Source organism: Duganella sp. BJB476 (assembly GCF_003416895.1).
GTDB lineage: Bacteria > Pseudomonadota > Gammaproteobacteria > Burkholderiales > Burkholderiaceae_D > Rugamonas.
The window spans coordinates 339,885-568,857 of record NZ_QVIO01000004.1 but is presented as its reverse complement, the minus strand read 5'-3'; the positions used below and the strand labels follow the sequence as shown (position 1 = coordinate 568,857).

The 228,973-nt window shown below is 64.9% G+C and carries 207 protein-coding genes, 1 tRNA gene and 1 pseudogene (2 of these 209 only partly in view); 100 read left to right on the top strand and 109 right to left on the bottom strand.

Going from position 1 to position 228,973, the window contains the following annotated elements:
- The 6 genes from D0T21_RS19105 to D0T21_RS19080 form a co-directional block, all read right to left on the bottom strand.
- On the bottom strand, positions 1–4,816 hold the 5' portion of the coding sequence (locus D0T21_RS19105) for an Hpt domain-containing protein (protein ID WP_116991608.1). It extends 863 nt beyond the left edge of the window; only the first 4,816 of its 5,679 coding nucleotides appear in the window; it begins with the start codon at positions 4,814–4,816; its stop codon lies beyond the left edge, outside the window.
- Between the two features lie 30 nt (positions 4,817–4,846).
- Positions 4,847–7,177, bottom strand: coding sequence for a methyl-accepting chemotaxis protein (locus tag D0T21_RS19100; protein WP_116991609.1), 2,331 nt, complete (start codon positions 7,175–7,177; stop codon positions 4,847–4,849).
- A gap of 45 nt (positions 7,178–7,222) precedes the next feature.
- Positions 7,223–7,786 carry a chemotaxis protein CheW gene (locus D0T21_RS19095; protein WP_116991610.1) on the bottom strand — a complete coding sequence of 188 codons (564 nt, stop codon included), beginning with the start codon at positions 7,784–7,786 and terminating at the stop codon, positions 7,223–7,225.
- A 3-nt stretch (positions 7,787–7,789) separates the two neighbouring features.
- Entirely contained in the window at positions 7,790–8,155 is a 366-nt protein-coding gene (locus tag D0T21_RS19090; protein ID WP_116991611.1) for a response regulator transcription factor, read from the bottom strand.
- 32 nt (positions 8,156–8,187) lie between these two features.
- Positions 8,188–8,598 carry a PleD family two-component system response regulator gene (locus D0T21_RS19085; RefSeq protein ID WP_116991612.1) on the bottom strand — a complete coding sequence of 137 codons (411 nt, stop codon included), beginning with the start codon at positions 8,596–8,598 and terminating at the stop codon, positions 8,188–8,190.
- Positions 8,599–8,659: 61 nt separating this feature from the next.
- Positions 8,660–8,851: a rubredoxin gene (locus D0T21_RS19080; protein WP_301546346.1), complete on the bottom strand. Its 192-nt coding sequence runs from the start codon at positions 8,849–8,851 to the stop codon at positions 8,660–8,662.
- 57 nt (positions 8,852–8,908) lie between these two features.
- Here D0T21_RS19080 and D0T21_RS19075 point away from each other — a divergent pair, with 57 nt between their 5' ends.
- Both D0T21_RS19075 and hemL read left to right on the top strand, forming a co-directional pair.
- Complete coding sequence (locus tag D0T21_RS19075; protein WP_116991614.1) at positions 8,909–9,757, top strand: bifunctional hydroxymethylpyrimidine kinase/phosphomethylpyrimidine kinase; 849 nt, start codon at positions 8,909–8,911, stop codon at positions 9,755–9,757.
- A gap of 16 nt (positions 9,758–9,773) precedes the next feature.
- Positions 9,774–11,081 (top strand): glutamate-1-semialdehyde 2,1-aminomutase, encoded by a 1,308-nt coding sequence (gene hemL, locus D0T21_RS19070; protein WP_116991615.1) that lies wholly within the window; start codon positions 9,774–9,776, stop codon positions 11,079–11,081.
- Between the two features lie 93 nt (positions 11,082–11,174).
- On the opposite strand, the gene D0T21_RS19065 is transcribed toward hemL, so the two are convergent.
- Together D0T21_RS19065 and D0T21_RS19060 are read right to left on the bottom strand one after the other, a co-directional pair.
- Complete coding sequence (locus D0T21_RS19065) at positions 11,175–12,485, bottom strand: nitrate/sulfonate/bicarbonate ABC transporter ATP-binding protein (RefSeq protein WP_116991616.1); 1,311 nt, start codon at positions 12,483–12,485, stop codon at positions 11,175–11,177.
- Between the two features lie 15 nt (positions 12,486–12,500).
- Positions 12,501–14,231, bottom strand: coding sequence for an ABC transporter permease subunit (locus D0T21_RS19060; protein WP_116991617.1), 1,731 nt, complete (start codon positions 14,229–14,231; stop codon positions 12,501–12,503).
- A 173-nt stretch (positions 14,232–14,404) separates the two neighbouring features.
- On the opposite strand from D0T21_RS19060, the gene D0T21_RS19055 reads away from it, so the two are divergent.
- Positions 14,405–14,908, top strand: a complete 504-nt coding sequence (locus D0T21_RS19055; RefSeq protein WP_116991618.1) for a hypothetical protein — start codon at positions 14,405–14,407, stop codon at positions 14,906–14,908.
- 3 nt (positions 14,909–14,911) lie between these two features.
- On the opposite strand, the gene corA is transcribed toward D0T21_RS19055, so the two are convergent.
- From corA to mpl, 9 genes are all read right to left on the bottom strand, one after another.
- The gene (gene corA / locus D0T21_RS19050) at positions 14,912–15,877 is read right to left on the bottom strand and encodes a magnesium/cobalt transporter CorA (protein ID WP_116991619.1); all 966 of its coding nucleotides are present in this window, start codon (positions 15,875–15,877) and stop codon (positions 14,912–14,914) included.
- An 81-nt stretch (positions 15,878–15,958) separates the two neighbouring features.
- The gene (locus D0T21_RS19045) at positions 15,959–16,354 is read right to left on the bottom strand and encodes a DUF4124 domain-containing protein (RefSeq protein ID WP_116991620.1); all 396 of its coding nucleotides are present in this window, start codon (positions 16,352–16,354) and stop codon (positions 15,959–15,961) included.
- A 9-nt stretch (positions 16,355–16,363) separates the two neighbouring features.
- On the bottom strand, positions 16,364–17,071 hold the full coding sequence (gene mtgA, locus D0T21_RS19040; RefSeq protein ID WP_116991621.1) for a monofunctional biosynthetic peptidoglycan transglycosylase: 708 nt from the start codon (positions 17,069–17,071) through the stop codon (positions 16,364–16,366).
- Positions 17,068–17,886 (bottom strand): shikimate dehydrogenase, encoded by an 819-nt coding sequence (gene aroE, locus D0T21_RS19035; RefSeq protein WP_116991622.1) that lies wholly within the window; start codon positions 17,884–17,886, stop codon positions 17,068–17,070. The genes mtgA and aroE overlap by 4 nt, the downstream gene beginning before the upstream one ends.
- Positions 17,886–18,719 (bottom strand): energy transducer TonB, encoded by an 834-nt coding sequence (locus D0T21_RS19030; protein WP_116991872.1) that lies wholly within the window; start codon positions 18,717–18,719, stop codon positions 17,886–17,888. Before D0T21_RS19030 ends, aroE begins: the two co-directional genes overlap by 1 nt.
- Positions 18,720–18,847: 128 nt before the next feature.
- Complete coding sequence (locus D0T21_RS19025) at positions 18,848–20,875, bottom strand: ribonuclease catalytic domain-containing protein (protein ID WP_116991623.1); 2,028 nt, start codon at positions 20,873–20,875, stop codon at positions 18,848–18,850.
- A gap of 2 nt (positions 20,876–20,877) precedes the next feature.
- On the bottom strand, positions 20,878–21,471 hold the full coding sequence (locus D0T21_RS19020) for a chorismate lyase (RefSeq protein ID WP_116991624.1): 594 nt from the start codon (positions 21,469–21,471) through the stop codon (positions 20,878–20,880).
- Entirely contained in the window at positions 21,468–22,046 is a 579-nt protein-coding gene (locus D0T21_RS19015; RefSeq protein WP_116991625.1) for a YqiA/YcfP family alpha/beta fold hydrolase, read from the bottom strand. Before D0T21_RS19015 ends, D0T21_RS19020 begins: the two co-directional genes overlap by 4 nt.
- The gene (gene mpl, locus D0T21_RS19010; protein ID WP_116991626.1) at positions 22,043–23,410 is read right to left on the bottom strand and encodes a UDP-N-acetylmuramate:L-alanyl-gamma-D-glutamyl-meso-diaminopimelate ligase; all 1,368 of its coding nucleotides are present in this window, start codon (positions 23,408–23,410) and stop codon (positions 22,043–22,045) included. Before mpl ends, D0T21_RS19015 begins: the two co-directional genes overlap by 4 nt.
- A 78-nt stretch (positions 23,411–23,488) precedes the next feature.
- Here mpl and D0T21_RS19005 point away from each other — a divergent pair, with 78 nt between their 5' ends.
- The 8 genes from D0T21_RS19005 to D0T21_RS18970 all read left to right on the top strand — a co-directional run bounded on the left by D0T21_RS19005 (position 23,489) and on the right by D0T21_RS18970 (position 30,633).
- Positions 23,489–24,130 (top strand): hypothetical protein, encoded by a 642-nt coding sequence (locus tag D0T21_RS19005; RefSeq protein ID WP_116991627.1) that lies wholly within the window; start codon positions 23,489–23,491, stop codon positions 24,128–24,130.
- Positions 24,127–24,675: a TlpA disulfide reductase family protein gene (locus tag D0T21_RS19000; RefSeq protein ID WP_116991628.1), complete on the top strand. Its 549-nt coding sequence runs from the start codon at positions 24,127–24,129 to the stop codon at positions 24,673–24,675. The genes D0T21_RS19005 and D0T21_RS19000 overlap by 4 nt, the downstream gene beginning before the upstream one ends.
- A gap of 84 nt (positions 24,676–24,759) precedes the next feature.
- On the top strand, positions 24,760–25,197 hold the full coding sequence (gene aroQ / locus D0T21_RS18995; RefSeq protein WP_020701157.1) for a type II 3-dehydroquinate dehydratase: 438 nt from the start codon (positions 24,760–24,762) through the stop codon (positions 25,195–25,197).
- 89 nt (positions 25,198–25,286) lie between these two features.
- On the top strand, positions 25,287–25,751 hold the full coding sequence (gene accB, locus D0T21_RS18990) for an acetyl-CoA carboxylase biotin carboxyl carrier protein (protein WP_116991629.1): 465 nt from the start codon (positions 25,287–25,289) through the stop codon (positions 25,749–25,751).
- A 111-nt stretch (positions 25,752–25,862) separates the two neighbouring features.
- Positions 25,863–27,248 (top strand): acetyl-CoA carboxylase biotin carboxylase subunit, encoded by a 1,386-nt coding sequence (accC, locus tag D0T21_RS18985; RefSeq protein ID WP_116991630.1) that lies wholly within the window; start codon positions 25,863–25,865, stop codon positions 27,246–27,248.
- Positions 27,248–28,180 (top strand): 50S ribosomal protein L11 methyltransferase, encoded by a 933-nt coding sequence (gene prmA / locus D0T21_RS18980; RefSeq protein ID WP_116991631.1) that lies wholly within the window; start codon positions 27,248–27,250, stop codon positions 28,178–28,180. The genes accC and prmA overlap by 1 nt, the downstream gene beginning before the upstream one ends.
- A gap of 8 nt (positions 28,181–28,188) precedes the next feature.
- The gene (locus D0T21_RS18975) at positions 28,189–29,685 is read left to right on the top strand and encodes a DUF3426 domain-containing protein (RefSeq protein WP_116991632.1); all 1,497 of its coding nucleotides are present in this window, start codon (positions 28,189–28,191) and stop codon (positions 29,683–29,685) included.
- Positions 29,686–29,694: 9 nt separating this feature from the next.
- Complete coding sequence (locus D0T21_RS18970; RefSeq protein WP_116991633.1) at positions 29,695–30,633, top strand: carbohydrate kinase family protein; 939 nt, start codon at positions 29,695–29,697, stop codon at positions 30,631–30,633.
- Positions 30,634–30,721: 88 nt separating this feature from the next.
- On the opposite strand, the gene D0T21_RS18965 is transcribed toward D0T21_RS18970, so the two are convergent.
- Together D0T21_RS18965 and D0T21_RS18960 are read right to left on the bottom strand one after the other, a co-directional pair.
- Entirely contained in the window at positions 30,722–31,234 is a 513-nt protein-coding gene (locus D0T21_RS18965) for a YggT family protein (protein WP_116991634.1), read from the bottom strand.
- Positions 31,235–31,332: 98 nt separating this feature from the next.
- A complete protein-coding gene (locus D0T21_RS18960; protein WP_116991635.1) occupies positions 31,333–32,337 on the bottom strand; it encodes a transcriptional regulator in 1,005 nt (334 codons plus the stop codon).
- 816 nt (positions 32,338–33,153) lie between these two features.
- On the opposite strand from D0T21_RS18960, the gene D0T21_RS31775 reads away from it, so the two are divergent.
- Genes D0T21_RS31775 through D0T21_RS18950 form a run of 3 tightly spaced genes read left to right on the top strand, consistent with a single transcriptional unit; the run spans position 33,154 to position 35,077 of the window.
- Complete coding sequence (locus tag D0T21_RS31775; RefSeq protein WP_147328134.1) at positions 33,154–33,555, top strand: hypothetical protein; 402 nt, start codon at positions 33,154–33,156, stop codon at positions 33,553–33,555.
- A complete protein-coding gene (locus tag D0T21_RS18955; RefSeq protein WP_116991636.1) occupies positions 33,540–33,854 on the top strand; it encodes a helix-turn-helix transcriptional regulator in 315 nt (104 codons plus the stop codon). Before D0T21_RS31775 ends, D0T21_RS18955 begins: the two co-directional genes overlap by 16 nt.
- Positions 33,851–35,077: a type II toxin-antitoxin system HipA family toxin gene (locus D0T21_RS18950; RefSeq protein ID WP_116991637.1), complete on the top strand. Its 1,227-nt coding sequence runs from the start codon at positions 33,851–33,853 to the stop codon at positions 35,075–35,077. Before D0T21_RS18955 ends, D0T21_RS18950 begins: the two co-directional genes overlap by 4 nt.
- Before the next feature lie 57 nt (positions 35,078–35,134).
- On the opposite strand, the gene D0T21_RS18945 is transcribed toward D0T21_RS18950, so the two are convergent.
- From D0T21_RS18945 to D0T21_RS18900, 10 genes are all read right to left on the bottom strand, one after another.
- Entirely contained in the window at positions 35,135–36,250 is a 1,116-nt protein-coding gene (locus D0T21_RS18945) for a ribonucleotide-diphosphate reductase subunit beta (RefSeq protein ID WP_116991638.1), read from the bottom strand.
- Between the two features lie 79 nt (positions 36,251–36,329).
- Positions 36,330–39,284, bottom strand: coding sequence for a ribonucleoside-diphosphate reductase subunit alpha (locus tag D0T21_RS18940; RefSeq protein WP_116991639.1), 2,955 nt, complete (start codon positions 39,282–39,284; stop codon positions 36,330–36,332).
- A gap of 268 nt (positions 39,285–39,552) precedes the next feature.
- A complete protein-coding gene (ampD, locus tag D0T21_RS18935; protein WP_116991640.1) occupies positions 39,553–40,188 on the bottom strand; it encodes a 1,6-anhydro-N-acetylmuramyl-L-alanine amidase AmpD in 636 nt (211 codons plus the stop codon).
- The gene (locus D0T21_RS18930) at positions 40,185–41,696 is read right to left on the bottom strand and encodes a sigma-54 dependent transcriptional regulator (RefSeq protein ID WP_116991641.1); all 1,512 of its coding nucleotides are present in this window, start codon (positions 41,694–41,696) and stop codon (positions 40,185–40,187) included. The genes ampD and D0T21_RS18930 overlap by 4 nt, the downstream gene beginning before the upstream one ends.
- 12 nt (positions 41,697–41,708) lie before the next feature.
- Complete coding sequence (locus tag D0T21_RS18925) at positions 41,709–43,391, bottom strand: PAS domain-containing sensor histidine kinase (protein ID WP_116991642.1); 1,683 nt, start codon at positions 43,389–43,391, stop codon at positions 41,709–41,711.
- 10 nt (positions 43,392–43,401) lie between these two features.
- Positions 43,402–43,677 (bottom strand): PP0621 family protein, encoded by a 276-nt coding sequence (locus D0T21_RS18920; RefSeq protein ID WP_116991643.1) that lies wholly within the window; start codon positions 43,675–43,677, stop codon positions 43,402–43,404.
- Positions 43,674–44,492, bottom strand: a complete 819-nt coding sequence (locus tag D0T21_RS18915; protein ID WP_116991644.1) for an inner membrane protein YpjD — start codon at positions 44,490–44,492, stop codon at positions 43,674–43,676. Before D0T21_RS18915 ends, D0T21_RS18920 begins: the two co-directional genes overlap by 4 nt.
- Before the next feature lie 22 nt (positions 44,493–44,514).
- A complete protein-coding gene (locus D0T21_RS18910; protein WP_116991645.1) occupies positions 44,515–45,312 on the bottom strand; it encodes an ABC transporter ATP-binding protein in 798 nt (265 codons plus the stop codon).
- On the bottom strand, positions 45,312–46,133 hold the full coding sequence (locus D0T21_RS18905) for an ABC transporter permease (RefSeq protein WP_116991646.1): 822 nt from the start codon (positions 46,131–46,133) through the stop codon (positions 45,312–45,314). The genes D0T21_RS18910 and D0T21_RS18905 overlap by 1 nt, the downstream gene beginning before the upstream one ends.
- Entirely contained in the window at positions 46,134–47,108 is a 975-nt protein-coding gene (locus D0T21_RS18900) for an ABC transporter substrate-binding protein (RefSeq protein WP_116991647.1), read from the bottom strand. It abuts the gene before it with no gap.
- Between the two features lie 167 nt (positions 47,109–47,275).
- On the opposite strand from D0T21_RS18900, the gene D0T21_RS18895 reads away from it, so the two are divergent.
- Complete coding sequence (locus D0T21_RS18895; protein ID WP_116994463.1) at positions 47,276–48,451, top strand: hypothetical protein; 1,176 nt, start codon at positions 47,276–47,278, stop codon at positions 48,449–48,451.
- A gap of 187 nt (positions 48,452–48,638) precedes the next feature.
- Positions 48,639–50,915, top strand: a complete 2,277-nt coding sequence (locus tag D0T21_RS18890) for a hypothetical protein (protein ID WP_116991649.1) — start codon at positions 48,639–48,641, stop codon at positions 50,913–50,915.
- A gap of 9 nt (positions 50,916–50,924) precedes the next feature.
- Here the strand turns inward: D0T21_RS18890 and D0T21_RS18885 are convergent, their stop codons facing one another.
- Positions 50,925–51,668, bottom strand: a complete 744-nt coding sequence (locus D0T21_RS18885; RefSeq protein ID WP_229211545.1) for an ABC transporter substrate-binding protein — start codon at positions 51,666–51,668, stop codon at positions 50,925–50,927.
- A gap of 83 nt (positions 51,669–51,751) precedes the next feature.
- Here D0T21_RS18885 and ffh point away from each other — a divergent pair, with 83 nt between their 5' ends.
- Both ffh and D0T21_RS18875 read left to right on the top strand, forming a co-directional pair.
- Positions 51,752–53,119, top strand: coding sequence for a signal recognition particle protein (ffh, locus tag D0T21_RS18880; RefSeq protein WP_116991651.1), 1,368 nt, complete (start codon positions 51,752–51,754; stop codon positions 53,117–53,119).
- A 191-nt stretch (positions 53,120–53,310) separates the two neighbouring features.
- The gene (locus tag D0T21_RS18875) at positions 53,311–53,703 is read left to right on the top strand and encodes an SWIB/MDM2 domain-containing protein (protein ID WP_116991652.1); all 393 of its coding nucleotides are present in this window, start codon (positions 53,311–53,313) and stop codon (positions 53,701–53,703) included.
- Positions 53,704–53,778: 75 nt separating this feature from the next.
- Here D0T21_RS18875 and D0T21_RS18870 read toward each other — a convergent pair whose 3' ends face one another.
- Both D0T21_RS18870 and D0T21_RS18865 read right to left on the bottom strand, forming a co-directional pair.
- Complete coding sequence (locus D0T21_RS18870; RefSeq protein ID WP_199538530.1) at positions 53,779–54,375, bottom strand: lytic transglycosylase domain-containing protein; 597 nt, start codon at positions 54,373–54,375, stop codon at positions 53,779–53,781.
- Between the two features lie 11 nt (positions 54,376–54,386).
- Complete coding sequence (locus tag D0T21_RS18865) at positions 54,387–56,123, bottom strand: proline--tRNA ligase (protein ID WP_116991653.1); 1,737 nt, start codon at positions 56,121–56,123, stop codon at positions 54,387–54,389.
- Between the two features lie 202 nt (positions 56,124–56,325).
- On the opposite strand from D0T21_RS18865, the gene D0T21_RS18860 reads away from it, so the two are divergent.
- The gene (locus D0T21_RS18860; RefSeq protein ID WP_116991654.1) at positions 56,326–56,952 is read left to right on the top strand and encodes an RNA pyrophosphohydrolase; all 627 of its coding nucleotides are present in this window, start codon (positions 56,326–56,328) and stop codon (positions 56,950–56,952) included.
- 52 nt (positions 56,953–57,004) lie between these two features.
- Here the strand turns inward: D0T21_RS18860 and D0T21_RS18855 are convergent, their stop codons facing one another.
- Positions 57,005–57,586 (bottom strand): malonic semialdehyde reductase, encoded by a 582-nt coding sequence (locus D0T21_RS18855; protein ID WP_116991655.1) that lies wholly within the window; start codon positions 57,584–57,586, stop codon positions 57,005–57,007.
- A gap of 81 nt (positions 57,587–57,667) precedes the next feature.
- On the opposite strand from D0T21_RS18855, the gene D0T21_RS18850 reads away from it, so the two are divergent.
- On the top strand, positions 57,668–58,096 hold the full coding sequence (locus D0T21_RS18850; RefSeq protein ID WP_116991656.1) for a DUF1841 family protein: 429 nt from the start codon (positions 57,668–57,670) through the stop codon (positions 58,094–58,096).
- Positions 58,097–58,200: 104 nt separating this feature from the next.
- Here D0T21_RS18850 and D0T21_RS18845 read toward each other — a convergent pair whose 3' ends face one another.
- Entirely contained in the window at positions 58,201–58,542 is a 342-nt protein-coding gene (locus tag D0T21_RS18845) for a cytochrome c (RefSeq protein WP_116991874.1), read from the bottom strand.
- An 11-nt stretch (positions 58,543–58,553) separates the two neighbouring features.
- Entirely contained in the window at positions 58,554–58,895 is a 342-nt protein-coding gene (locus D0T21_RS18840) for a cytochrome c (RefSeq protein WP_116991657.1), read from the bottom strand.
- A gap of 209 nt (positions 58,896–59,104) precedes the next feature.
- On the opposite strand from D0T21_RS18840, the gene D0T21_RS18835 reads away from it, so the two are divergent.
- The 4 genes from D0T21_RS18835 (at position 59,105) to D0T21_RS18820 (ending at position 62,747) form a co-directional block, all read left to right on the top strand.
- Complete coding sequence (locus D0T21_RS18835) at positions 59,105–59,959, top strand: MoxR family ATPase (protein ID WP_116991658.1); 855 nt, start codon at positions 59,105–59,107, stop codon at positions 59,957–59,959.
- A complete protein-coding gene (locus tag D0T21_RS18830) occupies positions 59,959–60,573 on the top strand; it encodes a GNAT family N-acetyltransferase (RefSeq protein WP_116991659.1) in 615 nt (204 codons plus the stop codon). Before D0T21_RS18835 ends, D0T21_RS18830 begins: the two co-directional genes overlap by 1 nt.
- Position 60,574: 1 nt before the next feature.
- Positions 60,575–61,744, top strand: coding sequence for a VWA domain-containing protein (locus D0T21_RS18825; RefSeq protein ID WP_116991660.1), 1,170 nt, complete (start codon positions 60,575–60,577; stop codon positions 61,742–61,744).
- Positions 61,745–61,820: 76 nt separating this feature from the next.
- On the top strand, positions 61,821–62,747 hold the full coding sequence (locus D0T21_RS18820) for a GNAT family N-acetyltransferase (RefSeq protein WP_116994462.1): 927 nt from the start codon (positions 61,821–61,823) through the stop codon (positions 62,745–62,747).
- A 23-nt stretch (positions 62,748–62,770) separates the two neighbouring features.
- Here the strand turns inward: D0T21_RS18820 and kdpE are convergent, their stop codons facing one another.
- The 6 genes from kdpE to D0T21_RS18790 are packed head-to-tail and all read right to left on the bottom strand — an operon-like array spanning position 62,771 to position 70,923.
- Complete coding sequence (kdpE, locus tag D0T21_RS18815) at positions 62,771–63,475, bottom strand: two-component system response regulator KdpE (protein WP_116991662.1); 705 nt, start codon at positions 63,473–63,475, stop codon at positions 62,771–62,773.
- The gene (gene kdpD, locus D0T21_RS18810) at positions 63,472–66,240 is read right to left on the bottom strand and encodes a two-component system sensor histidine kinase KdpD (RefSeq protein WP_116991663.1); all 2,769 of its coding nucleotides are present in this window, start codon (positions 66,238–66,240) and stop codon (positions 63,472–63,474) included. Before kdpD ends, kdpE begins: the two co-directional genes overlap by 4 nt.
- Positions 66,241–66,275: 35 nt before the next feature.
- Complete coding sequence (gene kdpC / locus D0T21_RS18805; protein ID WP_116991664.1) at positions 66,276–66,869, bottom strand: potassium-transporting ATPase subunit KdpC; 594 nt, start codon at positions 66,867–66,869, stop codon at positions 66,276–66,278.
- Between the two features lie 17 nt (positions 66,870–66,886).
- Positions 66,887–68,995 carry a potassium-transporting ATPase subunit KdpB gene (kdpB, locus tag D0T21_RS18800; protein WP_373886683.1) on the bottom strand — a complete coding sequence of 703 codons (2,109 nt, stop codon included), beginning with the start codon at positions 68,993–68,995 and terminating at the stop codon, positions 66,887–66,889.
- 9 nt (positions 68,996–69,004) lie between these two features.
- Complete coding sequence (kdpA, locus tag D0T21_RS18795; protein ID WP_116991666.1) at positions 69,005–70,834, bottom strand: potassium-transporting ATPase subunit KdpA; 1,830 nt, start codon at positions 70,832–70,834, stop codon at positions 69,005–69,007.
- Positions 70,834–70,923 (bottom strand): potassium-transporting ATPase subunit F, encoded by a 90-nt coding sequence (locus D0T21_RS18790; RefSeq protein WP_020701117.1) that lies wholly within the window; start codon positions 70,921–70,923, stop codon positions 70,834–70,836. The genes kdpA and D0T21_RS18790 overlap by 1 nt, the downstream gene beginning before the upstream one ends.
- A 292-nt stretch (positions 70,924–71,215) precedes the next feature.
- Here D0T21_RS18790 and dapA point away from each other — a divergent pair, with 292 nt between their 5' ends.
- Positions 71,216–72,121 carry a 4-hydroxy-tetrahydrodipicolinate synthase gene (gene dapA / locus D0T21_RS18785; RefSeq protein ID WP_116991667.1) on the top strand — a complete coding sequence of 302 codons (906 nt, stop codon included), beginning with the start codon at positions 71,216–71,218 and terminating at the stop codon, positions 72,119–72,121.
- Positions 72,118–72,663, top strand: a complete 546-nt coding sequence (locus D0T21_RS18780) for a hypothetical protein (RefSeq protein ID WP_116991669.1) — start codon at positions 72,118–72,120, stop codon at positions 72,661–72,663. Before dapA ends, D0T21_RS18780 begins: the two co-directional genes overlap by 4 nt.
- A 53-nt stretch (positions 72,664–72,716) precedes the next feature.
- Here the strand turns inward: D0T21_RS18780 and D0T21_RS18775 are convergent, their stop codons facing one another.
- From D0T21_RS18775 to D0T21_RS18765, 3 genes are read right to left on the bottom strand one after another with little or no spacing between them, the layout of a single operon-like run.
- Positions 72,717–73,478 (bottom strand): TorF family putative porin, encoded by a 762-nt coding sequence (locus D0T21_RS18775; protein WP_116991671.1) that lies wholly within the window; start codon positions 73,476–73,478, stop codon positions 72,717–72,719.
- A 32-nt stretch (positions 73,479–73,510) separates the two neighbouring features.
- A complete protein-coding gene (locus D0T21_RS18770; RefSeq protein ID WP_116991673.1) occupies positions 73,511–73,858 on the bottom strand; it encodes a hypothetical protein in 348 nt (115 codons plus the stop codon).
- Positions 73,855–74,166: a hypothetical protein gene (locus tag D0T21_RS18765; protein ID WP_116991675.1), complete on the bottom strand. Its 312-nt coding sequence runs from the start codon at positions 74,164–74,166 to the stop codon at positions 73,855–73,857. The genes D0T21_RS18770 and D0T21_RS18765 overlap by 4 nt, the downstream gene beginning before the upstream one ends.
- Positions 74,167–74,380: 214 nt before the next feature.
- On the opposite strand from D0T21_RS18765, the gene D0T21_RS18760 reads away from it, so the two are divergent.
- Positions 74,381–76,378, top strand: a complete 1,998-nt coding sequence (locus D0T21_RS18760; protein WP_116994461.1) for a DNA topoisomerase IV subunit B — start codon at positions 74,381–74,383, stop codon at positions 76,376–76,378.
- Positions 76,379–76,391: 13 nt separating this feature from the next.
- The gene (parC, locus tag D0T21_RS18755) at positions 76,392–78,923 is read left to right on the top strand and encodes a DNA topoisomerase IV subunit A (RefSeq protein WP_229211544.1); all 2,532 of its coding nucleotides are present in this window, start codon (positions 76,392–76,394) and stop codon (positions 78,921–78,923) included.
- A gap of 80 nt (positions 78,924–79,003) precedes the next feature.
- On the opposite strand, the gene D0T21_RS18750 is transcribed toward parC, so the two are convergent.
- Positions 79,004–79,486 carry a hypothetical protein gene (locus D0T21_RS18750; protein WP_116991679.1) on the bottom strand — a complete coding sequence of 161 codons (483 nt, stop codon included), beginning with the start codon at positions 79,484–79,486 and terminating at the stop codon, positions 79,004–79,006.
- Positions 79,487–79,590: 104 nt separating this feature from the next.
- Complete coding sequence (locus D0T21_RS18745) at positions 79,591–81,024, bottom strand: IgA Peptidase M64 (RefSeq protein WP_116991681.1); 1,434 nt, start codon at positions 81,022–81,024, stop codon at positions 79,591–79,593.
- 331 nt (positions 81,025–81,355) lie between these two features.
- Between D0T21_RS18745 and D0T21_RS18740 the strand changes: the two genes are divergently transcribed.
- The gene (locus D0T21_RS18740) at positions 81,356–81,835 is read left to right on the top strand and encodes a hypothetical protein (protein ID WP_116991683.1); all 480 of its coding nucleotides are present in this window, start codon (positions 81,356–81,358) and stop codon (positions 81,833–81,835) included.
- Positions 81,836–82,063: 228 nt separating this feature from the next.
- Here D0T21_RS18740 and D0T21_RS18735 read toward each other — a convergent pair whose 3' ends face one another.
- The 3 genes from D0T21_RS18735 to D0T21_RS18725 form a co-directional block, all read right to left on the bottom strand.
- Positions 82,064–83,296: a cyanophycinase gene (locus D0T21_RS18735; RefSeq protein WP_373886684.1), complete on the bottom strand. Its 1,233-nt coding sequence runs from the start codon at positions 83,294–83,296 to the stop codon at positions 82,064–82,066.
- A gap of 90 nt (positions 83,297–83,386) precedes the next feature.
- Entirely contained in the window at positions 83,387–84,664 is a 1,278-nt protein-coding gene (locus tag D0T21_RS18730) for a cyanophycinase (RefSeq protein WP_229211543.1), read from the bottom strand.
- A 143-nt stretch (positions 84,665–84,807) separates the two neighbouring features.
- Positions 84,808–87,576, bottom strand: a complete 2,769-nt coding sequence (locus tag D0T21_RS18725) for a TonB-dependent receptor (protein ID WP_199539641.1) — start codon at positions 87,574–87,576, stop codon at positions 84,808–84,810.
- A gap of 159 nt (positions 87,577–87,735) precedes the next feature.
- On the opposite strand from D0T21_RS18725, the gene D0T21_RS18720 reads away from it, so the two are divergent.
- Together D0T21_RS18720 and D0T21_RS18715 are read left to right on the top strand one after the other, a co-directional pair.
- Entirely contained in the window at positions 87,736–88,875 is a 1,140-nt protein-coding gene (locus tag D0T21_RS18720) for a succinylglutamate desuccinylase/aspartoacylase family protein (RefSeq protein ID WP_116991688.1), read from the top strand.
- A gap of 14 nt (positions 88,876–88,889) precedes the next feature.
- Positions 88,890–90,284: a YfcC family protein gene (locus D0T21_RS18715; RefSeq protein ID WP_116991690.1), complete on the top strand. Its 1,395-nt coding sequence runs from the start codon at positions 88,890–88,892 to the stop codon at positions 90,282–90,284.
- 91 nt (positions 90,285–90,375) lie between these two features.
- Here D0T21_RS18715 and D0T21_RS18710 read toward each other — a convergent pair whose 3' ends face one another.
- Positions 90,376–90,801, bottom strand: coding sequence for a GNAT family N-acetyltransferase (locus D0T21_RS18710; protein ID WP_116991877.1), 426 nt, complete (start codon positions 90,799–90,801; stop codon positions 90,376–90,378).
- A gap of 98 nt (positions 90,802–90,899) precedes the next feature.
- Here D0T21_RS18710 and argH point away from each other — a divergent pair, with 98 nt between their 5' ends.
- Together argH and D0T21_RS18700 are read left to right on the top strand one after the other, a co-directional pair.
- Positions 90,900–92,297: an argininosuccinate lyase gene (gene argH, locus D0T21_RS18705; RefSeq protein WP_116991692.1), complete on the top strand. Its 1,398-nt coding sequence runs from the start codon at positions 90,900–90,902 to the stop codon at positions 92,295–92,297.
- A 4-nt stretch (positions 92,298–92,301) separates the two neighbouring features.
- Positions 92,302–92,958 carry a DUF6445 family protein gene (locus D0T21_RS18700; RefSeq protein ID WP_116991694.1) on the top strand — a complete coding sequence of 219 codons (657 nt, stop codon included), beginning with the start codon at positions 92,302–92,304 and terminating at the stop codon, positions 92,956–92,958.
- Between the two features lie 4 nt (positions 92,959–92,962).
- Here D0T21_RS18700 and D0T21_RS18695 read toward each other — a convergent pair whose 3' ends face one another.
- Entirely contained in the window at positions 92,963–93,619 is a 657-nt protein-coding gene (locus tag D0T21_RS18695) for a hypothetical protein (RefSeq protein ID WP_116991697.1), read from the bottom strand.
- A gap of 766 nt (positions 93,620–94,385) precedes the next feature.
- On the opposite strand from D0T21_RS18695, the gene D0T21_RS18690 reads away from it, so the two are divergent.
- From D0T21_RS18690 to D0T21_RS18635, 12 genes are all read left to right on the top strand, one after another.
- Positions 94,386–96,923: a M4 family metallopeptidase gene (locus D0T21_RS18690; protein WP_116991699.1), complete on the top strand. Its 2,538-nt coding sequence runs from the start codon at positions 94,386–94,388 to the stop codon at positions 96,921–96,923.
- Positions 96,924–97,138: 215 nt separating this feature from the next.
- Complete coding sequence (locus D0T21_RS18685; protein ID WP_116991702.1) at positions 97,139–98,341, top strand: type II secretion system F family protein; 1,203 nt, start codon at positions 97,139–97,141, stop codon at positions 98,339–98,341.
- On the top strand, positions 98,338–100,029 hold the full coding sequence (locus D0T21_RS18680; protein ID WP_116991704.1) for a GspE/PulE family protein: 1,692 nt from the start codon (positions 98,338–98,340) through the stop codon (positions 100,027–100,029). Before D0T21_RS18685 ends, D0T21_RS18680 begins: the two co-directional genes overlap by 4 nt.
- Entirely contained in the window at positions 100,016–100,942 is a 927-nt protein-coding gene (locus D0T21_RS18675; protein WP_229211542.1) for a hypothetical protein, read from the top strand. Before D0T21_RS18680 ends, D0T21_RS18675 begins: the two co-directional genes overlap by 14 nt.
- Positions 100,939–101,499 (top strand): hypothetical protein, encoded by a 561-nt coding sequence (locus D0T21_RS18670; protein WP_116991706.1) that lies wholly within the window; start codon positions 100,939–100,941, stop codon positions 101,497–101,499. The genes D0T21_RS18675 and D0T21_RS18670 overlap by 4 nt, the downstream gene beginning before the upstream one ends.
- Positions 101,487–102,080: a hypothetical protein gene (locus tag D0T21_RS18665; protein WP_116991709.1), complete on the top strand. Its 594-nt coding sequence runs from the start codon at positions 101,487–101,489 to the stop codon at positions 102,078–102,080. Before D0T21_RS18670 ends, D0T21_RS18665 begins: the two co-directional genes overlap by 13 nt.
- Positions 102,080–102,610 carry a hypothetical protein gene (locus D0T21_RS18660; RefSeq protein WP_229211541.1) on the top strand — a complete coding sequence of 177 codons (531 nt, stop codon included), beginning with the start codon at positions 102,080–102,082 and terminating at the stop codon, positions 102,608–102,610. The genes D0T21_RS18665 and D0T21_RS18660 overlap by 1 nt, the downstream gene beginning before the upstream one ends.
- Positions 102,607–104,562 carry a secretin and TonB N-terminal domain-containing protein gene (locus D0T21_RS18655; protein WP_116991711.1) on the top strand — a complete coding sequence of 652 codons (1,956 nt, stop codon included), beginning with the start codon at positions 102,607–102,609 and terminating at the stop codon, positions 104,560–104,562. The genes D0T21_RS18660 and D0T21_RS18655 overlap by 4 nt, the downstream gene beginning before the upstream one ends.
- A 2-nt stretch (positions 104,563–104,564) precedes the next feature.
- Positions 104,565–105,065: a type II secretion system protein gene (locus D0T21_RS18650; RefSeq protein WP_116991713.1), complete on the top strand. Its 501-nt coding sequence runs from the start codon at positions 104,565–104,567 to the stop codon at positions 105,063–105,065.
- Between the two features lie 4 nt (positions 105,066–105,069).
- Entirely contained in the window at positions 105,070–105,444 is a 375-nt protein-coding gene (locus D0T21_RS18645) for a type II secretion system protein (RefSeq protein WP_116991716.1), read from the top strand.
- Positions 105,419–105,922 carry a type II secretion system protein gene (locus tag D0T21_RS18640; protein ID WP_199538531.1) on the top strand — a complete coding sequence of 168 codons (504 nt, stop codon included), beginning with the start codon at positions 105,419–105,421 and terminating at the stop codon, positions 105,920–105,922. Before D0T21_RS18645 ends, D0T21_RS18640 begins: the two co-directional genes overlap by 26 nt.
- A 117-nt stretch (positions 105,923–106,039) precedes the next feature.
- A complete protein-coding gene (locus D0T21_RS18635; protein WP_116991720.1) occupies positions 106,040–108,565 on the top strand; it encodes a M4 family metallopeptidase in 2,526 nt (841 codons plus the stop codon).
- Here the strand turns inward: D0T21_RS18635 and D0T21_RS18630 are convergent, their stop codons facing one another.
- On the bottom strand, positions 108,566–110,194 hold the full coding sequence (locus tag D0T21_RS18630; RefSeq protein WP_116991722.1) for an S-layer protein: 1,629 nt from the start codon (positions 110,192–110,194) through the stop codon (positions 108,566–108,568).
- A gap of 155 nt (positions 110,195–110,349) precedes the next feature.
- Between D0T21_RS18630 and D0T21_RS18625 the strand changes: the two genes are divergently transcribed.
- Entirely contained in the window at positions 110,350–111,579 is a 1,230-nt protein-coding gene (locus D0T21_RS18625; protein ID WP_116991724.1) for a Xaa-Pro peptidase family protein, read from the top strand.
- A 3-nt stretch (positions 111,580–111,582) separates the two neighbouring features.
- Here the strand turns inward: D0T21_RS18625 and D0T21_RS18620 are convergent, their stop codons facing one another.
- From D0T21_RS18620 to D0T21_RS18610, 3 genes are all read right to left on the bottom strand, one after another.
- Entirely contained in the window at positions 111,583–112,011 is a 429-nt protein-coding gene (locus D0T21_RS18620) for a hypothetical protein (protein ID WP_116991727.1), read from the bottom strand.
- Between the two features lie 93 nt (positions 112,012–112,104).
- Positions 112,105–112,716: a nitroreductase family protein gene (locus D0T21_RS18615; protein ID WP_116991729.1), complete on the bottom strand. Its 612-nt coding sequence runs from the start codon at positions 112,714–112,716 to the stop codon at positions 112,105–112,107.
- Positions 112,717–112,750: 34 nt separating this feature from the next.
- Entirely contained in the window at positions 112,751–113,623 is an 873-nt protein-coding gene (locus D0T21_RS18610) for an EamA family transporter (RefSeq protein ID WP_116991731.1), read from the bottom strand.
- A 78-nt stretch (positions 113,624–113,701) separates the two neighbouring features.
- Here D0T21_RS18610 and D0T21_RS18605 point away from each other — a divergent pair, with 78 nt between their 5' ends.
- Complete coding sequence (locus tag D0T21_RS18605) at positions 113,702–114,214, top strand: MarR family winged helix-turn-helix transcriptional regulator (RefSeq protein WP_116991733.1); 513 nt, start codon at positions 113,702–113,704, stop codon at positions 114,212–114,214.
- Positions 114,215–114,230: 16 nt separating this feature from the next.
- Here D0T21_RS18605 and paaZ read toward each other — a convergent pair whose 3' ends face one another.
- The 12 genes from paaZ to paaA are packed head-to-tail and all read right to left on the bottom strand — an operon-like array spanning position 114,231 to position 126,032.
- Positions 114,231–116,276, bottom strand: coding sequence for a phenylacetic acid degradation bifunctional protein PaaZ (gene paaZ / locus D0T21_RS18600; protein WP_116991735.1), 2,046 nt, complete (start codon positions 116,274–116,276; stop codon positions 114,231–114,233).
- A gap of 20 nt (positions 116,277–116,296) precedes the next feature.
- Complete coding sequence (gene paaY / locus D0T21_RS18595) at positions 116,297–116,908, bottom strand: phenylacetic acid degradation protein PaaY (protein WP_116991738.1); 612 nt, start codon at positions 116,906–116,908, stop codon at positions 116,297–116,299.
- 17 nt (positions 116,909–116,925) lie between these two features.
- Positions 116,926–118,131, bottom strand: coding sequence for a 3-oxoadipyl-CoA thiolase (gene pcaF, locus D0T21_RS18590; RefSeq protein ID WP_116991740.1), 1,206 nt, complete (start codon positions 118,129–118,131; stop codon positions 116,926–116,928).
- A 9-nt stretch (positions 118,132–118,140) separates the two neighbouring features.
- Complete coding sequence (gene paaK, locus D0T21_RS18585) at positions 118,141–119,451, bottom strand: phenylacetate--CoA ligase PaaK (protein ID WP_116991743.1); 1,311 nt, start codon at positions 119,449–119,451, stop codon at positions 118,141–118,143.
- A 13-nt stretch (positions 119,452–119,464) separates the two neighbouring features.
- Positions 119,465–119,929: a hydroxyphenylacetyl-CoA thioesterase PaaI gene (paaI, locus tag D0T21_RS18580; RefSeq protein WP_116991745.1), complete on the bottom strand. Its 465-nt coding sequence runs from the start codon at positions 119,927–119,929 to the stop codon at positions 119,465–119,467.
- On the bottom strand, positions 119,922–121,514 hold the full coding sequence (gene paaH, locus D0T21_RS18575) for a 3-hydroxyacyl-CoA dehydrogenase PaaH (RefSeq protein WP_116991747.1): 1,593 nt from the start codon (positions 121,512–121,514) through the stop codon (positions 119,922–119,924). The genes paaI and paaH overlap by 8 nt, the downstream gene beginning before the upstream one ends.
- A 1-nt stretch (position 121,515) precedes the next feature.
- On the bottom strand, positions 121,516–122,307 hold the full coding sequence (gene paaG / locus D0T21_RS18570) for a 2-(1,2-epoxy-1,2-dihydrophenyl)acetyl-CoA isomerase PaaG (protein ID WP_116991749.1): 792 nt from the start codon (positions 122,305–122,307) through the stop codon (positions 121,516–121,518).
- A gap of 20 nt (positions 122,308–122,327) precedes the next feature.
- Entirely contained in the window at positions 122,328–123,407 is a 1,080-nt protein-coding gene (paaE, locus tag D0T21_RS18565; RefSeq protein WP_116991751.1) for a 1,2-phenylacetyl-CoA epoxidase subunit PaaE, read from the bottom strand.
- A gap of 7 nt (positions 123,408–123,414) precedes the next feature.
- A complete protein-coding gene (gene paaD / locus D0T21_RS18560; protein WP_116991754.1) occupies positions 123,415–123,972 on the bottom strand; it encodes a 1,2-phenylacetyl-CoA epoxidase subunit PaaD in 558 nt (185 codons plus the stop codon).
- Between the two features lie 13 nt (positions 123,973–123,985).
- Positions 123,986–124,738: a 1,2-phenylacetyl-CoA epoxidase subunit PaaC gene (gene paaC / locus D0T21_RS18555; protein WP_116991756.1), complete on the bottom strand. Its 753-nt coding sequence runs from the start codon at positions 124,736–124,738 to the stop codon at positions 123,986–123,988.
- 12 nt (positions 124,739–124,750) lie between these two features.
- Positions 124,751–125,035 carry a 1,2-phenylacetyl-CoA epoxidase subunit PaaB gene (gene paaB, locus D0T21_RS18550; protein ID WP_020701068.1) on the bottom strand — a complete coding sequence of 95 codons (285 nt, stop codon included), beginning with the start codon at positions 125,033–125,035 and terminating at the stop codon, positions 124,751–124,753.
- Between the two features lie 10 nt (positions 125,036–125,045).
- On the bottom strand, positions 125,046–126,032 hold the full coding sequence (gene paaA, locus D0T21_RS18545) for a 1,2-phenylacetyl-CoA epoxidase subunit PaaA (protein ID WP_116991758.1): 987 nt from the start codon (positions 126,030–126,032) through the stop codon (positions 125,046–125,048).
- Between the two features lie 176 nt (positions 126,033–126,208).
- On the opposite strand from paaA, the gene paaX reads away from it, so the two are divergent.
- From paaX to D0T21_RS18530, 3 genes are all read left to right on the top strand, one after another.
- The gene (gene paaX / locus D0T21_RS18540) at positions 126,209–127,135 is read left to right on the top strand and encodes a phenylacetic acid degradation operon negative regulatory protein PaaX (protein WP_116991760.1); all 927 of its coding nucleotides are present in this window, start codon (positions 126,209–126,211) and stop codon (positions 127,133–127,135) included.
- Between the two features lie 87 nt (positions 127,136–127,222).
- Entirely contained in the window at positions 127,223–128,353 is a 1,131-nt protein-coding gene (locus D0T21_RS18535) for a M14-type cytosolic carboxypeptidase (RefSeq protein WP_116991762.1), read from the top strand.
- Positions 128,354–128,454: 101 nt separating this feature from the next.
- Positions 128,455–129,567, top strand: a complete 1,113-nt coding sequence (locus D0T21_RS18530) for a hypothetical protein (protein ID WP_116991764.1) — start codon at positions 128,455–128,457, stop codon at positions 129,565–129,567.
- A gap of 7 nt (positions 129,568–129,574) precedes the next feature.
- Here D0T21_RS18530 and pmbA read toward each other — a convergent pair whose 3' ends face one another.
- The gene (gene pmbA / locus D0T21_RS18525) at positions 129,575–130,927 is read right to left on the bottom strand and encodes a metalloprotease PmbA (RefSeq protein ID WP_116991766.1); all 1,353 of its coding nucleotides are present in this window, start codon (positions 130,925–130,927) and stop codon (positions 129,575–129,577) included.
- A gap of 94 nt (positions 130,928–131,021) precedes the next feature.
- Here pmbA and yjgA point away from each other — a divergent pair, with 94 nt between their 5' ends.
- From yjgA to D0T21_RS18510, 3 genes are read left to right on the top strand one after another with little or no spacing between them, the layout of a single operon-like run.
- The gene (gene yjgA, locus D0T21_RS18520; RefSeq protein WP_116991769.1) at positions 131,022–131,618 is read left to right on the top strand and encodes a ribosome biogenesis factor YjgA; all 597 of its coding nucleotides are present in this window, start codon (positions 131,022–131,024) and stop codon (positions 131,616–131,618) included.
- Positions 131,608–132,216 (top strand): molybdopterin adenylyltransferase, encoded by a 609-nt coding sequence (gene mog, locus D0T21_RS18515; protein ID WP_116991771.1) that lies wholly within the window; start codon positions 131,608–131,610, stop codon positions 132,214–132,216. The genes yjgA and mog overlap by 11 nt, the downstream gene beginning before the upstream one ends.
- Positions 132,217–132,224: 8 nt before the next feature.
- Complete coding sequence (locus D0T21_RS18510) at positions 132,225–132,893, top strand: alpha/beta hydrolase (RefSeq protein ID WP_116991773.1); 669 nt, start codon at positions 132,225–132,227, stop codon at positions 132,891–132,893.
- On the opposite strand, the gene D0T21_RS18505 is transcribed toward D0T21_RS18510, so the two are convergent.
- Positions 132,890–133,444 carry a carboxymuconolactone decarboxylase family protein gene (locus D0T21_RS18505; RefSeq protein ID WP_116991775.1) on the bottom strand — a complete coding sequence of 185 codons (555 nt, stop codon included), beginning with the start codon at positions 133,442–133,444 and terminating at the stop codon, positions 132,890–132,892. The two genes, D0T21_RS18510 and D0T21_RS18505, sit on opposite strands and share 4 nt — an antisense overlap.
- A 119-nt stretch (positions 133,445–133,563) precedes the next feature.
- Between D0T21_RS18505 and D0T21_RS18500 the strand changes: the two genes are divergently transcribed.
- On the top strand, positions 133,564–134,895 hold the full coding sequence (locus tag D0T21_RS18500; RefSeq protein ID WP_116991777.1) for an aspartate aminotransferase family protein: 1,332 nt from the start codon (positions 133,564–133,566) through the stop codon (positions 134,893–134,895).
- Between the two features lie 4 nt (positions 134,896–134,899).
- On the opposite strand, the gene D0T21_RS18495 is transcribed toward D0T21_RS18500, so the two are convergent.
- The 4 genes from D0T21_RS18495 to D0T21_RS18480 are packed head-to-tail and all read right to left on the bottom strand — an operon-like array spanning position 134,900 to position 139,449.
- Positions 134,900–135,754 carry a fumarylacetoacetate hydrolase family protein gene (locus D0T21_RS18495; RefSeq protein ID WP_116991779.1) on the bottom strand — a complete coding sequence of 285 codons (855 nt, stop codon included), beginning with the start codon at positions 135,752–135,754 and terminating at the stop codon, positions 134,900–134,902.
- A gap of 33 nt (positions 135,755–135,787) precedes the next feature.
- Positions 135,788–136,669 (bottom strand): 2OG-Fe(II) oxygenase, encoded by an 882-nt coding sequence (locus D0T21_RS18490; RefSeq protein WP_229211540.1) that lies wholly within the window; start codon positions 136,667–136,669, stop codon positions 135,788–135,790.
- Positions 136,666–137,961, bottom strand: a complete 1,296-nt coding sequence (locus tag D0T21_RS18485; RefSeq protein ID WP_116991781.1) for an MFS transporter — start codon at positions 137,959–137,961, stop codon at positions 136,666–136,668. Before D0T21_RS18485 ends, D0T21_RS18490 begins: the two co-directional genes overlap by 4 nt.
- A 9-nt stretch (positions 137,962–137,970) precedes the next feature.
- Entirely contained in the window at positions 137,971–139,449 is a 1,479-nt protein-coding gene (locus D0T21_RS18480; protein ID WP_116991783.1) for a KamA family radical SAM protein, read from the bottom strand.
- A gap of 230 nt (positions 139,450–139,679) precedes the next feature.
- On the opposite strand from D0T21_RS18480, the gene D0T21_RS18475 reads away from it, so the two are divergent.
- Positions 139,680–140,144, top strand: coding sequence for a cache domain-containing protein (locus D0T21_RS18475; protein WP_116991785.1), 465 nt, complete (start codon positions 139,680–139,682; stop codon positions 140,142–140,144).
- 15 nt (positions 140,145–140,159) lie between these two features.
- Positions 140,160–141,818 carry a methyl-accepting chemotaxis protein gene (locus D0T21_RS18470; protein ID WP_116991787.1) on the top strand — a complete coding sequence of 553 codons (1,659 nt, stop codon included), beginning with the start codon at positions 140,160–140,162 and terminating at the stop codon, positions 141,816–141,818.
- On the opposite strand, the gene D0T21_RS18465 is transcribed toward D0T21_RS18470, so the two are convergent.
- Positions 141,723–142,292 (bottom strand): DNA-3-methyladenine glycosylase, encoded by a 570-nt coding sequence (locus D0T21_RS18465; protein WP_116991789.1) that lies wholly within the window; start codon positions 142,290–142,292, stop codon positions 141,723–141,725. The two genes, D0T21_RS18470 and D0T21_RS18465, sit on opposite strands and share 96 nt — an antisense overlap.
- Positions 142,293–142,533: 241 nt before the next feature.
- Between D0T21_RS18465 and D0T21_RS18460 the strand changes: the two genes are divergently transcribed.
- The 4 genes from D0T21_RS18460 to D0T21_RS18445 all read left to right on the top strand — a co-directional run bounded on the left by D0T21_RS18460 (position 142,534) and on the right by D0T21_RS18445 (position 148,658).
- Positions 142,534–143,400, top strand: coding sequence for an HDOD domain-containing protein (locus D0T21_RS18460; protein WP_116991791.1), 867 nt, complete (start codon positions 142,534–142,536; stop codon positions 143,398–143,400).
- A gap of 16 nt (positions 143,401–143,416) precedes the next feature.
- Complete coding sequence (locus tag D0T21_RS18455; protein WP_116991793.1) at positions 143,417–144,634, top strand: DUF2863 family protein; 1,218 nt, start codon at positions 143,417–143,419, stop codon at positions 144,632–144,634.
- Between the two features lie 122 nt (positions 144,635–144,756).
- Positions 144,757–145,941 (top strand): tetratricopeptide repeat protein, encoded by a 1,185-nt coding sequence (locus tag D0T21_RS18450; RefSeq protein ID WP_116991795.1) that lies wholly within the window; start codon positions 144,757–144,759, stop codon positions 145,939–145,941.
- A gap of 125 nt (positions 145,942–146,066) precedes the next feature.
- The gene (locus D0T21_RS18445; RefSeq protein WP_199538532.1) at positions 146,067–148,658 is read left to right on the top strand and encodes a BACON domain-containing protein; all 2,592 of its coding nucleotides are present in this window, start codon (positions 146,067–146,069) and stop codon (positions 148,656–148,658) included.
- Between the two features lie 6 nt (positions 148,659–148,664).
- Here the strand turns inward: D0T21_RS18445 and D0T21_RS18440 are convergent, their stop codons facing one another.
- Complete coding sequence (locus D0T21_RS18440) at positions 148,665–149,042, bottom strand: homoserine dehydrogenase (RefSeq protein WP_116991799.1); 378 nt, start codon at positions 149,040–149,042, stop codon at positions 148,665–148,667.
- 109 nt (positions 149,043–149,151) lie between these two features.
- On the opposite strand from D0T21_RS18440, the gene D0T21_RS18435 reads away from it, so the two are divergent.
- From D0T21_RS18435 to D0T21_RS18415, 5 genes and pseudogenes are all read left to right on the top strand, one after another.
- Positions 149,152–149,838: a GNAT family N-acetyltransferase gene (locus tag D0T21_RS18435; protein WP_116991801.1), complete on the top strand. Its 687-nt coding sequence runs from the start codon at positions 149,152–149,154 to the stop codon at positions 149,836–149,838.
- Position 149,839: 1 nt separating this feature from the next.
- On the top strand, positions 149,840–150,391 hold the full coding sequence (locus D0T21_RS18430) for a cysteine hydrolase family protein (protein ID WP_116991803.1): 552 nt from the start codon (positions 149,840–149,842) through the stop codon (positions 150,389–150,391).
- A 2-nt stretch (positions 150,392–150,393) separates the two neighbouring features.
- Positions 150,394–151,135 (top strand): annotated as a pseudogene (locus D0T21_RS18425) (metallophosphoesterase).
- 54 nt (positions 151,136–151,189) lie between these two features.
- Positions 151,190–151,456, top strand: a complete 267-nt coding sequence (locus tag D0T21_RS32260; protein WP_199538533.1) for a CopG family ribbon-helix-helix protein — start codon at positions 151,190–151,192, stop codon at positions 151,454–151,456.
- Positions 151,453–151,884 (top strand): TA system VapC family ribonuclease toxin, encoded by a 432-nt coding sequence (locus tag D0T21_RS18415; RefSeq protein WP_116991805.1) that lies wholly within the window; start codon positions 151,453–151,455, stop codon positions 151,882–151,884. Before D0T21_RS32260 ends, D0T21_RS18415 begins: the two co-directional genes overlap by 4 nt.
- 67 nt (positions 151,885–151,951) lie before the next feature.
- Here the strand turns inward: D0T21_RS18415 and D0T21_RS18410 are convergent, their stop codons facing one another.
- Complete coding sequence (locus D0T21_RS18410) at positions 151,952–152,452, bottom strand: DNA-deoxyinosine glycosylase (protein WP_116991807.1); 501 nt, start codon at positions 152,450–152,452, stop codon at positions 151,952–151,954.
- 90 nt (positions 152,453–152,542) lie between these two features.
- Here D0T21_RS18410 and D0T21_RS18405 point away from each other — a divergent pair, with 90 nt between their 5' ends.
- Positions 152,543–152,980: a DUF962 domain-containing protein gene (locus tag D0T21_RS18405; protein WP_116991809.1), complete on the top strand. Its 438-nt coding sequence runs from the start codon at positions 152,543–152,545 to the stop codon at positions 152,978–152,980.
- 102 nt (positions 152,981–153,082) lie between these two features.
- On the opposite strand, the gene D0T21_RS32255 is transcribed toward D0T21_RS18405, so the two are convergent.
- Positions 153,083–153,220 (bottom strand): hypothetical protein, encoded by a 138-nt coding sequence (locus D0T21_RS32255; protein WP_199538534.1) that lies wholly within the window; start codon positions 153,218–153,220, stop codon positions 153,083–153,085.
- Positions 153,221–153,379: 159 nt separating this feature from the next.
- Here D0T21_RS32255 and D0T21_RS18400 point away from each other — a divergent pair, with 159 nt between their 5' ends.
- From D0T21_RS18400 to D0T21_RS32250, 3 genes are all read left to right on the top strand, one after another.
- Positions 153,380–154,300 carry a DMT family transporter gene (locus tag D0T21_RS18400; RefSeq protein ID WP_116991812.1) on the top strand — a complete coding sequence of 307 codons (921 nt, stop codon included), beginning with the start codon at positions 153,380–153,382 and terminating at the stop codon, positions 154,298–154,300.
- Positions 154,300–154,791 carry a GNAT family N-acetyltransferase gene (locus D0T21_RS18395; RefSeq protein ID WP_116991814.1) on the top strand — a complete coding sequence of 164 codons (492 nt, stop codon included), beginning with the start codon at positions 154,300–154,302 and terminating at the stop codon, positions 154,789–154,791. The genes D0T21_RS18400 and D0T21_RS18395 overlap by 1 nt, the downstream gene beginning before the upstream one ends.
- Positions 154,792–154,857: 66 nt before the next feature.
- Positions 154,858–155,034: a hypothetical protein gene (locus D0T21_RS32250; RefSeq protein ID WP_199538535.1), complete on the top strand. Its 177-nt coding sequence runs from the start codon at positions 154,858–154,860 to the stop codon at positions 155,032–155,034.
- On the opposite strand, the gene D0T21_RS18390 is transcribed toward D0T21_RS32250, so the two are convergent.
- The 8 genes from D0T21_RS18390 to hutU form a co-directional block, all read right to left on the bottom strand.
- Positions 155,020–156,555: a glycine betaine ABC transporter substrate-binding protein gene (locus D0T21_RS18390; RefSeq protein WP_373886685.1), complete on the bottom strand. Its 1,536-nt coding sequence runs from the start codon at positions 156,553–156,555 to the stop codon at positions 155,020–155,022. The two genes, D0T21_RS32250 and D0T21_RS18390, sit on opposite strands and share 15 nt — an antisense overlap.
- A 39-nt stretch (positions 156,556–156,594) precedes the next feature.
- The gene (locus D0T21_RS18385) at positions 156,595–159,252 is read right to left on the bottom strand and encodes a zinc-dependent metalloprotease (protein WP_116991819.1); all 2,658 of its coding nucleotides are present in this window, start codon (positions 159,250–159,252) and stop codon (positions 156,595–156,597) included.
- A gap of 84 nt (positions 159,253–159,336) precedes the next feature.
- The gene (gene hutI / locus D0T21_RS18380) at positions 159,337–160,548 is read right to left on the bottom strand and encodes an imidazolonepropionase (RefSeq protein WP_116991822.1); all 1,212 of its coding nucleotides are present in this window, start codon (positions 160,546–160,548) and stop codon (positions 159,337–159,339) included.
- Between the two features lie 14 nt (positions 160,549–160,562).
- Entirely contained in the window at positions 160,563–161,138 is a 576-nt protein-coding gene (locus D0T21_RS18375) for a HutD family protein (RefSeq protein WP_116991824.1), read from the bottom strand.
- Complete coding sequence (locus D0T21_RS18370) at positions 161,135–162,511, bottom strand: formimidoylglutamate deiminase (RefSeq protein WP_116991827.1); 1,377 nt, start codon at positions 162,509–162,511, stop codon at positions 161,135–161,137. The genes D0T21_RS18375 and D0T21_RS18370 overlap by 4 nt, the downstream gene beginning before the upstream one ends.
- Entirely contained in the window at positions 162,508–163,296 is a 789-nt protein-coding gene (gene hutG, locus D0T21_RS18365) for an N-formylglutamate deformylase (protein ID WP_116991829.1), read from the bottom strand. Before hutG ends, D0T21_RS18370 begins: the two co-directional genes overlap by 4 nt.
- 11 nt (positions 163,297–163,307) lie before the next feature.
- Complete coding sequence (gene hutH / locus D0T21_RS18360; protein WP_116991832.1) at positions 163,308–164,852, bottom strand: histidine ammonia-lyase; 1,545 nt, start codon at positions 164,850–164,852, stop codon at positions 163,308–163,310.
- A gap of 13 nt (positions 164,853–164,865) precedes the next feature.
- Complete coding sequence (gene hutU, locus D0T21_RS18355; RefSeq protein WP_116994460.1) at positions 164,866–166,569, bottom strand: urocanate hydratase; 1,704 nt, start codon at positions 166,567–166,569, stop codon at positions 164,866–164,868.
- A 215-nt stretch (positions 166,570–166,784) separates the two neighbouring features.
- On the opposite strand from hutU, the gene D0T21_RS18350 reads away from it, so the two are divergent.
- Entirely contained in the window at positions 166,785–168,326 is a 1,542-nt protein-coding gene (locus D0T21_RS18350; RefSeq protein ID WP_116991836.1) for a Fic family protein, read from the top strand.
- Here D0T21_RS18350 and D0T21_RS18345 read toward each other — a convergent pair.
- The 3 genes from D0T21_RS18345 to D0T21_RS18335 are packed head-to-tail and all read right to left on the bottom strand — an operon-like array spanning position 168,323 to position 171,708.
- Entirely contained in the window at positions 168,323–170,017 is a 1,695-nt protein-coding gene (locus D0T21_RS18345; RefSeq protein ID WP_116991839.1) for an amidohydrolase, read from the bottom strand. The two genes, D0T21_RS18350 and D0T21_RS18345, sit on opposite strands and share 4 nt — an antisense overlap.
- Before the next feature lie 60 nt (positions 170,018–170,077).
- Positions 170,078–171,241 carry a hypothetical protein gene (locus tag D0T21_RS18340; protein WP_116991841.1) on the bottom strand — a complete coding sequence of 388 codons (1,164 nt, stop codon included), beginning with the start codon at positions 171,239–171,241 and terminating at the stop codon, positions 170,078–170,080.
- Positions 171,242–171,276: 35 nt separating this feature from the next.
- Complete coding sequence (locus D0T21_RS18335; RefSeq protein ID WP_116991843.1) at positions 171,277–171,708, bottom strand: hypothetical protein; 432 nt, start codon at positions 171,706–171,708, stop codon at positions 171,277–171,279.
- Between the two features lie 200 nt (positions 171,709–171,908).
- On the opposite strand from D0T21_RS18335, the gene msbA reads away from it, so the two are divergent.
- Entirely contained in the window at positions 171,909–173,735 is a 1,827-nt protein-coding gene (msbA, locus tag D0T21_RS18330) for a lipid A export permease/ATP-binding protein MsbA (protein ID WP_116991844.1), read from the top strand.
- Here msbA and D0T21_RS18325 read toward each other — a convergent pair.
- On the bottom strand, positions 173,720–174,466 hold the full coding sequence (locus D0T21_RS18325) for a 2OG-Fe(II) oxygenase (RefSeq protein WP_199538542.1): 747 nt from the start codon (positions 174,464–174,466) through the stop codon (positions 173,720–173,722). The two genes, msbA and D0T21_RS18325, sit on opposite strands and share 16 nt — an antisense overlap.
- Before the next feature lie 161 nt (positions 174,467–174,627).
- A complete protein-coding gene (ada, locus tag D0T21_RS18320) occupies positions 174,628–175,734 on the bottom strand; it encodes a bifunctional DNA-binding transcriptional regulator/O6-methylguanine-DNA methyltransferase Ada (RefSeq protein WP_116991845.1) in 1,107 nt (368 codons plus the stop codon).
- 98 nt (positions 175,735–175,832) lie between these two features.
- Between ada and hutC the strand changes: the two genes are divergently transcribed.
- From hutC to D0T21_RS18280, 8 genes are all read left to right on the top strand, one after another.
- Positions 175,833–176,609 carry a histidine utilization repressor gene (gene hutC / locus D0T21_RS18315; protein WP_229211539.1) on the top strand — a complete coding sequence of 259 codons (777 nt, stop codon included), beginning with the start codon at positions 175,833–175,835 and terminating at the stop codon, positions 176,607–176,609.
- A 118-nt stretch (positions 176,610–176,727) separates the two neighbouring features.
- Positions 176,728–181,011: a PAS domain S-box protein gene (locus D0T21_RS18310; RefSeq protein WP_116991846.1), complete on the top strand. Its 4,284-nt coding sequence runs from the start codon at positions 176,728–176,730 to the stop codon at positions 181,009–181,011.
- Between the two features lie 15 nt (positions 181,012–181,026).
- Entirely contained in the window at positions 181,027–181,443 is a 417-nt protein-coding gene (locus D0T21_RS18305) for a response regulator (RefSeq protein WP_116991847.1), read from the top strand.
- Positions 181,444–181,662: 219 nt separating this feature from the next.
- Positions 181,663–181,989, top strand: coding sequence for a thioredoxin TrxA (gene trxA, locus D0T21_RS18300; RefSeq protein WP_008452390.1), 327 nt, complete (start codon positions 181,663–181,665; stop codon positions 181,987–181,989).
- 121 nt (positions 181,990–182,110) lie between these two features.
- Positions 182,111–183,373, top strand: a complete 1,263-nt coding sequence (rho, locus tag D0T21_RS18295; RefSeq protein ID WP_116991848.1) for a transcription termination factor Rho — start codon at positions 182,111–182,113, stop codon at positions 183,371–183,373.
- Between the two features lie 178 nt (positions 183,374–183,551).
- A complete protein-coding gene (locus tag D0T21_RS18290) occupies positions 183,552–183,821 on the top strand; it encodes a type B 50S ribosomal protein L31 (RefSeq protein ID WP_116991849.1) in 270 nt (89 codons plus the stop codon).
- A gap of 102 nt (positions 183,822–183,923) precedes the next feature.
- Positions 183,924–185,648 (top strand): glycosyltransferase family 39 protein, encoded by a 1,725-nt coding sequence (locus tag D0T21_RS18285; RefSeq protein ID WP_116991850.1) that lies wholly within the window; start codon positions 183,924–183,926, stop codon positions 185,646–185,648.
- 74 nt (positions 185,649–185,722) lie between these two features.
- Positions 185,723–186,448, top strand: a complete 726-nt coding sequence (locus tag D0T21_RS18280) for an ABC transporter substrate-binding protein (protein ID WP_116991851.1) — start codon at positions 185,723–185,725, stop codon at positions 186,446–186,448.
- 9 nt (positions 186,449–186,457) lie between these two features.
- Here D0T21_RS18280 and D0T21_RS18275 read toward each other — a convergent pair whose 3' ends face one another.
- Both D0T21_RS18275 and D0T21_RS18270 read right to left on the bottom strand, forming a co-directional pair.
- Positions 186,458–186,865, bottom strand: coding sequence for a hypothetical protein (locus D0T21_RS18275; protein WP_147328133.1), 408 nt, complete (start codon positions 186,863–186,865; stop codon positions 186,458–186,460).
- A gap of 60 nt (positions 186,866–186,925) precedes the next feature.
- Complete coding sequence (locus tag D0T21_RS18270; RefSeq protein WP_116991853.1) at positions 186,926–187,309, bottom strand: gel scht; 384 nt, start codon at positions 187,307–187,309, stop codon at positions 186,926–186,928.
- A gap of 365 nt (positions 187,310–187,674) precedes the next feature.
- On the opposite strand from D0T21_RS18270, the gene D0T21_RS18265 reads away from it, so the two are divergent.
- The 6 genes from D0T21_RS18265 to D0T21_RS18245 all read left to right on the top strand — a co-directional run bounded on the left by D0T21_RS18265 (position 187,675) and on the right by D0T21_RS18245 (position 193,909).
- Complete coding sequence (locus tag D0T21_RS18265) at positions 187,675–189,591, top strand: AAA family ATPase (protein ID WP_116991854.1); 1,917 nt, start codon at positions 187,675–187,677, stop codon at positions 189,589–189,591.
- A 58-nt stretch (positions 189,592–189,649) separates the two neighbouring features.
- Positions 189,650–189,734 (top strand) — tRNA-Leu (locus D0T21_RS18260).
- A gap of 180 nt (positions 189,735–189,914) precedes the next feature.
- Complete coding sequence (locus tag D0T21_RS18255) at positions 189,915–191,120, top strand: integrase arm-type DNA-binding domain-containing protein (protein WP_116994459.1); 1,206 nt, start codon at positions 189,915–189,917, stop codon at positions 191,118–191,120.
- A gap of 258 nt (positions 191,121–191,378) precedes the next feature.
- Positions 191,379–192,020: an HNH endonuclease signature motif containing protein gene (locus D0T21_RS18250; RefSeq protein WP_116994458.1), complete on the top strand. Its 642-nt coding sequence runs from the start codon at positions 191,379–191,381 to the stop codon at positions 192,018–192,020.
- A 74-nt stretch (positions 192,021–192,094) separates the two neighbouring features.
- On the top strand, positions 192,095–193,000 hold the full coding sequence (locus D0T21_RS31770; RefSeq protein ID WP_147328132.1) for a hypothetical protein: 906 nt from the start codon (positions 192,095–192,097) through the stop codon (positions 192,998–193,000).
- A 183-nt stretch (positions 193,001–193,183) separates the two neighbouring features.
- Positions 193,184–193,909 (top strand): DUF4145 domain-containing protein, encoded by a 726-nt coding sequence (locus D0T21_RS18245; RefSeq protein WP_116994457.1) that lies wholly within the window; start codon positions 193,184–193,186, stop codon positions 193,907–193,909.
- A gap of 244 nt (positions 193,910–194,153) precedes the next feature.
- On the opposite strand, the gene D0T21_RS32245 is transcribed toward D0T21_RS18245, so the two are convergent.
- From D0T21_RS32245 to D0T21_RS31765, 3 genes are all read right to left on the bottom strand, one after another.
- Complete coding sequence (locus tag D0T21_RS32245) at positions 194,154–195,605, bottom strand: P-loop ATPase, Sll1717 family (RefSeq protein ID WP_199539640.1); 1,452 nt, start codon at positions 195,603–195,605, stop codon at positions 194,154–194,156.
- 974 nt (positions 195,606–196,579) lie between these two features.
- Positions 196,580–196,849 (bottom strand): IncQ-type mobilization protein MobB, encoded by a 270-nt coding sequence (locus D0T21_RS32500; protein WP_229211538.1) that lies wholly within the window; start codon positions 196,847–196,849, stop codon positions 196,580–196,582.
- A 220-nt stretch (positions 196,850–197,069) separates the two neighbouring features.
- Entirely contained in the window at positions 197,070–197,288 is a 219-nt protein-coding gene (locus D0T21_RS31765) for a hypothetical protein (RefSeq protein WP_147328131.1), read from the bottom strand.
- 900 nt (positions 197,289–198,188) lie between these two features.
- Between D0T21_RS31765 and D0T21_RS18225 the strand changes: the two genes are divergently transcribed.
- The 5 genes from D0T21_RS18225 to D0T21_RS18205 all read left to right on the top strand — a co-directional run bounded on the left by D0T21_RS18225 (position 198,189) and on the right by D0T21_RS18205 (position 201,114).
- Entirely contained in the window at positions 198,189–198,413 is a 225-nt protein-coding gene (locus D0T21_RS18225) for an AlpA family transcriptional regulator (protein ID WP_229211537.1), read from the top strand.
- Between the two features lie 445 nt (positions 198,414–198,858).
- The gene (locus D0T21_RS18220; RefSeq protein WP_199538556.1) at positions 198,859–199,569 is read left to right on the top strand and encodes a choice-of-anchor J family PEP-CTERM protein; all 711 of its coding nucleotides are present in this window, start codon (positions 198,859–198,861) and stop codon (positions 199,567–199,569) included.
- A gap of 66 nt (positions 199,570–199,635) precedes the next feature.
- Entirely contained in the window at positions 199,636–199,953 is a 318-nt protein-coding gene (locus tag D0T21_RS18215; protein ID WP_116992195.1) for a hypothetical protein, read from the top strand.
- 98 nt (positions 199,954–200,051) lie between these two features.
- On the top strand, positions 200,052–200,531 hold the full coding sequence (locus D0T21_RS18210) for a glycine zipper 2TM domain-containing protein (protein WP_116992194.1): 480 nt from the start codon (positions 200,052–200,054) through the stop codon (positions 200,529–200,531).
- A 142-nt stretch (positions 200,532–200,673) separates the two neighbouring features.
- Positions 200,674–201,114, top strand: a complete 441-nt coding sequence (locus D0T21_RS18205) for a hypothetical protein (RefSeq protein ID WP_199538555.1) — start codon at positions 200,674–200,676, stop codon at positions 201,112–201,114.
- A 1-nt stretch (position 201,115) separates the two neighbouring features.
- On the opposite strand, the gene D0T21_RS18200 is transcribed toward D0T21_RS18205, so the two are convergent.
- The 3 genes from D0T21_RS18200 to D0T21_RS18190 are packed head-to-tail and all read right to left on the bottom strand — an operon-like array spanning position 201,116 to position 204,344.
- Positions 201,116–202,300, bottom strand: coding sequence for an ABC transporter permease (locus tag D0T21_RS18200; protein WP_116992192.1), 1,185 nt, complete (start codon positions 202,298–202,300; stop codon positions 201,116–201,118).
- Between the two features lie 44 nt (positions 202,301–202,344).
- The gene (locus tag D0T21_RS18195) at positions 202,345–203,088 is read right to left on the bottom strand and encodes an ABC transporter ATP-binding protein (RefSeq protein WP_116992191.1); all 744 of its coding nucleotides are present in this window, start codon (positions 203,086–203,088) and stop codon (positions 202,345–202,347) included.
- On the bottom strand, positions 203,085–204,344 hold the full coding sequence (locus D0T21_RS18190) for an efflux RND transporter periplasmic adaptor subunit (RefSeq protein WP_229211536.1): 1,260 nt from the start codon (positions 204,342–204,344) through the stop codon (positions 203,085–203,087). The genes D0T21_RS18195 and D0T21_RS18190 overlap by 4 nt, the downstream gene beginning before the upstream one ends.
- Positions 204,345–204,507: 163 nt before the next feature.
- Here D0T21_RS18190 and D0T21_RS18185 point away from each other — a divergent pair, with 163 nt between their 5' ends.
- The 3 genes from D0T21_RS18185 to D0T21_RS18175 all read left to right on the top strand — a co-directional run bounded on the left by D0T21_RS18185 (position 204,508) and on the right by D0T21_RS18175 (position 209,961).
- On the top strand, positions 204,508–205,479 hold the full coding sequence (locus tag D0T21_RS18185) for an alpha/beta fold hydrolase (RefSeq protein ID WP_116992189.1): 972 nt from the start codon (positions 204,508–204,510) through the stop codon (positions 205,477–205,479).
- A gap of 64 nt (positions 205,480–205,543) precedes the next feature.
- Positions 205,544–208,960, top strand: a complete 3,417-nt coding sequence (locus D0T21_RS18180) for an MHYT domain-containing protein (RefSeq protein ID WP_116992188.1) — start codon at positions 205,544–205,546, stop codon at positions 208,958–208,960.
- Positions 208,957–209,961: an HD-GYP domain-containing protein gene (locus tag D0T21_RS18175; protein ID WP_116992187.1), complete on the top strand. Its 1,005-nt coding sequence runs from the start codon at positions 208,957–208,959 to the stop codon at positions 209,959–209,961. The genes D0T21_RS18180 and D0T21_RS18175 overlap by 4 nt, the downstream gene beginning before the upstream one ends.
- Positions 209,962–209,971: 10 nt before the next feature.
- Here the strand turns inward: D0T21_RS18175 and D0T21_RS18170 are convergent, their stop codons facing one another.
- The 8 genes from D0T21_RS18170 to D0T21_RS18135 form a co-directional block, all read right to left on the bottom strand.
- Positions 209,972–211,135, bottom strand: coding sequence for a pyridoxal phosphate-dependent aminotransferase family protein (locus D0T21_RS18170; RefSeq protein WP_116992186.1), 1,164 nt, complete (start codon positions 211,133–211,135; stop codon positions 209,972–209,974).
- Positions 211,136–211,230: 95 nt separating this feature from the next.
- Positions 211,231–212,613: a HAMP domain-containing sensor histidine kinase gene (locus D0T21_RS18165; RefSeq protein ID WP_116992185.1), complete on the bottom strand. Its 1,383-nt coding sequence runs from the start codon at positions 212,611–212,613 to the stop codon at positions 211,231–211,233.
- Positions 212,610–213,329, bottom strand: a complete 720-nt coding sequence (locus tag D0T21_RS18160; RefSeq protein ID WP_199538554.1) for a response regulator transcription factor — start codon at positions 213,327–213,329, stop codon at positions 212,610–212,612. Before D0T21_RS18160 ends, D0T21_RS18165 begins: the two co-directional genes overlap by 4 nt.
- A gap of 203 nt (positions 213,330–213,532) precedes the next feature.
- Complete coding sequence (locus D0T21_RS18155; RefSeq protein ID WP_116992184.1) at positions 213,533–214,657, bottom strand: glycosyltransferase family 4 protein; 1,125 nt, start codon at positions 214,655–214,657, stop codon at positions 213,533–213,535.
- Between the two features lie 7 nt (positions 214,658–214,664).
- Entirely contained in the window at positions 214,665–215,846 is a 1,182-nt protein-coding gene (locus D0T21_RS18150) for a glycosyltransferase family 1 protein (RefSeq protein ID WP_116994454.1), read from the bottom strand.
- Positions 215,843–216,757, bottom strand: coding sequence for a GDP-mannose 4,6-dehydratase (locus D0T21_RS18145; protein ID WP_116992212.1), 915 nt, complete (start codon positions 216,755–216,757; stop codon positions 215,843–215,845). Before D0T21_RS18145 ends, D0T21_RS18150 begins: the two co-directional genes overlap by 4 nt.
- A 10-nt stretch (positions 216,758–216,767) precedes the next feature.
- Positions 216,768–217,811 carry a GDP-mannose 4,6-dehydratase gene (gene gmd, locus D0T21_RS18140; protein ID WP_116992182.1) on the bottom strand — a complete coding sequence of 348 codons (1,044 nt, stop codon included), beginning with the start codon at positions 217,809–217,811 and terminating at the stop codon, positions 216,768–216,770.
- A gap of 210 nt (positions 217,812–218,021) precedes the next feature.
- Entirely contained in the window at positions 218,022–220,340 is a 2,319-nt protein-coding gene (locus tag D0T21_RS18135) for an NADP-dependent malic enzyme (RefSeq protein ID WP_116992181.1), read from the bottom strand.
- A 303-nt stretch (positions 220,341–220,643) separates the two neighbouring features.
- On the opposite strand from D0T21_RS18135, the gene D0T21_RS18130 reads away from it, so the two are divergent.
- Entirely contained in the window at positions 220,644–221,030 is a 387-nt protein-coding gene (locus D0T21_RS18130) for a hypothetical protein (protein ID WP_116994453.1), read from the top strand.
- An 18-nt stretch (positions 221,031–221,048) separates the two neighbouring features.
- Complete coding sequence (thiL, locus tag D0T21_RS18125) at positions 221,049–222,017, top strand: thiamine-phosphate kinase (protein WP_116994452.1); 969 nt, start codon at positions 221,049–221,051, stop codon at positions 222,015–222,017.
- Here thiL and D0T21_RS18120 read toward each other — a convergent pair.
- On the bottom strand, positions 222,002–224,608 hold the full coding sequence (locus tag D0T21_RS18120; protein ID WP_116994451.1) for an EAL domain-containing protein: 2,607 nt from the start codon (positions 224,606–224,608) through the stop codon (positions 222,002–222,004). The two genes, thiL and D0T21_RS18120, sit on opposite strands and share 16 nt — an antisense overlap.
- Before the next feature lie 290 nt (positions 224,609–224,898).
- On the opposite strand from D0T21_RS18120, the gene D0T21_RS18115 reads away from it, so the two are divergent.
- From D0T21_RS18115 to D0T21_RS18100, 4 genes are all read left to right on the top strand, one after another.
- Complete coding sequence (locus tag D0T21_RS18115; RefSeq protein ID WP_116992177.1) at positions 224,899–225,390, top strand: CinA family protein; 492 nt, start codon at positions 224,899–224,901, stop codon at positions 225,388–225,390.
- A gap of 85 nt (positions 225,391–225,475) precedes the next feature.
- Positions 225,476–226,204 carry a hypothetical protein gene (locus tag D0T21_RS18110; protein WP_116992176.1) on the top strand — a complete coding sequence of 243 codons (729 nt, stop codon included), beginning with the start codon at positions 225,476–225,478 and terminating at the stop codon, positions 226,202–226,204.
- A gap of 6 nt (positions 226,205–226,210) precedes the next feature.
- Positions 226,211–226,756, top strand: a complete 546-nt coding sequence (locus D0T21_RS18105) for a hypothetical protein (protein ID WP_116992175.1) — start codon at positions 226,211–226,213, stop codon at positions 226,754–226,756.
- A 9-nt stretch (positions 226,757–226,765) separates the two neighbouring features.
- Entirely contained in the window at positions 226,766–227,431 is a 666-nt protein-coding gene (locus tag D0T21_RS18100) for a hypothetical protein (protein ID WP_116992174.1), read from the top strand.
- 36 nt (positions 227,432–227,467) lie between these two features.
- On the opposite strand, the gene D0T21_RS18095 is transcribed toward D0T21_RS18100, so the two are convergent.
- Together D0T21_RS18095 and D0T21_RS18090 are read right to left on the bottom strand one after the other, a co-directional pair.
- Positions 227,468–228,103 carry an N-acetyltransferase gene (locus D0T21_RS18095; protein ID WP_116992173.1) on the bottom strand — a complete coding sequence of 212 codons (636 nt, stop codon included), beginning with the start codon at positions 228,101–228,103 and terminating at the stop codon, positions 227,468–227,470.
- Entirely contained in the window at positions 228,096–228,641 is a 546-nt protein-coding gene (locus tag D0T21_RS18090; protein WP_116992172.1) for a TetR/AcrR family transcriptional regulator, read from the bottom strand. Before D0T21_RS18090 ends, D0T21_RS18095 begins: the two co-directional genes overlap by 8 nt.
- Before the next feature lie 90 nt (positions 228,642–228,731).
- On the opposite strand from D0T21_RS18090, the gene D0T21_RS18085 reads away from it, so the two are divergent.
- On the top strand, positions 228,732–228,973 hold the 5' end (the start) of the coding sequence (locus D0T21_RS18085) for a DJ-1/PfpI family protein (RefSeq protein WP_116992171.1). Its footprint extends 373 nt past the window's final position; only the first 242 of its 615 coding nucleotides appear in the window; its start codon is at positions 228,732–228,734; its stop codon lies off the right edge, out of view.

Below are 228,973 nucleotides of genomic sequence, written 5' to 3'. Positions count from 1 at the left end.
AGCGCGTGCCCTTGCCGCGCTCCGTGAACGTGTCGACGCGGCCGCCCAGCGCCTGCGCTTCGGACTGCACGATGTCCATGCCGACGCCGCGCCCGGACAGCTCGGTCAGCGCTTCGGCGGTGGAAAATCCCGGCTCGAAAATCAGGTCGGCGATCTGGATATCGGAGATTTCTTCGTCTTCCTGCAGCAGGCCGTTGCTGATCGCCTTGGCGCGGATGCGTTCCAGATCGAGGCCGGCGCCGTCGTCGGTGAATTCGATGACGACTTCATTGCCTTGCTGCGTGACCTGCACCAGCAGTTCGCCGGTTTCGCTCTTGCCGGCTTCGCTGCGGGCGGCTCGGCTTTCCACGCCGTGCGCGATGGCGTTGCGCAGCAGGTGTTCGAATGGTGCGGCCATGCGTTCCAGCACGCTGCGGTCGACCTCCACGGCGCTGCCGCGAATATCCAGGTTGACGCGTTTGTCGACTTCCTTGGCGCTCTGGCGGGCGACGCGGAACAGGCGCTCGGAGATGCTGGCGAATGGCACCATGCGCACGCGCATCAGGTCGCGTTGCAGGTCGCGCGTGAGGCGCGCTTGCAGCACCAGGTCGTCGCCGGCGTTGTCGACGCTGCGGGTCAGGCTTTCGTGGAAGGAGGCGACGTCGTTGACGCTCTCCGCCATCATGCGGGTCAGCTCCTGCAGGCGCGTGAAGCGGTCGAATTCGAGCGGGTCGAATTCGCGTTCGCTGGAGATCGACATGCGGGAGGCGATCTGCGATTCGGCTTGCATTTCAACTTCGCGCAGCTGGCGGCGCAGGCGGGTCAGGTTTTCGGAGAAGTCGAACAGCGAGGCGCGCAAGGTTTCGACTTCGTTTTCCAGCTTGGAGCGGGAGATCGATACTTCACCGGCCTGGTTCACCAGACGGTCCAGGATGTCGGCACGTACGCGGACCAGTGGCGATTTGACGCTGGATTGCAGGTCGTCGGCCGCTGCCTGGACGGTCGGCGCGGCAGGTGCGGCCGGGCTGTCGATGGCGCCGGCGGTGATGTCGCTGGTGCCGGCGATGGTCGGTTCGCCGACCTCCAGGCTGGCGACATCGGCGGCCAGGCCGGCGGCGGCTTGCTGCAACGCTTCCGGGTGCTGGAGCTGTTCGAACAGCAGCAGCGCGTGGTCGTAGTGGGCCAGCAGTTCGTCGAACGCTTGCGGCGTGGCGGAACCGGCGTGCACCATGTTTTCAATGTGCGTTTCGATTTCGTGGGCGTGCTGGCCGAGGCGCATCGCGCCTGCCATGCGGGCGCTGCCCTTCACGGTGTGCAGGAGGCGCAGCAGGCTTTGGGCGTGCGCGGTGTCGGCGGGATTATGCTGCCAGGCGCGCAACGCCTCGCCTACTTGCGGCAGCAGGTCCGCGCCCTCCTCCAGGAAGACCGGCAGCAGATCGGCATCCAGTTCGTCGTTGAAGATCGCTGGCGCGGCGGTCAGGATTTCCGGCTCGGCAGGAGGGAGTTCGAGGATCTCGGCTTCCAATTCAGGCTCAGGTTCGATAGCTTGCTCGATCTCCGGCTCGTGTTCCGGCTCAGGCGCTGCCACCGGCAGCAATGGCTCGGGCTCGGGCGCAGGCGCGGCAGCTACTGGCTCGGGCTCCGGCTCGGGCTCCAGCTCCAACGCGGGAACTGGCGGCGCAAGCTCAGGTTCAGGTTCTGGTTCTGGTTCTGGCTCAGGTTCCGGGGCCAGCGGCTCGGCGATCTTGAGCGGCGGTTCGGCGAAGGCGTCATCAAACGCGGCGTTGAACAGGTCATCGATGTTGTCGTCCGTCCGCGCTTCCGCTTTTTTCGGTGCTTCCGCTGCCGCAGGGGCATCGGATTCCGGCACACTTCCGCTGATCGCATCAAACGTCTCGCGGAACAGCCTGTCCATCATCGACTCCACCGGCGCGGGCGGCGCGCTGGTGATGTCGTGCATCGTCTCCGCGACCAGATCATCCAGTCGCGCCTCGATCGCATTGCTAGCGGCAGGCGGCGTAGCCTCCAGCTCAGCGCGTAGATCGTGCAGCGCGGTGACCAGCTCCGGCTGCGCAGACGGCATATCGCCAGCCGCAAAACTGTGCAGCATCTGGCGTATGCGCTCTATCGTAAAGTCCAGCAAATCATGCTGCACCTGGTCCAGATGCGGCGCAGGCGGCAGCAGCGCCTGGAGCGTGGACTCCAGCGCCAGCGCCAACTCGCGCAAGGCCTTGAAGCCCACCGTGCCCGAAGTACCGGCCAGCGTATGCGACGCCTGCAACGCTTCCGCATTGACCGGACGGCGCGGCTCATGGCGCCACTCGCCGAAGTCTTGTGTCAGCAGGCGAACCAGTTCGTCCGTCTCGTGCAGATAGATGTTGTACAGCGGCAGAGGGATTTCCAGCTCGCCGATATGCTTGACGTTGTCGTCGCGCGGCACGGCCGGCGTGATGGTCGGGAATTCGATGACGTTGCCGGTGGCTGCAAACACCGGTGGCGCTTCGACCACCGGCGCTTCCTCGGTTGCAGCAACCGCAGGCTCCTCCTCCGCCACAACTTCCGGCGGCGGCACAGGCGACAGCGTCGCCGGCTCGGGCGACGCATCGATCGCAAAATCGCCGCCGTCCTGCACGCGTGCCGCCGCAGCGACCAAGGCATCCGCATTGCGCGCCGAAACGCCGGAGGCCACCAACTCGGCAACCCAGGCGCCCATCTGCCGCGCCGCCTCGTTGAGCAGATCAAACAACGCATCCGTGGCCGACCGCGCTTCGGCCAGCCACACATTCATCACTCGTTCGATGCCATGCGCCGCATCGGCAAACTGGTTCAGGCCCACCATCCGCCCGCTACCCTTCAGCGTATGGAAGGAGCGCCGCAGCATGGTCAGATTCTCCTCGCTGCCAGACTCCGCGCGCGGCTTGGCCAGCGTCGCATCGACAAACTTCAGCACATCCTGCGCCTCGGAGATGAAGATATCGAGCAGCTCTGCCTCCACCGCCGCATCGCTGCTGGCTGGCGCCGGCGCCTGTACCGGCATGGCGATAGGCGCCGGTGCGGGCACCTGCTGGTCCAGCACCGGTATCGATTCCGAACCCGCCATCTTCTTGAACGGCACCGAACGGAAAGTGCCATGCTCCGCGTCGAACGCAAAGCGCTCGCGCGCGCCGGCCGCGTTCTGCGCCAGCATATCGACAAAGAAGCCCAACGCGCCGACGTTCTGCGCGATATCGTCCAGCGCCTTCGGCTCCAGCGACGGATCGCCGGCGCCCACCGCCAGCGCATGCACGGCAGCCTTCACGTGCTGCGCCGCCTGCGTCGCGCCTTCCTGGTCGAGCATCGCCAGCGCGCCCTGCAACTGGTGCAGCACCTTGTCCAGCTCCACCAGCGACGGACGCTTCGAAGGATCGATGTAATACTCGTCGAGCACCTTCTCCACCTGCCGCAGGCCGGTCTTCATTTCCATCGCCAGCGCGACGACGGTGTCGTCCTGCTGCATCTGCTGCGCCAGGCCGCGCTGCCACTGCGCGGGCTCCGGCGGCGTGTCGCCGGACACCAGCGCCAGCAAGCGCGCGCCTATCGTGTCGGCGTGCGCGGCGAAATCGTCGGGCAGATGGCGGATCTGCTCCAGTCCATGTTCGGCAAACAGCAGCGCGGTGGCCATCTCCAGCGCCAACTCCTCACTGCGGCCGGCGGAGATGGCGGTATGCGCCACCTCGGCCAACTGCCGCAGCAGCACGCTCAGCGCCGGCATCTCCAGTTGATCGCAAGCCTCGGCCACCTCGCCCAGCGCGCCACCGAAAGCCGCATCCAGCGCCGGATCGATTTCCGCGCCGGCCAGACGGTCCCAATTGGCCTTCGCTTTGGCCATGCCCGCCTTGGCGCGCTCCAGCGCCTCGAGGTCGATCTGGCCGTAGCGGCGGCGTTCGTAATCGGCAGGCACCAGGCCGTCAAGCGCGAACACGCGGCGCAAGCGCTGCACCGTTTCCGAGGCCGATGCAGGTCCTGCTGCTGCGATGAAGAACAGGGCGTCGCGCAGCATCGCATCCGGCTGCGCGGCGGTGCCCTGGCTCAGGCGGCGTATCTGCAAATTGATCATGCCGAACAGCTGCTTGACGTACAGTCCTCCCGCCAGTTCGCCATTGGCCACCAGCTCGGCGAAAGCCTGCATCGCCAGCCAGAAGGTGCGCGCCTTGGCGTCCTGCTGGGCGGAGGCGACCAGCTTCACGGCCTCCAGCAGCGCGGCGGCATGCTCCTGCTGCTGCGCCGCGTCGGTGCTCTTCAGATACGGCAGCAACGATTTCTCAAAGCGCTGACGGTAGGCCGTGTAGTCGGCGGCGGGAACCTCGCCGGCCGTCGACAGATCGGCGCTGCGCGACAAATCGGGATAGAACAAGTCGGCCGGATGGATGCGCTCCGTACCCAGCATCTCCTGCACCGCACGATAGTAAGGGAACAGCTTGACCGGCTGCGACGGGCCGCCGTCCAGCAGCTCCTGCAAATACTCGACCAGTGCCTGATACAGCTCCGCCAGCGTCTGAGCATGGTCGGTGCTGCATTTGAGCGCGCCGGCCTTGAAGCGGTCCAGCGCATCCTCGGCCACCTGCGTCATCAGGCCGACGCCGTCCACGTCCACCATCATCAGCGCGCCGTGCGCCTGGTGCAGATGCGACTTGGCGTGCTGTAGCTGGGTCGCCTGATCCTCCGGCGCCCGGCCGCCCGCTTCGAACAGGGCGGTCTTCGAGCGTGCCAGCGACTCGCGGATTTCCACCATCACCCACGACAAAGGGCCGGTATCAAATTGCGGTTGCGGCGGATTCGGAAAATCAGTTGTGGTCATGCTTGCCTCGGCCTTTCAATGATGGGCGGTTCAGGACGCGATACGGAATCGCGCCACCGAGTTTTTCAATTCCTGCGCCAGCACTGACAGCTTATGAATCGATTGTGCGGTTTGCTGGGTGCCGTCCTGCGCCTGCTCGGTCACCGTCAAAATGTGTTGGATGTTCTGCGCCACGCCGTTCGCCGACGTGGCCTGCTGGCCGGTCGCCATCGAGATGCCGGAGATCAGCTCGGCCAGGCGGTTCGACACCTGCGAGATGTCGTTCAGCGCCGCGCCGGCCGCGTCGGACAGGCGCGCCCCTTCGACCACACCCTGGGTCGACTTCTCCATCGCCGCCACGGCGTCGTGGGTATCGGTCTGAATGGTGCGCACCAGCGCGCCGATCTGCTTGGCCGCTTCGGCCGAGCGTTCCGCCAGCCGCTGCACCTCTTCCGCCACCACCGAGAAGCCGCGTCCGGCCTCGCCGGCCGACGCGGCCTGGATCGCCGCGTTCAGCGCCAGCACGTTGGTCTGTTCGGTAATGTCGGAAATGAGCTCGGTGATCTCGCCGATCTCCTGCGACGATTCGCCCAGGCGCTTGATGCGCTTGGAGGTATCCTGGATCTGTTCGCGGATCTCGTGCATGCCCTTGATGGCATTTTCCACCGCCGTCGCGCCCTGCTGCGCCGCCGCCACCGACTGGCGCGCCACGTCGGCCGATTCGCTGGCCGAGCGCGATACGTCGGTAATCTCGTTGGCCATCTTGACGACGGTGGCCGATGCATCCTGGATCTCGCGCGACTGCTGCTGCGACGCCAGCAGCAGGTCGCTGGAGATGCTCTGCGCGTGGGTGGACGCCTTGGTCACCTGCTCGGCGGTGGCGGTCACGCGGCCCACCAGGCCGCGCAGCTCTTCCACCGTGTAGTTGACCGAGTCGGCGATGGCGCCGGTGATGTCCTCGGACACCGTGGCCTGCACCGTCAAGTCGCCGTCCGCCACTTCCTGCAATTCGTTCATCAGGCGCAGAATCGCCGCCTGGTTCTGGTCGTTCATGGCCTTGGCTTCTTCTTCCTTGCGCTGCGATTGCTGGCGCATGGTTTCCGCTTCCTGGCGGCGGCGGTCGGCGCCGCGGGTGCGGTTGTACGAATCGACCAGCAGCACGCGGCCGATGGCCGCCGCCGACACCAGCGTCAGCATGCCGCCGGCCACCATCAGCCAGAAGGTCATGCCGAGCGAATCCTGGTCCTGGCGGTAGGCCTGCTGCAAGACCGACAGGCGCTGGCGCAGCGCTTCGTTGTCGGTGAAGATCAGCTGCTCCGCGCCTTTGGCGGCGCTGAATTTATCCAGCTTGTCGAGGATACCCGTGACCAGCTTCTGATATTCCTCGAACTCGGTTTTCAACGCGGTGAGCTTCTCGCGCAGGTCCGGCTCGCGCACGGCGGCCAGTCCGAGCGGCGCGCTGCCGTTGAGGAAGCCGTCGACGGTATTGCGGAACACCGTGGTATCGCGCCCCAACTGGAACGCGCTGTCCGACTTGATGCCGCCGCCGATCAGGAATTCGCCGGCGCTGCGGCTCATGCGCTGGGTCAGCATGGTCAGTTTGCCGAGCGCCGCGATCTCGCGCGCCGAACCGCCGCGCTGCACCTTGAGCGCGGAGATTTCCTCGGTGTGGGTCAACAGGCCCGGTGACATGGCGTTGAGTTTTTGCAGGGTCTTGTCGACGTCACTCAGGTCGGCCTTCAGCAGCAGGATGGTGTTGGCCGCCTTGTCCGACTGGTTCCACTGCTTGCGCGCGGCGGCGACGACGGGCGCCAACGACGAAATCGGCTCGCCGATCTCGCGGCCCTGATAGCGGCCGCCGCGCGTCATCAGCTGGAAGTCGTTGTTCAATTCCTTGCGGCTTTCCTCCAGCTGGCGGAAGCCTTCGGCGCTGCCCTGCACCGCGTTCGGCGTCGCCTTGCCGATGCGCTGCGAGTGCATCAGCGCATCGCTGGCGACCTGGGTCTGGGTCGAGCGGTTGGCGCTATGGATGGTGTTCAGGGCGACGAACAAGGCGCTCAGCAGCAGGCTGACCGCCAGCGCCGTCGAGAGTATGCTCAGCTGGCGCTGCGCCGGCAGGTGACCGATCAACGGCAGCTTGAAGCCGGCGCCCACTTCGGCCGCCGCGACGGGAGCGCCACGCCGGCCCAGCGCGTCGCGCAAGCGCAGCGGTGCGGCGCTATCTTCGCTGTCGGCCTGACTGCTTGCGGCGGGCGCCGGCGCCGTTTGAACGGCGGTGTGCATGAACTGCGAATCGCCTGCTTCGCCGAATTCTGAATTCGCTGCCAGATCCTGGCCGGCATTCCGGTTGCCACGCGAGAAAAACCCCATCTTGAAAGCCATTACACCCTCTCCGGATTAGTTGCGACCTACACCAGTATGCCGCCCTTACAAACCAACTTGCAGAAAACGCGCTTCGCGCACCAGCTGCGCCAGGTCGATGCGGGTCCATTGCTGGCCCTCGCTGTCGGTGAAATGCTGGCGGCGCCATTCAGGTCCGGCATCGTCCGACGCCTCCTCGGCCTGCATGTCGGCCAGCTTGCGCAGGCCCAGCACGCGCTCGGCCTGCAGCGCGCAGTTGAAGCCCAGTGCGGGCGCGAATGTGATCAAACGACAATCGGAAGCCGCAGCGTCGCCGCCGTCCTGGCCCTGGTAGCGCGCCAGGTCGATCACGCCGGTCAGGTTGCCCCGTATATTGGCCAGGCCCTGATACCAGTCCTGCGCCAGCGGCACCGGCGTGACCGGTTGCAGCGGAACGATCTCGCTAATCTGCGTCAGATCAAGCAGGCAAAGACGGCCGCCTATCAGCACGCCCAGTTCGCGGCCGCCGACGGCGGCGCCGGTTTTGGCGGCCTGCATGCGCTCCAGCAGCTGCACCTGGTACTGGCGCAGGCGGCTGCGGCGTTCCGGACCGGCCGGTGTGGAGGGGGTATCGGGCGTCTGGCTGCTCATCGTTTAGCCGAGGGCGGCGATTTTGGCCAGCAGTTCGGCCGCGTCGACCGGTTTCACCAGATAGTCGCGCGCGCCCTGGCGCAGGCCCCAGATACGATCGGTTTCCTGGTTCTTGCTGGAGCAGATAATCACCGGCACGTCCTGCAGGTCGGGATCGCGGGCGATCGCGCGGGTGACCTGGAAGCCGTTCGCGCCGGGCATGACCACGTCCATCAGGATCAGCTGGGGCTTGTCGGCCTTGATCTTGGCCAGCGCTTCCTCGCCGTTTTCGGCGGTGGAGACGGAAAAACCGTTTTTGACCAGGATATCGGTCAGGTAGTAGCGCTCCGTGGGCGAATCGTCGACGATCAGAATTCTTTGTATGGTCATGGCATTCCCCTGAAGCTTAGTTATTATCTTAATTATTCTTGTGTCGAGACGCCGCCGCCGGTGTGCTCGCGCACCGCGGCCAGCAGGCTATCTTTGGTAAATGGTTTGGTGAGGTAGGCCGCCGAGCCGACCATGGCGCCGCGCGCGCGGTCGAACAGGCCGTCCTTGGACGACAACATCAGCACCGGCGTGGCGTGGAATTTGGCGCTTTTTTTGATCAGCGCGCAGGTCTGGTAGCCGTCGAGGCGCGGCATCAGGATGTCGCAGAAGACCAGCGCCGGATGATGGTCGTTGATCTTGGCCAGCGCGTCGAATCCATCCTCGGCCAGCACCACCTGGTAGCCGGCCTGGGTCAGGAAGATCTCGGCCGAACGACGTATCGTGCTGCTATCGTCGATCACCATGATTTTCAGGGCATTAGCGTGCGGCGTGGTCGTCGTCATAATCGGTTCGCTGGAATGGTGGCTACACCATAGCATAGGCGGCAGGCGGCCGGCGCGGGTATCAGATGGCTACCATCTCGAAATCGTCCTTGCGGGCGCCGCATTCCGGGCAGCTCCAGTTCATCGGCACGTCGGCCCAGCGGGTGCCGGCGGCGATGCCTTCGTCCGGCAAGCCGGCTTGTTCATCATAGATCCAGCCACAGATCAGGCACATCCAGGTCTGGAACTCCTGCGTTGTTTCATTGCTACTCACGTTCTGCCACCCTTCAATCAAGTAAAATGCTGAATTAGGTATCTTAATCTACCCGCCGTGCAAAACCAAACATCTCCTCTCATATTAAGCTTCGGCGCCGCCGATCCGGCCGGCGCGATCGGCGTCCAGGCCGACCTGGCAGCATTTTCCGCCCTCTCCTGCACCGGCCTGGCGGTGACCACTGCGTTGCTGATCGGCGACAGTGCCCGCGTCGAAGACGCGCAGGACATCGATCCAGACTGGGTTTCCGACCAGGCCCGCGTGATCCTGGAAGACATGACGATGGCCGCCTTCAAGGTCGGCGCGTTGAATAATGTCGAGCAGGTGGCGGCCATCGCCGAGATCCTGTCCGACTATCCCGATGCGCCGCTGATCCTCGATCCCTTCAGTTCCCGCCTGCCCGATCCGGCCGACGCCGACGAAGTCGAGGAGCTGCTGACGGCATTGCGCCAGTTGCTGGTGCCGCAGGCCACGCTGCTGATGCTGTCGCAGGTGGAGCTGGGCCGGCTGGCCGAAACCTGGCGCGAAGGCGCCGAGGACACCATGGAATCGGACGTCGAGCATTTGCTGGCCCTGGGTTGCGAATTCGTGCTCGTCACCGGCACCCACGCCGGCTCGCAGCAGGGCGAAACGGCCGCACCGAACACGCTGGCCAACACCCTGTTCGGCGCCGACGGCATGATCAGCCACGACGCCTGGCAGCACATGCCCGGCCCATTCCTGGGCGCCGGCGGCACGCTGTCGGCGGCGATCACCGCCTTCATGGCGCGCGGCAGCGACGTGCCGGACGCGGTGAAGGCGGCCCAGGAATACACCATCGGCGCACTGGCGCACGCCCAACGCTACGGCATGGGCAAGTTCATACCGAACCGTTTCTTCCACATGCAGCAGGCTTTACCAACTTGATATTGAAGATGCCATCATGACCACGACTTCCAAAAACCAGGTTTCAAAGAACGACGAGTTGTTCGAACGCGCCCAGAAAACCACGCCCGGCGGCGTCAACTCGCCGGTGCGCGCCTTCCGCTCGGTGGGCGGCACGCCGCGCTTCATCACCCGCGCCGAAGGCCCGTACTTCTGGGACGCGGACGACAAGCGCTACATCGACTACATCGGCTCCTGGGGCCCGGCCATCGTCGGCCACGCGCATCCGGTGGTGGTGAAGGCGGTGCAGGAAGCGGCCGCGCGCGGCCTGTCGTTCGGCGCACCGACCGAAGGCGAGATCCTGATGGCCGAAGAAATCTGCCGCCTGGTGCCGTCGATCGAGCAGGTGCGCCTGGTCTCGTCGGGCACCGAGGCGACCATGAGCGCGCTGCGCCTGGCGCGCGGCGCCACGGGACGCGACAAGATCGTCAAGTTCGAAGGCTGCTACCACGGCCACGCCGATTCGCTGCTGGTCAAGGCGGGCAGCGGCCTGCTCACCTTCGGCAATCCGACGTCGGCCGGCGTGCCGGAGGACTTCGTCAAGCACACGCTGGTGCTGGACTATAACAACGTGCAGCAGCTGGAAGAGGCCTTCGCCTCGTTCGGCGACGAAATCGCCTGCGTGATCGTCGAGCCGGTGGCCGGCAATATGAACCTGATCAAGGCCAGCGAGGCCTTCCTGCAAGCGATGCGCAAGCTGTGCACCAAGCACGGTTCGGTGCTGATCTTCGACGAAGTGATGTGCGGCTTCCGCGTGGCGCTGGGCGGCGCGCAGCAGCTGTACGGCATCAAGCCGGACCTGACGGCGCTGGGCAAGGTGATCGGCGGCGGCCTGCCGGTGGCGGCTTTCGGCGGCAGCGCTGAGCTGATGAGCAAGATGGCGCCGCTGGGCGCCGTGTACCAGGCCGGCACCCTGTCGGGCAATCCGGTGGCGGTGGCGGCGGGCATGACGACCTTGAAGATCATCCAGGAGCCGGGCTTCTACGAGAAACTGAGCGCGACGGCCGCGCGCCTGGCGGCCGGCTTGACCAAGGCGGCCAAGGATGCGGGCATCGTGTTCTGCGCCGACGCGGTGGGCGGCATGTTCGGCTTGTACTTCAGCGAGACGCCGCCGAACAACTACGCCGAGATGATGGCCGGCGACCGCGCGCGCTTCAATGTGTTCTTCCACGCGATGCTGGATGAAGGCGTGTACTTCGCGCCGGCCGCGTTCGAGGCGGGCTTCGTCTCGGCGCAGCACAGCGACGCGGTGATCGACGAAACCATCGCCGCCGCCGCCCGCGTGTTCAAGAAGCTGGCCGCCTAACCGGCCGGGGTCAGGTCTGACATTCGGACACGAACTCAGCTGTAGCAGCCGCTACAGCTGAGTTCGTGTCCGAATGTCAGACCTGACCCCGGGTTAGATTTCGTCTTCCTCGTCCTCTTCGGACAGCTGGATCACGCCGGTGTTGAAGTTGTATTCGAACAGGTCGCCGTAGCGGCCCCACTCGATGGCGACGCGCAGTGCGCGTTCCGCTTCTTCTTCGCTGAGCGTGAAGCGCAGCAGCTTGAGGAACAGGTCCTCCGGCAGGTCGCCCGACTTGTCCTGCTGCAGGCCATGGCAGATGTAGGCGATCAGCGGCACATGCTCCAGCAGCTGCTTGCCGAAGATCTCCTGCCGCTCCGTGTTGCTGGCCGCCGCGTACCTGCCGCCCAAATCGGTCAGCAAAATATCGCCGTTGGTCAGGTAGGCAAAGCCCAGCAGTATCAATCCGTTCAGCACTTCCAGCAGCTCGGCGTCGGTCAGCTCCGTTTCTTCGGCCAGCTGCGGCAGGTCGGCGCGGCCGGAGAACGGTTCTTCCGACAGCAGCTCCAGGATACCTTCCATGTGCGCGATGTCGGCCTGCGGCAGACGGTCGCCCAGCTGCAGCTTGACCTCCTTCTCGCTGATCAAACCGCGGCGGCCGGCGCCGGCGGTCATCAGCTCATACACCTTGTCGATCAGCTGGCGCACTTCCGGCCCTTCGGCCTTGCGCGGCTGCGGCAGCGAGATCGGCAGCTCGGCGCGCACGCGGCCAGGATCGCTGGCGAAGATCAGCACGCGGTCGGCCATCATCACCGCTTCCTCGATGTTGTGCGACACCACCAGGATCGCCTTGGTCGGGATCTGGCCGGACTGCCACAACTCCAGGATCTCTTCGCGCAGGCGCTCGCCGGTCAGCACGTCCAGCGCGGAAAACGCCTCGTCCATCAGCAGCACTTCCGGCTCCATCACCAGCGCGCGGGCGATGCCGACGCGCTGGCGCATGCCGCCCGACAGCTCGCGCGGCAGCGCGCCTTCGAACCCGGACAGGCCGATCAAATCGATCACCTTCTCGGCGCGGCGCGCGCGCTCCTCGGCCGGCATGCCTTGCGCTTCCAGCCCCAGCTCGACGTTCTTCTGCACCGTCAGCCACGGGAACAGCGCGAACGACTGGAACACCATGCGGATACCGCGCGCCGTGCCGTACAGCGGCATGCCGCGATACAGCACCTGGCCTTCATCAGCCTGGATCAGCCCCGCCATGATGCGCAGCATGGTCGATTTGCCGGAACCCGATTGGCCCAGCAGCGCGACGATCTCGCCCTCGTTCAGCGTGAAGTCCACGCCTTCCAGCACCGAGCGCGCGGAGCCGTCGGCGCCGCGGAAATGCTTGCCGACCGATTTCAATTCGACGATAGGAGTGCTCATAATTCGATCTCAATACTAGAAATGCAGCCGGCTCTCGGCCATGGTGTACAGGCGGCGCCACACGAAGTGGTTGAAGCCCATGACGAAGATACACATGATACCGATGCCCAGCGCGATGCGCGGGAAATCGCCGGTGGTGGTCATCTCCTGGATGTAGCTGCCGATGCCATGCGCCCGCAGCGTCGTCGAGCCCCAGCTGACGCATTCGGCCACGATAGCGGCGTTCCACGAACCGCCGGTGGCCGTGATGGCGCCGGTGACGAAGCTGGGGAAGATAGCCGGCAGCAGATAACGGCGCCATTTGAGCCAACCGGTCAGGCCGAAGTTCTTGGCGGCGTGACGCAGCTCGGTCGGGATGGTGGAGGCGCCGGCGATCACGTTGAACAGCAGATACCACTGGGTGCCGAGGATCATCAGCGGCGACAACCAGATGTCCGGGTTCAGATGGTAGCGCACGATCAGCACCACCGCCACCGGGAACACCAGATTGGTCGGGAAGGCCGCGAGGAACTGCGCCACCGCCTGCGTGCGCGAAGCCCAGCGCGGGTTCATGCCGATCCAGACGCCGACCGGCACCCACACCAGGGCGGCCAGCGCCAGCAGCAGGATCACGCGCGCCAGCGTGTACAGGCCAAGCACGAACACGTGCCCCACTTCGGCCCAGCCGACTTCCGTGCTGATGAAGTGGCCCAGGCTCCACAAGGCGTAGAACACCACGGCGGCGATCACCGCATCCCACACGCGCTGCGGCACCAGCGACGGCTGGTCGCGGCGGGCGCGGATCGAGGTGCCGTCGTGGCCCAGGCGGAACAGGGCGATGGAGCGCGACAGCAGGCTGCCGAACCATTCGACCACGGCCTGCGTACGCTCGGTGCGGCGCAGCCAGGTCAGCAGCCAGGATTGCTGGGCGGTGTCGCTGCCGGTTTCCTCGAAGCGGAACTTGTCGGCCCAGGCCAGCAGGGGACGGAAGAACAGCTGGTCGTACATCAGCACCCCGACCAGCATGGTGAGGATGGCCCAGCCGATGGCGCCCATGTCGCTCTTGGCGATGGCCATGGCGATATACGAACCGATACCGGGCAGCTTGATGTCCTGGCCGGAGACCGAAATCGCTTCCGACGCCACCACGAAGAACCAGCCGCCGGACATCGACATCATCATGTTCCACAGCAGGCCGGGCATGGCGAACGGCAGCTCCAGGCGCCAGAAGCGCTGCCAGCCCGAGAGCTGGAACACGCGCGCCGCTTCCGACAGTTCGGCCGGCACGGTGCGGAAGCCCTGGTAGGCGGAGAACGCCATATTCCAGGCCTGCGAGGTGAAGATGGCGAAGATCGCCGCGCACTCCACGCCCAGCAGGCTGCCGGGGAAGAAGGCGATGAAGGCGGTGACAGTGATCGACAGGAAGCCGAGGATGGGGATCGATTGCAGGATGTCGAGCATCGGCACCAGCACTTTTTCGGCCAGCCGGTATTTGGTGGTGAGGGCGGCGAACACGCAGCTGAACACCACCGACGCGCCCAGCGCGATGAACATGCGCAGCGTGGTGCGCAGCAGGTAGTAAGGCAGATAGGTCGGGTCGAGCGACAGCGGCAACGTCTGACCCACCTCGTATGGGCGGACCATTTGCTGGCTGCCGTAGGCCAGCAGGACGAACAGCGCCAGCACGATGGGCAGCAGGGCCCAGTCCCAGCGGTTACCGCCAGCCTCGACCACCTGACGGGGGAAAAATTGCCGTTTTTTGCTCATTGTTTTGTGCTTTCTTCAGCCAGAATAACCGATGCGAGTGACCGGAGAGTGACACAGGCCGCCATTCTAAAGGATAACTTAAGTGAAATTAATTACGATCGTGAAAGTTGGTGACTATTTACGGCCCTTGTAAGGCGCATAATTATGTGACTTTCGGAATAATATTGCGCGTTATGAAATTAATTGCTGAAAAACGGTCCAAGACCGACAAATATGATGTTTTGCGCTTCGTGCGCAACAACGGCAGCTGCACCGACACGGTGATGCCGCGCCAGGGTATTTTGCCGCATGATCTGCTGCATTATGTGGTGGAATCGGCCTTGCCGCTGCGGCATGGCTTCCTCAGCCTGTTGGCGCGCGGCGCGGATGCGCAGTTCGTCATGGAAGCGGTGCACGACGCCTCCAACAAGGATGTGGAGACCGAGGCGGTGCAGGCGGAAGCGATCGTCGAGGGTTTGCAGGCGCAGTTGTGGTCGGGCGCCTTCGACGAGGAAGCCTTCCTGGCCGGCGCCGCCTCCGCCTGCACGGCGCGCGACAAGCAGCCTTTCGACTTCGGCAAGATCGGCATCGACATCAAGGCGGCCCTGTACGACCGCGCGCTGTCATTGAACGAAAAATGGATTACGGCGCCCTACTTCAGCACCCTGTCGCTGGAATTCAGCCCGCAGCCAGTGTGACGCTTACTTCAACCACCCGCGGCGGCGGAAGTACCAGAACGGGGCGATCGCGCTGGTGATCATCAGCACGATGGCGAACGGGTAGCCGAGCTGCCATTCCAGCTCCGGCAGCCACTTGAAGTTCATGCCGTAGATCGAGGCGATCAGGGTCGGCGGCAGGAAGGCCACGCTGGCCACCGAGAAGATCTTGATGATCTTGTTCTGGTTGATGTTGATGAAGCCGACCGTGGCGTCCATCAGGAAGTTGATCTTGTCGAACAGGAAGGACGTGTGGCCGTCCAGCGATTCGATATCCCGCAGAATCTGGCGCGCTTCCTCGAACTGTTCGGAATTCAGCAAACGACCACGCATCAAAAAGCTGACCGCGCGCCGCGTGTCCATCATGTTGCGGCGGATGCGGCCGTTCAAGTCTTCCTCGTGGGCGATGGCGTTCAGCGCGGAGGCCGCGTCCTGGTCGGTGAACTCTTCCTGCAGCACGCGGCCGCTGACTTCTTCCAGGTTCTGGTATATGCCTTCCAGCGCGTCGGCCGAGTATTCGGCGTCGGTCGCGTACAGATCCAGCAGCACGTCCATGTAGTCGGCGATCGAGCCGGGCCGCGAGCGGGCGCGCATGCGCACCAGGCGGAACACCGGCAAATCGTCGGTGTGCACCGAGAACAGCATCTTGCGCGCCAGGATGAAGGCCACCGTGACGATGCGCGACGGGCCGTCCTCTTCTTCCAGCAAAAAGTCGGTGCGCAGGTGCAGGTCGCCGTTTTCCGCTTCGTAGTAGCGGGCCGACGCTTCGATGTCCTTGACTTCGTCCTCGCCCGGCAAGGTCACGCCGTAGATGGTCTTGACCCATGCGCGTTCGTCGTCCGTCGGGTCGGTCAGGTCGACCCAGACCGGCTCGACCTGTTCCAGGTCTGCGCGACTGTCGATGGGCACCTGGTTGAGCCGGCCATTCTGGAGAACGAAAACATTAATCATGGGTACGCGAGCCTTCTGGAAACAGCGCAAGTGTACCCGCAAAGCCTCTGCCGAGGCCAGCCTGCCATGCGGTATTTCAGCCTAGCGGGTCGCTTTTTCGATCATTTTATCGGTGGCCGACTGCGGGGCTGCGTCGGCCGGGTCCGGCTTCGGTACTTTGGGCGCTTCGATGCCGCGCGTGTCGATGGCCTTGACCACCTTGCCGTCCTTGCAGTCGACGTCCGACAGCACGGTTTTGCCGTCGATGACACACTTGCGCAGCACGCCGGCCGGCGCCGCCGGGACGGCAGCCGTGGCCGAAGCAGAGGCAGAGGCCGAAGCGGCCGCCGGCGCCTGGCCGGTCAACTTGGCCAAGCCTTCGGTGAAGAAGTTGCGCTCATGGCGGGCCGACATCAAAAACGCCATCGCAATCGCCGCCAGCGAAGCCATGATGATGGCCACCTGTATCAATCCGAGTCCACGCTGCTTGCTTAACATCGCTGCCTCCTAAGGTAATTCCGCCGATCCCATGCGGCGCAGGATCACGCCGGTGCGCCGCGCCAGATAGCCCGAATCGCGGTGCTTGTCGAAGAAGCGCGGATTGGGCAACATCACCGCCAGCTTGGCCGCCTGGGCCGCGCCCAGGTTGGCCGCGCTGACGCCATAATAATGCCGCGCCGCCGCCTCGGCGCCGAAAGTGCCGGTGCCGAACTCCACCACGTTCAGGTAGATCTCGAAGATGCGTTCCTTGTCCATCAAGGTTTCCAGCATGTAGGTGATGATCAGCTCCTGGCCCTTGCGCACATAGCTGCGCGAGCCGGACAGGAAGAGATTCTTGGCCAGTTGCTGGGTGATGGTCGAGCCGCCCGACACCACCTTGTGTTTCTTGTTGTTCTTCTCGTAGGCCTTTTGCAGTGCCTCCCAGTCTACGCCCTCGTGCTCGGAGAAATTGGCGTCCTCGGAAGCGATGATGGCGCGCTTGAGGTTGTTCGAGATGCGGCTGTACGGCACCCACATCTGCTGGATGTTGGCGTCCGGGTTCTTCTCGCGCAGCACCGAGCGCTGCTCGCGCATGAAGCTGGTCGTCGACGGATTATGGTCGACCCACCACCAGATCTGCAGGAAGAAATACAGCTGCACCACCAGGAACAGCAAGATCGGCAGGATGAAGATCCACTTCACCCAGCGCCATTTACCCGCCTTGGCCGCGCTCACAGTTTAGCCCGCAGCGATTGCAGCACTTCAGCGGTGGCCGGCTGCACGCCGCGCCACAGGCTGAACGCCTCGGCGGCCTGCTCGACCAGCATGCCCAGGCCGTCGCGCAAGCGTGCGCCGTGCTGGCCCGCGAACTGCAAGAATACCGTGGGGGAGGCTCCGTACATCATGTCGTAAGCAAGCGAACCTGGCGCGAATACCGACGCCGGCACCGGTGGCAGTTCAGCGCTCAGGCTGGCCGAGGTGGCGTTGATGACGATGTCGAACGCGCCTTCGATCTTGCCGTAACCACAGGCGGAGACCACGCCCTCGCCGCCCAGCGCGGCAAACTGTTCCACCAGCGCCTCGGCCGTGGCCACGGTGCGGTTGGCGATGACCAGTTGCGCCGGCCGATGTTCCAGGATGGGCAGCACCACGCCGCGCGCGGCGCCGCCTGCGCCCAGCAGCAGCACGCGCTTGCCGATGATCTGCACGCCGGCATTGTTGACGATGTCCGCCACCAGTCCCGCGCCGTCGGTGTTGTCGCCGACGATGCCGTCTTCGGTGAAGTGCAGCGTGTTGACGGCGCCGGCCGCGCGGGCGCGGATGGTCAGCGCCTGCGCCACTTTCACCGCGTCCAGCTTGAACGGCACGGTGACGTTGGCGCCCTTGCCGCCCTCGGCGATGAAGGCTTGCACGGCGGCGGCGAAGCCGTCCACCGGCGCCAGCCGTTTTTCATAGCTCAGTTCCTGCCCGGTCTGCGCCGCGAACGCGGCATGAATCTCGGGTGATTTGCTATGGGCAATCGGATTGCCGAATACGCAGTAGCGGTCCATCAACGTCCTCCGCCGCTTAAGTCGGCTTGTAGTTTGTCTTCGCGGGTGAATTTGAAAGTCGTGACGATCACCCACAGATCGTCTTTGTCGCTCGACAGCATATTCGGAGGGAACTTGCCGAACGGCGCGGCGCGGCGCACGATCTTCATGGCCGCCTCGTCCAGTGCGGCATTGCCGGAGCTGCTGTCGACCTTGATGCCGCCATCCTTCTCATAGATCGTGCCGTCCTGGAACACCGGGATCGACAACACCAGGGTGCCGTACAGCTTGCGGCCGTTCTGCTGCGGGAAGTTCAGCGTACCGATGTCTTCGATGCGCTTCTGGATCGCTTTGTAGTACATCGCGTAACCCACCCCGCGCGTACTCGGCGTGATGAAGGTCCGCTTCGGGCGCTTGTTCTGGTCTTCGATGGTTTCGCTGATCTCGGCGGCGCGGCGGGCGATGGCCTTGCTGGAGTCCAGCAGGTCGGCGCCGGTCGGCAGCGGATCGGGTTTGCTCTTTTCCGTCACCGGCGGCGCGGTGAACGGGGTCTGCTTGGCCGCCTGCGTCAGCAGGTTCTTCTGCAGTTCTTCCAGCTCGGCGATGCGGCGCTTGGCGGCCTTGATGCTATCGCCCGTTTCCATCTTGCGCATGTCGGGCATGGGCGATTTGGAGCGGCCCTTGTCGACGGTGCCGCCGCCGTCCAAGTTAGCCTGGGCCAGCGCGTCGGCCTTCAGCGGCGCCTTGCTGTGCTTGGCGTTGACCAGGATCACTTCCAGCCCCGGATCGGTGGCTTGCACCGGCGCCGGCTTGGGCGCGACAAAGTGCACCGCGAGCAAGGCGCCATGCGCCATCAGCGAGAGGCCGATGGCGAGGTACAGCAAGCGATTTTCTTTGAAAGACTTCACGCGAGGCCGGGGTAGGAAAGTTAGGGCTGATTTTACGTCAAAGCAAGCGCGAGGCTGCGGCTTTTTGAGTTTGCTTACTCTGCAGCCGGCTCCTCGGCGGCAGCCTCGACAGCCACTTCCGGCGCATCCACCGCTTCTTCCGGCGCATCGCCCGCTTCCTCGTCCTCGTAGTCCAACTCGGCATCGGCGGCCACCGTTTCGGTGGTCGGGATTTCCAGAATGCGGGCTTCGATGGTCAGGTCCACTTCGTCCCAGCGCAGGATGTCCAGCTTGACCTGCGCGCCGCGCGCCACTTGCGGCATGCCCGGCATGCGGATGATCAGCGGAATATCGACCAGGCGCAGCACCTCGTCCTTCAGCACCACGGCCTCGACCTGGCGCGCGTCCTGCTGGCCCAGCCAGCGCAGGCACCAGTAGCGTTCCATGTTCGACTGGTGATCGCCATAGGCCGCGTACGCCGCGTCGAACTGCGACACGATCGCGAACAGGTTGGCGTCCTTGTGCTTGAAGTGCGCGACCAGCGGCGCGGTCACGCCGTGCTCGGCGCAGGCCAGGATCTGCCATTGGTTGACCAGGTCGGTATAGCGGCGCAAAGGCGACGTGCTCCATGCGTACTGGTCCACGCCCAGGCCCTGGTGCGGCGCCGCATGGGTCAGCATGCGCACCTGCATCTTGGCGGCCCAGCCGCCCACGCCCTGGCCCTGGCTGCGGTAAATGCCCGGCACGCCATGGTCGTGCATCAGCTTGCCCCAGGTGCTGTTGGCGAAGATCATCAGTTCGGCGACGATCTTGTCCAGCGGCGCGCCGCGCTTGCGGCGGCTGACCGTGACCACGTCGTCTTCCACGTAGAAGTTGAAGTCCACGCGGTTGTTCTGTTCCGGCTTCAGGCCGAAGCCTTCGCGCTTGACCATGCGCGCCGCTTCCAGCACTTGCGCCCATTGCCAGATCAGGCCCAGCGATTCCTTGTGCGGATAGTCGCCCTCGCCGCTGGCCAGCGTTTCTTCGTTGACCAGGTCGTCGAGGTCGTTGTGGCGCAGGTTGTTCGCGATCGGCACCATCTCGGCGCGGGTCTCGGTGGCGAGCACCGACCAGTCGGCCGGGTTCAGGGTGGCGTACAGCGACAGCGCCGGGCAGGTCTTGCCCTCGGCCAGCGTGAATGCTTCGACGATGGAGTCCGGCAGCATGGTGATCTTATCGCCAGGCATGTAGACGGTGGACATGCGCGCGCGCGCCATCTTGTCGACCGCGTCGTCCGGCTGTATGCCCAGGCCAGGCGCGGCGATGTGGATGCCGATCTTGAGGTTGCCGTCGTCCAGCCTGGTGACGGAGAAGGCGTCGTCGATCTCGGTGGTGGTGACATCGTCGATCGAGAACGCTTGCACGTTCGCCAGCGGCAGCTTGGTCGGCGCCACCGGCACCGGCACGTCCGGGAAGCCGGCGCCGCGCGGGAAATTCTCGAACAGGAACTTGGCCATGTGCAGCGCCTTCGGCGACGCCACACCACCGGCCGCCAGCATCAAGCGCTGCGGATTGGTGTGCAGCTCGTTGCAGGCCGCTTCCATCGCCTTGTATTCGATCGAATTCTTGTCCGGCTTGAACAACAGCTGCATGACGATGTTCTGCATCGAGGCCGGCAATTTGTTGGCCTTCAGCTCTTCGACGTACTCGGCCTGCACCAGCGCCTGCTGTTTCTTTTTCTCGATGCCGGCTTGGGCGGCGCGCAGCGATTGCTCGGGCGCGGCCTTGTAGCGGCCGCGGCCTTTTTTGTAGAAGTAGATCGGCGCCGAATGCAGGCTCAGGATCAGGCCGGCGGCTTCGGCCGGCAGCGGCGCGTGGCCGAAGTATTCCGCGCCCAGTTCGGCGAAACCGAATTCCTCTTCGCCCGCCACTTCCCACAGAAAGTCGAGGTCGATGCCGGCGGCGATCGCCTTGGCCTGTTCCATCAAATCCGTCGGCGACGGCTTCTCGTACTGCAGCAGCACGTCCTTGATCTTGACCTTGGTGCGCTTGCCGCTGGCCATTTCAACCTGGTAGGCCTCGCCCGCTTGCGACATCATGGAGCCGACCTTGAAATCGCCGGATTCTTCGAAAAATAGATTCATTGCTAGCTTCTGTTCGTTGTTATTAGTTTCAATTCCAGCACGGAAGGCAGAAACACTTCCGTCACCAGCAGGGTACCCTGACGGCGCCGATATAAACAGCGCCGTGCATACAATATGAGTTCTTGCGGACCATCCAACCCGAGCGCCTTGCGCGCGCGCTGCGCCAGGGGATGTCCTTCCCGCAATCTTGCAAATTCCAAAACACCGCGCCGCACTTGCGGGTCGCCAAACAAGGTCGATCCCAGCGAGCGCTCGCCCAGTGCGCTGAACAATGGCCAGTCCGTGGCCGTGGCCGACATCGGCACCACCGTGTGCGCGAACACCACAGGCGTATTATCACACCGCAACAGCACTTCCCTCTCCCAGACGCGGCCGGGCCTGTGCATGCCGATCGCCACCGCCTCGTCCGTCAGGCAGCGCGCCGTGGTCTGATGCAGGCACTGCACGCGGAACGCCCGGCTATGATCCTTCAGCTTGGCGGTCAGCGAACCGTCGGCCGTCAGCCACTCGCGGTAGGCGTGCGGCGCATTCAGCGCCAGCACATGCGGCTGCCACTGCGTCTGCCGCAGCGACGCGCCACGCGTAGAGGCCGTCACTGCTGTGCCTCGATACCGCAAAACTCCAGAACAGACTCCACATAGTCGGGGAACTCGGAAATGGCATGGTCGCTGCCTTCGATGACCTGCTGGCGCGCGCCCGCATAGTGCGCCACCATGTCGCGATAGTCCAGCACTTCGTCGCCGGTGGCGGCGATCAGGAAGTAGCGCTCCTGGCGCGTGACCGGGTTGACGGCCAACGCGCGCAGTTCCTCGATGTATTCGCGCTTGAACTCGAACGGCTCGTCGGAATGGTATTGCGTGGTCACGCCGACATGCTTGTCCAGGTCCTTGAGCGGCACGATGGCCGGGTTCAGCAGCACAGCACGGCAGCCGATGCGCTCGGCCAGCCAGGTGGCGTAGTAGCCGCCCAGCGAAGAACCGACGATGGTCAGCTCGCTGGCAGGAATGCCCTCTATTAAAGAGAGCGCCAATTCCATCGCCAGCTTCGGTGAGGCCGGCAACTGCGGGCAGATGAACTGCGCCGACAAACCCAGCGCCGCCATGCGTTCGCCCATCACGCGCGCCTTCATCGATTTTGGCGACGAGCGGAATCCGTGCAGATAAAGAATCATCGCGCCAGCGCTTCCAGGATCTTGTTGTGCACGCCGCCGAAGCCGCCGTTGCTCATCACGAGGATCTGGTCGCCCGGCTGCGCGGCCTTGACGATGGCGGCGACCAGCACGTCGATGTCTTCATAGGCGCTGGCGACCTGGCCCAGCGGCGCCAATGCATCGCCCAGGCTCCAGCCCAGCGCCTGCTGGCTGCCGAAGCCGAACACCAGGTCGGCGTCGGACAGGCTGCCCGGCAGCGCATCCTTCATCGCGCCCAGCTTCATGGTGTTGGAGCGAGGCTCCAGCACGGCCAGAATACGCGCTTGTTTGCCTATCTTCTGGCGCAGGCCGCCGACGGTGGTGGCGATGGCGGTCGGATGGTGGGCGAAATCGTCATAAACAGTAATACCGTTTACCACGCCGCGCACTTCCATGCGGCGCTTGACGTTCTCGAAGGTGGCCAGCGACTTGGCCGCCTGCGCCACCGGCACGCCTACGTGACGGGCGGCGGCGATCGCGGCCAGCGCGTTGGCGCGGTTATGCTTGCCGGTCAGGCTCCACTCCACGCGACCGGCCACTTCGCCGCCGAAGATCACGTCGAAGCTGCCGTCATCGTATTCGTTCATCGCCCAATCGGCACCTTCCGTGCGGCCGAAGCTTTCCTTCTCGCTCCAGCAGCCGCGCTTCAGCACGCGTTGCAGCGCCGGCTCGTCGGCGTTGAACACGACGCGGCCGATGCCGGGCACGGTGCGCACCAGGTGATGGAATTGGGTTTCAATCGCGCCCAGATCGGGGAAGATGTCGGCGTGATCGTATTCCAGGTTGTTCAGGATCGCGGTCTTCGCGTGGTAGTGCACGAACTTGCTGCGCTTGTCGAAGAAGGCGGTGTCGTACTCGTCGGCCTCGATGACGAAGAAGATCGAATCCTTATCGCCTTGCATGCGCGCCGAGACGCCGAAGTTCATCGGCACGCCGCCGATCAGGAAGCCGGGCGCGTAGCCGGCGTCTTCCAGGATCCAGGTCAGCATGGCCGAGGTGGTGGTCTTGCCGTGCGTGCCGGCCACGGCCAATACCCATTTGTCTTTTAATATGTGGTCACCGATCCACTGCGGGCCGGAAACGAAGGGCAGGCCGCGATTCATGATCTCTTCGATCAGCGGATTGCCGCGCGAAACCACGTTGCCGATCACGTACAGGTCGGGGTTGAGCTGCACCTGCTCCGGGCCGAAGCCCTGTATCAGTTCTATGCCCTGGGCTTCCAGCTGGGTGCTCATGGGCGGATACACGTTGGCATCGCAACCCGTCACGCGGTGGCCCGCTTCTTTTGCCAGGACGGCCAGGCCGCCCATGAAGGTGCCGCAAATACCGAGGATATGAATATGCATAGTGATCAAGACGACGATTGAATACGGGATTTTACCTGACCCGACGCCCTTTTCCCGGTTAAGAGTATTATCTCGTCCATGACGCCGAATGTTATCGAAGAAGTCCTGCTGCTGCGTGCGGAGATCGCCGCGGCCGCCGCACGCCTGATCGCCCAGGATGGCCTGGACTACAACGCGGCCAAGCGCAAGGCCGCCAAGCAGATCCTCGGCGACACCCAGCCGCCGCCCAACCTGCTGCCGGACAACGCCCAGATCGAGGCGGAAGTGCGGATCTACCAGTCGCTATTCCATGCCGACACCCAGCCCGCGCGCCTGTTCCGGCTGCGCACCCTGGCGGTCGACATCATGGATGGCCTGGCAGCCTTCCATCCCTACCTGACCGGCGCCGTATTAAATGGCACGGCCGGCCCGCACGACGACATCCACCTGCAACTGTTCGCCGACAGCGCCAAGGAAGTGGAGATCTTCCTGCTGAACCGTAATTTGCAAATCGACATCTCCGAGACGCCGCACTTCAAGGGCCCGCGCCACGGCTCGGTCGAAACGGTCAGCTTCATGTGGCACAAGGAAGGCGTGCACGCCGCCTTATATGAGCTGGACGATTTGCGCGGCGCCGTCAAAACCCGTGGCGATGGCAAATTGATGCGCGCCGATATCGCCGCCGTACGCGCCCTACTAGTTAACAGTACTCACGAAAAACCTGATCAAACTCAACCATGAACCAAAAACATCTCGCAGCCTACGTTGTTGTCGCTTTGCTATTCGCCGCCTCCGGCGCCTATGTCGGCTTAAATAAAAAACCGCCGGCACCGCCAATCACCACCACCCAGCCGGCCGGCGTCACCGGTCCGGTGGACGCCTTATATAAGCAGTCCCTGCCGGACGCAAAAGGTGTCTCGCAGTCCCTGGCCCAATATAAAGGCAAGGCCATGCTGGTCAATTTCTGGGCTCCGTGGTGCGGTCCCTGCGTGCAGGAGATGCCGGAGCTGTCGGCGCTGGCCGCCGGAGAAGAGGGTAAGAAGCTGCAAGTTATCGGAATTGGTATAGATTCGCCAACAAATATCGCCGAATTTAGCGACAAGTTCAAAATCAGCTACCCAGTCTTCGTGGCCGGCATGGCCGGCACTGACCTCTCGCGATCGTTCGGCAACGGCGGCGGCGGCCTTCCCTACACGGTGTTGATCGGCGCCGACGGCCAGGTCAAGAAGACCTATCTGGGCCGTCTGAAGTTTGACGAACTGCGCAAGGACCTGGCAACTCTGTAAATAGTTTCACAAGTTTTTTTCTCTTGCCAATGCCGGCGGTTGGCGGCAAAATGCGGAACTTTCGCGGAAAACGGTCCTGAACCCATGGCAAAAAACCTCCTACTGCTCAACGGTCCCAACCTGAATTTACTGGGTAGCCGTGAGCCTGAGGTCTACGGCGCTAGCACTTTGGCCGACATCGAACACGCTGCCCAGGCACAAGCCCAGGCAGCGGGCGCGAGCTTGTCCTGCTTCCAGAGCAACCACGAAGGGGCGCTGATCGACCGCATCCATGCCGCCAGAGCGGAAGGCGTGGACGCCATCGTCATCAATCCGGGCGGCCTGACGCATACCAGCGTGGCCTTGCGCGACGCCCTGGCGGGCGTGGCGATACCGTTTGTTGAAGTGCATATTTCGAATATTTACCAGCGCGAGTCGTTTCGCCACCACTCATTTCTTAGCGCGATCGCTATAGGTACTATTTGCGGACTGGGTATCGAAGGATATCGGTTTGCCATCGACTTCGTTCTTAAAAAGCGATAATCTACGCGATCTGCGCGCAATTTCGCGCGGCTCCGCTCAAAAAGCGCTGCCGTTCACACTTACATAACAAAGACATTCCTGGGGGTTACATGGATTTACGCAAGCTGAAGACCTTGATTGATTTGGTCGCGGAATCGGATATCGCCGAGCTCGAAGTGACCGAAGGCGAAAGCAAAGTACGCATCGTCAAGTCGTCCGCCCTGCCGCAAAACCAGATGGTGATGATGCAGCCGCAAGGCATGCCGCAATACCACGCCGCCCCGGCCCAAGCCGCCGCGCCAGCCGCCGCTCCGGTGGCTGCAGTCGCCGCCGAGCCGACCGGCCACGTGGTCAAGTCGCCGATGGTCGGTACCTTCTACCGTTCGTCCGCACCTGGCTCGCCGGCGTTTGTCGAAGTGGGCGCCGTGGTCAAGGAAGGCGACACCCTGTGCATCATCGAAGCGATGAAGCTGCTGAACGAAATCGACGCCGACAAGTCCGGCACGATCACCCAGATCCTGGTCGAGAACGGCCAACCGGTCGAATTCGGCCAGCCGCTGTTTGTGATAGGCTAAGACCGGCCTGCGCCCTCCCCATCGGTGACGGGCGCGCCGGCTTGGTCCGCATTCCCTCCTCTACCTGACGTTACCGGCCTGCCGGTGCTCACAGACATACGCGAACCTATCATGTTTGAAAAAATCCTCATTGCCAACCGTGGCGAAATTGCCCTCCGTATCCAGCGCGCTTGCCGCGAACTGGGCATCAAGACGGTTGTGGTCCACTCGGAAGCAGACAAAGACGCCAAATACGTGAAGTTGGCGGATGAATCGGTGTGTATCGGTCCAGCACCGTCGACGCTCAGCTACCTGAACATGCCAGCCATCATCAGCGCCGCCGAAGTGACGGACGCCGAAGCGATCCACCCGGGCTACGGCTTCCTGTCGGAAAACGCCGACTTCGCCGAACGCGTGGAAAAATCCGGCTTCGTCTTCATCGGTCCCCGCTCCGAATCGATCCGCATCATGGGCGACAAGGTCTCGGCCAAGCAAACCATGATCAAGGCCGGCGTGCCGTGCGTGCCAGGTTCGGAAGGCGCGTTGCCGGATGATCCGAAGGCGATCGTGCAAATTGCGCGCAAGGTCGGCTACCCGGTCATCATCAAGGCGGCTGGCGGCGGTGGTGGCCGTGGCATGCGCGTGGTGCATACCGAAGCCGCACTGATCAACGCCGTGGCGATGACCAAGACCGAAGCGGGCACCGCTTTCGGCAATCCGGAAGTCTACATGGAGAAGTACCTGGAAAATCCGCGTCACGTGGAAATCCAGATCCTCGCCGATGAACACAAAAACGCCGTCTGGCTGGGCGAACGCGACTGCTCGATGCAGCGCCGCCACCAGAAGGTCATCGAAGAGGCGCCAGCGCCTGGCATCCCGCGCAAGCTGATCGAAAAAGTCGGCGACCGCTGCGCCGAAGCTTGCCGCAAGATCGGCTACCGTGGCGCCGGCACCTTTGAGTTCCTGTATGAGAACGGCGAGTTCTACTTCATCGAGATGAACACCCGCGTGCAGGTCGAACATCCGGTCACCGAAATGATCACCGGCATCGACATCGTGCAGGAACAGATCCGCATCGCCGCCGGCGAGAAGCTGCGCTTCCGCCAGCGCGACGTGATGCTGTCCGGTCATGCCGTCGAGTGCCGCATCAACGCCGAAGACCCGTTCAAGTTCACGCCGTCGCCAGGCCGCATCACGTCCTGGCACGTGCCGGGCGGTCCGGGCGTGCGCGTCGACTCGCACGCTTATGCGGGGTATTATGTACCGCCGCACTACGATTCGATGATCGGCAAGGTGATCACTTACGGCGCCACCCGCGAGCAGGCGATCCGCCGCATGCAGATCGCGCTGTCGGAAATGGTGGTCGAGGGCATCCAGACCAACATCCCGCTGCACCGCGAGCTGATGGTCGACGCCCGTTTCATCGAAGGCGGCACCAACATCCACTATCTGGAACAAAAGCTGGCAGACATGCCAGACCTGCATAAACTGAGTTTGAGTAACAAGGCGCCACAATAATGAGCTGGACTGAAATCGTCATCGAAATCGCCCGCGACCACGCGGAAGCACTGTCGGAAGCCCTGATGGACGTGGGCGCACTGTCGGTGTCCGTGGAAGACGCGGACGAAGGCACCGACGCGGAAAAACCGCTGTTCGGCGAGCCGGGCATGGAACCGACCGAAGCGGCATGGGATCACAGCCGCGTAGTCGCCCTGACCAACGAAGACGACGACCAGGCCGTGATCGTGGCCGCCGCTGCAGGACAAGTCGGCTTGACCACTCTGCCGAAGTTCACCACCCGCAAGGTGGAAGAGCAGGACTGGGTGCGTTTGACCCAGTCGCAGTTCGCGCCCATCCATATCGGCAAGAACATCTGGGTCGTGCCGAGCTGGCACGAAGCGCCGGACGCCAACGGCCTGATCCTGGAACTGGATCCGGGCCTGGCCTTCGGCACCGGCTCGCACCCGACCACCCGTCTGTGCATGGAGTGGCTGGAAGCGAATCCGGCGCCGGGCAAGACGGTGCTCGACTACGGTTGCGGTTCCGGCATCCTGGCGATGGTGGCCAAGAAGGTCGGCGCCGGCGAAGTGGTCGGCGTGGACATCGATCCGCAGGCGATCGAATCGGCGGCCGACAATGCCGAACGCAACAAGTGCGAAATCGAGTACTTCCTGCCGGACACCTTCGCGCAATCGAAGCATGCGACGCAGCGTTTCGACATCGTGGTCGCCAACATCCTGTCCAGCCCGCTGAAGCTGATGGCGCCGATGCTGTCGGGCCGCGTGGCCGACGGCGGCGCGCTGATCCTGTCCGGCGTGCTGGCGCGCCAGGCTGAAGAAGTGGCCGCGGCCTACGCCCCGTTCATCAAGCTGGGCGTGTGGGCTGAGCAAGACGGCTGGGTGGCGCTGCACGGCCGCCTCGGCAGCGATGTGGTTCCAGCGGCGCGCTAACCACAGCAATGGCGCTCGCCACCAAATGCCCCCACTGCAACACGATATTTCGGGTCGCCCATGACCAGTTGAAATTACGTGGGGGCATAGTGCGCTGTGGCTCCTGCAATGAAGTCTTTGACGGCAACGCGGCCCTGCTGGAGCCGCTCGCCGCAGCGCCTCCGGCGCCCGCATCCTCCCCTACCCCACTGCCTGACACCACGCCCTTCGACCAGAAGATGGCCGCGCTGGACACCCGCGCCGCCGAAGTGCTGGGCAGCGAAACCGCAGAACCCATTTACACGCTTGAGCTCGATACCGCGATGGACGCGGTCGAAGCAGTCGAGCAGATCCACGCGCCCACCGCAGTCGAGCCCGAGCCGCTGGCTGACGCCGCCCCGCCATACGACGACGGGCGCTACGACGACGAACCGATCGCCACCAGCCCCCTGGCCCTGCCAGCCGAGCCGCCCAGCCTGCCGCCCGCCGTGGAAGAAGCGCTGGACCTCGACCTCGATCTGGACGTGGAGCCGGACGCCGAGCCGGAGCCGGAACCTGAACCCGAGCCCGAGCCTGTCTTAGCCGCCATCCCGGAACCGCAGTGGGACGCCGAACCCGAACCCGAAGCCGACGCCGAGCCGTTCGAAAACGCGCTCAGCATCGAAGCCATGTCGGACGAAGAACTGGAAGCCGCGCTGGAAGCCGAACTGGCCGTCATCGAGCAGGATGGCGCCGAGGCCGACGCCGCGCCCGTCGCCTTCACCTCCATGCTGGCCGACGAACGCCGCGAGCCGACGCTGGACGCCGCACCGGCCGCCGCCATCGCCGCCGCGTCCGTCAGCGAGGCCGAGCGCTTCAACGAACTCGAAGAAGTCGACGAGGAAGCGCTGGTGCAGCTGTCCTCCGCCGGCCTGGCCGAAGCCCAGATCCAGGCCGTCCACGCGCACGCACTGCTGCCGGACGAGTCCGCCACCGAGGAAGCCCTCGCCGCCGACGACGACGCCGAAGAACCCGGCTTCATCAAGCGCGACCGCCGCCGCCAGAAATTCGGCAAGGCCGCCACCATCGCCATGAGCCTGGGCGCGCTGCTACTGCTGGGAACCCTGGCGGCCCAGGGCCTGACCACCTTCCGCAACCAGATCGCCGCCGCGCTGCCGCCGCTCAAGCCGGCGCTGACCGCCGCCTGCAACGCGCTCGGCTGCAAGATCGAACTGCCGGCGCAGATCGACGACCTCGGCATCGAACAGGGCGAACTGCAAACCCTGAGCGAGACCACGTTCTCCTTCACCACCCAGCTGCGCAACCAGAGCGCCACCGCGCAAGCCTGGCCGCACATCGAACTGGTGCTGGACGACGCCAGCGACAAGGCCGTGTTGCGCCGCGTGTTCACGCCGCGCGAATACCTGGGCGCAGACGTCGCGCTGGACAAAGGCTTTGCCCCGCACACCGAACAATCTGTCAAACTGTACTTCGAATTAAAACAGCTGAAAGCATCCGGCTATCACATCGCAGTCTTCTATCCTTAAAGACCTATCATGACCCAGACCTCTTTGATTTGCGGTTCGATCGCTATCGACACCATCCTGCAATTCCCCGGCCGCTTCGACAGCATCCTGCTGGCCGACCAGCTGCACAAGGTCAACGTCTCCTTCCTGGCGCCGACCATGCGCACCGAGTTTGGCGGCTGCGCGCCCAATATCGCCTACAACCTGCAGATGCTGGGCGGCGAGCCGCGCATCGTCGGCGTCATGGGCCAGGACAACACCGCCTACATGGAGCGCTTCCGCAAGCTGGGCCTGTCCACCGACAACATCCTGATCAAACCGGAAGCCTACAACGCGCAGTGCTTCGTCACCGCCGATGAAGACAACAACCAGATCAACGCCTTCCACCCTGGCGCCATGTCGTACGCGCACGAGAACGACGTCGCCAAGGCTGGTCCTGCCGCGCTCGCCATCATCTCGCCGGACGGCCACCTGGGCATGAAGAAGCACGCCGCCGACCTGGCCAAGCTGCAGATCCCGTTCATCTTCGATCCGGGCCAGCAACTGCCGATGTTCAATGGCGAGGAGCTGATCGAGTTCATCAACAAGGCCACCTACGTCACCACCAACGACTATGAAATCGAACTGCTGATGGACCGCACCGGCCTGACCGTACCGGACATCGCCAGCCGCCTGGAAGCGCTGATCATCACGCGCGGCGAAAAGGGTTCGGAGATTTACACCGGCGGCCAGCGCATCGAGATCCCGGCCGTGCCGGTGGACGCGGCGATCGACCCGACCGGTTGCGGCGACGCCTACCGCGCCGGCCTGCTGTTCGGCATCACCAAGGGCTGGAAGTGGGAAACCACCGGCCGCCTGGCCAGCCTGCTGGGTGCGATCAAGATCGCCAGCAAGGGCGCGCAGAACCACAAGCTGACGGCCGCCGAGATCGCCGACCGCTTCGAAGCCGCCTTCGGCTACCGCTACTAAGCCGCACAACGGCAAAAAGCCCCGCCTGCCTGGACGCGCTCAAGAGCGCGCCCGGTGCAGACGGGGCTTTTTTTGTTTGGGGCGCGGGTCAGCGTCCGCTGAACAGCATGCCCAGCACCAGCAGCGCGATCTGCAGCAGGATCAGCGCCACCAGCAGCGACAAGTCCAGGTTGCCGACCAGCGGCACCACGCGGCGGATAGGCCGCAGCAGCGGCTCGTTGAGCGCGCGCACGAACGGCGCCAGCGGCGCATGCGGATTCACCCAGCTGAAGATCGCCTCGATCACCAGCAAGGCCATGAAGCCGTACAAAATCCATTCCAGGAAGCGCTGGAAGGCCATCAGCAGCACCAGCGGCGTGGTCCAGCCGGCCAGGTACATCACCGAGGTGGCCAGCAGCACGATCAGGAACGCCCCGATCAGGCTGGCCCAGTCATAGCCGCCCACGCCGGGCACGATGCGGCGCAGCGGGCGCACCAGCCAGTCCGACAGCTGGAAGGTAAATTGGGCCACCGATGCCGGTGGGCGGACACGGATCGCTTGCATCCAGAAACGTAACAATAAAGCCCCGCCCAACAGGGTGGCGATGGCGTCGACAATCAACTTAACGATACTAAGCACGAGTCCCCTCCAAAAAAAAGCCGCTGTGTGATTGTCTCACACAGCGGCCTATTGCCTCAGCAGGCATCGAAGCTATTTAATTAGCTAGGACGGGTGCTGGTTGGGAACGGCCATGCTGCGGCCGGTGCCAACACGGTTTTTGCTGCAGGAGCGGCGGCCGGAGCTGGAGCGGCTGGCTTGGCGACAGCTTCCTTCTTCGGTGCAGCAGCCTTTTTCGGCGCAGCTTTTTTCGCGACTGGCTTGGCAGCAGGAGCGGCGGCTGCCACTACTGGAGCTGCGGCCGGAGCGGCTACCGGTTTAGCGGCGGCCTTCTTGGCGACTGGCTTTTTAGCAGCTGGCTTGGCAGCAGCTGCTTTAACCGGCTTTTTTGCTGCTGGCTTAGCCGCGGCCTTTGCAGCCGGTTTGGCTGCTGCTTTTACCACTGGTTTTTTGGCGACAGCTTTTTTAGCTGCTGGCTTGGCTGCTGCTTTCGCTGCTGGCTTGGCTGCCGGTTTGGCCGCGACTTTTTTCGCTGCTGGTTTAGCGGCTACTTTTTTCGCTGCTGGCTTGGCGGCTGCTTTTTTAGCTGCTGGTTTGGCGGCTGGCTTGGCTGCTGCTTTTTTAGCTGCTGGCTTGGCGGCGGCTTTGGCGACGACTTTTTTAGCTGCTGGCTTGGCGGCGACTTTCTTCGCTGCTGGCTTGGCTGCTACTTTTTTCGCTGCTGGTTTCGCTGCTGCTTTAGCGACGACTTTTTTCGCTGCTGGTTTAGCTGCTACTTTTTTCGCTGCTGGCTTGGCTGCTGCTTTTTTCGCTGCTGGTTTAGCGGCTGGCTTGGCTGCTGCTTTTTTAGCGACTGGCTTGGCGACAGCTTTTTTCACTGCTGGTTTAGCTGCTGCTTTTGCTGCTGGCTTGGCTGCTGGTTTAGCGGCGGCTTTTTTCGCGACTGGCTTGGCAGCGGCTTTTTTCACAGCTGGTTTAGCGGCTGGTTTGGCGGCAGCTTTTGCTGCTGGCTTGGCGGCGGCTTTCGCTGCGACAGGCTTCTTCGCTGGGGCGGCGGCTTTTGCGGCCGGTTTCTTTGCTGCTGGTTTCTTTGCGGCTGTTGCCATTTTTAGTTCTCCTTCATCGGGGATGGGAAAAATTCATTACAAGATTTAAACCCGTCCGGCCCGGAATTAGGCCAGGCGAATTATTCATCGGCGCAAACGAACTACGGTTTGCGCTAATGAATTCGGCACCAGCTGAACTGCTGCAACCCCTCACGAGTGCAGCACTTCAGCCATCAACCTGGTCGCCGTCCGTGGCCGGTCGGCGCTCAGGTACAAATCTTGTTGCGACGTTTTGCGGGTGGTCGGGCGTGTACTCAGCTCCAGGGACCTACGTCGCTGACCTCCACCGTTTTCGTTTTCAAACAAAAAGCCGCCCAGCCTGAACCTAATCAGGCGAGACGGCTAAACAAAAACGGTGTGGTCTTGTGCATATCTGTGTGAATCTGTATCCCGTATCGCGATCATTTCTGCGGCGTGTGCGACGTCAAATTTCTGCACACTTCAAAACACGCATTTTCAATCTCGTAAAGTACACGAAAACCTTGTCGGTGCGCAACCAGCACGATAGATATTCACGCGCTTTTTTTCGCGTTAAGCGCTTCAACTCACATGCGCATGCCGATTCTGCATGCCTGCTTGCGTCGTCGCGCCGCGATGTGCGCGCTCAATCGAGTTCGAAAAAACGTTCGCGCTGTCGCGCGAAAAAGGAGTGCTTGAAAGCGCGCCTTGTGCCGCCTGGGTTTCTGCGACGCCGTCGTCGCCGGCGAAAAAATCCGCATCACCCGCTGTCGAATCCGAGAGCGCTTGCGCATCGCTTGCGCGCCGCCGCTACTCACTGTTTTAATTTCGTCGCGATTATGAGACAGAGTGCGGCGAATGGCAAGCAGAATACTGCGGTGCGCGCCGGCGTTGATGTGCTGCGATGCCGATCGCGACGACGTGCGCGCATCGCGCGCGCAAACGTCGAGCGTGTCGCGACGTGATGCGGCGCGCTCCTCGTCGCCGTTTTTGCAGCGGCATCTGCGCGACGGCGACGCGCCTCATCGCCTCACACAGTTCGCCGCAGCGAAGCGCCAGCAGATGTCGGCGCTGCGCTTCGAGTCGACGATGTCGGTGCGTGCGGACGGTGAGCGCACGGTGTGTTTACGCTATGAGTTCGCGGCGGACACTCGTCGTCGCGCTATGAGCCGCGCGGCGCAGGCTGCAAAGTTAAGGAGTAATATCTTAATCATTAAGCTGGCATATGCTCGATGGGAGGCAATATGTTTGACTTTATGATGGCGACCACGCCTGAGATCTGCGTCGAACTCGGACGCCGTTTGCGCGCGCGGCGCCTGATGCAAGGATGGTCGCAAGTGGAGCTTGCCCAGCGCGCAGGACTCTCCGGCGGCACGATCAAGAACCTGGAATCCAAAGGACAGGCCTCGCTGATGTCCTTCATCCAAGTCGTCGCGGCGCTTGGCCTTGCGGACGACCTGGGCGAACTTTTCCGTCTCAAGATCGTGTCGGTCGCCGCCATGGAAAAAGCGGAGCGGGCAAACCGCAAGCGCGCTCCGCGCAGAGCTGCAGTCAAATGAGACTGCTGAACGTCATCTTCAAAGGCTGGGGCGAACATTGGCCGCTCGGCATCCTCGCCGACAACGGCAGCGACATCCTGTTTGAGTATTCCCCTGAGGCGCTACGACGCGGCATGGAACTGTCGCCACGCCATCTGCCGCTGCGTGCCGAAGGGTTCAGCGGTTTTCCGCCGCATCAGCAACGGCTGCCCGGCCTGGTGGCCGATTCGCTCCCCGATGGCTGGGGCATGCTCCTGATGGATAAACTATTTCGCAAACAAGGTCGGACGCAGAGCAGCATCTCGCCGCTCGACAGGCTGGCCTTCGTCGGCGATCGCGGCATGGGTGCGCTCAGCTATGTGCCGCCCGATCCGCTACACCTGTCGCCGGACGACCTGCATCTACTGGACCTGGCGAATGCGGCGCGCACGCTAGCCGAGGGCAAGGACAGCGTCATCCTCAAACAATTGGTCCTGCTGGGTGGATCGCCTCACGGCTCCCGGCCCAAGGTACTGGTGCGCTTCGATTCGTCCAATGGCCAGGTCAGCACGCTCGACGAGGCGACGTGCGGCGAGCCCTGGCTGGTCAAGTTCCCCGCGCGAGGCGAGCATAAGGAAGTCTGCGCGGTCGAACATGTGTATGCCGAACTGGCGCGGCACTGTGGCCTGGACATGCCGGCGACGCGCCATTTCGATCTGGACCGGCGACTGGCGGCCTTCGGCGCCCGGCGCTTCGACCGCGAAGATGACATGCGCGTGCCGGTCCACACGCTGGCCGCCCTGCTGCAGGTCGACTTCCGGCTGCCGTCGGTCGACTACAGCACCTTCCTGCGCGCCACACGGTTGGTGACCGGCGATCAGCGGCAGGTCGACGCCGCGTTCCTGCGCTGCGTCTTCAATGTGCTGTTCAATAACCGGGACGACCATGCCAAGAACGTCTCATACCGGATGAGCCGGGACTGGCACTGGCAGCTATCGCCATGCTACGACCTGAGCTTCAATCCCGGCCCCGGAGGCGAACATCAGATGGCGGTCATGGGCGAGAGCCGGGCGCCCGGCCTGGATGACCTGCTGCGGTTGGCTGCGGATGCCGGCGTCACCAAACGGCACGCACGCGGCGTCATCGACGCGATGGCCGCGCAGACCGGTCTGTTTGCCGACCTGGCCCACAGCGCCCCTATCCGCGCCGCCACGGTCAAAGCCATCGGCCGCGCCATCCACGCCAATCGCGACCGCTTGAAATGAAAAAGCCTGGCGATTGCCAGGCTTTTTTTGGTTAAAACTTTACAAACAGCGTAACGATCAGTCCCAGTTCAGCGCGCCGCCGGTCTGGTATTCGATGACGCGGGTCTCGAAGAAGTTGCGTTCCTTCTTCAGGTCGATCATCTCGCTCATCCATGGGAACGGGTTGTCTTCCTGCTCGAACAGCGTCTCCAGGCCGATCTGGGTGGCGCGGCGGTTGGCGATGAAGCGCAGGTAGCCCTTGAACATGGTGGCGTTCAGGCCCAGCACGCCGCGCGGCATGGTGTCTTCGGCGTAGGCGTACTCCAGGTCCACGGCCTTCAGGAACAGCTGCTTGATCTCTTCCTTGAACGCAGGCGTCCACAGCAGCGGGTTTTCCATCTTGATCGTGTTGATCAGGTCGATGCCGAAATTGCAATGCATCGACTCGTCGCGCAGGATGTACTGGTACTGCTCGGCGGCGCCCATCATCTTGTTCTGGCGGCCCAGCGCCAGGATCTGGGTGAAGCCGACGTAGAAGAACAGGCCTTCCATCAGGCAGGCGAACACGATCAGCGACTTCAGCAGCTGCTGGTCGTTGTGCACGGTGCCGGTGGTGAAGGCCGGGTCGGTCAGCGTGTTGATGAACGGGATCAGGAACTCGTCCTTGTCGCGGATCGACTTCACTTCGTTGTAGGCGTTAAAGATCTCCGCCTCGTCCAGGCCCAGCGACTCGACGATGTACTGGTAGGCGTGGGTGTGGATCGCCTCTTCGAAGGCCTGGCGCAGCAGGTACTGGCGGCACTCAGGGGCGGTGATGTGGCGGTAGGTGCCCAGCACGATGTTGTTGGCGGCCAGCGAGTCGGCCGTGACGAAGAAGCCCAGGTTGCGCTTGACCAGACGACGTTCGTCTTCGGTCAGGCCGTTCGGGTTCTTCCACAGCTCGATATCGCGCTGCATGTTCACTTCCTGCGGCATCCAGTGGTTGGCGCAGCCGGCCAGGTATTTGTCCCATGCCCACTTGTACTTGAACGGCACCAGCTGGTTGACGTCGGTTTTGCCGTTGATGATGCGCTTGTCGTCGGCATTGACGCGACGCGCGACTTGCTCGGCGTTGGCTTCGCCGGTGGCCAGTGCGGCTTGATTGACAGCTTGCGGTGCGGCCGATGCGGCCTCTTCGTCCCAGGACAGCGACATGGTGGTTTCCTTCTGAATTCGGTGTAAAAAGAACCGCCCGGACGGGCCGGGACGGTTCACTCTCTATATTAGTACGTTTTTACTGGCAAGCTTCGCATTCCTCGAAGCCGTCGTCGCCAGGACGCAGGTAGCAGGCCGCGCCGTCGGCTTCGGCTTGCGCCACCGACGATGCCGCTGCCGCCGAACCCGCCAGGGCCGCCGTCGCCGGACCGGCCGCCGACATCGCGCTGGCCGACATGCCGCCGTCCACGGCCACCGCGTTCAGCGCGCCGGTCTTGGAGGTCGATTTCTCCGTGTGGGTGGCGGCGATGGTACGCAGGTAGTAGGTGGTTTTCAGGCCACGCAGCCATGCCAGCTTGTAGGTCTCGTCCAGCTTCTTGCCCGATGCGCCAGCCATGTAGATGTTCAGCGACTGCGCCTGGTCGATCCACTTCTGGCGGCGCGATGCTGCTTCCACCAGCCAGGTCGGCGACACTTCGAACGCGGTTGCATAAATGTCACGCAGGTCTTGCGGGATGCGGTCGATCTTGGCCAGCGAGCCGTCGAAGTACTTCAGGTCAGAGATCATCACTTCATCCCACAGGTCGCGCGCCTTCAGGTCGCGCACCAGGTAGGCGTTGATCTCGGTGAACTCGCCCGACAGGTTGGACTTCACGTACAGGTTCTGGAAGGTCGGTTCGATGCAAGCCGACACGCCAATGATATTCGAAATGGTCGCGGTCGGAGCGATCGCCACGCAGTTCGAGTTACGCATGCCGAACTTCTTGATGCGGTCGCGCACCGGGGTCCAGTCCATGGCGGCCGAGGTATCCTGCTCCAGGTAGCCGCCGCGTTCGTCGGCCAGCAGCTTGATCGAGTCCTGTGGCAGGATGCCACGATCCCACAGCGAGCCTTTGTACGACTGATAGTGGCCGCGTTCTTCGGCCAGTTCGGTCGAAGCCAGGTAGGCGTAGTAGCACACCGCTTCCATCGAGGTGTCGGCGAAGGACACGGCTTCGTTCGACGAGAACGGAATGCGCATCATGTGCAGGCAGTCCTGGAAGCCCATCACGCCCAGGCCCACCGGACGGTGACGCATATTGGCGTTGCGCGCTTTGTCGACTGCGTAGTAATTGATGTCGATCACATTGTCCAGCATGCGCATGGCGGTGCGGATGGTCTTTTTCAGCTTGACGTGATCCAGCTTGCCCTCTTTCATGTGGGCTGGCATGTTGACCGAACCCAGGTTGCAGACGGCGATTTCGTCAGGGCCGGTGTTCAGCGTGATCTCGGTGCACAGGTTGGAGCTGTGGACCATGCCGACGTGTGACTGTGGCGAACGGATGTTGCATGGGTCTTTGAACGTGATCCATGGGTGGCCGGTTTCGAACAGCATCGACAGCATCTTGCGCCACAGGTCCAGCGCGGCGATCTTCTTGAACACGCGGATTTCGCCGGCGGCGGCCTTGGCTTCGTAGCCCAGGTAGGCTTTTTCGAAGGCCTTGCCGACCAGGTCGTGCAGGTCAGGCGTGTCGGACGGCGAGAACAGGGTCCAGTCGCCTTTTTCCATCACGCGCTTCATGAACATGTCCGGGATCCAGTTGGCGGTGTTCATGTCGTGGGTGCGGCGGCGGTCGTCGCCGGTGTTCTTGCGCAGGTCCAAGAACTCTTCGATGTCCATGTGCCAGGTTTCCAGGTAGGCGCAGACCGCGCCCTTGCGCTTGCCGCCCTGGTTGACCGCGACGGCGGTGTCGTTGACCACTTTCAGGAACGGCACCACGCCTTGCGATTTGCCGTTGGTGCCCTTGATGTGGGCGCCCAGTGCGCGCACAGGGGTCCAGTCGTTACCCAGGCCGCCGGCGAATTTCGCCAGCAACGCGTTTTCCTTGATGGCGTCGTAGATGCCTTCCAGGTCGTCCGACACGGTGGTCAGGTAGCACGACGACAGCTGCGAACGCAGGGTGCCCGAGTTGAACAGCGTCGGGGTCGACGACATGAAGTCGAAGGTCGACAGCAGGTTGTAGAACTCGATGGCGCGCGCTTCGCGGTCGCTTTCGTTCAGGGCCAGGCCCATGGCGACGCGCATGTAGAACGCCTGCGGCATTTCGATGCGGACGTCGCGGACGTGCAGGAAGTAGCGGTCGTACAGGGTTTGCAGGCCGATGTAGCCGAACTGCAGATCGCGGTCGGCGACCAGCGCCTTGGCCAGGCGGGCCAGGTCGAACTCGGCCAGTTTGACGTCCAGCAATTCGTTGGTGATGCCCTTGGCGATGTATTGCGGGAAGTAGGTCACGTATTCGGCGGCAGCGGCGCCCTGCGCGACTTCCTTGCCGAAGACTTCCTTGCGGATCGTGTGCAGCAGGATGCGGGCCGTCACTTGCGAGTAGGCCGGATCTTTTTCCATCAGCGCGCGGGCGGCCAGGATGGCGGATTTGTGCAGTTCTTCGACCGGCACGCCGTCGTACAGGTTCTTCAGCGTCTCGGCCAGGATGGCGTCGGCGTCGACGTGCTTTTCCAGGCCGATGCAGGCGGCGTTAATCAGGCCGGTGACGCGGTCCATTTCCAGCGGCTTGCGCTCGCCGTTTTCCAGCACGTGGATTTGCGGTGCGTCGATCGTGGCGGCGGCGCCTTGGGCTTCCTTGGCGGCGCGGCGCTCTTCCATGTGCTTGGCGCGATACAGCACGTAGGCGCGGGCGACATCGTGTTCGCCGGAGCGCATCAGCGCCAGTTCAACCTGGTCTTGCACGTCTTCGATGTGGAAGGTGCCGCCCGATGGCTGGCGGCGCACCAGTGCGGTGACCACGCTGGCGGTCAGCTGTTCTACCAATTCGCGCACGCGCGCCGAAGCTGCGCCCTGGCCGCCGTTAACGGCCAAAAAGGCCTTGGTCACGGCGATGGCGATTTTCGACGGTTCAAACGCGACGACCGCGCCGTTACGGCGGATGATGCGGTAGTCACCGAGATCGCTGGCGGCCGTGACCGGGCTGCTGGCGGTGCTCGCAGCGGCTGCTGGTACCAGCGCTGGATTGATGGTGATGTCTTGAGTAGATTGCATTTAAGCTCCCCGATAACAGCGTGCAGTCAGTGCTGCGCGACGTAATGTTGTATGAAAAAAGGCCAAAATGAAGCGACCTGCCAAACCTGCCTGGCTGGTTAAACTGCAATAAAATGGGTGATGAACTGGCCTTGTCGGCTTGTAAATAGTTTAAGAACCAGTGTCATGAGAACTACTATATCTAGTGATTGGTGTGAATCGATACACTGATTGTAGTGGTCAGGTAAGGGTAAGACAAGTGGAAATTTTGCCTTAAACGGCAATTTTTCTATTGACTTTGTGGAAGCCCTTTTGCAAAGCGTAGTCCGGCGCTAGCGCCCACTAACGCGAGCTCATCCGGTGCCTTTTGATTAAGCAAAGTCTGCCAGATTTTGCGATAGCATTCCCAATCGAACAACGGTCCCGGGTCGGTTTTCCGGCCCGGCGCGATGTGCTCATGACCCTGCACATCGGTCAGCGGATAGCGCGTTTGCAGCGCCAGCGTCAGCGCCGCCAGCGCCTGGTACTGGGCCGGCTCGAAACCGCTGTCGTCGGTGCCTTCCAGCTCGACGCCGATCGAATAGTCGTTGCACTTCTCCCGTCCCTGGAACGCCGATACACCCGCGTGCCAGGCCCGCTCGTTAGCAGAAACATACTGCATCACGCGGCCGTCACGGCGGATGAAAAAATGGCTCGACACTTTCAACCCTCGCAGGTCCGCGAACGAGGGGTCAGTATTATAGTCCAAGCGGCCGCTGAACAGGTCGGACACGTGCGGACCGCCGAAACAACCGCCCGGCAGCGAGATGTTATGGACCACCAGCAGCGTGATGTCGGCCGGGTCGGGACGGCAGTCGGTGTGCGGGCTGTCGTAGCGCAGGGCCGGCAGCCACCAGCCGTCGGCGCCCAGTTCCGGCGGCTTCACGCCTCCGGCTCCTGGATGTTCAGCTTCTGCATCTGGTAGCGCAGCTGGCGGAAGCTGATGCCCAGCAGCTGGGCGGCCTGGGTGCGGTTGAACTGGGTCTGCGCCAGCGCGCGCAGGATGATGTCGCGCTCGATCTGGTTCAGGTAGTCGGGCAGGCTGCTGGGCAGCGCGTCCAGATGCGGCAGCGGCGGCGTGCTTGCGGCGGACGGCGCCGGCTCGGCCGGCGGCGGCGACGGCAACGGCGCCACGCCCAGCGCGGCGGCTTCGGTGGCGGCCAGGTAGGGCGCCGGCAGCGCGGGCGTCGGCAGCGGCACGATGGCTTCGACCATGCGCGCGCCCTTCAGCGCCAGGTCGGCCACTTCGATCACGCCGTCGTTGGCGAAGGCCAGCGCCCGTTCCAGGATGTTTTCCAGTTCGCGCACATTGCCGGGGAAGGAGTAGCCGCGCAGCGCATCGAGCACGCCCTCGCCCAGCCGCACCTGGTGTTCGAAGGTGCCCAGCCGCTCGAGGATGGCGCCGGTCAGCACGGCCAGGTCGTCGAGCCGTTCGCGCAGCGGCGGCAGGCTCAGTTCAATCACGTTCAGGCGGTAGAACAGATCCTGGCGGAAGCTGCCCTGCTCCACGCACTGCGCCAAATTCTTGTGGGTCGCGCTAATGATGCGCACATCGACCGGCTCCTCGGCGGTGGCGCCGATCTTGCGCACGCGCCGCTCCTGGATCGCCCGCAGCAGCTTGACCTGCATCGCCAGCGGCAGGTCGGCCACCTCGTCGAGCATCAGCGTGCCGCCGTTGGCCGCCTGGAAGAAGCCGTCGCGCTCATCGGCCGCGCCGGTGAAAGCGCCCTTGCGGTAGCCGAAGAACTCGGCCTCCATCAGCGCCTCGGGAATGGCGCCGCAGTTGACGGCGATGAAAGGTTTGCCGTTGCGCGAACTCTGGGCGTGGATCTCGCGCGCCGCCAGCTCCTTGCCGCTGCCCGATTCGCCGTTGATGGCGATCGGCGCCATCGAACGCGCCAGCCGCGCGATCTGCGCGCGCAGCGCCTGGATCACGGCCGATTCGCCCTTCAGGCGGCTGGCCGGCGGCTCGGCGTTGAGCGCTTCGCCTGCCGGCGGCTCGGCGTTCAGCCGCAGCGCCGACTGCACCATCACCCGCAGCTGGTCCAGCGCCACCGGCTTGGAGATGTAGTCGAAGGCGCCGGCCTTGAGCGCGATGACGGCGTTGTCGGCACTGCCGAAAGCCGTCACCACCGCGATCGGCGTGTTCTTATATGCGGCGCTGACTTCGCGCACCAGTTCCAGCCCCAGGCCGTCGGGCAGGCGCATGTCGGTCAGCACCAGCTGGTACTCGCGTTCCGGCGTGGCCAGCAGGCCGCGCGCCTGCGCCAGCGTGGCGGCGCTGTCGACGTCCAGGCCCATTTTCAGCAGGGTCAGTTCCAGCAGCTCGCGCAGGTCGGCCTCATCGTCGACGACCAGCACGCGAGGCGCGCGTTGGGAACCTCTAGCACTCATCAAACAGCCTTTCTACGTCTGCGCCGGATGGGCGAAGGTGATTACAAATCGCCCGCGCGAGCGGGGAGTCCCATCGGGGCTGGCTTTGATATCAAAACGATATTCGTAGTCCAGTCGCGCCTCGTTATTCAAACACAATTCGCGCGCCAGATATAGTCCCAGCCCGGTGCCCTTGCTGGATGTGGTGTAAAACGGTTCGAACAGGTGGGCGCGCACCTCGGGCGAGATGCCGGGGCCGTCGTCCTGCACATGCAGTTCCATGCGCCGCGCCTTGTCGCTGACCAGGTCCATGCGGATCGAGTCCGGCCCGCCGCTGGCGTAGCGCACCGCGTTGTTGAGCAGGTTGAGCACCACCTCGCGCAGGTGCAGCGCGTCGAAGCGCACCAGCGTGCCGGCCGGCGCCGAGGCGCCGATGATGTCCGGCGTCAGGCCGTGGGTCTCGATGAACTCGGTTTTCAGTTCGGCCAGGAAGACGTCCAGCGCCAGCGGCTCGCTGTGCGGCTGCACCTTGCGCGACAGCTGCAGGATGTCCTCGACCATGCGGTTGACCCGCGCCACGTTGTCGCCGACGATCTTCAGCAAGCGCAGGTGGACCGTGCTGTCGAGGTCCTCGCCCAGCAGCGCGGTGGCGTGGCCGATGGCCGACAGCGGATTGCGCACCTCGTGCGCGATGCTGGCGGTGAGCCGCCCCATCGACGCCAGCTTCAGTTGCTGCGCCTGGTTTTCGATGCCGGTCACGTCCTGCAAAAAGATCACGCTGCGCTCGGTGCCCAGGCCGGCCGTGTTGACCGCCGCGAAGCGCACTTTCAGATGCGCGGAGAGGTCGCGGCGCGCGCTCCAGGCGGCCGTCACGTCCTGCAACGCCGCCTCGGCATACGGCTTGATGGTGACATAGGCGGTGCTGCGCGCGGCGTCGGCGCGCCATTCGGCGTAGGCCTGCGCCAGCGGCGCCAGCGCGGCGGCGGCCGACAGGCGCAACTTCATCTCCGGCCCGACCATGCCCAGCATCTGCTGCGCCGCCGGATTGCCGGCGAACACCTGGCCGTCGGGATCGACCACCAGGATGCCGTCGCCGACGTTGGCCATCACCAGCTGGTTCACAGCCTGCTGCACGGTGATCTCGACGCCGCGCTGGATCGCCAGTTCTTCCTGGCCGATCAGCTTGGCCGCCATGCGGTTGACCACGAACACCGCGGCAAAGAAGGCCGCGCCGTACAGGCCCGCCTGCAGGTAGGGCTGGTCGCCCTCCATCATGAACACCTGCCAGGTCGATTCGCCCAGCATGAACAGCGCCACCAGCGCGGCGCAGAACAGCGACAGCATCAGCGGCGCCAGGATGGCCGAACCGGCCAGCGGGAACAAATAGAGGATGGCCAGGCCGCTGCGCAAGCCGCCGCCGGCCACATACAGCAGCGAGATGATGGCCAGGTCGCAGGCGATCTGCGACAGCAGCTGCAACAGGAAGCGGCGCTGCCAGTAGACCGCCGTCAGCGCGAACACGATCGCCAGGCCCAGGTAGATCAGGCAGATCTGCAGGTAGAGATAGGGGCCGGAGGCGCGCAGGCCGTGGTTGTCGAAGCTCAGGTAGACCAGCAGCACCAGCGCGATCACCACGCGGGTGGCGTTCAGCGTCTGCAGCGAGCGCCAGAAGGTTGCGCGCGATTCGGCCGACAGGGCTTGCAGGCGCGCGATCACGCGCGGGGTCCTACGCTGCCGGCAGCGTGGCGTGGGCCGCGCTGCAATAGTCGCGGCCGCGCGCCTGCACGGATTCCGATGCCGGATAGAAGATGCCGCAATGGGCGCATTGCAGCATGGTCTCGGCCTCGGCCACGACCTTCTCATTGGAGCGCGCGCCGCCGCCGGCAGGCTGCTGCGGCTCGCGGAACTGCTGCTGGTGGCGCTTCTGCGCCTCGCGGATCTTGCTGCGGACGGCGAAGATCACCAGGAACACCAAGGCCAACCAAAAGATAATACGGCTCATGCCCAACCCTTATGCAAAACCACTTCAAACACAAAACGACTGCCGACGTAAGCCAGCAACAAGGTGGCGAAACCGGCCAGGGTGAAGCTCAGCGCGGTCTTGCCGCGCCAGCCGCGGAAACGGCGGCCCGCCAGCAGCGAGGCAAACAGCACCCACGACATCAGCGTGAACACCGATTTGTGGTCCCACTTGAGCGCCTGGCCGAACAGCTGTTCGGAGAACACGATACCCGATAACACCGTCAGGCTGAGCAAAGCGAAGCCGATACCTATCATGCGGAACAACAGTTTTTCCATCGTCAGCAGCGCCGGCAGCCGGTCCAGCGCGCCGGACATGAAGCTCTTGCTGTCGGTGCCGGCGTGCAGGCGTTTTTCCTGCAGGGCCATCAGCACCGCGTGGAAGGCGGCCACCGTCAGCGTGCTGTAGGCCAGCGTGGCGATGGCGATATGCCAGCCGAACAAGGGCGACTTGCCCTCCAGCGGGATCACGCTGCCGGGGAAGCCGGCCTGCAGGGCCGCCGCCAGCGCCGCATTCGGCATGACCAGGCGGCGCATGCCGTCCAGGCTGAAATTCTGGTTTTCTATCCAGTACGCGCCCACCGACATCCACAGCGCCGACGACAGCATGGCGGCGAAGCCGATGCGGATGGAGCCCGCGCTAGTACCGGGAAAACCCGCCACCTCGGACCACAGGCCGGCGCCGTGCAGCAGCCAGGCGGCGGCCGTCAAGCCGGAAATCAGGACGGCGCGGCGCGACGGCAGCACCGCACAGAGGAGGTACAGCGCGATGGCTGCGAAGAGTAAGGAAGTCTGCATGTCCTTCAGTTTACACCATCGCTCAGTCGACGGCTGCCATGCGCAGCTCGTCGTTGTGATGGCGTTGCTGTTCTTCCATCACCAGTTGGCCCAGTTCGCGCTTGAGGGCGTTGAACTCGGCGGAGGCCGGATCGCGCATGCGCGGCAGTTCCACCATCAGGTCGCGCTTGACGGTGCCGGGACGGTAGGTCATGACGACGATGCGGTCGGCCAGGTAGATCGCTTCCTCGATGCTGTGGGTGACGAAGATGATGGTCTTCTTCAGCTCGGCCCAGATGCGCAGCAGCTCGTCCTGCAGGTTGCGGCGGGTCAGCGCGTCGAGCGCGCCGAACGGTTCGTCCATCAGCATGATCGGCGAATCGAGCGCCAGCACGCGGGCGATCGCAACCCGCTGGCGCATGCCGCCCGACAGGTCCTTGGGGAAGCGGCTGCGGAAGTCGCTCAGCGACAGCATCGCCAGCAGCTTGTCGACGATGGCGTTGATCTCGGCCTTGGGCAAGCCCTTGATCTCGAGGCCGAAGGCGACGTTGTCGGCCACCGTCATCCACGGGAACAGCGCGTATTCCTGGAACACCATGCCGCGCTCGGGACCGGGCGCCGTCACTTCCTTGCCGTCGGCGACGATGCGGCCGGAAGTCGGCGGCGCGAAGCCGGCGATCGCGTTCAGCAGGGTCGACTTGCCGCAGCCCGACGGCCCCAGCAGGCAGACGAACTGGCCCTGCGGGATTTCCAGCTCGATGTCCTTGAGCGCCACCAGCTGGCGCTCGGCGGTCTGGAACACCTTGCTGACGTTCGAGACGACGATGTGGGTAGCGCTCATCAGTTCTCCAGGCCGCGGTGCCAGCGCAGCAGATGGTTGTTCAGCTTGTTGACGGCGGTGTCGATGATCAGGCCGATCAGGCCGATGGTGATCATGCCGGCCATGATCTTGTCCGACCAGAAGTACTCGCGCGCCTCCAGGATGCGGAAGCCCAGGCCGTTGTTCACCGCGATCATCTCGGACACGATCACCACGATGAAGGCGGTGCCGATGCCGATCCGCACGCCGGACAGGATGTAGGGCACGGCGGCCGGCAGGATCACCCGCAGGAACATGGTGCTGCCGCTGGCGCCGAGGTTGCGCGCCGCGCGCAGGTAGATGCTGTCGACCTGGCGCACGCCGGCGATGGTGTTCATCAGCACCGGGAAGAAGGCGCCCAGCACGATCAGGAAGATGGCCGGCGGATTGCCCAGGCCGAACCACAGGATGGACAAGGGGATGTAGGCGATCGGCGGAATCGGCCGCAGCAGCTGCATCAGCGGGTTGAGCCAGGCGTACACGGTCTGGCTGGCGCCCATCACCAGGCCCAGCGGCAACGCCAGCGCGGCGCCGATGGCGAAGCCGACCACCACGCGGTACAGGCTGCCGAGGGCGTCGACGATCAGTTCGCCCGACACCGCCCACAGCAGCCAGCTGCCCTGCTCCGGGCTGTACGGCTGGATCGGCAGCAGATAGGCGATCCAGCGTTCCAGCACCGCCAGCGGCGACGGCAGCATCTGCGGATTGACCCAGCCCTTCATCGACACCAGCTGCCAGACGCCGATCACCAGCGCCGGCACGATCAGGCCGACGCCGGCCTGCTTCAGATTGAACTTGGCCATTTACTTGACGCCCAGGCTTTTCTTGGCGGCGTCCAGCAGATCGGTCTTGACCCATTCCTTGGCGGCGGGCGGCTTGCTCATGCGGCCGACGCCGGTCTTGAACATGACGTCGGTGGTGATCTGGATGTGCTCGGGCGTGATGTCGTAGGAGTACGGCGAATTGCCGATGGCGTCGTCGAAATCGTCCTTGCTGATCTGGCCCTTGAACACCGTCTCGCGCACATATTTCTCGGCCACGGCAGGCTGCTCGATGAAGGTCTTGGTGGCTTCGACGAAGCAGCGCATGAACTTCTCGGCCAGCGGACGCTTCTCTTTATAGAACTTCTCGGTCATCACCATGGTGCGTACCGGTTCGCCGATCGGGGTGTCGTAAGGCTTGATGATCTCGTTGCCGTAGCCCTTGTTGATAGCCTGCGAGGACTGCGGCTCGGAGTTCATCATGGCGTCGATGTTCTTGCCCAGCAGCGCCTGGTTCAGGTCGGCGTAGGCCAGGTAGATCAGCTGCACGTCCTTGCCCGGCTGGTCGGAGGCGCTCAGGCCGGCCTGCTGCAGCTCGGCCAGCAGCAGCACTTCCTGGATGCCGCCGCGCGTGACGCCGACCTTCTTGCCCTTCAGGTCCTTGACGCTTTTCAGCTTGAGCTCGGCACGGCCGACCAGGCGCGCGCCGCCCTTGGCGAAACCGGCCACCACGAAGATGGGCGCGCCGCTGGCGCGGCCGGAGATGGCCGCCTCCGACGCGGTGGTGCCGACATCGAGCTCACCGGCGATAATCCCCTGCATCACATCCAGTCCCTTGGCGAACACCCGCTCCTCGACCTTGATGCCGCACTTGGGGGCGATCTCCTTGATGTAGGAGACGGCGCCGTAGTGGGCGAACTTCAGGTTACCCAGCCGAACCACTTCCTGCGCCTGGACCGAACCGGCAACAACCATCGCGGCCATCACCAACACCTTGCAGCGTGCATGCAGTTTCATACCGTCTCTCTCCTGAGGAATAGTCTTGTGATCGCATCATACCAACAGCCGACAATTTCAAGAATACAAAAAATACAGGGTGGCCGGCAGCCGGTCGTGACAATTGGTGAATAAGACGGAACTTTATTAATACATAATCATTCTAATTTAATAAATAGGAGTTTCACATGCGTCTGTCTTCCCGCTTGTCACCCGCTATCCCCACGCTGTTGCTGGCCACCGCACTGACCGCCTGCGGCGGCGGCAGCAGCGGTACGTCGGCCCCGCCGGTACCGCCCACCGTCACGCTGGCGGCAGTAACGACGCAGACCCTGGCCGGCGGCAAGCCGGTGGCGCTGACGGCCACCGTGTCGAGCAGCGACGCCGTCAGCTGGAGCCTGGCGGCCGGCGCGGCCGGCACACTGTCGGCCACCAGCGGCGCCAGCGTCAACTACCTGCCGCCGGCGGCCGGAGTGGCCAAGCCGGCAACCGTGACGGTGACCGCCACCGCCGGCGGCGTCAGCAAGAACGTCAACCTGGCGCTGTACCCGGACCCGGGTCCGGCCGGCCTGAGCCTGATCGCCGGCTCGATCGCCACGCCCACCGCCCAGGACGCCGACCTCGACGGACCGAACGCCGGCGCGCGCTTCCGGAAGCCGACCCAGCTGGCGGTCGACGCCGACGGCAACCTGTACGTCGCCGACGACGCCCGCAGCAGCGGCGCCTTTATCGGCGGCCACGGCCTGAGCCTGCGCCAGGTCACGGCCAGTGCCACCTCCACCGTGTTCCAGCAATATGACGGCGTCAACACCGTCAGCGGCCTGGCCGTGGACCGCAACCACCAGTTCTATATCAGCGAAGTCGGCATCCAGTCGCTGGAAAACCGGCCGAAGGGCGGCGCCCTGCGCAAGTGGCAGAACAACAGTTTCACCACGCTGTCGGGCGGCTACGTTGCGCCGTGGCTCGACTACCAGCAGGTCGACGGCCCGGCCGCCAGCGCGCAATTCCAGAACCCGGTGCTGCTGGGCGTGGACGCCGACGGCACGCTGTACATCCGCGACAACGACAAGCTGCGCCAGCTGACGGCGGCCGGCGTGGTCAGCACCATTCCTAGCCTGCCGGCCGGCATCGTCTCGGCGCCCGACGGCGCCACCTACACGGTCGATGCCGCCAGCGCGGTGGTCTACCGCGTGGCGGCCGACGGCGGCAAGACCGTGGTGGCCGGCGTGCCGAACGTGCAGGGCACGGTGCTGGGCAGCCTGCCCGGCGGCCTGTACCAGCCGCAGGCGATCGTGCCGACCGGCTTGTACAGCTTTGCCGTCATCTCCGGCAACGCCATCGTCAAGCTGGTTCTGCCGCACTAGTCCTTCAGGTATTTGTCGCAGATCGCCCGGTAGCGGCCGCTCTTGTGCGGTCGCGCCAGGCCGGCATTACAAGACCCGGCGGGGCCTCCTGGCCTCCCGTCGACAAAAAGCCTACAATACGCAGCTTTAAAAATCCGCCAATATTGCCATCTTTGCGCGTACACCGGCCGGCCGGCGTCGTCAATGAATGGCAAACCATGGCCTGGCGCGCGCAGGCCCGGCCACCTATGCGCTGATCGTCAAGCAGGTCGTACCGCACTCAGCGCCAACTCGCATCCCGTTCTATTTCTTTAAGGCCCACACCATGCCTCACCCCATTAGCTACCGCAGCTGGCGCAACGCCGGTGGCCTGATCCTCTCGGCATCCCTGCTGACCGCCTGCGGCGGCGGTGGCGGCAGCGCCGTCGCGCCGCCCCCCGCCCCAGCCACCGCCAGCGAACTACAGCTGTCGCCGGCGCCGAGCCAGCTGGTGGCCGGCGCCGCGCCGCTGGTCGTAAACGCCACGCTCAACGGCACCGGCAGCGTCAGCTGGACGCTGGCTGCCGGCGGCGCCGGCAGCCTGTCGGCCGCCAGCGGCGCCACGGTCAGCTATGCGCCGCCACCGGCGGGCGCGGTGTACCGCAACACGCCGGTCACCATCACCGCCAGTTCGGGCGGCCTGAGCAAGTCCATCACGCTGACCCTGACGCCGGCGCCCGGACTGTGGCTGGTGGCCGGCGCCATCGGCGGCAGCGGCAACCTGGACGGCAAGGGTGACAACGTCCGCTTTGACGGCCTCGCGGACATCAGCGGCGACGCCGCCGGCAATGTCTACCTGGGCGGCGGCCGCCGCCTGCGCATGCTCACCCCCGATGGCACAGTCAGCACCATCGCCAGCGACGACAGCTACGACCGGGGCCCGATGGTCTCCTCGCCGGACGGCACGACACAATATTTCATCCGCATCCTGCAGTATGAATTGCACCTGTACGCCAGAAAAAGCGACGGCGGCAACAAGGATTACGGCGTCGTCTCTGGTCCAACAAAAATGGCGGCGGATAATAACAACGTCTACCTGCTCTACAGTGCACCGTATGCCGCCATCGTCCGCTATGGCGCAGGGGACGGCAACACGGTATTGGTCGCCGGCGACTACCGCAATCGCAGCTATGTCGACGGCCCGGCCGGGGTCGCCCGCCTCGACCATCCAACCGAAATGCTGCGCGACCGGGACGGCAATCTGCTCGTCATCGACGACGGCAGCCTGCGCAAGGTCACCCCGGACGGCGCCATTTCAACGCTGGTGCGCGGCCAGCCGCAGGACGTAGCCGACGACGGCAGCGGCGCCGTGCTGCATGGCGCCCGCAGCCTGACGCTGGACCGCGACGGCAACGTACTGCTGATGGAGCGGCCGAAAAAGGACGGCGGCTACGCCATCCGCAAAGTCAGCGGCACCACCGTCACCACGCTGTACGTGGAGAGCGACCCGGCGCCGGCGCCGCTTGAGTCTAATCAGTACTACGCGGACGAGATCGGCTATCCGTCGCCCGACAAGCTGCTGTACGCCACCATCGACGGCCGGCTGATCGTCGGCAACCGCAACACGCTACGCACCGTCAATCCCGACGGCAGCCGCACGCCGCTGGCCGGCCTGGGCCTCGACACCGGCGCGCAGGGCAAAGACGGCCAAGGCGCCGCCGCCAGCTACCATCGCCCGGGCCGCCTGGCTGCCGACCGCGATGGCAATGTCTATTCGGTCGAACTGCGCTGGGACACTACCGGGGACAAGCGCTATTTGGACGAGTCCAGCAACCGCGCCGTCCTGCGCAAGACCACGCCGTCCGGCCAGGTCAGCACCATACTCGACCGCGAGATGGGCTTGATCACGGGACTGGCGGTCGATCGCAGCGGCCGCCTGTATTTCTCGCTGAAGTACGACGCCAACGTCGATCGCGGCGGTGCCGTCTACCGGCTCGACGCCAACGGCCAGACCACCCTGATCGCCGGTGCTGCCGGCGCCGCCGTCCCCCACGATGCGCTGCTGCAAGTCGACGGCACCGGCAGCGCGGCGCGCTTCTTCATCCCGGAAGACCTGGCCATCGACGCCGACGACAACCTGTATGTGACCGAGCCCAATATCACCATCGGCATCACCAACTTCCAGGCCAGGCTGCGCAAGATCACGCCGGCCGGCGTGGTCAGCACCATACTGGCGCCACCGCGCAGCGACGACCCGCCGCCACTGCCGGGCAGCGCCAACCTGGCGCCGGACGGCCTGCATTACGCCGTGCAGGACAACACCGTGGTGCGCAGCAACGCGGACGGCAGCAAGACCGTGGTGGCCGGCAAATCCAAGGTGGTCGGCACGCGCCTGGGCGCGCCGGGCGACGCGCTGCTGGGCAAAGCCAACAGCATCGTCGCCACCGGTCCCGGCACCTTTGCCATCGCGGTCGACGGCGCTATCCTGCGGCTGGTGCTGCCGTAACGGCGCGACTCAGTCCTTCAGGTATTTGTCGTAGATCGCCCGGTAGCGGCCGCTCTTGTGCAGCTGCGCCAGGCCGGCGTTGAAGTCGTCGCGGATGGCGGCGTCGCGGAACACCGGGCGGTAGTCGTTGGGATCGGCGCGGGTGAAGCTGTGCTCGTCCAGCGCCGGCATCACGAAGCCGGGCTGGCGCTGCCTGAGCAACCGCGTGTAGTACTGGAAGATGCTGCGGTCGCTCAGCACCACCTCGTAGCGGCCCAGCGCCAGCAATTGCGGCTGCGCCTCCTGGCGATTGTTCTCGACATAGTCGCGGTTGTGGACCAGCGCCTGCAACCAGGCCGGGTAGCGCGCGGCCGCGCCGACGAAGGCGTTCACGCTGTGGCCCTGCAAGTCCCGCGGCGTGCGGATCTGCAGCTTGCGGCTGGCCAGCGTATAAAACACGTTGTCGTAGATGACCGGCGCGGCGCCGTAGTGGCCGCCATACCGCGTCATGTCCTCGCCGACGTCCATCATGATGGCGTCGATGTCGCCCGCCTTGAACGTGACCGGGATGCGGCCCATCGGCAAATAGCGCGCCTGCAACACGTGGCCGCGGTAGGCCAGCGCCTCGCGCACCACCTCCACTTCGATGCCCGCATCCTCGCGCACTAATATAAAGGGCGGCAGATTGTCGCCGAAGGCCATGCTGACGGTGGCGGCGCCGGCCGGCCCGGCCAGCGCCAGCATTGTGCAGAGGAAGAGGTGCGCTCGGTTCATGCGGTAAATGATAACAGGCCCGCCGGCGCCCGCGACCTGCCCGATGGGGTAAAATGACGGCCACTGTTCATTCCGGGTTCATCATGCTAGACAATCTTACCCAACGCCTTGCCAAGGTCGTTAAAACCATGCGCGGCGAGGCCCGCCTGACCGAAGCCAACACCGCCGAGATGCTGCGCGAAGTGCGCCTGGCGCTGCTGGAGGCCGACGTCGCCCTGCCCGCCGTGCGCGAATTCATCGCCAAGGTCAAGGAAAAGGCCCTGGGCGAGGAAGTGATCTCCTCGCTGACGCCGGGCCAGGCCCTGGTCGGCGTGGTGCAGCGCGAGCTGGCCGCCATCATGGGCGCCGACCTCGGCCCCGAGGCCGCGCAGCTGAGCTTTGCCCAGCAGCCGCCGGCGATCATCCTGATGGCCGGCCTGCAAGGTGTGGGCAAGACCACCACCGTCGGCAAGCTGGCCAAGTACCTGAAGGAAGAAAAGAAAAAGAAAGTGCTGACCGTCTCGGCCGACGTGTATCGTCCCGCCGCGATCGCCCAGCTGCAATCGGTGACCGCCCAGGTCGGCGCCGACTTCTTCCCGTCCACCGCGCAGGACAAGCCGGTCGACATCGCGCTGGCCGCGCTGGACTGGGCCAAGAAGCACTACCACGACGTGCTGATCATCGACACCGCCGGCCGTTTGGGCATCGACGAAGAGATGATGAAGGAAATCGCCGCCGTGCACGCGGCGGTCAAGCCGATCGAAACCCTGTTCGTGGTCGACGCCATGCTGGGCCAGGACGCGATCAACACCGCCAAGGCCTTCAACGACGCGCTGCCGCTGACCGGCATCGTGCTGACCAAGCTGGACGGCGACGCCCGCGGCGGCGCCGCGCTGTCGGTGCGCCACATCACCGGCAAGCCGATCAAGTTTGCCGGCGTGTCGGAAAAGCTGGACGGCCTGGAAGCGTTCGATCCGGTGCGCATGGCCAGCCGCGTGCTGGGCATGGGCGACATCATGGCGCTGGTGGAAGAGGCGCGCAAAGGCGTCGACACCAAGGCGGCGGCGGAACTGGCGGCCAAGGTCAAGTCGGGCGGCAAGTTCGACATGAACGACTTCAAGGCGCAGCTGGGCCAGATGAAGAAAATGGGCGGCATGGCCAGCCTGGTGGACAAATTGCCGGCGCAGTTCCAGCAGGCCGCAGGCGGCGCCAACATGGACCAGGCCGACAAGCAGGTGCGGCGCATGGTCGGCATCATCGACTCGATGACGCCGCAGGAACGCGCCAAGCCGGAGCTGATCAAGGCCACCCGCAAGCGCCGCATCGCGGCCGGCGCCGGCGTCCAGGTGCAGGAAGTGAACCGCATGCTGACCCAGTTCGAGCAGATGCAATCGATGATGAAAAAGCTGTCCGGCGGCGGCATGATGAAGATGATGCGCTCGATGAAGGGCATGATGCCGGGCATGCGCTAAGCTGGGGAAAAGCCTGCGTCATAGAGGGAAAAGCGCGCCGCCACGGTGCGCTGCCCCGCGAAAGCCCGTGTTTACGTGGTGTTTCCGGGAAAAAACGCGAAAAACACTTGCATACTCGGTAAATCACCACCAATATTAGCCGGTGCGATCAATTGCGCAATTTTCCATGTGTTCGTTAAGGAGGCTCGAAGATGGCAACAGCCAAAAAAACCCCAGCAGCAGCACCAGCTAAGAAAGCCGCCGCGAAACCGGCAGCCGCAAAAAAGGCAGCACCCGCAAAAGCAGCAGCCAAGCCAGCAGCAGTGAAAAAAGCAGCCGCACCGGCCGCACCGCGCAAACCGAACGCCGCCTTCATGAAAGCGATGACGCCATCGGCCACCCTGGCCGCCGTAGTTGGCGCCGCACCGCTGCCACGCACCGAAGTCACCAAAAAAGTCTGGGATTACATCAAGAAGCTCGACCTGCAAGATCCGGCCAACCGCCGCATGATCAATGCCGACGACAAGCTGAAAGCTGTGTTCGGCGGCAAAGCACAAGTGTCCATGTTCGAAATGACCAAGCTCATTTCCGACCACCTGAAATAAGCGCAGCGGCCAGTACAGCCGCGCCGGGATGCCGTCCTCGCTCACGCGATGACGGCATTTTTTATGGGCGGGATGTTACTGCACCTTCCAGTTGTTCCAGGCCGATAGCACGGCGTTCGGATACTCCGGCTTGCCGCGGCTGCCGTTGTAGCGGCCCAGCGCCAGGTAGAGGTTGCCCGACTCCATGTCGATGTACATGCGCAGGATGGCGCAGCCGTAGCGCAGATTGGTCTGCATATTGAACAGCGCGCTGCGGTTGCGGTCGCCGATCACATTGGTCCAGAACGGCATCACCTGCATATAGCCGCGCGCACCCACCATCGACACCGCGTACTTGCGGTAGGCCGATTCCACCTGGATCAGGCCCAGCACCATGCCCGGCTCCAGGCCGGCGCGGCGCGCCTCGTACCAGACCGTGGTCAGGAACTCGTTGCGGGTTTGCTCGTCGGGCAGCTTGCGCTTCAGGCGCGAGGACACCTGCGCCAGCCAGCCCTGGTAGCGCAGGCGTTCGGTGTCGGTGCGGAAGGTCGGCTGCGGCGGGGTCGCATCCTTGATGGCGTTCGACAGCGCCAGCCGAACCGAATCGGCCAGCGCTTCTTCCTTCTGGTTGCCGGCGTGGGCGGCGCCGATGACGCCGACCAGCGCCAGCATCACCACACACCCGGCCAGCATGGGCTTCACGTTCACGCCGCCATTTTGCCTTTGATGAAGCTGACGATGTCGGCCACCGGCACGGCGGTCGCTTCGGTGTCGCGGCGGCCCTGGTATTCCAGGTTGCCTTCCTTCAGGCCGCGGTCGCCGATCACCACGCGGTGCGGCACGCCGATCAGCTCCCAGTCGGCGAACATGCCGCCCGGACGCAGGCCACGGTCGTCGAGGATGACGTCGATGCCGGCCGCCTGCGCGTCGGCGTACAGCTTCTCGGTCGCTTCCTTGACCGCTTCGCTGCGGTCCATGCCCATCGGGCACAGCACCAGCTCGAACGGTGCCAGCGAGGTCGGCCAGATGATGCCCTTGTCGTCGAAGTTCTGCTCGATCGCCGCGCCCAGGATGCGGGTCACGCCGATGCCGTAGCAGCCCATCTGCAGTGGCGCAGGCTTGCCGTTCTCGTCGAGGAAGGTGGCCTTCATCGACTCCGAGTACGCGGTGCCCAGCTGGAACACGTGGCCCACTTCGATGCCGCGCTCGATCGCCAGCACGCCCTTGCCGTCCGGCGAGGCGTCGCCCGCCACCACATTGCGCAGGTCGGCCACGATGGTCGGCTCGGCGGTATCGCGGCCCCAGTTGGCGCCGGTGTAGTGGAAGCCGGCGTCGTTGGCGCCGCAGACGAAGTCGGCCATGTTGGCGACCGTGCGGTCGGCCACCACGGTGACCGGGGCCTTCGTGCCGATCGGGCCCAGGTAGCCGGGCACGCAGCCGTACACTTCCAGGATCTCGGCTTCGGTCGAGAAGCGGTGCGCCGCCAGGCCAGGCACTTTGCCGACCTTGACTTCGTTCAGCTCATGGTCGCCGCGCAGCAGCAACATGAAATACTGTTTAGCTACTTTGCCGTCGGTCTCGGTTTCCACCGTCAGCGCGATGGTTTTCACGGTCTGCGACAGGTCCAGCTTGAGCAGCTCGGCCACCGCTTCGCACTTGGTGGCGTTCGGGGTCGAGGTCTTGGTCAGCGCTTGCGCGGCAGCCGGACGGGCGGCGGCCAGCGGCAGCGCTTCGGCCGCTTCCATATTGGCGGCGTAGTCCGAGGTCTCGCAATACACGATGGCGTCCTCGCCGGTGCTGGCGATGACGTGGAATTCGTGCGAACCGGTGCCGCCGATGGCGCCGTTGTCGGCCGCCACGGCGCGGAACTTCAGGCCGAAGCGGGTGAAGATCGAGACATAGGCGTCAAACATGACTTTGTACGACGCCTGCAGGCCGGCCAGGTCGCGGTCGAAGGAGTAAGCGTCCTTCATGGTGAACTCGCGGCCGCGCATCAGGCCGAAACGGGGACGGCGTTCGTCGCGGAATTTGGTCTGAATGTGGTAAAAATTCAACGGAAGCTGCCGGTAGGATTTAATTTCCGAACGCACCACATCGGTAATAACTTCTTCCGAAGTCGGCTGGATCGCGAAATCGCGGCCGTGGCGATCCTTCACGCGCATCAGTTCCGGGCCCATCTTGTCCCAGCGCCCGGTCTCCTGCCAGAGCTCGGCTGGCTGCACCAAAGGCATCAGCAGCTCAATGGCGGCGGCCTTGTTCATCTCTTCGCGGATGATGGCTTCGACTTTGCGGATGACGCGCAAGCCCATCGGCATGTAGGTATAAATGCCCGAACCGAGGCGTTTGATCATGCCGGCGCGCATCATCAACTGATGGCTGACGATCTCGGCGTCGGACGGCGCTTCTTTAAGCGTGGAAATAAAAAATCGTGAGGCGCGCATACGGTGAATTCTTTTTAAAAAGAGAGAGTTATAATCAACCTAATTTTAAAGGATTAGCTGGCTGATGCGTCCATACTTTATACAAATGCGTTCAATTGATGCCTCTCCGGCCGTTTTCGTACCCCGAAAACCCAGCCGGAGCGCGGTTTTGTGGGCAAAAATATAAGCAGGGAGCTCGGTCGCAGAAAGTTTGAGGTGCAATATGCTCGATCGTGAAGGGTTTCGGCCCAACGTCGGCATCATCCTGCTAAACGCCCAGAACGAGGTGTGGTGGGGCAAGCGGGTGCGCGAGCACTCATGGCAATTTCCGCAAGGTGGCATCAAGTACGGAGAAACGCCGGAACAGGCGATGTATCGGGAGCTGGAAGAAGAGATCGGATTACGGGCAGAGCACGTCAAAATCGTCGGCCGCACGCGCGATTGGCTGCGCTACGAGGTGCCCGACCACTTCATCAAGCGCGAGATTCGCGGCCATTACCGTGGCCAGAAGCAGATTTGGTTCCTGCTGCGCATGTGCGCCCGCGACAACGACGTCAACCTGCGTCTGACCGACCATCCCGAATTCGACGCCTGGCGCTGGCACGATTACTGGGTGCCGCTGGACGTGGTGATCGAATTCAAGCGCGATGTCTACCAGCGCGCCCTGCAGGAGCTGTCGCGCTTCCTGACCTGGCCGGCCAACGGCCACGACCGTCGGCACCACGGTTCGCGCTATCTGCGCCAGCCGCACCCGCCGCGGCCGAATCCGGAGGCGCCGGGCTCGACCTGCGGCACGGAGGCGCCGGCCGAAGCGGCGGTGGCCGCCGAGCCGCAAAAGAAAATCGGTTAAAAAAAACGGGACAGTCTGACTGTCCCGTTTTTTTTTGCGCTGAGGCTTTCCCTCAGACGATGCGGCAAGCCTCGTCAAACGCCAGGCGCGGCGCACGCGGACGCAGCTTGGCGACGTCGCCGTAGCCGAGGTTGCACAAGAAGTTGGACTTGACCGCGCTGTCGGCAAAGAAGGCCTGGTCCACCTTGGCGTTGTCGAAGCCGGACATCGGTCCGCAATCGAGGCCGATGGCGCGCGCCGCCATCATCAAATAACCGCCTTGCAGCGATGAGTTGCGGAAGGCGGTGGCCTGGATCGCCGCGTCGTTGCCGGCGAACCAGGAGCGGGCGTCGACCGCCGGCGACAGCTGCGGCAGCTTTTCATAGAACTCCAGGTCCATGCCGACGATGACGGTGACCGGCGCCGCCATGGTCTTCTCGGCGTTGCCCGCCGACAGAGCCGGCAGCAGCCTGGCCTTGGCTTCCGGCGAGCGCACGAACACCAGCCGCGCCGGCGAGCCGTTGGCCGAGGTCGGCGCCCACTTCATCAGGTCGTACAGCAGCTCCAGCTGGGCGTCGCTGACGGCGCGGTCCAGCCAGCCGTTGTGGGTACGGGCGTTGTAGAACAGGGTGTCGAGGGCGGTTTGATTGAGCATGGTTGATCCATTAAGTTTAATGAATTGCTATGGCGGTGCGGGGTCACAGTACACATTTTATCCAGCGGGTACAATGGCGCCATGTTTAATCCATCTTCCGACGACGTGCGCCGCTTCTTTTGCGAGACCTTCCGCAAGCAGCGCGCCAACGAAATCCTGACCCCGCTTGAAACCATGGCGGCCGACTGGGTGCGCCACCATCCCGAGTACCACGACGTGCTGAGCGACGTCGACGCCGCGCTCGCGCGCGACTACTCGGTGGAAGGCGCGCAAGCCAATCCGTTTTTGCATTTGTCGATGCACCTGTCGATCGACGAGCAGATCTCGATCGACCAGCCGCGCGGCATCCGCGACGCCGCCACCGCGCTCACGCTCAAGCTGGATGACGCCCACGCGGCGCAGCATGAAATCATGGAATGCCTGGGCGAGATGATCTGGAACGCCCAGCGCAACGGCCTGCCGCCGGACGGCGACGCCTACATCGAAGCGATCAAGCGCCGCCTCAAATAAGTCGGGGGTCAAGTCTGACATTCGGACACGGCCTCTGCTGTAGCGGTTGCTACGGCAAAGCTCGTGTCCGAATGTCAGACTTGACCCCCGTGGTTTTGCGTGGCTTAGCGGTGGACTGCCAGCGTGCCGGGCAGGCTGTGCAGGTAGGCCGCCAGGTCCTTGATGTCCTGGTTGCTCAGCGGCTTGACCTGGCCGGTCATGATCGCGTTGTTGCGGCCGTTGGCGCCGTCGCCGCGCTTGTAGGCGGTCAGCGCGTGCTCCAGGTAATCCTTGTGCTGGCCGGCCAGCTTAGGATAGCTCGGGTCGATCGGGGTGTTGAAATCCTTGCCGTGGCAGGCGAAGCAGCTGTACTTGTCGGCCAGCGCCTTGCCGGCGTCGATATTGCCGCCAGCCAGGGCGGAGAAGGAAACGGCGGAGCAGAACAGCGCGGTGATCAGTTTTTTCATGTCGTCGGTCCTCATTTCGCGGCGGTGGCGGTGGCGGTCTGCTGCGAATAGAACGCGGCAACGTCGGCGATGTCCTGGTCCGACAGGCTGCCGGCGATGCCCTTCATCGACGGATGCTTGCGGTCACCTTTTTGATACGCCTTCAACGCACCCTCGATGTACTTGGCCGACTGGCCGCCTATCATCGGCACCTGGAACACTTCCGGGAACGTGGCCTTGTAGCCGGGGATGCCGTGGCAACCGATGCACATTTCAATCTTGGCCTTGGCGTTCTGGGCATTGCCCACGACGTCCGCCGCCGTGGCGAGTTGAGCGAGGCCTGCGAGCACGAGAAGTGCGGTGATTTTTTTCATGGTATTTGCAAGGTAAGTAATCGGATACTACCGCGGATGCAAAACTTGACTTTTGCACTATTAACCTGCGATTCTAACTCAAGACTTTCGGCTACGCTACAGGGAATCATTGCCGCAACAACACACTGTCAAGCCCGGCCGGCCGAGCACTCCCTCTAACGAACTCCCCTATACTCTCACCCATCCCCTTCTTTTTGAGATCGACACGCATGCACGCCAAACAACGCTTTGAAGGTTCCGACCAGTACGTCGCGACCAATGACCTGAAACTGGCCGTGAATGCGGCTTTGACGCTGCAACGCCCGCTGCTGATCAAGGGCGAGCCGGGCACCGGCAAGACCATGCTGGCCGAGGAAGTGGCGGCCGCGCTGAACATGCCGCTGATGCAGTGGCATATCAAGTCCACCACCAAGGCGCAACAGGGGCTGTACGAATATGACGCAGTGTCGCGTTTGCGCGACTCCCAGCTGGGCGACGAGCGCGTGCGCGACATCCACAACTACATCGTCAAGGGCGTGCTGTGGCAAGCCTTCACCGCGCCCGAGCCGGTGGTGCTGCTGATCGACGAGATCGACAAGGCCGACATCGAGTTCCCCAACGACCTGCTGCGCGAGCTCGACCGCATGGAGTTCTACGTCTACGAAACCCGCGAAATGGTGCAGGCCAGGCACCGGCCGCTGGTCATCATCACCTCCAACAACGAGAAGGAGCTGCCGGACGCCTTCCTGCGCCGCTGCTTCTTCCACTACATCAAGTTCCCGGACCGCGACACCATGGAGCAGATCGTCGCCGTCCACTACCCCAACCTGAAGAAGGAGCTGCTGGCGCAGGCGCTGCAAACCTTCTACGAGGTGCGCGACGTGCCGGGCCTGAAGAAAAAGCCGTCGACCTCGGAATTCCTCGACTGGCTCAAGCTGCTGCTGGCCGAGGACATCCCGGCCGAGGCGCTGCGCAGCAAGGACGCCAAGGCCATCGTGCCGCCGCTGCACGGCGCGCTGCTCAAGAACGAGCAGGACGTGCACCTGTTCGAACGCCTGGTGGCCATGAACCGGGCCAACCGCTGATGCACCAGCTCGCCCGCCCCGCCGCCCCGATCGCGCCCGTCACGCTGGAACTGCACGGCGTGCGCCTGGAGCCGCTCGGCCCGCAGCACGCCGACGGCCTGCGCGCGGCCGCCCACGACGGCGAGCTGTGGAAGCTGCGCGTGACCTCGGTGCCGGAGCCGGAACAGGTCGACGCCTACATCGCCACCGCGCTGGAGATGCGGCCGGCGCGGCTGGCGTTCGCCGTGGTCGACGTCGCCAGCGGCGCGGTCATCGGCACCAGCAGCTACCACGACATCGTGCCGGCCATCGCCAGATTGGAGATCGGTTATACCTGGTATGGCAAGAGCCGCCAGCGCAGCCACGTCAACACCACCTGCAAGCTGCTGCTGATGACGCACGCCTTCGAAACCCTGGGCGCGGCGCTGGTGGGCCTGCGCACCGACAACTTCAACTTCGCCTCGCAGGCGGCGATCGAGCGGCTGGGGGCGAAAAAGGACGGCGTGCTGCGCCACCACGCGCTGCGCCGCGACGGCACCGTGCGCGACACGGTGATGTACAGCATCGCCGCCGGCGAATGGCCGGAGATCAAGGCGCAGCTGCGCTACAAGCTGGCGCAACACGGGACCCTCTGACATGCTGATCGATTTCTTCTTCACCCTCAAGGACGCCAAGATCCCGGTCACGATCAAGGAGTTCCTGACCCTGCTCGAGGCGATGCAGCAGAACGTCATCGAGGCCTCGATGGACGACTTCTACTACCTGGCGCGCCTGACGCTGGTCAAGGACGAGGCCCACTTCGACAAGTTCGACCGCGCCTTCGCCCAGTACTTCAAGGGCATCAACGCCGCCTTCGAGACCAACGCCGCGATCCCGCTGGACTGGCTGCTCAAGCGCATGCAGCGCGAGCTGAGCGAGGAGCAGAAGGCGCAGCTGGAAAAATTCGGCTACGACAAGCTGATGGACCGCCTCAACGAGCTGCTGAAGGAACAGAAGGAACGCCACGAAGGCGGCAGCAAGTGGATAGGCACCGGCGGCACCTCGCCGTTCGGCAACGGCGGCACCAACCCCGAGGGCGTGCGCATCGGCGGCAAGGGCGGCAACCGCACCGCGGTCAAGGTGTGGGAGGCGCGCGCCTACAAGGACTACGACGGCGAACGCGAGATCGGCACCCGCAACATCAAGGTGGCGCTGCGCCGGCTGCGCAAGTTCGCGCGCCAGGGCGCCGAGGACGAACTGGCGCTGGACGCCACCATCCGCGCCACCGCCAACAACGCCGGCTTCCTCGACATCAAGATGCAGCCCGAGCGCAAAAACAACATCAAGGTGTTGATGCTGTTCGACGTCGGCGGCACCATGGACGACCACATCGAGCGCACCGAGGAGCTGTTCTCGGCCGCCAAGACCGAGTTCAAGAACATGGAGTTCTTCTACTTCCACAACTGCGTCTACGACTACATGTGGAAGAACAACCGCCGCCGCAACTCGGAACGCTTCCCGACCTGGGACATCCTGCGCAAATACCCGCCGGACACCAAGCTGATCTTCGTCGGCGACGCCACCATGAGCCCCTACGAGGTGCTGCAGCCGGGCGGCTCGGTCGAGTACAACAACGAGGAGGCGGGCAGCGCCTGGCTGGCGCGCTTCACCAGCGCCTTCCCCAAGTTCGCCTGGCTCAATCCGGAGCCGGAGGGCGTGTGGCAGTACCGGCAGTCGATTTCCATCATCCGCCAGCTGATGAACGACCGCATGTTCCCGCTGACCATGGACGGCCTGGAGCGAGCCATGCGCACGCTGAGCAAATAGCCGTATCGTACGACGTATAGCCTGTCTTTTCTTTATGCTATGGGCCGCGCCCCCGCCCACCAAGACTGCACGTTTTATGTCACGTACAAAAAAAATCCAACTGCGCCTGCGCCGCCGGCTGCGCCACGCCAGCAGCCGCCTGCTCTTCGCCGGCCTGCTGGTGCTGGAGACGCTGATCTTCGTGCTCGACCTCGACACCGGCGCCGGCATCTCCTACTCGCCCTTCCTGATGGCGCCGACCGCGCTGGCCGCCTGGCTGCTGGGGCGGCGTCACGCGCTGCTGTTCGTGGTCCTGTCCAGCGTGGCCCGCGTGTATGACTATGCCACCACGCGCGGGCTGCACGACGGCCCCGCCCTGCTGCTGTACGAACTGCTGCAAAGCGCGCTGCTGTTCGGCATCGTCGCGCTGCTGGTGCTGTACCTGCGCGGCCGGCGCGACGCGCTGCTGCGCCATGCGCGCAAGGTGCGCGACGCCGCGCGCCGCGAACGCCATCGGCGCCGGCTCGATTCGTCCATCCGGCGCGCGATCCCGGAAGATGTCGCGGCCATCATCCGGCTGACCACCTCGGGCGGCGAAAGCGGCGGCTTCGACCAGACGGTCACCGACAGCGTGCGCCAGGCCGCGCTGGCCGCCACGTTCACGGCCGGCATCGTCGACGGCGCAGCGCTGCGCGACCTGTGGAGCGGCGGCCAGAGCACGGTGCCGATCGAATTCTGGGTGTGCGAGATCGACGCCCGCGTGGTCAGCTACATGATGATACTGGGGGTCGACGGGCAGAAAAGCATGCAGCGCGAACTGCATGCGATGGTGGTCGAACAGCCCTACCGCGGCCATGGCGTGGGCGCCATGATGGTCGACTTCTTCTGCACCCACTACAAGCACCGCCGCCTGGTCGCGGCCTGCCGCGATGGCTCGGCCATGCTGCGCCTGCTGACGCGGCGCGGCTTCGCCCAGCTGACCCGCAGCGACAACCAGGACTACCTGATCCTGGCGCGCGACTAAACGGCCAGCCTTGCCGCGCGGCCTCAGGCCGGCAGCTGCAGGCGGTAGCCGACCGCCGTTTCGGTCAGCAGGTAGCGCGGCTGGGTCGGATCGGCCTCCAGCTTGTGGCGCAGGTGCCCCATGTAGATGCGCAGGTAGTGGCCGTTCTCCGATTGCGACGGCCCCCACACGGCGCGCAGCAGCTGCGGGTTGCTCATCACGCGGCCGGCGTTGCCGACCAGGACCGCCAGCAGCCGGTATTCGGTCGGCGTCAAATGCACATGCTCGCCGCCGCGCGTGACGCGGCGGTTCTGCAGATCCACGGCGACGTCGCCGAACTGGATCACGCCGGCGTGGTCGGCGGCCGGCTGGCGCTGGCGGCGCAGGGTGGCGCGCACCCGCGCCAGCAGCTCGCCCACGCCGAACGGCTTGGTCAGGTAATCGTCGGCGCCGGCGTCCAGCGCGCGGATCTTGTCGGCCTCGTTGACGCGCGCCGACAGCACGATCACCGGCACGCTGGACCACTTGCGCAGGTCGGTCATGAAGTCGACGCCGTCGCCGTCCGGCAGGCCGAGATCCAGCACCACCAGGTCGGGCTTGCGGGTGCCGGCGTCGATCAGGCCGCGCTGCAGCGTGGCCGCCTCGTGCACCTGCCAGCCCTCCTCCTCCAGCGCGCTGCGCACGAAGCGGCGGATCTGCGGTTCGTCTTCCACCAGCAGGGCGGTGGGGGCGGTGTCGGGTGTCATCATACAATTCCTTCGGTTTCCGGTTCCGGCATGGCCGGCGGGGTGCCCAGCGGCAGCGTCATGACGAAGGCCGCCCCGCCCAGCGGCGACGGTGCGGCGTGAATGCGGCCGCCGTGCGCGTCGACGATGGCGCGGCAGATCGCCAGCCCCAGTCCCACGCCCGGCTTGGCCGATTCGCGCTCGCCGCGGGTGAATTTTTCAAACACGGCCTCCTCGCGCCCATGCGGCAGGCCCGGTCCGTCATCATAGACCATGACGTCGATCCAGGCCCCGCGCAGCGCGGCGGCGATCTCGATGCGCGAGCCGGGCGGCGTGTACTTGGCGGCGTTCTCCAGCAGGTTGCACAGCACCCGCTCGATCAGCACGGCGTCATAGCTGAGCAACGGCAGGTCGGGCTGCAGCCGGGTGCGTACGGCATGCCCTTGCAGCAGCGAGGCGCTGGCGCGCAGCGCGCTGCCGACCACCTCTTCCAGCGGCTGCCATTGCAGGTTGAACTTGACCTCGCCGCTCTGGATGCGCGCCATGTCGAGCAGGTTGGACACCAGGGCGCTCATGCGCAGCGCCTCGTCGTGCAGCAGCGACGCCACCTCCAGCTGGGCCGGCGCCAGCGCCGGCCTGGAGCCGGCCAGCGATTCCGACAGGCCCACCAGCGACGTCAAGGGCGTGCGCAGATCGTGCGACAGCGCCGCCAGCAGCGAGTTGCGCAAGCGTTCCGATTCCATGTTGACCAGCGCGTTCTGCGCCACCTCGATGTAGTGCACCCGCTCCAGCGCGATCGCGGCCAGCGCGGCGAAGGTGTCGAGCTGCTGGCGCTGTTCCGGGATCAGGATCCAGCGCCGGTGCTCCGGCTCGATCGCCAGCACGCCGCGGGTGCGCATCGGCGCCACCAGCGGCAGGTAGAAGATGCGGCTGGCCGGCAGGGTGTCGGTGCCCAGGCCGGCGCTCTCGGCACGGTCGAAGGCCCATTGGGCGATGCCGATGTCGAGCACCGTACGGTGGGCGCGGGCGGCGGCGTCGGCCTCGCGCGGCGTGGTGGTGGCCGCCGGCGGCAGCAGGCGGCCGGCGTCGTCCGGCACCAGCAAGGTGGCGCGGGCGCGGAAGGCGCGCTGGATGAAGCCCTGGGTGGTCTCGAAAATCTGCTCGGTTTGCAGCGCGCCCGACAGCTCGCGGGCGAACTCGTACAGCGCGCGCGAACGCTTCTCGCGGTGCGAGGCCACGCGCGCCTGGAAGCGCAGGTCGGCCGTCAGGTGGCCGGTGATCAGGCCCACCGCCAGCATCACGACAAAGGTGATCAGGTACTGGAAGTCCGACACCGCGAAGGTGAAGCGCGGCGGCACGAAGAAGAAATCGAAGCAGGCCACGCTGACGCAGGTGGCCACCACCGACGGCCCGCGCCCGAAGCGCACCGCCACCAGCACCACCACCAGCAGGAACAGCATGGCGATGTTGGCCAGGTCGAGGTAGGCCAGCAAGGGCGTGGCCAGCAGCGCGGTGGCGACGCTGGCGCCGCTGGCGGCCACGTAGCCGAGCACGCGCTTGCGCGTCAGTTCCGCATCCGGCTCGCCGTCCGGGCCGGCGTCGGCGGTGTTGGCGGGGTTGACGCCGCGCGCGACCGGCGCCACCTCGTTGCTGGGCGCGCCGATCTCCACCAGGTCGATGTCGGGCGCGCAGCGCGCCAGGCGCTTGATGTGGGGCGTGCGCCACGGCCAGGTCGGGTGGGCGCGGCCCAGCACGATCTTCGACAGGTTGTGGCTGCGCGCATAGTCCACCGCGGCCTGCGCGATGTCGTGGCCGGACACCACGGCGGTGGTCGCACCCAGGTCTTCGGCCAGCTTCAGCATCTTGAGGATGTGCTCGCGCTGGGCGGCCGGCAGCCGCTGCAGCGACGGGGTTTCGATATAGATCGCGTGCCAGCCGGTGCCCAGCTGGCTGGCCAGGCGCGCCGTGCTGCGCACCGTGTGTTCGCCGCCCGGACGCGGGCCGACGCAGGCCAGCAGCGCGGCGCCGGTCTTCCAGATGTCGCCGATCGACTGCTCGACGCGGTAGGCGCGCACGTCGTCCTCGATGCGGTCGGCGGTGCGGCGCAGCGCCAGCTCGCGCAGCGCGATCAGGTTACCCTTGCGGAAAAAATTCCTGGAGGCGCGCTCGGCCTGCTGTTCCTTGTAGACCTTGCCGCTCTTGAGGCGGGCCAGCAGTTCGTCGGCCGGGATGTCGACCAGCACCACCTCGTCGGCCTGGTCGAACACGGTGTCGGGCACGGTTTCGCCGACGCGGATGCCGGTGATGCCGCCGACCACGTCGTTCAGGCTTTCCAGGTGCTGCACGTTGACCGTGGTCAGCACGTCGATGCCGGCGTCGAGCAATTCCTCGACATCCTGCCAGCGCTTGGGATGGCGCGAGCCGGGCGCGTTCGAATGCGCCAGCTCGTCCATCAGGATCAGCGGCGGCCGGCGCGCCAGCGCGCCGTCGAGGTCGAACTCGGCGATCTGCTTGCCGCGATGGGCGACCTGCCTGAGCGGCAGCACGTCCAGTCCCTCCAGCATGGCCGCGGTCTCGCTGCGGCCATGGGTTTCGATCACGCCGACCAGCACCGGCTGGCCGTCGGCCTGCAGCTTGCGGGCCGCCGCCAGCATGGCGTAGGTCTTGCCCACGCCGGCCGAGGCGCCGAAGTAGATGCGCAGCTTGCCACGCGCCGCCTTGCGGTCCAGGGCTTGCACCTGGGCCAGCAAGGCGTCCGGATCGGGTCGTTCTTTATCGTTTGGGAACATGAAGTGTCGTTGAACTATGCGCTAAAACCGCTGATTTAGCGAGTATGCGCACTTTCCGCGTCCAGCGCCAGATTCAAGGCCAGCACATTCACGCGCGGCTCGCCGAAAAAGCCCAGCACTTGCGACTGGCGCTGGGCGTCGACCAGGGCCTGCACCCTGGCCGGGTCCAGCTTGCGGACGGCGGCGACGCGCGCCACCTGGTAGCGGGCGCCGGCCAGGCTGAGGTCGGGATCGACACCGCTGGCCGAGGCCGTGACCAGGTCGACCGGAATCGCCAGCGGGTTGGGCCGGCCTTCCGGCTCGGCCGCCCTGAGGGCGTCGATGCGGCCCTTGACGGCGTCGTTCTGGGCCGGGTTGGTCGGGCCGAAGTTGCTGCCGCCGGAGTTGGCGGCGTTGTTGGGCATCGGGCCGGTGGCCGACGGACGGCCCCAGAAGTACTTGGGCGAGGAGAAGGACTGGCCGATCAGCGAGGAGCCGATCGCCTTGCCGTTCACTTCGATGATGCTGCCGCCGGCCTGCGCCGGGAAGGCGACGTTGCCGACGCCGGTCACGGCCAGCGGATACAGCACGCCGCAGATCACGGTCAGGGCGCCGAACAGCACCAGGGCGGGACGAATTTGGGATGTCATGATTGCTCTCCGTACGATTAGACGAGATGGAACATGGCCAGCACCATGTCGATCAGTTTGATGCCGATGAACGGCAGCACCAGGCCGCCCACGCCGTACACCCAGATGTTACGGCGCAGCAGCGCGGCGGCGCCGATGGCGCGGTAGCGCACGCCCTTCAAGGCCAGCGGGATCAGGAACACGATGATCAGCGCGTTGAAGATCACGGCCGACATGATGGCCGAGTTCGGGCTGCTCAGCTGCATGACGTCGAGCGCCTTCAATGCCGGGAAGGTGCCCACGAACGCCGCCGGAATGATGGCGAAGTACTTGGCGACGTCGTTGGCGATCGAGAAGGTGGTCAGCGAACCGCGCGTCATCAGCATCTGCTTGCCGATTTCGACGATCTCGAGCAGCTTGGTCGGATTCGAATCGAGGTCGACCATGTTGCCGGCCTCTTTCGCGGCCTGAGTGCCCGAGTTCATCGCCACCGCCACGTCGGCCTGGGCCAGCGCGGGGGCGTCGTTGGTGCCGTCGCCGGTCATGGCGACCAGCCGGCCTTCGGACTGGTAGCTGCGGATCAGCTTGAGCTTGTCCTCCGGCGTGGCTTCGGCCAGGAAGTCGTCCACGCCCGCCTCGGCGGCGATGGCGGCGGCGGTCAGCTTGTTGTCGCCGGTGATCATCACGGTCTTGATGCCCATGCGGCGCAGCTCGGCGAAGCGCTCCTTGATGCCGCCCTTGACGATGTCCTTCAGCTCGACCACGCCCATCACGCGGCCGGCGTCGACCACCACCAGCGGCGTGCTGCCGCGGCGCGACACGTCGTCGACGGCGCGCGCCACTTCCACCGGATACGGCTGGCCCATGCCTTCCACGTACTGCTTGACGGTGTCGGCCGCGCCCTTGCGCAGGTGACGGTCGCCGATGTCGATGCCGCTCATGCGGGTGTTGGCCGAGAACGGGATGAACAGCGCGTTCAGCGCCGCCATCTCGCGTTCGCGGATGTTGAACTTCTGCTTGGCCAGCACCACGATGCTGCGGCCTTCCGGGGTGTCGTCGGCCAGCGAGGCCAGTTGCGCCACGTCGGCCAGCTGCTGTTCGGTCACGCCCGGGGCCGGCATGAAGGCCGAGGCCTGGCGGTTGCCCAGCGTGATGGTGCCGGTTTTATCCAGCAGCAGCACGTCGACGTCGCCGGCCGCCTCCACCGCGCGGCCGGAGGTGGCGATCACGTTGGCCTGCATCATGCGGCTCATGCCGGCCACGCCGATGGCCGACAGCAGGCCGCCGATGGTGGTCGGGATCAGACACACCAGCAGCGCGATCAGCACCGTGATGCTGATCGGCGTGCCAGCTTTGGCGGCCTCCACCGAGAACAGCGAGAACGGCAGCAAGGTCACGGTCACCACCAGGAATACGATGGTCAGCGCCACCAGCAGGATGGTCAGGGCGATTTCGTTCGGGGTCTTCTGGCGCTTGGCGCCTTCGACCATCGAGATCATGCGGTCGAGGAAGGTTTCGCCCGGATTGGCGGTGACCTTGACCACCAGCCAGTCCGACAGCACGCGGGTGCCGCCCGTGACGCTGGAAAAGTCGCCGCCCGATTCGCGGATCACCGGCGCCGATTCGCCGGTGATGGCGCTTTCGTCGACCGAGGCCACGCCTTCGATCACTTCGCCGTCGATGGGGACCACGTCGCCCGCTTCGACCAGCACGTAGTTACCCTTGCGCAGGTCGGCGGCCGACAACGGCAGCCAGGTGGTGCCATGCTTGGGCGAGGCCAGCTTCTTGGCGGTGACCGACTGCTTCAGGCTGCGCAGCGAGGCCGCCTGCGCCTTGCTGCGGCCCTCGGCCAGCGCTTCGGCGAAGTTGGCGAACAGCACCGTGAACCACAGCCAGATGCTGGTGGCCAGGATGAAGCCGGGAGCGGCCTCGCCCTGGCCGTACAGCGCCTGGAAGTACAGCAGCGTGGTGATGATGCTGCCGACGTAGACCACGAACATGACCGGGCTGCGCAGCTGCACGCGCGGGCTCAGTTTGCGGAACGAATCGACGATGGCCGGCACCAGCAGCTCGGAATCGAACAGCTTGAGCTTCCGGGCGGGCGGATTGGTAAACAGCGTCATCTCTTTTTGAGTAGCTTGTGACATGATGATTCCTTATTGGGCAAACAGCTGCAGGTGTTCGACCACAGGGCCGAGCGCCAGCGCCGGAACGTAATTGAGCACGCCGACCAGGGCGACCACGCCGATCAACAGGCCGATGAAGATCGGGCCGTGGGTCGGCAGCGTGCCGGAGTTGGCTTCCAGGCGCTGCTTGCCGGCCAGCGAACCGGCGATCGCCAGGATGGGCACGATCACGCCGAAGCGGCCGAACCACATGGCGACGGCCAGCATGGTGTTGTAGAACGGCGTGTTGGCGGACAGGCCGCCGAAGGCGCTGCCGTTGTTGTTGGCGGCCGAGCTGAACGCGTACAGGATCTCGGAGAAGCCGTGCGCCCCGGGGTTGAGGATGCCGGCCTTGCCGGCGTCGCACATGACGGCGATGGCGGTACCGGCCAGCACCAGGGTCGGCGTGACCAGGATGGCGATCGAGGTCATCTTCATTTCATACGACTGGATCTTCTTGCCCAGGTATTCCGGGGTGCGGCCTATCATCAGGCCGGCGATGAACACCGCCATGATGGCGAAGATCAGCATGCCGTACAGGCCGGAGCCGACGCCGCCGAAGATCACTTCGCCGAACTGCATCAGCAACATCGGGATCATGCCGCCGACCGGCATGAAGGAATCGTGCCAGGCATTGACCGCGCCGCACGAGGCGGCCGTGGTCACCGCCGCGAACAGGGTGGTGGCGCTGATGCCGAAGCGCGCTTCCTTGCCTTCCATATTGCCGCCCGGTTGCAGCGCGTTCATCGACTGGTCGACGCCCATCGCCTGCAGCGCGGGGTGGGCTTGCTGCTCGGCGCCCATCACCGCGACGGTGCACACCACGAACAGCAGCGTCATGGCGGCCAGCACGGCCCAGCCCTGGCGCTGGTCGCCGACCATGCGGCCAAAGGCGAAGCACAGGCCGGCCGGGATCAGGAAGATGGCCAGCATCTGCGCGAAGTTGGTCAGCGCGGTCGGATTCTCGTACGGGTGGGCCGAGTTGGCGTTGAAGAAGCCGCCGCCGTTGGTGCCCAGCATCTTGATCGCTTCCTGCGAGGCTACCGGGCCCATGGCGATGCTCTGGGTCGAGGTGGTCAGCGTTTCGGTGACCGGCTCGCCCTTGGCGTCCTTCAGCGGCTGGCCGTCGGCGCCGACTTTCGGCTGGGTGTAGGTGACCGGATCCATCAGGGCCACGTCCTTGTAGGCCGAGAAGTTCTGGATCGCGCCCTGGCCCACCAGGAACACGGCGAAGATGAACGACAGCGGCAACAGCACGTACAGGGTGGAGCGGGTGACGTCGACCCAGAAGTTGCCGATCGATTTGGCCGAGCGCGACGAGAAGCCGCGGATCAGCGCGTAGGCCACGGCGATGCCGGTGGCGGCCGAGAAGAAGTTCTGGCCGGCCAGCACCAGCATCTGGGTCAGGTAGCTCATCGTCGTTTCGCCGCCGTAGCCCTGCCAATTGGTGTTGGCGACGAAGCTGACGGCGGTGTTGAACGACGAGTCCGGGCTGACGTTGGCCAAGCCCTGTGGATTGAGCGGCAGGTACAGCTGCACGCGTTGCAGCCCATAAGTGACCAGCGCGCCCAGGCCGTTAAACAGCAGCAGCGCGATGGCGTAGGCCTTCCAGTTCTGGCCTTCGACCTTGCCGTCCTTGCCGGCGATGCCGGCGGCGCGGTACAGCAGGGATTCGATCTTGCCCAGCCAGCCGAGACCACGCATCGGGCTAACTGCGGCGCTGCCGTCGCCGACGCGGGCCAGCAGGATGCCCAGCGGGTAGGACAGCGCCAGCAGCGCCACCAGGAACACCACCAGCAGGATGATGGATTGCGTAGTCATTACAGGTCCTCCGCTTTCAACAAGGCCACCACCAGGTAGACCAGCAGGCCGGCCGCAGCCAAGGCCCCAATCAGGTAAAAGGTGTTCATTGCTTACCTCCCAATTTGTCGCAGCCGATGGCAAACGCCACGGTCACGGCAAAAAAGACCACCATTGCGCCGATAAATACTATGTCCATCACACCCCTCACAGGTCTTGTTTTGATACTGAGAAGGTTAGCGGCCAGCGTCTAAAGATGGTGTAAAGACTTGGGGACGGGGTGTAAACAAAGCGTAAAAATAGCCGGCATTTACGCTTTGTTTACAGGCGCGGCCCGACTATTTAGAACATTTTTACGGGGGCAGGAATACGCTTTTTCTGTCGCAACTACCTGAAGAAAATATGCTTACCTCCCTACTGCAAGGCATCTGGGTGCCGCTGGTCACCCCCATGCATCATGGCGAAATCGATTTATGCCGTTTACAGCACCTGGCCGCCGGCCTGATCGCCCAGGGCGCGCACGGCCTGGTGGTGTGCGGCACCACCGGCGAGGCGCCGCAGCTGGACCTGGCCGAACAAGGCGCGGCGCTGGCCGCCGTGCTGGAAGTGGCGCACAAGCGCTGCCCGGTGCTGATGGGCATAGGCGGCAGCGACACCTACGCCGCCGCCAGCCGCGTGCTGCAGTTCGACGACATGGACCTGGCCGGCTATCTGGTGTCGACGCCGGCCTATGTGCGGCCGTCGCAGGAAGGCCTGGTGCGGCACTTCGAGACCATCGCCGCCTCGACCGGACGCCCCATCGTGCTGTACAACGTGCCGGCGCGCACCGGCGTCAACCTGGAGCTGGCGACCGCCACCCGGCTGGCCGAGCGGCCGCAGTTCGCCGCCATCAAGGAAGCCGGCGGCCGGCTGCGCCAGATCACCGACCTGGTGGAACATACGCCGCTGTCGGTGCTGTGCGGCGACGATGCGCTGCTGCTGTCCGCCTTGTGCAGCGGCGGCCATGGCGCCATCTCGGCCTCGGCCCACATCCGCGTCGATTTGTTCGTGCAGCTGTATGAACTGGTGGACGAACAACGCTTGCCCGAAGCGCGCGAGCTGTTCGCCAGGCTGCAGCCGCTGATCCAGCTGATGTTCTCGGAACCCAACCCGGCGCCGCTGAAGGCCGCGCTGGCGATGCAGGGCCTGGTGCGCGACGAGCTGCGCCTGCCCATGACGCCGGCCACCAACGGCTGCAAGGCGCGCATCGCGACGATGCTGGAAGCGCTGGACGATATTCCCGTCTACACCTCGGCGGAGGCCATATGATCGTCGCCCTCACTGGCATGGACGGCAACGCCACCGTCTCCGACCTGGCCGAAGACCTGGCGATGCTGCGGGTGGCGGCCGGCAGCCGGGTGCTGCTGGTCAGCCCCAACCCCGGCGCCTACGATCCGCAGCTGTACGACGACCTGGTGATCGACGCCTCCCACCGCGACGCCGATGCGGCGCTGGCCCGCGCGGCCGTCATCGTGGCGCTGGTGCGCCCGGCCGAGATCGAGCAAGGCCGCCACGCCGACTTCCTGAGCCGCCTGCGACGGGCGCAAGAACTCAATCCCTGCGCCCGCGTGCTGGTGACCGTGGCCCACGGCAGCAAGCCGCTGACGCCCCACCAGACCGGATGCCTGCTGGTGTTCGTCGCGCAAATCCCCGGCGCGCGCCTGGCCGACACGCTGGAACTCGACCAGCGCGGCACCTACCACTCGCATCACAGCGAGCTGGAACTGGACTGCCGCAAGACCGCCTATGTGCTGTGCGCCCCGGAAGTCCGCCACCTCTACAGCGAAGTATTTCGCGGACAGCGGACGTAAAAAAAGGGGCGCGCGCAAGGCGCCGCCCCTTCGATGACCGGAAGCTAACCCGATCAGAACACTTTGCTGATGGTAAGTTGCAGCGCGGTTTTGCCCAGGAACTTGCCGTTGGCCGGCGATGCGTAGGCGGTCTTGTCGGCGTTGGTGCCGATCACGGCCAGCGCGCCGGTCACCACGCCGAAGTCCTTGGTGGCGCCGATTTTCCAGTCGCTATAGCTGGCCGCGCCGTTATGTTTGACGTTCTGGTGGCCGGCGTGCAGGTTGACCGTCAGGCCTTCGCCCGCCTCGATATTGGCGCCCAGGTCCACATAACCGCTGTTCTTGCTGTCGACAAAACCAAACAGATTCGTCACCGAGTGCGAATACTTGATATAAGCCGGGCCATAACCCAGCTGGCCATACAGCTCGGTGGTGTTGGCATTGGCGAAGCCGCTGACGTGCGACAGGTCGTTCGACGGGTAGACATAGGTCAGCACGCCCACGTCGTAGGACACGTCGGCCGTGACCTGGCCGCGCTTGCCGGCGTAGATATCCCACTCAATGTCGCCGCTGCCGCCAGCGTCCTTGGTCCATTTGATGGTCGACAGCCAGGTGCCGGCGTAGAAGCCGGTCGGGTTGTTTGTGTAGTCGAAGCCGCCCTGCAGCGCCGGTTTCAAACGCGTCTGCGAGATGCCGCGATAGCGGTAGTCGCTGATCACCGCCGCATTGAAGCTGGTTTCGTTGTCCGGCTTGGCGGCCGGCGCGGCATCCTCGGCGTAAGCCTGCGTGCCGGCGAAAGCAGCGGCGATGGCTGCGGCGAGTATGATTTTTTTCATGTTGCGGTCTTTCCTTCAGTGGTTAAGTCAAATTAAACGGTAAAAACTTCACGGCACAGGGACGCCACGTCGGCCGGTGCCCGGCCGTGGATGACGGTGCTGGCCAGCGTGGCCGACATCACCTGCGCCACATAGGCGCACACCGCGACGCGCTCGGCGTCCGTGGCCTCGCCCACCAGCACAAACTGCACGTGCAATCCGGGATTGAACATGCGCGCGGCATTCAAGCGGGCGATCAGCTGGTAGCGGGTCGACAGGTCGGCCTGTTCCGGCGTCAAGGGCACCAGCGCCAGCCGCGCGGCGGCCAGCGCGGCGTGGCTCTCGGCGCTGTCGCGGCCCTCGGCATCGACCAGCACCACCGCGCCGGGGCCGGCGATCATGCCCCGCCCCGCACCGTGAAGCGGCCGAATTCGGCGCCCGGCAGCGACTGCATCACCGCCTCCATCACCCGCGCCACCAGCGCGGCGCCCACGCACAGCCACACCTTCATGCGGGCGCCGTGCTCGCAGGCTTCGATGCGCATGAACTGCAGCCCGTCGCCGCAAATGCGCATCACCATCTGGCGCAGCGCCGTCACGGCGCCGGTGTCCACGGTCAGCTGCATCACGCAGGCCGGCGCTGCCGGGCGAGCGCTGGCGGCCCAGATCGAGCGGCGCTGGGCCGCCTTGGTATGGAAGAAAGCATGCATATCGAACCCCTGGATTGATCGTTGCGATACAAAACAGCTTATCGACAGCGCCGTAAAAACGGTCTAAAAAGGCGGGCCGGGGTTGTAAACATCGTGTATAAATTGGCCCGCGCCGTTTTTTTGCCGCGATTACGCCCGGTTGAGGATAGAATACGCAAACGTCCGCATAAAACTGTACATAAACCCAGTATCGAAATTACAAGCTTGATCACGTATGGCCACTAAAAAACCAGTTTCCGACTACAGCGAAGCATCCATCCGGGTCCTCAAGGGCCTGGAACCCGTCAAGCAACGCCCGGGTATGTACACCCGCACCGAGAATCCGCTGCACATCATCCAGGAGGTGATCGACAATGCCTCGGACGAAGCGCTGGGCGGACATTGCAAAAACATTATCGTCACGCAGAACGCCGACGGCAGCATCACCGTCGAAGACGACGGCCGCGGCATCCCGGTCGGCCTGCACCCTGAAGAGGGCGTGCCGACGGTGGAAATCGTGTTCACCCGCCTGCACGCGGGCGGCAAGTTCGACAAGGGTTCGGGCGGCGCATACGCCTTCTCCGGCGGTCTGCACGGCGTCGGCGTGTCGGTCACCAACGCGCTGTCCAAGCGCCTGGAGATCACCGTCTGGCGCAAGGAGCCCGACGGCACCGGCCTGCACAAGCTGGCCTTCGAGCACGGCGACGTGGTCGAGCCGCTGTCCTCCGTGGTCGCCCCGCGCGACGGCAAGAAGTCCGGCACCCGCGTCACCGCCTGGCCGGACGCCAAATATTTCGACTCCCCCGCCATCTCGCAGACCGAGTTGCAGCGCCTGTTGCGCTCCAAGGCCGTGCTGCTGCCGGGAGTGACCGTCACGCTGACCAACGCCAAGACCGGCGAATCGCAGGTCTGGCAGTACAACGACGGCCTGCGCGGCTACCTGACCGAGGCGCTGGCCCAGGCCACCGACAGCGAGACCCTGATCCCGCTGTTCGAAGGCGCGCAGTTCGCCGGCCCGGACGCCGAAGGCTTCGCCGAGGGCGAAGGCGCGGCATGGGTGGTGGCATGGACCGAACAGGGCGCCGTGGTGCGCGAATCCTACGTCAACCTGATCCCCACGCCCAACGGCGGCACCCACGAATCGGGCCTGCGCGACGGTTTGTACGGCGCGGTGAAGAACTTCGTCGAGATGCACTCGCTGCTGCCGAAAGGCGTCAAGCTGCTGCCGGAAGACGTGTTCGCGCGCGTCTCGTTCGTGTTGTCGGCCAAGGTGCTGGACCCGCAATTCCAGGGCCAGATCAAGGAACGCCTGAACTCACGCGACGCCGTGCGCCTGGTCTCGACCTACTCGAAGCCGGCGCTGGAGCTGTGGCTGAACCACCACGTCGACTACGGCAAGAAGCTGGCCGAATTGGTCATCAAGCAGGCGCAATCGCGTCTGCGTTCGCTGCAAAAAGTCGAGAAAAAGAAGTCGTCCGGCGTGGCCGTTTTGCCGGGCAAGCTGACCGACTGCGAATCGAGCGACGTCGCCCGCACCGAACTGTTCCTGGTCGAGGGCGACTCGGCGGGCGGTTCGGCCAAGATGGGCCGCGACAAGGAATTCCAGGCCATCCTGCCGCTGCGCGGCAAGGTGCTCAACTCCTGGGAGACCGACCGTGACCGCCTGTTCGCCAACAACGAGATCCACGACATCTCGGTGGCGATCGGCGTCGATCCGCACAACGCCGACACCATGCCGGACCTGAGCGGTCTGCGCTACGGAAAAATCTGCATCCTTTCCGATGCGGACGTCGACGGCTCGCACATCCAGGTCCTGTTATTGACGCTGTTCTTCAAGCACTTCCCCGGCCTGATCGCCAACGGGAACATCTGCATCGCCCGTCCGCCGCTGTACCGCGTCGACGCGCCGGCGCGCGGCAAGAAGCCGATCCAGAAGCTGTACGCGCTCGACGCCGGCGAACTGGTGGCGATCGAGGACAAGCTGCGCAAGGACGGCCTGAAGGAAGGCGCCTGGTCGATCTCGCGCTTCAAAGGCCTGGGCGAGATGAACGCCGAACAGCTGTGGGAAACCACCATGAACCCGGACACCCGCCGGCTGCTGCCGGTGTCGCTGGGCGCCTACGCGCACGGCGAATCGTCGGCGCGCTTCAATATGCTGATGGGTAAAGGCGAAGCGGCCGCGCGCCGCGCCTGGATCGAAGAACACGGCAACGAAGCCGAAGCAGATATCTAATTACTGACCGACTATGACTCATCAAGCAAATCTCTTTGACGAACCGGCGCCGGAAGCGGCGGCGGTGGCTCAACCTGTGGCAACTGCGCCCTCGCCTGCGTCCGAAGCGCCTGTGCAAGCGGCCGGTGACGAGGCCGCACACGGCGGCGAAACCGGCAATCCGCCGGACGGCGGCGCCGGCGGCGGCGACAACGGCGGCAATGACGGCAACGGTGGCAACGGTGGTGGCAACGGCGGCAACGACGGCCCGCTGGGCGGCGGCGATGACGGCGACGGCGGCGACACGCTGACCCTGTCCACCTTCGCCGAACGCGCCTACCTCGACTACGCCATCTCGGTGGTCAAGGGCCGCGCGCTGCCGGACGTGTGCGACGGCCAGAAGCCGGTACAGCGCCGCATCCTGTACGCGATGAACGAAATGGGCCTGAACAGCACCGCCAAGCCGCGCAAGTCCGCGACCGTGGTCGGCGACGTGCTGGGTAAGCTGCACCCGCACGGCGACCAGTCGGTGTACGACGCCATGGTGCGCATGGCGCAGGACTTCTCGCTGCGCTATCCGCTGGTCGACGGCCAGGGTAACTTCGGCTCGCGCGACGGCGACGGCGCCGCGGCAATGCGATACACCGAAGCCCGATTGACGCCGATCGCCAAGGTGCTGCTGGACGAGATCAACCTCGGCACCGTGGAATTCCAGGCCAACTACGACGGCTCGACCGAAGAACCGTGCCTGCTGCCGGCGCGCCTGCCGATGGTGCTGTTGAACGGCGCCTCCGGCATCGCGGTCGGCCTGGCGACGGAAATCCCGTCGCACAACCTGACCGAAGTGGCGCAAGCTGCCGTCGCCATGATCCGCAATCCCAAGATCAGTCACGGCGAATTGATGGCCATGATCCCCGGCCCGGACTTCCCGGGCGGCGGCCAGATCATCACCCCGCCGTCGCAGATCAGCGACATGTATGCGACCGGCCGTGGCAGCATGAAAGTGCGCGCCCGCTGGAAGATCGAAGAACTGGCGCGCGGCCAGTGGCAGGCGGTGGTCACCGAACTGCCGCCGGGCACCTCGTCGCAGAAGGTGCTGGAAGAGATTGAAGAGCTGACCAATCCCAAGATCAAGATGGGCAAGAAGGCGCTGTCGCCGGAACAGATGGCGCTCAAGTCGCTGATCCTGAATTCGCTCGACACCATCCGCGACGAATCGGGCCGCGCCGCGCCGGTGCGCCTGGTGTTCGAACCGAAGTCGAAGAACCAGGACCAGACCGAATTCATGCTGCTGCTGCTGGCGCATACCTCGCTCGAATCGTCGGCCTCGATCAACCTGGTGATGATAGGCGGCGATGGCCGTCCGCGCCAGAAGGGCCTGACCGACATCCTGCAGGAGTGGATCGAATTCCGCTTCGCCACCGTCACCCGCCGCACGCAGTACAAGCTGGGCAAGGTCGACGCGCGCATCCACATCCTGGAAGGCCGCGAGACCATCCTGCTGAACATCGATGAAGTGATCCACATCATCCGCAACTCGGACGAACCGAAAGCGGCGCTGATGGAGCGCTTCCGCCTGTCGGAGATCCAGGCCGAAGACATCCTGGAAATCCGCCTGCGCCAACTGGCCCGCCTGGAAGCGATCAAGATCCAGCAAGAGCTGGCCGAACTGCGCAAGGAAAAAGGCCTGCTGCAAGACCTGCTCGACAACCCATCGTCGATGAAGCGCGCCATCATCAAGGAAATCGACGCCGACGCCAAGACCTACGGCGACGCCCGCCGCACCCTGATCGAGGAAGCGCAGAAAGCCGTGGTCGAACAGAAGGTGGTGGACGAACCGGTCACCGTCATCATTTCCGAAAAAGGTTGGATACGCGCGCGCACCGGCATCGGCCACGACGCCGCGCAGTTCACCTTCAAGGCCGGCGACACGCTGTACGGCGCCTTCGAATGCCGCACGGTGGACAACCTGCTGGCCTTCGGCAGCAACGGCAAGATCTATTCGGTACCGGTAGCCGCCCTGCCCAACGCGCGCGGCGACGGCGTGCCGATCACCACCCTGATCGACCTGGCCAGCGGCGCCCGCATCCAGCACTACTTCGCCGGCACGGGCAGCACGCAGCTGCTGCTGGCGACCAGCGCCGGTTTCGGCTTCATCGCCAAGGCCGGCGACATGGTCAGCCGCATCAAGGGCGGCAAGGCCTTCATCACATTGGAAGACGGCGACGTGCCGCTGCCGCCGGCGGTGATCGCCGACAGCGCCAGCGCGGTAGCCGTGTTGTCGGCCAATGCGCGCGTGCTGGTGTTCGGCATGGACGAGATGAAGGTGCTGACCAACGGCGGCCGCGGCGTGATCCTGATGGAGTTGGACGACAAGGAAACCCTGATCGCGGCCAAGCCTATCAGTCAGAAAGGCGTGATCGTCGCCGGCATCGGCCGTGGCGGCAAGGCGCAGGAAGAACGCCTGTCCGCTTCGGCGCTGGCGGTCCACTTCGGCAAGCGCGCCCGCAAAGGCAAGGCGCTGGCGACCAAGATCAAGCCAACCTCGCTGACGCCTATCGTCTAAAACACACAGACGAAAAAAACCGCCGGCCCGAACGCGATCGAGATCGCGTTCAGTGCCGGCGGTTTTTTTTGCGCTGCCAGTTAGTTCTTGGCGGCTGCGGCTTTGATGTCGGCGGCCGATTTGGCTTTGACGGCATCGGTCTTGTTGGCGGCGATGGCTTTGTCAGCGGTCGCGTCAACGGTTTCCTTGATTGCCTTGGCGTCGGCTTTCACGTCTTTTTTGACGGCTTTTTCTTCAGCCTTGGCGACCGATTTGTCGCCCTTGGCTTCTGCCTTGGCTTTGTCTTCAGGATCGGCCTTGGCTACTTTTTCGTTGGCTTTGGCTTTTTCCACGTCGACGTGGGCAGCGGTGGTGTCATGGGTCTTGTGGGCTTTGGCGATAGCCTTGTCGGTTTTCTTGTCGGCTTTGACATCGGCCTTCAATTCCTTCTGCTGCGCCTTGGCCACGTCCTTGCCGGCTTCATTTTCAGCCTTGACGACGGCCGGGGTTTGAACCGGGGTGGTTTGAGCGTAAGCGGCGGTTGCAAACAGGCCGGCGATCAGGGTAGCGATAATCTTGTTCATGGTGTTTCCTCTCAAAGTTTATTTGGATGTGTTCTTGTCTGTCCACGTATCCAGAATAGGCCGATGAGAGGAAGCACTCTGTACGGTACCGTACTTAACGCTAATTACCTGCCCGCCCCCGGGCGCGAGTACAAATCGATGATGGTGCCAATGGCGTCGGCGCAGACGGCGCAGAACTTCTCGCTGCGATCGAACATAATGCACTGCATTTGCGGGCGGTAGTAGCCGCTGGCCTCATAGTTCGCGCCCTCGAACGCACCCACCGTGTGGAAGTGCGGGTCCTTGGAGAACAGCGCATTGGTCGATTCCAGGTCCTTGCGGAACAAGGCGCTCATCTCCGATTCCGGACGGTTGACGGCCCTCAGCGCGGCGCGCTCCTTCTGATAGGCGCGCGATGCGGTTTCATAGGTCTCCTTGGCCCACGGCGTCGGCAGCGGCGTGCCGTCCTTGACGAACTTCTTCCATTTCAGATTGGCCGGATCACGCAGCGCGGTCGCATTCGGCTCCCATGGCTCCTGACGCGTGCCGTTCGACTGGTAGGCCACCGGCGAAGTGTAGTACTCGTCGGCCAGGCCGGCGAAGTGGTGGCCGAATTCGTGCACGAACAGGTAGTTGGCCCAGTCGTTGTTGGCCGCCGCTGTGCTGAACTGGCCGAAGATGCCGCCACCGCCGTAGGTCTCGTTGTTCACCAAAATCTCGATGAACTCATACGGCGCGTACTGCGCCAGTTCGCGCAGCGCGCGGTTGTCGGTGGTGAGCACATAACGCTCGCTGCCGAAGATGTCGTAGCGGGTGCCCAGCGGCGACGCGTGGTGCACGCCGGTCGAAGGACGCGACACGCCCGATTCCTCGGTCGGCAGCGCCAGCGCCCAGACGTTGAAATCCTTGGCGCGCTCCTTGAACGGCGAGGTGGCGAACAGATGGTCGGCCAGCTTGCGCGCGGTCGCTTCGAACTTGGCCATGTCGGCCTTGGTGTAGCCGTCACCCAGGATCAGCAGGTCGACCTTGTCGGGCGACGGGCCGTTGACGCGAATGGCGATCGGCTTCGGCGCCGCCGCCATCGATGCGGGAGGCGTCTGCTTGCGCACCACGTCCATCGCATCGGTATCGACATCGGCGGTCCACACCACCGAGAAGGCGTTGCGGTCGTCGCGCTTCAGGATGCGCACGCGCACCGGGCGGTCCGGCTTGGGAAAGCGCACCGATTCCTGGAAGCCGCGATTGGCGTGCGCCGCCTCGTCGGTGCTGCGCCATTCTGCGAACACGGTCGAGAAGCCGCGCGAGTACAGCAGCTCGCCGGTCTTGGCGTCCACCACTTCGACCATGTTGTTACCGCGATTGGTGTCGTCGATGGTGCGGCGCATATCGCCCGGCCACGGCAGCGGCTCGATCACCACGCGCTCCATCGCATAGCTTTCATTGAGCGCGTTGCCGCTGTGGAGATAGTCGAGACGGACGGTGGCGGGTTGCGCGGCCATCGCTGGCAGCGCGGCGACAGCCACGAAAGCGGCCAACGCAAAAGATACGAAGCGGTTCATGGAACTCCTATGGTTCAGTGTACGGTGACCGCCATTGTAATCCCGCTCAGCGCGGGAGGCGATCTGATGCGGCCTTTTCCTGGGCTCAAAGTACGCCTGTCGACAGCTCTCCATAGGCTTGGGTATTCCAAATCTCAACTCAGTCTAATTCCGTCTGATTGGAGCCGAATGCGGCTAATTGAGTCCAAAATTCCAAGGCGTTACCTAAAACAGTCCATGAAATCCGGTAGCCAAATCTAATTTGATCGCGTTTTATAAAGCGAAAGTCCAAAACGAACCATAGTCCTGTTCCGTGGTCCAACTTATAGACCCATTTTGAAAGGACTCAATCATGGCATATGAAGCGAAGCGCCCCATATACCTGCCTTTAACCGACTTTATGAACCTGGAATTCCATTTAATGGCTACACGACCAGGTGTTAAACCTGATGCCTTTGTGACGGAGCTGGTCAAGCGCTGGTTGGCGATTGAAATGGAGCGACTCGCGCTGCGCAAGAACGGTCGGGCGATGCGCGGGTTTCAATGGAAAAATGTCTTCATACCAGACGGAACCAATTTGCGAACCAGCTACCACCACACAATTGAATTCGCCAAGGTGGTCGGTGATCGCATCCTGTCCGATGATGGCGAGTCCTTGACTCCTTCGCTGTTCGCCAATCGTCACGCGAAGGGACGCAACGCCTGGCGCTTCGTTTGGCTCCGCTTTCCTGGCGACGATTACTGGATCCGTGCCGACAGTTGCAGGTCGCGCTTTGCCGAGCAGCTCCAAAGGCGCGCAATAAACGAGGCTGCTATATCCGGACCAGTCTAAGTAGCCATGATGAAGAGTCTAATCCGGTCCTGAGGTTGCTTTGCGAAGACGATATCAGTCTAGCGAATCTGGCATTCCGGCGATTCCAGTCTAGAAAACTCAGCACCCCGGGGATTCTAGACGCCACTAGACTGAATCGGCGCGGTTTTGATCGAATTAGACTCTATGGCCGAAAAGAATACCCACACCTCCGGGTCTGAGTTTGCTTCTCGCTTATTCGTGGCGAATCTAGTTTTTCTGCACCAGCGACTGGCCGATGTCGAGCGGCCGGATGTCCAGCCGCATATTCAAAATCGAGTAGCTTTGCGGCGCCGCCGACGCGTAGCCGACGCTGTCGCGCGTCTTGGAGAAGGTGAACTGGAAGCCTAGCTCCGGCAGCGGCGTATTGCGGCCGCTGGTGGCGATGCCGATTGCCTCGCTGCGGCGGTTGTTCATCAGGTTCTCCATCAGCTCGACCACCGCGTTCTTGCCCAGGATATCGGCCGAGAACACCGGCTCGTGCAGCACCGCCGCATGCGCCTTCAACTTGCCGGACGCTTTGGCCTCCGAAGGCGTGAAGGTGTGCGTGCCCAAGTCGTACTTGTCGCCCCGGTCCAGATAGCTGATGACGGCGTTGGAGACGTTGAAGCCGGCGTTGGCCGGATCGGTGGTGGCGCGCGTCAGGTCGATCAGCAGCGCGCCCTTGTGGCCGACGATCTCCACCCGCCGCCGGCTGTCCACCACCATCGCCGTGTTCTCGTCGATGCCCAGCCCGAACTTGTAGCCCTTCTTCAGCATGGCCGGGATCATGCGCGCGAAGCGGCCGCGCACCAGCAGGTGCTGGTCGACGAAGACATCGTCGCCGATGAAACCCAGCCCCGGCGCGATCTCCCTGCCCTCGGTCACGCCGCCGCGCAAAGTGGCGAACACCGTGTTCGGCGCATAGAACATGGTGCTGCTCATGATGGCCGCGCCGGCGCTGCTGCCCGCCACCACGCCGCCGTTGCGGTACAGCTCCCACACGGCATCCAGCACCGCGCTGCGGCTGCCGTCCTCACGCACCAGCGCCTGCGTGATGCGGGCCTGGTCGCCGCCGACGAAGAACACGCCGCCGGCGCCGCGCACTGCCGCCGCCAGTTCGGGATCGTCGGCCGCCTTGCGGAAATCGCTGTCGGCCAGCTTGACGGCCAGCGGCACCAGGAAGGCGTCCGCACCGTACTGCTTGAGGAAACCGACGATGGCCGCGCCCACCGGCGCCGGATCGGCGGCGGCCGACGGCAGCACCGCCACGCGCGCGCCCGGCCCGCCCGCCAGTTGCACGATGCGCTGCCAGACGTCGGCGTTATCCTGCCGCAGATTGCCGCCGATAATCACCAGCGAGCCCTTGGGAGCGGACGGCCCAGCGGTCGAAGCGGCCAGCGCCCCGCCCAGCGGCACCGCCAACATCAGCGCCGCCTGCAAGCAATGCTTCAAGATTGACATCCGCATAAGCGCCCCCGCAATGAAAAATGGGATGGAGCCAGAGGCGCCATCCCATCCAATATACCCGATTTCGCGCGGCCGTCGACGCTATCAGCGGTAGCGGTACAGCGGCTGCTGCAGCTGGATAGGCCGGATATCCATGCGCAGCTTGAGCACCGAATACGCCTCGACCTCGGTCGAGCTGTAGCCGACGCTGTTGATGGTTTTACTGAAGCGGAACTCGAAGCCCAGGTCCGGATAGGCGTCGCGCGGATTGCCGAAGGCGATGCCTATGGCTTCCTGCTGGGCGTTGTCGATCAGGTTGACCATCAGGTCCAGCACCGCGTTGTTGCCCAGGATGTCGTTGGTGAACACCGGCTCGCGCGTGTCCGGCTGGTTGGGATCGAGCTTGTTGTCGGCCTTGTCCGGCGACGGCGTGAACTCGCGCGACACCAGGTTGAACTTGTCGCCCCGGTCCAGATAACTGATGGTGGCGTTGCTGATGTTGAAGCCCTTGATGCCACGGTCGGTGATCGCCGCCGACAGGTCCAGCAGCAGCGCGCCGCTGTAGCCGATGATCTCGACGTCGCGCCGGGCGTTGACCACCATGGCGCTGTTCTCGTCGATGCCCAGGCCGATCTGGTAGCCCTTCTTCAGCATCACCGGGATCATGCGGGCGAAGCGGCCGCGCACCAGCAGGTGCTGGTCGACGAACACGTCGTCGCCGATGAAGCCCAGGCCCGAGGCGATTTCGTGGCCGTCGTTGACGCCCTGCTTGAGCATGTCCAGGGTCGGCTTGGCGTCGTAGAACATGGTGGTGCTCATGATGGCCGCGCCGGCGCTGGAACCAGCCACCACGCCGCCGTCGCGGTACACGTCCCACACCGCGTCCAGCGCCGCCGTGTGCTTGCCGTCCGGGCGCACCAGCGCCTTGGTGATGCGGGCCTGGTCGCCGCCGGTGAAGTAGATGCCGGTGGCCGAATGGATGGCCGCCACCACTTCCGGATCTTCGGCCGCCTTGCGGTAGTCGCTATTGGGCAGCGTGACGCCGAGCGGAATGAAGAACGCCTGCGCGCCATATTGATTCAGCTTGTTGACGGTGTTCTGGGCCGACTTCTCGGGATTGATCGAGGCCGAGCCGAACACGCCGATGCGCGCGCCCTTGCCGCCGGCCAGGGTGACGATGCGCTGCCAGACTTCGGCGTTGTCGGCCCGCAGGCCGCCGCCGATGATGACCAGGTTGCCCGCCGGCGGCGCCAGCACCGGCTTGGGCGGCGGCACCGCCTTGGCCGGCTTGCTGGACTTGACCGGCGCCTTGGCGGCCGGCGCCGATCCGGCCACCTGCGCCGCACACACGCCCGCGCCGGCGACTACCAGCAGCCATAGCATGACGAGACGCCGCAGTGTAAAACCTGTTAATTTCATGTTGCCCTTCCGATGAAAACCGGCGCCACGCTCACGCGCGGCGCCGTCGATAATGCAGATGATACCAATCAATTACTCAATCCGGCTTAAAGCATCATTACGTTACATTACTTGAAAGCGTAATTGGCGCTGGCATAGAAGCGCCGGCCGCGCGGATCGGTGTAGGTCGGATCATAGCCCGAGATGAAGTAAAAGGCCTGATTCGAGTATGGCGGCGCGGCGTTGAACAGGTTCTGCACCCCGGCGCGCAGCTTGAAAGCCTTGTTGACCTGCCAGGCGCCCGACATATCCCACAGCGAATAGGCCTTCACATGGTTGGCCGCCACCACCGTGCCGTCGTCGGTGTTGATCGCCGAGTTCTGGTCTTCATAGCCGCTCGACCAGGTGTTCGACAGGCTGGCCGAGTACGGGCCGCGGTCCCAGTCGAAGGTGACCGTGTGGCGCCAGCGCGGCACCACGCCGTCGGTGACGAAGCGTCCCAGGTTGCTCAGGTAGGGGTCGCCCACCGCGTTCTGGATCTTCGAGTTGAGCACATAGGTGCCCGACAGGTGGCCGCCGAAATTGCCGGCCCAGGTCTTCACGCCACGGTAGTCCAAGGTCAGGTCCAGGCCCGTGGCCAGCTGGGCGCCACGGTTTTCCTTGCGCAGCTCGATGTAGTCGATGGCGTCGTCCGCGTCACGGTGCACCAGGTTGCCGTACTTGGCCAGGTTGCCCAGGATGACGTCGTCGCCGATCTCGCTGATCAGGTCCGTGCGCTTGATGTTCCAGTAGTCCAGCGTCATCGTCACCTGCTTGGACGGCTCGATCACCATGCCCACCGAGTACTGGCGGCTGTGCTCAGGCTTCAGCTGCGCGTTCGAATAGCGACGGGTATTCCAGTTGTCGGCGCAGTCGGCCAGGCTGTTGTCCACCTTCGCGCAGGCGACAGGATCGGGCAGCGTCGCGGTGGCGCTGTAGATGGTCGGGCGGTACAGGTCCGACATCGACGGCGCGCGGAAACCGCGCCCGGCCGAGGCGCGGAACAGCATGGTCTTGGCCGGCATATAGGTCACGCCCACCTTCGGGCTGGCGGCGCCGCCGACCACCTGGTAATGGTCGTAGCGCGCCGACAGCTGCGCTTCCCACTGCTTGGTGAACGGCAGCAGCAGCTCGCCGTACACCGCCTGCACCGTGCGTTTGTCGCTGGTGGCGCGGCCGCCTTCGGGCGCGGCGTCGTTGTTGATGTTATCGCTCAGCAGCAGCGCCGACGGCGTGAAGTCGGTGCGCTCGTGGCGCACCTCGCCGCCGATCGCCAGCGCCGCCTCGCCGCCGGCCAGCGTGCCGACCGCGTGCGAGACCTTGAAGTCGAGCGAATCCATCACCCCGCGCGCGTGGCGCACGTCGTCGTTGACCTGGATCGAATCGAGCAGCGCCACGCCCGCCGCGCTGGACGGGCCGAAGGGATTGATCACGCCGTCGTAGATGCCTTTCACCAGCTTGTCGTACAGCAGATAGCCGTGGGTGTCCTTGTCCTTGATGGTGTTGACGCTGTGGTTCAAGCCGATGTCGTAATCGAAGCCGTTGGCGCTGCCGGTCAGGCCGACCACGAAGCGCTGGCTTTCGCTGGTCAATTCGCTGGTGCGGCGGCCGGCGTCGTTGAGGCGGATGCGCAGCTGGACATCGCCGACCACGTCGTCGTCCGCGCTGGCCTCGTCCGAATCCAGGTTGTACTTGGCCAGGCCCGGTATCTTCTTGTAGTTGATCGGCGCCTGCACGCGCGCCGTCGAGGCCACGTAGTTGGTCTTCGAGCGGCTCAACGCGATCTCGGCGAACAGCTGGTTGTCGGCGTTCAGCTGCAGCACGCCGCGGCTGAGGAAATTAGCCTTGTCCGACTTCGGATACAGCTCGGTGTCGCCCATGTAGTTGTAGGTGCAGGCGTCGACCCCGCCGATACCGGCCGGCAGGTACAGATTGGCCGGCGGCGCGCAGCCCGGCACCGACAGGTTGATGGTGCGGTTGGTCAGCGGCTTGCCGTTGAGGGTGAAGCCGTTGTCGTTCAGGTAGTCGCGCTGGGCGCCGGTCAGGCGGATATTGGCCGGCGAGGTATAGCCGGACAGCAGGTGCGGCAGGCGCTCGGGGATCTGCAGGTTGCCGATGAACTTGCGCTGCGAGGTGCTCAGGGCGTCGGTGCGCTGCACGTCCACCACCGCGAACACATTGTAGCCATCCTTGTTCAAGTCGCCGGTGCCGGCGGTCAGCGTGGCGGTGCGCTTGCCGGCGCCGCCCTCCTGGGTCTTGCCGCCGTAGGCGTTCAGCTCCACGCCCTGGAAATCCTTGCGGGTGATGAAGTTGATCACGCCGCCGATGGCGTCGGTGCCGTATAGCGCCGAGGCGCCGTCCAGCAGCACCTCGACGCGCTGGATGGCGGCGGCCGGGATGTTGTTCAAGTCGACGCCGGTGTCGTCGCCGGGCGAGGCGAAGTTGGCCATGCGGCGGCCGTTGAGCAGCACCAGCGTGGACGAGGTGCCGATGCCGCGCAGGTTGGCGCTGTTGAAGCCGCGCTGGTCGTGGCCGTCGGTGATGCTGGCGCCGTCGGTCAGGCCGCCGACGTTGGCCGACACGCGCGCCATCAGCTCCGAGGCGGTGGTGACGCCGGCCTTCTCGATCTCCTCGCGGGTGATGACCTGCACCGGCAGCGCGGTTTCCGATTCGATGCGGCGGATCGCCGAACCGGTGATCTCCACCTTCGGCAGCAAGGCCGGATTGGCCGGCGAATCTTGCCCCTGCGCTTGCGCCAGCGCCGGCTGGCCGAGCAGGCCGACCACGGCGCCCACGCTCAAGGCCAGGCGCACCGACCGCGCCATCATCGTCACCCGCATGCTTTGCACATCACCCATGATTTTCTCTCTGATTGTTATATAAATGATTCTATTAAACTAACTGTACGCACATCGCCGGGAAAACTCAAGAAACCGGGCCGCCTTTCGCCGTGCAGCGATTTACTTTGTGAAAATAGTGCTACATACTCAATCTTTGTCGAAAAAGTCCTTCCTGCCATGCAAGTACACAAACATCCCCTGTCTGGCCCGCACAGCAACGCCAGCTTTGAACTGACCAGCCTTCACTACGGCCGCCCCGGCGCCGGCAAGAAGGTCTACATCCAGGCCTCGCTGCACGCCGACGAAGTGCCCGGCATGCTGGTGGCGCAAACCCTGCGCAAGGAGCTGGGCGCGCTGGAAGCGGCCGGCCGCATCACCGGCGAAGTGATACTGGTGCCGGCCGCCAATCCGATCGGCCTGGCGCAGGCGATCCACGGCGCCGCCTTCGGCCGCTTCGACCTCACCACCGGCATCAACTTCAACCGCTCGTACAAGCACGTGGCGGACGACCTGAAAAAATCGCTGGACGGCCTGCTGGGCGCGGACGCCGACGCCAACGTGCGCCTGATCCGCGAACACGCGCGCGCCTCGATCGCCGCCTGGCAGCCGGCCACCGACGCCGACACGCTGAAGAAAACCCTGATGACGCTGGCGATCGACGCCGACATCGTGCTCGATCTGCACTGCGACAACGAGGCGGCGCTGCACATCTACGCCGGCACGCCGCTGGCCGAGGGCGTCGCGCCGCTGGCGGCCATCCTGGGCGCGCACGCGCTGCTGCTGGCCTACCAGGCCGGCGGCGAACCGTTCGACGAAGCCTGCAGCCGCCTGTGGTGGGACCTGGACAAACACTTCGAAGGCCGCTATCCGATCCCTGCAGCCTGCCTGTCGACCACCGTCGAACTGCGCGGCGAAATGGAAGTGAGCTACGCGCTGGCCGAGCAGGACGCCGCCGGCCTGCTGCAGTTCCTGACGCTGAACGGCGTGCTGCAGGCGCCGGACGCCGCGGCCGCAGCGGCAGCCGCCGTGCTGCCCGCGCCGCTGTGCGCCGCCACGCCGCTGGAGGGCGTCGAGCCGCTGTACGCGCCGCACGCCGGCATCCTGGTCTACACCCGCGACTTGGGCGCGCGCGTGGCGCCGGGCGACGCCGTGGCCGACCTGATCGACCCGGTCAGCGGCGAGACCACGGTGATACGCGCCGGCGTGGCCGGCGTGTTCTTTGCCCGCAGCGCGCACCGCCATGTGATCCGTGGCATGAACGTCGGCAAAGTCGCCGGCGCCGAAGCCTACCGCGCCGGCGACCTGCTGAGCCAATAACGCTGTATAAAAAAATGACCACTAAAAAATTCAAGCTGCCGCACACCTTCGTCCTGCTGTTCATCATCCTGGCCCTGATCGCGGCGGCCACCTGGCTGGTCCCCGGCGGCAAGTACGACACCCACCTGGTCAACGGCAAGCAGCTGATCGATCCGTCCAGCTTCCACTACATCGCCAGCGCGCCGCAGGGCGTGACGGCGCTGATGAAGGCGCCGATCAAGGGCTTCGTCGACGCCGCGCTGATCATCGGCTTCGTGCTGATCGTCGGCGGCGCCTTCTCGGTGCTGCAGAAGACCGAGGCGGTCGACTCGATGATCAAGTCGCTGGCGCGCGCGCACGACAGCTCGGTGTTCATCCAGAAGGCGTTGATACCGGTGTTCGTCACCATGTTCTCGATCGGCGGCGCCACCTTCGGCATGAATGAAGAAGCCATACCGTTTATACTGATTTTCGTGCCGCTGGCGCTGGCCCTGGGCTACGACACCGTCACCGGCGTGTCGATCCCCTTCCTCGGTTCGCAGGTCGGTTTTTCGGCGGCGTTTCTGAATCCCTTCAACGTCGGCATCGCCCAGGGCATCGCCGGCGTGCCGGTGTTCTCCGGCTGGGCGTATCGGCTGATCGTGTGGTTCATCGCCACCGCCATCACCATCGTGTTCCTGATGTGGTACGCGGCGCGCGTGAAGAAAAGTCCGGAACTGAGCCCGACCTACGCGCTGGACCTGGACAAGCGCCGCGAGCAGCCGCACGGCCTGGGCGAATTCCACGGCATGACCGGGCGCCACAAGCTGGTGCTGGCGATCTTCGTCGGTTCGCTGGCGATCATGGTGGGCGGCGTGGTCGGCTACGACTGGTACATCGACGAAATCGCCGCGCTGTTCCTGACCATGGGCATCGTCATCGGCCTGGTGGGCAAGCTCGATTCGAACCAGATCGTCGAAGGCTTCATCCAGGGCGCGCGCGACCTGGTGGGCACGGCGCTGGTGATCGCGCTGGCGCGCGGCACCATGATCCTGGCGCGTGACGCCCACATCATCGACACCATGCTGCACTCGCTGATGCCGCTGGTGCAGTCGTCCAGCCCGATCTTCGCGGCGTGGAAGATGTTCGGCATCCAGACCGTGATCAACTTCTTCATCCACTCCGGCAGCGGCCAGGCCGCGCTGACCATGCCGATCATGGCGCCGCTGGCCGACCTGGTGGGCGTGACGCGGCAGACGGCGATCCTGGCGTTCCAGTTCGGCGAGTTCACCACGCCGATGATACCGACCTCCGGCATCACCGTCGGCGTACTGGCGCTGGCGCGCATCCCATGGATCACCTGGGCGAAATGGATGGTGCCGCTGCAGCTGATCTACGCCGTGCTGGCGCTGGCCTTGCTGGTGCCGCCGTGCCTGATGAACTGGCAGTAACGGTCGGGGGTCAAGTCTGACATTCGGACACGGACTTAACTGTAGGGCGCGTTACAGTTGAGCTCATGTCCGAATGTCAGACTTGACCCCACTAATTGCTGTAGATGTTGGGGAAGTAGCGCTCCATCAGCGTGGTCGGCCGGGCCGGCGGCGTGAAGCCGAACTTTTCGTACAGGCCATGCGCGTCGCCGGTCGCCAGCGTGAAGCGGCGCAGGCCCTGCAGGTCCGGGTGGCCCAGCACCGCCTCCATCAACTGCGTGCTGTAGCCCCGCCCGCGAAACTCCGGCAGCACGAACACATCGACCAGGTTGGCGAAGGTGGCGCAGTCGGTCACCACCCGCGCGAAGCCGATCTGCCGTCCGTCCAGGTAGGCGCCAAAGCACAGCGAATTGTCGATCGCCCGCTCCAGCACCGGCAGCGGCATGCCGATCGCCCATGTCGACTGCTCGCTGATAAATTGATAAATCAGCGGCACGTCCAGATCCGCCTTGTTGGTGCTGATGTGCAGAGTCGTCATGATTTCGATAGCCAAAATAGTAATGTTGACATATTTTTGAGCAGCTTGCGGTTTATAATCGGTGCTGACATCAATTACGCGCACAAGACTTCCCCACTATGACAGCACAACTTTCCAAAAAAAGCGAAGCCTGGTCGGCCCGTTTTAACGAACCCGTCTCGGACCTGGTCAAACGCTACACCGCTTCCGTCTTCTTCGACAAGCGCCTGGCCAAGGCCGACATCCAGGGCTCGCTGGCCCACGCCGAAATGCTGGCCGCGCAAGGCATCATCAGCGCCGCCGACCGCGCCGAGATCGAGCGCGGCATGGCGCAAATCTCGTCCGAGATCGAAGCCGGCCAGTTCGAATGGCTGCTGGACCTGGAAGACGTCCACCTGAATATCGAAAAACGCCTGACCGAACTGGTAGGCGACGCCGGCAAGCGCCTGCACACCGGCCGCTCCCGCAACGACCAGGTGGCCACCGACATCCGCCTCTACGTGCGCTCCGCCATCGACGACGTGGTCGACCTGCTGGCAGCCCTGCGCGGCGCCCTGACCGACCTGGCCGAGAAAAACGCCGACACCATCATGCCCGGCTTCACCCACATGCAAGTGGCGCAGCCGATCACCTTCGGCCACCACATGCTGGCCTACGTCGAAATGTTCGGCCGCGACGCCGAGCGCATGGCCGACTGCCGCAAGCGCGTCAACCGCCTGCCGCTGGGCGCCGCCGCGCTGGCCGGCACCACCTTCCCGATCGACCGCGAACGCGTCGCCAAAACGCTGGGCTTCGACGACGTCTGCCACAACTCGCTGGACGCCGTCTCCGACCGCGACTTCGCCATCGAGTTCACCGCCGCCGCCTCGCTGATCATGACCCACGTGTCGCGCATGTCGGAAGAGCTGGTGATCTGGATGAGCCCACGCGTGGGCTTCATCGACATCGCCGACCGCTTCTGCACCGGCTCGTCGATCATGCCGCAAAAGAAAAACCCGGACGTGCCGGAACTGGCGCGCGGTAAAACGGGCCGCGTGTACGGCCACCTGATGGGCCTCCTGACCCTGATGAAAGGCCAGCCGCTGGCCTACAACAAGGACAACCAGGAAGACAAGGAACCGCTGTTCGACACCGTCGACACCGTGGTCGACACGCTGCGCATCTTTGCCGACATGGCCGGCGGCATCAGCGTCAAGCCGGAAGCGATGCGCGCCGCCGCCCTGCAGGGCTACGCCACCGCCACCGACCTGGCCGACTACCTGGTCAAGAAAGGCCTGCCGTTCCGCGACGCCCACGAAGCCGTGGCCCACGCCGTGCGCGCCTGCGACGACCTGAAGATCGACCTGTCGGAAATGTCGCTCGACCAGCTGCGCGCCTACTCGGCGCTGATCGACGACGACGTCTTCGCCGTGCTGACGCTGGAAGGCTCGGTCGCCGCGCGCGACCACGTCGGCGGCACCGCCCCTAACCAGGTGCGCAAGGCCATCGCCCGCGTGCGCGAGCAGCTGGCCAAATAAGGCAATGGCGCGCCCGACGCTCACCTATCGCAAACCGCAACTGGGGCGCGACTACTGGGTCATGGACAACATCCTGCCGAACGCGCAGGAAGTGGCCCGGCGCTGCTTCGCGCGCGAGGACTGGGAACTGGGCGCGCCGCATCGCCCCGAGCCGTGGCCCGGCATGCGCAGCAAGGGCGCGCTGCTGCCGGACGAACTGGCGCAGGTGGAAGCCTGGGTCAGGAAAGTCACCGGCGCCAAGAAGCTGTGGCAGGAAGCCACGCCGCAAGGCAGCACCCTCAATCACAACTACGTGCAGCTGGTGGGCGGGATCGAATCCGGTCCGCGTCCGCACACCGATTCGCTCAAGCTGTGCCGCTACGCGGCGGTGATCTACCTGTCGCCCGATCCGCTGCCGGCGGCCGGCACCTCGTTCTACCGCCTGCGCTACCCGGACGGCACGCTGGGCGGCAATTACTGCAGCCCGCCGCACGCCAACCTGCGCGAGGCGCTGGGCGTGACCAGCCTGCCGCCGCAGGCTTGGCAGGAAGACCAGCGCGTCGACAACCAGTTCAACCGCATCCTGCTGTACCGCGCCAACCTGGTGCACTCGGCCAGCAGCTACTTCGGCTGCGACCACGACGACAAACGCATGACCGCCGTGTTCTTCTGGATGGCCTGAGCCCTTACTGGGTGACGATCTTCGACAAGACTGTGAACGCCGCGCCGGTCTGGTTCTGCTCCAGCAGGATGGTCAGCTCGGTGTAGGTGCAGATCATGTTGACCAGGTTGATCTTGTCCCACGCCAGCTGCTTGAGGATGGCGTGATAGATGCCCGGCGTGCGGCTGGTGTCCGGGTTCAGGTGCAGCGTCACCGCGTTCAGGTTGTCCTGGCGCGCCAGCAGCCGTTCGCCGGCAAACACCTCCTCCACCATCGCCGTCAGCACGCGGCTGCAAATGACCATCACCTCGTTGACGCCGCGCGTGACCGTGACGAAGGCGCCGCGCATCGGCTCCGCCTTCGACAGCAGCTGGCGATGGCATTCGTTGATGCTGTCCGAATAGCGGTAGGTGTACTCGGTCAGCTCGGTGCGGGTGGTCAGCTCGCCGGTCTTCTGCGCCAGCGCGAGCGGCTGGTTGCTGGCCTCCGGCAGGCGCTCGGCCACGCGCCGCAGCGCCATCACCACCGCCGCCTGGCCGACCGGCTTCCACATGTCGCTTTCGAGCTGCGGCTGCAACTGGCGCGCCAGCTCCGACAAATTGATCAAATTGCGCCGCAAGCCCTCCGTGAGGAAGGACGACTCCATGACGATGCGTTCTACTTTGGTTGCAATCGACAGCATACAAGCTCCCCTGTCCGCGCGCCGGCGGACAAAAACTCTACTGAACTGCAGGCGCTGCGCCAGGCGGCGCGCCTTGGTAGGCGCCCGCGCGGCGACGCAATCCCGCTGCCGGCGCCTCGGATGGAGGCGCGGCGGCAGTCAGGGTGCGGCAAGCGGTGATGATTGGAGGGCGATGCTAGGCCGGTGGCGGCGCCGTTGTGTGGGCGGCGCGCAGTGCGCGGGCGGAACTGACGTTATGCGTTGGGTGTGCGGTCATTTTCTTCTTCCTGTGGTTCCCGTTGCGCTTGTTACCAAGGGTCGTGCCCTGCGCTTTTTATATGCCAGTCACGAACCATAATCCGAGCTGGCATCAACTAGTTTAATTCGCAATATTAGAACTCTGCAACCATGATTTGCTGAAAATTTGTGCATTGTGTTGCGTAGCCACCGAAAATAGAGGGCCGCACCTAGTTCGTTGTTGATATAAGACAAACTCGGCCAATCGTGCGCATTCATGCGGCTTACATCTGGTATGGAGGCCGCCGCCAGGCCCGGTTTTTCCGCCCGCCGGAGTGTCTCATTTCGGACATTTCTTTCTTCCTTGACTATTTTTCCAAGTTTTTTGACTTCGTGATCTCGACAGGAATAGTGTCGCCCCTACTCGCCGTTTTAGCCGCAAAAAAACGCTGTCAGGCCAACCGCCGATGCAGCGTCGGGAACGCCGAGTTGGCCACTATCCCGGCCAAGGCCGCACCTAGCGAAAACACATAGACCCCATGGAGAAGAGATGAATTTACGTAAGACCCTACTTGCTGCATCCATCGTCGCAGCATTGCCGATGATGGCTTCCAACGCAGCGCAAGCGGCGGCACAGCTGATGTCCGCGCCAGTGGCCCAGGCCTCTCCACAAGAGAGCGCAGGACTGGTGGCCAAGCTCACCGCGCTGGACAACCAGCGCGGCCTGTCCGCCGACCATAGCTTCCGCATCGCCAGCCAGCACCCCGGCGTCGTCGGCGAGAAAATCACCCGCGCCAACCACACCTTCAAGGGCCTGCGCGTGTTCGGTTCGGAATCGGTGGTAGTGACCAACAACGCCGGCGACATCGTCAGCGAGTCCGTGTCCGACCGCCGCGCCGCGCTGGGCGCCCCCGCCGCCTCGAACGGCCGTTCGGCCGCCGCCGCCCCGACCGACTGGAATCCGACGCTGAGCGCCAGCGACGCCATCGCGCTGGTGGTCAAGGCCGTCGCGCCGAGCGGCACCCACCGCTGGGCGCCGAACGCCGAGCTGCTGATCTACCCGGTGATGAAGTCGGTGCGCGTGGCCTCGGCCCTGAACAAGTCCGAAGCATCGCTCAACGCCGTGGACCTGGAAGACGTGGTCGACCACTATGAGCTGGCCTACTTCGTGCAGACCCGCATGGCCGACAAAGGCAAGGTGGTGTACTTCGACACCATGGTCAACGCCAAGACCGGCGCCGTGATCTCGCAGTGGAAAGCGCTGCAGACCGTGGTCGGCACCGGCAACAGCCAGTACAACGGCGTGGTGCCGATCCAGACCACGCTGTCGGGCAGCACCTACAAAATGCTCGACTCCACCCGCGGCACCGGCGGCACCTACGGCGGCATGGCGATCACCGACGCCGCCCACAGCTCGGCCAACAGCCCGAACGCCGGCAGCATCTACACCAACAGCACCAACACCTGGGGCGACGGCAAGCAGTACATCAACGGCGGCAGCGACACCAACGCCAACGGCCAGACCGCCGCGGTCAACGCGCTGTGGGGCTTGATGAACACCTACGACGGCCTGAAAAACGTGCTGGGCTGGCAGTCGCTGGACGGTAACAACACCGCCACCTACATCGCCGCCCACGTCGACAACTCCTACGACAACGCCTTCTACGACGACGGTTGCAAGTGCATGTACATCGGCGACGGCTCGAGCTTCTACAGCCTCGGTTCGATCGACGTGATCGGCCACGAGATGTCGCACGGCGTCACCGCCTCGACCTCCAACCTGACCTACTCCGGCGAGTCGGGCGGCTTGAACGAGTCGAACTCGGACATCGGCGGCGAGATGATCGAAGCCTACGCCCGCAACGGCGGCACCGGCAACGTGATCCCGGCCACCGGCAACGACTGGATGATGGGCAAGGAGATCAGCAAATCCGGCCAGCCGCTGCGCTGGATGTACAAGCCTAGCAAGGACGGCAGCAGCCCGGACGCCTGGAGCAGCACGCTGAAAAACCTGGACGTGCACTACACCAGCGGCCCTAACAACCGCATGTTCTACTTCCTGTCGCAAGGCTCGAACTCCAGCTCGACCAGCGACTACTACTCGAAATACCTGGTCAAGAGCCCGGCCGCGATGACCGGTATCGGCAACGACAAAGCGTTCCGCATCTGGTTCAAGGCGAACACCACCAAGTTCACCTCGTCGACCAACTACGCCGACGCCCGCACCAAGGTGCTGGCCGCAGCGACCGAGCTGTATGGCGCGGGCTCGAAAGAAGCCATCGCCGTGCAGCGCGCCTACGCGGCGATCAACGTCGGCGCCGACATCGACGAAACCGGCGCAGTCGGCGGCGTGTCGATTTCGACCCAGCCGTCCAACGTCAGCGTGGCAGCCGGCGCCACCGCCTCGTTCAGCGTGGGCGCCACCGGCGGCACCTCGCCGTACACCTACAAGTGGTACCGCAACGGCGCCGTCATCACTGGCGCCACCTCGGCCACCTACTCGCTGACGGCGCAGACGGCCGACAACGGCGCGGTGTTCAACGCCGTGGTCAGCGACTCGTCGTCGCCGGCCCAAACCGCCACCTCGGGCAACGCCACGCTGACCGTCGGCTCCACCGGCGGCACCACCGAGCGCGTGACCAACGGCGGCTTCGAGTCGGGCGTCACCGGCTGGAGCGGCACCACCGGCGTGATCGGCAACTACAGCGGCCAGACCGCCTACGAAGGCACCAAGTTCGCCTGGCTGGGTGGTAACGGCACGACCGCGTCGGAAACCATCACCCAGGCGGTGACGATTCCTTCGACCGTGACCTCGGCCACGCTGACCTTCGCGCTGCACATCGACACCGCTGAAACGGGCAGCACCGCCTACGACAAGCTGGTGGTGACCGTGAAGAACAGCGCCGGTTCGGTGCTGGGCACCCTGGCCACGTACTCGAACGTGAATGCGGCCAGCGGCTACCAGGTCCGCACCTTCAACATGAGCGCGTACAAAGGCCAGACCGTCACGCTGTCGTTCGCCATGACGGAAGACTCGTCGCTGCAAACGTCGTTCGTGGTGGACAAGGTCAGCCTGATCACCCAGTAAGTGTGATACCCAGCCCCGCCTGACCCGACGGGGTTGTATTTGCCGGGGCGGCAGCCCATCGCCGCCCGGTTTTTTTTCACCTGATTGAATAAGAAGGCGTTTCAAAATGGGCGTGGCGAGGCGCGGCGACGAAGACAGTGCGCCTGCACGGCAAGGAGCCGCAACGAAGCCACGGTCATTTTGAAACGTCTTCCAAGTAAGGCAGTACGCATGCGATGCAGTACCATCTCCAAGTGCAGGGTGGGCCGTCCGGCCCGCAAACCATAGCGATCGACGCTGCCAGCGAGGCGGACGCGATCCGGCAGGCGGCGCGCAACGGGTGGCGCGTGCTGGCCATCGGCAGTACCGAATCCACTGGTGCGGGGGCGCGTGCGCCCGCGCGCCTCAGCAAGCAGCCCTTCCCGCTGCTGCAATTCAGCCAGGAGCTACTGGCCCTGCTGGAAGCGGGCCTGAACCTGAGCGAAGCCACCGCCACCTTGCTCAACAAGGAAACCCGCGGCGGCGCGCGCGCCACGCTGGCCGCGATCCAGCGCTCGCTGCAACAGGGGAAAAGCTTCTCCGACACCCTGGCCGACTTCCCGGCCGTCTTCCCCGACCTGTATGTCGCCACCGTGCACGCGGCCGAGCGCTCGGGCAATCTGCCGGAGGCGCTGGCGCGCTTCGTCGGCTACCAGCTGCAGTTCGACGCCATCCGCAAGAAGCTGGTCTCGGCCGCCATCTATCCGGCCATGCTGCTGGTGGTCGGCACGCTGGTCACGCTGTTCTTGATGGGCTACGTGGTGCCCAAGTTCAGCGTGGTGTACGAAAGCTCGGGCCGCGAAATCCCGTGGGCCTCGCAGATGCTGCTGTCCTTCGGCCAGACGCTGGCCGCGCATCCGTGGCTGAGCGCCGGCGCGCTGGGCGGCGTGGTGCTGGGTGTGGTGTTCGGCCTCGGTAACGCCGCCATGCGCCGGAAGCTGGTGCTCGCCGTGCTGCGGCTGCCGGTGCTGTCGGCCAAGGCCGCCGAATTCCGCCTGGCGCGCTTCTACCGCGCGCTGTCGCTGCTGCTGCACGCCGGCATACCGCTGTCGAAGGCGCTGGCGATGACCAACGCCATGCTGCTGCCGGAGCAGCAGGTGCAGCTGGTGCAGACGCGCCGCGCGGTGGAACAGGGACTGCCGTTTTCCACCGCGCTGGAACAGAACGCGCTGGCCACGCCGGTGGCGCAGTCGCTGCTCAAGGTCGGCGAGAACACGGGCCGCCTGGGCGACATGCTGGAACGCTCGGCCAAGTTCCACGACGAGGAATTCGCGCGCTGGGTGGACTGGGCCTCGCGCCTGCTGGAACCTGTCTTGATGACGCTGATCGGCGTGGTGATCGGCGGCGTTGTCGTATTGATGTACATGCCGATCTTCGAATTGGCGGGGAGTCTGTCATGAACGCACGCGAACCGGCTGTCCTCAGCCCCGAGATGCTGCACAGCGCGCGCGCCGCCGCGATGGCGCAAGGCCGTCCAACCATGGCGCTGCTGCAGGAAAGCTCCGGCCTGACGCCGGAGGAATTGACCCGCCAGCTGGCCAACCTGTTCTGCTATCCGGCCTGGCCGATGAGCAAACTGCAAGCCGCGCGGCCGGCCTTCGACCTGCTGTCCTACACCGACTGCGCACAGCGCGACTGCGTGCTGCTGCGCGATGAAGGTAATACCGACGCAGCGCCGGTACTCGTCATCGGCAACCCGTTTGCCGAGGATACCCTGCAGTGGGCCGACTACGCCATCGGCTGCGCCTACAGCGTGGCGCTGGCCCATCCCGACGACCTGACCGCCTACCTGGTGCAGCAGGAGAGCGTGCAGCAGGCCATGCAGGACATGATGGAAGACGGCAGCCACGGCGAGCTGGCGGACCTGGACCAGACCATCGAGGACATCTCGCTGATACGCATCAGCGAAGACAGCAGCCCGGTGGTCAAGCTGGTCAACTCCACCATCTACGACGCGCTGAAGTTCCAGGCCAGCGACATCCACCTGGAATGCGACGCCGCCAGCCTGGTCATCAAGTACCGCGTGGACGGGGTGCTGGTGCAGGCCGGCACCGTGCAGGGCCTGCAGATGGCCGAGCAGATCATCTCGCGCATCAAGGTGCTGGCGGAGCTGGACATCGCCGAGCGCCGCGTGCCGCAGGACGGCCGCTTCAAGGTGCGCGTCAAAGGCAGCGAGATCGACTTCCGCGTCTCCATCATGCCCAACATCTTCGGCGAGGACGCGGTGCTGCGCCTGCTGGACCGGCGCGCGCTGACCGAGGCCGCCGCCGCGCTGCGGCTGGAGAGCTTGGGCCTGAACGACGACGCCATCGTGCAGATCCGCCGCCTGGCCGCCAAGCCGCACGGCATGCTGCTGGTGACCGGGCCGACCGGCTCCGGCAAGACCACCACGCTGTACGCCGCCATCACCGAGATCAACACGGGCCGCGACAAGATCGTCACCATCGAAGACCCGGTGGAATACCGGCTGCCGCGCGTGCTGCAGATTCCCGTCAACGAGAAGAAGGGCCTGACCTTCGCGCGCGGGCTGCGCTCCATCCTGCGCCACGACCCGGACAAGATCATGATCGGCGAGATCCGCGATGATGAAACCGCGCAGATCGCGGTGCAGGCTTCGCTGACCGGCCACCTGGTGTTCACCACCGTCCACGCCAACAATGTGTTCGACGTGGTGGGCCGCTTCCTGCACATGGGCGTGGACCCCTACAGCTTTGCGGCGGCGCTGAACGGCATCGTCGCCCAGCGGCTGCTGCGCCTGAACTGCGAGCACTGCGCGGTGGAGGTGGCGCCCGATCCGCAGGACCTGATCGACAGCGGCCTGACCGCCGACGCCGTGTGCGACTGGCGCTTCAAGGCCGGCAGCGGCTGCGGCCATTGCCGCGGCACCGGCTACAAGGGCCGCAAGGCCGTGGCCGAGGTGCTGATACTGAACGACGCCATGCGCGAGATGATCTGCACCCGCGCGCCGGTCAGCCGCATGAAGGAAGAAGCCGCGACCATGGGCTTCCGGCTGGCGCGCAGCGCCGGGCTGGATCTGGTGCGGCAGGGAGAAACGACTTTACTGGAGCTCAATCGTGTCACTTATTGAACGCCTCGCCCTGCTGGCGCCGTTGTCGCCACGCCGCCTGCGCGTGCTGCTCGCGCCGCAGCAGCTGTTGTGCGTGATCCGCCAAGGCAAGCGGCTGGTGGAAGGCAGCGCACAGCAGATCGCGGTCGATGGCGCCGGCGGCCACTGGCAGGCCAGCATCGATGCGCTGCGCGCGCTGTTGCAGCAGCCGGACATCGCGGCGGCCAGGCTGCCGCTGGAGATCAGCCTGTCGGGCCGCTGGAGCCAGCTGGTGCTGGCGCCATGGAGCGACGCGCTGCTGTCCGAGCCGTCGGCCAGCCGCTTCCTGCAAACGCAGCTGGCGGCCCTGTACGGCGACAATGCGCGCGGCTGGAGCGTGGTCGGCGACGATGCGCCCTACGGCCATACACGGCTGGTCTGCGGCGTCGACAGCACGCTGCTGCAAGCCCTGAAGGACGTCGCCGCCGAATGCGGCCATGCCTGTCGCGTGATCGAACCGCTGCTGGGCACCGCCCTGCGTGCGCAGCGAGCATCGCCAGCGAAGCGGCTGCGCAAAGGAGCGGCCGCCGCCACCGGCGCGCTGGCGCTGATCGAACCTGGCCGCATCACGATGGCGGCGCTGCGCGACAACCGCATCGTCGCCATCCAGTCGCAGCCGGCCAGCGAGGCGTGGCGGCTCGAACTGCCGCAAGCCTGGCAGCGCTGGACTTTGCGCGCGCCCGAACTGGCCGGCATCGAGCAGGTGGCCGTCACGGACCTGAGCGCATTGCAGTCGACGGTTGCGGCCACGCCGACTGCCGCCGCGCTGCATCTCGTCCCCAGCGCATTGCCCTCGCGCTTCCACCTGAGCTCCAATCCGTTCGGCGAACACGCCGTCATTGCAGCTGCCACGACGCGGCAACCGCCTGCGGTATCTCCAGAGGTGGCGGCATGACGCACCTGAACTTCCTGCCCCGCGCCACGCAGCCCACCGGCTGGCGCCTTGCCTTGCTGGCCGTCGGCCTGCTGATGCTGCTGCCCGCCGCCGGCAACTGGATCTCGCAACTGCAAACCGTCAAACGGCTGGAGGCGCGCTTGGACGCGCAATCGGCCGCCACGCAACCGACGCGTTTGACGCGGCCCGCGCTGGCGCCGGCGCAGCAGCACGAACTGGATCTGCAGGTGAAGGCGGTGGCCGAAGCAGTTCGCCAACTCAACCTGCCGGTGACGCGGCTGATCAAGGCCATCGTCGCACCAGCCGACGTGCGGGTGGCGCTGCTGGCCCTGGACCTCAACGGCCAACCACCACAGGACGGCGCCGACACCACCGTCCCTTCCGGCGCGCTGAAGATCGCCGCCGAAGCGGAAACCGCGCAAGACATGATCAACTACCTGGCCTTCCTCAACCAGCAACCGATGTTCCGCTCCGTGTACCTGGTCAAGCACGAGATGGCGGCCGGCGCTGGTGAGCGGCCCTACCACTTTCAGCTGGAGGCCCAATGGCGGCAATGAAATCCGGCGCGCTGCCCAAGCTGAAGCTCGCGCCCAACCTAGCACCCAGGCTGGCGTGGCAAGCCCGCCGCCTGCTGCGCCAGGCCGGTCCCGGCGCGGCGGCGGGCATCGCCTGCGCGCTGCTGGCCGTGCTGGCGCAATGGCACGCAACGCAGCTCGACCAGCGCCAGGCGGCGTTGACACGGCAGCTCAACACCGCCGCCCGCGCCGCCGCCACGCCGCATACGCCAGCGCCCACGGCCGCCGGCGGCGTCGCCGCCTTCCATGCCTACCTGCCCGCGCACGACACCATCCCCGAGCAGCTCAAGGAACTGGTGAAGGTGGCGCAGCAAAGCGGCATAGCGCTGAACAAGGCGGAGTACAAGCCTGAACTGGACGCCAAGGCCGGCTTCCTGCGCTACCGCATCACGCTGCCGGTCAAGGCCGATTACGCAAGCGTGCAGACCTTCATCATCGGCGCGCTGCAGGCGCTGCCGACGCTGACGCTCGACTCGGTCGCCTTCAAGCGCGAGCAGATCGAGTCCGGCGACATCGAGGCACGCATCCAGTTTGTACTGCTGGTGCGACAGGAGGTGCGGTGATGAGAAAGATCGTGATCGGCGCCGCCGCCGTCGCCACACTGCTGGCCGCATGGTTCGCGCCCGACCAGGACGGCGGCGTGGTCGGCCCCGCAGCCGCCACCACGCGCGAAGCCACACCGGTTCCCGCCGCGCAGCCGCCCGTGGCTGCAGCAGCCCCTCAGGCCGACGGCGTCGACCTGCAAATCCACCCGCGCGTCGCCGACGACGAGATGGGCAACGTCTTCGCCAAGCAAAGCTGGGCGCCGGAGACGCCGAAGAAAATCATGATGGACCAGGCGCAGGCGCAGGCGGCGCAGCAGGCCAGCGCGCCATCCGGCCCGCCGGCCCTGCCCTTCCAGTTCATGGGCAGCTTTACGGATGAAGGCAAGACCGCCTACTTCCTGCAAATCGACGGCCAGAACGTCGTCGCCCGTCCCGGCGAAAAAGTCAACGACAGCTATCTGCTCGACAGCGTCAGCGGCAACACGATGAACTTCATCTACCTGCCGCTCAACCAGAAACAAACCTTAGTCGTAGGGGACACCAATTGAAATCGACCGCCCACCGCCTGCACATCCTGGCCATCACGCTGTTGCTGAGCGCCTGCGCCGGCAGCCAGACCTTCAAGGAAGGCAACGCCCTGCTGGACGCAGGCCAGATCGACCAGGGCCTGGCCAAGCTGGAACAGGCCTCGCGCGACGATCCGCACAACGCCGAATACCGCATCGTGCTGCTGAACCGCCGGCTCAAACTGGTCAACGCCATGAACAACAACGGCGACATACTGCGCGCGAAAGGCCAGGCCGCCGAAGCCGGCGCGATGTACGACCGCGCACTGGCGCTGGACCCGGCCAACCAGGTGGCGCGCCAGGGCAAGGCGGCGCTGGAGCAGGATCAGCGCCAGCAGAAGGTGACGGGCGACGTCGAAGCGCTGGTGCAGCGCGGCGGCGACGCCAATCTGGCGCAAGCGCAGGAGCTGCTGCGTCCCCTGCTGGTGGAGCGCCCCAACCAGCGCGACCTGCTGCGCCTCAAGACCCTCGTCAGCGACGCCCAGACCCGCCTGCGCCCCGCTGGTGGACGGCTGGCCATGGCCTACCGCAAGCCGGTCACGCTGGAGTTCCGCGACGCCCCGCTGCGCGCCGTCTTCGATTTCATCAGCAAGGTATCGGGCCTGAACTTCGTGTTCGACCGTGACGTCGATCCCAACCTGCGCGCCACCATCTCGGTGCGCGACACCAGCATCGAGGAAGCCATCGGCATGCTGTTGAGCGCCAACCAGCTGGAACAAAGCATCACCGGCGACCGCTCGATCACCATCTACCCCAACAATCCGCAGAAGCAGAAGGACTACCAGCAGCTGCTGGTGCGCAGCTTCTTCCTGGCGAACTCCGACGTGAAGACGGTGGCGTTCTCGCTCAAGACGCTGCTCAAGGCGCGCGATATCGTCACCGATGAACGCATCGGCACCATCATCATGCGCGACACGCCGGAGATGATACGCATGGCCGAACGCATCATCGCCGTGCAGGACGTGGCCGATCCCGAAGTGATGCTGGAAGTGGAAGTGCTGGAAGTGAAGCGCTCACGCATCCAGGAGCTGGGCGTGCGCTGGCCCGACACCGTTGGCCTGACCCTGCTGGGCAGCGGCCAGTACGGCCAGCTGAACGTGGGCGACCTGCGCAAAATCACTGGCGACACCATCGGCGTGGGTTTCGGCACCGTCACCATCAACGCCAACAAGAACGACACGGACAGCAACATCCTGGCCAACCCGCGCATCCGCGTGCGCAACAAGGACAAGGCCAAGGTGCTGATCGGCGACCGCGTGCCGGTGATTACCGTCACCACCAACAACGGCGTCAGCTCAGACAGCGTGAACTACGTCGACGTTGGCCTGAAGCTGGACGTGGAACCCAATGTCTACCTCGATGACGAAGTGGCGATCAAGATCAACCTGGAGGTCAGCAGCGTGGTCAAGGAGATCGTCAGCAAATCCGGCACCCAGGCCTACCAGATCGGCACCCGCAGCGCTGCCACCGTGCTGCGCCTGAAGGACGGCGAGACCCAGGTGCTGGCGGGCCTGATCAGTGACGAGGACCGCACCACCGCCAACAAGGTGCCCGGCGTGGGCGAGCTGCCGGTGCTGAGCCGCTTGTTCGGCAGCCAGAAGGACGACTCCACCCGCAGCGAGATCGTGCTGTCGATCACGCCGCGCGTGCTGCGCTCGATCCGCCGGCCGGAATTGTCGGCTGCGGAGTTCAACTCCGGCACCGAATCCGATATCGGCGGCCGCAGTCAGATCGGCACCACGCTGGCCTCCGTGCCCGATACGGCGGCGGACATGGCGCCCACGCCGCGCGACGCCGCGCCAGCCTTGGCGCCGGTTGGTTCCTCGATGAGCGGCAGCTCGGGCATGACAGGCGGCGACACGCCGCCGGCGCCGCCCGCCAAGCCGGAACCGGTCAATCCCGTTCCCTACACGCCGCCGAAGAAAGGCCAATAGCCATGCTGCGCAAGGCCCAACGCGGTTTCACCTTCATCGAGTTGATGATTACGCTGTCCATCCTCGCCACGCTGGCGATGGTGGCGGCGCCGATGGCGCAGGTGGCGCTGCAGCGCGAAAAAGAGCACCAGCTGCGCGCCGCGCTGATCGAGATCCGCGAAGCCATCGACGCCTACAAGCGCGCCGCCGACAACGGCCGCATCAAGCTGACGATGAGCGAATCCGGTTATCCAAAAAAACTGGAGGACCTGGTCACAGGCGTGCCGGACCAGCGCAGCCCGCGCAAGCAGAATATGTACTTCCTGCGCCGCATACCGCGCGACCCGTTCGCGCCGCCCGACGGCAACGGCAACGGCTTCGCCAGCAGCGCCGCCGGTGGCGGCTGGGCCGTGCGCTCCTACGCCTCGCCGCCGGACAATCCATCCGAAGGCGAGGATGTATTCGACGTCAGCTCCCGCTCCGCCATCATGGGTCTGAACGGCATCCCCCTCAAACAATGGTGACGCCATGAGGCGCAACAAGGGATTCACACTGGTCGAACTGCTGGTGGTACTGGCGATCATTTCGCTATTGCTCACCATCGCGCTGCCGCGTTATTTCAGCTCCGTCGATAAATCGAAGGAAGTGGCGCTGAGGGAGAACCTGCAAGTTCTCCGCAGCGGCATCGACAAATACTACGCCGACCGCGGCGAGTACCCTGCGGCGCTGGCGGACCTCGTCGCGCAGCGCTACTTCCGCAAGGTGCCGTTGGATCCGGTGACGGAATCCTCCACCACCTGGCAACTGCTGCCATCGGCCGACGCCGACAAGCCCGGCGTGGCCGACATCCGCAGCGGCGCCAAAGGAAAGACCCGCGATGGCATCCCGTTCGAACAGCTCTAGGCGGCAAGGCGGCTTCGCCTATCTGTGGACACTGATGCTGGTGGCCTTCATGGGGGTCGGCCTGACCATCGCCGCCGACCTGTATGCGACTGCCATGCGACGCGACAAGGAGCGCGAGCTGCTGTTCATCGGCCACGAGTTCCGCCACGCGCTGGAGGGCTACAACAAGGCCAATGGCGCCGGCCAGTATCCGCTGACGCTGGACGAGCTACTGAAGGACCCGCGCTTCCCCAACGCCAAACGCCACCTGCGCCGGCTGTACAACGATCCGATCACCGGCAAGCCCGATTGGGCGCTGGTGCTGCAACAGGGCCGCATCGTCGGCATCCGCTCGACTTCCACCAGGCGGCCCATCAAACAGGACAACTTCGACGACGACGACGCCGGCCTGGCGAAAAAACCGCGCTACGCCGACTGGGTATTCGCCTATCCGTATGACCTGTTCATCGTGCCCCAGAATGCCGAACCCAAACGCTGAATTATTGATTTAAGACAGAACCTCCCACCGTTCCAGGATCTAGCGTGATTCATCCGCCACGCGGAATCGGCGACATCATTCGATGCCAGCTGGAATGGTTGAAATTGGGAGGATGAGATGATCCTGCGTACACGCCTGCTCACCGTCACCACCGCCGTCGCCGCCGCGACGTCGATGCTGGCCGCCACCGCGACGCTCGCGGCAGACCAACTGATGGCCCCTCCGGTCGACACGCTCACGCCGCAGGACAGCTCCGGCCTGGTCGCGCAACTGGCGGCGATGGACGCCGCGCGCGGCGTCCCGCCCGACCTGAGCTTCCGCATCAGCAGCCAGCATCCGGGCGTGGTCGGACAAAAGATCGTCCGCGCCCAGCATACCTACAAGGGCTTGCGGGTGTTCGGCTCGGAGTCGGTGGTGGTCACCAATGCCGCCGGCAACATCGTCAGCGTGTCGAGCGCCGACCGGCGCGGCCAATTGGCCACCGGCCTGGCGCCGGCCTCCATCAGCGACATGGTGCCCACGCTGAGCGCCAACGATGCCATTACCATCGCAGCCAATTCCATCGCGCCGCGCGGCACCACCCGCTGGCCACCCAGCGCCGAACTGCTGATCTACCCGATCATGAAGACGGTGCGCCTGCCCTCGGCGGCGAACAAGCCGGAGTCCGAGCTCAATGCGCTGGACGTGGAGGAAGTAGTGGACAGCTACCAGCTGGCCTACTACGTCAAGCTGCGCATGGCGGAAGACGGAAAGCCAATTTATTACGACACCGTCGTCAACGCCAAAACCGGCGCCATCATCGCGCAGTGGCAGGCGCTGAAAACGGTGGTCGGCGCCGGCAACAGCCAGTACAACGGCGTGGTGCCGATCAATACCACGCTGCCCGGCAGCAGCTATCAGATGCTGGACGACTCGCGCGGCATCGGCGGAAAATTCGGCGGCATGGCGATCACCAACGCCAACCACAGCTCGGCCAACAATCCCGATCCCGGCAGCATCTACACCAACAGCAGCAACACCTGGGGCGACGGCCAGCAGTACATCAACGGCGGCAGCACCACCAACGCCAACGGCCAGACCGCCGCGGTCAACGCGCTGTGGGGCCTGATGAACACCTACGACGCTAACAAGAACGCGCTGGGCTGGCATTCGCTGGACGGGAACAACACCGCCACCTACATCGCCGCCCACGTCGACACCCAGTACGACAACGCCTTCTACGACGACAGCTGCAAGTGCATGTACATCGGCGACGGCAGCAGCTTCTACAGCCTGGGCTCCATCGACGTGATCGGCCACGAGATGTCGCATGGCGTTACCGCGTCGACCTCGGACCTGACCTACTCCGGTGAATCGGGTGGCTTGAACGAATCGAACTCCGACATCGGCGGCGAAATGGTGGAAGCCTACGCACGCGCGGGCGGCACCGGCGTCGTGATACCGGCCACCGGCAACGATTGGATGATGGGCAAGGAGATCAGCAAATCCGGCCAGCCGCTGCGCTGGATGTACAAGCCGAGCAAGGATGGCCGCAGTCCCGACGCATGGAGTAGTTCCATCAAAAACCTGGACGTGCACTATTCCAGTGGACCGAATAACCGCATGTACTACTTCCTGTCGCAGGGTTCCAGCAGCGATGCCGCGTCCGACTACTACAGCAAATACCTGGTGAAGAGCCCCGCCGCGATGACCGGTGTGGGCAACGACAAGGCCTACCGGATCTGGTTCAAGGCGAACACCACCAAGTTCACGTCGTCGACCAACTACGCCGACGCGCGCGCCAAGGTGCTGGCCTCCGCGCAGGAGTTGTACGGCGCCGGATCGAAAGAGGCCATCGCCGTGCAGCGCGCCTACGCGGCGATCAACGTCGGCGCCGACATCGACGAGGGCACGACCGGCGGCGATGTCTCGATCACCACGCAGCCGGCCAGCGTGACCGTGGCGCCCGGCGCGACCGCATCGTTCAGCGTGGGCGCCAGCGGCGGCACGCCGCCCTATGCCTACAAGTGGTATCGCAACGGCGCCGAGATCGCCGGCGCGGCGGCAGCCAGCTACTCGCTGACGGCGCAGATCGCCGACAACGGCGCGATGTTCAACGCGGCCATCAGCGATGCGGCATCGCCACCGAAGAGCGCCACCTCGGCCAAGGCGACACTGACCGTGACCGCCGGCGGTGGCGGCACCGAGCGCGTGACCAACGGCGGCTTCGAAAACGGCACCACCGGATGGCACGGCAGCACCGGCGTGATCGGCAGCTTCGCCGACCAGCCGGCGTACGAAGGAACGCGCTACGCCTGGTTGGGCGGCAACGGCTTCTTGGCGATCGAAACGCTGACCCAGCCCGTGACGATACCGTCGAACGCCACCTCGGCGATGCTGACCTTCGCGCTGCATATCGACACCGATGAAACCAACCCCACGGTGTACGACCGGCTGACCGTCACCGTGAGGAGCAGCACCGGCTCCGTGCTGCGCACGCTGGCCACCTGGTCCAACCTCGACGCCGCCGACGGCTACCAGATCCGCAGCTACGATCTGTCGGCCTTCAAGGGGCGCACGGTGACGCTGGCGTTCGTCATGCGCGAGGACAACGGCAAGCAGACCTCCTTCGTGCTCGACAAGGTCAGCCTGATAACGCGGTAATCAACGCAGGCTGACGAACACCGGGTTCGAATAGAACCACAGGCTGCGGTAGTTACGGTCGTTGATGTCGTTGAAGCGCGCCGTGTTGTCGGTGGTGCCGGTACGCTGGTCCGCCAGCGGTTCGCCGTCCTGGGTCAGGCCGGCGACGTCGGCGCCAAGGTTGGTGCCGCGCAGACGGTAGTACTGGTTCTTGCTGGCGGTGGTCTCGTAGCTGATGCTGAAGTAACCGTCCGCATCGACCTTCCAGTCCGCGCTGGTGAAGCGCTTCACCACGCGGGTGCTGGCGTTGGTGGCCACGCCGTAGGCCGCGCTGCCCGGCGTGGCCTTGACGCCCACGTCGCCGACGATCAGGTCAACGTGATCGACCATCGGCTTGACGTTGGCGGCCGTGCCGCTGTCGACCGGCTTCTCGTAGTTGTTCTTGGCCGGCGACTTGAAGCGGATCGTGATCGTCACCTTGTCACCGCTGACCACCTTCAGCTCCCCACCCATCTCCTTGCGGTCATCCTTGCTGGCCAGGTTGAAATCCAGCGCATTGATCAAGTCCCCGTAGACCGAGAACATTTTTCCCGAGCGCAGACCTTGCAGCAGGTCCTTCGCAACCGGCGTTCCCTGGCCGCTGTTAAAGACGTAGTTCTTCGCATACTCGCCGGGGAAGTAGCCGCTGCTATTGCCGCCGACGATTTTGAAGTGGGTGTCCGAATCTGTCAGGTTCCAGATGCGGCGGCCTTCACCGAGCAGCGCATCCCACGTTCCGCCGACCTTGGCGACGATGTAGTCCACGCCGCCGTAGGCGCGCAGCGGTGCGTTCTCCGGCGTGTAGGCGGCCGTGTAGCCGCCGCGGTCCGGCTCCATCTGGTTGCCGACCATGCCTTCGATGCCGAACACGATGTTCGGCGCGATGTCGTTGAAGCGGCGGAAGTCGTCGATGGTGTAGCTGCCCTTGTTGCGCGATGGGTGATTGACCACGGCGTAGCTGGTGTCCGGGTAGTTGTCCTTCAGCCAGCTGATGGCCTTCAGCGCGTCGTCGGCGGTGGCGTTGTAGCGGGTGGTTCCGTACTTGACCTTCCACGCGGCGACATCGGCCGCATCGAACAATGCAGCATCGCGGGTGGTGAACAGGTACTCGAATTCCTTCATGCCCTTGGTGCTGGAGGCCAGCTTGTCGCTGCCCTCGAACAGGCCGATGCCGATGTGGTCGTGGGTCGGCATGTCCCACTCGAAGCCGGAGAAGATCAACTTGTCGGCGTAGGTGCCGGCCGCCTGCAAGGCCTGCACGCGCGGGATCTCGTAGCGTTCCACGCCGGTCGACAGCGGAATCGCCGCCGGCAGCGTTGCGCCCTTCTCGTCGCGCGACGACAGGCGCAGGTGGTTGCTGATCGCCATCCAGTCCAGGCCATAGGTGGTGAAGGCCTTGCCCAGCACCTTGTCCAGCGTCTGGCTCACATCTGTGTCGGGCGACTGCGTGGTATGGGTGTGCAGGTCACCGGCGATCCAGCGGCCGCTCGGAATCGGCGGCACGACAACGGCTGCGGGTTGGTCGCCGCCGCAGGCAACGGCGGTCAGCAGGATGGCAATGGCGGTCGGGATCAGCAATTGGCGTGGGCGAAAATGGGAGGCAAGCGACATGATAAGTGAGTCCTGAAGTGGATGCGGAATTCGGCACACTAGCATTGGCGTATTACCTGTCTGTGACTTGGCGGCGGGATCAAAACTGTTATGATCGTCGGCTGGCGCAGACAAAGATCCGCGCGGTCACGCAAATCAATTCAGGGATTATAAAAATGACTATTGGCGGAAAAACCATAGAAGAGGCCTTGGCCTCGCTGTCCGACATGACCGCAGGCGCGGTCCCCATCGGCAAGGACGAACACCTCCAGCGCCTGGCGCGCGCACAGGCTTACATGCGCGACCAGGGCATCGCGGCGATCTACGTCAACGCCGGCTCCAACATGACCTACTTCACCGGCACCAAGTGGCACGCCAGCGAGCGCATGGTCGGCGCCATCCTGCCGGCCAGCGGTGCAGTGGAGTACATCGCGCCCGCTTTCGAAGAGAGCACGCTGAAGGACTTCATGAAGGTCGAGGGCAACGTCAATACCTGGCATGAGCATGAGAGCCCGTACCAGCTGTTCATCGATACGCTCAAGCGCATGGGCATCGCGCCGGCGGCTGCGGGCGGCGTCGCGCCGCGCGTCGGCATCTGCGAGAGCGCGGCTTTCTTCATCTACGATGGCATCCGTCCGCTGGCCGACGGCTACGCATTGGAAAACGCCAGCAAGGTCACGGCGCACTGCCGCACCCGCAAGTCCGCCAACGAGATCGCGCTGATGCAGCGCGCCAAGGACATGACGCTGGCCGTGCACGTGGCCACCGCCAGCATGCTGCGCGAGGGGATCACCACGGTCGAAGTGGAGGAGTTCATCAACCGCGCGCACCGCAAGGTCGGCGCCTCCGGTTCCTACTTCGTGATTGTGCTGTTCGGCGAGGCGACCGCCTACCCGCATGGTGTGAGCTATGTGCAAACGTTGCAACCGGGCGACACTGTGCTGATCGATACAGGCTGCAAACTGCACAACTACATTTCCGACATCACGCGCACCTATGTGTACGGTGAAATCAGCGAGCGTCAGCGTTCGGTGTGGAACAGCGAGAAGGCGGCGCAGGTGGCGGCCTTCAATGCGGCGCAGTTGGGTGTGCCGTGCGAGCAGGTGGACATGGCCGCGCGCCGTTCGCTGGAGGCCGATGGTTTCGGTCCCGGCTACAAGCTGCCTGGCCTGCCGCACCGCACCGGCCACGGCATCGGCCTCGATATCCACGAGTGGCCCTATCTGGTCGGCGGCGACAAGACGCCGCTGGACGTGGGCATGTGCTTCTCGAACGAGCCGATGATCTGCATTCCCGGCGAATTCGGCGTGCGCCACGAGGACCACTTCTACATGACGGAGAACGGTCCGAAATGGTTCACCGAACCGGCGCACAGCATCGACGATCCGTTCGGCCTGCGCAAGTAAGCGTTATGCCTGCATGCGCTTGAGCCGGTTGTAGAAGTACAGCGGCGCGGTGACATGCAGCGTTCCATCGGCGGGACGGATCACGACACGGTTGGAATCCCAGCGCATCCAGCGTGGGCTTTTGTAGTTGAAGATGCGTCCCTCATCGGTCTCGCCAGCCGGAACAAAACCGAACTGCTGCACGCGGCCGATGAAGGCCGTCTCTCCCGCCGCGTCCACGGTGCCGCGCACCGGAAGGCACATCAGCAGCGCGGGCAATTGCCCGATGCACGCGCCGATCAGCGCTCCACGCAAGGCCGCACCCGGTATCCAGTAATTGGCCAGCCCCGCAACGGCCAGGAACCCGGCGACCAAACAACCCCACACTATCCGGTCGCGCGTGCTCAATAAGGGATTGAAGCCGATCGACTGCTTGTGAAAAGTCTGCGCCATGTTTGCTGTCCTGTCGTTACCAAGTAGCCAGCATTTTGCGCCGCCGCGCCAGGAAAATCCAGTCCCCGGCGCCATTGTTATCTTAGCGGTGCGTCAGGCGAACTCCATCACCTCCTGCAGCGGCTTGCGCACTTTCTGCGGCCAGTTGCCGGCAGCGGCGTAGCCGATCGACAGCAGCATGACCGGCACGTCGGCCTCGCCCAGCTTGAATTCGCGCTTCACTCCGGCGGCATCGAATCCACTCATGGCGCTGCTGGCCAGGCCCATGCCCTCGGCGGCCAGCATCATCGTCATCGCCGCCAGCGAAGCGGAACGCAGCGCCTCGTCCCGCTGCAACTGGGGATTGCCAGGATGCGTATCCCATGCCATGGCACTCCATACATCCGCGACCGTCTGCGGCATGATCCCGGCGTCGACCGACGGCTTCAGTGCCTGCGGCAGGCCTTCGTGCGCGGCCAGGGTGCCGACGATGATGAAGGTGACTGGCGCATCGGTCACCTTCTGCTGGCCGTAAGCGACCGCCTTCAGGCGCTCCTTCGCCTGCGGCGTGCGCACCGCAATGAATTTCCAGTTCTGGAAATTGTAGGCCGACGGCGCCAGCGTCGCCAGGCGTGCCAGCTCGGAGATGTCGGCGTCGCTCAGCGCACGGCCGGTGTCGAAGCGGTTGGCGGAGATGCGCGATTCGATCAGGTGTTTGACGTTCATTTGATTCCCTCTATGGTTGGTTGAAGAGTGCGCATCAGCGGCGCTGCGCGGAGGCCCGCTGTACCGTCAGGATGCTGGCCAGCACCGTGGCCAGGCCGGCCAGCGACAGGGCGCTCAGCGCCTGCCCCAGCAGAGCCCAGCCCAGCACCACCGCGACCAAAGGGCTCAACAGGCCCAACGAGGACACCGCCTCCGGCGACAACCGGGCGATCCCGCGGAACCACAACGCATACGCCAGCAGCGCACCGGCCAATGACAGGTAGGCATAGCCCAGCACCTGCACCGCGCCGAGCGCCGGCAGCGGCGGATCGACCAGCACGGCCAGCGGCGCGAGCATCAGGCCACCAAGCAGCAGCTGCCAGCCGGTCAGGGCCAGCACCGGCAGTTCGCTGCGCCAGCGGCGCGTCAGATAGGTGCCGGCCGCCATGCAGGCAGCACCGGCCAGCGCCGCCGCGATGCCGGCCGCATCCCAGGCCGCGCCGGGCGAGAGCAGCAGCACCGCCATCCCCAGCACGCCCAGCACACCGGCGCCCACGGCCAGCCGCGCTGGCGGGCGCCGCTCCAGCAGCCAGGCCAGGCCCATGACCAGCAGCGGCTGGATCGCGCCGACCACCGCCGCCAAGCCACCCGGCAGGCGGTAGGCCGCGATGAACAACAGCGCCTGGAAAAAGCCGATATTCAACGCCGACAGGACCACCAGCCGGCCCCATTCTGCGCGCGGCGGCAGGCGCCCCACAAAAATCAGCAGCAGCACGCCGGCCGGCAGGGTACGCAGCAGCGCCGCGATGAAGGGCCGGTCCGGCGGCAGCAGCTGGGTGGTGACGATATAGGTCGATCCCCAGATGGCCGGCGCCAGCGCGGTGGTCAGTGTGGTGATCAGGGACGATGTCGTGCTTTTCTCACTCATGGCATTTGTCTCGACTTCAAGATAAAATGAAAGTCTGATCAAAAACAATCTTGATGTCAAGATAAATTGGAGTGTGCGATGTCGAATGAAAGAGCGATGGATGCCGTGGACGCCATCGTGGCGCAATGGCGCCGGGAGCGTCCCGACCTGGACGTGGCGCCGATGGCGACGATAGGACGGCTGAAGCGCTGTGCCGCGCTGCTGCAACGCAGGCTGGACGCGACCTTTGCCGAATTTGGAATGGGTGCGTGGGAATTCGATGTGCTGGCGACGCTCAGGCGCTCCGGCGCGCCCTACTGTCTGGCGCCGACCGCGCTGTTCTCGGCGATGATGATCACCTCCGGCACGATGACGCACCGGCTGCAGCGGCTGGAGGCGAGCGCGCTGGTCGAGCGGGTACCCAACCCCGGCGACGCCCGCAGCCTGCTGGTGCGGCTGACACCGGCCGGGCTGGAACTGATCGAGCGCGCCGTGGCCGCGCACGTCGACAACGAACACAAGATACTGTCGCCCCTGGGCCCAGCGGAACTGGCGCTGCTGGACAGTGGGCTGATCAAACTGCTGGCGGCACTGGAGCCGGCGGACCAATAACCGCCGGCGGCAGCGTTCAAGCGCGCTTCATCACCAGCGTCAGGATGTCGTAGCTGGCCACCAGTTCGTCGTTCTGGTTGGTCACCTGCACATCCCACGCTACCACGCCCTGGCCCACGCCTTTGTCATCGGTGCGGTTGCGGTCCACTTTGCGCTTGCAGGTCAGGCGCGCGCGGATGGTGTCGCCGATCGCCACCGGCGTGATGAAGCGCAGGTTGTCCAGGCCGTAGTTGGCCAGCACCGGACCAGGCGCCGGCGAGACGAACAAGCCGGCAGCGGCCGACAGCACGAAGTAGCCGTGCGCGATGCGCTTGCCGAACTGCGTGTCCTTGGCGGCGATGTCGTCGAAGTGCATGTAGAAGTAGTCGCCGGAGACGCCGCCGAAGTTGACGATGTCCGCTTCGGTCACGGTGCGGCGGTGCGTCAGCAGCGAGTCGCCCATCTTCAGGTCTTCAAAGTAGCGGCGGAACGGATGGACTTCGCTCTCCTGCACTTTGGCGCCGCGCACGTATTCGCCCGTAACGGCGGCCAGCATGGTCGGCGAGCCTTGCACTGCGGCGCGTTGCAGGAAGTGGCGCACGGCGCGGATGCCACCCAGCTCTTCACCACCGCCGGCGCGGCCAGGGCCGCCGTGCTTCAGCTGTGGCAGCGGTGAACCGTGGCCGGTCGAGTCGACCGACGCTTCACGCTCCAGTATCAGCACGCGGCCATGCGAGGCGGCGGCCATCGGCACGGCGTAGGCGGCGGTGGCCGGGTCCTTGGTCACCAGCGTGGAGACCAGCGAGCCTTTGCCGCGCGCGGCCAGCGCCAGCGCTTCGTCGATGCCGTTGTAGCTGATGATGGTGCTAACCGGGCCGAAGGCTTCGATGTCGTGCACGGCGTCGTTGCGCATGCCGTCGCGGCACAGCAGCAGTGTCGGCGAGAAGAAGGAGCCGTTGGCGACGCCGTCGCCAACCAGCTTGAAGCCGTCGCGTTCACTGAACAGCACCTCGTTGCCGCGCGCGAGCAGCTCGACGCGCTCGGCGACGTCGCGCTGCTGGTCCTTGGAGGCCAGTGCCCCCATGCGCACGCCTTCCACCGAAGGATCGCCGATGCTGACCTTGGCCAGGCGCTCGCGCAGGCGCGTGCCGACGGCGTCCACCATATTTTCCGGCACGATGATGCGGCGGATGGCGGTACATTTCTGGCCAGCCTTGCCGGTCATCTCGCGCGCCACTTCCTTGACGAACAGGTCGAACTCGACGTCGTCCGGCGTGACGTCCGGCGCCAGGATGGCGCAGTTGAGCGAATCCGCTTCGGCGGTGAATGGCACCGAGTTGGCGATCAGGTTGCGGTTGGTGCGCAGCTTGGCGGCGGTATCGGCCGAGCCAGTGAAGGTGACGACGTCGGCGCCGCCCAAACGGTCCAGCAGGTCGCCGGTGCTGCCGATGACCAGTTGCAGCGCGCCTTCCGGCAGCAGGCCGGAATCGTTCATCATGCGTACCAGCGCCTCGGTCAGGTAGCTGGTGGCGGAGGCAGGCTTGCCGATGCACGGCATGGCGGCCAGGAAGCTGGGCGCGAACTTCTCCAGCAGGCCCCAGATCGGAAAGTTGAAGGCGTTGATGTGCACCGCCAGGCCGCCGCGCGGCACCAGGATGTGGGTGCCGGAGAAGCCGCCGTTCTTACCCAGCGCCATGGCCGGGCCTTCGTGCAGCACGTTCGACGATGGCAGCTCGCGGCTGCCCATGCTGGCGTAGGCAAACAGCGTGCCGGTGCCACCTTCGATGTCGACCCAGCTGTCGGCGCGGGTGGCTCCGGTCAGGTGCGAGATCGCGTACAGCTCTTCCTTGCGGCTGGCCAGGTATAGCGCCAGCGCCTTCAGGCGCGCGGCGCGCTGCTGGAAGTCCATCTTCATCAGCGCCGGCACGCCGGTCTTGCGGGCGTAGGTGACGGCTTCGTCGAAGTCGATCTTCTCGGCGTGGGTGTGGTAGATCAGCGCGTTGTTCAAGGCGCTGTGCAGCGGCGCCGATGCTTCGGCGCCGATCCAGCGGCCTCCGATCCAGCTTTGCAGGGTTGATGCCATGTTTATCTCCGTTCGATTCGTTATGCTTGAGCGTTTTTATGCAGGTGCAGCGGCAGCGAGCTTTCCCACTCGACGCGCTTGCGGTCCGGTTCCACTTCGGTCAGCGCTTCCACTTCGCGCATGGTGTTCATGGAGCGCACTGCCAATTCCTGATACTGGCCGGTGCCCTCGGTCTTCCATTTGATCTCGTCGTCGCGCAGTTCGCGCGCCACCTTGGCCGGCGTGCCGACCACCAGGCTGCGCGGTGGCACCTGCATGCCGGCGCGGACGAAGCTCATCGCGGCGACGATGCTGTCGGCGCCGATGACGGCGTTGTCCATCACCACGCTGTTCATGCCGACCAGCGCGTTGCGGCCGATGCGGCAGCCGTGCAGCACGGCGCCATGGCCGATATGGCCGTCCCGCTCGACCACCGTGTCGGCACCGGGGAAGCCGTGCATGACGCAGGTGTCTTGCAGATTGGCGCCCTCTTCCAGGATCAGGCGGCCGAAGTCGCCGCGCAGCGCGGCCAGCGGGCCGACGTAGCAGCGCGGGCCGACGATGACGTCGCCGATCAGCACCGCGCTGGGATGCACGTAGGCGGTCGGATGGACCACCGGCGTGACGCCGTTGATTTCATAAACTTTGACCATGGCGGCGCTCCTGCGCTTTACACGCGTTCGATGACGAGGGCGATGCCCTGCCCGACGCCGATGCACATGGTGCACAGCGCAAAGCGGCCACCGGTGCGTTCCAGCTGGTTCAGCGCCGCCAGCACCAGCCGCGCGCCGGACGCGCCCAGCGGGTGGCCGATGGCGATGGCGCCGCCGTTCGGGTTGACGTGCGCCGCGTCATCGGCCAGACCAAGATCACGCGTGACGGCCAGGCCCTGCGCGGCAAAGGCTTCATTCAATTCGATGACGTCCATCTGCTCGATGGTCAGGCCAACCTGCGCCAGCACCTTCTTCGATGCCGGCGACGGGCCGAAGCCCATGATGCGCGGCGCCAGGCCGGCGGTCGCCATGCCCAGCACGCGGGCGCGCTTGCGCAGGCCGTACTGTTCGGCGGCGGCGGCCGACGCCAGCAAAATCGCACAAGCGCCGTCGTTGACGCCCGATGCATTACCAGCCGTTACGCTGCCATCCGGCTTGACCACGCCTTTCAGCTTGGCCAGCATCTCCACCGTGGTGTCCGGACGCGGATGCTCGTCGGTGTCGACGATCTTCGGATCGCCTTTTTTCTGAGGCAGCGTGACCGGCACGATTTCATCCTTGAACACGCCGGCGGCGTGGGCGGCGGCCCAACGCTGTTGGCTACGTACCGCGAACGCATCCTGGTCGGCGCGGCTGATGCCGAATTCCTGGGCGACGTTTTCAGCCGTCTCCGGCATGCTATCGATGCCGTATTTGGCCTTCATCAGCGGATTGACGAAGCGCCAGCCGATGGTGGTGTCCTCGATCTTGGCGGCGCGCGAGAAGGCGCTATCGGCCTTGCCCATGACGAAAGGCGCACGCGTCATGCTTTCGACGCCGCCGGCGATCACCAGCTGCGCTTCACCGGCCTTGATCGAGCGCGCGGCAATGCCGACCGCGTCCAGGCTGGAGCCGCACAGGCGGTTGATGGTGTTGGCGGGTACGTCGACCGGCAAACCGGCCAGCAGCGCCGCCATGCGGCCGACGTTGCGATTATCCTCACCGGCGCCGTTGGCGCAGCCGTAGTAGACGTCATCGACCTTGGACCAGTCCACGCCGGGATTGCGGGCGATCAGCGCGGCGATCGGCAGCGCGGCCAGGTCGTCGGCGCGCACGCCGCCGAGGGCGCCGCCGTAGCGGCCGAATGGGGTGCGGATGGCGTCACAAATAAAAGCGTCGTTCACGGAATCTCCTTAAGGTTTTGGGCGCTGGTCAACCACGCGGCGGGCCTTGCCCGTCAATGTGCGTTCAATGCCGTTGGGAGCCAGCAGGCGCACCTTGGTGGTGACGCCGACATAGGTTTTGATGTGGTGCTCAAGCTCGCGCGCCAGCGCTTCAACCTCGCTGTCGGCAACGCCGGGGCGCAGCTCGGCCAGTACGTCCAGCTTATCGAGGTGGCCGTCGCGGCTGATCACCAGCTGGTATTGCGGCGCAAGCTTCGGCATCTTGAGTATCAATTCTTCGATCTGCGACGGGAACACGTTCACGCCGCGGATGATCAGCATGTCGTCCGAGCGGCCGGTGATCTTGCCGATGCGGCGCATCGAACGCGAAGTGGCCGGCAGCAGGCGCGTGAGATCGCGCGTGCGGTAGCGGATGATGGGCAGCGCTTCCTTGCTCAGCGAGGTGAATACCAGCTCGCCCTCTTCGCCGTCCGGCAGCACCTCGCCGGTTTCGGGGTCGATGATCTCGGGGTAGAAATGGTCTTCCCAGATGACCGGGCCGTCCTTGCTCTCGATGCACTCGCTGGCGACGCCGGGGCCCATCACTTCGGACAGGCCGTAGATGTCCACCGCGTCGATGCCGGCGCGTTGTTCGATCTCTTTGCGCATGGCGTCGGTCCACGGCTCGGCGCCGAAGATGCCGACCTTGAGCGAGCTGGCGGCGGGATCAAGTCCCTGGCGCTGGAACTCCTCGATGATGTTCAACATGTACGACGGCGTGACCATGATGATGGACGGCTTGAAGTCCTGGATCAGCTGCACCTGCTTTTCGGTCTGGCCGCCGGACATCGGGATCACCGTGCAGCCCAATCGCTCGGCGCCATAGTGCGCACCGAGGCCGCCGGTGAACAGGCCGTAGCCGTAGGAGATGTGCACCATATCGCCGCGACGGCCGCCGGCTGCGCGGATCGAACGTGCCACCACATTGGCCCAGGTGTCGATGTCGTTCTGCGTGTAGCCGACCACGGTCGGCTTGCCGGTGGTGCCGCTGGAGGCGTGCACGCGCACCACCTGGTCCTGCGGCACGGCGAACATGCCGAACGGGTAGTTATCGCGCAGTTCCTTCTTGCCGGTGAAGGGGAACTTGGCCAGGTCGGCCAGCGTATGCAGGTCGTCGGGATGGACACCGGCGGCGTCGAACGCGGCGCGGTAATGCGCGACGTTGTCGTAGGCGTGCTTGAGCGACCACTTCATGCGTTGCAGTTGCAGCGCTTGCAGTTCGTCCTTGCTGGCGCGTTCGATCGGTTCCAGATCGGACGGCGCGGGTATGCGTTGAACCATCGGTGTCTCCTCTTTACCCTGCGTGCGGCGGCACAGGAACGATATGGCCGCTGACGCGGTGCGATTTACCCCGGAACAGCGCAACGGTGCGGCCGTCCTGGTTGGTGATCTTGACGTCGTAGACGCCGCTCTTGCCGGCCAGCGCCTGCTCGGTCGCGTCGGCGGTCAGCACGTCGTGCAGGCGGGCCGGCGCGAGGTAGTCGATGGTGCAGCCGGCGCCCACGGTGGTCAGGTTGTGGCTGTTGCAGGCGAAGGCGAAGGCGCTGTCGGCCAGCGTGAAAATGAAGCCGCCGTGGCAGCTGCCATGGCCGTTCAGCATATCGGCGCGCACCGGCATCGACATGCGGGCGTGACCGGGGGCGATGGCGTCGATCTTCATGCCCAGGCCCTGCGAGGCCGGGTCGCTCTCGAACATGGCGGCGCCGACGGCTTGCGCCAGCGCCTGTGCTTCCTCGGCCAGGGTTGCGGTCTTAGTCATGGAAGCACCCTCCTGCGGCCTGCTTGCGGCGCAGCAGCGGCGACACGCGGTAGCGGTCCTCGCCATAGCCTGCGGCCAGGTTGGACAGCACGGCGACGATCTGGCCAATGCCGACGGCGTCGGCCCAGGCCAGCGGGCCACGCGGATAGTTGACACCCTTCTGCATGGCGAGGTCCGCGCCGGCCGCACTGCAGACGCCTTGATTAACAGCGTCCGCCGCCTCGTTGGCCAGCATGGCGACGGTGCGCATGACGGCCAGGCCGGGTACGTCGTCCAGCCGCGTGACGGTGAAGCCGGCCGCCTGGAACAGGCCGACCACGGCGTTGAAGGCCGCGGGCGAGCATTGATCCGAGCAGCTGACGGCGATGCGCTTGGCGGTGGCATAGTCCAGCGCCAGGTCGAACAGCACCGTGTCCGGATGATGGCTGTCGTGCGCGCGCTGGGTGGCGCTGCGGCCGTCGGTCAGGTAGACGGCGGCGCCGTTGCAGTGGAACGCCGGCGCGTCGTCGGTGCCGGCGGCGTGGCTGCGCGCTTCCGGCGTCTTGCGGTGCGAGATGTTGATGCCGGAGGCGCGCAAGCGGGCCGCCAGCGCGTCGCAAACTGCGCCGCCAATCGCATGCGATGGGCCGACCGCCGCACCCGGCTCAATGGTGTAGCTGACGAATTCCGGCTTCGGCTGCGCGGCTTCCGCCTGCGGCTGCGGCATTGCAGGGGCGGCGTCGCCGTAGTGGTAAAAGCCGCGACCCGATTTACGGCCGAGGAAACCGGCGTTGACCATCTCCTGCTGCAGCACCGACGGCGTAAAGCGCGGATCGTTGAAGTAGGCGCCGAACACCGATTGCGTGACCGAGAAATTGACGTCGTGGCCGATCAGGTCCATCAGCTCGAAGGGCCCCATGCGGAAGCCGCCGCAATCGCGCATGACGGCGTCGATGGTGGCGGCGTCGGCGGCCTGCTCGTTCAGCAGGCGCCAGCCTTCAGCGTAGAACGGCCGCGCCACGCGGTTGACGATGAAGCCCGGCGTGGACTTGGCGTGCACCGGCTGCTTGCCCCACGCGGCGGCGGTGTCGTACACGGTGTGCGCGACGTCGGCGTCGGTGGCCAGGCCGCTGATCACTTCGACCAGCGCCATCAAGGGCACCGGATTAAAGAAGTGCATGCCCACCAGCCGCGCCGGCAAGCGCAGCTTGGCGGCGATGGCGGTGACGGAGATCGACGAGGTGTTGGTGGCGAGGATGCAGTCGTCGGCGACGATGGCTTCCAGCTCGGCGAACAGGCCGCGCTTGACGTCGAGGTTCTCGACGATGGCTTCGACCACCAGCGCGGCGTCGGCGATATCGTTCAGCGTGACGGCCGCCTGCACGCGGGTGATGGAAGCTGCGCAATCGACAGCGCTCATGCGCTCCTTGGCCACCAGCTTGTTCAGCGCGGCGGCGATATCGGACATGGCCTTGGCCACGGCTTCCGGCCGGGTGTCGAACAGCTTGACGGTATAGCCGGCGACGGCGGCCACCTGCGCGATGCCGGCGCCCATGGCGCCGCTGCCGATGACGGCGACCGCGCGGTCGGTGTGGAGGGCTGCCATCTTATTTCCCCTTGAATTGCGGCGCGCGCTTTTCCATGAAGGCGGCGACGCCTTCGCGGTAGTCGTCGCTGCGACCCAGTTCGCTCATCATTTCGCATTCCAGCGCCAGCTGCTGTTGCAGCGAATTGTGCGGACTGCAATGCAAGGCTTGTTTGGTGAAGGCCAGGCCCTTGGTCGGGGCAGTGGCGAAGTGGCGCGCCATGGCCTGCGTTTCGGCGGCCAGTTCCTCGTCCGGCACGGCCTTCCAGATCAGGCCCCAGGATTCGGCTTTTTCGGCGCTGAGTTTATCGCCCAGCATGGCCAGGCCCATGGCGCGCGCGCTGCCGATCAGGCGTGGCAGGAAGTAGGTGCCGCCGGTGTCGGGGATCAGGCCCAGTTTGCAGAACACTTCGACGAAGGACGCGGACTTCGCGGCCAGCACGATGTCGCAAGCCAGCGCGATGTTGGCGCCGGCGCCTGCAGCCACGCCGTTGACGGCGCAGATCACCGGCATCGGCAAGGCGCGCAGCGCCAGCACCAACGGTGCGTAGTTCTTTTCCACCGAGTCGCCCAGGTCGACCGGACGGGCGCCCGGCTCCACCGAGCGGTCCGACAAATCCTGGCCGGCGCAGAAGCCGCGGCCGGCGCCGGTCAGCACCATCACGCGCACGGTTTTGTCGTGGCTGATCTTGTGCATGGCGTGGCGCACTTCCTCGTGCATGGCCTGGGTGAAGCTGTTGAGCTTATCGGGGCGGTTCAGCGTCAGCGTGGCGATGCCGTCGGTGATGTCGAAGAGGATGTTCTCGTAGTTCATGGCGTCTCCGGGGGGATGTTTTATTCGGCCTGGTCGAAGTCGATAACGACTTTGTCGGTGATGGGGAAGCTCTGGCAGCTCAGCACATAGCCGCGCGCGATCTCATAGTCTTCCAGCGCGTAGTTGACGTCCATGTCGACTTTACCTTCGAGCAGTTTGCAGCGGCAGGTCGAGCACACGCCGCCCTTGCACGAGTAGCGCATGTCGATGCCGGCCTTGAGGCCCGCGTCGAGCAGCGACTCCTTGTCCTGGTCCATGGTGAAGCTGGTGGCGTTGCCGTCCAGGATAACCGTGACTTCGGTTTCGTGGCGGCCCGCTTGCGGGTCGACCGCGCGCGGCTTGTGCTGGTGCTTCGGGATGCTGGCGGCGAACAGCTCGATCTTGATCTGCGACTTCGGCATGCCGGCTTCCTGCAGGGCTTCCGAGACGCCGAGCATCATGTCTTCCGGGCCGCAGATGAAGGCGACGTCAATGTCCTCCACCCACACCCAGTGCTTCAGGAACTGCGCCGCCTTCTCCTTGGTGATGCGGCCGTTGAACAATTCGATGTCCTGCTGCTCGCGGCTCATCACGTAGGCCAGCTTGAGGCGCTCCATGTAGGTGTCCTTCAGGTCGGACAGTTCGTCCTTGAAGATCACCGACGACGAGGCGCGGTTGCCGTAGAAGAGCGTGAAGCGGCTGTGTGGTTCGGCCGCCAGCGTGGTCTTGATGATCGACAGGATGGGCGTGATGCCGCTGCCGGCGGCGAAGGCCAGGTAGTGCTTGTGGTTGGCGGCGTCCAGCGGCACGTTGAAGTGACCCATCGGCGGCATCACGTCGAGCGTGATGCCGGGCTTGATGGTGTCGTTGGCCCAGCTGGAAAACAGCCCGCCCTGGGTACGCTTGATGGCCACGCGCAGCGCACCGTCCTGCACGGCGGAGCAGATCGAGTACGAGCGGCGTACGTCTTCGTCGCCGATCTGGGCGCGCAGTGTCAGGTGCTGGCCTTGCTGGAAGGTGAAGCTCTGTTGCAGTTCGGGCGGCACGGCGAAGGTGACGGCGATGGTGTCGCGCGTTTCATTGCGCACTTGCGAGACGGTCAGCGGGTGGAATTTGCTCATGATCTTTTTAGTGGCACTTGAAGTAATCGAAGGGCTCGCGGCAGTCCAGGCATTTGTACAAGGCCTTGCAGGGAGTGGAGCCGAACTGGCTGGTGATTTCGGTATGCTGCGAGCCGCAGTTGGGACAGGCCACCGTCAGGCGTGGCTGCGCGCGACGCGAGATGGCGGCCAGCGCGCCCGCTGCGCCGGCGCCGGCGCGCAGGCCGCTGATGTCGATCACCTGCTGCGCTGGCGGGGCGATGCCGTAGCCTTGCAGCTTGGCCTTGCCCGCTTCGCTCATCCAGTCGGTGGTCCAGGCGGGCGACAGCTGGTTTTGCAGGCGGACGTCTTGCAGGCCGTGTGCGTGCAGGGCTTCGGTGATGGCGTCGGCGATCACTTGCATCGCCGGGCAGCCGGAATAGGTCGGCGTGATGGTGACGGTGCAGGCGCCGTCGGCGGCCAGCTGCACGTCGCGCACGATGCCCAGGTCGACGATCGAGATGACCGGGATTTCGGGGTCGGCGACCTCGCCCAGCCAGGCCCAGACCTGGGCGGTGGCGGGAGCGTTGATGGCGGCGGCTGTCATGGCGGGCTCGCTGTTACCAGGTGGCGCCGGGATAGGCGCGCTGCAGGAACTGCATCTCGGCCAGGATGTAGCCCAGGTGTTCACTGTGGCGGCCTTGCTTGCCGCCGCTTTGCATCCAGGCGTCGGCCGGCGGCATGGTCAGCGTGGCTTCGGCCAGGATCTCGGCCACGTGCGCCAGCCATTGCGCGCGCAGGTCGGCGGCGGCTGGGGCCACGCCTTCGGCCACCATCGATTCATCGATGGCGTCGTAGGCGAATACTTCGCCGCTGTACATCCACAGTTCGTCCACGGCCGCTTGCGTCTTGGCGTGGCTGACGTCCGTGCCATCGCCCAGGCGCACGATCAAGTCACCGCTGCGGCGCAGATGATAGGTCACTTCCTTCAGCGATTTCTCGGCGATGGCGGCGATGCGCATGTCGCTGCTGCGCGTCAGGCCAACGATCAGGAAGTAGTGCCAGGCGTCGAAGAAGAACTGGCGCACCATGGTGTCGGCGTAGTTGCCGTTCGGTTGCTCCAGCAGCAGGCAGTTCTTGAAGTCGTGGGCGTCGCGGTGGTAGGCCAGCTTGTCCTCATCGCGGCCTGCGCCTTCCAGCTCGCCCGCGTACTCGTACCACAGGCGGGTCTGGCCCAGCAGGTCCAGCGCGACGTTGGTCAGCGCCATGTCCTCTTCCAACGCCGGGCCCTTGCCGCACAGCTGCGACAGTTGCTGGCTCAGGATCAGGGCGTTGTCGCCCAATCGCAGTAAATAATTTACCTTGTTTTGCACGGTGCGCCTCGCTTACAGGTTCTTGACTTCTTCCGGCATCGGGAAGAAGGTCGGGTGGCGATACACCTTGCTGTTGGACGGCTCGAACAGCGCGCCCTTGTCGCCAGGGCTGCTGGCGACGATGTCGGCCGCGCGCACCACCCAGATGCTGACGCCTTCATTGCGGCGGGTGTAGACATCGCGCGCGTTGTTGACCGCCATTTCGGCGTCCGGCGCGTGCAGGCTGCCGACGTGTTTGTGCGCCAGCCCGTGCTGGCTGCGGATGAATACTTCCCACAGTGGCCATTCTTTGCTCATCTTGATCTCCTTATGCTGCTTTGGCGGTGGCGTGTTTGTCGGCGTGTGCGACCAGCGCTTCACGGAACCAGGCACCGTCGTCCCAGGCCTTGACGCGGGTGCGCAGGCGCTCGCGGTTGCACGGGCCGTTGCCCTTCAAGACGTTGTGGAACTCGCTCCAGTCGATGGCGCCAAATTCGTAGTGGCCGGTGTCGGCGTTGAACTTCAGGTCCGGATCGGGCACGGTCAGGCCCAGGTATTCGGCTTGCGGCACGGTCTGGTCGACCATGCGCTGGCGCAGCTCGTCGTTGGAGAACAGCTTGATCCGCCATTGCGCCGACTGCGCGCTGTTGACCGATTCCGCGTCGGACGGGCCGAACATCATCAGCGACGGCCACCACCAGCGGTTGAGCGCATCCTGCGCCATCGCCTTCTGTTCCGGCGTGCCTTTGGCCAGCGCCATCATGATGTCGTAGCCTTGGCGGGCGTGGAAGGATTCTTCCTTGCAGACGCGGATCATGGCGCGCGCATACGGGCCGTAGGAGCAGCGGCACAGCGGGATCTGGTTGATGATGGCCGAGCCGTCGACCAGCCAGCCGATCGCGCCCATGTCGGCCCACGACAGGGTCGGGTAGTTGAAGATGCTGGAATACTTGGCCTTGCCACTGTGCAGGGCGGCCAGCAGCTCGTCGCGCGACACGCCCAGCGTCTCGGCGGCGCTGTACAGGTACAGGCCGTGGCCGGCCTCGTCCTGGATCTTGGCCAGCAGAATGGATTTGCGTTTCAGCGTAGGCGCGCGGGTCACCCAGTTACCCTCGGGCAACTGGCCGACGATTTCCGAGTGCGCGTGCTGGGAAATTTGCCGGATCAGGGTCTTGCGGTAGGCGTCCGGCATCCAGTCCTTGGCCTCGATCTTGACGCCGTCGTCGATGCGTGCCTGGAAGGCGCGCTCGTCGGCGGCCATGTCGTCCGCCGTGCGGACCGTGCTCAGGCCCGTCTCCACCATTTGTGCATACATCGCTGTCTCCTCATCGCTGATGATCCATAATACGATACATATTTTGCTTTGACTACGATTTTTTTGACTCAGATTAAAAATCAGTATCCCATCGGCAACGACGGTGAAATAAATGCTGCGCCGATGGTCAGGCAAAGTAAACTCTTGTTTGTGTGTATAGAAAAAGATGCCTGCCCATGAATTGCAATGACTGGATAACCGGATTTTTGGCCAGCGACCCGCCGCGCTCGAAATCGCTGGTGGTGACCATCTTCGGCGACGCCATCGTGCCGCACGGGGGCATGGTGTGGCTGGGCAGCCTGATCGAGCTGCTGGCGCCGTTCGGCGTCAACGACCGGCTGCTGCGCACTTCGGTGTTCCGGCTGGCGCAGGAGGGCTGGCTGGGGGCGCAGCGCGACGGCCGCCGCAGCTCGTATGCGATCACGCCGCCGGCGATGACGCGCTTCGTGCACGCCTACCGCCGCATCTATGCGCCGCTGAATGTGCACTGGGACGGCAGCTGGACCCTGATCCTCAACGGCGACGGCGCGCTCAACGCGGCCGAACGCAGCGCGGTGCGCAAGGAGTTGCTGTGGGAAGGCTATAGCGTGATCGCGCCCGGCATCATGGGCCATCCGGCGGCCGACGGCCCGGCGCTCGATGAGCTGCTCAAGCGGCTGGGAGTTGAAGGCAAGCTGTTCGTGGTGCAAGGCAAATCCATGCGCCAGGTCAGCGGCCGACCGCTGAGCGATCTGGTGGCCGATGGCTGGGATCTGAGCGGCGTGGCGCAGGGCTATCAGCAGTTTATCGCGCAGTTCGAGCCGCTGTTGGCGGCGGTACAGGCGGCCGAAGCGGAAGGCGGCTTGCCGCCGCAGCAAGCCTACGTGGTGCGCACGCTGCTGATCCACGCCTACCGCCGGGTGCAGCTGCACGATCCGCAACTGCCGGTCGAGCTGCTGCCGACGCCGTGGCCGGGCGCGCTGGCCTACGAGCTGACGCGGGCCATCTACCTGGCCGTCTACGCGGCGGCCGAGCAGCACATCGACGCCACGCTGCGCCGCGAGGATACCGAAGCCCCCGCCGCCGAGCCGGCCTTCTTCGACCGCTTCGGCGGGCTGGCTTAGGGCGCTTGACCCCGGACCCTGTATCATGTCGCCACTGCGCCACAAGCGCAAACAAACTTCTTACATAGAATTTACCGGGATTCAGCCATGTCTATCAAAATCAGCCAGCAATTCGACGCCGGCGCCATCGAGGTCCTGCGTGCCGACGATCCGGCCGCCATCGACCTGAACATCCGCAAGGACTCGCACGCCGACATCACCCAATGGTTTTATTTCCGCGTGCAGGGCGCGCAAGCCACGCCGCTGGCGCTGCGCTTCCTGAACGCCGGCACCGCCGCCTATCCTGACGGCTGGAAAGACTACCAGGCCGTCGCCAGCTACGACCGCGACAACTGGTTCCGCGTGCCGACCACCTATGACGGCACCGTCATGACCATCAACCACACGCCGGAATACGACAGCGTCTACTACGCCTATTTCGAACCGTACTCGTGGGAACGCCACCTGTCGTTGCTGGATAATGCGCAACTGTCGCCGCTGGTCAAGCTGGTCGACCTGGGCAACACCATCGACGGCCGCGACCTGAACATGCTGGTCATCGGCGATCCGGAAGCGGAACAGAAAGTCTGGGTCATCGCGCGCCAGCATCCGGGCGAGACGATGGCCGAGTGGTTTGTCGAAGGCATGGTCGAGGCGCTGCTGGACCCGGCCAACCCGTTCGGCCGCCAGTGCCTGAAGGAAGCCGTGTTCTACGTGGTGCCGAACATGAACCCGGACGGCTCGGTACGCGGCAACCTGCGCACCAACGCCGCCGGCGCCAACCTGAACCGCGAGTGGCTGAACCCGACCATGGAACGCAGCCCGGAAGTGTTCCTGGTCAAGAACAAGATGCTGGAAATCGGCTGCGACCTGTGCCTGGACATCCACGGCGACGAAGGCCTGCCTTACGTGTTCGTGGCTGGCAGCGAATCGCTGCCGACCTTCACGCCGGACCAGGAAGAAGCGCAGCAATACTTCATCGACAATTTCCTGATCGCCAGCCCGGACTTCCAGGACGAGTACGGCTACGGCGAAACGCCGTACACCGACGAAACCCTGACCATGGGCTCGCCGCACATCACCCACGCCTTCGGCTGCCTGTCGCTAACGCTGGAGATGCCGTTCAAGGACAACGCCAACGATCCGGATCCGGACACCGGCTGGAACGGCGCCCGCAGCGCCGAACTGGGCAAGTCGGTGTTGCAGCCGGTGCTGCAATCGCTGCTGGCGCAGGCGTAACACGCTGAGCCTGTTCCCTGCGGTGCGACAAAGTCGCCGCCGCAGGGAAAAATACACTGGACCTCATCGGCGCACCCGCGCGCCGCGACTGGAGGTTCAGCATGAATACCCCGACTTGGAAACGCCGCGCACTGCTGTTGCTTGTGCTGATGCTGTGCGCCTGCACCACGCCCTACCGTCCGCCGCAGCTGTTGGACGCCGGCACGACCTTCCCCGGCCTGATCGACCTGGCCGCCAGCGCCGGCGGCAAGAACGCCGATGTGTTGCTGGTGCACGGCATCTGCACCCATGACGCCAGTTGGGCCGGCGTGGTGGTGGGCCAGCTGATGCAGTCGCTCACGAGCGCGAGCAGTTCGTCGTCCGCCCACACCGCCACTGGCGGGCCGCAGGTGCAGATCGTCTCGTCCAACGTCCAGACGCCCGCCGGCCACCTGCGTTTCGACGCATTGATCTGGTCGCCGCTGACCACCGCCCTCAAGCGCCAGCTGTGCTACGACCAGACCGGCAAGTCGTCCATCTGCGAAGGCGCACCGCCGTTCACGTCCACCCGCGCCCGCCTCAACGCGCGCTTCAAGGATGGCTTGATCGATGATTGCCTGCCGGACGCGCTGGTCTACCAGGGCGTGGCGCGCGACGACATCCAGCGCCGCATGCGCGATGCGATCCTGCAAGTGCTGGACGCGGGCGACGCCGCGTCCGATGTGCCGCTGGTGGTGATTTCGCATAGCATGGGCAGCAAGATCCTGTTCGATACCCTGCTGCGCATGTCGGAGGAAGCGCCCGGCTCGCGCGCGGCGCTGGTGGCGCAAAAGGCGGTGGATCGCCTGCGCTTGCTGGTGATGGCGGCCAACCAGATACCATTGCTGTCGCTGGCCGACCAGCAGATCGGCACGGCGGCGCTGGCGCCGGCCACGCCCGACAGTCTGCAACGGCTGCTGCAAAAGCGGCTGGCGGTGGAAGGGGCCGCCGCCGACCGGCGCCTGACGCTGGTGGCGTTCACCGATCCCAACGACCTGCTGTCGTACACACTGCAATCGGAAAAATATGCGCGTCAGGGCGTGACGGTCTACAACATCCTGGTCTCCAACGCGAGCACCTACTTCGGTCTGCTGGAGCGCCCCGACTACGCGCATCTGAACTACCTGACCAACCCCGACGTCGGCCGCCTGATCGCTTGCGGGCTGCCGTCAAGCGCGCACTGCAAGCGAGAGTAGCCAGCGATCAGCCGCCGGCCACCACCATGTTTTCGATCAGGATGGAGCCGGTCTGCTTGGTGCCGCGCACCAGCACGTCCGCGCCGACGGCGACGATCTGCGCCAGCATGTCCTTCATATTGCCGGCGATGGTGATTTCCTCCACCGGATACTGGATCACGCCGTTCTCGACCCAGTAGCCCGACGCGCCGCGCGAGTAATCGCCCGTCACGTAGTTGGTGCCCTGGCCCATCAGTTCGGTCACCAGCAGGCCGGTGCCCATCTTGCGCAGCATGGCGGCGAAGTCGTCGCCCTTCTTCGTCAGCGACGAGGTCAGCGACAGGTTGTGCGAACCGCCGGCATTGCCGGTGGTCTTCATGCCCAGCTTGCGCGCCGAATAGGTCGACAGGAAATAACCCTGCACCACACCATCCTTGACCACGTCGCGCTTGACGGTGCGCACGCCTTCCTCATCGAACGGCGCCGAGCCGACGCCGCCGACCACATGCGGGTCTTCCTTGATCTGGATATGTTTCGGCAGCACCTGTTTGCCCAGCGAATCCAGCAGGAAGCTGGACTTGCGGTACAGCGAACCGCCCGAGGTTGCCTGCACGAAGGCGCCCAGCAGGCCGGCCGCCAGCGGCGCCTCGAACAGCACCGGGCAGGTGCGGGTGTCGATGGTGCGCGCGTTCAGGCGCGCCAGCGCGCGCTCGGCCGCGTAACGGCCGATCGCTTCCGGCGCCGACATCTGCTTGGCGTCGCGCACCGAGGTGTACCAGTCGTCGCGCTGCATCTTCGAGCCTTTGCCGGCGATCATCGCCACCGACAGCGTGTGGCGCGAGTACGGATAACCGCCGATGAAGCCGCGCGAGTTGGCCGACACGAAGTGCGACTGCTGCACATGCACGCCGGCGCCTTCCGAATTGGTGACGCGCGGATCGACTTCGAAGCCGGCCGCCTCGGCGCGCTGCGCCAGCGTCACCGCGTCGGCGGTCGAGATATCCCACGGATAAAACAGTTTCAGGTCACGCGGCGCCAGTTCCAGCTGGTCGGCGTCGGCCAGGCCGGCGCAGTCATCGTCCGAGGTGAAACGGGCGATGTTGTAGGCCGCTTCCACCGTCGCCTTCAACGCGGCCGGCGAAAAGTCCGAGGTGCTGGCGTTGCCGCGGCGCTGGCCGATGAACACCGTCACCCCCATGCCCTTGTCCTTGTTTTGCTCGATGGTCTCGATTTTGCTCTTGCGTACCGACACCGACAAGCCGCTGCCTTCGCTGATTTCGACGGCGCAATCGGTGCCGCCCTGCTCCTTGGCGAACGCCAGCACATCGCGTGCGAGCTGCTTCAACTGGTCCTGGGTGTGGGTAAAATGGGTATCGCTCATGGGCTGTAATCTTCGGGTGGCCGCTAAAACAGGTATCATAGCAGTCGTTTACAGTTTACAGGTGCGGCCACGTGCCGAACCGAAAGTTAATATTATGGTAAATCCCAACCGCGGAGCCGTCGGCTTCAGCTCCACCGAATTCGAACAAGAATACGAACGCCCGTCCAAAACCGAGCTTAAACGCCAGTCGGACGCCCTGCAAAAAATGGGCGAAACCCTGGTCGAAGCCCCGCGCGACCGCGTCAAGCGCGTGCCGATGCCGGAGGACGTGCTGGACGCCATCCTGGCCTGCCAGCAGATCACCAACCACGAGGGCCGTCGCCGCCAGATGCAGTTCGTCGGCAAGAAGATGCGCACCCTCGACGAGGCCGAAGTGGCCGTGATCCAGCAAACCATCGACAGCTGGAAAGGCGCCTCCAAGTCGGAGACGGCCGCCATGCACGCGCTGGAACGCCGCCGCGACAAGCTGCTGGTCGACGACAAGGCGCTGACCGTGCTGCTGGAAGAGAACCCGGAACTGGACGTGCAGCACCTGCGCACCCTGATCCGCAACGCCCGCAAGGAACAGGCCGAGAGCAAGCCGCCGAAAGCCTACCGCGAGATCTTCCAGATCCTCAAGCAGATCGAGTCCAAGAAGGGCAAGGCTGCCGCCGAGACCGACGACGAAGACAGCGAGTCCGATGACGAGTAATGCAGACACCCTGGTGATCGGCCTGGTGTCGGTCTCCGACCGCGCCAGCGGCGGCGTCTACCAGGACCTGGGCCTGCCGGCCCTGCAAGACTGGCTGGCGCGCGCCCTGACCACTCCCTACCGTGTTGAAACCCGCCTGATCGCCGACGAACGCGCGCAGATCGAAGCCACGCTGACCGAACTGGTCGACGTCGCCCGCTGCCACCTGGTGCTGACCACCGGCGGCACCGGCCCGGCGCGGCGCGATGTCACGCCCGAGGCTACTTTAGCCATCGGCACCAGGGAAATGCCCGGCTTCGGCGAGCAAATGCGCCAGATCAGCCTGCACTTCGTGCCGACCGCCATCCTGTCGCGCCAGACCGCCGTGATCCGCGAAACCGCCGACCATGCCGCGCTGGTGCTGAACCTGCCCGGCCAGCCCAAGGCCATCGCCGAAACGCTGGGCGGCCTGAAGGACGCCGCCGGCGCCGTGCTGGTGGGCGGCATCTTCGCCGCCGTGCCTTACTGCGTCGACCTGATCGGCGGTCCCTACATGGAAACCGATCCGGCCGTGTGCAAGGCCTTCCGCCCCAAATCCGCGCTACGCCCCCAACCCTGAGGACGCCCATGAGCACCCTGCTGCAAACCATCGAAAAAGAAACCGGCGCCAACCCGAGCGTGGCCATCATCTGGATGCACGGCCTGGGCGCCGACGCCAACGACTTCGTGCCCATGCTGCACGAGCTGGATCTGCGCGGCCTGCCGGCCATCCGCTTCATCTTCCCCAACGCCGACACCATGCCGGTGACCATCAACAACGGCTACGTGATGCGCGCCTGGTACGACATCGTCGCCAGCGACCTGGGTCGACAGGAAGACGAAACCGGCCTGCGCGCCTCGCAAGCCAAGGTGGAAGCGCTGATCGAACGTGAAAAAGCGCGCGGCATCCCGGCCGAACGCATCATCCTGGCCGGCTTCTCGCAGGGCTGCGCGATGACGCTGCAAACCGGCATGCGCCTGCAGGAAAAGCTGGCCGGCCTGATGTGCTTGTCGGGCTACGTGCCGATCGCCGCCAAGGCCGCCGCCGAGCACACCCAGGCCAGCCTGTCCACGCCGATCTTCATGGTGCACGGCCGCATGGACCCGGTGATTCCGGTGGCCCGCGCCGAACAGTCGCGTGACCTGCTCAAGCAACTGGGCTACAGCGTCGAATGGCACGACTACGCGATGCAGCACTCGCTGTGCCAGGAAGAAGTGGACCACATCAGCGCCTGGCTGAAAAAAGTCCTGGCCTAGTCAGGCAGCGGCGGTGCCGGCGACGCCGGCACCGCCGTCTGCGCGGCGTTCATCACCATCGCCAAAAACGTGTAGTAACCGTTGATACCCATCAGGTCCACCACCCCGTGCTCGCCGAAGGCCGCCAGCGCCGCGGCATAGGTCTCGTCGTCGACCCGCTGCCGCTGGTGCAGCTGAATGCAGAAATCGTGCACCAGCGCCTCGTCGGCCACCATGCCGTCCGGCCGCCGGCGCGCCGCCACCGCCACAATCACCTCGTCTGAAATGCCGTACTGGCGTGCGATCGGCTCGTGGATCGCCCACTCCACCTGCTGGCTCCACTGGCGCGCCGTCACCAGGATCGCCAGCTCCGTCAGCCGCGTGCCGATCGCGCTGCGGTAGCGCAGGTACTCGCCCATGCGCTGCGCCGCCGCCATCAACTCCGGGCTGCGGATCAGCGGCACGAACGGCCCGTACAAGGCCCCGCGCGGCCCGTCGATCACGGCCTGCGCCGCCACCTGCTGAGCCGCACTCATGTCGGCAAACGGAATAGCTCCCAATCGGTCGGTCATCGCTGTCACTCCTGCTGGCATCCTGGTCAATTATTCGCACATGGTGCGGGATAGATCAACAGAACACAAGCCAATCGCGGCTATCGTCTGCTCTTCGTCACCCTGACCGAAAGGACGCCATGAGCCACATCATCCACCGCAACCTGCGCCGCGCGCCACCGCTGGCCGCCAGCGCCGCCGGCCTGACCGTGCGCGACAGCCAGGGCCGCAGCTACATCGACGCCAGTGGCGGCGCCGCCGTCTCCTCGCTGGGCCACGCCCATCCCGACGTGCTGGCCGCCATGCACGCCCAGATCGACCGCAACGCCTACGCCCACACCGCCTTCTTCAGCTGCGACGCCGCCGAGGAACTGGCCAGCCGCCTGGCCAACGACGCCCCCGGCGATCTCGATCACGTCTACCTGGTGTCGGGCGGTTCGGAAGCGATGGAGACCGCCCTCAAGCTGGCGCGCCAGTACTGGGTGGAAGCGGGCCAGCCGCAGCGCGGCATGTTCATCGCCCGCCGCCAGAGCTACCACGGCAACACGCTGGGCGCGCTGGCCATCGGCGGCAACGAGTGGCGCCGCCGTCCGTTCGAGTCGATGCTGATGGCGGTGCCGCGCGTCGCGCCCTGCTACGAATACCGCGACCGCGCCGCCGGCCAGAGCACCGAAGACTACACCGCCGCCCTGCTGGCCGAAGTGGAGGCGACCATCGTCGAACACGGCCCGGAGCACATCATCGGCTTCGTCGCCGAGACGGTGGTCGGCGCCACCTCCGGCGCCGTGCCGCCCACGCCCGGCTACTTCCGCGGCGTGCGCAAGCTGTGCGACAAGTACGGCATCCTGCTGATACTCGATGAAGTCATGTGCGGCATGGGCCGCACCGGCACGCTGTACGCGTTTGAACAGGAGGGCGTACTGCCGGACCTGGTGGTGCTGGGCAAAGGCCTGGGCGCCGGCTACCAGCCGATCGGCGCGGTGCTGGCGCGCCAGCACGTGGTGAAGCGCCTGCGCGAGGGCAGCGGCGCCTTCCAGCACGGCCACACCTACATGGGCCACCCGGTGGCCGCCGCCGCCGCGCTGGCGGTGCAGAAGGTGATACAGAGGGATTGTCTGCTGGGCGCCGTCACGGTGCGCGGCGCCGCCTTCCGCCGCATGCTGCGCGAGGCGTTCGGCAACCATCCGCACGTGGGCGACATCCGCGGGCGCGGCATGCTGCTGGCGCTGGAGCTGGTGCGGGACCGCGACAGCAAGGCGCCCTTCGATCCGGCCTGCCAGCTGCACGCGGCGGTCAAGGAGCAGGCCATGGCGCGGGGGTTGATGGTGTATCCGATGGGCGGCACCATCGACGGCCGGCGCGGCGACCATATCCTGCTGGCGCCGCCGTTCATCGCCACCGAGGCCGAGCTGGCGGAGATCACCAGCCGGCTGGCCGACGCCCTGTCTCGGGCGCTGGCCAGCGCGACTTAGCTGCTTACTTCGACGCCGTCCAGGCGACGACGTCCTGCTGCTGCTCGCCCAGGCCGGCGATGCCCAGCCGCAGGACGTCGCCTTTTTTGAGGAAGCGCTGCGGCTTGCGGCCCTGGCCCACGCCCGGAGGCGTGCCGGTGGCGATCACGTCGCCCGGCTCCAGGGTCATGAACTTCGACAGGTAGCTGACGATCTGCGCCACCGAGAAGATCATGGTGTCGGTGCAGCCGGTCTGCATGCGCTTGCCGTTCAGTTCCAGGTACAGGTCCAGCTGCTGCACGTCGTAGATGTCTTCCTGCGTCACCAGCCACGGGCCGACCGGGCCGAAGGTGTCGCAACCCTTGCCCTTGTCCCATTGCGGGCCGCGCTCCAGCTGGAACGATCGCTCCGACAGGTCGTTGACCACGCAATAGCCGGCCACGTACTTCAGCGCATCCTCCTCGCTGACGTACTGCGCGCGCGTGCCGATCACCACGCCCAGCTCCACTTCCCAGTCGGTCTTCTTCGAGCCTTGCGGCAGCATGACGGGATCGTCCGGGCCGGACAGGCAGGAAATCGCCTTCATGAAGACGATAGGCTCCTTCGGGATCGGCATGCCCGCTTCGGCCGCGTGGTCCGAGTAATTGAGGCCGATGCCGATGAATTTGCCGACGCGCGCCACCGGCACGCCGTAGCGCGGATTGCCGCGCACCAGCGGCAGCGAGGCTTGCGGGATCTTTTCCAGCTTGCGCAGCGCCTTGGGCGCCAGCTGCGCCGCGTCGATGTCGGCGATCACGCCGGACAGGTCGCGCAGCTTGCCTTCGTCATCGATCAGGCCTGGTTTTTCTTTGCCGGGACGGCCGTAACGAACGAGTCTCATGGGGTTCCTAGGTTAATTTCGAATGTCGCCATTCTAACCGTAGCGCCCCTGTCGCAACCATTTGTTGGCGATGATCTTGGTGCCGCTGACCACCGGCGCGCCGCCGTGCAAGGTCTGCTTGTCCGGCTGGTGGTTGACGTCGGTGTTGAGGAACCACAGCGCGTTGCCCTTCTTCGGATACACCTCCAGCCCCAGGCCGGGGAACACCGTGCCGCCGCCCTGCTCCACATCGCTCAGGTACAGGATGAAGGTGGCCAGCCGCTGGCCGCCGCGCGCCAGATGGCTGCGATGGCCGCTGCTGTCCGGGTCCAGCCAGTCGTAGTGCGGCCGGTATTCCTGCGTTACGCCGTACTTCTGCAGCTGGAACGGCTCGCTGCACTCGGGCGGCCAGTGCGCCAGTGCCGCCAGCCGCTGTTCGATGCGCTCGGCCACCTCGGCCTCGCCGCGCTGGATGAAGGCCATCTCGCTGGTGCGGCCCTCGTGCACCACGCTGGCGCCGTCGGCCTCGCCGGTCACGGTGGAGCGGGTGTAGCGCGTGCCGCAATGGGCGATGATGGCGTCGCATTCCTCGTCGCTGAGCACATTCCCCAGCAGGATGATCTGCGGCTGCTTCAGCACGAACAGCACCTCCACCTCCCGGTCCGGCGCGGCGACCAGGTTGCGTTCCAGGTCGATGTAGGGCATCTGCTGCGGCGCCACGAATACACTCGCCACCGGCGCCGGCGCGTGATCGGCCGCCGCGCGCAGCGCCAGCGCCTCGTCGATGGCGGCGCGCGCCACCGTCATGCTGTGCTGGCCGGAGGCCGCCATGCTGTTGGCCATGTCCAGCGGATTGCAGGCGCGTGCCAGGTTTTCCATGATCCAGTCCTGCCACACGGCCGGCAGGGAGACAAAGACAGTAGGTGCAGTAGTCATCGTGCGATCGGTGGGCTAGTTGCCGGGCTGCCGGATTGGTGGTCGATTTTACCGGATTGCGCGCCCGCGCCCCAGCGCCGGCGCGCGAATAACAACAGTCCGCGCAACTGCAACAACACCAGCACCGCGAACGCCACCTGGTAGGCCTGCGCCGGATAGTGCTGCAAAAAGTCCGGCCGCCAGCAGCCGACCACCAGCCCGAAGCCCGCCTGCACCGCGAACGCGCCCAGGAAGATCAGCAGGTTCAGGCAAGTGGCGCCGCGCCCCGTCAGCGCGGCCGGCAGGCTTTGCGCGACGATCGCATACTCGATGCCGGTCACCGTGCCCACCAGCGTAAAGATCACCGACAGCAGCTGGTAGCTGGGCGCCCAGTTGCACACAAAGCCCAGTTGCACCGCGATGAACAGCGCCACCCCGGCCGCAGCCACGCTGATCGGCGCCACGCCGCGCCGCCCGGCCCACTCGGTGAGCATGCCGACCGCGATGGCGCCGAAGATCACCGCCGCCATGCCCAGGTACAGCAGGTAGGCCACCGCCGCCTCGGAAAAACCGGCGACGTCGGTCAGCCAGCGGCTGATCCACAAACCCTGGATGCCGAAGAACACCATGTGCGGCACCAGCACCAGCTGCGCCACCTCGCGGAAGGCCGGATGCTGCAGCACCTCGCGCAGCGCCGCCAGGCCGGCCGGACGCGGCGCCGTAGCCGTAGCCGCCGACGACGCGGCGGGCGGCGCGGCCGGCGCCACCAGCCGTATCAGCAGCGCCAGCGCCGCCGCGGCGGCAGCCAGGCCGACGAACAGGCCGCGCCAGTCGGTGTAGTGCAGCGCCAGCCGCACCGGCAAGGTGGCCGATGCCGCCCCCAGCCCGCCGGCCGCGATCAGATACCCCTGCACCGACGGCAGCCGCGCCGGCGCGACCCAAATCGACACCGCCTTCACCGCCGACATGAAGCAGCCGCCCAATCCCAGCCCGATCAGCGCGCGCGCCGCCAGCAGCTGGGCGAAATCGCGGCCGCCGGAGAAGGCCAGCGCGCCCAGCGCCGCCAGCAGCAGCATCGGCGGCTGCACCCGCGCCGGGCCCCAGCGGTCCAGCGCCATGCCGACCGGCAGCTGCACCAGCGCGAACGCCAGGAAGAAGGCGCTGGTCAGCAGGCCAAGCTGGGCGGGGCTCAGGGCCAGCGCCGCCATCAGCTGCGGCGCCAGCGTCGCGTTGACGGTGCGGATCAGGCTCGATAGATAGTGGCCCAGCGCGAACGGCAGGAACACCAGCACGAACACCGCGCGGCCGGACATGGCGCCCCCCTACGCCGGACTGTGCGCGCCGCAGCCGGCCGCGCTGGCGACGGCCGCGCCGCCACCGCCGCGCTGCGCCTCGTCCTGGCGCGCCGGGATCAGCGGGATCACCTTGCGCTGGCCCGGCGGCTCGGCGCCGTACTCGCTGCGGCTGCCGCCCTCCTCCTCGAAGAAGAACTTGTCCTTGCCGAAGGCCGGTTTCAGCTCGTCCATCCAGGTGGCCTTCGGATCGAACCTGGCGTAGAACGGCTTGCGCACCCAGTCGGCATTGCGGGCCTGCAGGAACTGCAGGGCGAACACCTTCTCGCCGCCGATGTTGGCGATACCGTCGATCACCACCTTGCCGGGGAAGGCGCTCATCGACGGCCCGCGCACCGTGCGCGACAGGCCCGACACCATCTGGTAGGCCTGCTGGAAGATCTCGTGCGCGCGCGCCAGCGGCAGCTGGAAGTACTCGCGCGGCCCGGTGTCGCGCTCGACGAACATATAGTAGGGAATGGCGCCCAGCCGCACGCCGGTCTGCCACAACTCGGCCCAGCTGTGCGGGTCTTCGTTGATGTGGCGGATCAGCGGTCCCTGCATGCGCAAGGTGGCGCCGGTGCCGACGATGCGCTTGACCGCCTGCTGGGCGATCTCCGGCCGCAGCTCCACCGCGTGGTTGTAGTGGCCCATGATGGCCATGTTCTTGCCGCTGCCGACCACCCGCTCGAACAGGCGCAGCAGGTCGTCGGCGTCGCGGTCGGTGACGAAGCGCTGCGGCCAGTACGCCACCGACTTGGTGCCGATGCGGATGTTCTGGATATGCGCCAGGTCCGGCGCCAGCAGCGGTTCGATATACGCCTCCAGCGAGCGCGTGTTCATGATCAGCGGATCGCCGCCGGTGATCAGCACATCGGTCACCTCGGGATGCAGGCGCAGGTAGTCGGCCAGCTGGTGCGATTCCTTGGCGTCGAACTTCATGTCGTCCATGCCGACGAACTGCGGCCAACGGAAGCAGAAGGTGCAGTAGGCGTGGCAGGTCTGGCCTGCGCTGGGGAAGAACAGCACCGTCTCCTTGTACTTGTGCTGCAAGCCCTTGAGCGGGGCGTCGTTCACGCGCGGCACGTTGTGCGTCATCTGCCCGGCCGGATGGGGGTTCATGCGCAGGCGGATGCGCCGCACCAGCTCCGTCAGCGCCTGCTGGTTGGCGCGGCCCAGCACCAGCTCGCGCAGCTGCGCGTAGTCATCCGGCGCCAGCATGTCGCGGTGCGGGAAGGTCAGGCGGAAGATCGGATCGTCCGGGATGTTGCTCCAGTCGATCAGGTGGTCCAGCACATATTCGTTGGTGCGGAACGGCAGCACGTGCGACACCACCTGCACCGCTTCCTGCAAGTCGGGCGTCAGCCATTCCCATTGGCGGGAATGGGGGATGGTCTGGCGGATGAAAGGCTTGAACTTGGGCGCCTGGGCGGCGGCGCTGTTCCAGGAGGCTATCGGAGTCGAGGTCATCGCAGGTTCCTATCGCAATAAAAGGGGGGGCGGAAACTGCATGCTAGGCCGCCCACCGGAATTGCGATTGCCGCAAATCAACTGACGCATGGAAATATATTTTTCCTTGACGGGGGACGCGTGCAAAATTTCCACACGGCCAGACTTTGCGGCATCGCAATTCCCGTCCTCGGCGCCGGCGTAAAGTTCATGGGAGCAAGCCTTCCCGCCCCCCACCACAAGGACACGCCATGAAACAGACCGCCATGCTGGCCGCCATCGCCGCCATTGCCGCCTCCCTGTCGCACGCCCCGGCCTTCGCCGCCGAGCCCACCGAAAAAGACGCCATCGCCATCGTCGAGAAGGGCGCCGCCTTTATCAAGGCCCACGGCAAGGACGAATTGATCAAGAAAGTGGCGGCCAAGGACCCGGACTTCGTGCAGGGTTCGCTGTATGTCGACCTGCGCGACCTCAACAGCGGCATCGTGCTGGCGCACCCGTTCAACCCCTCCATCGTCGGCAAGGACCTGACCGACGTGCCCGACGCCAGCGGCAAGAAGTACCGCCGCGAGATCATCGAGCTGGCCGCCAAGAAGGGCCACGGCTGGGTCGACTACCAGTACAAGAATCCCGGCAGCGGCAAGATCGAGCCCAAGACCACCTACGTCCTGCGCGTCGGCGACGTGGTGCTGGAAGCGGGCATCTACAAAAAATAGCGGCGGGAGAGCACCATGCTGAGCAAACTGCGTATCGGTCCCAAACTGCTGCTGGCGCCCGGCCTGGTGCTGCTGCTGCTGATCGTCACGGCGGCGGCGGCCTACTACGGCATGGTGCGCCAGAACGCCTCGCTGGAAAACCTGGTGCAGGTGCGCGCGGCCCGCCTCAAGACCGCCGCCGACGTCACCGGCGAAACCCGCTACGCCCACGCCCACATCTACCAGCTGCTGGCCTGGGTCAACGGCAGTTTTTCCCAGCCCCGGCTGGACGCGCTGGCCAAGCAGATCAATTCCGGCCACGCCGCCATCGAGACCCGGCTGCGCCAGCTGGACGCGCTGGCCGCGGCCGACCACAACGCCGCCGAACGCAAGATCGTCGAGCAGACGCTGCAATCGCTGGCCGCCTACCGCAAGGCCGTGCGCGACACCATGGAGATGGCCAGCATCGACCAGAGCATCGCCACCAACGCCATGGCCCACGGCGAAAAACAATTCCTGCTGCTAAACGAACAATTGGCGCAGCTGTCGGCGCTGGAGAAAAACCTCAGCGAACAGGCCTACGCGCGCGCCCGCGCCGAGTTCCACACCCTCGGCACCAGCATGGCGGTGATGGTGCTGCTGTCGATCGCGCTGTCGCTGGGGGTGACGATGGCGGTGCGCGGCGCCATGCTGCGCGACATCCGCGCCATCGCCGACGTGGTGGTGGCGCTGGCCGCCGGCCGCCTGGTGGCCGGGCGCGGCGACAACCGCGGCCGCGACGAGATCGCCGACACCGCCCGCATGCTGGACCACACCATGCACAAGCTGACCCAGACGCTGGGCGCCATCATGGCGGCGGTGCAGGCGATCGACTGCGCCTCGCACGAAATCGCCAGCGGCAACCTCGACCTGTCGACCCGCACCGAGATGCAGGCCGGCTCGCTGGAGGAAACCGCCAGCGCCATGGCCAGCCTGACCAAGGCGGTGCAGGACAACGCCGCCGGCGCCCAGCAGGCCTGCCAGTTGGCGGCCGGCGCCGCCGACCTGGCCCAGCACGGCGGCGCCGCAGTGCGCCAGGCGGTGCAGACCATGGCCTCGATCCGCGCCAGCTCGCGCCAGATCGTCGACATCATCGGCGTGATCGACAGCATCTCCTTCCAGACCAACATCCTGGCGCTCAACGCGGCGGTGGAAGCGGCGCGCGCCGGCGAGCAGGGCCGTGGCTTCGCGGTGGTGGCCAGCGAGGTGCGCACGCTGGCGCACCGCTCGGCCGCCGCCGCCAAGGAAATCAAGGCGCTGATCGCGACCTCGGTGGCCACCATCGACAGCGGCAGCGCCTCGGTGCACCAGGCCGGCGAGCGGATGGAGGCCATCGTCGCCTCGGTGCAGCAGGTCAACGAGGTAATCGTCCGCATCAGCCAGGCCAGCGTCGAGCAGGCCCAGGGCATCGCCGAGGTCAACCAGGCGGTCGGTCAGATGGACGATGTGACGCAGCAGAACGCCGCGCTGGTCGAGCAGGCCGCCGCCGCCGCCGCCAGCCTGCAAGAGCAGGCGGTGCAGCTGTCGCAGGCGGTGTCGGTGTTCAAGGTGGAGCCGCCGTCAGCGCATGGGCTTGCTCAAAAAGCGCGAACCGGCCAGGCCGAAGCGCCACGGCAACTCCACCGCCTTGCTAATGCCGATGCGCGGGCCGGCTAGCACCTCGAGCGCCGACTGATCGGGCGCCAGCAGCACGAACGGCGCCGCGTCCAGCACCAGGTTGTTGTGCGCGCGCGTGACGCCCAGCGCCTGGCACAGCCGCCCCGGCCCCGAACACAGCAGCCGTTCGTCGTCCAGGCCGCGCCGCTCGCGCATCTGCGCCAGCCCGGCCAGCGGTTCCAGCGCGCGGATCAGCACGCCGGCGCCGTGGCCCTCCTCGCGGCAGACAAAATTCAAACACCAGTGCAAGCCGTGCGAGCGGTACACATAGCTGCGTCCCGGCGGCCCGAACATGGAAAAATTGCGCGGCGTCGGGCCGTTGAAACTGTGCGCGGCCGGCTCGCTGCGGTCGTAGGCCTCGGCCTCGACGATGCGCCCGCCAACGCCGTCCACCAGCAGGGTGACGCCGATCAACCGCCGCGCCACCTCGGCCGAGTTGCCGCTGAAATCGATGCCTGCCAGATATGTATCCATGGCTATATTGTGTGCCAATCTGACTTGCTTAGTCACGAAACCCATAACAAATGATTATCGAATCGCCGCATTTAACGGAAATTAGCGACAAAATATGGCGGCCCCGGCAGAAATTCAGGAGAAATTCACGCCCGCCGCGCGCGCTTGCGGCGATAATCGGGGTAAGCATGCCCAGCATGAGTGAGCGCACTGGTTTATAGTGCTGTATTGCATCGCCCCACCCGTACCCCTGAAGAACACAATGACGACAGTTGCAGCCCCAGCCATGCCAGTTGAAAACGCGGTGGAAGAAGCGCTGATGCGCTCCATCCGTATTCCGCCACGGCCCAGCCTGCTCGTCGACCTGCAGCGCGAGCTGGCCCAGCCCGACCCGTCGCCGCGCCGCATCGCCCGCATCATCGGCAACGACGTCGGCATGTCCGGCGCCCTGCTCAAGCTGGCCAATTCGCCGTTCTTCGGCGCCGCCCGCAAGGCCAAGTCGGTCGAGCAGGGCATCAATTTCCTCGGCATCAACCAGTGCGCGGCGCTGCTGACCGGGCTGCTGGCGCGCCAGGCCATCGACGGCAAGGAAGCCGACCTGACGGCGTTCTGGGAAATCTCGGCGCGCCGCGCCCAGGCCGTGGTGTTCTTCTCGCGCAAGCTGCGCATCGCCCCGCCCGACATCGCCCACACCTTCGGCCTGTTCTGCGACATCGGCGTGCCGCTGCTGATGAACCGCTTCGCCGACTACGCCGCCACCTACGCCGACGCCTGCGACGACGCCGAACAAGCCTTCACCGTCATCGAGGACAGCCGCTACAGCACCAACCACGCCGCCATCGGCTGCCTGCTGGCGCGCAACTGGGGGCTGTCGCCGGACGTCTCCTGGGCCATCCTGCTGCACCACGACTACCGCGTGCTGGACGACCCGGCCACCGACGACGCCGTGCGCTCGCTGGTGGCGCTGGCGCTGCTGGCGGAAAAAGGCATCGCCCGCTTCCACGGCAGCAACCTGTCCTATGAGTGGGAAAAAGGCGGCGACCAGGCCTGCCGCCACCTCGGCCTGTCCGAGGATGAAACCGCCGACCTGCTGGACGAACTGCACGAAGCCTTCCACACCGAACGATAAGCGAACCACTAGAAATATGCCCAAGAATAAGCGCCCCGTACCGCGCAAATCCGCGAACTCCCCGGAACTGAAAGACGAACAGCAAACCACCGAATTGTGCGCCCTGGCGCTGGACCTGGCGGACGGCGAGTTCAACAACGACATCGTGGCCGACAGCACCCGCGCCGAACTGGCCCAGAAAGCGCTGGACTTCCAGCGCCTGCTGCGCAAGCTGCTCAACCAGAGCAAGGACGAGGTGCTGTATGGCGCCATCGAGCTGGCGCGCGACGAATCGCGCGACGGCTACCGCTACCTGCGCAACGCCGTCGAGGAAGGCGCCGCCAGCCTGATGCTGCGCCGCGAAGGCGCGCCCGAGATGGAGATCGACGCCTTCGCCATTCCGGTGTTCGTCCACAGCCAGGGCGGCCTCGACCCGGCCTGTGATTTCCAGGACGCCGCCGCCTACGAAGCCCTGCTAGCCAGCTTCACCGACGCCGGCCTGGAAAGCCCGAACGCCAAGGTGGTGCTGGTCAGCCACGGCTACGACCTCGATGAGTTCGAACGCGTCAGCTACGGCCAGCTGCACACCATGGTGCGCGAGGCGGCGCAGTCGCTGACCGAGAAAAAGATCGCCGCCGCGCCGGCGCTGGAGCGCAGCATGGCGGCCGGCTGGTCGGCCACCGGCTTCGGCGCGGAAGACACCGCGGTCGAGCTGCGCTTCCTGCTCGGCTTTGCGATGAAACGCGCCGACGACGCCTTCTACCAGGTGCCGGCCAGCGAAAAGGCGGCCGACGCCTATTTCGCCAAGCGTGCCGAGCGTTACCAGAAATGGACCGAACAGCACGCGCCGCTGGTGGCGCGCTGCCTGGGCCGCGGCCGCGGTGACGGCGCGCTGCGCCTGAACTTCCTGTACCAGGACCTGTTCTTCGGCGCGCGCGAACAGGGCCAGTCCGAATACGCGATGCTGCAACTGCTGTCCGCGCTCAACCAGGCCATCGCCGGCCGCGCGCCGGGGGAATTGAACGCCGTCATCGCGCCGTCCGACGTCGACGACGAGATGGTGCTGCGGGTCCAGCTGCGCGACGGCGAGGCCGTGCTGGCCAGCGGCGACAAGCCGCTCGACCTCGGCGCCGACCTGGAACTGGAAGTCGACGACCTGCGCGACGCCCTGGCCAGCATCGGCGTCGGCGCGGTGCAGGTGGCGCTGCGCTTCGACGCCCAGGGACAGCCGGTGGAGCTGCGCCCGCTGGCTTAAGCCGGCCGCAAATTCCCGTTTGACATCGTCCCGGGAGCCGAGGATACTTTCCTCAAGCGGAACACAGAGACCGCTGCCTGGTGCGGCGCCGGCTTGTGCTCCGCAGCAAAGGGAGACTCGTCATGAAACCATGGGCCCTGACCTTGTGCGCCGCGCTGCTGTGCGGCTGCGCCGGGCCGTCGCTGACGCAGCGCGCGGCCGCTCCGATGCTGTTCCACGATCCCCTGTTCCAGCCGCCGGCGACGCCGGTCGACACCGCCCACGTGTTCGCCGTCAGCCCGGCGATGCGCGACTACCTGAACCACGAAATCGGCCACAGCCTGTCGCGCAAGGATCCGCGCCGCGAGCTGTTCGACGCCCTGTACCGCAAGGACAAGCTGCAACTCGAATACGATTCGGCCATCACCCGCGACGCCGCGCAAACCTTCGCGGCGCGCGCCGGCAACTGCCTGTCGCTGGCCATCATGACGGCCGCGCTGGCGCACGAGCTCAACCTGGTGGTGCAGTTCCAGCAGGTCGAGGTCGATGAAAGCTGGAGCCGCGCCGGCAACCTGTATTTCGCCAGCAACCACGTCAACCTGTCGCTGGGCCGGCCGCGCCTGAGCCAGGGCGACGTCTACAGCGTCGACCTGTCGAACGCGCTGACGGTGGACTTCATCCCCATCCCGCCCAAGGCGCGCGAAAACGCCAGGCCGCTGGACGAGCAGACCATCGTCGCCATGTACCTGAACAACCGCGCCGCCGAGCTGCTGTCGCAAGGCAAGCTGGACGACGCCTACTGGTCGGCCCGCAAGGCGGTCGAGCAGGATCCGGGTTTGCTGAACGCCTACAACACGCTGGCCGTGGTCTACCAGCACCACGGCAACCTGCCCGAGGCCGAACAGGCGCTGCGCTACGCGCTGTCGCAGGCGCCCGACAACACCATCTTCCTGTCCAACCTGGTGCAATCGCTGGCCGCCCAGCCCGGCCCTGACAAACAGGCCGAGGCGGCCCGGCTGCGCATCCGCCTGACCCAGCTGGAACCCGACCCGCCCTTCCATTTCTTCAACCTGGGCCAGGCCGCGATGGAGGCCGGCGACTACCGCCGCGCGCGCGACCTGTTCGCGCGCGAAGTGGAGCGGGTGCCGGACTACCACGAGTTCCACTTCTGGCTGGCGCTGGCCAATTACCAGCTGGGCAATCTGCGCGAAGCCGACGCCCACATGGCCACGGCGCTGGCCAACAGCACCACGCGCGGCGACCATGACCTGTATTCGGCCAAGCTGGACCGCATCCGCGCGTATGAGGCGCACTCGGCGGGCAAATAGGCGTGCGCGATGGTATTCTGGCCGGGGCGCGGCCGTGCGCGCGTCCAACGCTTGACACATAGTTGCAAACACGCAACAATTGTAAAATGTGTAAATCAAGCTGTGCTTACCCCAAGGATACCGCCATGCTGAGACCCAGGTCCGTCTACCTCCTGCCGCTATTGCTGGCCGCCCTGCTGACCGGATGCGGCGGCGGCGGTGGCGGCGGCAACAGCAGCGCCGATCCTTCCCCCCCGGCCGTCTCGCCGGCCCTCAGCTTCAACCCCGACACGGTCCGCGCCAACATCACCGCCGGCACGTCAACCCCCCTCAACGTCATCGCCACCGTGGCCAGGCCGGCCGACTTCGCCAATGCGAGCAGCGTGCTCGCCAGCGTGGTCGACAGCAACGGCGTGCTGCTGCCCAATGCCCAGCTGATACGCGACAGCGACACCCAGTACCACGCCGTGCTGCAAACCGCGCCGTCGCTGGCGGCCGGCAGCTACACCGGCAGCTTCACCGTGCGCCTGTGCCGCGACAGCGGCTGCGCCACGCAATTCCCCGGCTCGCCGATGCAGCTGCCCTACAGCCTGCAGGTGGTGGCGGTCGGCCAGCTGGTCTTCAGCGCCACGCCGGCCGTGGCGCTGGGCGGCACCGCCCACCTCGGCGCGGCCGCGCCGGCCGCGATCAACGTCGCCATCAGCAGCGAAGGGCGCAGCTGGACCGCCAGCAGCGGCGCCGCCTGGCTCAAGCCGGGCGCGGCGTCCGGCAGCGGCAGCGGCACGCTCAGCGTCGCCTTCGACGCCAGCGGCCTGGCCGTGGGCGACTACAGCACCACGCTGACCATCAGCGCCAGCGACGGCCAGAGCGCCGTGCTGCCGGCCACGCTGTCGGTCCAGCCGAGCGGCCTGGTCACCGCCGGCAGCGTCACCTTCAACGCCATCAACGGCGCCCCGGTGCCGAACCAGGTGATCGCGCTCGACACCGACGACCAGCGCAGCGCCAGCTGGAGCGCCGTGGCCAACGGCGCCTGGCTGCGCATCTCGCCCACCAGCGGCACCACGACGCCGGCCACCGCGGTGCTGACGGTCGATCCCACCGTCGGCACGCTGGCCAGCGGCAGCTACAGCGGCAGCGTCGCACTGAGCGCCACCGGCCAGGCCAGCCGCACCCTGCCGGTCACGCTCAACCTGAGCCCGGCCACCTTGAGCGCGTCGCTCAACAGCATCACCCTGGGCGGCGCCTACGGCCGCGATTTCAGCGCCAGCCAGAGCCTGGCGCTGAGCCTGAACACCGTCACCAATTCCTGGCCCTGGTCGTTCGGCGCGCTGCCCGCCTGGGCCGACGCCAACGTCCTCGCCGGCAGCGTCAACCAGGCCGCCAGCAGCGTCGCCTTCAACGCCTTGCCGACCAACGCCAGCGTCGGCATCACGTCGACGCTGGTCAACGCCACCGCGCGCGTCAACGGCGACCGGGTGGTGGCGCCGGTGCTGCTGACCATCAACAAGGACCAGCACAAGCTGCTGCCGTCGGAAACCGGGGTCGCCTTCAGCGCCACGCCGGCCTGGACCCGGCTGACCCGCACCCTGACCGTGCGCGACAACTACGGCACGTTCGGCGGCATGGGCGCCGCCTCCAGCCAGGGCTGGCTGGTGGCCGGCGTCAGCGGCAACAAGCTGACCCTGACGGCCGACCCGACCACGCTGGGCGCGAACACGCTGAGCATCGCCACCGTCACGCTGACCCCGTTCGACGCCGACGCCAGCGCGCCCGAGCCGATCCGCGTCGCCCTGTGGAAAGGCACGCGCACGCCGCAGGCCAACGTCAGCACCGTGCTGACCTACGCCAACGTGATCACCGATCCGGTCCGGCCCTATGCCTATGTGCACAACGGCGGCGCCTACATCGACGTCTACAACCTCTACAGCGGACAAAAAACCGCCACCATCGCCGGCCTGGGCGCCAGCCTGGGCGACATGGTCACCAGCGCCAACGGCGACTACCTGTACCTGCTGAACCTGAGCAGCCACTCGCTGGTCACCATCGACCTCAACACCCAGACGGTGCTGTCGCAGATCGCGGTCGACGCCGACCAGGCCACCCGCCTCAAGGTGATCCGCCCGAACGGCGTGGAAATGCTGGTGCTCAGCAACGGCGCCGCCTACCTGACCGCCAATAAGGCCCGCCTCAGCCTGCCGCTCGGCGGCGGCGGCACGCTGGCCGCCAGCGGCGACGGCAACCGCCTGCTGTTGCAGGCCGAGAATGCCGCCGTGGTGGGCATCACCACGCTCAGCGTCGACTATGCCGCGCTCAACGGCGGCACGCTGTACCCGGCCAAGGTCCCGGCCGCCAGCCACGCCAATACCGGCACGCTGGGCCAGGACATCGCCGTCAGCCAGGACGGCACGCTGATCTACACCGCCAACAGCTCGCCCAAGCTGTGCAGCATACTCAATCCGCTCGACCTGGGGGTGCTGGGCTACCTGGCGGCCGGTGACGGCACGCCCAACAACATCGAGCTGGGCAGCGACGGCCGCATCTATTGCGGCGCCGCCGTCAAGGCGGCCGCCAGCGACGTGTGGATGTACGACACCACCGGCAAGCTGCTGAACCAGTACAAGCTGGTCGGCAGCGGCAAGCAGTTGCTGCCGCGCCAGCTGGCGGTGTCCGGCGACGGCCTGTTATTGATCGGCATCACCGACGATGGCGTGGCCACCATCGTTCCGGTGGGGCCGTAAGGCGCGTCAGTAGCCGGTGCTGCGGCCGGCGATGACGGGCAGGTCGTCGTCGCTGGTCATGGCCCAGATCAGGCGGGCGATGGTTTCGGAGGCGATCACCGTGTGGTGATTCCCCTGCGCCATCAGCTTTTCCCGGATCTCGCGCCGCACGGCGGGGATGCCGGTCAGGTCGAACAGGATGTCGACGCCGCTGCCCATGGCGACGATCTGGTCCAGCGTCACCACCGCCAGGCCGGCGTCGAGCGCCAGCTGGCGGCCCGGCGTATCGCCGCTTTCGGCCACGCCCACCAGCTCCACGCCGCGTTCGCGGCGGCCCAGCATATTGCGCAAGAAGGCTGAGCCAATACGGCCCAGCCCGACGATGGCGATTTTCTGATTATCCATTTTGTCCCCAGCTAAGTTGAACTGCGATGTAGACCCCTGTCAAAACTGTGTTAAAAAGAAAGTGTATTTAAAGCAAGCATAACCACGCTCCCTCGACAAGGCAAGCTGCATGGAACGCAACGACCAGCTGGACCACATTTTTTGGCACACCCTGACCGGCGCCCACGCGCGCCACGCCGACGGCAGCGGCGGCGCGCGCCGCTACACCCAGGGTTTCTCCCCCATCGTCGCCTTTGCCGATCCGGCCCGGCCGGACTTCGCCGCGCTGGCGGCGGTGTGCGCGCCGGGCGAGCCGTTTTACTGCGACAGCTGGCACGGCGCCGCCCCGCCCGGCTGGAAGATCAACGCCGAGAGCACCATGTTCCGCATGGTCTGGCGCGGCGCCATGCCGGCCGCCGATCCGGCGCCGGCGGCGCTGCCGCTGGGCCCGCAGCACGCGGCGCAGGCGCTGGAGCTGGCCCTGTTGTGCAAGCCGGGCCCGTTCGGCATCCGCACCATCGAGCTGGGCGACTACTTCGGCTACTTCGACGGCGAGCGGCTGATGGCCATGGCCGGTGAACGCCTGCGCGCGCCGGGGCTGTGCGAAATCAGCGGCGTCTGCACCCATCCCGACTACCAGGGCCGGGGCTTGGCAAAACAACTCATCGGCAAGCTGATCCGCCGCCACATGCAGCGCGGCGACACTTCTTTTTTGCACGTCATGCGCAGCAACGACGCGCACCAACTCTACCTGCGCATGGGCTTCGAGGATTACCTGGAGTCGGTGGTGCGGGTGATCTCCCGCGAGGAACCCTGAGATGCAGGCATTGATCATCATCGACATGCAACAAGGCATGGCCGGCCCGGCCGCCGGCGCGCGCAACAACCCCGACGCCGAGCGCAACATCGCCGCCCTGCTCGACGCCTGGCGCGCGGCCGGCGCCACCGTGGTCCACGTGCGCCACATGTCGCGCACGCCGGGTTCGCCGTTCTGGCCGGGCCAGCCGGGCGCCGAATTCCAGCCGCGCCTGGCGCCGCTGGCGCACGAGCATGTGGTGGAAAAAAATGTGCCGGACTGCTTCGTCAACAGCGGGCTGGAGCGCTGGCTGCGGGTGCGCGGCATCGACCGGCTGGTGCTGGCGGGGGTGAGCACCAACAACTCGGTGGAGTCCAGCGCCCGCAGCGCCGGCAACCTCGGCTTCACCACCAGCGTGGTGGCCGACGCCTGCTACGCCTACGCCAAGAACGACTACGCGGGCGCGCCCCGCAGCGCCGACGATGTACACTACATGGCATTGTCCAACCTCGATGGCGAGTACGCCGCCATCGTCGAGACGGCCGGCTTGCTGGCCACGTTCAAGGATAGCTAGTCATGCGCATCGCCATCGTCTCCGACATCCACGGCAATCTCGCCGCGCTGAAAGCGGTGGTGGCCGACATCCGCCATCAGGGCGTGGACGCCGTCGTCAACCTGGGCGACAGCCTGTCCGGCCCGCTGCTGCCGCTGGAGACGGCGCGCTTCCTGATGCTGCAGGACTGGACCCACCTGGCCGGCAACCACGAGCGGCAGATCCTCGAACTGCATCCCGGCTCCGGCGCGTCCGACGCCTACGCCCGCGCGCAACTGACGGCGCCCGAACTGGCGTGGATCGCCACGCTGCCGTCCGCCCGGCAATACAACGAAGACGTCTTCCTGTGCCACGGCACGCCGACCAGCGACCTCACCGGCCTGCTGGAAACGGCCGACCGCCACGCCGGCGCCGCCGACATCGAACAGCGCCTCGGCCAGGTCGACGCCAGCCTGGTCGCCTGCGGCCACACGCACGTGCCGCGCAGCGTGCGCAGCGCGCGCGGCCAGTTGCTCGTCAATCCCGGCAGCGTCGGCCAGCCGGCCTATGCCGACGACCACCCGTATCCCCACGCCATCGAATCGGGCTCGCCCGACGCCCGCTACGCCATCGTCGAGCGCCGCCAGCAGCAGTGGCAGGCGCAGCTTGCTCAGCGTCCCCTACGACCACCGCAGCATGGCCGAACTGGCCTGCGCCAACGGCCGCGAAGACTGGGCCGTCGCGCTGATGACCGGTTATGTCTCTGCATCAAAGCCAACCGCTTGAGTCCCCCAGCCGACGGTGCTACTCTGTTGACACCCTCTTGCCGGACCATACGCCATGTCGACCACTACCCTTAAACTCTCCGACGAATTGAAACAGAAAGCAATCGCCGCCGCGCAAGGCTTGGGCGTTACGCCACATGCATTCATGGTTGAAGCGATTCGTCAGGCAACGGAGGCGGCTGAACAACGCAAGCAATTCGTAGAGAGGCAAGCACCCAGTCACACCACGCGCAACGGTGTACCACTACTCCAACTACAAACGGGAACCATGCCGGTCACACTGGAAATGGTAAACAAATTGCGCGATGAGCTACCAGGATGACATACCTGCTTGACGTAAATGTCCTGATTGCACTGATGGATCCTGGCCACGTCCAGCACGACATTGCGCACGAGTGGTTCGCAAAAGATGGAATAAGCGCTTGGGCCACCTGTCCCATCACCGAAAACGGCGCACTACGAATTATTGGTCACGCTAGCTATCCCAACTCACTGGGGAACCCAGCCGCTGTAGCACCGTTGTTACGGACTATGCGCTCGCTCGAAGGTCATGTATTTTGGAGCGATGATATCAGTCTGCTGGACGAAGAAAAAGTCGATACGACTGGCCTACTCAATTCGGCGCAGACTACAGATAGTTATTTGCTCGCGCTGGCGCAAGCCCATGGTGGTCAACTGGCGACATTGGACCGCCGCCTTGTCGTCACCGCAGTTCATGGCGGGGCCGGCGCTCTTTGCCTGATCGGCTAATCCTGAGCGATAAAAACCGAGCGTTGCGTCACATGATCCTGGAAACGCAAAATGAAACCGGGCTGGACTAACGCAGCATTTTCCAGTGCTCCAGCTTTTGTGCCAATGTAAGCGACGCGTGTGCCGGAGATGTAGAGGGTAGCACTAGCGTCCTGTAGCCTTCGGCAGCAAACTGCGGCGCGAACTTGCCGGAGGTCTGACCATTGAAGCCCACCGTTTCCAGCAATGGACACAACTCGCGCAGGCGGGCGAAGTCGTTGGCGGCGGGTTTGCGGATGGCGGAATCGAGGCTGCCTTCGCGCTCGCAGGCGCCCAGCACGTCCCACAGGCCGAAGCCGTGCGCCAGCAGGCGCGGCAGGCGTTCGTCATACGGCAGCTGGGCCAGCGGCTCCCCCGTCAGCCCCGACAGGATCGGCCACAACAGATTGCGCGGATGCGCATAGTACTGCTGCGCCGCCAGCGAGGCGGCGCCGGGAAAGCTGCCTAGCACCAGGATGCGGGTGCGCGCGTCGACTACCGGCGCCAGGCCGGTCAGTGCGGGGTTGGGGGAATCTGTCGCATAGCTCATGGCCGCATTGTACCCAAGCGTTGCCACGCCGCGTTTCAGGTGTAGAATTTACCGACGGCACGACCGTACTAAAAAAAACCGGAGACACCCATGTCGCAACCCCGCACCATCGATACGCTGCTGGCCCAGTACAGCGAAAGCCACCTCAATCCCATCAATGAAGTGATCCACTTCATCTGCGTGCCCATCATCGTGTTCACCCTGCTGGGCTTGCTGTGGGCGGCGCATCCGCTGCTGGCGGTGGCGGTCACGCTGGCCTCGCTGGCCTACTATTTCAAGCTGTCGAAACCGTTCGCGGTGGGCATGCTGCTGATGAGCACGCTGATGCTGGCCCTGCTGGCCGCCCTGCCCGACCGGGCCGTCCTGCCGCTGTCGGTGGCGATCTTCGTGCTGGCGTGGATAGGACAGTTCATCGGCCACAAGATCGAAGGCAAGAAACCGTCGTTTTTCGACGACCTGCGCTTCCTGCTGATCGGGCCGCTGTTTGTGTTGGGATTCTTGTACCGCCGGATGAAGCTGGCGTACTAGAAGTTGCGTTCAAAACGAGCGCAGCTAGGCGTGGTGACGAAGGCAGTGCGCCTGCACGACGAGGCGCCACAACGACGCTGCGGTCTTTTTGAACGCAACTTCTTAATGGAAACCTGAAAACGCGAGCAAGGTCTGGGCGGCGCTCTGCATCTCTTCGTCGGCCAGCAACAGCACCAGCGCGGTGCTGAGCGCGACATAGCCCAGCAAGCCGACGACCTTGATTTGCAGCGCGGTACTCATGCCGCTCTCCCTTGATTGATGTGTCTTTCCATCATACTTGCATTTTCAACAAAATGCTCAAAATTTACGCAACGATACAAACAAATCCGCCGACCTGTTGCGCCGCAACAAAATCATAGCCGCTAGGCAAGGAATCGCCCGGGCGGCTATACTCGTCCGATGTCCTCTCCACTCCTGTTCATCATTGCCTGCCTGATCTGGGGCTCCACTTTCTTCGCCATCACGCTGCAACTGGGCGAAGTCGCGCCCGCCGTGTCGGTGGTCTACCGTTTCGCGCTGTCGGCAGCGGTGCTGTTCGCCTGGTGCCTGGCGCGCGGCGACAAGCTGATCATGCCCTGGCGCACCCAGCGCTGGATGTTTCTGCAGGGCTGCGCCACCTTCGGCCTGAGCTACATCTGCACCTACACCTCCGAGCAATACCTGGTCTCCGGCCTGGTCGCCGTGCTGTTCGCGCTGATGGTGTTCTGGAACCCCATCCTCAACCGCATGGCTTTCGGCACCCCGCTCAGCTGGCGCACCTGGAGCGCCGGCGCGGTCGCCATCTGCGGCGTCACGCTGCTGTTCTTCCAGTCCATCGTCGGCGCCTGGAGCGAGATCCTGTCCGGCGGCAACGGTCACTTCCTGCTCGGCCTGGGACTGGCGCTGACCGCCACCATCGCCAGCTCGGTCGGCAACGTGGTGGTGATCAAGGTGCGCGAGCAATCGTCCAACGTGCTGCTGACGATGGCCTGGTCGATGCTGTGGGGCAGCCTGCTGGTGGCCTTGTGGGTGCTGGCCAGCGGCCAGTCCTTCACCATGCCGGCCGGCCTGCCTTACTGGGGCGGGCTGCTGTACCTGTCGCTGTTCGGCTCGGTGATCGCCTTCGCCGCCTACTTCACGCTGATCCACCGCATCGGCTCGCACAAAGCCGTGTACATCGGCGTGGTCACGCCGGTCATTTCCGTGCTGCTGTCGATCCAGCTGGAGCACTTCCGCCCCGGCCCGCTGCAATGGGCCGGCATGATATTGTGCCTGTCCAGCGTCGCCTGGGCACTGCAATCCGATTCCCCTTCCACCACAGAAAGCATAGTCGAAGCCTGATGAGCACTTCCAACCTGACCATACGCCCGGCCCAGCCGGCAGACGTCGCCGCCATTTTCGGCATGATTTACGAATTGGCCGTGTTTGAAAAACTGGAACACATGGTCGTCGCCAACGAAGCCATGCTGCACGACAGCCTGTTCTGCGACAAGCCGGTCTGCGAAGCGCTGGTCGGCGAAACCGACGGCGTAGTCGTCACCTTCGCGTTGTTCTTCCACAACTTCTCCACCTTCCTGTGCAAGAAAGGCCTGTACCTGGAAGACTTGTACGTCAAGCAAAGCGCGCGCGGCAAGGGCTACGGCAAGCAGATGCTGGTGGCGCTGGCGCAGCTGGCGGTGGAACGCGACTGCGGCCGCTTCGAATGGTCGGTGCTGGACTGGAACAGCAACGCCATCAAGCTGTACGAAAGCATGGGCGCCTCGCTGCTGCCGGAATGGCGCATTTGCCGCGTCACCGGCGAGGCGCTGACGCAGATGTCTCAAGTGTCTTGATATAACTCAAAGCATGGCGTGGTCATGCTTGCAGAATGAATGTCGAACCTATCGCAGGAGACAGTCATGCTCAAATTACCGCCCCTGGCCACCGCCGTCTACAAAGCCTGGCTTCGCTCCCGGCTGGAACGCCACACGCAGGCGCTGGAAGCCATCGCCGCCCAGCGCGAGAACGATTTCCTCGCCGAGCGCCTGCTGCACAAGGAAATGGTGCTGCTGCGCTCCAAGCTACACTCGCTGTGACGCGGCCCGGCCCCGGCTGGCCAGCCGCTCCAGCAGCTCGAACACGGCCTGCGTCAACAGCGCCAGCAGCGCTGCCGGTATCGCCCCGGCCAGCAGCATGGCGTTATCGTTCAGCGCCAGGCCGATGGTGATGCGTTCGCCGTAGCCGCCGGCGCCGATGAAGGCGGCGATGGTCGCAGTCCCCACGCTCATCACCGCCGCCGTTTTCACGCCGGCCAAAATCACCGGCAAGGCCAGCGGCAGCTCGACATGCAGCAACCGCTGCATCGGCCGCAGGCCCAGCGCCTGCGCCGCCAGCCGCAAGCCGGCCGGCACCTGCAACAAGCCGGTGCAGGTGTTGCGCACGATGGGCAGCAGCGCATACACCACCAGCGCCACCAGCGCCGGCGCCGTGCCTATCATGCCCAGCAAGGGTATCAGCAGCGCCAGCAAGGCCAGCGAGGGCACCGTTTGCAGCACGCCCGTCAAACCCAGAACCACCTGCCGCAGGCGCGGCAACGCCGCCGCCAGCACGCCCAGCGGAATGCCGACGACGCACGCCAGCAGCACCGCCACCAGTACCAACGTCACATGCTGGCGCGTCAGCGGCCACAGGTTCTTGTCGAAGATCTTGGCCAGCAGCCCATCGCGCATAGACGCCGCTTGCACTGCCTTGCCGGCATCGGCGGGCGGTGCACCGGCGGCCAGCGGCTTGTGCGCGGCCAGCCAGTCGCGCGCCACGTTGGCGAAATTCTGGCCGTCGATTTCTGCGGCGGCGTTCATCGCGATCATGTCGGCCGCGCTGATGCGGCCCTCCAGCTGCGTGATCGCCTTCCACGCGGCCGGGAAGCGTTCAGCCGCATCGAGCCGGTACAACAGCACCGCGTCGTAGCGCGGGAAGTAGGCGCGGTCGTCCTCCAGCACGCGCAGGCCGTACTGGCGGATCTTGGCGTCGGTGGAGTAGATGTCGATCACGTCGACCTGGCGCTGCATCAGGGCCTCGTAGGCGATGCCGTGGTCCAGGCCTTCCGGCTGCTGCGGCAGGCCGTAGCGCTTGGCCAGGCCCGGCCAGCCGTCGGCGCGGCCGATGAATTCATGCGACAGGCCGAAGCGCAAGCGCGGCTGCGCGGCCAGCTCGCTGAGTTTCGTCAGCCCGTCCGCACCGCCGCGCGTCGCCAGCGCGTAGGTGTTGTTGAAGCCCAGCGGCGCCGCCACGCCCAGCCCCATGGCAGCCAGTTCGCGGCGGATCTGCTCCAGCGGCGCGGCCTGCGTGTGTTTGAGGATTTCCAGGTCGATGGTGCCGAGGTACTCGGGATAGACGTCGATGCGGCCGGCCTGCAAGGCAGCCAGCACGATGGCGGTATTACCCAGGCCCTGCAGGTGCTCGACCCGGGCGTGCGGAGCCGCGGTCTGCGCCAGCACCTCGCCAAGAATATAGGATTCGGTGAAGCGCTTCGAACCCACATGCAGCGTATCGGCCGGCGCGGCGCGCGCCGCGCCGGCCAACAACAGGGCCAGCAAAACTAGCAATCGTCCTTGCACACGCTCTCCGAAATGATGGTCAATCCAGAGAGCTTACCATCAAGCACCCGCGCGCAACATGGCCGCCTTCAAGGCCTGGCTCAGCGTTTCATACGACTCCGACAGGTGCGCCTTGGCCTCGCGGCTCATCGGCTTGGCCATCGCGCCGCGGATATCGCGTTGCAGCGCCAGCGCGTTCTCGCGTTGCAGGCTGCGCGCATCGGCCGGCGTGGTCGGCGAGGAGCGCAGCAGGATCGCGGTCAGGCGCTTCAGATGCTCGCGCTGCAGATTGCGGCGCATGCCGTTGATGTCCTTGCCGGTTTTCAGCTCGCTCCACACCGCGTCCTGTACGGTGGTGTACAACTCGTCGAGGCTGAGCGCCTGCTTGCGGTCGTCCAGCTTTTCCTGCGAATCGAGCAGGCGCACCGCCACCGCATCGGACATCAGCTGATCCAGCGCGCCGGACTGCAAGAACAGCACGCGTCCGCTGACCGACACGTCGGCCCGTCCACGCGATTCAAAATGGTCAGTTCCCAGGCGGCTGATCATCGCCGGCGAGAACTGGAAGCTGTCCGACTTGAACAGGCTGGTGGTCAGCATCTGCAAGGCGGCCCGCTGGCGCGGCAACGGCACCGGCGTGAAGGTGGCGCGGCCGGTGCCGGCGTGATCACGCAAATAGGTCACGCCGCCCACGTACTTGACCACCACCGGCATGGTGCGTGCAAACTGCTGGAAGCCGTAGTCGAAACTGCGGCGCAGCGTATCGTAGCTCTCGCCCGGTTTCAGCGTGCGGTTTTGCAGACGGTCCCACAGCTCGCGCGAGATCGTCAGGCGACGCTGGAAGTAAGCCAGCGGATCGCTGCCCAGGTCGAACACGTTGACGTCGGGATCGGAGTTGAAGCCGCCCGCATCCTGGTCGGTGCCGAAGGCCAGCAGCGGCTCGTTCGAGCGCGCGGCGATCTTCGCCAGTTCTTCCTTCTCCTGCGCCGGCTCGATAGGCTTGTAGGCGTACTCGATGGCCCAGTAATCGTAAGGCCCCAGCGTCGACGCCACGTACTCGCCCTGCTTCTCGCCCTTGAGCGACAGGTTGAACGGCGTGTAGTCCATCACCGATCCGGCCAGGCCGTTCTTCTTCGTGAACTCCGGGTCCTGCAACTGCTTAAGGCTGTAGATGGTCGACGAGCGGAAGTTGTGCCGCAAGCCCAGCGTGTGCCCGATCTCGTGCATCACCACCGAACGCACGTAGGCTTGCGCAACCGCGTCCGCCTCAGGGCTGCCCATTTCCAGTTCGCCGCGCGCCTCCAGCAGGCCCATGGCGAAGCCCATCTCGGACGCCGATTCCAGCATGTAGTCGCAGCGCGCTTCCTGCCCCGGTGTCGCCAGCGCATCCTGCAGCGGCATGCTGTCCTCGCCGATCATGCGGCGCGCATCGCGCGCGAAGATGTCGGACATACCGATATCCGCATCGAGGATCTCGCCGCTGCGCGGATCGACCTGGCGCGGCCCGATGGCGAAGCCTGCATCGCGACCGACGAACCAGCGCACCGACGCATGCCGCGCGTCCATCGTATCGAAGCGGTCCTTCTCGCTCTGCTGCTTGACCACGATGGCGTTCTTGAAGCCGATGTGTTCAAACGCCTCGTTCCAGGCCAGGATGCCCTGCTTTACCGACTCGCGGTACTTCTCGGGGATGTTCGCGTCGAGCCAGTAGACGATGGGCTGCTTGGGTTCCGACAGCGCCTGCGCCGGATCCTGCTTCTCCAGTCGCCAACGCTCGATCACATGCACCGCCGTCGTCGGCGTCACGTCGTCGGAGTAGTCGTGCATGGTCGTGACGAAGTGGCCGATGCGGTCGTCCGCAGCGCGGCCATGCATGGGCTGCGCCGGCAGCGGCATGAAGCTGTAGTAGAAGCCGAGGAACATGCTGCGCGGGTCCGGCAGCGTGGTCGGCGGACTGGCCACCGGCACCGGCGTGGCCGGCATCACCAGCGGCGGCGCCGCGATGCGCGGCACGAAGAAGTGGGCGTTGACCTGGAAGCCGGTCATGGACTCGTCGGAGCGGATGGTCAGGAAGCTGCTGTTGCGCGCGTCCATCGCATACGGCATGCGGAAGGCGGCTTCCAGCCGGGTCGTAAAGCTGGGGATATCGCCGAACAGCAGGATGTTCGCCTCGACCAGGATCCCGTGATTCTGCGGATTCGGGCCGCTGGCCACCGGCGCGATCGCCAGCAGGCTGTCCGAGAACGCCTGCGACACCGCCAATGCCTGCGGCGTGCCGGCCTTGGCGCCGTAGTCGGTATTCTTGGCGATCATCTGCACCAGGTTGCCGATGCGATGGAACACCACCACCTGGCTCAGTCCCATCTGGCTGCCGTAGATACCGCGTTCGCCTATCCCGTTCGGCATGTTCACGGTCATGAAGATCGGACGGTCGAACTGGTCGGGCCGCAGCTCGATCCAGACTTTTTCCTCTTTCTGGTACAGGTTCAGGAAGCCCTGCACATGGGCCGCGCCACGCACCACCTCGGCGTAAGGCTTGGGCGCAGCCGCCGCCGCTGCGACGGCAGCCAGGTTGGCGGCCGGCGCCACAGGCGCGCTGGCGGCGACAGGGGCTTCTGGTGCGTGGGGTACGGGCGTGGGCGGCACCGGCTCCTGGGCCAGCGCCTGCGCGCCGAGCGTCAGCAAGACGGCGGCACGGAGAGAGTTCAAGGCAAACATGGATATCCTGTTACGTTAGAAGAGGCATCCCGGTACTGTAACCGAAACAATAACTAACGAAACAGAATTTCCCGAGGCCGCCCTCTAAACCTGCGGCGAACGCAACACGCCCGCATTGACCACGCCCCGGCAGGGATTCAGGCCGATGGCGTAGGACAGGTCGGCCGGACGGGCGATGCGCCACAGTGCGAAGTCGGCGCGTTTGCCCACTTCCAGGCTGCCGATCTGCTGTTCGCGACCCAGCGCGCGGGCGGCGTGCAGCGTGCAGCCGGCCAGCGCCTCCAGCGGCGTCAAACGCCACAGGGTGCAGACCATATTCATCGCCAGCAGCAGGGACGTCATCGGAGAGGTGCCGGGATTGCAGTCGGTGGCCACGGCCATCGCCACGCCGGCGGTGCGCATGGCGGCCACCGGCGGCGGCGTGGTGTCGCGCAGGAAGTAGTAAGCGCCGGGCAGCAGCACTGCCACCGTGCCGGCGGCAGCCATCGCCGCGATGCCGGCGTCGGTCAGGTGTTCGAGGTGGTCGGCGGACAGGCCGTGGTAGCGCGCCACCAGCTCGGCGCCGCGCTGGTCGGACAGCTGCTCCGCATGCAGCTTGACCGGCAAGCCCTGCGCGCGCGCAGCCTGGAACACGCGCTCCGTCTGCTCATGCGAGAAGCCGATGCGTTCGCAGAAGGCGTCCACCGCGTCGACCAGCCCTTCGGCGGCCAGCGGCGCGATCATCGCGCACACTTCGGTGATGTAATCGTCGGCGCGGCCGGCGAACTCCGGCGGCAAGGCGTGCGCGCCGAGGAAGGTGGCGGCGACGCCGACCGGCAGCTCGCGGCCGATGCGGCGCGCCACGCGCAGCATGTTCGCTTCCGATTCCAGCGTCAGGCCGTAGCCGGACTTGATTTCCAGCGTGGTCACGCCTTCGGCCAGCAGGCTGCACACGCGCGGCAGGCTTTGCCGCAGCAGCTCGTCCTCCGAGGCGGCACGGGTGGCGCGCACGGTGGACATGATGCCGCCGCCGGCGCGGGCGATGTCCTCGTAGGTGGCGCCGTTCAAGCGCGCCTCGAATTCGTCGCTGCGGTTGCCGGCGTGGACGATGTGGGTGTGGCAGTCGATCAGGCCCGGCGTCAGCCAGCAGCCGCCGCCATCGTGCACGGTGGTGGCCAGCACGCCCGGCGGCATCTCTGCCTGGGGGCCCAGCCAGGCGATCTTGCCATCCTTGACGGCGATGGCGGCATCGCGGATTTCACCGTAGCCATCGGCCATCGTGGCCAGATGCACGTTCGTAAACAACACATCCCACATGCTTCGCACTTTCTTTAATTGTTGATGATGTCGACCACGAACACCGTTGCGCGCTGGGCTTCCATCGACCATTCCTCTTCGGCCTCCAGCACCAGCACGTCGTAGCGCACCATGGCGATGCGTTCGCGCGCGCTGCTCACCGTCAGGCTCTCGCCGTCGGCCAGGAACAGCAGCGTGGTGCCGCTGCGGCGCTTGAGCTGCTCGGCGCCGCTGACCTCGCACGATTCCAGCCGGTGGCGGCAGCGACCGCGCCGCGTCATCACGTTGAAATCGGTGGTCAGGCTGCCGGTGACGGTGGCGTGCACCGCCGCCTCGCCGTCAAATTCGATCAGCGGCTCGCTGGGGCTGAGCACAAAGCGCTCGTCGCCGAAATCCAGCAGCACGCCGTCGCCGTCGACCAGCGCCAGCGAACGGTCGATGCCGGGGAAGGAGGAAAACGGCCCGCTCTGCGAGATGGTCGCCAGGCTGACGCGCCAGTCGAATTCATCGAAGCTCGTGCCGGCGGGAGAGACGGCGATTTCCGTCGTGCTGCCGCCGCCGTTCTTCCACGGCGCGGGCCGCAGGCTTGCATACTGGATTAGCTGGGTCATCGGAACTCCCTCAGTTCGGCCAAGGTCTGCTTGAAGCGCGCAGCGATCGCCTGCTGCGCAACGTGCTGCTGATTGCGTACTACCCACTGGCCGCCGACCATGACGTCCTTGACCAGATTGTCATTACCGCAGAAGACGAAGCTGCCGAGCACCTCGTCCAGCGCCAATCCATACAGATTCGGGTGCTGGTCATCCAGCACGATCACATCGGCGCGACGGCCCGGCGCCAACGCGCCCACCGGCCGTCCGCTGGCCTGCGCGCCGCCCTGCAAGGCGCCCTGCCACAGGAAGTCGCCGACATTGCGCTGCTCGGCCGACACCGCGATATTGCGGCGCTGGTGTTGCAGGCGCTGGCCGTATTCCAGCCAGCGCAGCTCTTCCACCGCGCTTTGCGAAATATGGCTGTCGCTGCCGATGCCGAACCGTCCGCCCGCCGCCAGGAATTCCTCCAGCGGGAACAGGCCGTCGCCCAGGTTGGCCTCCGTGGTCGGACACAGCCCCGCCACGGCGCCGCTCTGCGCTATGTTGTCCACCTCGTCGCGCATCAAGTGCGTCGCGTGGATCAGGCACCAGCGTTGATCGACTTCCACCTGGTCCAGCAGCCACTGCACGGGGCGGCGTCCGCTCCAGTCCAGCGACTGCTGCACTTCCTGCTTCTGTTCCGCGATGTGGATGTGCACCGGACGGTCGTCCGGCAGCGTCACCAGCACCTCGTTAATCTGCGCCACCGAGGCCGCGCGCAGCGAATGCGGCGCCACGCCCACTTCGGTCTGCGCATCGCGCAAGGGCTCCAGCGCCTCGATCACCCCCAGCACATCCTGCGGATCGGTCTTGAAGCGCTTTTGCTCCAGCTTCAAGGCGCTTTCGCCGAAGCCGGAATAACTATACAACACTGGCAGCATGGTGATGCCGATTCCCGCCAAACGTGCGGCGGCGATGACACGCTCCGCCGTTTCCGCCGGGCGCGGATACATGGCGCCGTCCGGCGCGCGCTGCACGTAATGGAACTCGCACATCGACGTGTAGCCATGGCGCAGGCACTCCGAAAACAGCTGAGCCGCGATGGCCTCGATGTGCTCGGGCGTGATGTTGCGCGCGAAGCGGTACATCAGGTCGCGCCAGGTCCAGAAGCTGTCCTTGGTTTCGCCGGCCTTTTCCGTGCGGCCGCCCAGCGCCCGCTGGAAGCTGTGCGAATGCAGGTTGATCATGCCCGGCAGCGCGTACTCCACCACCGGCGCAATCAGCTGCTCACCGGCCGGCGCAGCCACGCCCGCATCCACGCGGACGATGGTGCCGTTCGCGTCCCACTCGACCAGCACATCCTTGCGCCAGCCTTCCGGCAGCAGCGCATTGCGCGCGAACAGCCGGTTCATGCGCGCCCCCAATCGGCGGCGGCCTGCGTCATTTGCTGCAACACGCCCTGTATCTGCTGCGCGCGGTCCGCGCGGTAGCCGTACGGCGCTTCCTCATCCATGTAAGTCGACTGGCACATCTCCAGCTGGATCGCGTGCACATTGTTGGCCGGCTGGCCGTAGTGACGGGTGATATGCCCGCCCTTGAAGCGACCGTTGACGGCCACGCTGAACTGCTGCTGCGCCAGCGCGCGCGACACGATGGCGTCGCTCAGGCCCTGCGCGCAGCTCTTGCCGTCGGCCGTGCCGAAGTTCAGGTCCGGCAGCTTGCCCTCGAAGAAGCGCGGCACCACCGAGGCGATCGAATGCGCGTCCCACAGCACCACGCGGCCGTGCAGCGCCAGCAGCCGGTCCAGCTCTGCGCGCAACTGGTCGTGATACGGCTTCCAGCAGGCGGCCAGGCGGCGCTGCACTTCGGCCTCGCTTGGCGTATGGCCATCGCGGTACAGCGGCTCGCGATGGAAGGTATCGACCGGGCACAGGCCGGTCGTATCCTGGCCCGGATACAGGTTGGTGTTTTCCGGCGGACGGTTCAAATCGATGACGTAGCGCGACCAGCGCGCCGACAATGTCGACGCCCCCATCTCGCCGAGGAACTCGTACAGGCGCACCAGGTGCCAGTCCGTATCCTGCTTGTCGACGGCGGCCGGCGTCATCGCCGCCGCCACGTCGTCGGGAATATCGGTGCCCACGTGCGGCATGGACACCAGCAAGGGAATACTGCCTGCTTTGAACTGATAGTCCATGACGCCTCCTCTTATGGATGCAAGGACGTGAACAAACCTTTGCACGACGCGCTCAACTCGCCGCGCATGACCATGCCCTTGGCCGCTTCGATGTCCGGCGCGAAGAAGCGGTCGGCGTCGAAGAACGGCACCTTCTGGCGCAGCTGCGCATGCACGTGCTCCAGATGCGGCGAGGTTTTCAGCGGACGGTGGAAGTCGATGCCCTGCGCCGCAGCCAGCAGCTCGATGCCGATGATGACGGCGGTGTTGTGCGCCATGTCGTCCAGGCGGCGCGCCGCGTAGGTCGCCATGCTGACGTGGTCTTCCTGGTTGGCCGAGGTCGGGATCGAATCGACGCTGCCCGGATGGGCCAGCGACTTGTTCTCCGACGCCAGCGCGGCGGCGGTGACGTGGGCGATCATGAAGCCCGAGTTCACGCCCGGATCGCGCACCAGGAACGGCGGCAGGCCGGACAAGGTGGCGTCGATCAGCAGCGCGATGCGGCGTTCGGAGATCGCGCCGATTTCGGCGATCGCCAGCGCCAGCGTGTCGGCGGCGAAGGCCACCGGCTCGGCGTGGAAGTTACCGCCCGAGACCACCACCGACAGCTCGCCGTCCTTGAACAGCAGCGGATTGTCGGTGACGGCGTTGGCTTCGATCAGCAGCGTGCGGGCGGCGTTGCCGATGATGTCCCAGCAGGCGCCCATCACTTGCGGCTGGCAGCGCAGGCAGTACGGGTCTTGCACGCGCTCGTCGCCGACCAGGTGCGAGGCGCGGATCGCGCTGTTGCTCACCAGTTGACGATAGATCGAGGCGGCGGCGATCTGGCCCGGCTGGCCGCGCACTTCGTGCACGCGGGCGTCGAACGGCGAATCGGAACCCTTGGCCGCGTCCAGCGACAGCGCGCCGGACACCATGCCCGCTTCCAGCAGGCGCTCGGCCATGAACAGGCCATGCAGCGCCAGCGCGGTCGACACCTGGGTGCCGTTGATCAGCGCCAGGCCTTCTTTCGCGGCCAGCACCACCGGTGCGATGTTGGCGGCTTTGAGTGCGTCTGCGGCCGGCATGATTTCACCGTTGACGCGGACGTCGCCCACGCCCAGCATCGCCAGCGTCATGTGCGACAGCGGCGCCAGGTCGCCCGAGGCGCCGACCGAACCCTTGGCCGGAATGGCCGGCATGATGCCGGCGTTGTACAGCGCGATCAGCGTGTCGATGATCAGCGGACGCACGCCGGAGTAGCCGCGCGCCAGGCTGCCGATCTTCATCAGCAGGATCAGACGGCAGACCGCGTCCGACAGCAGATCGCCGGTGCCGACCGAGTGCGACAGGATCAGGTTGCGTTGCAGCTGTTCCAGCTTGTCGTCCGGGATGCGGGTCTTGGCCAGCAGGCCGAATCCGGTGTTGATGCCGTAGGCGGCATCGCCCTTGGCGACGATGGCGCGCACTGCGGCGGCCGATGCTTCGATAACGGGATAGGCTTCGGCGGCCAGCGCCAGCGGACCGGCGGCGCTCCATACGGCGCGCAGTTCGGTCAGGGTCATCGCGCCCGGTTTCAGGGTCAGTGCATTTTTCATAGAGGTTCTCAAATTATTTAATCATTGGCAGATTGAGGCCGTTGCGCTTGGCGCAGGCGACCGCCGTCTCGTATCCCGCATCGGCGTGACGCATCACGCCCGAACCGCTGTCGTTGACCAGCACGCGCGCCAGGCGTTTGGCGGCGGCGTCGGTGCCGTCGGCCACGATCACCACGCCGGAGTGCTGCGAATAGCCCATGCCCACGCCACCGCCGTGGTGCAGCGACACCCAGGTCGCGCCGCCGGCGGTGTTGAGCAGCGCGTTCAGCAGCGGCCAGTCGGAGACGGCGTCGGTGCCGTCCTTCATGCTTTCGGTTTCGCGGTTAGGGCTGGCGACGGAGCCGGTGTCCAGGTGGTCGCGGCCGATGACGACCGGCGCCTTCAGCTCGCCGTTGCGCACCATCTCGTTGAAGGCCAAGCCGGCGATGTGACGCTCGCCCAGGCCCAGCCAGCAGATGCGCGCCGGCAGGCCCTGGAAGGCGATGCGCTCGCGCGCCATGTCCAGCCAGCGATGCACATTGGCGTGGTGCGGGAACAGTTCCTTGATCTTGGCGTCGGTCTTGTAGATGTCCTCCGGGTCGCCGGACAGCGCCACCCAGCGGAACGGGCCGCGGCCTTCGCAGAACTGAGGGCGGATATAGGCCGGCACGAAGCCAGGGAAATCGAAGGCGTTCTTGACGCCGTGGTCGAACGCCACCTGGCGGATGTTGTTGCCATAGTCGACCACCTTGGCGCCCAGCGTCTGGAAGTCCAGCATCGCCTGCACGTGGACCGCGCAACCTTCGGTGGCGGCGGCCTTCAGTTCTTCGTGGCGTGCGGCGTCGTGCTGCGCGGCCTTCCACTGCTCGACGGTCCAGCCTTGCGGCAGGTAGCCGTTGATCAGGTCATGCGCCGAGGTCTGGTCGGTGACGATGTCCGGCACGACGCCGCCGGCTTTCGCGCGGCGCACCAGTTCCGGCAGCACGTCGGCCGCGTTGCCCAGCAGGCCGATGGAGATGGCGTCGCCATTGGCCTTGTGCAGTTTGATCATCTCCAGCGCCTCGTCGATGCTGGCGGCCTGCTTGTCGAGGTAGCGGGTGCGCAGGCGGAAATCGATGCTGCTCTGCTGGCACTCGATGGTCAGCGACACGGCGCCGGCCATGGTCGCGGCCAGCGGCTGCGCGCCGCCCATGCCGCCCAGGCCTGCGGTCAGCACCCAGCGGCCTTTGAGGTCGCCGCCGAAATGCTGGCGACCCGCTTCGGCGAAGGTCTCGAAGGTGCCCTGCACGATGCCCTGGGTGCCGATGTAGATCCACGAACCGGCCGTCATCTGGCCGTACATGAACAGGCCTTTGCGGTCCAGTTCATTGAAGTGTTCCCAGTTGGCCCACTTCGGCACCAGGTTCGAATTCGCGATCAGCACGCGCGGCGCATCCTCGTGGGTCTGGAACACGCCGACCGGCTTGCCGGACTGGATCAACAGGGTTTGATTGTCTTCCAGCTCGCGCAGCGAGGCCAGGATCTGGTCGTAGCATTCCCAGTTGCGGGCCGCGCGGCCGATGCCGCCGTAGACCACCAGGTGTTTCGGGTTTTCCGCCACTTCCTTGTCCAGATTATTCTGGATCATGCGGTAGGCCGCCTCGGCGCCCCAGTTTTTACAGGTACGCTCCGGTCCGCGTGGGGCGCGGATTTCGCGGCTGGCGTCAAAACGTGGATCGCTGTCTAAATGGGTCGTCATGGTGGCTCCTGCTCCTGAGTGAGTGGGACCGGCCACGCGCGCAACAACGCACGCACGGCCAGCGCATCCTCAAAGGATAAGTTGTATATACAACCAAGTCAATCAGTTTTTAAGCGGTTCTGGGGGAACGAATAATTCCTGAGCTTGTCAAATATGTCATCAGTCCTTGATATCTTGCCAGCATTCGCCAGCACATGCTCACACGGAGCCTCAATATGGTTGCCTTGCCGATCAACCTACAGAATCTGTTGCGCCACCGCACAGTGGAGAGCGAGCGCATTGAGTACAAAGCGGCCTGGAACCCTGATGCGGTCATCCGCACCCTGTGCGCCTTTGCCAACGACTTCGAAAATCTTGGCGGTGGCTACATCATCATCGGCCAGGACTGCGACGCCAACGGCCGACCGATAGCGCCGCCACTCGGGCTGGCAGAGAGTCAGATCGATAAGATCCAGCGGGAATTGCTGGCCGCATGCCAGCAGATACGGCCGCCCTACTTCCCGAGTCTGGCCGTCTGCGATGTGGATGACCGCAAGCTGATCGTGCTGCATGCTCCGGGCGGCATGCACCGCCCATACAAGGCGCCAGCTTCGGTATCGTCCAGGCACAAAAGCTGGCATTACTACATCCGGCGTTACAGCAGCACGGTTGAAGCAAGGGGCGAATGCGAGCAGGAGCTGTTGAACCTGACCGCCAATGTGCCGTTCGACGACCGGATCGCACAACAGGCAAAGTTAAGCGACCTCTCCAAGCCCTTGATGCTGGCCTATCTTCAGGAAGTGGGCAGCGCACTGGCCGAGTATGCGGATAAGCTCTCAATCGAAGACCTGGGCCGACAAATGAACGTGGTAGACGGCCCAAGCGAATGTCCCTGGCCCAAGAACGTAGGCCTGATGTTCTTTAGCGAGACACCGGACCGGTTCTTCCCGTACACACAAATCGACGTGGTCTGGTTCCAGGACGGCCCAGGCGGAGATCACTTTGATGAAAAGATATTCAAGGGCCCCTTGGCGCGAATTGCGCGCGAGGCCTTGGGCTACATTGAGCGCAATTACCTGCACCAGACTGTCCTGAAACATCCTGATCGTGCCGAAGCGACCCGAGTATGGAATTTCCCATATGCGGCCATAGAAGAAGCGGTGGTCAATGCGGTCTATCATCGCTCGTATCAGGAGCGGGAACCGATAGAAGTGCGCATCATGCGCAACGAAATACTGGTATTGAGCTATCCGGGGCCGGACCGGTCGATAAAACTGGCTGACTGGATAACCGGACATGCTACCTGCCACCGCTACCGGAACCGGCGCATCGGAGAATTCCTGAAGGAGCTTGGCCTGACCGAGGGGCGCTCCACCGGCGTACCAAAAATCTTGAAGGCAATGGCAAGTAATGGCTCGCCACCGCCGCAGTTTGACACCGACGATGATCGCAGCGGATGCATGGTCAGGCTGCCCGTTCATCACTTGGCTCAGTGGCCCATCGAGCAGTCCCCACAAGTCACCCCGGAAGTCACCCCGGAAGTCACCCCGGAAGTCGGTCGCCTCATCAAGCTGCTGGTCGGCGAATGGCCGCGCCTGGCACTTCAACAAGCGCTTGGACTTAAGGACGACGACCATTTCCGCATGACCTATCTGCTACCCGCTATACAAGCGGGATTGGTGCAAATGAAGTTTCCCGACAAACCCCGCAGCAGCAAACAACGCTACTTGCTGACCCCGGAGGGGCAGCAATGGCTGAAGCAGCACATCGACGCTTAATCCTGCCGCTTATCCCGCTTGTACACCCGCTTGCCGCCCATCCAGGTCTGCAGCACTTGCGTCTTGCCGATTTGCTCTGCCGGCACCTTGAACAGGTCGCGGTCGATCAGGATGAAGTCGGCCCACTTGCCCGGCTCCAGCGTGCCGATGACGTTTTCCTGGTGCGCCGCGTAGGCCGCGTCCAGCGTGAAGCAGCGGAACGCTTCGGTCAGCGTCATCGCCTGGTTCTTGTACCAGCCGCCGGCCGGCACGCCGGCGTTGTTCTGCCGCGTGACCGCCGCATGCAAACCCTCGAACGGATTCGGCGACTCCACCGGGAAGTCCGAACCGCAGGCGATCCGCGAGCCCTGGTCGAGGAAGGTGCGCCACGCATACGCGCCCTTGATGCGCTCATGCCCCACGCGCTGCTCGGCCATGTTCTGGTCCGAGGTCGCATGCGTCGGCTGCATCGACGGGATGATGCCCAGCGCCTTGAAGCGCGGGATGTCCTCCAGCGCCACCACCTGCGCATGCTCGATGCGGTGGCGCAGTTCGACGTTGTTATATTTCGGGATCAGCTGCGCGTAGGCGTCGAGGATCTGGCGGTTGCCGGCGTCGCCGATGGCGTGCACGTTGACCTGGTAGCCTGCCTTCATGGCCTTGTTCATCTTGGCCAGCATCTCGGCGTTCGGATAGAACAGCAGCCCCTTGGTCGACGGCATGTCGCTGTACGGCGCCAGCAAGGCCGCGCCGCGACTGCCCAGCGCACCGTCCGAATACAGCTTGACGGCGGCCAGCGCGTACACATCGTTGCCATAGGATTTGAGCGGGCCTTCCTTGGACAGCTCGTCGAAATCGGCCGTGGTGTCGCCGATCATCGCGTACACGCGCGTGGTCAGCTTGCCATGGTCGGCGTAGTCGCGATACAGGTCGTCCTGCACCACCTTGATGCCGGCGTCGTGCACGCTGGTCAGCCCGGCCTTGGCCAGCGCGGCCAGCGCGTTGTCCAGCATGCCGCGCGCCTCGTTGGGCGTGGGCAGCGGCACCACCTTGGCGACCAGCTCCATCGCCGCGTCCACCAGCACGCCGCTCGGCTTGCCGGAGGCGTCGCGCTCGATCTTGCCGCCCTTCGGATCCGGCGTATCCCTGGTGATGCCGGCCATTTCCAGCGCCTTGGTATTGACCCAGATGGCGTGGCCGTCGACCCGGTGCAGCAGCACCGGACGGTCGCCCGCCACCGCATCGAGCTCGGCGGCGGTCGGGAAGCGGCCCAGCTTCCACACCTCCTGGTTCCAGCCGAAGCCCACCACCCAGGCGTTCTTCGGGTGCGAGCGGCTGAACTCCGCCACCGCGCGCACCGCGCCGCCCAGCGAGGTGGCGCTGAACAGCTCCACGCCGGAGGCGATTTCGCCCAGCTCGAACACGTGGCCGTGGGCGTCGATCAGGCCTGGCAGCAGGGTCTTGCCCTGCACGTCGATATGCTCCGCCTTCGGCAGCCGGATCGCCGTCTCGCGCTCGCTACCCACCGCGACGATGCGGCCCAGGTCATCGAAAGCCAGCGAACTGAATCGCTGCAAGGTGCCGGCGGCATTGAGCGTATAGCCGTTGGCGTGGTCGATGATGGTGTCGGCCCGCGCCAGCGGCAGGACGGTGGACAGGGCCAGGCTGACGGCGGCGGCCAGCGGGGCGGGCGAAAACAGGGTTGTGCGCATCGAAACTCTCCATTCGGAAGCAAGAACAGAGTGTAGCGCACAACCCGCCGAACGCAACGTCTAGAACAAGCCTTGCAGCGACACCGACAACAGGCGTGAGTCACCGAAGAACGGATAGCTGTAGTGCGACTTGTCCTTGCTCACGTCGTATTGCACCTTGAGCGCGGTGTTCTTGCGGAAATCCCAGCGCAGCGACAGGTACTGCGTGTTGCGCGCTTCGATAGGCTCGTTGATGGTGGTGTAGCGCGAGAAGGTGTACATCGGCGTCCAGGCCTCGTACTGGTAGCCGACGGCAACCAGCGCGTACTTGTAGACGTTGTTGAGCCCCTTGCCGGCGTCGACCTGCTCGTAGCGATCCAGCTCGGACTTGACCAGCCAGTTCTTGTAGTCGACGTTGGCCGACAGCCCGGCGATGCGGGTGCTCTGGCCGTCGACGAAGAACACCTTGCCCGCCGGGCTGTCCTGCCAGGTGGTGTCCTTGTAGTGCATCAGCATGGCGCGCACGTCGAACACGCCGTTGTTGGCCGACACATAGCCGCCCACCATGCTCTTCCACGATTCATGGGTCGGCGTGGCATAGTAGATCTGCGTGTCGTAGGTGTCGTTGTGCTGGGTGTAGCCGCCGGCCCACATGTGGAAGGTGGCGGCCCAGTCGGATTGCCCGAGCTGCGTGCGGTAGCTGGCGTTGGCGCCCTGGTAGGCGTAGATCGGCCAGCCGTAGACGTCCGGCGCCGGCCGCACCCACGGGTAGGCATAGCCGATGTACAGGTAATCGCTGTAGTAGTACAGCGGAATGCGGAACTGGCCGGCCTGGAAGGTCCAGGCGGAATCGGCGGACGGCTGCCAGGTCAGGTAGGCCCAGTCCAGCGTCGGCGTCAGGCCGTGGCCGGGATTATGCGCGCGCACCAGCACCTGCGCCGTGGCCGACAGCGTCGGCGAGAACTCCTTCTTCAGCTGGAAGCCGACCGACGACTCCTGGTTGAATTGCCAGCCCTCGCTGCGTTCGTAGACCGCCGCGTATTCCCAGTTTTGCACCGTGCAGGGGCATTTCCACTGCATGTAGTCCCACGGCGTGCCGCTGCCCTGGGCTTTGCCGCTCAGCACGCGGGCGCCGGTCAGGTTGTAGAAGCCGGTCAGCTTGAGCGTGCCGTCGTCGGTCAGGTCGGTGGCGCCGGCCAGGCCGGCCAGCGCGGCCAGTGCCATCGCTATCAGTGTTTTTTTCATCGAGCAGACTCCAGTAAAGGGAAGAACACGCCGGTTCAAGGAACGATCGCCACGACCTTGACCGTGTCGTCCACCGCCGATTTTTCGATGTAGCCGATGGCGTTGACGTTGTCGGCCACCGCTTTCTTGACGTCGGCACTGCTCTTGTATTCCTTGGGGGGCTTGCCCTTGGCGGTGAAGACGATCTTGGACCAGATGGCCTCGACCTGGGCCGGCGATTTCTCCAGCACTTTTTTACAGAACTCGGCGCGCAGCGGTGAATTTTCCGCCTGTTCCACCGGCGTGAACAGCACCGAGCCGCCCAGGAAGAACTGCGCCGCCTGCGACGGGAACATGCGGGTGGCCGGGTTTTGCGGATTGACGATGATGGCCAGTTCGGCCTGCGCCGACAGCGATGTGCCGCCCAACAGCGCCGCCGCAAGCAGCAGCGTCAGGCGCCGCCGCGGAAAGAGCGAATGCAGATCCATATCACCTCTCTGAAAGTACGTGAGGAAACTATTGCAGTGCGGATTCATTCTAGTCCGTGGTTTTTTTGCATTAAAGTAATTTTTGACAGGTAAAGGTTTTTCCAACCTCGAAGTGTTTCGATTGAACAACGCGTTAGCTAGCGGCTGCGGCCGGGCAAGCCGGTTACAATGCAGTCTTTGCCGCCCGATAAGCACCTCTCGTGTCCAGCCGCCTACTCTATTTACGCCTGCTCAAGCAGTTCTCCCCCTACGCCTGGATCGGCGTCGTCACCCTGTTCGCGGTCGGTCTGGCCGCCGCCACCGACGTGCTGCTGATCCGCCAGCTGCAAAACGTGGTCGATGCGCTGGCTCCGACGCACAACCTGGCCGCAGTCCGTCCGGCAGCCGGCCTGCTGGCCGAAATGCAGGAATGGCTGGGCCGTTTGCTGCCGCACGATCCGATCAACGCCGCGCTGTGGTCGATTCCGGCGGTGATCTTCGGGTTGGCCGTGATGCGCATGTTTTCCAGCTTCGCCGGCGAATACGGCGCCGCGTGGCTGAGCAGCCGGGTGCAGGCTAACCTACGCGAGGTGATGTTCGCCCGCATCATGCGCCTGCCCAACCATTACTTCGACCAGTCCTCGACCGGCACCACGCTGTCGCGCGTGGCCTTCGACGCCGCCCAAGTGGCGCAGGCCACCCTGAACGTGATCAACGTCGCGGTGCGAGACTCGGTCATGGCCATCGGCTACCTGTCCACGCTGTTCATCGTCGACTGGCAACTGGCCCTGTTCTGCCTTGGCCTGCTCCCACTGGTGGCCATCATCGTCACCTTCGCCGGACGCCGCATGCGCCACCTGAGCAAGAGCGCGCAGGCGGCCATGGGCTACCTGACCAATGTGCTCGATGAAAGCATCAGCGGCCAGCGCGTGGTCAAGATCTTCGGCGGCCAGAAGTACGAGCAGGCCCGCTTCGACGGCGTGGTCAAGCTCAATCGCCAGCTGGCCGTCAAGCACGCGGCGACGTCGGCGCTCAACTCCGGCATCATCATGCTGCTGATCGGCACCACGCTGTCGTCGGTGATCTACTTCGCGCTGCTGCGTGCCCGGGCCGGCGCGCTGACGCCGGGCGCCTTCGTGGCCTTCATGTCGTCGCTGATGGCGATGCAGTCGCCGATCAAGAACCTGACCAAGATTAACGAACCGTTGCAGCGCGGCCTGGCCGCCGCAGAATCCGTGTTCGGCCTGATCGACACCGAGGCCGAAGCCGATACCGGCACCAAAAAGGTGGAGCGCGCCATCGGCCGCCTGGCGCTGGAGGAAGTCAGCTTCCACTACGGCGCCGACGGTGACACCAAGCCGGCGCTGGACCGCGTGTCGCTCGACATCGCCGCCGGCGAGACGGTGGCCCTGGTGGGCAGCTCGGGCAGCGGCAAGACCACGCTGGCCGGCCTGCTGCCACGCTTCTACGACGTCAGCGCCGGCAGCATCAAGCTCGATGGCGTCGACCTGCGCGACTACACCATGACCTCCCTGCGCCAGCAGATCGCGCTGGTCAGCCAGGACGTGGTGCTGTTCAACGACACGCTGGCGGCCAACATCGCCTACGGCGATCCCGAGCCGTCGATGCAGCGCATCGAGGCGGCGGCCCGCGCCGCCCACGCGCACGAATTCATCGAACGCCAGCCCAATGGCTACCAGACCTCGGTCGGCGAGAACGGCCTGCGCCTGTCGGGCGGCCAGCGCCAGCGCCTGGCGATCGCCCGCGCGCTGTACAAGAACGCGCCCATCCTGATCCTGGACGAAGCCACCAGCGCGCTGGACACGGAATCGGAACGCCTGGTGCAGGCGGCATTGGAAGTGCTGATGCAGGGCCGCACCACGGTGGTCATCGCGCACCGCCTGTCGACCATCGAAAACGCCGACCGCATCGTGGTGCTGGACGGCGGCCGCATCGCCGAAGTGGGCAGCCACGAGGCGCTGCTGGCGCAGCACGGCATCTACGCCCGCCTGTACCAGACGCAGAAGAGCGTTCAGGTCGCGTCGTGAAAAATCAGTCCCAGCGTGTGTCGTGAACCAGTGCGGATCCGGCTCACGCCATGCCGCATGGCGACCCGGTAGACGCCGCGCGCGCCCTGCGCCGGGCGGTGATTGACCGGGAAGATCACCATGTCGCCGCGCTTCAGCGGCACCACCTCCACCCGCGACTGCATGCGCGGGCGCTGCTCGGTCAGCACGAACTCCCCACCTTCGAAATCCTTGCCCGGTTGGCTCAGCAAGATCGCCGCCTGCAGCGGGAACACGTGTTCGCCGTACAGGTCCTGGTGCAGGCAGTTGTAGTCGCCCGCGCCGTATTGCAGCATCAGGGGCGTCGGACGCTGCTGGCCGGCGGCGTGGCAGCGCGCCAGGAAGTCGGCATGGTCGGGCGGGAAGCGCGCTTCCATGTCCATCAGCTCGTGCCAGCGGTTGGCGATGTCGGCCAGCGGGCCATACAGCGATTGCCGCAGCGCCGAGATCATCGACGGCAGCGGATAGCGGAAGTACTGGTACTCGCCGCTGCCGAAGCCGTGCTGCGCCATCACCACCCGGCTGCGAAACAGCGACGCTTGCCGGTACTGCGCCGCCATCGCGACGCATTCGTCGGCGCCCAGCATGCCGGGGACGATGGCGTAGCCGTGCGCGTTCAACTCATCGGCGATGGCCTGCCAGTCCAGCCCCGCCACGTGCACCGCGATGCCGGCCGCCGCGCCGACCGCCTTGCGGGCGTTGGCCAGCGCCAGCGCATTGGCTGCGGCTTGGGCGGCAGCGTCGGCGTTGTCGCCCGCCGGGATAGCGCCGCCTCCGGGCGCTGCGGCCTGCGTCGGCGGCGCCACGCTCACCGGCAGCGGCTTGCGCGGCTTGCGCTCGGCCGCACCGCCGCCGAAATCGAACTCACCGTTCGTCATTTGCCCGACTCCCGGTCCAGCAGCGCGGCCTTGCGGTCCACGCCCCAGCGATAGCCGGAGATCGAACCATCGTTGCGCACCACGCGGTGACACGGTATCGCCACCGCCAGCGCGTTCGCCGCGCAGGCCCCGGCCACCGCCCGCGCGCCCTTGGGCGAGCCGACCAGCGCCGCCAGTTCAGCATAGCTGACCGTGCGCCCGGCCGGGATCTCGCGCAGCACCTGCCACACGCGCTGCTGGAAGGCGGTGCCGCGCACATCGAGCGGCAGGTCGAGGCCGATCTCCGGCCGCTCCACCATGCCCACCACGCGCGACACCACCTGCTCATACTCCGGCTCCGCGCCGATCAGCTCCGCCTTCGGGAAGCGGTCCTGCAGATCGCGCACCAGCACATCGGGATCGTCGTCGATCAGGATCGCGCAGATGCCCTGCTCCGTGCTGGCCACCAGGATCGCGCCCAGCGAACAGGCGCCGATGGCGAAACGGATCTGCGCACCGCGTCCGCCGGCGCGGAAGGCGGTCGGCGTCATGCCCAGCACCGACGGCGTCTGCGCATAGAACCGTCCGCTGGAGTTGTAGCCGGCCGCGTACATCGCGTCCGTCACCGTGGCCTGCTGCGCCAGCCCGTCCTGCATGCGGCGCGCCCGCTGGGCGTTGGCGTAGGCCTTGGGCGTAATCCCGGTCACCGCCTTGAACATGCGGTGGAAATGGAAGCGGCTCACGCCCACGGCCGTCGCCAGGCTGTCCAGGTCCGGCGCGCTCTCGGCGTCGGCGGCGGCCGCGTCGATCAGGCGGCAGGCTTGCGCCACGATGGCGGCCTGGCGCTCGGCCAGCGGCGGCTGGTCCGGCTTGCAACGCAGGCAGGGACGGAAGCCTGCCTGCTCGGCCGCCTCGCGGCTGTCGTGGAAGGCCACGTTCTTGCGCAGCGCGGGCCGCGCCCCGCACGATGGCCGGCAGTACACGCCGGTGCTGCGCACCGAGTACCAGAACTCGCCGTCGGCGCCGGCGTCGCGCTGCCGCACGGCTTCCCAGCGCAGCTCATCGCCCTGGTAGGCGGTGCGTGTAACTTCTTTGTTTGCTGTCTTGCCCATCTCAGACTCCATGATCGGATAAGGAATGCAGCCATCCTATCCAGCGCCGCGCCGCGACGCACTCCGGCTCTTGCTTTTGAATTGTAGATTGTACGTCGGGCCGGCACGCGATGCTAAAATGCCCACTTGCCGCCAGTCAGGCGCATCCTCGGAGAAACCGTTTGGACGACGAACAAGCCCTGCAAGACAGTACCCCCATATTCCAGCGCATCAAGGACTACCTGGTGGCGCAGATCGCCGCCGGCACCTGGAAGGAAGGCGACGTGATCCCGTCCGAGCAGGCGCTGGTCAAGCAGTTCGGCGTGTCGCGCATGACCGTCAACCGCGCCGTGCGCGAGCTCACCGCCGACCAGATCCTGACCCGCCGCCAGGGCTCCGGCACCTATGTCGCCCAGCAGAAGTACCAGGCCACGCTGCTGGAGATCAAATCCATCGCCGACGAGATCCGCGCCCGCGGCCACGCCCACCGCAGCAGCCTGCAACAGCTGGAGCGGGTCAAGGCCAGCGAGTTGATGGCCAAGCAGTTCGAGCTGCCGGCCGGCCATCCGCTGTTCCATTCGGTGATCGTGCACTTCGAGAACGGCGTGCCGATCCAGGTCGAGGACCGCTGGGCCAATCCGCTGTGCGCGCCGGACTACATGGAGCAGGACTACGCCGCCATCACGCCCAACGAATACCTGATGAAGGCGGCCCCGCTGCAAGGCGCCAGCTACAGCATCGAAGCGCTGGCGGCCCCGCGCGACATCGCCGAGATGCTGGCCATCGACACCAGGCAAGCCTGCCTGGTGCTCAAGCGCCAGACCCGTTCCAACGGCCAGGTCGCCTCGATCGCCACCATGTGGCACCCCGGCCACCGCTACCAGTTCGCCGGCAGCTTCGCGCAGTAGGAGCGCATCGACAATACGTCCTTTACAACTTAGTCGACTAAAGCCCAACCTTCGATGCTATAGTTGCCCGGCCATAGCATAAATACCAGCAATGCCTTGCGGATTGAAAGGGAAGCTCTTGTTGCACCGCCGTCCCAGGTCCGGCCGGACCCTCTTCTGGCGCCGTCTGCCACGCAGCCTGACGGCGGCTGCGCTCGTGCTGGCGTGCAGCCTCGATGGCGCGCAGGCGGCGGAGAAGGTCAGCATCCAGCTCAAATGGATGCACCAGTTCCAGTTCGCCGGCTACTACGCGGCGCAGGACCAGGGCTACTACCGCGACGTCGGCCTCGACGTCACACTGCTCGAGGCGCGCCCCGGCGTCGATCCCATCCAGTCCGTGCTCGACGGCCGCGCCCAGTACGGCGTCGGCAACACCTCGCTGCTGGTGGCGCGCGGACGCGGCCAGCCGATGGTGGTGCTGGCCTCGATCTTCCAGCACTCGGCCAGCGCGCTGCTGGTGCGGCACGACGCCGACGGCAAGCCGCGGCCGTGGCCCGGCAGCCGCGTGATGCTGGCGCCGAACAACGAAGAACTGCTCATCTTCCTCAAAAAGCTCGGCGTGCGGTCCGACAGCCTGGTGCCGGCCGTGCACAGCTTCAATACCGAAGACCTGCTTGAAGGCCGGGTCGACGCCATGTCGATCTACATCACCGAAGCGCCGTATCTGCTCGAACGCCACAGCGTCGGCTACGAGATCCTGTCGGCGCGCTCGCTGGGCGACGACTTTTACGGCGACCTGCTGTACACCACCGAAAGCGAACTGCGCGAACATCCGCTGCGCGCGCAGGCGCTGCGCGACGCCACCTTGCGCGGCTGGCGCTATGCGATGGCGCATCCGGGCGAGATCGCCGACCTGATACGGGCCCGCTACCCCGAGCGCCACAGCCGCGAGCACCTGATGTACGAGGCCCAGCACATCGCGCCGCTGCTGGAGCAGGGCCTGATCGAACTCGGTTACAGCAACCCCGAACGCTGGCAAGCCATCGCCCGCGCCTACATCGAGCAGGGCATGCTGCCGGCCGACTTCAAGCTGGACGGCTTCCTGTTCCAGCCGCAGGCCAGCGACCGCCTGCTGCGCTACACCGGCGCGCTGGCGGCGACGCTGCTGCTGCTGTTGACGGCGGCCGGGCTGTGGCGCCTGCGGCGGCAGGCGGCGGCGCTGCGGACGGCGCGCGCGGAACTGGGCGACGCCGAACGCATCGCCAGCTTCGCGCTGGAGAGCACCGGCGAAGGCATGTGGGAATGGCGGCTCGACACCGGCGCGCTGGTGCTGTCGCCGCGCTACGGCGCGCTGCTGGGCTACGGCGCCGGCGAATTCACGCCGACGCTGGAACAGTGGCTGGTGCACGTGCACCCGGACGACCAGGCGCGCGTCGAGCGCACCATCCAGGACTGCCTGGCCAGCGCCTCGGAACTGAACAACCAGATCTTCAGCGAACACCGCATGCGCACCAAGGACGGCGGCTGGATCTGGGTGCTGGCGCGCGGCATGATCATCGAACGCGACGACAGCGGCCGGCCGCTGCGCGCCACCGGCACCATGGCCGACATCAGCGAGCGCACCGCCGCCGAGGAGGCGCGCATGTGCGCCGTGGTCGACGCCACGCCGGGCGCCATGCTGATCGCCGACAAGAGCGGCCGGGTGCGCTACGCCAATCCGGCCTGCGCCCGCAGCTTCGGCTACGCGGGCACGATGGCCGGGCGCTCGGTCGAGCAGCTGGCGCCGGAGGCCATGCGCAGCAACGGCCGCACGCGCGAGCTGTTCTCGCGCCCCAACCTGCCGGGCCGGGTGCTGAGCGCGATCCGCGCCGACGGCGGCAGCTTCCCGGCGATGGTGCACATCGCGCCGGTGATGTTGGCCGGCCAGGAGCTGGTGGTGATGGCGCTGCGCGACATGACCCAGCGCCAGCGCGCCGAGGAAGCGCTGCACGCCAGCTCCGAGCGCTACCGCCTGATCGTGCAGACCGCCGCCGAAGGCATCTGGATGACCGGCGCCGACGACCGCACCAGCTTCGTCAACCCCACCATGGCGCGCATGCTGGACTACGACGTCGAGCAGATGCTGGGCCGCGCCATGACCGACTTCATGGACGACGACGGCCACGCGCTGCTCAAGCAGCACCTGCAGCGGCGCCTGGCCGGCGAGGCCTGCCAGGGCGACGTCTGCTTCCTGCGGCGCGACGGCAGCGTGGTGTGGTGCCTGCTGTCGACCACCGTCATCAACTCCGACGCCGGCCACTACGCCGGCACCTTGGCGATGCTGACCGATATCACCGAACGGCGCCGCGCCGACAGCGCGCTGCGCAGCTCCAGCCAGCGGCTGGCGTCGATCTTCAACGCCGTCACCAACGGCCTGGTGATGATCAACGGCGACGGCTATATTTTGGAAAGCAACGCCGCCGCCGCGCACATGCTGGCGCATGCGCTGGAGGTCGACGGCGGCCGCCTGTGGCGCGGCGTGCGCGAGGACGGCTCGCCGTTCGACGTCGCCAGCCATCCGGTGCAGCAGGCCATCGTCACCGGGGTCTCGGTGCGCGACGTGGTGATGGGCGTGAGCCAGGCCAGCGGCGAAGTGCACTGGCTGTCGGTCAACGCCGAGCCGATCCGCGACGAGCGCGGCATGGTGCCGCTGGTGGTGGCCAGCCTGACCGACATCACCGACCGCAAGCGCGGCGAAGACCAGCTGCGCGAACTGAACGAGCACCTGGAGGAACGGGTGGCGATCCGCACCGATGAACTGAACCAGGCCCGCATGCTGGCCGAGGAAGCCAGCCAGACCAAGGGCCAGTTCCTGGCCAATATGAGCCACGAGATCCGCACCCCGATGAACGGCGTGATCGGCATGGCCTACCTGGCGCTGAAGACCGACCTCGATCCGCGCCAGCGCGACTACCTGGAAAAGATCCGCTTCGCCGGCGAGCACCTGCTGGGCATCATCGACGACATCCTCGACATCTCCAAGATCGAGGCCGGCAAGCTGGAGATCGAGCAGGTCGACTTCGCGCTCGACCACGTGATCCAGACCCTGACCACGGTGGTGGCGCCCAAGGCGGCCAGCCGCGACCTGGAGCTGGTGTTCGATCTCGACCCCACGCTGCCCCGGGTGCTGCGCGGCGATCCGCTGCGCCTGGGCCAGGTGCTGATCAACTACACCAACAACGCCATCAAGTTCAGCGAGAAGGGCCGGATCGAGGTGCGGGTGCGCCAGGTGGTGGGCGACGCCAACGGCTGCCTGCTGCGCTTCGAGGTGAGCGACTGCGGCATCGGCCTGTCGGAAGCCGAGATCGACAAGCTGTTCCAGTCGTTCCAGCAGGCCGACACCTCGACCACGCGCGAATACGGCGGCACCGGCCTCGGCCTGGCCATCTGCAAGCAGCTGGCGCAGCTGATGGGCGGCGACGTCGGCGTGCGCAGCCGGCCCGGCCTGGGCAGCACCTTCTGGTTCACCGCGCGGCTGGGCATTTCCAGCGCGACGGTGCCGGCGCTGATCGACCGCGTCAAGGACGCCGCCGCCGAACTGCTGGCCTCCTCGCGCAGCGCGGCGGTGATGGCGGCGCTGAAGAACGCCCGCATCCTGCTGGTCGAGGACAATACCTTCAACCAGCAGATCGCGCTGGAGATGCTGGAGGAAGTCGGTTCCTCGGTGTGCCTGGCCGCCAACGGCATGGAGGCGCTGGAGCTGCTGCGCCAGACCGTGTTCGACTGCGTGCTGATGGACGTGCAGATGCCGCTGATGGACGGCCTGGAAACCACGCGCCGCATCCGCGCCGACCCCAGCCTGGCCGACATGCGGGTGCTGGCGATGACCGCCACCGCCACCAACGAAGACCGGGTGCGCTGCATCGAGGCCGGCATGGACGACTTCATCTCCAAGCCGATCCAGCCGGCGCTGATGTACCAGACCATCGCCAACTGGCTGCCGGAGCGCAGCGACGACGCCCCGCGCGCGGCGCCGGCCGTGGCCGCGCGGCCGCTGTTCAAGACCACGCTGGGCGGCGACCCGGCGGTGATCGACCTGTCGATCCTGGCCAAGCTGCTGGGCTATCATCCGCACAAGGTGCGCAAGTTCGCCTTCAAGTTCCTGCAGAACACCCAGGAAGGCCTGGGCCAGATGGAGCGGGCGCTGCAACGGGGCGACCTGGCGCGGGTGCGCGAGCTGGGCCACCGCCTGAAGTCGCCCGCGCGCACCGTCGGCGCGCTGGGCATGGGCGAGCTGATGCTGGAGATCGAACAGCTGCCGGCCGACACCCCGCCCGAGCGGGCGGCGCAGCGCGCGCAAGCCATCCTCGCGCAGCTGTGGCCGCTGCTGGAACAGATCACCGAACAAATCATGACCAACACCACTTTCGCCGACGATAACTAGGTAGGGCAAGACATCATGCGGGTATTGCTGCTGGATGACGACAAGTTCATGCTGGACGTGCTGGCCGACATGATCGCCGGCCTGGGGCCGCACGAGGTGCTGCCCGAGACCGACGGCCGCCGCGCGCTGGTGGAGCTGCGCCTGCGCCCGCCGGAGTTGTTGATTTGCGACTTGAGCATGCCGGTGATGGACGGCATCGACTTCCTGCGCCTGGCCGCGGCGCAGCAATACCGCGGCTGCGTGGTGCTGTTGTCGGGCGTGGACGGCGCCGTGCTGAAGACCGCCGCCCGCCTGGCCGAGGCGCAGGGACTGGCCATCCTGGACGCCTGCGCCAAGCCGCTGGCGGTCGACACGCTGGCCGCGCTGATGGCCCGCGCCGCCACGCGCTGCCAGGCCCAGCCCGGCCCGGTACTTGACAACAATGGCAAATAGTTTAGATGGTTTCTACAATCTGCCGCACATTTCTAAAAAATGGGTTATTATTTACGCCATCCCCGCCTGCCGACCTTGTTGCCATCCCTTCCAAGACATTGAATTCGCGCAATTGGCCACCATCTGCTGCCTGTAACCGGCAACGTTGAAGGCGATTGCAGACAACATGGCATAATCCCCAGGCGTTATTGACCCCAACAGACCTCGATAGAGGAATATATGAGCGAAAATATCAAACACATCACCGATACTTCTTTTGACGCCGACGTCCTGAAATCCGACCGCCCAGTGCTGGTCGACTTCTGGGCCGAGTGGTGCGGTCCTTGCAAGAGCATCGCCCCGATCCTGGAAGAAGTGGCCAAGGAATACGACGGCAAGATCCTGATAGCCAAGATGGACGTCGACGCCAACCAGGCAGTGCCTGCCAAGTTCGGCATCCGCGGCATCCCGACCCTGATCCTGTTCAAGAACGGCGTCGCCGCCGCTCAAAAGGTTGGCGCAATGGCAAAAGGCCAGCTGACCTCTTTCATCGACAGCAATATCTAAGTAAGATAGTATTACGCTGCAAAAAACGGCGCCGCGCCCGCGACGCCGTTTAATAACTTAGAGACAACCACGCAGTTCCCTCCCCTACCTTTACTTTCCCGTCACGGGACACTCAACACATATGCATCTATCTGAATTAAAGGCCCTACACGTCTCGGCATTGCTGGAGATGGCCATCGGTCTTGATATCGACAACGCGGCGCGTCTGCGCAAACAGGAACTGATGTTTGCGATCCTGAAAAAGCGCGCGAAATCCGGTGAACAGATCTTCGGCGACGGCGCCCTGGAAGTGCTGCCGGACGGCTTCGGCTTCCTTCGCTCGCCCGACGCCAGCTACATGGCGTCCACCGACGACATCTACATTTCCCCATCGCAGATCCGCCGCTTCAACCTGCACACCGGCGATTCGATCGAGGGCGAGGTGCGTACCCCTAAAGATGGCGAGCGCTACTTCGCGCTGGTCAAGGTCGACAAGGTCAACGGCGAATCGCCGGAAGCCTCGAAGCACCGCATATTGTTTGAGAACCTGACGCCGCTGCACCCGAACGAGCCGCTGCGCCTGGAACGTGACATCAACGGCACCGAGAACATCACCGGCCGCATCATCGACCTGATCGCGCCGATCGGCAAGGGCCAGCGCGGCCTGCTGGTGGCCTCGCCGAAATCGGGCAAGTCGGTGATCCTGCAGCACATCGCGCATGCGATCACCGCCAACCATCCTGACTGCACGCTGATCGTGCTGCTGATCGACGAACGTCCGGAAGAAGTGACCGAGATGCAGCGCTCGGTGCGCGGCGAAGTGGTCGCCTCGACCTTCGACGAACCGGCCACCCGCCACGTGCAGGTCGCCGAGATGGTGCTGGAAAAAGCCAAGCGCCTGGTCGAAATGAAGAAGGACGTGATCATCCTGCTGGATTCGATCACCCGTCTGGCGCGCGCCTACAACACCGTGATCCCTGCCTCCGGCAAGGTGCTGACCGGTGGTGTCGACGCCAACGCGCTGCAACGTCCTAAGCGCTTCTTCGGCGCCGCCCGTAACATCGAAGAAGGCGGCTCGCTGACCATCATCGCCACCGCGCTGATCGAAACCGGTTCGCGCATGGATGACGTGATCTACGAAGAATTCAAGGGTACCGGCAATATGGAGGTGCACCTGGAGCGCCGCCTGGCCGAGAAGCGCGTCTACCCGGCGATCAACCTGAACAAATCGGGCACCCGCCGCGAAGAACTGCTGATCAAGCCGGACCAGCTGCAGAAGATCTGGATCCTGCGCAAGCTGCTGTACTCGATGGACGAGATCGAAGCGATGGAGTTCATCCTCGACAAAATGAAGGCCACTAAAAACAACGGTGAGTTCTTCGACATGATGCGTCGCGGCGGTTAATTCCCCGTAATGCAATCATGACAGACAGGCAACCCAAGCGGTTGCCTGTTTGCGTTTACCCCGGTATAATCGCCGATCGCATTAACTTTAACTCTGGCAAGTGAGCGGCAATCGGGTCAAGAAGCTGGACCGACCGACGAAGTGCTGTTTGGCTACCTAACTAACCGAAGGCTTCAAAATGAAACCAGAAATCCATCCAGAATACCGCGAAGTTGTGTTCCACGATCTGTCGTGCGACTTCAAATTCGTCACCCGTTCGACCATCCAGACCCGCGAAAAGATCGAGCACAACGGTAAAGAATACCCGCTGATCAAGATCGAGGTATCGGCTGAATCGCACCCGTTCTACACCGGCAAGCACAAAATCGTCGACACCGCTGGCCGCGTTGAGAAATTCCGCCAGAAATTCGGCGCAGTTGGCTCGAAGACCCAAGTCGCACAAGGCTGATTTTCGCCGCGATGAACAAAAAAGCAGCCTCTGGCTGCTTTTTTTGTTTCTTGTCCCGTTTTCCTTCATACTCCCGTTCACCTCTCACTTGCACACCGATCGATGAAGCCTGTCCGTCTTCCCGCCGCCGCTACCCTGGCACTGCCGCGCTGGGCGCTGTTCGCCCTGGGCCTGCTGTACATCCTGCCTGGCCTGATCGGCCGCGATCCGTGGAAGAACGACGACGCCGCCAGCTTCGGCATCATGTGGACCATGGCGCACGGCACCTGGCAGGACTGGCTGTGGCCCAACATCGCCGGCCTGTCGATGCCGGACGAAGGCCCGCTGGCGTTCTGGCTGGGCGCGCTCGGCATCAAGCTGTTCGGCTGGCTGCTGGGCGACGTGCTGGGAGCGCGCGTCGGCACCGTCGGCGTCTTCCTGCTGGGCGTGCTGTCGCTGTGGTACGCCACCTTTAATCTGGGGCGCCGGCAGGATGCGCAACCGCTGCGCCTGGCCTTCGGCGGCCAGCCCGAACCGGACGACTTCGGCCGCACCCTGGCCGACGCCGCCGTGCTGCTCTACCTCGGCTGCCTGGGCCTGCTGCTGCACAGCCACGAGACCACCTCGGAGGCGCTGCAAGTGTCGCTGGTGGCGCTGCTGCTGTACCGCACCGTGCGCTACGTGGAAGGGCCGTCGCTGCGCAACGCCGCCCTCAGCGGCCTGGCGGTCGGCCTGCTGACCTTGACGCGCGGCTGGGTCACGCCGGTGTTCCTCATGCTGGCCCTGTTCGCCTGCACCCGCTTCCTCGACCAGCCCGCCATCCGCGCGATGCGCGACCTGGGCGCCACCATCGCCGTCGGCGGCGCCGTGGCCGCGCTGTGGCTGCTGCCGGCGCAACTGCTGCAACCCTACCACCAGCTGCCGCTGAACGCCTGGCTGGCCTGGAACCTCAACCTGTTCGACCTGCCGAGCGCGCTGTCGCTGAAATTCTTCCTGCGCGTCGGCGTCTGGTTCTTCTGGCCGGCGTGGCCGTTCGCCGGCTGGGCCGTGTGGGCCTGGCGCCGCCAGCGCCGCGCGCTGCACATCGTGGTGCCGCTGGCCTTCGTCACCATGGGCATGCTGCTGACCTTGTTCAACGGCCAGCCCGAGCAGGGACAACTGCTGGTGCTGCTGCCGCCGCTGGCCATCATGGCCGCGTTCGGCCTGCTGACCATGAAACGCGGCGCCATCAACGCCATCGACTGGTTCTCGGTGATGGCGCTGACCCTGTGCGCGGCCGTGATCTGGCTGTTCTGGATCGCCAAGCTGACCGGCTGGCCGGCCAAGGCCGCCAAGAACGCGCTCAAGCTGGTGCCGGGCTTCCACCCGGAACTGGGCTGGATCGCGCTGCTGGTGGCGCTGGCCGCCACCGCCGGCTGGTTCGCGCTGGTGCATTGGCGCATCTCGCGCCAGCCGGCCGTGCTGTGGCGCGCCGTGGTGCTGTCGTCCGGCGGCCTGATCCTGATCTGGATTTTGCTGATGACCTTGTTCCTGCCGGACGTCAACTACAGCAAGAGCTACGCCAGCGTGGCGCACCAGATCGCCGAGAAACTGCCGCCGGGCGCGCGCTGCATCGAAACCAATGTCGGCCCGGCCCAGCGCGCGTCGTTCGCCTACTACGCCCAGCTGCCGTTTGACGGCGTCGAAGGCGGCCGCTGCGACCTGCTGCTGCTGCAAGACAGCATCAAACTGCGCGACGAGCGCGAGATCCCGGCACGCTACCGCGACCAGCAATGGCGCCTGCTGTGGGAAGGCCGGCGTCCGGCCGACCGCGACGAGCGTTTCCGCCTGTACCGCCGCGCGGACTAGGCGCAGCGGCGGGCGCGCGCGTTGCCGCCCGCTGCGCATTGCTGCTATGCTTAGGCGAAGAAAGCGGCCAGCCTATGCGATTTATTTTCCTGTCATTATTGCTCGCGGCAGCCAGCAGCGCCGGCGCCGCGTCGCTGACGCTGGTGACCGAGCACTCGCCGCCCGCCAGCATGCAGGGCCAGGAAGGCGTGACCGGTCGCGAGACCGAAAAGGTGCGCGAAATGATGGCCCGTACCGGCACCACCTACACCGTCGAGCTGTTGCCGTGGAAACGCGCCTTCGTGATGGCGCGACAGCAGCCAAGCACCTGCGTGTACTCGACCTCGCGCACCGAAGAGCGCGAAAAACTGTTCAAATGGATAGGACCGACCGACGAGGCCGAATGGGTGCTGTGGGGTCGCGCCGACCACGAGTTTCCCCTGAAGACGCTGGAGGATGCGCGCCATCTGCGCATCGGCACCTACATCGGCGATGCGCGCGACGAGTATCTGCGCAGCCGCGGCTTCCATGTCGAGCCGGTCAGCAACGACCTGGCCAATCCGCAGAAAGTGCTGCTCAAACGCATAGACCTGTGGGCCGTTGGCATGCGCAATGGCAGCCCCGGACCGAGCCAGTACGACTGGGCGGACAAGGTGGTGCCGCTGCTGGTGTTCAACCGGGTCAAGGTCTATCTGGCCTGCAACCCTTCAGTGCCGGATGAACTGGTCGCCCAGCTCAACGCGGCACTGGCTGAGATGCGGCGCGACGGCACCATGACGCGCCTGGAACGGAAGTACGAACACTGGACCCTGCCCAAATAAACCCCGCCATCAGCGCTTGGCCATGACGATGGTGTTGGCCGGCAGCTGGGCCGTCATCGGCAGGCGCTCGTAGTTGCTGACGGTGAGGGAGTCGCCCGCGTCATCGAACACCATGCGCGAACCGTTGCGTGTGATGAATTCCGCCGGACCCACCGCAAAGATTTCCACCCGTGCCTGGCCCTTGATCTCCGTGTAGAAACGGCCGACCTGGCGCGTGAAGCGCATGGTTTCGCCGTTGCTGAGCTGGTAGGAGGACTGATAGTCGAGGAACTGCTGCGGCTCCATGTGGTAGCGCGCCGCGCTGATCTTCACGCTTTCGCTGGCGACCTCGGCGGAGGCGGAGGCCGGCGCGGCGGAAGCCACGGCGGCGATGGACAAAGCAGCGGCTACAGCCAGGCTCAACAGAGTGGTTTTCATGGTCTTGCTCCAATCAATTTTTAGGATGGGCAGCTTGCCCGGTATGCTAGCTTGCCGGGCTTAACGGCGGGCCATGACGATGGTGTCGCCGGTGGCCTGGGCCAGCGGCAGGAGGCCGAAGTTGGCCACGCCGACGCTCTCGGCCTGATCGGTGAATTCAAAGCGGGTGCCGGCGCTGCTGACGAACTGGTCCTTAGCCACCGGGAAGATTTCCACCCGGTCGCCCTTGTCGAGCTGGGCGTAGAAGTGGGCCTGGCGCTGGCTGAATTTCAGGATCTGGCCGTTGGTCAACTGATACGAATTTTTGTAGTCGGCGAAGTCTTCCTGCATCATATGAAAGCGGCTGTGGCCGCCTTTGATCTGCACGCTGGTATCGTCCGCATGGGCGGCTGGCATGGCGGCGAAGGCAAGAGCGGCGACGACGCCGAAGAGTGTGGTTTTCATGGTGTGCTCCGTAAGATTATTGAGTCATTAAAACTGCCGGGGAGCCACCGCTGCATTTTTCGGATCAGCGGTAGACAGGTGCAGATTAACAAAGACTTCGCGCAAGATCAGGCGTATGCGACGAGCGGTAAATCGGCGTGCGCCAAGCGTAAAAAAACGCGATGAACGGCGGCCGCGCCGACGCTGTTGCAAGTGGCGCCTTTCTTTCAGCTGAGTTGATACAAACCTCCACAGTCCCGCTATATTGGGGGCAACACACGGCAGCGCCCCGCCTCGCGCGCCGTCCATGGCAGCCTCGGCTGCTGCGCCCCATCCTCGCGCCCCAGCCCGACATCAGCCGCACAGCCTTAGCCTGGATAGCATTCATGAATACCTGGTACAAAATGCAAGCCGCCCTGCGCAACAACTATGTGCGCGCGGGGTTGGCCCTGTTGGCCGCCGCCGTGGCGATGCTGTTCGGCTGGCGCGCCGACGTGCCGCAAGATCCGCAGCCGGTGCTGCGCTCGCAGGACATCGCGCAAATCACCGCGCTGCCGGGCCAGCGCCAGCGGCTGGAATACCTGCTGGTGGCGGCGCCGCTGTCGGAAGCGCCGCGCTATGTGTTCAAGCTGCGCGGCGATCCGCTGCTGTATGTGGTCAAAGTGCCGGCCACCACGCACTTGAGCCTGGAGCGCGAAGTGCTGCTGCGGCACAACCTCCCGTATGCCATCGCGCGCGACGACTACCTGGCCTCGCACCGCGCGGTGCTGCAGGATGAGGACGACAGCAAACTGGCGCGCGCGGGCGGCTGGCTGGGGCGCCACGCGGTCGATCTGCTGCTGCTCGGCCTGGTGCTGTTCGTGCTGCGCCACGGCCTGCCCGGAAGCGGCGTGGCGGCCGCCGTGCTGACCCCGGACCAGCTGAGCGGCAGCATGGACGACCTGATCGGCATGGAGGATATTAAGCAGGAAGTGTTACACCTTGAAGACATGATCCGCAACCGTGCGGTATATCGCGAGCACGATATCGACAAGCCCTTCAATGTCATGCTGACCGGGCCGGCCGGCACCGGCAAGACCAAGCTGGCCGGCTACCTGGCCAAGCGCCTGAACGTGCCGCTGATCCAGGCCTCGGCTTCGGCGCTGGAGTCCGGCTACATCGGCGGCGGCGCCAAGGCCTTGCATACTTTACATCGCAAGGCTTGCGCGCGCGGCAGCTGTATCATATTCCTCGACGAAGCCCAGGGCTTGTTCATGCCGCGCGGACGCGGCGACAAGAAATGGGAGGACGACACCGCCAACACGCTGCTGGGTCTGCTCGACGGCGTGCGCAGCGACCAGGGCGCGGGCGTGATCTGGGTGGTCGCCTCCAACTTCGACGACGCCGGCTCGGCGATGGACGAAGCGATGCTGCGCCGCTTCTCGGTCAAGATCAATTTCCGCCTGCCCAACAAGGCCGAACGGGCCGCACTGCTGCGCGCCTTCCTGGCGCGCAAGGCCGACGGCTGCGTGGCCTGGGAGCGGCTCGACCTCGACCAGGTGGCCGAGATCACCGCCAATCTCAGTCCGGCGCTGCTGCAGACCGTGGTTGACCGCGCCAGCATGATCGCCATCCAGGAACAGGCGGCCATCGACACCGGACTGATGTTCCGCGCCTTCGAACGCGCCACCATCGGCCTGACCGACCGCGCCACCAGCGCCGAAAAGACGCGCCAGCGCGAACGCGTGGCGTTGCACGAGCTGGGCCACTTCTTCATGCAGATCGACCCGTGGCTGCGCCAGGGCTTGACGCTGGCGCAGGTCAAGGAGCGCTCGCCGCTGCTCAAGATCAGCACCGAGTCGGTGTCCAAGCTGGGCGCGCTGGGCTATGTGCTGTCCGCCTCGGACGACGCCGCCCTGCGCACGCTGGAGGAGCTGGAGCGCGACGTGATCCAGCTGTACGGCGGCGTCGCCGCCGAAGAACTGTTCTACGGCGCGCGCGGCATTTCGGTCGGCAGCCAGAACGACATCCAGAAAGCCACGTCCATGCTGGACATGATGGTCAACCAGCTGTCGATGTATTCGCGTTCCAAGCTGGACTACAGCCAGTTCAAGCACCGGGAGCGCGACCTCGACCAGGTGCAGGCCAAGGCCGACGAGCTGTACACCTACACGCTGCAGGCGATCGCCGACTACCGCGGCGCGATCAGCGAGTTGAAGGAGGTTCTGATGGACCAGTACGTGCTGTCCAAGGACGCCATCTTCGCGCTGCTGGAGCAGCGGCTGGGCCGACAGCCTGGCGGCGGCAACCTTGCACAAATATAAAAATTCCGTGCCATGGCTTGCGGCCCGCAGGCAAATCAGTGATAATGCGGGTCGCGTTGCCGGGATGGCGGAATAGGTAGACGCACGGGACTCAAAATCCCGCGCCGCAAGGCGTGCCGGTTCGATTCCGGCTCCCGGCACCAACAGTTACACTCAAAGCAACTCAGAGTATCTCAGAACCCGCCCATCTCCCTATGACGGCGGGTTTTTTATTGGCTCAGCCTGTCGCTTGACAAATCGCATACATTCTTGAATTTGACGGTATGTCGCCCGGTACTTTTGCTAGAGTACCGAGAAATACCGTCACACGGCGGGAGGCGGCGATGGCGCTCACGGACACCTTCATAAAGGCCCTGAAGCTCACCAAAGGGACCACGGACAAGTACACGGACGGGGAAGGCATGTATCTCCTCGTCAATTCAGCAGGTAAGTACTGGCGCATGGATTATCGGTTTCTCGACCGACGCAAAACGCTGGCCCTCGGCGTCTATCCACACACCTCCCTGGCCAAGGCCCGGCAAAAACGCGCCGACGCCAAGGTCCAGCTGGCGGAGGGGATCGACCCCGGCGCCGTCAAACGCCTCGAAAAACTGCAGCGCTCCGAAATCGCCAATCAGACCTTCGAGTCCGTCGCCCGCACCTGGCTGAAAAAGACCAAGGCCAGCCGCGCAGAGAGCACGCAGGAAAAAATCACCGGCTGGCTGGAAGGCAACGCATTTCCCTACATCGGACGTCTACCCATCTCTGCGATCAAGCCGCGTGACGTGCTTCTGGCTGTTCAACGTATGGAATCGCGCGGCGCGGTCGAGTCCGCACATCGCGTGCGACAAGTCTGCGGCCAGGTATTCCGGTTCGCCGTCGCCAGCGGCTTCATAGAGCGCGATGTCACCGCAGACCTCAAAGGAGCCCTCGCCACGCCCAAGAAGGGCAACTATGCGGCTATCACAGAGCCCAAGGAGGTTGCGGGCCTCATGCGCTCGATATACGGCTACGACGGTCATCCCTCCGCCGCAGCGGCCCTCAAGCTGGCCGCACTGCTGTTTGTACGTCCTGGGGAGCTGCGTTGCGCCGAATGGACCGAGTTTGATTTCGACACGGCCCTATGGCGCATCCCCGGCTCGAAGATGAAAATGAAAGTAGACCATGTCGTCCCCCTTTCCACTCAAGCACTTTCAATACTCCGGGAGCTCGAACCAATGACCGGCCACGGGAGGTTCGTTTTCCCCAGCATCCGGACCGACGATCGCTGCATGAGCGAAAACACCGTCAACGCCGCCTTGCGCAGCATGGGATACACAAAAGAGGTGATGACAGGCCACGGGTTCAGGGCGATGGCACGCACCATCCTCGATGAAGTGCTCGGTGAACGCGTCGATCTCATCGAACACCAATTGGCGCATGCGGTCATCGACCCCAACGGACGTGCCTATAACCGCACTGCGCACCTCCCCACCAGAAAGCAAATGATGCAGCGCTGGGCTAATTACCTGGATGAGATTCGGAATGTGATGCCGGGAAAGCCGAAATAATAGGGGTTCCAAAATTGTATGCGGTATGTAATCCAACCGAAAACTTCAAAAGGCCGTCCCCTACAATCCCTCGGATACGTTGAGCTAGCCCCACGTTGATCGAAAGACCATGCTTCCCGCATAGCGGTGAAAAGCAGTGACATTTTGCGCATCTTGCGTTTAATCAAGATGCTATCCTAGCTGCATCAACCCGAAATCGGCCAAGAGCGGACTAGACCGCCAATGAAATTTTACCAATACAAGCAGAGCAAGGGATAAATGACAATTCGCGACTGGCAACCTGAACAAGTTCAAAAAAAACATGTCAAGCAAGCAGCTAAAATATGGAGGACCAAAAGCGGCTATCTAAATTTCAAGAATTCGACAAAATACGATGTTATTGTCGGAGGAAAACCGTATCCCCCCAAGGCAATTTCAAGCATTGCTCATAACCTTGCGACAGGAAAGATACTTTATGCCAATGACTTCGTTGGTTCTAAAGAGGGTGTCTGGCACCGGCGTCTTAAGATACTGGGCTTTGAAATTCTGGAAAAAAATACCGCTCAGAAATTTGATGATGAGATATCGGCCAGTCTTAAATTAACAAGACAAGCTCGGCTAAAAAAGATCGTTGCAACTTCAACTAATCCACCGAAAAAATCACAGGTACAAGTTACTCGCTACGCTCGTAGCCCTCATGTAGTAGCTGAACGGCTTATTATTGCGAATGGCAAATGCGAAAAATGTCGTAAGACGGCACCATTTAAACGTAAACGCGACAATACTCCCTATCTGGAAGTTCATCATGTTAAGTTGCTTTCTCAAGGAGGACTCGACACGATAGAAAATACGTTGGCTTTATGCCCAAATTGTCATTGTGAGTTGCATGACATTTTGCGTATCGACAACTTGGTCGAATAATAATTCCCACAAAAATATTGATTTACGGCCGCTTCATATTTTTCAAAAATAACACTTTTAGGATTACAATTTCCATGCAAGACACAAAACAACTAAGGATCTCTTACAATAATGAATGGCCGATTAAGTTTTTATTTCCAGTTGAACAACAGCTAAAGAAACTTCTTGATGATCACAATCTCCAACAAGCTTTCATTCCTGCGAAATTGAACCTCTCATCCGATCAAGAATTTCACTCTCTGCTCGGTCACTTCTTAGAAGGATTAGATCAACTCCCCTTTCGACCTGATGCTGCGTTCGATGCCATTTGGAAGGCGTTGGATGCCGAATTTTTTCGGGTGAAGGATGAGGCCTGTGCTCCCCAGCATGAGTCTAGGTTCGAAAGCTTTCTAAATAAAGTTTCCACTGACTCAAACACTTGCAAGGCGTTCTATCCTCTAGCAAATGTAATACCCATGCAAACATGTGAATTTGCAGCAAAAAGGATAATTAAAAGTAAAATTGAACCAGATCAACATTCCGAACAATTTCTAAAGCGTGTAAAAAGTTGCCTAGGAAATGATCTATATGTATCTTTTCTTTCAAAATATGAACCTCTATGGTCGGCGTCCCCAGAAGAAGCGCAAAGAAAATCAGGCGCATTCTTGAGGAGATTGGTTCTTGGAGAAGAACTGGACATAAATAGTATAAAGTTTAGTCTAACAAGTGAAAAGATTGCGTCATTTTTAATCTCAATCATTATGCCGCAGTTCAGGAATGAACGTTTTCATGGAACGACATTTCCGCCATTTCGGAGCAGTGTCGCAAAATTAAAAACTTATGCACACGGATATTTTATTTTACAAGTTGCATATGCATTACTTCTAGAAGTGTTTTTGTATAGAAATTTTGGTGTTATCGATCAAAATTCTGTCGAGGAAGCGGTAAACAAAAATAGGGATATTTTCCTAAAATTATTTGACCGCGAACTTAAAAAATAAGTCTAACTAAACCGTCGAGAAGGTTCTGAAAAATATTTAAACCTGGATCCTATCACACTATCGTTTCAAAAAGTTAAAATTGATTGCTACTTAGGCCCAAGGTCAATATCACGGTAGAAAAATATCAAGTGACCGAAGCCATCACCGTAATTGATTAAACCTACAATATATCATTTGAATACTATGGCCATCGCAAAAAAACGAACATTCATTATCGACTGTCATGTTTGCAAAGCAAAAGTGGCTGCGATTGAGACCGGCAGAGCCGAGCGATTTAGCTTCGACGACGAAGCCAGCCTTCCATATGGAAACCGAGTGTTTATTGGCAACTGCCCAAGTTGCGACATAATTTTGGTTGGAGAATCTGACCAAATCGATTTTGAAAATTTTGATGCTTATGAAGATCGTTGGAGCGATGTTGTCCGCGTATTCCCAAACCCATCGAAGTCTTTTTCGAGTTGGAGGATCCCACGCGTAGTTACTGATTCACTGAACGAAGCAGATCGCTCTCTCCAGGCTGGTGCGAACATCGCTGCGTGTGTAATGCTTGGGCGTGCGCTAGAAGCACTTTGCCGCGATGTTCTGGAATCTAAACCTACAGAGACAGAAACAGGGACAGAGACAGCTAGCCCATCTGCGAAGTCCAAAAAAAGGCTGATGCTTGGAGAAGGTATAAAAAGGTTACGCGACACGAAGGTTATTGATGATCGGCTATACGACTGGAGCCAACAACTTCAAGCGTTTCGGAATCTTGCCGCCCATCCCGAAGACATAAGCATTTCAAGAGAGGACGCCGGCGACTTACAAACGTTCGTGAATGCGATTGTTGAATATGTCTATGATCTTGCGGATCGCTATGATGAATTTAAAACCCGTGCATTGAATCGTGCAATGAGGAAAAAAAACTAACCAGAAAGTTGGGCGCATCCTCTGTTACAAGCATTTCTCACCCGAAGTTGAAGATCCACGAGGTGGAACTTTCAGAAATTTATTAATGTGATGTGGTCGTCCGAGTTTCGGCTATCCGGAGCCTTAATTGTAGTAAAGAAAATCGGATCTGATATACCACATCGGATTATCGGAAGGTTGCCCTATCCCGTCTAGCATGCACGCCGATACTTACGTCTTAAAATACCAACCTCACCGCTAAGACTTACACGTTCTTAAGCTTAAGCGCTTGTCTAAACACCGGATGAATTTCCCACGTAAAACCTTGATCAACATTTGTTCTCGTACTTAATAAGGCTGGGTTATCAGAATAAGCTAGATGTTCATAGTGACCGCCAGTGAGTTCTTGACGTGCAGTAAGAAACCCAATTTGGAAAAGAAAGTGGGCAACTTCCATTGCGGCTGGTGTACCAACAACACCAACAATTTTCGGATGCACCCCCTGCAGTACGCGATTATTAAGTGCCGATATTAGGTCGGCAGTGGAGAACCATTCTGGCTCCCCAACGAAAGCAGTTAACAACTCCTCGATCTCCGGGCATTGGGAGCGAAACTCAGCGATTGTGTCCTGAATGCGGCGCCCCCCAAAGGCTGGGAGAACAGCATTAATGTCATCAAAATTGATGCGATCGCGCTGCGACTTTAATGCATTTGCTGCCGCATATTTTGCGAGTTCGACTAGCCAACGAGGCCGTCGTCTAGACAACGTGTATAAAATGGTTGTAGGAGGTCGCGATTGCTCTTTCCCCCAAGGCATGAGGCTATCAAATGCCAACTCTACAAGTTGCTTTCGACGTTTATCTATCGTCATGCTTAACGTTTTATGTACCTTCTGCCAAGCAGATGTTCGAAGCAAGTGTGCCTCGACCCTCTTTGCAAGTAGTTCATTAAAGTCAGAAAGCGACCAAGACAAGGAAATTGCATATTGTTCCACATGGGAAAGCGTTTCGTGATGCTGTTTTATGGTCGCCCAGACGTTAGGTCGCACCGTCAGTCGAAATCGGAATTCAGGTATGAGATTCGCAATTTGACGACATGCGGTAAACGCTGACGCAACTTTTGCGCGCTGAATTGGCGTATTTTCAAAGTTGTTGTCCAGATCGTCTATGAGCAACCATATCTCTGAACCGCCTTGCGACCAGCGTTTGATTGTTAGCTCTGGATTTTTCACACCTTGTCGGGTACGTTCAATCGGCAATGCCGATGACTTAAGGCGATCAACCACCGTTGAAACGAATGAGCGCTCCTTGAACCCGTTCATTTCCGCTTCTTCGACCAACGCAATCGCATCATCCCCAAACGCAAATGAAATTTGCGCTCCGATCTCGTTACAGGCCAACTTTAGAATACTCTGCTTCCAAGCACGAACCCATCGATCATGATCCGGGGTTTCAAGTTCCGGTGACAACGATGATGCCGGCACGGCGAGAACGACAGGCTGCGGGATTCTTTTGCGCAATTCAAGTTGCACCAGCCGCAACAGAGCAGATTTCCCTTCTCCTTTATATGCACGTACAATTGCGACAGATTCCGTATTATCGAGAAATTTTTTAACCTCTGGCCGCATGACCGCATAACTGGAAAAGATGTTTTCAGCTTCATCTTCAGCAGCCTCATTTCCAAATAGGTTCTTGTCTGAAAAGTCTACGAATGACATGCAAACACCTCAATTCATTAGCAATATTGGGAAAGGAAACCGTTACAGAACTATAACCGGAAATATGGTTTAGCAATCCATATTTGGGCTTGGTCATAATTTTTCATGAATAAACTGCCCAGCGAAGATACGATTGAGATTGTCAAAAACAACTGGACGACTCTAATTCATCAGGCAGTTGTCGTCAGCCCAACTCTGCTCTACAAAATTTCATCACCTTTCGGGCCCGCGCGAAAGGTGACGCTCTTGATCCTGCTTCCGTAACTGGGCCGCCCCTCCCGTATCCAGCCCTAACCTCGCAAGATATGTCGGCGCAGCCGGCGCAACTTTCCCTTCGCACTCCGTCACCAGAACGAACGGATGCCGTCCAACCGCCCGTTGTACCTGCTGATTGGTGAATCCTCCAAGTCGCCCATCAGCGCGGCTGATGGCATTCGCCCCATGACGTCCAACATCTTGCACAAGCACGTCTGCAGCCAACCCGCGCAATCGATCAGGCAATGCCGTCTGAGACAGCTTCACCTATGCTTGGTATTGCTCATTCCCCGTCTCCACGAGCGACGCCGGGACAAGTCCCCATTCGCGCAACGTCTGCCCCCCTTCTTTTTCAGACTAGCCAGCAGTACCAAACCAGGTTCACCATCGGGCCGTATCCAGACATCGTAGCCAGGCGCATTCATGCGCTTGAACCATGCCATGCTCTTGACCACTTCCGTCTTGCTCCACCGCCGCTCCTTGCTTGCCCTGCCTCGCGTCTACCAGCGTCACCAAGAAGCGATCCACGCCCATCGCCGTCATTTGCCTTTGCGCGGCTTCATTGCTGCGATCTCTGGCCGTAGTAGCTCCGCTACCGCCTTTGCGTCCAGCGTGTTCTGCACTGTTGGTGCCGGCGCCAGCCAAAGCCAAACTACGCTCACGAGCAGCCCCGTCGTTATTCCCGTTAACAGACCCAGCAGGTAGTGGCTCACTTCCATCTACTGCCCCGCCTGGTCCAGTCGTTCGGCTACTCTCTCGGCCGCTATCGTCGCGTTAATCCAGGACGTGATCGCCGCCTCCACCTGTGCCCGGAATTGTTCGCCCTGCTCCCGGCTGTGCTGCGCAATCTGCTCCAGGCTCGCTCTCGTCTCGTCCGTCAACGTGGCCATCGCCTGCGCCAGTGGCTCCAATAACGTCTGGTTCAGCGCTTCCACCCGCGCCGCGTCCGAGGCAGCGGCCAACTGCCGCACCGTATCGCTCTTTGTCATAGCGTATCCCACGTTTCGTCAGCCCCATCGGACTGTAGCCCTTCCCCCTGTCGCTGCCTTTCATCATCACGCCGTCCAGCGGGTACGATAGGCCCGACATCTTGCGGCCCTCCAACTGCGTAACCGGCACCATCTCGACGCCAACCGCCGCCAGGAGCTCGGCGTATTCGCTGGAGCTGTGGCAATGAACGGCTGCGCCATCGCACAGCTGCTCCAATCGCTAGCGCGTCGATGGCACACCAGTGCGCAAGCCTTCCTCGATCTCGCCCTTCGTCAGCGCGTGGCGCTGCACCTCGATTGATGGCGTCACGCGCCGTAAGTCAAATTCGCGCTCGATGGCGCGCATCAGCGTCTCTTGCCGCCGATAGTCATGACTGTCAGATGTGACACCGCCATCAAAGCGGATGCGGTTCACCAGCAGGCAAATTGGTGTGATCAAGTCCGATGAGTGTTTCTGGCCACCGTGCTTGCCGCAGCAAGGACGGTTTGTAAAGGCCCCGGGACACCACTCCCGTATATGCGGTATGTTCACTGCTTGCCCGCGCCGCATGCGCGTATGGCGCCGCGATCCGCTCCTTGTAGAAGCCTGATCGCGGTGGGACCAGTTACCCAGGGTCCATGGGGTGTGCCTCGCACACGTTGTCGGCCCACGTGGGGCAAGGTTGGCAAGCAGCGTTCTGCTGCGCTGATAGCGGTAGATCCGCTGTCACTGGCCTGCGTCACTGAGAAAACAGTGGCGGAGCCCATATGGCGCTTGGTTGCTAGCGCGTCGTCACTGGCAGCAGGCCGCCAGTAACGACGCGCGGTTTGCGCCGCGGACTAGGGCGGCGTATAGGACATGCACGCGGCGGCAGATCGCCGCGTGAGGTGGGGGCGGTGCGTGAATGCGCACGATGTGACGCGCATCATCCTCAGGGGAAGGATGCGCAATATGGATACAGCCCGTCATGGGCTGATCACGGGCTCGCTCAAAGGCGAAGCCGATCTAAGTTGAAGCTATGCACGAATGCATTATCTAAGGGCGCGTGACGAGCGCAGACGCTTGGCGCGATGCCAAGTTGCGCGAAGGGCGATCCCTTCGCGTCGAAAAGCATATTGTCCTCCACCTGGCACCGCGCCCGCATCACCGGCATGAAATTTTCGCCGATTGATTTGTCGAACGCTGATTGAAAAAGGCCCCCGATAAACACGCTCATTTCGACTGGCCCTTGCACGGACAACGGCGCATCGTATCGTACAGCGACAACCATCATTGGAGGACAACATGAGAACGCTACGACAGTCTCCCCGAGCCGATCAGGATTTCAGCACGCTCCGTGCCCTCGAGCCCGAAGCACATATGAAGATCCCTCCGAAGCCGGTCTCAGCTAAACAAAGAACGGACCGCACACCGATGCTCTACAAGATCACCAGCGTGATGGAACTGCTGGAAATTTCTCACGCGACTGTTTACCGAATGGTCGCGAGCGGCCAGCTGGACCTGGTAAAACTGAGTGCCCGGTCCAGCCGGATCACCTCGGCGAGCGTGGCGCGCATCCTTGCGCAAAAAGACTCCAAGGACTAAGCTAATAGCACAAGGTTCTTGCATCAGCGGAACCAAACCGGGTGCGATTTGGCGCAAAACGGGATTTTTGACGGTAGTTTTGAGACTGTACTTTCAGACAGCCAGCAATCACAAGGCCTACTTTTCCGTGTGATTCCGGCTCCCGCACCACCCAATACTGTGAAAAACCCGTTATGCCTGCCAGGCCTAGCGGGTTTTTTATCGCCTGGCGCCGGCGCCACCCGCGACCGCGCCGATGAGCTTGCGAAACAACAGCCACTGGACCGCTTCATTGTAGTTTCCCGCTAAAACGGCATAAACCATATGTAACGTTATTCCGCTTTCCATATTTCCATTATGCATATGCTATCGTAATTTCATGCAATCCCGCCTGGTCCGGATTGCCTGGCCCGGTGCGGCGGGGGGCCCGCCGGTATTCTTTCGATAGTTTGATGGAGGTGTAGAAATGGCTGTATCGTTTAAACCTGCTGTGATGTCCACCCTGTTGCTGGCCATGGCCTTGAGCGCCGGCGCCGCGTCGGCCAACGCGCTCAGCGAGAATTTCGACGGCGGCGTGCCGAGCGGCTGGACGGTCGTCAACAATAGCAATCCACTGGGCGACGCCGCCTGGTTTCAGGGTAACCCCATGGCGTTCAATGCACAGCAGGGCGCACCCAATTCCTACATCGGCGCCGCCTGGACCAGCGGCAAGGACGTGTCGGCCATCAGCAATTGGCTGATACTGCCAACCTCGACCTACCATAACGGCGACACCCTGTCGTTCTACACCCGCACCGTCGAAAGCTCGCCCTTCCCCGACCGCCTGGAAGTACGCTTCAGCAATGTCGGCGGCGTCAACGTCGGCGGCGCGGCCGACAGCGTCGGTTCGTTCAGCTCGCTCCTGCTGTCCGTCAATCCCGGCCAGGACACCGGCGTTTATCCGGACGCGTGGACCAAGTACAGCGTGACGCTGAACGGCCTGTCCGGCGCCACCAATGGCGCCTTCGCCTTCCATTATTCGCTGGATGACGGCGGCCCGAACGGCACCCGCTCCAACCTCATCGGCATCGACACCGTGTCGATCACCGCCGTGCCGGAACCGAGCACCTACCTGATGCTGGGCGCCGGCCTGGGCCTGGTCGGCCTGGCACGCAAGCGCAAAGCCAAGGCGGCTTAAGCAGCCAGCGAGGCGGACGGCAATCGCCGCCTCCGCCTCGCCAGCCCGTTCCGCTAGAATGGCGGCATGCCTCCCGCCAAACTCCCCAAATTCCCCGGCCCGCTGACCGCGCGCGGCGCCGTGCTGGCCATCCTGATTTCCGACGCCGACCAGACCGGCGCGCCGCCGCTGCAAGGCCGCACCTCGCTGGCGGCCATCGTCAAGACGCTCAAACGCAAATACAACTGGCCGGTCGAGACCAGCAGCTTCCCGTCCAACACCGGCGACGGCCGCGCCAGCTGGGCCACCGTCTACAGCCTGCCGCCCGCCGTCATCGCCAAGGCGCTGGCCAGCGGCGGCCGCGAATGGCTGGAACGCCGCAGCGCCGCCCGCGGCGCGCCGTAACATCTGCTTACTCTGGAAACACTTTCTGCGTCACCGGCTTTGCTCTCCGCCCCGTTATATGGACAAGCGCCACCGTGGCGCAACCCAGGAGAACAAAAATGACGACCACCCCAACCACCCGCATCCACCCATTGATGGCCGTAGCCGCTGTGTCGCTGACGCTGGTCAGCCTGGTCGGCGCCGCGTCGATCGCCGGCCTGCTGCCTAGCTCGCATGCCACCCCAGACACCACTCCGGTGGTCGCCAACTCAGCGCCACAGGCTGGCCAGTCACTGGCCGCCCAGCCTGCGCAGGAAACGCGCCAGCCCGTGATGGAGCACCGCACCGTGCATCATGTAACCCCGCAGGTGCGCCGCGTCGACAGCAACGGCGACAGCGTCCAGGCGCCGGTGGCCCAGGCGCCTGCGCCGGCACCGGCACCGGTGGCACAGAACAGCCCGCTCGGCATGGGCATCGGCGCGGTGGTTGGCGGCTTGATCGGCAACCAGGTCGGCGGCGGCAAGGGCAAGACCGCGGCCACCATCGCCGGCGTGGTCGGCGGCGCCTACGTCGGCAACGAGATCGCCAAGAAGAACTAAGCTTCCCCCACGCAGCGCCACGGCCCGGCCCCGCACAGGGGACCGGGCCGTTTTGTTTGCACCCGCGCAAAGCCGGATTTAATTTCTCAGTGGAAAATATGACATAATGCTTGCCGCCCTACCGCCACACATACCGATCGTCATGACCACCGATACCGACCCACACGAAGACTTGCGACATTTTTGGCAGCAGCGCGTCAAGGCCAGCCGTTGGCTGATCGTCAAGACTTCTGCGCTGGGCGTGCTGGCGGCGATATGCGGCGTGCTGGGCCAGGGCTGGCTGGAGGACGCCAGTCCGCTGTTCCCCATCATCAGCCAGAACTACGGCGCCTGGCAGGCCGGCTACCTGCTGGCCCTGCTGGTGATCTTCCTGCTGTGGGCCGCCGCCATGCTGCAAAAGTTCAGCCTGCTGCAAAACAGCAAGCAGGGGCGCGACATGCAGCAGCGCATCGACGAACACAACGAGCGCATCGCCCAGAAAAAGCTGGAAGCCAAGCAGCGCCGCGAACAGGAAGAGAAGGAAAAGGAAACCGCCCCCTCCTTCTTCAAGACCTCACCCCGCAGCAACAAGTTCGACTACTGAGCTACTCGTAGCGCAGGCAATCGACAGGCAACAGCTTCGACGCCCGGCGCGCCGGATAGAAACCAAAGAACACCCCCACCAGGCTGGAGAAGCCGCACGCCACCACCACCGCCCGCAAGGTGATGAACACGTCGAACTTGCCGGTCGAGGTGATGCCGGCCGCCGCCCCGGTGGCCAGCAGAATGCCGAACACGCCGCCCACCAGGCAGATCACCACCGCTTCCGTCAGGAACTGCAGCAGCACGTCGCGCGGCTTGGCGCCGATCGCCATGCGGATGCCGATCTCGCGGGTGCGCTCGGTCACCGACACCAGCATGATGTTCATGATGCCGATGCCGCCGACAATCAGCGAGATCGCGCCGATCAAGCCCAGCAAGGCAGCCAGGCCGGCGCTGATCTTCTGCGCGGTCTCGGCGAACGAGGCCAGGTTGTCGATGCGGAAGTCGTCCGGCTGCTCGAACTTGATGTGATGCCGATCGCGCAAGGTTTCATTGATGTCCTGGATGGCGTCCTGCAGATTGCCGCCGGACTTGCCCTGCGCCACCACGTAATGCACATTGCCGGGGAACGGCAGCCGCACCAGGTTGGCCGCCGACGCCGTGATCGGCACCAGCACGTAGTCGGCCAGGTCGCCGCCGTCGACCTGCTTGCCCTCGCCGTACAGCACGCCCACCACCTGGAACGAAACGTTCTCGATGCGGATGTACTTGCCCAGCGGGTCGACCTTGTAGAAGAACTGGTCGGCGATCTTCTTGCCGATCACCACCATGCGCGAGGCGGCGCGCACATCGGCGTCGCTGAAGGCGCTGCCCTTGTCGATCTTCCAGCCACGGATCTTGAACATGGCCGGCGTCACGCCGTGCACCGTCTTCGAGGCGTTCTCGTTGCCGACCGCCAGGTTGAAGCCGCCCTGCAGCACGCCGGCCGCGCCGGCCAGCGACGGCAGCGCGTTCAGCGCCGCCGCGTCGGCCATGGTCAGGGCCGGCGCCGCGCCGGTGCGCATGCGCTGCTGCTGCGCGCGGTCGCCGCCGGGCGAGACGAATAGCATATTCGTGCCCAACTGCTCCAGCTCCTTGGCGATGAAGCGCTTCATGCTGTCGCCCACCGCCAGCAACAGCACCACCGAAGTGATGCCGATGATGATGCCCAGCATGGTCAGCAGCGTGCGCAGGCGGTTCGCCATCATCGAGCGAAACGCCTCTACCACTATCTGTAAAGGATTCATATGATTTATACGGTTATGGGTTCGTGGCTCTGCGACATCAGCCGCAAGCCTTCGGCGGCGGGGCCGTCGTACAGCACATGGCCGTCCTTGAGCCGCATCAGCCGCTTGCTGTAGGCCGCGATGTCCGGCTCGTGCGTGACCAGCAGGATGGTGATGCCGCGCTCCTCGTTGAGCTGCTGGAACGAGCGCATGATCTCCTCGCTGGTCTGGGTGTCGAGGTTGCCGGTCGGCTCGTCGGCCAGGATCAGCGGCGGGTCGCCCACCAGCGCGCGGGCGATCGCCACCCGCTGCTGCTGGCCGCCGGACAGCTGGTTCGGCGTGCGCTTGGCATAGTCCTTCAGGCCGACCCGCTCCAGCTCCACCAGCGCCTTGGCGTGCGCCTTGCCGCGCGAGACGCCGGCATAGATCAGCGGCAGCGCCACGTTCTCCGCCACGCTCATGCGCTTGATCAGGTTAAAGCTCTGGAACACGAAGCCGATGGTGCGGTTGCGGATGGTCGCCAGCTCGGCGCGCGACAGGGTCAGCGTGTCGACGCCGTTGAGGTGGTAGCTGCCGCCGGTGGCCTGGTCGAGGCAGCCAAAGATATTCATCAGGGTCGACTTGCCCGAGCCGGACTGCCCCATCACCGCCAGGAAGTCGCCGCGCGGCACCGCCAGGTCGATGCCGAACAGGACCTGGGTTTCAACGTTGCCGGAGAAGTAGCTCTTGGTGACCTGTCGTATATCGATCAGCAATTGCGGCGCGGTCACAGGTCACCCTGCTTCTCGTTGATCGCGCGCGTGATCACCTTGTCGCCCTTCTTCAGCTCGCCACCGACGACCTCGGTGTAGCGGAAGTTAGACAGGCCGATCCTGATGTCCCTGGCCACCGGGTTGTTCTTGTCGTCCATGGTGTAGATCTTGAACGAGCGCGCCAGTTCGCTCTTGGTGCGGAAGGCGGCGTCGTCTTCCTGCGGCGCCTCGGCCACTGCGCTCGCGCTGGCGCTGGCGGATGCGCCGGCGGAGGCCGTCTTGGCGGCCAGCGCCTTGTCCTTCTTGGCCTGCTTCTCGACCTCCTCGTCGCTCAGGCGGAAGCGCAGCGCGGCGGTCGGGATGCGCAGCACCTGCTGGCGGTTGCCGACCAGCAGCCGCACCTGCGCCGTCATGCCCGGCTTGAGCAGCTCTTCGCTGTTGTCCACGTCCAGCACCACGTTGTAGGTGACCACGTTCTGCACCACATTGGCGGCCAGCCGGAACTGGCGCATGCGGGCATCGAATTCCTTGTCCGGATAGGCGTCGACCACGAAGCGGGCCGCCTGGCCGTCCTTCAGCGCGCCGACGTCGGCTTCCGAGACGCTGGTGTCGATCTGCATCTTGGTCAAGTCCTGGGCGATCTGGAACAAGGTCGGCGTGGTGAACGAGGCCGCCACGGTCTGGCCCAGGTCCACCGTGCGCTTGATGATGACGCCATCGATCGGCGAGCGGATCACGCTGTTGTCCAGGTCGGCCTGGGCGCGCGCCAGCTGCGCCTGCGCCAGCTGGATATTGGCCTGCGCCACGTCGACCTCGCGCTTGGACTGGTCCAGCGCCAGCGGCGAGATGAAGCTCTGCGTCACCAGGGTCTGGTTGCGCTGGTGGGTGGCCTGCGCCAGCCGCAGGCTGGCCCGCGCCGACGCCAGCTGCGCCTCGACCTGGCGGATCTGGGCGTTGAAGATGGTCGGGTCCAGCTTGAGCAGCACCTGGCCTTTCTTCACATGGTCGTTGAAGTCCGCCTTCAGCTCGCTCACCGTGCCCGACACCTGCGAGCCGATGTTGATCAGCGCCACCGGGTTGATGGTGCCGGTGGCCGTCACCGTCTGCGTGATGTTGCCGGTGTCGGCGGCGGCCACGCGGAAGCGCGGCGCCTCGACCACCGGGGCCTTGCTTTTGGAATACCAGGCGGCGCTGGCGCCACCGATAACAAGCAGGCCTACGGCCAGCGCAATCTTCTTCTTGGTCAGGAAAGCCATCGTCTCTACAAGTCCCATAGGTGAGATCCGGCGGTATGCGGATCGGCCCGCCAAGTATATGGCGTTTTGCCAGAAATGCAATCATGCAAGTCTTAAGCCCCGTCTATCCCCTACGACGGATTTCCGGCGCGGGAAAACAGCCCTACCATGGCTCATCATTCACTCCTGAAGGAAGTCCATCATGTCCAGCAACGCACCCGACTCTTCCCGCCGTTCCGCCATGGTCGGCGGCGCCGTCGCCGCAGCCGCCGCGGTCGCCACCGCCCTGCCGCTGGCCGCCGTCAGCAGCGACAGCCAGGCCGCCGCCAAAGTGCAAAAAACCGTCAGCACCATCACCACCCGCGACGGCGTCGAGATCTACTTCAAGGACTGGGGCCCGCGCAGCGGCCAACCGGTGATCCTGAGCCACGGCTGGCCGCTCAACGCCGACAGCTGGGAATCGGCCGCCTTCCACCTGGCCAACAACGGTTTCCGCGTGATCACGCACGACCGCCGCGGCCACGGCCGTTCGAGCCAGCCTTGGGACGGCAACGACATGGACCACTACGCCGACGACCTGGCGCAGCTGATCGAAGCGCTGGATTTGAAAAACATCATCCTGGCCGGCTTTTCCACCGGCGGCGGCGAAGTGGCGCGCTACGTGGGCCGCCACGGCACCAGGCGCATCGCCAAGCTGGGCCTGATCTCGGCCGTGCCGCCGCTGATGCTGAAAACCGACACCAACCCGGGCGGCCTGCCGATGGAAGTGTTCGACGGCATCCGCGCCGGCTCGGTCGCCAACCGCGCCCAGCTGTACCTGGATATCGCCTCGGGTCCGTTCTACAACTACAACCGTCCGGGCGCCAAGCCGTCGCAAGGCATCATCGACGCCTGGTACGCGCAGGGCATGCAGGCCGGCCACAAGAACACCTATGATTCGATCAAGGCCTTCTCGGAAACCGACTTCCGCGACGACCTGAAAAAGTTCGACAAGCCGACCCTGATCATCCACGGCGAGGACGACCAGATCGTGCCAATCGACGCCGCCGGCCGCGCCTCGGCCGCCATCGTCAAGCACGCCAGGCTGATCACCTATCCCGGCGCGCCGCACGGCCTGACCGACACCCACAAGGAGCGCTTCAACGCCGATTTCCTGGCCTTCGCCAAATCCTGATACAAGCAGGTGCTTGTTCTGTGATAAGGTTTCTGCTGTGCCAGTTCGCCACAGCGGAAACCTTATGAATATCGATACTCTCCTGCGGCTGTTTGCGCCCCCGACCGACCCTTCCCTGATCCAATACGGCAGCTACACGCCGTCGCTGGTGCTGCTCTCCATCTTGATAGCCATCTTTTCGTCCTGGATGGGATTGCAGGTGGTGGCGCAAGCCCAGTCCAGCAAGAGCCGCAGCCTGCGCGCCATCATGCTCGGCACCGGCAGCCTGGCGCTGGGCTGCGGCGTGTGGGCCATGCACTTCATCGGCATGCTGGCCTTCAACCTGTGCACCGAGGTCGACTACGACCACGTGACCACCATGCTGTCGGTGCTGCCCAGCCTGGCCGCCTCCGCCATCGCCCTGTCGCTGATCAGCCGCCGCCAGATCGGCACCGGCTCGCTGCTGCTGGGCGGCCTGCTGGTGGGCGCCGGCATCGGCGCCATGCACTACACCGGCATGGCGGCGATGCGCATGTCCTTCGACCTGTACTACGATCCGCTGATGTTCGGCCTGTCGATCGTGGTGGCGGTGGTGCTGGCCACCCTGGCGCTGTGGGTGCGCTTCGGCCTGCGCCTGCACACCCGCCTGCCGTCGAGCGTGCTGGGCGCGATCAGCGCCACCGTCATGGGCTGCGCCATCGCCGGCATGCACTACACCGGCATGGCGGCCGCGCGCTTCGCCGGCCGCCCGCTGCCCGGCGCCGCGCCCGAGCAAAGCAGCACCTTCCTGGCGCTGGCGATCTCGCTGATCACCATCGCCATCACCATCTTCATCATGTCGGCCAACGGCCTGCTGCGCTACCGCGAACTGTTCCGCCAGAAAAGCGAAAGCGAAGCCTGGATGCGCGCCCTGCTGACCACCACCATCGACGGCGTGGTCACCGTCGACCGCGAGGGCCTGATCCACGAATTCAACGCCTCGGCCGAACGCATCTTCGGCTGGCGCCGCGACGAGATCGTCGGCCAGAACATCCGCGTGCTGATGGACGACACCCAGCGCTCCGAGCGCGACGGCCTGCTCAACTACCTGCGCACCGAGAACTCGGCCATTCCCGGCCAGGGCAGCGAAGTGATCGCGCTGCGCAAGGACCGCAGCAAGGTGCCGATCCGGCGCGCGCTGGGCCACGCGCGGCTGGCCGAGCGCGACCTGTTCGTGCTGTTCATCACCGACATCAGCGAGCGGCGCGCCATCATGCAGGCGCTGCGCGACAGCGAGCAGCAGTTCCGCTCGCTGATCGGCAACATCCCCGGCATCTCCTTCCGCAGCAGCATGCGCTTCGACGCGCCGCCGGTGTTCGTCAGCGACGGCATCGAGCGCCTGGCCGGCTACCCGGCCAGCGACTTCGTCGGCGACAGCCGCAGCCGCACGCTGGGCAGCCTGATCGTGCCGGAAGACCGCGCCGGCGTCGAGGCGGAGATCGACCGCGCCGTCGCCGACACCAGCGCCTACCAGGTCGAGTACCGGCTGCGCCACGCCGACGGCCACGCCAGCTGGATGTGGGAGCACGGCGCCGTCACCCAGGACGAGAGCGATCCCGAGCTGCGCTGGATCGACGGCGTCATCCTCGACATCAGCGAACGGCGCCAGATGGAGCAGGAGCTGCGCAAGGCCAAGGAGACGGCCGAGCAGGCGGCCGCCGCGCGCGCCAGCTTCGTGGCCAATATGAGCCATGAAATCCGCACGCCGATGAACGCCATCCTCGGCTTCACCGACGTGCTGCTGGACACCGAACTCGACGACAACCAGCGGCGCCACCTGGACACGGTGCGCAAGGAAGGCCGCTCGCTGCTGCGCCTGCTCAACGAAATCCTCGACACCGCCAAGCTGGACAAGGGCGCGGTGGAGCTGGAGCCGGACGACTACAGCCTGCTGGGCCTGATCGACGAGCTGGCCTCGACCTTCGGCAGCAACGCCCGCAGCAAGGGCCTGGCGATCGACATCGTCTACGACCCGTCGCTGCCGGCCTGGCTGCACGGCGACGAGCTGCGCATGCGCCAGATCCTCGGCAACCTGCTCGACAACGCCATCAAGTTCACCGCCGCCGGCACCGTCAGCCTGCGCGCCAGCGCGGCCCAGGGCCAGCTCGAGATCGCGGTGCAGGACACTGGCATCGGCATCGCGCCGGAGCGGCTGGAGGCGATCTTCGACCCCTTCACCCAGGCCGACCCGTCGATGACGCGGCGCTTCGGCGGCACCGGCCTGGGCACCACCATCAGCCGCCAGCTGGTGGCGCTGATGGGCGGCAAGCTGTGGGCCGAGAGCACGCCCGGCCAGGGCACCACCTTCCACGTCCGGCTGCCGCTGGAGCCGGCCCGCAACGACAGCAGCCAGGCCGCCGAGCGCACCGCCTATCCGCTGCCGCCGCTGCGGGTGCTGGCGGCCGACGACGTGCCGCAAAACCTGGAGCTGCTGACCCTGCTGATGCACAAGCGCGGCCACACGCTGGAGCGGGCCGGCGACGGCACCGCCGCGCTGCGCCTGTCGGCCGAGCGCCCGTACGACCTGATCCTGATGGACATGCAGATGCCGCTGATGGACGGCCTGGCGGCGACCCGCGCCATCCGCGAGCGCGAGCGCGCGGCCGGCGCGCCCGCCATTCCCATCGTCGCCATGACCGCCAGCGTGCTGGCGGCGCACCGCGAGGCCGCCTCCGCCGCCGGCATGAACGGCTTCGCCTCCAAGCCGGTGGACTGGTATGCGCTGTCGCATGAGATCGCCCGCGTGCTGGCACTGCCGCCGCTGGAGCAGGCGCCGGCAGCGGCCGACGCGCCGGCGCGCGCGCGCGTGCTGAACCAGAAGACCGGCCTGCAGCGCTGGTCCGGCGACGAGGTCAAGTACCACCAGGCGCTGCACCGCTTCGCCACCGACTACGGCGACGCCGCCACCTCGCTGGCGCGGCTGTTCGCCAGCGACAGCGAGACCCGGCTGGCCGAAGCGCAGGCCTGCTGCCACAAGGTGCGCGGCGTGGCCGCCAACCTCGGGCTGGAGCAGCTGGCCGCCACCCTGGCGCAGGCGGAAAAGCTGTGCGGCTCGCCGCAGCGCGAGGCCGGCACGGCCACCCTGCCGACCGAACTGGCGCAGGTGCAGCGCATGCTGACCTCGCAGCTGGACGCGGCGCTGAGCGCGATCCACGCGATCGAAACCCCGCGCGCCGTGCAGCGCGAACGCGAACAGGCCGCCGCCGCGGCCGCCGCCGCGCCGTCCTTCGACGCGGCGCGCGCGCACGCGGCGGCGCAGGCGCTGCTGCCGTCGCTGCGGCGCGGTGCGCTGGACGACGCCGCGCTGGCCGTGCTGGCCAGCGCCATGAGCGGCGCCGGCCTGTCGGCCGCGCTGGCGCAGGAACTGGCGGCGCTGCACACCGCACTCAACGATTTCGATTTTCCGCAAGCCCATGCTACGCTGCTGGAATTGGCCGACCATCTGGCCAAGGAGAACCCATGATTAAAGAACCCACCAACGACCTGCCCCTGATCCTGGCCGTCGACGACGAGGCCAGCAACCTGCAGCTGCTGCGCCATATCCTGCAAGACCAGTACCGCCTGCTGTTCGCCAAGGACGGCCCGCGCGCGCTGGAGCTGGCGCGCCAGGAGCGGCCGCAGCTGATCCTGCTGGACGTCATGATGCCCGGCATGACCGGCTATGAAGTGTGCCGGCTATTGAAGGAAGACGAGGCCACCGCCGCCATCCCGGTGATCTTCGTCACCGCGCTCAGCGACGCCAGCGACGAGGTGGTCGGCTTCGACGCCGGCGCGGTCGACTACATCACCAAGCCGGTCAGTCCGCCCATCGTGCGCGCCCGCGTGCGCACCCACCTGTCGCTGGTGCGCGTGGACGAGCTGGCCCGCACGCGGCTGGAGATCGTCCAGCGCCTGGGGCTGGCGGCCGAATACAAGGACAATGAGACCGGCCTGCACGTGATCCGCATGAGCCACTACTCGCGCATCCTGGGCCGCGCGGCCGGCATGAGCGAGGCCGAGGCGGACGACCTGCTGCACGCGGCGCCGATGCACGACGTCGGCAAGATCGGCATCCCGGACAGCATCCTGCGCAAGCCCGGCCCGCTGGAGACGTCCGAATGGAAGATCATGCAGACCCATGCCGCGATCGGCGGCGACATCATCGGCCAGCACCCGGGCGGCATGCTGGCGATGGCGCACCAGGTGGCGATGACGCATCATGAAAAATGGGATGGCAGCGGCTACCCGAACGGCCTGGCCGGCCGCGAGATCCCGCTGGTGGGGCGCATCGTCGCCATCGCCGACGTGTTCGACGCGCTGACCTCGGCCCGTCCCTACAAGCCGGAATGGCCGATCCCGCAGGCGGTGGAATACCTGGAGCAGCAGCGCGGCAAGCATTTCGACGCCGAACTGGTCGACCTGTTCCTGACGCAGATGCCGGCGCTGCTGGAGGTCAAGCAGCGCTGGGCGGAGCGCACCGCCTAGCGCTGGCGGCTCAAGCCAGGCGCGCCATCACCCCGACCACGTGGTCGATCTGCGCGCGGGTGTGGCCGGCGTTCATCATGAAGCGCAGCCGCGCCTGGCCCACCGGCGCCGCCGGGAACTGCACCGCGTCCACATGGATGCCTTCCTTGCGCAGCGCGATCGCATAGCGCTGGCAAGTCTCGGCCTCGCCGACCAGCACCGGCAGGATCGCCGTCTGGGTCGACAGGATGGAGTAGCCCAGCGGCGCCATCCGCTCGATGAAATAGCGTTGGTTGTCCCACAGGCGCTGGCGCCGTTGCGGTTCCTCGCGCAACAGGTCGAGCCCCGCCAGCGCCGCGGCCGCCTGGTCCGGCGGCGGCGGGCAGGTGTAGCCGTAGGCCGAGCTGGTCAGGCGGATCACGTCGGCCACCTCGCGCTCGACGGCGACAAAACCACCCAGCGCCCCCAGCGCCTTGCTCAGGGTTCCCATCTGCATGATGCACGGGCTGTAACAGCCGTAATGCTCGGACGTGCCGCCGCCGTTGGCGCCCAGCACGCCGGTGGCGTGGGCGTCGTCGAGGTACAGCAGCGCGCCGTAGCGCTCGGCCAGCTCCACCAGCTGCGGCAGCGGCGCGATCGTGCCTTCCATGGCGAACACGCCGTCGCTGACGATGAGCGGCGTGCTGCCCTCGGCCGCGCCGGCCTTCAGCAGCGACTCCAGGTGGTTCATGTCGCCGTGGCGGTAGTTGTAGCGCAGCGCGCCCGACATCTGGATGCCTTCGCGGATGCTGACGTGGTTGTACTCGTCCGAGTAGTAGGCGTACTTGTGGCGCTTGCGGGCGCGGTAGCCGTGCAGGCGCGCCAGCGCGGCCGCCTTGACGATGGACGACAGCACGCCGATATTGGCCATGTAGCCGGTGACGAACAGCACCGCGTCGCCCTTGTGCTTGAGGGCGCCGAGCCGCGCTTCCAGCGCGCGGTAGATGTCGAGGTCGCCGCCGTGCAGGCGCGACTCGCTGTTGCCCACGCCGTAGCGCCGCAGCCCGTCCCCGGCGGCCGCCACCAGCTGCGGATGCCGGGCCAGCGCCAGGTAGTCGTTGGTGCTGAACGACACCACCCGCTCGTCGCCGGCCTGGGCGGCGGGATGGACGGGATGGTGTTTGAGCCAGTCGGCGATGTCGCTTAAGTCGTGCATGGAGAATGAAATGGCCAGCCTGAGTAGGTAACCCTCCATGGTAGCGGCCGCCGGCTTACCGCAGGCTTGCGATTACATTACCGATCGGATAGCAGTCAGGACGGCGGCGCCAGCGGCAGCAGGATGCGCGCCACCAGGCCGGGCGCGCCGTCCTCCAGCAGCAGTTCGCCGCCGTGCGCCAGCGCGGTGGCGCTGACGATGGCCAGCCCCAGGCCGTTGCCCGGCAGGTGGCGGCTGTCGTCCAGGCGGTAGAAGCGCTGCCGCACCTTGGCGTGCTCGGCCTGCGGGATGCCGGGGCCGTTGTCGTGCACCGCGATCGAGGCCAGGCCGCCGTGGAACAGGCCGGCGCGCACATGGATCGCCCGGCCCGGCCCGGCGTACTTGATGGCGTTGTCCAGCAGGCTGGCGACGGCGCTGGCCAGCAGGTTGCGGTCGCCGTCCACGTACAGGTGCTCGGGCGCGTCCACCGTCAGCGTCACGCCGCCGTCCTCGGCGCTGGCCTCGTACATTTCGCCGATGTCGGTGGCGATGTGGCCCAGGTCGAGCCGCTCGAACAGCCGGCTGCGCATGCCCGATTCGGCCTCGGCGATCTGCAGCAGGCGCTCGAACAGCCGGATCAGGTCGTCGATGTCGTCGATGGCGTCGTGCGCGGCGCAGGACAGGCCCGGCACCGTGGCCTGGTGCCGCAGCGCGTCGTCGAGCTTGCTGCGCACGCGGCCCAGCGGCGTGCGCAGGTCGTGCGCGATGGCGTTCGAGACGTGGCGGATGCCGTCCATCAGCAGCTCGATGCGGTCCAGCATGCGGTTGATGTCGCGCCCCAGCAGCGCGAATTCGTCGCGCCCGCTGACCGCGATGCGCGAGCTGAGGTCGCCCGCCTCGATGTGGGCGGCGGTGCGGCGGATCGCGCCCAGGCGCCGCTCCACCACGCGCCGGAACAGCAGCGCGCCGGCCAGCGTCAGCAGCAGCGACACGCCGGCGCCGGCCAGCAGCGCGTGCCAGATCACGGCGCGCACCGCTTCCTGCTCGCTCAGGTCGCGCCCGACGATCAGCACGCCGCCGTCGTCGAGCGGGCGCAGGTACAGCCGCGCCGGCGCCCGGCGGCCGCTGCGCGTGACCACGGTGCTGAGCAGGGTGGGACCGTCGCTGCTGTCGCTGCGCGCGGCGGCCGCCGGCCAGGCGCCCAGGTTGCCGGCCAGCGGCTGGCCGTCGGCCGCCAGCATCTGGAAGATTTCGAGGTCGCTGTCGATGCCGTCGTCCAGCAGGCGCCGCACCTCGGCCAGCAGCGCGCCGCGCGCCTGGCCGGTGGCATGCGCCAGCAGGCGGTCCGACTGGGCAATGATGCGGCCGTCGATATCCCGGTCCAGCACGCCCACCGTGCCGAGGTAGAACACCGCCGACACCAGCACGATGGAGGCCGTGCCCAGCAGGCCGTAGCCCAGCACCAGCCGGGCGGCGGTCGAGGCGCGCAGGGTGATCAAGCGGGCCGGCCCCCGGCCGGCGGCTCGCTCTCTTCCGGCGCGGCCGCGCCCATGCGGTAGCCGACGCCGCGCAGCGTGTGGATCAGCATGACGGGGAAGTCCTTGTCGACCTTGGCGCGCAGGCGGCTGATCTGGACGTCGATGACATTGGTCTGCGGATCGAAATGGTAGTCCCACACCGATTCGAGCAGCATGGTGCGGGTCACCACCTGGTTGACGTTGCGCATCAGGTATTCCAGCAGCCGGTATTCGCGCGGTTGCAGCGTGATGACCCTGGCGCCGCGCGTGACGCGCAGCGTGCGCAGGTCCAGCTTGAGGTCCGCCACCTGCAGCTGCGAGCTGTCGGCGCCCGGCGCGCTGCGCCGCTGCAGCGCCTCGATGCGCGCCAGCAGTTCGGAAAAGGCGAACGGCTTGGACAGGTAATCGTCGGCGCCGCCGCGCAGGCCGGTGACGCGGGCGTCGATCGAGGTCAGCGCGGAAACGATGATGACCGGGGTCTGCTTGCCCAGCGCGCGCAGCCTGTCGACGATGGACAGGCCGTCGATGCGGCCCGGCAGCATGCGGTCGAGGATGATGATGTCCCAGTCGTTGCCGGCCGCCAGGTCGAGGCCGTCCGGGCCGTTGTCGCAGGCGCTGACCAGGTAGCCCGCTTCGCGCAGCCCCTTGCAGATGTAGTTCGAGGTTTCGGCTTCGTCTTCAATAACCAGGCAGCGCACGCGGGTCTCCGGGATTCAGGGTGGTGGCGGGTATTCTACCCTGCGGCGTGGCGACAGCGGTGGTGAACTCCCGCCCGGACGACGTCGTTGCGTCGCACAGGGGGTGGCGCCGTCTTGGCAGCGTCATCTATGAGGACCATCGGCAGGGCGCGGAGTTCGACCGCCATGATAGCCGCGCCCGCCAGGGACGCACTTGCGCCAGATCAAGCCGCGCGCTGGCGGCCGGCCAGTTCGCGGTACAGCGCGTGGTAGTTGCGCGCCATGGTTTCGGCGGTGAACAGTTCCCAGTAGCGCGCCTCGGCGCGGCGGCCCATCTCGGCGGCGCGCTCCGGCTGCTCCCACAGCGTGCGCATGGCGGCGCCGAAGGCCGGCGGATCGTCGGGCGGCACCACCAGCCCGGTCTCGTTGTCGATGTTGATGTAGGTGGTGCCGGTGCCGATCTCGCTGGAGATCATCGGCTTGCCGTACATCGCCCCTTCCAGCAGCGAGATGCCGAACGCTTCCGAGCGCAGGTGCGACGGGAACACCATCGCGTAGCACAGCTCCAGCAGCGCCACCTTGTCCAGCTCGGCCACCGCGCCGACGAACATCACATGCGTCAGGCCGAGGCGCTGCGCGTGTTCCTTGAGCTCGCGCTCGATCGGGCCGGCGCCGACGATCACCACCGGATAGTCGACGTTGGCCATGGCGTCGAGCAGGATGTGCAGGCCCTTGTAGTAGCGCAGCACGCCGACGAACAGGAAGAAGCGCTCGCCGCAGCGGGCGCGCCACTGTTCCTTGAGCTCGGCCGACGGCTGCGGATAGACCGCCTTGTCCAGGCCGAAGGTGATGGTGCGCGTCTTGTGCTCGAAGCGCTTGAGCACCGACGACGAGGCCAGGTAGTTGGGCGAGCTGGCGACGATGGTGTCGACGCTGCGCAGGAAGCAACGCTTGAGCGGGCCGTACACACGCAGCAGGTTCTTCTGGCGCACGATGTCCGAGTGGTAGGTCACCACGCTCGGCTTGTCGATGCGCGCCATGAAGTGCGCCAGGTCCATGAACGGCCACGGGAAGTGGTAGTGGATCACGTCGGCGTCGCGCGCCAGGCGCGCCAGCTGGCGGATCGCCGCGAACGAAAAGCCGGTGGAGGCGATCTCGAAATCGAGCGGCATGCGGTGCACGGTGTGGCCTTCGAACTCGATCCTGGCCGGGCCGCTGTCGCGCGTCAGGGTCAGCACTTCATTGGTGACGCCGAGGCGGCCGGTGCTCACGCACATCTGGCGTATCACTTGCTCGATGCCGCCCCAGGAATCGGGGTAATAGGTTTTGTAAAAATGGAGAACGCGCATGACGGCTTCAGTAAGATAAGGCTTGGTGGTACACGGCGACGGTACGGCGCGCCGCGGCCTCCCAGGTCAGTTCGAGCGCGCGGCGGTGGCCGGCGGCGATGCAGCGCTGGCGCAGCGCGTCGTCGCGCGCCAGCGTGGTCATCGCGGCGGTGATCTCCGGCACCGACAGCGGATCGAATTCCAGCGCCGCGCCCTGCGCCACTTCCGGCAGCGAGGTGGCGTTGGAGGTGGCCACCGGCACGCCGCTGGCGAACGCTTCCACCAGCGGCAGGCCGAAGCCCTCGTGCAGCGACGGGAAGATGAAGGCGCCGGCGCCGGCGTACAGGTGGTGCAGCTGGGCGTCGTCGGTCAGCCGGCTGAGCCAGATGACGTTTTCGCCGCGCTGGCCGGCGGCCTTGATCTGTGCCACCAGCTCGTCGCACAGCCAGCCGGGCGCGCCGACGATCACCAGCTGGCGCGCGGCGCGCAGCACCGGCGGCAGGGCCAGGTAGGCTTCCAGCAGGCGGCCGACGTTCTTGCGCGGCTGCAGCGTGCCGACGAACAGGAAGTAGCCGGGGTTGAGGCCGTGCAGCGCCAGCGTGGCGTCGCGCGCCTCGGCCGCCGGCGCCTCGAACCATTCGGGACGCACGCCGTGGTGCACCACGCTGATCTTGCGCTGGTCGACGCCGAAGTGCTCGACCAGCTCGCGGATCGAGTAGTGCGAACCGGTGATCACGTGCTGGGCGCGGCGCGCGGCCTGGATCTGCAGCCAGTTCTTCAGGCCGCGCAGGCGCGGCCGGCACCATTCCGGATGGGCGATCGGCACGGCGTCGTGCAGGGTCGCCACCACCGGGCAATCCATGCGCACCACGCGGTAGTCGGTGGCGTGGAACAGGTCCAGCGGCGGCGCGTCGCGGCCCGCCAGGCGGCTGACGTTCATGTGCACCGACTTCGGCAGCAGCAGGTTGCCCAGCGACGCCAGCGGGAACGACAGCGGCAGCGCCCGGCCCACCGTCAGGCGCTCGGCCGTGACCGGCGACGGGAAGGAAAACGGCAGCACCTCGGCGCCGGCCTGCGGCAGGTGTTCGAGCAGCGCGCGGCTGTACACGCCCATGCCGTCGAGCCGGCCGCCGGTCAGCGCCGGTTCGGCGGTGGTGGTGGACAGGCCCACGCGCAGCACGCGCGCGGCCGTGGTCGGGACCGCGCTCACGCCGTGTACATCCAGCGCAGCGTGTCGGCCAGCGGCACCGTCGCCAGCGCGCCGGTGGCGGCCTGCAGGCGGCGGTTGTCGCCGACCAGGCGCACCACTTCATTGGCGCGCACGAAGGCCGGGTTGACGTGGACGTTGATCTGGTAGCCGGCGATGTCGGCCATCATGGCCAGCGCCTCGCCCAGCGAGTACGCCTGGCCGGAGCAGATGTTGAAGGTCTGGCCGGCGGCGGGGCCGGCGGCCAGCAGGCGGCGGTAGCTGTTCGCCACCATGCGCACGTCGGAAAAGTCGCGCCACACGTGCAGGTTGCCCAGCTCGATGTCGGCGGCCCGGCGGCGGAAGTGGGCGACGATCTTCGGCAGCAGGAAGTTCTCGTGCTGGCCGACGCCGGTGTAGTTAAACGGACGCACCACGATCAGCGGCAGCTTGTCCTGCCACAGGCGCGCCATGTATTCCATGGCCAGCTTGCTGACCGCGTAATCGTTGGCCGGCGCGGCCGGCACGTCCTCGCCGATCACGCCGACGTCGGTGTTGCCGTAGATATTGGCGCTGGAGGCCAGCAGCACGGCCGACGGCTGGTGGTCGGCGGCGGCCAGCGCTTCCAGCAGGTTGCGGGTGCCGGCCACGTTGACGCGGTAGATCTGCTCGACGTCGCCGTGGCCGACGAAGGCGATGGCGGCCAGGTGAGCCACCACGTCCGGCCGCACCTGCGCCACCACGGCGGCCAGGCCGGCGCGGTCGTTGAGGTCGACGGCGAACTGGCGCTCGCCGGCGGCGTGGCCGGGCGTGATGGTGCCGTACACCTCGTAACCGGCGGCGCGCAGCTCCTGCTCGACATAGCGGCCGGTGAAACCGGACAGCCCCGTGATCAGGGCCCGCTTGCCGGCGCCCTCCATGCCTTCAGCAGCCATCATCGCCTCCTTAGAAGGAGAAGCCGGCTTTGTTGCGGCGCAGGTCGGCCTCGACCATCATCTGGCACAGCTGCTCCAGCGTGGTCTGCGGCTTCCAGCCCAGTTCCTTTTCAGCCTTGGTCGGATCGCCGATCAGCAGCTCCACCTCGGCCGGACGGTAGAACTTGGGATTGACGCGCACCAGCACCTTGCCGGTTTTCTTGCAGGTGCCGATTTCGTGGTCGGCTTCGCCGCTCCACGCCAGCGCCACGTCGACCGCCTTGAACGCCATGTTGACGAAGTCGCGCACGGTTTCGGTACGGTTGGTGGCCAGCACATAGGTGTCCGGCTCGTCGGCCTGCAGGATGCGCCACATGCCTTCGACGTATTCCTTGGCGTAGCCCCAGTCGCGCTTGGCGTCCAGGTTGCCCAGTTCCAGCACGTCGAGCTGGCCCAGGTGGATCTTGGCCACCGAGTCGGTGATCTTGCGGGTGACGAACTCACGGCCGCGCAGTGGCGATTCGTGGTTGAACAGCACGCCGGAGCAGCCGAAGATGCCATAGGATTCGCGGTAGTTCACGGTCATCCAGTGGGCATACAGCTTGGCCACGCCGTACGGGCTGCGCGGGTAGAACGGGGTGTCTTCCTTCTGCGGCACGGCCTGCACCTTGCCGAACATTTCCGAGGTCGACGCCTGGTAGAAGCGGATCTTCGGATTGACGATGCGGATCGCTTCCAGCAGGTTGACCGGGCCGATGCCGGTGATTTCCGCAGTGGTGACCGGCTGCTCGAAGGACACGCCGACGAAGCTTTGCGCCGCCAGGTTGTAGACCTCGTCCGGCTGCGCGCTTTGCAGCAGGCGGATGTTGGAGCCCAGGTCGGTCAGGTCGTACTCGACCAGCTTCAGATTCGGATGCGACTGGATGCCCAGTTCCTCGATACGCCAGAAATTCACCGAGCTGGTGCGGCGATAGGTGCCGGTGACTTCATAGCCTTTTTCCAGCAGCAGCTCCGCCAGATAAGCGCCGTCCTGGCCGGTAATGCCCGTAATCAGGGCTTTTTTTGTTTTATTCATGGTGAATGACCATCCAAATCATGGGTGACTTTACAACCCGCTATTGTAACAGAGCGCTTATGTCCCACTTCTCACCAATTATATCCATTACATCCCTTACATCTTGTTACCATCAGCGGCAGTGATGACCGGAATTAGTTGAATCACAGGCAATAAAAAGGCCGGTCCGGCAGACGGACCGGCCTTGGGCCGCGCTCAGGCTCGGATGACTTACACCTTGCGCTGGGCCACCGCGTCGACCACGCACAGCGCGGTCATGTTGACGATGCGGCGCACCGTGGCCGACGGCGTCAGGATATGCACCGGCTTGGCGCAGCCCAGCAGGATAGGGCCGACCGCGATGCCGTTGCCGGCCGCCGTCTTCACCAGGTTGTAGGCGATGTTGGCGGCGTCGATGTTCGGCATCACCAGCAGGTTGGCGTCGCCGGTCAGCGTGGTGCCCGGCATGATGGAGTTGCGCAGCTTGGAGTCGAGCGCGGTGTCGCCATGCATTTCGCCGTCCACTTCCAGCGTCGGGTCGAGCTGCTTGACCAGCTCCAGCGCGGCGCGCATCTTCTGCGCCGATTCGCTGTTGGACGAGCCGAAGTTGGAGTGCGACAGCAGCGCCGCGCGCGGCGACAGGCCGAAGCGGCGCATCTCTTCCGCCGCCATCACGGTGATCGCCGCCAGCTCTTTGGCGTTCGGGTTCTCGTTGACGTGGGTGTCGACCATCACCAGCTGGCGCTCAGGCATGATCAGCACGTTCATCGCGGCGTACACGCAGGCGCCGTCGCGCTTGCCCAGCACCTGGTCGATGTAGTGCAGGTGCAGCTGCGTGGTGCCGAAGGTGCCGCAGATCATGCCGTCGGCGTCGCCCTTCTTGATCATCATGGCGCCGATCAGCGAGTGGCGGCGGCGCATTTCCAGCTTGGCGTATTCCTGCGTCACGCCCTTGCGCGCGGTCAGCTCGTAGTAGGCCTGCCAGTATTCGCGGTAGCGCTCGTCGTGGTCGGGATTGATGACGTCGAAGTCCACGCCCTGCTTCAGGCGCAGGCCGAACTTGGTGATGCGGGTTTCCAGCACGGCCGGACGGCCGACCAGGATCGGACGGGCCAGCTTCTCGTCGACGATCACCTGCACCGCGCGCAGCACGCGCTCTTCTTCGCCCTCGGCGTAGACGATGCGCTTGAGTTCGGCGGCGGTCTTCTTGGCGACCTGGAACAGCGGCTTCATGAAGGTGCCGCTGCGGTAGACGAACTGTTGCAGGCTGTCGGCGTAGGCTTGCAGGTCCTTGATCGGACGGGTGGCGACGCCCGATTCCTCGGCCGCCTTGGCCACGGCCGGGGCGATCTTGATCAGCAGGCGCGGGTCGAACGGCATCGGGATCAGGTACTCGGGACCGAACGACAGGTTGCTGAAGCCGTAGGTGGTGGCGACGATGTCCGACTGCTCGGCGTGGGCCAGCTCGGCGATCGCGTGCACCACGGCGATTTCCATTTCGCGGGTGATGGTGGTGGCGCCGCAATCGAGCGCGCCGCGGAAGATGTACGGGAAGCACAGCACGTTGTTGACCTGGTTCGGATAGTCCGAGCGGCCGGTGCAGATGATGGCGTCGCCGCGCACCGCCTTGACGTCTTCCGGCAGGATTTCCGGGTTCGGATTGGCCAGCGCCAGGATCAGCGGATTCGGCGCCATGGCCTTGACCATGTCCTGCTTCAGTACGCCGCCGGCCGACAGGCCGAGGAAGATGTCGGCGTCGCTGATCACTTCGGCCAGCGTGCGGGCCGAGGTTTCGCGGGCGAAGCGTTCCTTGTCCGGGTCCATCAGCTCGGTGCGGCCCTTGTAGACCACGCCGGCCAGGTCGGTGACGTAGATGTTTTCCAGCGGGAAGCCGAGGTCGACGATCAGGTCCAGGCAGGCCAGCGCGGCCGCGCCGGCGCCCGACACCACCAGCTTGCAGTTGGCGATGTCCTTGCCGACGTACTGGATGCCGTTCATGATGGCGGCGCCGACGATGATGGCGGTGCCGTGCTGGTCGTCGTGGAAGACCGGGATCTTCATGCGCTCGCGCAGCTGGCGCTCGATGTAGAAGCACTCGGGCGCCTTGATGTCTTCCAGGTTGACGCCGCCGAAGGTCGGCTCCAGCGAGGCGATGATGTCGACCAGCTTGTCCGGGTCCAGCTCGTTGATCTCGATGTCGAACACGTCGATGCCGGCGAATTTCTTGAACAGCACGCCCTTGCCTTCCATCACAGGCTTGGCGGCCAGCGGGCCGATGTTGCCCAGGCCCAGCACGGCGGTGCCGTTGGTGATGACCGCGACCAGGTTGCCGCGCGCCGTGTATTTATAGGCGTTGGCCGGATCGATGACGATTTCTTCGCACGGCGCGGCCACGCCCGGCGAGTAGGCCAGCGCCAGGTCGCGCTGGTTAGTCAGTTGCTTGGTCGGCGTGACGCTGATCTTGCCTGGCGTCGGGCACTCGTGGTATTCGAGCGCCGCGAGGCGCAATTGTTGACGAAGTTCTTCTTTTTTATCAGATGACGAATCCATGCTGTGCGGCCTTCCTGTTTGTACTGTCGGAAAGCTTCCGATTTTATCAGACCAATTCTTTCAATTAAGTAGGTATTTTCACCAACAGCTATGACAGATATCAGCATTATTTATGATTCAAGGCAACATTAACCGAATTTTTGATGTTTTTAGCGGCATTAACCTATCAATAGCTTCAACATAATCAATTTTCCGCACCTATTACTATTTTGTATCGCGTGATGAAATTTGATTGAAATTGCCAATGAGAGGGCGGCCGGGGCGGCGGTAAGCTGAACCAGTCCTCTTTTCAGGAGAAGCGCCATGTCCACCTTGGTGAGCAGTAATTCCGGCCTGCCGACGACCAACGACGCGATGCCGCCGTCCGCCGCCTGGGACCGCCTGCTGGACTGGCAGCGCGATGGCATGCAGCTGGCCTTCGTCTACAGCCGCTCGCTGGGCGGGCTGATGCAAACCGGCCGGGGCAAGCTGACACACCTGGGCGAGCAGGCGCTGACCATCGAGGCGGCCGGCAGCCGGCTGCTGATCCTGCTGGCCGGCGCCAGCTACGAGACCGGGCCGCAACTGTTCTTCACGCCCAACCTGCTGGGGCGCTTCGAAGTCGACGGCGTGGCGGTCCGCCTGGCCAACCACGACTGGCTGTTCCTGTCGGCCGAGACCATGCCGCCGCACGCCGCGCTCTCCGCTTGACGGCAGGTACAATAACGCATGCTCTCAGAATTCGACCTCATCCAGGAATACTTCCAGCGCCCGCAGCACGCGGCCCGCGCCACGCTCGGCATCGGCGACGATTGCGCCCTGCTCGCGCCCACGCCCGGCATGCAGACGGCGATCTCGTCCGACATGCTGGTCGAGGGCCGCCACTTCTTTGCCGGCGAAGACGCGGCCCGCCTCGGCCACAAGGCGCTGGCGGTCAACCTGTCGGACCTGGCGGCGATGGGCGCGCGCCCGGTCGGCTTCACGTTGGCGCTGGCGCTGCCGTCGGCCGACCGCGACTGGCTGGCCGGCTTTTCCAAGGGCCTGTTCGCGCTGGCCGACGCCTACAACATCGAACTGATAGGCGGCGACACCACCAAGGGCCCGCTCAACATCTGCATCACCGTGTTCGGCGAAGTGCGGCCAGGCCAGGCGCTGCGCCGCACTGCGGCCCGCCCGGACGACGATATCTGGATCTCCGGCACCTTGGGCGACGCCCGCCTGGCGGTGGCCGGCTACCGCCTGGAGCAGACCATGGACGCGGCCAGCCTGCTGGCGGCCGCGGCGCGCCTGCACACGCCGACGCCGCGCGTGGCGCTCGGCATGCTGCTGGCGGAACAGGCCATCGCCCACGCGGCGATCGACATCTCGGACGGCCTGGTGGGCGACCTCGGACACATCCTCAAGCAGTCGCGGCTTGGCGCCACGCTGGACGTCGACGCGCTGCCGGCCGGCGCCGTGCTGGCCACGCGCGAAACGGCGCTGCGGCGCGCCTACACCGCCGCCGGCGGCGACGACTACGAACTGTGCTTCACCGCGCCGGCCTCGGCGCGCGCGGCGGTGCTGGCGGCGGCGGCCAGTGTGAACACGCCGGTCACTCGCGTCGGCCGCATCGAGGCCGCGCCCGGCCTGCGCCTGGTGGACGCCGCCGGCGCCGCGCTCGAGCTGCAACTACACAGCTTCGATCACTTCACTTCCTGAAGCGCGGTGACGTCCTCGCCCGGATGACCGACAAGCCGGCCGCTGCCGTGCATCAGCCAGTAGTGGTGGAAGGCCAGGCGGATGTTGTCGCGCAGCTGGGTGTCGTCCCACGGCTTGGTGTAGAAGCGGTAGATGGCGCCGCGGTTGATCGAATCGAGCACCGCGTCCAGCCCGGTGTAGCCGGACAGGATGATGCGTATCGTCTCCGGATACATCTCCTTGACCTTGCTGAGGAACTCGGTGCCGCTCATGACCGGCATGCGCTGGTCGCACACGATCACCTGCACCGCGTGCAACGCCAGCAGCTCGAAACCCTCGCCCGGCGTGGCCGCCGTCAGGATCTGGTAGCCGTCGCGGCGGAACAGCCGGTGCAGCGAGGACAGCACGTTGACGTCGTCGTCGACGATCAATAGCGTCTGCGCCGGCTGGCCGTCCTGCGCCGGGTCCGGCGGCAGGCTGTGGCCGGACAGCACCAGCTGGCCCATCTCCAGCGGCGCGACCGGCCGGCTGAAGTAATAGCCCTGGATCTCGTCGCAGCGGCTGCGCCGCAGGTACTCCAGCTGGGCGCGCGTCTCCACCCCTTCGGCGATCACCCGCAGCTTCAGGCTGTGCGCCATGCTGATGATGGCCTGGGCGATGGCGGCGTCGTTGGGGTTGGTGGTGATGTCGCGCACGAAGGCGATGTCGATCTTCAGCTTGTCGATCGGGAAGCGCTGCAGGTACGCCAGCGAGGAATAGCCGGTGCCGAAATCGTCGATCGCCACCTTCAGCCCCAGCGCCTTCAGGCTGGTCAGCACGCTGATGGTGCGCTCGGTGTTGGACATCAGCGCGGTCTCGGTCAGCTCCAGTTCCAGCAGCTCGGGCGGGACGTCGTGGCGCAGCAGCGCGCTGCGCACCATCAGCTCCAGGTCGCCCTCGATGAACTGGCGGCTGGCGACGTTGACCGCCACCCGCACCGGCCCGACGTCGCTGCGCAGCCAGGCGCCGATCTGGCGGCAGGCGGCGTCGATGATCCAGGCGCCGACCCGCACGATCAGGCCGGTATCCTCCAGCACCGGCACGAATTCGGCCGGATACACCAGGCCGCAGCCGGGCCGCTGCCAGCGCAGCAGCGCCTCGGCGCCGGCGATCTCGCCGGTGTGCAGGTTGACCTTGGGCTGGTAGTGCAGCAGCAGTTCGTTGTGCTCCAGCGCGCGGCGCAGCGCCAGCTCCATGTCCAGCCGCGCCAGCACCTGCACGTTCATGCCGGCGGTGAAGAAGCGGTAGCCGTCGCGCCCGGCCTGCTTGGCGCGCTCCATCGCGGTGTCGGCGTACTTGACCAGGGTGTGCGGATCGGTGGCGTCGTCCGGGTACATGGCGATGCCGATGCTGGCGCTGAGCGCGGCCGGGTGGCCGTCCAGGTCGAACGGCAGGCGCAGCGCCTCGCGCACCTCGTTGGCCATGTGCACCGCGTCCTGCTGGTCGCGCGTCATGGTCAGGATCAGCGCGAACTCGTCGCCGCCCATGCGGCCGACGGTGTCACGGATGCGCACGCACTGCACCAGCCGGTTGCTGAACTGGCGCAGCAGCTCGTCGCCCAGCGCCGCGCCCAGCGAATCGTTGATGTTCTTGAAGCGGTCCAGCGCGATGAACAGCACCACGATGCGCCACGATTTTTCCTGCGCCAGCGCGACGGCGTCGGTCAGGGTCTGGAAGAACAGCGTGCGGTTGGGCAGGCCGGTCAGACTGTCGTAGTGGGCCATGTGCTGCAACAGCTCCTCGGCCTGGCGGCGCTCGCTGATGTCGCGCGCCACGCCCAGCAGGACGGTGGGCTGGCCGGCGCGCTGCAACAGCTGCCAGTACAGCTCCACCGGCACCGCGATCAGGTCGCGCCGCATCAGCTCCAGCTCCAGCAGCTCGGGCGCGCGCACCGGGCCGACGGCGGTGGCGAAAGCGATCAAACGCTCGGCCTGCTCGCACAGCGCGGCCGGCGCGCCCAGGCCGATGCGGCTGGCGGTCTGGCCCAGCATCTCGCTGCGCGGATAGCCCAGCATGCGGCAGGCGCCATCGTTGACGTCGACCAGCTCGGCGCTGCTCGCGTCCAGCAGGAAGATGGCGTCGGCGGTGGCGTCCATGGCGCTGCGGAAGCGTTGCAGCTCGGCGGTGCGCTCGCGCACGGTCTGCTCCAGCAGCGTGTTGTAGCCGCGCGTTTCGCGGTGCAGCAGGCGCACTTCCAGCATGTTGCGGATGCGGGTCAGCACCTCGACCGGGTCGAACGGCTTGCTGACGAAGTCGCGCGCCCCCAGTTCCAGCGCCTTGATCTTGTGGTCGGGCTGGGCGGTGACCACCAGCACCGGCAGCCAGGACTCGGTCTCCAGCGGCCGGATCGCCTCCATCACGTCGAAGCCGGTCATGCCCGGCATCTGCATGTCGAGGATGATCAGGTCGTACTGGTGTTCGGCGTGCCAGCCGGCCACCACGTATGGATCGGTGGTGGAGCTGACGGCGGTGTAGCCGGTGGAGCTGAGCAGGAACTCCAGCAATTCCACGTTCACCGGCTGATCGTCGACGATCAGGATGCTGGCGTTGAAGATATCGGTCTGGCTGATCATGGGATGCGCCCTCCGTGTGGTCCCTGATGAGCCGGCGTCATGGCCGGTTCGGACCGCGTCCTGTTCCTGAGCAAGCTTAACAGTTTGCCCAATTGGCGGCGCACGGCTGCGGTTTTTGGGCAGCGGCGACCGGGCTATCCTTCGAGTGTACGCAAGTTCAAATCGGCGGTCTAATGTTTTCTGGCATGTTGCTGTTCAGGCAAATCATCCGTGCATCACTGGCATCGATTGCACAGTGCATGGTAGAGTGGAAGCCAGCCCGCAGATTGCCGCAACAGAAGGAGAACTCCATGAATTCGAACAGCGACACCATCCTCGACCTGGCCGCGCAAGTCGGCAAGTCCCTGCAAGCGAAAGGCCTGATTTTGGCCACTGCGGAATCGTGCACCGGCGGCGGCGTGGCCCAGGCCATCACCGAGATCGCCGGCTCGACCGCCTGGTTCGACTGCGGCTTCATCACCTATTCCAACGCCTCCAAGACTGAAATGCTGGACGTGTCGGCCGCGCTGATCGCGCAGATGGGCAGCGTGTCCGAAGAGGTGGCGGCGGCCATGGCCAGCGGCGCGCTGGGCGCCAGCAACGCCCATCTGGCGGTCTCGACCACCGGCATCGCCGGCCCCACCGGCGCCGTGCCGGGCAAGCCGGTCGGCACCGTGTGCTTCGGCTGGGCCAATGGCGACACCGTGCACACCGAGCGGCTGGTGTTTGCCGGCGACCGCAAGGCGGTGCGCGAACAGACCGTCATCCATGCGTTGCAGGGTCTGCTACGGTTTATTGACTGAATGCGCGACTGAATCCGCGCTGGCGGTTGCCATCCCGCCACAAAACAATTACTCTCGACGCATTCGAGCGATTCAGGAGTAATTGATGCAAAATTCGGTACATTTTATTCTCCAAGGTAAAGGCGGTATCGGCAAGACCTTGGTGTCGACCATCCTGGCGCAATGGATCGCGGGCAAGGACGAGACGCCATTGCGCTGCTACGACACCGACCAGGAGAACGCGACCTTCTCGCGCTACAAGGCGATGGACGTCAAGCATGTGCCGGTGATGACCGACAGCCGCAACATCGACCCCAAGCGCTTCGACGCGCTGATGATCGACATCCTGGAAGAAGACGGCAACTGCGTCATCGACAACGGCGCCAACACCTTCTCCCCTTTGATGGGCTACCTGATCGAGAACGACTGCTTCTCGCTGCTGGAAGAGTCGGGCCGCAAGGTCTACATCCACACCATCGTCGGCGGCGGCGACACGCTGCACGACACCGCCATGGGCTTCGTCTCCACCGCCAAGTCGACCAAGGTGCCGCTGGTGCTGTGGGAAAACGAGCACTTCGGCCTGCTGCAATCGGCGTCCGGCAAGCAGTTCACCGAATCGCAGACCTATGCCGACAACTCGTCGCGCGTGAAGGGCCGCATCGTGCTGTCGGCGCGCAACGCCGACACCTTCGGCGCCGACATCAAGAAGATGAACACGGCCCGCCTGACCGCCAACGAGGTCAAGGAAAGCGACAAGTTCAACCTGATGGAAAAGCAGCGCATCAAGGTGGTGTTCCGCGACTTGTTCGAGCAACTCGACAAAGTGGAGTGGTAAGCCGCCATGGATCAGCACAAGCTGCGCAGCCTGGTCTTTGAAAAAACCGGCGTCAAGATCGACATCGACGATCCGGTGTTCGCGCTGGTGGCGCTGAACGAGGCGGTGCTGGCCGAGACGGTCGAGCGCCACATCGCGCTGATCGACGCCGCCTCGCAGGAACTGGTGCAGCACGCCAGGGCGGCAAGCGGACTGGGTGCGCAGCACGCCGGCGGCCGCAAGCCGGTGGTGCTGGACGCCACCAACGAACCGGTGGCAGCCGCCGCCGAAACGCCGTCGGCCTACGCGCCGGCGCCCGCCGCCGGCCCGGTGCGGCCGATCGCCACGCAAGCGCCGGGTATTACACCGCGCGAACTGCGGCTGCTGGGCGCGGCTGCCGGCGTCGCCGTCCTCAGCGCGCTGCTGGTGCTCGGCGGCCAGGCGGCCTTCTTCAAGCCAGGCTTGACGGCGGAGCAAAGCGCCGCGCTGGCCAGCGCAGACAAACTGAACAAGGCGATCCAGAAGCTGGACCCGAAAGTGCGCGAACAGCTACAGACCGAACTGCAAAAATAAGGAAGATGCATGCATTTTGAAGTCCCCAAAGCCAAGACCCTCAAGGAATTCGGTGGCGAATATTTGATGATCGTGATCAGTATCGCCACCGCGCTGGCGCTGGAGCATGGCGTGCAGACGCTGCACCACAGCCACCTGGCGCATGAAGCCGGCGTCAAGATCGACGCCGAAATCCAGGCCAATGTCCAGGAGCTCGACGAAGCGCTGAACCACAACAACGATCAGCTGAAGAAAATACAGGTGACGCGTGAGCAGCTGCTGGCCGGCATCAAAGACAAGGTCGATAACCAGCTCCTGATCAAACAGCTGCTGACGCAGCAGCACAACAAGCTGGGGCTCAGTATGATGTCGCCGTCATTGCGCCGTGAGGCCTGGGAAGTGGCCGTCGCCAGCCAGGCAGTCAGCTGGATGCCGCAGCAACAGCTGGAGCGCTACTCCGCCATTTACGCCAACATGCGCGACATACAATCCATCAGCAGCAGCGGCGCCAACAACTTCCTCGATGGCGCAGGCATGCTGAACATGATCAGCGACATCAACATGGGCCAAGGCGACCCCAAGACCATCTACCGCGTGCTGTCGCAGATGATCAGCGCCTACGAGAGCACGGACGGCAACCTGCAGGGGCTGCGGGACAACCTGGCCAAGTCCGCCAAGGAAACGCCGCATTCGTAAGCCGCGCCCAGTTGCCAGCGGCGTTGCGGAAGTCAATCAGCCGCCGGCCAGCACGGCCGTCGAATAAGGCGCCAGCACTTGCCAGCCCAGGCTGGCGTACAGCGCGCGGCCGGCTTCGGTCGCCACCAGCAGGCGCTCAGCATCGCCAGCCAGCGCGTCCAGCGCGAACATCACGGCGCTGGCCAGCCCTAGCCGGCGATAGCCTTCCATCGTTTCGATGCGGTCGAAGATCGCCGTTCCCTCATTGAGCACCACGCGGCCCAGCGCCGCCGTCTGGCCGTTCGCGTCGACGTAGCGCACCACATGCGCGCCATGCTCCGTCGATGTTTGCAGTGCGTAGCCGGCTGGCGCCGCTGCCTGCCCTGCCATCGGCGCGGCGCGGTGCATCAGATAGCGTGCCTGCTCTATCGTCCAGCTTGCCGGCAGCGCGCGCCGCATGGCCTCCGTGTCGACCGCCGCCTTCAGGTAGATGCCGGCTTGATCGACGCGCGCCGCGCAGGCTTGCAGCGCCGGCCCCGCATCCAGGAACACATGGCGGCGCAACTGCTCCGGCCAGCCGACCTCGACGACCAATCCGCCGCCATCGCGCCGCGGCAGCGGCAAGCCGCGCGCCAGGCTCCATCCCGCCAGCCAGCGCTCCAGTAGCTCCAGGTCCAGCGCGGGCTTATGCACGATGGAGGAAGGGCGATTTACCCAGCAGGGCCAAGGCATCCTGCACGCGGCGCGCAAACGCGGAAGGCTGGATGCGGTCGCCGGACTCCTGGCCGCCGATCAGGCACAGGTGCGCCAGGCGCCCCACCAGGTCGGCATCCACCGAGGCATCGGTGCGGCTGCGGCAGATGTTGATGGCGAACGTCAGCCGGGTCTGGTCGACGCGCTGCTGGTACCCGGCCACCAGCGGGTCGTGGCGCGCCCAGGCGCGGATGGCGGTCTCCCGGCCCGGCTGTTTTTCGGCGGCGATCGCCAGGTAGCGTTCCAGCACCTCTTCCAGGCTGCGGCCGGCGGCGGCATGGGCCAGCATGCGATCGGCGTAGTCGGCTTCCCACGCCGCCAGCAAGGCATGGACGAAATCGTTACGGCTGCGGAAATGGTGGTAGAACGAGCCGCGCGTCACGTTCAGCCGGCGCGCCAGGCGCTCGGCCGAGATGCCGGCATCGCCGTCATGGTCCAGGGCATCGAAGCCCGCTGCAATCCAATGGTCACGCGTCAACACTGGTCTCACCCCGAAAACATACAGACTGTGTATGGTAGCACCGGCATGGCTAGACTGCGGCTTCCTACCTTCGCTCATGGAGCCGCAATGAAGACCATCACCCTCGTCGCCTTCGACAACTTCACCGACATCGACCTGTTTTTGATGTGGGATATCCTCGGCCGCAATCGCCACGACTGGCGCGTGCGCATCGTCGGCAAGCAAGGCCAGTTGCGGTCGGCCCACGGCCTGCTGGTGGACACGCACGGGGCGCTGGCCGAAGCCAACCAGGCCGACGTGGTGCTGTTCGCCAGCGGCAAGGAAGGCGTGCCGGCGGCGCTCGCGGACTC

Coding starts and splice junctions, on each gene's coding strand:
- D0T21_RS19100 (WP_116991609.1), bottom strand. CDS start 7,177: ATGGCTTTCAAGATGGGGTTTTTCTCGCGTGGCAACCGGAATGCCGGC.
- D0T21_RS19095 (WP_116991610.1), bottom strand. CDS start 7,786: ATGAGCAGCCAGACGCCCGATACCCCCTCCACACCGGCCGGTCCGGAA.
- D0T21_RS19090 (WP_116991611.1), bottom strand. CDS start 8,155: ATGACCATACAAAGAATTCTGATCGTCGACGATTCGCCCACGGAGCGC.
- D0T21_RS19085 (WP_116991612.1), bottom strand. CDS start 8,598: ATGACGACGACCACGCCGCACGCTAATGCCCTGAAAATCATGGTGATC.
- hemL (WP_116991615.1), top strand. CDS start 9,774: ATGACCACGACTTCCAAAAACCAGGTTTCAAAGAACGACGAGTTGTTC.
- D0T21_RS19065 (WP_116991616.1), bottom strand. CDS start 12,485: ATGAGCACTCCTATCGTCGAATTGAAATCGGTCGGCAAGCATTTCCGC.
- D0T21_RS19060 (WP_116991617.1), bottom strand. CDS start 14,231: ATGAGCAAAAAACGGCAATTTTTCCCCCGTCAGGTGGTCGAGGCTGGC.
- D0T21_RS19055 (WP_116991618.1), top strand. CDS start 14,405: ATGAAATTAATTGCTGAAAAACGGTCCAAGACCGACAAATATGATGTT.
- corA (WP_116991619.1), bottom strand. CDS start 15,877: ATGATTAATGTTTTCGTTCTCCAGAATGGCCGGCTCAACCAGGTGCCC.
- D0T21_RS19045 (WP_116991620.1), bottom strand. CDS start 16,354: ATGTTAAGCAAGCAGCGTGGACTCGGATTGATACAGGTGGCCATCATC.
- aroE (WP_116991622.1), bottom strand. CDS start 17,886: ATGGACCGCTACTGCGTATTCGGCAATCCGATTGCCCATAGCAAATCA.
- D0T21_RS19030 (WP_116991872.1), bottom strand. CDS start 18,719: ATGGCGCATGGCGCCTTGCTCGCGGTGCACTTTGTCGCGCCCAAGCCG.
- D0T21_RS19025 (WP_116991623.1), bottom strand. CDS start 20,875: ATGAATCTATTTTTCGAAGAATCCGGCGATTTCAAGGTCGGCTCCATG.
- D0T21_RS19015 (WP_116991625.1), bottom strand. CDS start 22,046: ATGATTCTTTATCTGCACGGATTCCGCTCGTCGCCAAAATCGATGAAG.
- mpl (WP_116991626.1), bottom strand. CDS start 23,410: ATGCATATTCATATCCTCGGTATTTGCGGCACCTTCATGGGCGGCCTG.
- D0T21_RS19005 (WP_116991627.1), top strand. CDS start 23,489: ATGACGCCGAATGTTATCGAAGAAGTCCTGCTGCTGCGTGCGGAGATC.
- D0T21_RS19000 (WP_116991628.1), top strand. CDS start 24,127: ATGAACCAAAAACATCTCGCAGCCTACGTTGTTGTCGCTTTGCTATTC.
- aroQ (WP_020701157.1), top strand. CDS start 24,760: ATGGCAAAAAACCTCCTACTGCTCAACGGTCCCAACCTGAATTTACTG.
- accB (WP_116991629.1), top strand. CDS start 25,287: ATGGATTTACGCAAGCTGAAGACCTTGATTGATTTGGTCGCGGAATCG.
- accC (WP_116991630.1), top strand. CDS start 25,863: ATGTTTGAAAAAATCCTCATTGCCAACCGTGGCGAAATTGCCCTCCGT.
- prmA (WP_116991631.1), top strand. CDS start 27,248: ATGAGCTGGACTGAAATCGTCATCGAAATCGCCCGCGACCACGCGGAA.
- D0T21_RS18975 (WP_116991632.1), top strand. CDS start 28,189: ATGGCGCTCGCCACCAAATGCCCCCACTGCAACACGATATTTCGGGTC.
- D0T21_RS18970 (WP_116991633.1), top strand. CDS start 29,695: ATGACCCAGACCTCTTTGATTTGCGGTTCGATCGCTATCGACACCATC.
- D0T21_RS18960 (WP_116991635.1), bottom strand. CDS start 32,337: ATGGCAACAGCCGCAAAGAAACCAGCAGCAAAGAAACCGGCCGCAAAA.
- D0T21_RS31775 (WP_147328134.1), top strand. CDS start 33,154: ATGGCAAGCAGAATACTGCGGTGCGCGCCGGCGTTGATGTGCTGCGAT.
- D0T21_RS18955 (WP_116991636.1), top strand. CDS start 33,540: ATGTTTGACTTTATGATGGCGACCACGCCTGAGATCTGCGTCGAACTC.
- D0T21_RS18950 (WP_116991637.1), top strand. CDS start 33,851: ATGAGACTGCTGAACGTCATCTTCAAAGGCTGGGGCGAACATTGGCCG.
- D0T21_RS18945 (WP_116991638.1), bottom strand. CDS start 36,250: ATGTCGCTGTCCTGGGACGAAGAGGCCGCATCGGCCGCACCGCAAGCT.
- D0T21_RS18940 (WP_116991639.1), bottom strand. CDS start 39,284: ATGCAATCTACTCAAGACATCACCATCAATCCAGCGCTGGTACCAGCA.
- D0T21_RS18930 (WP_116991641.1), bottom strand. CDS start 41,696: ATGAGTGCTAGAGGTTCCCAACGCGCGCCTCGCGTGCTGGTCGTCGAC.
- D0T21_RS18920 (WP_116991643.1), bottom strand. CDS start 43,677: ATGAGCCGTATTATCTTTTGGTTGGCCTTGGTGTTCCTGGTGATCTTC.
- D0T21_RS18915 (WP_116991644.1), bottom strand. CDS start 44,492: ATGCAGACTTCCTTACTCTTCGCAGCCATCGCGCTGTACCTCCTCTGT.
- D0T21_RS18910 (WP_116991645.1), bottom strand. CDS start 45,312: ATGAGCGCTACCCACATCGTCGTCTCGAACGTCAGCAAGGTGTTCCAG.
- D0T21_RS18905 (WP_116991646.1), bottom strand. CDS start 46,133: ATGGCCAAGTTCAATCTGAAGCAGGCCGGCGTCGGCCTGATCGTGCCG.
- D0T21_RS18900 (WP_116991647.1), bottom strand. CDS start 47,108: ATGAAACTGCATGCACGCTGCAAGGTGTTGGTGATGGCCGCGATGGTT.
- D0T21_RS18895 (WP_116994463.1), top strand. CDS start 47,276: ATGCGTCTGTCTTCCCGCTTGTCACCCGCTATCCCCACGCTGTTGCTG.
- D0T21_RS18890 (WP_116991649.1), top strand. CDS start 48,639: ATGGCAAACCATGGCCTGGCGCGCGCAGGCCCGGCCACCTATGCGCTG.
- D0T21_RS18885 (WP_229211545.1), bottom strand. CDS start 51,668: ATGAACCGAGCGCACCTCTTCCTCTGCACAATGCTGGCGCTGGCCGGG.
- ffh (WP_116991651.1), top strand. CDS start 51,752: ATGCTAGACAATCTTACCCAACGCCTTGCCAAGGTCGTTAAAACCATG.
- D0T21_RS18875 (WP_116991652.1), top strand. CDS start 53,311: ATGGCAACAGCCAAAAAAACCCCAGCAGCAGCACCAGCTAAGAAAGCC.
- D0T21_RS18870 (WP_199538530.1), bottom strand. CDS start 54,375: ATGCTGGCCGGGTGTGTGGTGATGCTGGCGCTGGTCGGCGTCATCGGC.
- D0T21_RS18865 (WP_116991653.1), bottom strand. CDS start 56,123: ATGCGCGCCTCACGATTTTTTATTTCCACGCTTAAAGAAGCGCCGTCC.
- D0T21_RS18860 (WP_116991654.1), top strand. CDS start 56,326: ATGCTCGATCGTGAAGGGTTTCGGCCCAACGTCGGCATCATCCTGCTA.
- D0T21_RS18855 (WP_116991655.1), bottom strand. CDS start 57,586: ATGCTCAATCAAACCGCCCTCGACACCCTGTTCTACAACGCCCGTACC.
- D0T21_RS18850 (WP_116991656.1), top strand. CDS start 57,668: ATGTTTAATCCATCTTCCGACGACGTGCGCCGCTTCTTTTGCGAGACC.
- D0T21_RS18845 (WP_116991874.1), bottom strand. CDS start 58,542: ATGAAAAAACTGATCACCGCGCTGTTCTGCTCCGCCGTTTCCTTCTCC.
- D0T21_RS18840 (WP_116991657.1), bottom strand. CDS start 58,895: ATGAAAAAAATCACCGCACTTCTCGTGCTCGCAGGCCTCGCTCAACTC.
- D0T21_RS18835 (WP_116991658.1), top strand. CDS start 59,105: ATGCACGCCAAACAACGCTTTGAAGGTTCCGACCAGTACGTCGCGACC.
- D0T21_RS18830 (WP_116991659.1), top strand. CDS start 59,959: ATGCACCAGCTCGCCCGCCCCGCCGCCCCGATCGCGCCCGTCACGCTG.
- D0T21_RS18825 (WP_116991660.1), top strand. CDS start 60,575: ATGCTGATCGATTTCTTCTTCACCCTCAAGGACGCCAAGATCCCGGTC.
- D0T21_RS18820 (WP_116994462.1), top strand. CDS start 61,821: ATGTCACGTACAAAAAAAATCCAACTGCGCCTGCGCCGCCGGCTGCGC.
- kdpE (WP_116991662.1), bottom strand. CDS start 63,475: ATGATGACACCCGACACCGCCCCCACCGCCCTGCTGGTGGAAGACGAA.
- kdpD (WP_116991663.1), bottom strand. CDS start 66,240: ATGTTCCCAAACGATAAAGAACGACCCGATCCGGACGCCTTGCTGGCC.
- kdpC (WP_116991664.1), bottom strand. CDS start 66,869: ATGACATCCCAAATTCGTCCCGCCCTGGTGCTGTTCGGCGCCCTGACC.
- kdpB (WP_373886683.1), bottom strand. CDS start 68,995: ATGTCACAAGCTACTCAAAAAGAGATGACGCTGTTTACCAATCCGCCC.
- kdpA (WP_116991666.1), bottom strand. CDS start 70,834: ATGACTACGCAATCCATCATCCTGCTGGTGGTGTTCCTGGTGGCGCTG.
- D0T21_RS18790 (WP_020701117.1), bottom strand. CDS start 70,923: ATGAACACCTTTTACCTGATTGGGGCCTTGGCTGCGGCCGGCCTGCTG.
- dapA (WP_116991667.1), top strand. CDS start 71,216: ATGCTTACCTCCCTACTGCAAGGCATCTGGGTGCCGCTGGTCACCCCC.
- D0T21_RS18780 (WP_116991669.1), top strand. CDS start 72,118: ATGATCGTCGCCCTCACTGGCATGGACGGCAACGCCACCGTCTCCGAC.
- D0T21_RS18775 (WP_116991671.1), bottom strand. CDS start 73,478: ATGAAAAAAATCATACTCGCCGCAGCCATCGCCGCTGCTTTCGCCGGC.
- D0T21_RS18770 (WP_116991673.1), bottom strand. CDS start 73,858: ATGATCGCCGGCCCCGGCGCGGTGGTGCTGGTCGATGCCGAGGGCCGC.
- D0T21_RS18765 (WP_116991675.1), bottom strand. CDS start 74,166: ATGCATGCTTTCTTCCATACCAAGGCGGCCCAGCGCCGCTCGATCTGG.
- D0T21_RS18760 (WP_116994461.1), top strand. CDS start 74,381: ATGGCCACTAAAAAACCAGTTTCCGACTACAGCGAAGCATCCATCCGG.
- parC (WP_229211544.1), top strand. CDS start 76,392: ATGACTCATCAAGCAAATCTCTTTGACGAACCGGCGCCGGAAGCGGCG.
- D0T21_RS18750 (WP_116991679.1), bottom strand. CDS start 79,486: ATGAACAAGATTATCGCTACCCTGATCGCCGGCCTGTTTGCAACCGCC.
- D0T21_RS18745 (WP_116991681.1), bottom strand. CDS start 81,024: ATGAACCGCTTCGTATCTTTTGCGTTGGCCGCTTTCGTGGCTGTCGCC.
- D0T21_RS18740 (WP_116991683.1), top strand. CDS start 81,356: ATGGCATATGAAGCGAAGCGCCCCATATACCTGCCTTTAACCGACTTT.
- D0T21_RS18735 (WP_373886684.1), bottom strand. CDS start 83,296: ATGTCAATCTTGAAGCATTGCTTGCAGGCGGCGCTGATGTTGGCGGTG.
- D0T21_RS18730 (WP_229211543.1), bottom strand. CDS start 84,664: ATGCTATGGCTGCTGGTAGTCGCCGGCGCGGGCGTGTGTGCGGCGCAG.
- D0T21_RS18725 (WP_199539641.1), bottom strand. CDS start 87,576: ATGGGTGATGTGCAAAGCATGCGGGTGACGATGATGGCGCGGTCGGTG.
- D0T21_RS18720 (WP_116991688.1), top strand. CDS start 87,736: ATGCAAGTACACAAACATCCCCTGTCTGGCCCGCACAGCAACGCCAGC.
- D0T21_RS18715 (WP_116991690.1), top strand. CDS start 88,890: ATGACCACTAAAAAATTCAAGCTGCCGCACACCTTCGTCCTGCTGTTC.
- D0T21_RS18710 (WP_116991877.1), bottom strand. CDS start 90,801: ATGACGACTCTGCACATCAGCACCAACAAGGCGGATCTGGACGTGCCG.
- argH (WP_116991692.1), top strand. CDS start 90,900: ATGACAGCACAACTTTCCAAAAAAAGCGAAGCCTGGTCGGCCCGTTTT.
- D0T21_RS18700 (WP_116991694.1), top strand. CDS start 92,302: ATGGCGCGCCCGACGCTCACCTATCGCAAACCGCAACTGGGGCGCGAC.
- D0T21_RS18695 (WP_116991697.1), bottom strand. CDS start 93,619: ATGCTGTCGATTGCAACCAAAGTAGAACGCATCGTCATGGAGTCGTCC.
- D0T21_RS18690 (WP_116991699.1), top strand. CDS start 94,386: ATGAATTTACGTAAGACCCTACTTGCTGCATCCATCGTCGCAGCATTG.
- D0T21_RS18685 (WP_116991702.1), top strand. CDS start 97,139: ATGCAGTACCATCTCCAAGTGCAGGGTGGGCCGTCCGGCCCGCAAACC.
- D0T21_RS18680 (WP_116991704.1), top strand. CDS start 98,338: ATGAACGCACGCGAACCGGCTGTCCTCAGCCCCGAGATGCTGCACAGC.
- D0T21_RS18670 (WP_116991706.1), top strand. CDS start 100,939: ATGACGCACCTGAACTTCCTGCCCCGCGCCACGCAGCCCACCGGCTGG.
- D0T21_RS18665 (WP_116991709.1), top strand. CDS start 101,487: ATGGCGGCAATGAAATCCGGCGCGCTGCCCAAGCTGAAGCTCGCGCCC.
- D0T21_RS18660 (WP_229211541.1), top strand. CDS start 102,080: ATGAGAAAGATCGTGATCGGCGCCGCCGCCGTCGCCACACTGCTGGCC.
- D0T21_RS18650 (WP_116991713.1), top strand. CDS start 104,565: ATGCTGCGCAAGGCCCAACGCGGTTTCACCTTCATCGAGTTGATGATT.
- D0T21_RS18645 (WP_116991716.1), top strand. CDS start 105,070: ATGAGGCGCAACAAGGGATTCACACTGGTCGAACTGCTGGTGGTACTG.
- D0T21_RS18640 (WP_199538531.1), top strand. CDS start 105,419: ATGGCATCCCGTTCGAACAGCTCTAGGCGGCAAGGCGGCTTCGCCTAT.
- D0T21_RS18635 (WP_116991720.1), top strand. CDS start 106,040: ATGATCCTGCGTACACGCCTGCTCACCGTCACCACCGCCGTCGCCGCC.
- D0T21_RS18630 (WP_116991722.1), bottom strand. CDS start 110,194: ATGTCGCTTGCCTCCCATTTTCGCCCACGCCAATTGCTGATCCCGACC.
- D0T21_RS18625 (WP_116991724.1), top strand. CDS start 110,350: ATGACTATTGGCGGAAAAACCATAGAAGAGGCCTTGGCCTCGCTGTCC.
- D0T21_RS18620 (WP_116991727.1), bottom strand. CDS start 112,011: ATGGCGCAGACTTTTCACAAGCAGTCGATCGGCTTCAATCCCTTATTG.
- D0T21_RS18615 (WP_116991729.1), bottom strand. CDS start 112,716: ATGAACGTCAAACACCTGATCGAATCGCGCATCTCCGCCAACCGCTTC.
- D0T21_RS18610 (WP_116991731.1), bottom strand. CDS start 113,623: ATGAGTGAGAAAAGCACGACATCGTCCCTGATCACCACACTGACCACC.
- D0T21_RS18605 (WP_116991733.1), top strand. CDS start 113,702: ATGTCGAATGAAAGAGCGATGGATGCCGTGGACGCCATCGTGGCGCAA.
- paaZ (WP_116991735.1), bottom strand. CDS start 116,276: ATGGCATCAACCCTGCAAAGCTGGATCGGAGGCCGCTGGATCGGCGCC.
- paaY (WP_116991738.1), bottom strand. CDS start 116,908: ATGGTCAAAGTTTATGAAATCAACGGCGTCACGCCGGTGGTCCATCCG.
- paaK (WP_116991743.1), bottom strand. CDS start 119,451: ATGGTTCAACGCATACCCGCGCCGTCCGATCTGGAACCGATCGAACGC.
- paaI (WP_116991745.1), bottom strand. CDS start 119,929: ATGACTAAGACCGCAACCCTGGCCGAGGAAGCACAGGCGCTGGCGCAA.
- paaH (WP_116991747.1), bottom strand. CDS start 121,514: ATGGCAGCCCTCCACACCGACCGCGCGGTCGCCGTCATCGGCAGCGGC.
- paaG (WP_116991749.1), bottom strand. CDS start 122,307: ATGAACTACGAGAACATCCTCTTCGACATCACCGACGGCATCGCCACG.
- paaE (WP_116991751.1), bottom strand. CDS start 123,407: ATGAGCAAATTCCACCCGCTGACCGTCTCGCAAGTGCGCAATGAAACG.
- paaD (WP_116991754.1), bottom strand. CDS start 123,972: ATGACAGCCGCCGCCATCAACGCTCCCGCCACCGCCCAGGTCTGGGCC.
- paaB (WP_020701068.1), bottom strand. CDS start 125,035: ATGAGCAAAGAATGGCCACTGTGGGAAGTATTCATCCGCAGCCAGCAC.
- paaA (WP_116991758.1), bottom strand. CDS start 126,032: ATGTATGCACAAATGGTGGAGACGGGCCTGAGCACGGTCCGCACGGCG.
- paaX (WP_116991760.1), top strand. CDS start 126,209: ATGAATTGCAATGACTGGATAACCGGATTTTTGGCCAGCGACCCGCCG.
- D0T21_RS18535 (WP_116991762.1), top strand. CDS start 127,223: ATGTCTATCAAAATCAGCCAGCAATTCGACGCCGGCGCCATCGAGGTC.
- D0T21_RS18530 (WP_116991764.1), top strand. CDS start 128,455: ATGAATACCCCGACTTGGAAACGCCGCGCACTGCTGTTGCTTGTGCTG.
- pmbA (WP_116991766.1), bottom strand. CDS start 130,927: ATGAGCGATACCCATTTTACCCACACCCAGGACCAGTTGAAGCAGCTC.
- yjgA (WP_116991769.1), top strand. CDS start 131,022: ATGGTAAATCCCAACCGCGGAGCCGTCGGCTTCAGCTCCACCGAATTC.
- mog (WP_116991771.1), top strand. CDS start 131,608: ATGACGAGTAATGCAGACACCCTGGTGATCGGCCTGGTGTCGGTCTCC.
- D0T21_RS18510 (WP_116991773.1), top strand. CDS start 132,225: ATGAGCACCCTGCTGCAAACCATCGAAAAAGAAACCGGCGCCAACCCG.
- D0T21_RS18505 (WP_116991775.1), bottom strand. CDS start 133,444: ATGACCGACCGATTGGGAGCTATTCCGTTTGCCGACATGAGTGCGGCT.
- D0T21_RS18500 (WP_116991777.1), top strand. CDS start 133,564: ATGAGCCACATCATCCACCGCAACCTGCGCCGCGCGCCACCGCTGGCC.
- D0T21_RS18495 (WP_116991779.1), bottom strand. CDS start 135,754: ATGAGACTCGTTCGTTACGGCCGTCCCGGCAAAGAAAAACCAGGCCTG.
- D0T21_RS18490 (WP_229211540.1), bottom strand. CDS start 136,669: ATGACTACTGCACCTACTGTCTTTGTCTCCCTGCCGGCCGTGTGGCAG.
- D0T21_RS18485 (WP_116991781.1), bottom strand. CDS start 137,961: ATGTCCGGCCGCGCGGTGTTCGTGCTGGTGTTCCTGCCGTTCGCGCTG.
- D0T21_RS18480 (WP_116991783.1), bottom strand. CDS start 139,449: ATGACCTCGACTCCGATAGCCTCCTGGAACAGCGCCGCCGCCCAGGCG.
- D0T21_RS18475 (WP_116991785.1), top strand. CDS start 139,680: ATGAAACAGACCGCCATGCTGGCCGCCATCGCCGCCATTGCCGCCTCC.
- D0T21_RS18470 (WP_116991787.1), top strand. CDS start 140,160: ATGCTGAGCAAACTGCGTATCGGTCCCAAACTGCTGCTGGCGCCCGGC.
- D0T21_RS18465 (WP_116991789.1), bottom strand. CDS start 142,292: ATGGATACATATCTGGCAGGCATCGATTTCAGCGGCAACTCGGCCGAG.
- D0T21_RS18460 (WP_116991791.1), top strand. CDS start 142,534: ATGACGACAGTTGCAGCCCCAGCCATGCCAGTTGAAAACGCGGTGGAA.
- D0T21_RS18455 (WP_116991793.1), top strand. CDS start 143,417: ATGCCCAAGAATAAGCGCCCCGTACCGCGCAAATCCGCGAACTCCCCG.
- D0T21_RS18450 (WP_116991795.1), top strand. CDS start 144,757: ATGAAACCATGGGCCCTGACCTTGTGCGCCGCGCTGCTGTGCGGCTGC.
- D0T21_RS18445 (WP_199538532.1), top strand. CDS start 146,067: ATGCTGAGACCCAGGTCCGTCTACCTCCTGCCGCTATTGCTGGCCGCC.
- D0T21_RS18440 (WP_116991799.1), bottom strand. CDS start 149,042: ATGGATAATCAGAAAATCGCCATCGTCGGGCTGGGCCGTATTGGCTCA.
- D0T21_RS18435 (WP_116991801.1), top strand. CDS start 149,152: ATGGAACGCAACGACCAGCTGGACCACATTTTTTGGCACACCCTGACC.
- D0T21_RS18430 (WP_116991803.1), top strand. CDS start 149,840: ATGCAGGCATTGATCATCATCGACATGCAACAAGGCATGGCCGGCCCG.
- D0T21_RS32260 (WP_199538533.1), top strand. CDS start 151,190: ATGTCGACCACTACCCTTAAACTCTCCGACGAATTGAAACAGAAAGCA.
- D0T21_RS18415 (WP_116991805.1), top strand. CDS start 151,453: ATGACATACCTGCTTGACGTAAATGTCCTGATTGCACTGATGGATCCT.
- D0T21_RS18410 (WP_116991807.1), bottom strand. CDS start 152,452: ATGAGCTATGCGACAGATTCCCCCAACCCCGCACTGACCGGCCTGGCG.
- D0T21_RS18405 (WP_116991809.1), top strand. CDS start 152,543: ATGTCGCAACCCCGCACCATCGATACGCTGCTGGCCCAGTACAGCGAA.
- D0T21_RS32255 (WP_199538534.1), bottom strand. CDS start 153,220: ATGAGTACCGCGCTGCAAATCAAGGTCGTCGGCTTGCTGGGCTATGTC.
- D0T21_RS18400 (WP_116991812.1), top strand. CDS start 153,380: ATGTCCTCTCCACTCCTGTTCATCATTGCCTGCCTGATCTGGGGCTCC.
- D0T21_RS18395 (WP_116991814.1), top strand. CDS start 154,300: ATGAGCACTTCCAACCTGACCATACGCCCGGCCCAGCCGGCAGACGTC.
- D0T21_RS32250 (WP_199538535.1), top strand. CDS start 154,858: ATGCTCAAATTACCGCCCCTGGCCACCGCCGTCTACAAAGCCTGGCTT.
- D0T21_RS18385 (WP_116991819.1), bottom strand. CDS start 159,252: ATGTTTGCCTTGAACTCTCTCCGTGCCGCCGTCTTGCTGACGCTCGGC.
- hutI (WP_116991822.1), bottom strand. CDS start 160,548: ATGTGGGATGTGTTGTTTACGAACGTGCATCTGGCCACGATGGCCGAT.
- D0T21_RS18375 (WP_116991824.1), bottom strand. CDS start 161,138: ATGACCCAGCTAATCCAGTATGCAAGCCTGCGGCCCGCGCCGTGGAAG.
- D0T21_RS18370 (WP_116991827.1), bottom strand. CDS start 162,511: ATGAACCGGCTGTTCGCGCGCAATGCGCTGCTGCCGGAAGGCTGGCGC.
- hutG (WP_116991829.1), bottom strand. CDS start 163,296: ATGGACTATCAGTTCAAAGCAGGCAGTATTCCCTTGCTGGTGTCCATG.
- hutH (WP_116991832.1), bottom strand. CDS start 164,852: ATGAAAAATGCACTGACCCTGAAACCGGGCGCGATGACCCTGACCGAA.
- hutU (WP_116994460.1), bottom strand. CDS start 166,569: ATGACGACCCATTTAGACAGCGATCCACGTTTTGACGCCAGCCGCGAA.
- D0T21_RS18350 (WP_116991836.1), top strand. CDS start 166,785: ATGGTTGCCTTGCCGATCAACCTACAGAATCTGTTGCGCCACCGCACA.
- D0T21_RS18345 (WP_116991839.1), bottom strand. CDS start 170,017: ATGCGCACAACCCTGTTTTCGCCCGCCCCGCTGGCCGCCGCCGTCAGC.
- D0T21_RS18340 (WP_116991841.1), bottom strand. CDS start 171,241: ATGAAAAAAACACTGATAGCGATGGCACTGGCCGCGCTGGCCGGCCTG.
- D0T21_RS18335 (WP_116991843.1), bottom strand. CDS start 171,708: ATGGATCTGCATTCGCTCTTTCCGCGGCGGCGCCTGACGCTGCTGCTT.
- ada (WP_116991845.1), bottom strand. CDS start 175,734: ATGGAGTCTGAGATGGGCAAGACAGCAAACAAAGAAGTTACACGCACC.
- hutC (WP_229211539.1), top strand. CDS start 175,833: ATGCTAAAATGCCCACTTGCCGCCAGTCAGGCGCATCCTCGGAGAAAC.
- D0T21_RS18305 (WP_116991847.1), top strand. CDS start 181,027: ATGCGGGTATTGCTGCTGGATGACGACAAGTTCATGCTGGACGTGCTG.
- trxA (WP_008452390.1), top strand. CDS start 181,663: ATGAGCGAAAATATCAAACACATCACCGATACTTCTTTTGACGCCGAC.
- rho (WP_116991848.1), top strand. CDS start 182,111: ATGCATCTATCTGAATTAAAGGCCCTACACGTCTCGGCATTGCTGGAG.
- D0T21_RS18290 (WP_116991849.1), top strand. CDS start 183,552: ATGAAACCAGAAATCCATCCAGAATACCGCGAAGTTGTGTTCCACGAT.
- D0T21_RS18285 (WP_116991850.1), top strand. CDS start 183,924: ATGAAGCCTGTCCGTCTTCCCGCCGCCGCTACCCTGGCACTGCCGCGC.
- D0T21_RS18280 (WP_116991851.1), top strand. CDS start 185,723: ATGCGATTTATTTTCCTGTCATTATTGCTCGCGGCAGCCAGCAGCGCC.
- D0T21_RS18275 (WP_147328133.1), bottom strand. CDS start 186,865: ATGAAAACCACTCTGTTGAGCCTGGCTGTAGCCGCTGCTTTGTCCATC.
- D0T21_RS18270 (WP_116991853.1), bottom strand. CDS start 187,309: ATGAAAACCACACTCTTCGGCGTCGTCGCCGCTCTTGCCTTCGCCGCC.
- D0T21_RS18265 (WP_116991854.1), top strand. CDS start 187,675: ATGAATACCTGGTACAAAATGCAAGCCGCCCTGCGCAACAACTATGTG.
- D0T21_RS18255 (WP_116994459.1), top strand. CDS start 189,915: ATGGCGCTCACGGACACCTTCATAAAGGCCCTGAAGCTCACCAAAGGG.
- D0T21_RS18250 (WP_116994458.1), top strand. CDS start 191,379: ATGACAATTCGCGACTGGCAACCTGAACAAGTTCAAAAAAAACATGTC.
- D0T21_RS31770 (WP_147328132.1), top strand. CDS start 192,095: ATGCAAGACACAAAACAACTAAGGATCTCTTACAATAATGAATGGCCG.
- D0T21_RS18245 (WP_116994457.1), top strand. CDS start 193,184: ATGGCCATCGCAAAAAAACGAACATTCATTATCGACTGTCATGTTTGC.
- D0T21_RS32245 (WP_199539640.1), bottom strand. CDS start 195,605: ATGTCATTCGTAGACTTTTCAGACAAGAACCTATTTGGAAATGAGGCT.
- D0T21_RS32500 (WP_229211538.1), bottom strand. CDS start 196,849: ATGACAAAGAGCGATACGGTGCGGCAGTTGGCCGCTGCCTCGGACGCG.
- D0T21_RS18225 (WP_229211537.1), top strand. CDS start 198,189: ATGAAGATCCCTCCGAAGCCGGTCTCAGCTAAACAAAGAACGGACCGC.
- D0T21_RS18220 (WP_199538556.1), top strand. CDS start 198,859: ATGGCTGTATCGTTTAAACCTGCTGTGATGTCCACCCTGTTGCTGGCC.
- D0T21_RS18215 (WP_116992195.1), top strand. CDS start 199,636: ATGCCTCCCGCCAAACTCCCCAAATTCCCCGGCCCGCTGACCGCGCGC.
- D0T21_RS18210 (WP_116992194.1), top strand. CDS start 200,052: ATGACGACCACCCCAACCACCCGCATCCACCCATTGATGGCCGTAGCC.
- D0T21_RS18205 (WP_199538555.1), top strand. CDS start 200,674: ATGACCACCGATACCGACCCACACGAAGACTTGCGACATTTTTGGCAG.
- D0T21_RS18200 (WP_116992192.1), bottom strand. CDS start 202,300: ATGATGGCGAACCGCCTGCGCACGCTGCTGACCATGCTGGGCATCATC.
- D0T21_RS18190 (WP_229211536.1), bottom strand. CDS start 204,344: ATGGGACTTGTAGAGACGATGGCTTTCCTGACCAAGAAGAAGATTGCG.
- D0T21_RS18185 (WP_116992189.1), top strand. CDS start 204,508: ATGTCCAGCAACGCACCCGACTCTTCCCGCCGTTCCGCCATGGTCGGC.
- D0T21_RS18180 (WP_116992188.1), top strand. CDS start 205,544: ATGAATATCGATACTCTCCTGCGGCTGTTTGCGCCCCCGACCGACCCT.
- D0T21_RS18175 (WP_116992187.1), top strand. CDS start 208,957: ATGATTAAAGAACCCACCAACGACCTGCCCCTGATCCTGGCCGTCGAC.
- D0T21_RS18170 (WP_116992186.1), bottom strand. CDS start 211,135: ATGCACGACTTAAGCGACATCGCCGACTGGCTCAAACACCATCCCGTC.
- D0T21_RS18155 (WP_116992184.1), bottom strand. CDS start 214,657: ATGCGCGTTCTCCATTTTTACAAAACCTATTACCCCGATTCCTGGGGC.
- D0T21_RS18145 (WP_116992212.1), bottom strand. CDS start 216,757: ATGGCTGCTGAAGGCATGGAGGGCGCCGGCAAGCGGGCCCTGATCACG.
- gmd (WP_116992182.1), bottom strand. CDS start 217,811: ATGAATAAAACAAAAAAAGCCCTGATTACGGGCATTACCGGCCAGGAC.
- D0T21_RS18135 (WP_116992181.1), bottom strand. CDS start 220,340: ATGGATTCGTCATCTGATAAAAAAGAAGAACTTCGTCAACAATTGCGC.
- D0T21_RS18130 (WP_116994453.1), top strand. CDS start 220,644: ATGTCCACCTTGGTGAGCAGTAATTCCGGCCTGCCGACGACCAACGAC.
- thiL (WP_116994452.1), top strand. CDS start 221,049: ATGCTCTCAGAATTCGACCTCATCCAGGAATACTTCCAGCGCCCGCAG.
- D0T21_RS18120 (WP_116994451.1), bottom strand. CDS start 224,608: ATGATCAGCCAGACCGATATCTTCAACGCCAGCATCCTGATCGTCGAC.
- D0T21_RS18115 (WP_116992177.1), top strand. CDS start 224,899: ATGAATTCGAACAGCGACACCATCCTCGACCTGGCCGCGCAAGTCGGC.
- D0T21_RS18110 (WP_116992176.1), top strand. CDS start 225,476: ATGCAAAATTCGGTACATTTTATTCTCCAAGGTAAAGGCGGTATCGGC.
- D0T21_RS18105 (WP_116992175.1), top strand. CDS start 226,211: ATGGATCAGCACAAGCTGCGCAGCCTGGTCTTTGAAAAAACCGGCGTC.
- D0T21_RS18100 (WP_116992174.1), top strand. CDS start 226,766: ATGCATTTTGAAGTCCCCAAAGCCAAGACCCTCAAGGAATTCGGTGGC.